Here is a 230,686-nt window from a genome sequence, read left to right as displayed (position 1 = left end):
GGATTCGTCGGGCAAGCCGCTCGCGGGCGTGCCGCACCTCGGCATGTCGGCGTTCAAGATCGGCAATCAGGTCGGCCAGGCGCTCGCCGACGAGATGAAGAAGCGCGGCTGGAAGCCCGAGGAAGTGGGCGCGCTGCGCATCACCGATTACGAGCTGCCCACCGCCAAGCTGCGCACCGACGGCGCCACGCAATCGCTGCTGGCCGGCGGCTTCAAGAAGGAAAACATCTTCGACGCGCCGCAAAAGACCACCGACGACGAAGGCGGCTTCAACGCCGCTTCGCCGGTGCTGGCCCAGCATCCGACGATCAAGAAGTGGGTGATCTTCGCGCTCAACGAGGAAAGCGTGCTGGGCGCGGTGCGCGCCACCGAGCAACTGCACCTGCCGTCGTCGGACGTGATCGGCGTGGGCATCAACGGCGCGGGCGAGGCGTTCGCGGAGTTCCAGAAGAAGCAGCCCACCGGCTTCTACGGCACGATCGCCGTCAGCTCGACCAATCACGGCAAGGACAGCGCGCAGAACCTGATCGACTGGATCCGCACCGGCAAGCAGCCGCCCGCCGACACGCAAACGACCGGCAAGCTGATGACGCGCGAGAACTGGCTGGCGGTGCGCGCCGAGCTGGGCATCTGAGCCGGCACGGCATGGCGGGAGACTCGATCCGATGAACGATCCGACCCACGAAATCACGGCGGTCGCGGCCGTTGCAGCGCCCGCGCCCGATGCCTATCTCGAACTGGCCGGCGTCAGCATGAGCTTTCCGGGCGTGCGCGCGCTCGACGGCGTGTCGCTCGCGGTGCGCGCGGGCGAGGTGCACGGGCTGATGGGCGAGAACGGCGCGGGCAAATCGACGCTGCTCAAGGTGCTGTCGGGCGTGAACCAGCCGCAGGAGGGCAGCCTGCGCCTCGGCGGCGTCGAGCAGCGCTTCGCGACCACCCGCGCGGCGATCGACGCGGGCGTCGCGATCATCTACCAGGAGCTGCATTTGGTGCCCGAGCTGACGGTGGCCGACAACCTGATGCTCGGCCAGTTGCCGAACCGGCTCGGCGTGCTGGACGAGCGCACGCTGGTGCGCCGCGCGATGGCCGAGTTGCAGCGGCTGGGCGAGCGGATTGACCCGCGCACGCCGGTCAAGGAACTGTCGATCGGCCAGCGCCAGATGATCGAGATCGGCAAGGCGCTGATGCGCGACGCGCGCGTGATCGCGTTCGACGAGCCCACCAGCTCGCTGTCGGCGCGCGAGACGGAGAACCTGTTCCGGATCATTCGCGCGCTGCGCGCCGAGGGCCGCGCGATCATCTACGTCACGCACCGGATGGACGAGGTGTATGCGCTGTGCGATCGCGTCACGGTGTTTCGCGACGGCCGGCGCATCGAGACGTTCGAGTCGGTGGCCGAGCTCGATCGCAACCGGCTGATTTCGGCGATGGTGGGGCGCTCGATCGCCGACGTGTACGGCTACCGGCCGCGCACGGCCGGCGAGGTGCTGATCGAGGCGAAGGGGCTGATGGGGCCGGGGCTGGCCGAGCCGGTGTCGTTCGCGGCGCGGCGTGGCGAGATCGTCGGCTTCTTCGGGCTGGTGGGCGCGGGCCGCTCCGAGCTGATGAAGCTGATCTACGGCGCGGTGCGCGCGAGCGCGGGCCACGTCGAACTGGCCGGCAAGCCGGTGCGCTTCGCCAGCCCGCGCGACGCGGTGCGCGCTGGCGTGGCGCTGTGCCCGGAGGATCGCAAGCAGGAGGGCATCGTCGCGATCGCGTCGGTGGCCGACAACCTCAACATCAGCGCGCGCCGCCATTTCAGCCCGGCGCGCTTTCTGCTCGACGAAAAGCGCGAGCGCGCGCTGGCGCACGACTACATCCAGAAGCTGGCGATCAAGACGCGCAACGGCGACACCCCGATCGGCACGCTGTCGGGCGGCAATCAGCAGAAGGTGATCCTGTCGCGCTGGCTGGCCGAGCAAATCGAGGTGTTCCTGATGGACGAGCCCACGCGCGGCATCGACGTGGGCGCGCGCGCCGAGATCTATCACCTGCTGTACGGGCTGGCCGAGGCGGGGCGCGCGGTGCTGATGGTGTCGAGCGATCTGGCCGAGGTGATCGGCGTGGCCGACCGCATCGTGGTGATGCGCGAGGGGCGCATCGCCGGGGTGGTGGCGAAGGCCGACGCTTCGCCCGACGAATTGATCAAGCTGGCGCTGCCGCGCTGAATTCCGGGCGCCGGCCCGCGCTTGCGCGCGCCGCGCCGCCCGGCCGAACCGATGGACGAGAGATGAACCGAGCCATGCAGAAAAGTACCCCCAGCCTCAACGACGCCGCCGCCCCCATCACGCCCTCGCGGGCGCGCGCCTGGGACATGATCAACAAGTCGGGCATCGTGGTGGTGTTCGTCGTGCTGTTTGCGGTGCTGTCCGCGACGGTGCCCGACTTCCTGACGGTCCGCAATATCCAGGGCCTGCTGTTGTCGGTCACGCTGATCGGCTCGATCGCCGTGACCATGATGTTCGTGCTGGCGCTCGGCGAGGTGGACCTGTCGGTCGCCTCGATCGTGGCGTTCTCGGGCGTGGTGGCCTCCACCGTGATCACCGCCACGCACAGCGTGGTGATCGGCGTGGCGGCCGGCATCCTGGCCGGCGGCGCGGTCGGCCTGGTGAACGGCGTGCTGATCGCGCGGTTCCGCATCAATTCGCTGATCGCCACGCTGGCGATGATGGAGGCGGTGCGCGGGCTGGCGTTCCTGACCTCGAACGGCGATGCCGTGATGATCTCCGAGGAGCGCTTCTTCGAGCTGGGCGGCGGCGCGTTCCTTGGCATTTCGTATCCGATCTGGAGCAATATCGTCGGCTTCGTGGTGTTCGGCTTCCTGCTCAAGAAGACGGTGTTCGGCAAGAACGTGCTGGCGGTGGGCGGCAACAGCGAGGCGGCGCTGCTCGCGGGCCTGCCGGTCACGCGTATCAAGATCGCGGTGTTCGTGCTGCAGGGCCTCGTGACCGGTTTCGCTGGCGTGATGCTGGCCTCGCGGATGAGCCTCGGCGACCCGAAAACCTCGGTCGGCCTCGAACTGGGCGTGATTTCGGCCTGCGTGCTCGGCGGGGTGTCGCTGACGGGCGGCGTGGCCACTATCGCCGGCGTGCTGGTGGGCGTGCTGATCATGGGCGCGGTGCAGGACGCGATGAGCCTGATGAACGTGCCGACCTTCTATCAGTACCTGATCCGCGGCGGCATCCTGCTGCTGGCGGTGCTGTTCGACCAGTTCCGGCGCAGCAAGCGGGCGGTGTGAGCAGCCGTGAGACGGGGGCAGGCCGGGCGCGGGCGACCTGCTAAACTTGGCCGCTCCCGTTTTCCCTCCCGCGCCCCGCCATGACCACGTCGCCGGCCGGCATCATCGCCGGCACCACGCTGCTGAACCCCCAATGGCTGCGCACCTTCGAGATGCTGGTCGAAACCGGCAACTTCACGCGCGCGGCCGAGCGGCTCGGCCTCACGCAGGCGGCCGTCAGCCAGCATCTGCGCCATCTCGAGGATCAGCTCGGCCTGCTGGTGATCCGCCGCTCGCGCGGCATCGACATCACGCCCACCGGCCGCATCGTGCTCGACTATTGCGCCGAACTCGGCCGCGCCGACCGCCGCCTGCGCGGCCGGCTGGCCGAAGCCGATGCCGATTGCGGCGAAATCAGCCTGATCACGCCCGGCAGCATCGGCCTCGCGATGGCGCCCTGGCTGCTCGACATGCAACTCCAGACGCCCGGCCTGGTGGTGCGGCACCGCTTCGCGCCCGATCGCGAGGTGCTCGACGCGGTGCTGTCGAATCTCTACGAAGTGGGCTTCGTCACGCTCAAGCCCGACGACGAGCGGCTCGCCGCGCGCCGTTTCGCCGAGGAGCCGCTGGAGCTGGTGGTGCCGGCGGGCGACTACGTGCATGGCTGGGCCGATCTCGAACGGCTCGGCTTCATCGATCACCCCGACGGGCTGGCGATGGCCAGCCGCCTGTTGAGCCGCCGCTTTCCCGACAACCCCGGCGTGCGCGGGCTGCCGCGCCGTGCGTTCACCAACCAGGTCGCGCTGATCCTCGAACCGGTGTCGCGCGGGCTCGGCTTCACGGTGATCCCGCGCTATGCGCGGCAGGCGTTCGCGCGCCAGGAATCGATCGCCGTGATCGAGTGCGGTGCGGCGGTGCTCGATACGCTGTGGCTGATCCATCGTTCCGAGTGGGGGCTGTCGAGCCGGATGCTGCGCGCGCTGGAGACGCTGCGCGAGCGGCTCGACGCGGCCGACCGCCAGGCGCGCGCCGCGCCGGCCGGGGCCTGACGAACCGTTTGCACGCGCGAGGCTAGAATGTCCGGTCCGCCCGCGAGCGCGGCGCGAACCGCGCCTCGGGCATCACCGGAACAGGAGAGTCCATGCAGGGATCCCCGCAGCACGCCAACGTCAAGCGCCACGCCGTCCGCGATTTCTTCCGCCGCCCGGAACGCACCGCCTTCCAGTTGTCGCCGGACGGCCGTCACCTGAGTTTCCTCGCGCGTCACCACGGCCGCCTGAACGTGTTCGTGCAGGCGATCGACGACAAGGGCCGCCCGCTCGGCGAGGCCCGCGCGCTGACCAGCGAATCGGCGCGCGATATCGGCGGCTACTTCTGGAAGGGCAACGACCGCGTGCTGTTCGTCAAGGATTTCGGCGGAGACGAGAATTACCACGTGCTGTCCGTGCCGATCGACGGCGGCGCGATCGTCGACCTGACGCCTTACGAAACCGTGCGCGCCGGCATCGTCGACAGCCTGATCGACGACGACCGTTTCGTGCTGATCTCGCACAACCGCCGCGACGCGACCGTGTTCGACGTGGTGCGCGTGGACGTGGCCAGCGGCGAGGAAACCGTGATCGCCGAGAACCCCGGCAACATCCTCGGCTGGATGACCGATCACGCGGGCCGCCTGCGGGTGGCGGTGGCGGGCGACGGCGTGAACCAGACCCTGCTGTACCGCGACGACGAGGCCGAGCCGTTCCGCCCGCTCGCCACCACGAGCTTTCGCGACATGCTGGCGCCGCTGCTGTTCACGTTCGACGACCGCAAGCTTTACGTGGCGTCGAATCGCGGCCGCGACCGCACGGCGATCTTCGAGTTCGATCCCGGCACGGCGCTGGAAGGCACGCTGCTGTTCGAGCACGACGAAGTGGACGTGACCGGCCTCGGCCATTCGCACACGCGGCGCGTGCTGACCACCATCTGGTACCAGGACGACAAGGTGCGCGCGCATCACCTCGACGCGCATATCGGCAACATCCATGCCGATCTCGACGCGCGCCTGCCCGGCGGCGAATCGAGCATCGCCAGCATCACGCGCGACGAATCGCGGATGATCGTGCGCAACGCGTGGGATCGTTCGCCCGGCGCGGTGTGGCTGTACGACGTGGCCACCCGCGAGCTGACCCAGCTTGAAGACCTGAAGCCCTGGCTCGATCCGGCCGACATGGCGCCGATGCAGCCGATCGAATACGCCTCGCGCGACGGCCTGCGCATTCACGGCTACCTGACGCTGCCGGCCGGCCATTCGCTCGACGGCGAGGGCGCGGCCAAGGCGGCGAACCTGCCGCTGATCGTCAACCCGCACGGCGGCCCGTGGGCGCGCGATCAATGGGGCTTCAATCCCGAGGTGCAGATGCTGGCCAATCACGGCTACGCGGTGCTGCAGATGAATTTCCGCGGCTCGGTGGGCTACGGGCGCGCGTTCTGGGCGGCGAGCTTCGGCCAGTGGGGCCGCGCCATGCAGAACGACATCGACGACGGCGTGGACTGGCTGATCGCGCAGGGCGTGGTCGATCCGAAGCGCGTCGCGATCTACGGCGCGAGCTACGGCGGCTACGCCACGCTGGCCGGCGTGACGTTTACGCCCGAGCGCTATGCGGCGGCGGTCGATTACGTGGGCGTGTCGAACCTGTTCACGCTGCTCGAATCGGTGCCGCCCTACTGGAAGCCGCTGCTCGACATGATGTACGAGCAGATTGGCAACCCCAACACCGAGGAAGGCAAGCGCGCGCTGCACGACGCGTCGCCGTTGTTCTTCGTCGATCGCATCGTCACGCCGCTGTTCGTCGCGCAGGGCGCGAACGATCCGCGCGTGAAGCAGGCCGAAAGCGACCAGATCGTCGAGGCGCTGCGCTCGCGCGGCGTGGACGTGCAGTACATGCTCAAGGAGAACGAAGGGCACGGCTTCGCCAACGAGGAGAACCAATATGAGTTCTACGAAGCGATGATCGCGTTCCTCGATACGCATCTGGCCGTGAAGCCGCGCGATTGAGGTGGTAATTTCAGCCTGGCCGGTGGCGGGTTGCTTATGGCGGCGGTGCGGCGAGGTTGCAGAACGCAGCCGCGCCGCCGTTTTCAAGATGCCCCGGTTTCAGTCTTTTCCTTCCGCCCCGGCAGCCGTGCGCTTCGCCGCGCCGGCTTTTGCCGCCTTGATCTGCCCCGCGTGGGCCGTCGTCAAGCATTCCTGAAACAGCGAGGCCGCCCGCGACGGTTGCGGCGAGCGCCGCAGCAGGCTCACGAACCGGCAACGATAGTGAAACCGGCGCGGCGCGACGGCCTGCATGCGCCCGGCGCGCTCGAAGCTTTCCGCGTAGTGATCGGGCAGGAAGCCGAGGAACTTGCCCGACAGGATCAGCGTGGCCACCGCTTCCTGATCCGACGCGGTGGCGCTGCGCGTGAGCTTGGCGCGGTGCGTGAGCTGCAGGTTCGGCGAGTGATAGCCGAGCCCGGCGAAGCCCTGCTCGCGAATCCGTTCCCAGCTCAGCTTGTCATGCGCCGCGCCGAACAGCGGATGGCCCGCGCCGCAGTAGAGCAGCATCCGTTCGTCGTACAGATCGGTGTAGACGAGGCTGCCCGAACTGCGGTGCTCGGGAATCACGCCGATCTGGTAGCTGCCGTCGATCACGCCGCGCTCGATCTCCTGGATCGAGCCGACGTGCAGGTTCAGCGTCACGTCCGGCGCGGCTTCGGCGAACTGGCGGATCGCCTCGGCGATGCGCGCAGCCGGGTTGGTGGCCGTCTTGTCGAACATCGCGATGTGCAGTTCGCCGCCCATCCGGTCGTGGATGCCGTCCACGCGGGCGCGGAACGCCTCCAGCGAAGCCAGCAGCCGCAGCGTTTCCTCGTAGACGGTCTGGCCCTCGGGCGTCAGCGTGAAGCCGGCCCGGCCGCGCCGGCACAGCACCAGGCCGAGCCGGGTTTCCAGATCCTTGACGTGACGGCTGATGGTGGAAATGCCGATATTCAGTTCGAGTTCGGCCGCGGCCATTCCGCCGCATTGCACCACCACCTTGAAGACGCGCAGCAGGCGCAGGTCCATGTCGCTCAACTGGCCGAGCAGGGCGCGCTGGCGGGGAGTTCTTACTTGCATGAATGTTCAAGTAAACATTGATATTGCGGTATTCACAAGACTATCTGGCGACCCAACAATGCGCAACACACGAACCGATGAGGAGCGCGCCGCGCCGACCGCCATGACCGAGATCACCGCCACCCAGCACACCCCTCAACAGGACGGCGTCCGCACCGACGCCGCCTGGCTCGACGCCCACTGGATGCCGTTTACGGCCAATCGCCAGTTCAAGCAGGACCCGCGCCTGATCGTCGAGGGCAAGGGCGCCTACTACACGAGCGCCGACGGCCGGCGGATCTTCGACGGCCTGTCGGGCCTCTGGTGCTGCGGCCTCGGCCATGGCCGCACCGAGATCGTCGAGGCGGTCAGCCGCCAGATCGCCAGGCTCGATTACGCGCCGGCGTTCCAGTTCGGCCATCCGCAATCGTTCGAGCTGGCCAACCGGATCAAGGATCTGACGCCGGCCGGCCTCGATTACGTGTTCTTCACGGGCTCGGGCTCGGAAGCCGCCGACACCTCGCTGAAGATGGCGCGCGCCTACTGGCGCGCCAAGGGCAAGGGCACCAAGACACGCCTGATCGGCCGCGAGAAGGGCTACCACGGCGTGAACTTCGGCGGCATTTCGGTGGGCGGGATTGCCGCGAACCGCAAGCTGTTCGGCCAGGGCATCGACGCCGATTTCCTGCCGCACACACAACTGGCGCAAAACAAGTTCTCGCACGGCTTGCCCGATCAGGGCGCCGAGCTGGCCGACCGCCTGCTCGAACTGATCACGCTGCACGACGCGTCGAACATCGCCGCCGTGATCGTCGAGCCGTTCTCCGGGTCGGCCGGCGTGGTGGTGCCGCCGAAGGGCTATCTGAAGCGTCTGCGCGACATCTGCACGGCGCACGACATCCTGCTGATTTTCGACGAGGTCATCACGGGCTTCGGCCGTGCCGGCGCGATGACGGGCGCCGATGCGTTCGGCGTGATGCCGGACCTCCTGAACTTCGCCAAGCAGGTCACGAACGGCACGCAGCCGCTCGGCGGCGTGGTGGCCACCAAGGAAATCTACGACACGTTCATGGCGGCCGGCGGCCCCGAGTACATGCTGGAATTCCCGCACGGCTACACGTATTCGGCGCATCCCGTGGCCTGCGCGGCCGGCAATGCCGCGCTCGATCTGCTGGTCAAGGAAGACGGTGTGGGCCGCGTGCGCGCGCTGGCGCCGCATTTCGAGAACGCCGTGCATGGCCTGAAAGGCGTACGCCATGTGGCGGACATCCGCAACTTCGGGCTGGCGGCCGGCATCACGATCGAGGCGCTGCCGGGCGAGCCGGCGCGCCGGCCTTACGAAGTGGCGATGCGCTGCTGGGAGAAGGGTTTTTACGTGCGTTATGGCGGCGACACGATCCAGCTCGCGCCGCCGTTCATCGCCGAGGCACGCGAAATCGACGACCTGGTCGGTGCGCTGGCCGATGCGTTGAACGCGACGGCCTGACGCAAGCGGGCGGCGGGTAGCGCCGCTTGAAGGGGTAGGTAGGAAGCGACGTCGGTCCCGAGGGGGCGGCGTCGCTTTTTTCGTTTCACGCTGACGCCAGCAGCGCATTTGGCTGAACCACGCCGCCACTCGATGCAGCAGGTTTATCAAGTAATCGGGTGGGTCCAACCGATGTCGGCGCCAAAGGCCACACGCACGCCGGATCCGCCAACCACGCGCTTCGTCGCACTGATCGGCAAGCTGTTCACGGCAGAGGCGCGCGGCGGGAAGCGGAAGCCATTACCAATCGAAGCCGATCGCAATTTTTCCGAAGTGGCCGCCTTGCGCCATCAGCTCGTAAGCCTTCGTCAAGCCGTCGAGGCCGAACGTGCGGTCGATGACCGGCTCGATGCGATGTGCAGCCATGGCCGCCACCGCTCCCGCCAAGTCCGCCACCGACCCGCCGTTGCTGCCTTGAATGCGCACTTCCCTGAAGATCACCGACAGCAAATCCAGTGGCGTAGTCCCACCGCCGAGGAACCCGATGGCGGCCACGGTGCCGCCGTGCCGTGCAGCGCTCACGGAGCGAGTGACGCCTTCCCCTCCAATCGGGTCGATGACCAGATCGGCACCGACGCCACCCGTACGTTCCAGAACGAACGCCTCCCAGGCGGCATCCTTTCGATAGTTGAAGACTTCATCGGCGCCCAAAGCGCTGGCGCGTGCCAGCTTCTCGTCGGACGAGGAGGTGATGATGACCCGCGCCCCGCGCGCCTTGGCCAGTTGCAACGCAAAGATCGACACCCCGCCCGTGCCCAGTAGCACGACCGTGGATGCCGGGCCGATCTGCGCCGACTCCAGCGCCCGCCATGCCGTCATCGCGGCGATCGGGAGCGTGCCCGCGGCTTCCCAGCTCAAATAGTCCGGCAGCTTGACGACGCTGGCCGCATCGAGTTCGGCGATTTCGACCAGCGAGCCGGGCAGCGTCGCACCACGCATCGGGTTGGCGAGTTCCGCGCCAGGCCGGCCAGCGATCCAGTGCGCCTTGACGTGGATGGCGACGCGATCGCCGACGGCAACTTGCCAGACATCTTCACCGACAGCGATGACCTCTCCCGCACCGTCGGACAGCGCAATGTTGGGATACAGGGCGCCGGGGTAATGGCCGGAAGCTACGGCGAGATCGGCGAAGTTGACGCTGCCGGCCTTCATGCGGACAAGGATGCGTCCCTTGCCGGGTTGAGCGGGTTCGGGCAGCGCGACCCGACGGAAGGCATCGAACGAAGGTGCCGTGATTTGAATGGATTGCATGTGGTTTTCTCCTGAAGGCAAGCCACTGTAAATCACGGAGTTTTTATATAGAATATGGAGAAAATACAGTTCATACCTGCGAAATATGCAGCAATCTCTATTCTCCGATTTGAACGAACTGGCGGCTTTCGTGGCACTGGCCGATACGGGATCGTTTGCCGCGGCCGGCCGGCAGCTCGGGCGCGATCCCACTGCCGTTTCTCGCCGCTTGAGTGCGATGGAGGCGCGCCTGGGCGTCAGGCTGGCCGAACGGAGCACGCGCAAGGTCGCGCTTACCGAGGCCGGTCGAACCTATCTCGAACGGATTCGGCCGCTGCTGCACGACCTGCAGGCGGCAGGACGCGAAGCGATTGCGTTCGCCGATGGCGAGGCGCGCGGCCATCTGCGCATCACCTTGCCGGGCAACTTCGGTCGCCTGTGGTTGACACCGCTGATCGTGGAGTTCCTGCGCATGCATCCGCGCGTCACCATCGAGGCGGACACCAGCAATCGCTTCGTCGACCTGATCGGCGAACGCTTCGATCTCGCCATTCGCTTGGGCGAGCTTCCCGATTCGCGTTTGGTCGCTCGCAAGGTCGCGGAGCGCCGCCGGTTGATCTGCGCGTCCCCGGATTTCATCGCCCGGCATCCGGCCATCCAGACGCCGCACGACCTGGCCGACTATCCGTGCCTCTGCTTCACCGGCCGACACGATCCCTATCGGTGGAACTTCATCAAGCCCGGAGGCGGAACGCTTGGCGTCACCGTGTCTGGGCCACTGGCGTCGGACGATGCGGAGCTATTGGTCGAAGCGGCTGTCGGTGGATTAGGCATCCTGTACACATCGGACTGGTATGCCGGCCGCGAGTTGGCATCGGGCCGGCTGGTCGAAATCCTTCCCGATTGGGCGCTGCTCGATCGCGGGGCGGTCTATGTGGTCACGCCGGCGGCGGCCGGCACGCCGTCCAAGACTCGCGCCTTTTCCAACTGGATCACCGAAAAGCTGGCGGCTCCCCCTTGGGTTGTGCCGCGAACAGCCACTTCCACTCGAACAGCGAAGCGGGCTGGTCGCTAAGGTGCAACTCCACGCTGACATACCCCAAAGCGGTCGCGCTGGTCGATCGGCTAGCTTGCTCGGATGGTTGCGCAAGCCCAATCTTTGGGGCGCCTTCTTCTTGATACTGATTCGTCTATAAACGAAGGTGATTGTCTAACAGATCAGGCTACTGGCTCGATTGGCAATGGAGGTTGGACGAATGAGAAGCAAATCCCATGACGAAGCGATGTCCGAGCTGTATCGGCGCGATCCTGCGCTGGCGCTCGACGTCATCAACGATATCCTCGGCGACGGCGATCAGCCCGAGTTGTTGAGCGTGCTGCGCCAGCTCGCGCAGGCTTTCGGCGGCATGCAAGCGGTAGCCGCGCATGCGGAACTCAACCCCACGCAGCTTTATCGCACGCTCTCGCCCGAAGGCAATCCGTCGCTGGCCAGCATGATGGCGATCCTCAAGGCGATGGGGCTGCGCCTGGCCGTTCAACCGCTCGATCCTTCCGCTGCGGCTCGCGAGACAGCAGCCACGGCGGCCGTTGCGCCATGCACTTGCCGAGCACAATCCGCCCGCGCCGATAAGCAAACCCCGCCGCATCGATAAGGTTTGCCGGAATCGATATTGGAAGCGTTCCAGCCGGTTCGATAGATTCATCGGATTGCCGTGCGCACGGCGCATCGTCCGACCGGAGCCATCGAATCATGAGCCAAGCCATCCGTTTCAACGCGTTCGAGATGAACTGCATCGGCCATCAGTCGCCGGGCCTGTGGGCGCATCCGCGCGACCGTTCGTGGCAGTACAAGGATCTCGACTACTGGACAGACCTCGCGAAGACGCTGGAGAAGGGCTTCTTCGACGGCATCTTCATCGCCGACGTGATCGGCTATTACGACGTCTATCAGGGCAGCAATCATCACGCGCTGCATCAGGGCGTGCAGATTCCCGTCAACGATCCGATCCAGCTCGCCGCGCCGATCGCGCTGGCCACCGAGCATCTCGGCATCGGCATCACGGCCTCGACCTCGTTCGAGCATCCCTACACGTTCGCGCGGCGGCTTTCCACGGCCGATCATCACACCAAGGGCCGGGTCGGCTGGAACATCGTCACGTCGTATCTGGAAAGCGGCGCGCGCAACGTCGGGCAGACGGGGCTGGAGGATCACTCGAACCGCTACGAGATCGCGGCCGAGTATCTGGAGGTGCTCTACAAGCTGTTCGAGGGCAGTTGGGAGGACGGCGCGGTGCGGCGCGACCGCGAGCGGCGGATCTTCGCCGATCCCTCGAAGATCCACGAAATCCGCCACAAGGGCCGGCATTTCGAGGTGCCGGGCTATCACCTGTGCGAGCCGTCGCCGCAGCGCACGCCGGTGCTGTATCAGGCCGGCGCGTCGGGCGCGGGCAAGGCGTTCGCGGCGCAGCACGCCGAATGCGTGTTCGTGGCCGCGCCCACGCGCGCGACGCTGCGCGACTATGTGGCCGATATCCGCCGCCGCGCCGCCGAGGCGGGGCGCGACCCGCGCAAGCTGCTGATCTATACGCTCGTGACGATCGTCGTCGACGAGACCGATGCGAAGGCGCAGGCCAAGTTCGAGGAATACCAGCGCTACGTGTCGTACGACGGTTCGCTGGTGCTGATGTCGGGCTGGACCGGCATCGATTTCGGCGAATACGCGCCCACCGATCTGGTGCGGCGCGTGGAAACCAATGCGATCGTCTCGGCGGTCGAGCATCTGGCCGGCGGCGACAATGCCTGGACGATCGACGAGCTGGCCCGCTTCGGCGGTATCGGCGGGCTGGGGCCGGTGTTTGTCGGTTCGCCATCGACGGTGGCCGACATCCTGCAGGAATGGGTCGAGCAAACCGGCGTGGACGGCTTCAACCTGGCCTACGCGCTCGCGCACGAAAGTTTCGAGGACGTGGTGGGCTATCTCGTGCCGGAGTTGCAGCGGCGCGGTGTGTATCCCACGTCCTACCGGCCCGGCACGTTGCGCGAGAAGCTGTTCGGCGAGGGGGCGCGGCTTGGAGAGGGGCATCCGGGCGCGGCGTATCGCGACCTGTCGCGGTTTGCGGAGAACTCGCAGGCCGAATCCGGGACCGAATCGCCTGCGGTGGGTCAGGCCGCCTGAGCGTTTGCGGCCTTGCCGGCTGCCCGGCAAGGCCGCCGTTCCGGGATTCGCCAATCTCGGTCTTTTGACGTCGCCGCACGCTCTACCCGCGCAACGGGCGCATGTCGGCCGCGTCCAATATCAATACATGACGCGTCACGACAACCGGCCCGGTATAACCGGGCCGTGTTCATTTGAGACGGGATCGAAGCAGCAGAACCATGCGGCAGCGGCGGAGCGCCGGTCAGGCGCGAGCCGGACTCAAACGAGATGGAAAAACGCGGAAATTCAGATGCGGCGGTCGCGGCGCGCCACGACGCGGGCCGGCACCGGGCCGCGCGCGTAGCTCATGGCGGCCTGCATTTGCAGCTGCGACTGAAGCTCGAACATCGCCCAGACGCTGCGCAGCGCTGCGCCGACTTGCGACAGGAACGAGGACTTGCGGGACGGGGTGCGGACTTGCTTGGCGCTCGACATGATCAATCCAAGAGAATTTGCGGGTTAACACCTAGGTGTAAACCCGAATTTATGCCTGAGGCCGGGCGTTGTCAACGATTTCGCTTCGACGGATTCTTCGGTTTGATGAAGCGTTGCGGAAAAGCCGCGAAAAAACGCGCCCGCCGCGGCGGAATCCACCGGGCGGGCGCGAGGGGCGGATACGGCTGGCGTCGGCCCGGAGCCACGGGCCGCGCGGCCGATCACAGGTAGCCGTAGCAGCTCTTCAGCTTGGCGTAATCGTAGAAATGGCTGGTCGGCGCGAGTTTGGCGCCGTCGCAGGCAGCCTGGAAATCGGTCTCGCGCTCGTTGTACAGCATCCGCACGGCCAGGCTCGCGCCGTTGCGGTACACGTCCCATTGCACGTTCGCAGCCATTGGCGACACCTGATCGCCGCGCCACGGGTTGTTGTCGTAGGTGTAGGTTTGCGCGGCCGGCACCGGCACGAACACGTTCTTCAGGTTCATGACCGAGGCGAACGGGATGATTTCCTCGGCGTGCGTGAAGCGCAGCTTGGCGGCGTTGGTCAGGTCGCCTTTGGCGATCGCGTCGGTTTGCGCGAAGAAATCGTCGCGCAGGATGGTCGCCATCTTGTACGTCACCGGGTTCGCTTCCTGCACACCCGGCCCCTTCTGGTAGAAGTCGGCCGCGTCCTGCAGATAGGCCAGATAACGGGCCTGCGGCGCCGCGATGTACTTCTCCATGGTCACGCCGCCCGTTTCGGCGGTCATTGCCGGGGCCACCTGCAGCAGGTTGTAGAGCACGTTGACGGCATCGACGGCCGTCTTGATGGTGGTCTTGCCGTCGCCCTTGAGCGTGTTGCTGAACAGCGCGTCCGACGAGGCGAACGTGTAGGTGCCGGTGTTCGCGAACGTATAGCCGGTGGTGCCGAGCTTGGCGAGGAAGGCCGGCGTGACGAGCTTCGAGAGCACGGCCTGCGCGGCGTCGCTGGCGGCGGACGACGCGTTGATGTCGGCCAGCTTGGCGGTGACGGTCGCGTCGCTCGAATAGGCCTGATAGGTGAGGCTGTCGCGATAGGTGGCGTAGTTCGCATCGGTCGTGGTGGTGACCAGGTCGGTGGCGGCCTTCAGCGCATGAAAGTAGAGCAGGAAGCGGTTGGTGCCGGCCGGCTGCGCGACCGGCGCGCCTTCCGGATAGGGCGCGGGCGCGGCCGGCAACGTGATGGCGGCACTCAGCACGGGCTTGTTCGTGACCAGCGCGCCCGAGAAGTAGGTCGAGCTGTCGACCGCGCGGTCCTGGCCCGAGTTGACCACCACCACCTTGCGCGAGCCGTCGAACAACGCGGGCATGCGTTGCAGCAGGCGCGCGGCGAGCTGTTGATGCTCGCGGATGCCGGCCAGCGTGAGGTTGCCGTAGCCCGGCGTCGAGATGCCCTTTACGCCGTAACCGAGCAGTGCGTTGGCCTTCATCATCGTGAACGTGTCGGCCTTGAGTTGCTTGCCGAGGTCGGTCAGTGCGCCGTCGGCGTCGGCCTTCAGCAGCATGGCGTAGATCGCGCCGTCGTACTTGAAGCTCGACAGCCCGCGCGAGCCGTGGCGCGCCACCAGTTCGGTGTAGACGGGCGCATAGCCGGACGGCGCGGCCTCGTAGGTGGCCGGATCTTGCTGCGGCTGGTACGGCGTCTTGGTCTGGTAATAGGTTGGCGCGGCGGCCGTGACGGGCGACGTGACCGGCTGGGTGGCCGGCGGCGTGGCGGCCGTTTGCGGGGTGTCGTCGGAGCCGCAGGCGGCGAGGAAGCAGGCAAGGGCGACGCAGGTCGCGCGGGTCGTCAGGGCAGTCATGTTCGCGGGCGGGAGGAAATTCGAGCCGCGAGTGTCGCAGACGACTTTGACAGCAAAAAGTCAGAATTCCGAAATATTTCAGGAAGGAATTCGTCGGACTTGAGATGCGTGCTGCCTGCTTTCTCGGTACTGCATCGTTACGATGCATCAAGCCGAATCAGCTGCCGAAATAGATGTTGCAGAAGCTGGCCGGGCCGACGCAATCGGCGGGCGTTTGCGCCGGTTGTTGCGGGGCGCGCTGCGTGCCGTGCGCTTGCTGCGGCGCCGGTTGCTCGTTGCCCGAGGCAGTTTGGGCGTGGGCGGCGCAGGCGGCGGAAAGGGCGAGGGCGGCGATTGCGAGTTGCATCGGCTTCATGTTTGTTCTCCTGAGGAAGTGCCGCGGTTGCGGCGTTGAGGTCACTATAGGAGCGCCCCGCCTCGGGATTAACCACCTGTCTTGGGCAGGATTCTTCCAGATTCAGGAGAGATCGACGTGTCGGCGCAGGCGGCGCGGCCGGCGCCGTGCGCGCACGAACGGCGCGTCGCGATCGAGCAGCGCGGCGCGGATGAAATGCAGCCCCACCAGCACGCGACGCATGCGCCGGCTGTCGGCCGACGAGGCCTCCCAGGCCGGGCGCGCGCGCAGGATCGCGCGAATCGCCAATGCCACCGATCGTTGCGCGCGCAACAGCTTGCGCGCGTCGGGTGCATCGAACAGGTCGGGCAGCATCGCCAGCATGTGCCGCACCGGCGCGAGCCAGCGCAGCGTGCCGGCCGCGCGCGCCGCGTCGAACGGCGTCAGCTCGCCGCGCAGGTCGATCACGGCGTGGCCGATCTCCAGCGTGACGAACAACCAGCGCAGGCTCGCGCGATGGCGCGCCGAGCGCTTCATCAGCAGTTGCCGCAGGTGCGAGGTCAGCTCGTGCGCGCCCGACTGGAAGCGTCCGTGCAGGCCGTCGAGCGGCGCCTCGCAGGCAAGCCGCACGCGCGCCCGCAGGTCGCGCTGGATGCGCTCGATCAGCCAGGGCATTTCGGTCGGGAAGATCACGGCGAACACCAGCGCGGCCGTCAGCATCGCGGCCACCACGGCCATGCCGTTGTTGAGCAGCAGGTCGGGCTGGTAGACGGTCACGTTGTCCGGCCCGGCCAGCAGGCAGAAGAACACGATATAGCCCACGCCGTAGCCCGACAGCGCGGGCCGGGTGGTCACGAACACGCCGGCCGCCAGCAGCGGCGCGAGCGTCGCGCACAGCAGCGGGAAGCCGTCGATGTTCGGGTAGAGGTAGCACACCACCAGGTAACCCGCGAGCGTCGCCACCGCCGCGCCGGCGGCCATCTGCGCGACGAAGCGCGGCGCGCGCGGCGAGGTGGAACTGAGCGCGCAGGCGATCGCGGCGGCGATGGTGGCGAGGCCGCCGCTCGGCCAGGCGGTCGCGAGCCAGAACGCGCCGACGATGCCGAGCACCACCACGCTGCGCACGAAGGTGAACGCGACGAACACGTTGTTGGTGCGCACCGTATAGCGCGGCGCGGTGTTTTCGAGCGCGTGCGAATCGGTGGCGAGCGAGGCGTGGGTTTGTGCGTAGCCGGCGAATTCGTCGACGAAGCGCGTCATCAGTTCGATCGCCGTGTCGAAATCGAGCAGGTCGTCGGCCGGGCCGGTGGCGATCGCGACGCGTGCGTCGCGAGCGAGTTGCGGCAGCGCCGTGAGCAACTCGCGCAACGCGCGCAGCGCTGCGCCGTGTTTGGCCGTGCCCGGCGCGGCGCCCGCCTGCAACGCCGCCAGCGCCGCCGCGAGCCGTTCCAGCGGCGGCGCGAGCGCGGCCAGCACCGTCGCGGCGCGGCGATGCACGAGCCGCCGGTGCAACTGCCGCAGCGCATGCAGGCGCGTGCAGGTGCTGACGAATTCGCCGTTGAGCCGCGCGAGGCGCCGGCTGCGCGCGCGGATGCGGGGGTCCTCGAACGAGGCATAGGCGCGGATCGCATCGAAGCCGACGATGTCGTCGACGAAATCGGCGAAGCGCCGCTCGAATTCGCCGCGCGCCAGCGTGCCGCCGAGCGCCGCCGCCGCGAACGTGACGAAGCGCGCGTGTCGCGCGTTCAGCGAGCGCATCAGCGCGCGGCTCGAACTGAGCGGCAGCACCAGCCCGCTGACGGCGGCCGAGCAGACGATGCCCACCGTCACCTCGGCCGCGCGCGTCAGCGCCGACAGGAACAGCGCGTCGGGCGTCATCACGGCCGGGATGCCGATCAGCGCGGCCGTGTAGCCGGCCAGCACATAGCCGTACCAGCGGAAATGGCGGTTGCGCACGGCCGCCGCGATGCAGGCGCCCACCCACAGCGTGATGCCGGCCATGTACAGCTCGGGCTGCTGCGCGAACAGGCCGCCCAGCGCCAGCGCGGCGGCCAGGCCCACGGCCGTGCCGATAGTCCGGTAGAACGCCTTGGCGAACACCATCCCGCTCATCGGCTGCATCAGCACGAACACGGTGGTCATGGCGATGCGCGGCTGCGAGAGTTCGAGGCGCATGGCGATGCCCATCGCCAGCAGCGCGGCGGCGACGGTCTTGGCCAGATGGAGCCAGATCAGGCCGTCGGAGAAGGCCCACTCGCGCAGGAGGTGAGCCATGGGCGCGAGCCGGGCCGACCAGCGCCGGGTTTCGGCGGCAACACGGACAGACGCGGACGGGAGTTTCATCACGACAATGCGGGGGCGAGACGGGCGCGCGGGGTTCGACGGAGGTGGGCCGGGGCAACGTCGCAGCCCGGCCCGCTGCGGCGCAGATTGTAGGAGGACGATATTCCGCCATTAATCGATCCTAGGGGAAACCAGAGTTGCAGGGCTGGCAACAATCGGGCAGGGCCGCGGGCGGACAATGGCGCCTTCCTTTGCCGTACTGAATAACAATGGACACGTTGCAAAACATGCGGGTGTTCGCCCGCGTGGTGGAGGCAGGCAGTTTCACGGCGGCCGCGATGTCGCTGAACTCGACCACCGGCGCGATGTCGCGCGCCGTTTCCGAACTCGAGGCGCGGCTGCGCACGCGCTTGATGAACCGCTCGACGCGCCGCCTGTCGCTGACGCCGGCCGGCGAGAACTATCTGCTGCGCTGCCGGCAGATCCTGGCCGACGTCGATACCGCCGAGGAAGAAGCCAGCGGCGCCTACGAGCGTCCGTCCGGCGTGCTGCGGCTGCACAGCTACGCGAGCATCGGCCAGCATTACGTGCTGCCCGCGCTGAACGCGTATCGCGAGCAGCATGCGGATGTCTCGGTCGAGCTGTCGCTGTCGCAGCGCATGCCCGACCTGTTCGACGGCAGCAACGACATGGCGGTGGTCACGGCCTCGTCGCTGCCCGATTCCGAACTCGTCTCGCATCAGCTCGGTGAAACCTTCAGCATCCTGTGCGCGTCGCCGTCCTATCTGCGCTCGCGCGGCGCGCCGGCCGATCCGGCGGCGCTTGCCGCCCACGATTGCCTGACCTTGCAGACGCCCGCGTTTCCCACCCACGACTGGCTGCTCGAAAGCCGCACCGGCCAGGTCGAGCAGATTCGCGTGAGCGGGCCGGTGCAGACCAACACGGCCGAATCGCTGGCGATCGCGATTCGCGCGGGCGTGGGCATCGGCATGCTGCCGCTGTACGCGGCGATCGGCCTGCTGCGCGACGGCTCGCTGATGCGTGTGCTGCCCGGCCACACGCTGCAGCGCATGAACATCTACGCGCTGTATCCGTCGCGCCGCTTCGTCGATGCGAAGGTGCGCACGTGGGTGGAATTCCTGCGCGCCGACATGCCCGATCGCCTTGCGCGCGACGAGGCGCTGCTGGCCGCGCTCGATGCGCGCATGCATGCGGCTGTGGCCTCGTCGCGTCGCGTCAAGGCTGGTGCGGCGGGCTGATCGGGTACCGCCGGCAACGAGGCGGTGCGGGGTATGGGCGCGAGCGTATCGAAGCATGGCGTCCGCTCCTGTCGATTCGGATTCCCAATGAAAACGGCGCGGGCTGTGGCCGCGCCGTTTGCTATTACTGCCTGCACTGCTGACCGGCAATGGCCTGAGCGCCTAGGCTCGGACGCGCCGACTGCCTTAGTCGGCCCGAGTCGCTTTGCCCGCTTCCGACACGGCCGCACCGTTCGGGCCATACGACTGCTTGGCGGCCTGGCTCGCGGCCAGACGCTTGGTGGCGAGGCGTTCCTGCGCGGCCTGCACGTCGGCCGGGTAGGCCGAATCGTTGCCGCTGGACGGCGAGTAGCCGACCGATTCCAGATCGACCAGTTCCTGGATCACCTGGGCGCGGGTCAGGCCGTGATGCGCGGTTTGCGCGAAGGCCAGGGCGGGCGATGCAATCAGCATGGCGACAGCGGTCGAGACGACGATCTTCTTCATGGTGTGACTCCTTGCGGGTGGGTGGCCGGCTTCGTTGTTGCAAGCGCCGAACCAATGACTGCAGTGTAGGGAGCGGCCACCCCCGGAAACACCGGGCGGCGCGGAGGGCAGCCTTCCGGATCGCGCAACAGTGGCGGCGTTTTTTTGGCGCGGAGTCGATTGATTAGAATGAACGCCACCCGCCCCACCACAGGAACCTCCATGAAGATCGTCAACGCGACGCTGCGCCGCCGCAGCGGCCTCCACACCCTCGAACTCGACGGCGCGACGATCGCGCGAATCGTGCCGCAGGACGGCTCGGCCACGGCATCGGGCGACGACATCGACGCGGGCGGCCGGCTCGCGATCGCGCCGTTCGTCGAGCCGCACATCCATCTCGACGCGGTGCTGACGGCGGGCGACCCCGAATGGAATCGCAGCGGCACGCTGTTCGAGGGCATCGAGCGCTGGAGCCAGCGCAAGGCCACCATCACCCACCAGGACACCAAGACGCGCGCCCACACGGCGATCGCGATGCTGCGCGATCACGGCATCCAGCACGTGCGCACCCACGTCGACGTGACCGATCCGACGCTGGCCGCGCTCGCGGCGATGCTCGAGGTGAAGGAGGAGGCGCGCGGGCTGATCGACTTGCAGATCGTCGCGTTTCCGCAGGAGGGGATCGAATCGTTCGACGACGGCCGCGCGCTGATGACGCGCGCGATCGAGATGGGCGCGGACGTGGTCGGCGGCATTCCGCACTTCGAGAACACGCGCGAGCAGGGCGTCAGTTCGATTCACTTCCTGATGGATCTGGCCGAGCGCAGCGGCTGCCTCGTCGACGTGCATTGCGACGAAACCGACGATCCGCATTCGCGCTTTCTCGAAGTGCTGGCCGAGGCGGCGCGCGTGCGCGGGATGGGCGCGCGCGTGACGGCCAGCCACACCACGGCGATGGGCTCGTACGACAACGCCTATTGCTCGAAGCTGTTCCGGCTGCTCAAGCGCTCGGGCATCCACTTCATTTCCTGTCCGACCGAGAGCATTCACCTGCAGGGGCGCTTCGACACGTTCCCGAAGCGGCGCGGCGTGACGCGCGTGGGCGAGCTCGATCGCGCCGGCATCAACGTGTGCTTCGGTCAGGATTCGATCCAGGACCCGTGGTACCCGCTCGGCAACGGCAACATCCTGCGGGTGCTCGATGCCGGCCTGCATATCTGCCACATGATGGGTTACGACGAACTGCAGCGCTGCCTCGATTTCGTCACCGATCACAGCGCGAAGGCGCTGTCGCTCGGCGAGCGCTACGGGCTGGAGGCCGGGCGGCCCGCGAACCTGCTGGTGCTCGATGCCGTGAGCGATTACGACGCGGTGCGCCGCCAGGTCAAGCCGCTCGTGTCGGTGCGCGCGGGGCGCGTGATCCTGCGCCGCGAGCCGGAGCGGATCACGTATCCGCAGGCGGGTTGATCGTTGGCTGCGCGGGCGGCCGAGGTTGAGCGCCGCGCCAGCGCTCGCCGCGAAGGACGCGTGAGCTTGCGCCGTGAGCCGGAATGGATCGCCTATGCGCAGGTGGGTTGATCGCTCTCCGTGCCGGCGGGCAGCGTCAGCGCCTGCCGCGCGGCGACGGCTGTCAGCGTGTTGGGGAACGTGCGCAGCCGAGTCGGCGGATTTTGCCACCTGAGCCAATACGCGTTCCAGACCGCATAAGCGCAACAAATCGCACATCGCGGTGGCTCGGAATCATTGCTGCCCGGGTTTCGACACGGCAAGATGCCGCCATCGCCGATATCGACGGATTAAAAACAGTCGTGAAGATCACGGACTCCCCCACGCAGTTGCAATTTCCGACCGGGCCGCACGAGGACGTGCTGACTTCGGCCATCAACGCCGATGCGCCGATCCGCTTTTCGTGCCGCGACGGTTTTTGCGGCCAGTGTCGCGGCGAGGTGCTGGCCGGTTGCTACGCGGCCGGCCGCGACGGCCCGCTGCGCGAGGTGGCGGCCGGCGGCGCGCCCGAGCCGGTGCTGATGTGCCAGACCTACCCGCGTTCCGATCTCGCGATTCGCATGCCGCAAGCAGGCGATGCGTCGAGCGTGGTGCGCACCGCGCGCATCGAGGCTGTCGAGCTGGTGGCCGCCGATATCGCGGTGGTGCGGCTCGAGCTTCTCGACGCCGCGCCGTTCATGTACGAGGCCGGGCAGTGCGTGGCGATTCGCTGGTCGGCGAACGGCTGCAAGCCGTTTTCGCTGGCGCGCGCGTGCGATGGCGGGCGCGCGCTCGAACTGCATGTGCGCAAGGTCGAGGGCGGCGATTTCACCGAATGGCTGTTCGCGGGCGGTGGCCAGCGCGCGGTGGGGGCGATCGTCGGCATCGAAGGGCCGCTCGGCGAATTCGGCTGGCGCTCGCCAGCCACGCGCCCGGTGGTGCTGATGGCCGGCGGCACCGGTTTCGCGCCGCTCGCAGCGATGATCGAGGCCGAGCGTTTGTGGGAGGGCGAGCGCCCTGTGTATCTCTACTGGGGCGGGCGCACGGCGGCTGACCTGTATGCCGACGCGCGCTGCCGCGCGTGGGCGGGCGGCAATCCGCACTTTCGCTACGTACCGGTGCTGTCGGTCGACGACGCTGCCGCCGACGGCGTTCGGCGCGGCTCGATGGTCGCCGCCGTGATGGACGATTTCGCGTCGCTCGCCGATGCCGACGTATACGCCTGCGGCGCACCCGCGATGGTCGAGGCCGCGAAGGCGGCCCTCGTCGGCGCGCGCGGCTTGCGAGCCGAGCGCTTCTTCGCCGACCCGTTCTCGCCGCCCGTCGCGCGGCATGCCGCGCGCGACGCACTGGTCCGTCTGAACCTGCATTGGCCCGATGGCGGCGGAGGCTACCTGATGGCCGCCGAGGGGCAGCGGCTGCTCGGCGCGCTGATGCGCGGCGGTATCGCGCTCCAGCACGTGTGCGGCGGCAACGCCGTGTGCGCGACGTGTGCCGTGACGGTGACCGCGCGCCAGGACGGCCGCGCAAGCGAGGGCATGCCTCCCGGCGAGGAAGAGGCCGATCTGCTCGACTTTCTCGACGCGGCCCCCGGCACGCGGCTGGCGTGTCAGCTCCGGCTCGACCGCGCGTTCGATCATGCCGACGTGGTGCTGCCCGGCGCGCCCCCGCAGGGCGATACAGCGTGTGCGCAACAGGAGGCGCGATGATGCAGCGCGAGGATTACGAGGACGTCGGCCCGAATTTCGACATCGCGGGCATGCTCGACGTGCGCCGCCGCAGCCGCGCGGCCGTGCATGCGATCGCGGCGCGCATCGCACCGGGCATGCGCGAGGAGGACGCCACGCGCGTCGCGCGCACGGTGCTGCGCGAGCACGGCCTGCTGCGCGGCTGGCACAAGATCATCGTGCGTTTCGGCGCGAACACCGTGCGCGAATACGGCAATCCGTCCGCGCCCGGCGTGGTGCTGGCGGCTGACGACATCTTCTTCATCGATATCGGCCCGGTGTGGGACCGCTGGGAGGGCGACGCGGGCGAAACCTTCGTGGTGGGCGCGGACCCCGAGATGCACCGGGCGCGCGCCGACGTGTTCCGGCTCTGGCAGACGGTGCACGACCTTTGGCGCGCCGAGCGCATCACGGGGCGCGCGCTGTACGAATTCGCCACGCGCGAGGCGCAAGCGATGGGCTGGGAGTTGAACCTGAAGCGGATGTCGGGGCACCGGATCGCCGATTTTCCGCACGAACCGAAGTTCGCCGGCACGTTGTCGACGGCCGACGTGGTGCCGAGCGCCCACGTCTGGATTCTGGAGATGCACATCCGTCACAAGGCGCGGGGCTTCGGGGCGTTCTACGAAGACCTGATGATGGAGCGGGAGATCGAGGGGCGTTGAGAGCCTGGGCCCGAGGACCGAGTTTCTAAGCGCGAAGCGCGATCCTACGAGCCCAAGCCCAAGCCGTACATCAGCCGCCAAGCACCCGCTCGATACCCGCCGCGATGCGCAGCACGCGCGCGTCGTCCAGCGCCAGGCCGGCCACGCTCAAGCCCACCGGCGCCGCGCCGGCCGGCGTACACGGCAGCGACACCGCGCAGCCATCGAGGAAGTTGATCACCGACGGGTTGCGCAGCGCCAGCGCATTCGCCGCCGCGAAGCGCGCGGCGTCCGATTCGAGCGGCGCGATTGGCGGCGGCACCACCGGCACGGTCGGCATCAGGAATGCGTCGAAGCCGTCGAGCGCCGCGCGCGCCTGCGCGATGGCATCGGCGCGCGCGGCCAGCAGGTCGAGGTAGTCGGCCGCGCCGGCCGGTTCGCCCACCCGCAGCCGCGCCAGCACACGCGGGTCGTAATCGCCCGCGCGCGTGGCCAGCGTCGTGCGATGCGTCGCATACGCCTCGATCGGCGAGAAGCCGAAGCGGTTGATCGACGGCAGCGCGTCGAGCACCGGCAGCCGCAGCGGCACGAGCTTCGCGCCGGCGCGCGACAGGCGGGCCAGCGCGTCGTCCCAGGCGCGCGCCACCGTGTCGTCCATCTGATCGGTCACGTAGTGGCTCAACACCGCGAGGCGCAGGCCGTCGAGCGGCGCGGCGTCGAGCGCGAAGCCGCCGGCCTGGATCGATTCGCCGGCCAGCAGCCGGTCCACCAGCGCGCAGCAGGCCACGCTCGGCGCGATCGCGCCGGCCGAATCGAGCGTGGTCGACAGCGGGAACATGCCGCGCGTCGTGATGCGCCGCGCGGTGGGCTTGAAGCCGGTCAGCCCGCAGAACGCGGCCGGAATCCGCAGGGAACCGCCGGTGTCGCTGCCGAGCCCGGCGGCCGCCATGCCCTGCGCGACCGAGGCCGCCGCGCCCGACGACGAGCCGCCCGCCACGCGCGGCTCGTCCGGCTGCCACGGCGAGCGCGGCGTGCCGTACCACGGGTTGACGCCGAGCCCCGAGAACGCGAATTCGCTCATGTTGGTGCGCCCGATCAGCACCGCGCCGGCGCGGCGCATCAGCGCGATGGTCGGCGCGTCCTGCGCGGCCGGCGGCGCGTCGTCCAGCACGCGCGAGCCGGCGCGCGTGCGCTGGCCGGCCACGTCGTACAAGTCCTTGACCGAGACGGGCAGCCCGGCCAGCGGCGACAGGCGAATCCCGGCGCGACGCAGCGCATCCTGCGCGTCGGCCTGGCGGCGGGCGTCGTCGGCATCGACATGGCAGAACGCGTGCGCGCCGTGGCCGCCGTCGGCGGCGATCCGGTCGAGCGCGATATCGACGAGGGCGCGGCTGGTGGTGGCGCCGGCATCGAGTCGGGCGGCCAGTTGCAGCAGCGGGGTGGCGGGAGCGAAGGTCATCGGGGCGTCTCCGGCAAATTTATCGTGTGCGAAATAGGGAAACGGGCGCGCGTCGGGCGCGCCCGGGGGCGGATGCCTCAGGCGACGATCGGCAGCGCTTCGACGCGATAGTGATGGTGCAGGCTGCGGCCCAGCACCGGATCGTGCAGTTCGAGTTCGAACGCGTCGCCGCTGATCATCGCGGCCATCTCGCCGCGCACCGCCAGCGTGCCGCTGTACATCGCGCAGCCGGCCGGCAGCGCCGCCGCATCGCGTTCGGCATAGCGTTGCCAGAGCTCGGCGGGCGGCAGCAGGCCGTCCACCGCGCCTTCCTGATACAGGCGCGTCGTGCCGTTGGCGGCCACGAAGCGCGAGCGCAGCACCAACTGATCCCAATGCGCGGCCACGTCGGCGTAGCGCCACGCTTCACGCGCCACCGGCTTCGCGCACACCTGCTTCGACACGGCGACGCTGTACGCCTCGGTCTTGCGGTCGGTGTGGTCGGAGCCGATCGTCACGAGCGTGCCGAGCGGGCTGTCGAACAGCACGCATTCGATCTCGCCGCTGGTGTCGCCGCCGAGCACCTCGATGTCGTGCGCCTGCGTCAACTGGTCGGCGGCGACGCGATAGAAGCACGGCGTGCTGGTAGGCGGCGCCACGCCGAGCGCGGCGAGTTCGTCGATGTGATGCTGGATCGCGGCGGCGTCGCGGCCGGCCCAGCCGGCGATCACGAGCGCGTCGAGCGCGACGTCGAGCGTGCGGGGCTCGCTGTCGAGCGAGGAAACGGTAAAGGAAAGCAGAGTCATGATCGGAATCGGGAAGTGCGGGAGCCGGCGCCGCCTCGCGCGGCCTTGCTGGAAGGCGCGCGCCGGGGCGCCGCCGGCGGGGAGTGCGGCACGCGGGCCGCGAAGGGCTTGAGGGTCAGTCCTCGAGCGGACGATGCGCGGTTTCGCGGGCGGCCAGCAGCGCGATCGACGTGATGACCAGCGCGCCCGTCACGTACAGCGATACGGCGGTTGTCGTATGCCACTGGCGGAACAGCGCGACGATGATCAGCGGTGCGAAGCCGCCGCCCAGAATGCCGGCCAGCGTATAGGCCAGCGACGAGCCGGCATAGCGCACGCGGGTCGGGAACTGCTCGGTGACGAACGCCGCCTGCGGGCCGTACATCGCCGCGTGAATCACCAGGCCGACCACCACCGCCAGCACGATCAGGCCCGGCTGCGAGGTGTTGACCAGCGAGAAGAACGCGAAGGCCCAGATGATCGCCGCCAGCACGCCGCCGAGATATACCGGCCGGCGGCCGAAGCGGTCCGACAGCGCGCCGAACAGCGGCACGGTCAGCGCGTTGCAGGCGGTGCCGCACAGCACGGCGGTCAGCGCCAGCGAGCGCGACAGGTTCAGCACCGTCGTGACGTAGGTCAGCGTGAACACCACGATCAGCGCGTAGAGCACGTCCGAGCCGATCCGCGAGCCGCCGGCCAGCAGCAGGCGGCGCCAGTGGAACGTGAACACCTCGGCCACCGGCACCTTGGCGGTGGCGTGCGATTCGCTGAGTTTCTCGAACGCGGGCGTCTCGCCGACGCTGCGGCGCACCCACATGCCGAAGATCACCAGCAGCATGCTGGCGAGGAACGGCACGCGCCAGCCCCAGTCGAGGAACGCATCGGACGACACGGCGGCCGTCAGCAACGCGATGCAGCCGGTGCCGAGCAGCGTGCCGAACGACGGCCCCACCTGCGCCCACGAGGCGTTCAGGCCGCGCTTCTTCTGATTGCCGTGCTCGACCGCCAGCAGCACCGCGCCGGCCCATTCGCCGCCGAGCGCGATGCCCTGCACGAAGCGCAGCGCGACCAGCAGGATCGGGCTCAGGATGCCGGCCGTGGCATAGGTGGGCAGCACGCCCATCAGCGCGGTGGTCAGACCCATCAGCACCAGCGTCAGCATCAGCACGGCGCGGCGGCCGAGCTTGTCGCCGAGGTTGCCGAAGATCAGGCCGCCGAGCGGGCGCGACACGTAGCCGACCGCGTAGGTCGAGAACGCCAGCAGCGTGCCGGCGAGCGGATCGACCGACGGGAAGAACAGGTGGTTGAAGACGAGCGCGGCGAGCGTGTTGTAGACGGTGAAGTCGTACCACTCGAGCGAGGTGCCGATCATGCTCGCGCTGGCGAGGCGGCCGCGTCCGGCTTTCGGCTGTCCGGCCATCGGGGACCGGCTGGCGAGGCTGTTCATGTTGTTCTCCATCAGGGTAGCGGCGGTGATGCGGCGGTGATGTGGTGTGGGGCGGGCGGCTCAGGCCGCGAGCCGCCAGAGCAGGTCGAAGCCGCGCACCTGCGACGGTTCGAGATCGGCGAGTGCGGCCAGATGCTGCGCGGCGTCGCGCGCGGCGCTGGCCGAGCTGGCCTCGACGAGGATCAGCGCATCGGCGAGCGCGGCGGTGGGCGCGCCTGCGCCGGTGGCGATCGGCGCGGACAGCGTGGCGTCGGTCGTGAACACGCGCACCGCATGCACGCCGGTGGTGGCCGCTGCGGCGGTGGCGGCGTCGCGCCAGGCCGGCGAGGCGATCGCGGCCGGCGTGGCCGTGAACAGCGCGAGGCGGCCGCCTTCGCCGTTGCCGGCGGCGAACGTCAGCGCACCGACGCGGCGCTGGTTGTCGCGCATCCGGGCGAAGCTGCGCAGCGACCATTCGGTCTGCCGCGTGAACGCCTGCTGATAGGCGGCGCTATGGAACACGTCGAGCGCCGTGGTTTCGTAGAGCGCCAGATAGCGGCGCGGCGCGCCGTCGTTGGCGAGGAAGCGCCGTGCATGCGTGAAGCCGGCGATGCCGACGCGTTCCTGCATGTGCTCGCGGTCGTACCAGGCGTTGAAGTCGTCTTCGGTGCTGGGGTCGGTGTCGGTCCAGATGCAAAGCTGGCCGGGCCGGGAAGTCGGCTGATCGCTCATCGAGGCGTTCCTGCGTAAGGTTTCGGACAGGCGCAGTGTGGCGAGGGCGGGCCGGGTCGGTCCAACAAGAAAAAAAATACGGTTTGAACAGGTTTTCTTATCGTTTCGGCGCGCGGCGCGAGGCGTCGTCGGGCTCGGGGCCGCGCGCGGCCATGAATGCGCGCGCCGTATCCGCCGCCAGCTCGGCGATGCGCGCCGACAGCGGATGCGGCAGGCGATGGCAGGCCACCAGCGGCATCGGCGTGAAGTTGCTGTCGGCGTCGAGCACCTCCAGCGAGCCGTCGCGCAGCTCGCGCTCGATGATGGCGGGCGGCAGCGCGGCCACGCCGAAGCCGTCGGCCACCAGCCGCACGATGGCGGCCACCGAGCTGATGCAGTTCACGCGCACCGGCCGCTCCACGGCACGCGAGAATTCGCGCTCGAGCGCCGTATGCGGCCCCGAATGCCGCGCAAAGCTGATGACCGGGTGTTCGGCCAGCTGTTCGAGCGTGATGCGTTCGCCGCCCAGGCCCAGCGTGGGGCTGGCGACCCAGCGCATCGGGAATTCGCACAGTGGTGCGTTGACGAATTCGCGGTCGGCCAGCGTATCGATCTGAAGCGTCAGGTCCACCGCATCGGTACGCAGCCACTGCACGAGATGGATCGTGGTGTCGCTCGTGACTTCCACTTCCAGCCTCGGAAAGCGCTCGCGAATCTGCGCCATCAGCGCCGGAAACCAGCTATGGACGATCGATTCGATCACGCCGATGCGGATCAGGCCGGCGTCGCCGTCGGTGTCCTCGACCTCGCGGCGCATCTCGTCGCCGAGCCGCACGATGCGCTCGGCATAACTGAGCATCTTGCGGCCGGCCGGCGTGAGCGTGGCCGAGCGCGAATTGCGGTCGAACAGCCGCACGTCGAAGCTTTCTTCAAGCGCGGCGATGCGGCTCGACACGGCCGCCTGCGTGGTGTGCAGCTTCTCGGCGGTCAGGCGGAAATTCTGCAGGCGGGCGAGCCAGATGAAGGTTTCGAGAAAACGGATATTCATGATGCGAGCGGAAAACGGGGCGGAAGCGGAGCCTGCGCGCGCGGCGCGGGCCGGGGCAAATCGGGGCAGATTGGGGCAGGTCGGGCGTGGCGAGAATGGCCCCGATGATAGCGCGGCCATTTTTCGAGAAGGCGCGAGGCATGGAGGGCGTTGCGTCGCGGCCCGTTCGATAGCAAAAACTTTTTGACGCGAATTTATTTTCTTGTTGGAGCGAAGCGAGCGGGCTGGGCAACACTTCGGCATCCGAACGCGGCATCGGCCCGCGCCTCACCACCGCCTGCGACGGCGTTCGCGCCGCGTGCCGGGAGAGTCGGAGTCCTGACTAATTTGACGATACGACACCACGAAACGGCCCGCCCGACGGACCAAGAGGAGCCCGCATGAACCCTTCGCGCCATTCACGCCACCCGCGTCATTCGCAGCCGCCGCGTCGCTCGCGCACCCGGCGCCTGTTCGCCGCGCATCTGGCGTCGAGCCTTGCCGCCGGCGCGGCGCTGGGCGCCGCCGCAAGCGCGCATGCGCAGTCGAGCGTCACGCTGTACGGCACGATCGACACGGCGATCGTTTATGCCAACAACGCGGGCGGCAAGCGCCAGTTCGAGATGAACAGCAGCAACGTGCTCGGCAACCGCTGGGGCCTGCGCGGCTCGGAGGATCTCGGCAACGGCCTGCGCGCGGTGTTCGACCTGGAGAACGGCTATTCGTCGACGACGGGCGGTTTCCAGCAGGGCGGCGACCTGTTCGGCCGGCAAGCCTGGATGGGGCTGGCGTCGCAGCGCGCCGGCACGCTGACGGTGGGGCGGCAGTACGACGCCTCGGTCGATTTCATCGGGCCGTTCATCGCCGGCACGCAATGGGCCACCTACCTGGGCGGCCACCCGGGCGACCTCGACAACACCAACAACGATTACCGCTCGAACAATTCGGTGAAGTACACCACGCCGACGGTGAACGGGTTTCGCGCGAGCGGGCTGTACAGCTTCGGCGGCACGCCGGGGCAGTTCGGGCGCAATTCGATCTGGTCGCTGGGGCTCGGCTACACGGGCGGCCCGTTCGTGCTCGGCGCGGCCTACGTGCATGTGAAGGATCCGAACTTCTCGTACTTCGGCAACAACAGCACGTCGAGCGCGACCGGCAGCAACATGGCGGCCAGCCGCGTGTATTCGGGTTATGCCTCGGCGGGCAACGAGCAGATCGTGGCGGTGGGCGGCACCTATACGGCCGGCCCGGCGATCATCGGCGCGGTGTACACCAACACGCGCTTCGGCGAGCTGGGCGCGCACGCGGCGCTCGATCCGCTCGGCTATCGCGGCGCGGCGGCGTTCCACAACGCCGAGCTGAACCTGCGCTACTACCTGACGCCGGCCTGGCTGCTCGGCGCGGCCTACGACTACACGCGCGGCTACGGCGCGAATCACGTGACCTATCAGCAGGGCGACATCGGCGCGACCTACATCCTGTCGAAGCGTACGCAGGTGTATCTGGTGGGCTTGTATCAGCACGCGTCGGGCACCGATTCGACGGGGCAGGCCGCGGTGGCGAACATCAACGGGCTGACGGCCTCGTCGACGCCGAATCAGGTGTCGGTGCTGGCGGGCATCACGCACCGCTTCTGATCGGGAAGCGGCGGTTGCGCCGAATGGAGATGGGCGGGCCTCGGCCCGCCCGTCGGCGTTACTCGTTGCCGTGCTTCAGGCGCAGCGCGACGACGGCCGCGATCGCCAGCGCCACGGCCAGCAGCGTCAGTCCGTTCTTGGCGTTGCCGGTGGCCTGTTCGATCGCGCCCACCACGGTGGGGCCGACGAAGCCGCCGAGCAGGCCGCAGGTGTTGACGAGCCCGAGGCCGCCGGCCAGCGCGCTGCCCGACAGCCGCGAGGCCGGGAATGTGAAGATGATCGCCTGCACCACGAAGAACATCGCGGCGGCCACGCACACGCACAGCAGGCCGAGCGCCGGCGTCGCATAAGCGGCGCACACCAGGCCCAGCGCCATCACCACCAGCCCGGTGCACAGCAGCGTGCGCGAGCGCTTCGAATCGCGGGCGAGACGCGGCAGCGTCGCGGCGCCAATCGCGGCGGCGACCCACGGCATCGCGCTGAGCAGGCCCACCGCGAACGGCGAGAACTTGCCCGAGGCCGAGATCATGCCGGGCAGGAAGAAGATCATCGTGTAGATCGTCAACTGGTGGCAGAAGTAGACGAAGATCGCCAGCCAGATCTGCGGATCGCGCACCGCCAGGCCGAACGAATGGCCGCCTTGCGCGGCGCTGCCGGTCTGCTGTTCGGCGAGCAGCGAGCGTTCGAGCGCGCGGCCCGTTTCGGGCGGCAGCCAGGTGGCGGTGCTCGGCCGGTCCGGCAGCTTGCGCCACACCACGAAGGCCATCAGGATCGCCGGAATGCCCTCGATGGCGAACAGCCATTGCCAGCCATGGAGGCCGAGCGCGCCGTCGAGTTCGATCAGCGCGCCGGCCAGCGGCCCGCCGACGATATTCGCCACGCACACGCCGAGCAGGAAATAACCGGTGGCGCGTGCGCGTTCCTCGCGGCCGAACCAGTAGGTCAGGTAGAGCATCACGCCGGGGAACAGGCCCGCTTCGGCCGCGCCGAGCAGCAGGCGCATCACGTAGAACGAGGTTTCGCCCTGCACGAACGCCATCGCGACCGACAGCAGGCCCCAGGTGATCATGATGCGGGTGATCCAGAAGCGCGCGCCCACGCGGTGCAGCACCAGGTTGCTGGGGATTTCGAGCGCGGCGTAGGTCAGGAAGAACAGGCCGGCGCCGAGGCCGTAGGCCGCCGACGAAATGCCGAGGTCGATGCCCATCGCATGCTTCGCGAAGGCGATATTGGTGCGGTCGAGGAAGCTGATGACGTAGGCGACGATCAGGATCGGCATCAGCTTGCGGAACAGCAGCCGGTTCAGCGACGCGCGGGCGTCGCCTTCGACGGCGGACAGGGAAGCGGTGTGCGTTGACATCGAAAGGTCTCCATCTGCAACGATCCGGCACACGGGGCCAGCCCGGCGTGCGGGTTCACGGTCAAGGGCCTGCGCGGGCGTGCCGGTCGCGCGTTTATCGGTGGGGTGCGCTCGGTGAGCGCGGGCTGGCGAACGGGGCGGCCGGGCGGCCAGCGCTTGGGCCCGGGCCGCCGCGCGTCAGAAGTTCACGGCGTCGCCGCCCTTCAGGCCGAGCATGGCGCGCGCCTCGGCCGGCGTTGCGATTTCCAGCGACAGCCCTTCCAGCACCTGGCGGATCTTCGTGACCTGCGCCGCGCTCGATTCGGCCAGCTTGCCGGGGCCGATCCAGAGCGAATCCTCCAGCCCCACGCGCACGTTTGCACCCTGCGCCGCGCCGATCGTCGCGAGCGGGATCTGGTTGCGGCCCGCGCCGAGGATCGACCATTCGTAATCCGAACCGAACAGGCGGTCTGCCGTGCGGCGCATGTGCATCAGGTCCTCGGGGTGCGCGCCGATCCCGCCGAGCAGGCCGAACACGCTCTGCACGAAGAACGGCGCCTTGGCGAGGCCGCGATCGACGAAGTGCGCGAGGTTGTACAGATGCGAGATGTCGTAGCACTCGAATTCGAAACGCGTGCCGTTCGCGCCGCAGCTCGTCAGGATGGTTTCGATGTCGGCGAAGGTGTTCTTGAACACCAGGTCGCGGCTGTTCGCGAGGTGCTCGTGCTCCCACGGGTGCTTGAGGTCGGGAAAGCGGTCGAGCATCGGATACAGGCCGAAATTCATCGAGCCCATGTTCAGCGAGGCCACTTCCGGCTGGAAGTGATGCGCGGGGCGCAGGCGCTCGGCGATCGTCATGTGCGGGCTGCCGCCCGAGGTCAGGTTGATGACGGCGTCGCAGCGCGCCTTGATGTTCGGCAGGAATTCGGCGAACACGGCCGGATCCTGGGTGGGCTTGCCGTCGGACGGGTTGCGCGCGTGCAGGTGCAGGATCGCGGCGCCGGCTTCGGCGGCGGCCACCGCGGCGTCCTCGATTTCGCGCGGCGTGACGGGCAGGTACGGCGACATTGACGGCGTATGGATCGCGCCGGTCGGGGCGCAGGTGATGATGACCTTGCGGGCTTTGGCCATGGCAGGAATTCTCGTGAGGTTCGTGGATCGGATCGTTGGGGCGCGCGCTTACAGCACTTCGACGTTGCCGCACACCGACAGCGCCTGCCCCGAAATGCCGTGGCCGCCGGGCGAGCAGAGGAACAGCGCGGTGGCGGCGATCTCGTCGGGGTCGGTCATGCGGCGCAGCGAGATCTTTTCGAGGTAGCGCGTTTCCATCTCGTCGTAGCCGAGCCCGAGCTGCTTGGCGCGCGCGTCGATCACGGCGGTCATGCGCGGGCCGCGCACGATGCCGGGTTGAATCGCGTTGACGCGGATGCCGACCGGCCCCAGTTCGATCGCGAGGCTCTTGACGAGGCCGACGATCGCCCACTTGGTGGCCGCGTAGGGCGTGCGGAACGCATAGCCGAGCCGGCCCGCCACCGACGACAGCGCGATGATCGAGCCGCCGTGCGTGGAATCGCGCAGCATCGGCACGGCCTGGCGCGCGAAGCGGTATTGCGCGTCGAGGTTGATCGACATGGTGCGTTCCCAGTCGCCCGGATCGATCTCGTCGATGCCGCCGGTGGGGCCGGCGATGCCGGCGTTGTTGACGAGCACGTCGAGGCCGCCGAGCGTGGCGCGCACGTCGGCGAACACGCGGTCGATGGCGGCCGGGTCGGCCACGTCGGCCAGCGTCACGCCGATCGCGGGCTTGCCGGGGCGGTCGTTGAGCGTCGCGATCGCGGCCTCGGAGGCGTCGCACACATGCACGCGCGCGCCGCATTCCGCGAACGCGTCGGCGATCGTGAGGCCGATGCCGGCGGCGCCGCCCGTGACGAGCACGCGCAGGCCGGAATAGGGTTTGAGCAGATCGAGAATGGCCATGCCGGTAGGTCTCCTGTTTCGTTCTACTGAGGGTTGTCGCGACCGCGGCGGCGGGTGCCGCCGATGCCGCGATGCCGGTGCGCCGTCAGGCGCGCACGGGCTTGAGTCGGGTGGCCTGCGCGGTGTTCAGCGTGGCGGTGAGGTCGTGTGCGGCGCCATCGATGTCGAGCGCGATGCCGGCACGCGCGCCGGCGCTGTCGCGGCGGGCCAGCGCGTCGACGATCGCGCGGTGCGCCACCATCGAGCGGCGCATGTGGGGGATATCGGGCGCCACCATGTTCAGGAACGGGCCGATCCGCATCCAGAGGTTCTCGACGATGGCCAGCGTGCTTTCGCTCGCGCCGTGCCGGTAGATCGCGCGGTGGAACGCGAAGTTGCCGCGCAGGTATTCGCGCGTGTCGCCGGCCTCGGCGTGCCCGTGCATGACCTCGCAAAGCGCGCGCACTTCCTCGATCTCGGCATCGCTCATGCGCGCGGTGGCGCGCGCCGCCACGCAGCCTTCAAGCGCAATCCGCACGTCGCGCAACTCTTCGAGCATCTCGACCGTCATCGGCGGCACCACCATCGCGCGGTTCGGGCCATCCACCAGCGCGCGCTCGGCGCGCAGGCGAGTGAGCGCCGCGCGCACCGGCATGGTGGACGAGCCCACCGCCTCGGCCACGCCGCGCAGGCTCAGGGCCTGGCCCGGCGCGAACCGGCCGCTCATCAGCGCTTCGCGCAGTTGCAGGTAGACCTGATCGGCCATCGTTTCCGATTCGACGGCTTGCAGGGCGGGCGGGGCGATACGAGGGGCCAAGGCGGGACTCTCCGGGTTTGATCTGTGATCACACTGTGATGATGCGCAGTGTTGTCGATTCGAGTGTTGGCGTCAAGATTGGCCTGCTCAGGGAAAACGCGGGGGCGGGCGTTCTGACGCAGGCGCTTTTCGAGATATGCACCGAACAAATGAATCGAGTAGAAAAATCCATTTGTTTCATGAAGCGACGATGTCTAGCATGTCGAACATTGCGGGCGCGTGCGTCCGCGCTCATGTTGCGGTTCAACCGCCGGCCTTCGCCCTTTCTTCGATCACCGAACCATGTCCTCGCCCGCTGCCCGTCCTGCTGCCTCGTCCCGTCCGTCCGCCGCCTCGGCGGTGCCCGTCGTCGAGGCGCCGCGCACCGCGAGCCGCCCGCTGGTGCGCCTCGCGCTGGTCACGGTGCTGACCGGCGTGGGCGCGGGCCTCGGCGGCATGCTGCTGGCGTTGCTGCTGCATGCGATCCAGCATCTGGCCTACGGCTACAGCGTCGCCCACGTGATCAGCAACGAGAGCTTCCTGCAGGGCGTGTCGCAGGCCTCGCCGCTGCGCCGCGTGCTGGTGCTGACCGGTTGCGGCCTGGTGGCCGGGCTCGGCTGGTGGGCGCTGTATCGCTGGGGCAAGCCGCTGGTCAGCATCAAGCGCGCCGTGAAGGCCGCCGACCCGCGCATGCCGATCGTCAGCACGACCGTGCATGCGCTGCTGCAGATCGTGACGGTGGCGCTCGGTTCGCCGCTCGGCCGCGAGGTGGCGCCGCGCGAGATCGGTTCGCTGTGGGCCGGCTGGATCGCGCATCGCGCCGGGCTGTCGGCCGGCGATCAGCGGTTGATGGTGGCCTGCGGCGCGGGCGCCGGGCTGGCCGCCGTCTACAACGTGCCGCTCGGCGGCGCCGTGTTCGTGATGGAAGTGCTGCTCGGCAGCTTCGGCTGGTCGGCCGCCGTGCCGGCGCTGGCCAGCTCGGCGATCGCCGCCGTGGTGGCCTGGATCGGCCTCGGGAACGAACATCAATACACGGTCGGGCCGCTCGCCATCGATGCCTCGCTGGTGGTGTGGTCCGCCGTGTGCGGGCCGGTGTTCGGCGTGGCCGCCTACGGCTTCACGCGCCTGACCACGGCCGCGCGTGCCGCCGCGCCGCGCGACTGGAGGCTACCGGTGCTGTCGGTCGTCAATTTCGCGATCATCGGCGGCCTGTCGATCGCCTTGCCGGCGCTGCTCGGCAACGGCAAGGGGCCGGCCGCGCTCGGCTTCGACAGCGCGCTGACGATCGGCACGGCCGCCACGCTGCTGGTGCTGAAGGTGGCGATCGAATGGGGCAGCCTGCGCGCCGGGGCGGAAGGCGGGCTGCTGACGCCGGGCCTCGCCAACGGCGCGTTGCTGGCGATCGTGCTGGGCGGCGTGTGGAGCCTGGTCTGGCCGGGCGCGGCCACCGGCGCGTTCGCGATCGTCGGCGCGGCCGCGTTCCTGGCCGCCTCGATGCAGATGCCGCTGACGGCCATCGTGCTGATGGTGGAATTCACGCGCGTCGGCCACGATTTCCTGATCCCCGTGCTGATCGCGGTGGGCGGCTCGATCGCCGCGTACCGGCTGGTGTCGTCGCGCGCCAAGGCGTGATGCGGCGGGCAGGGCGCGCGCCCTGCCGATTTTCCTTACAGGTACGAAGGCTGCCCGCCGCGCCATGACGGTGGCTCGCTCCTCCAAGCGCCTTTTACCTTTCCCGAGGATGGTTTATTGTTGAGGCCGCGCCGCCCGCTGCGAAGCGGGTGGCGCGTTTCAACGGCCCCGATTGTTTCGCGCTGCTTGATAACGGCCGATTCGATGCACGGGCAACCATCGCGGCGGGCATCCCGTGTCGAACGGGCGCTACCGCCGCCACGATCGCAGACAGCACGGCATGCAGCCTGCGCCCGCCCCGGGTGCCGGCGCAGGGAGAGGGCCGCATGGAGATCTTCGACGCATTGCATCTGGCGCGTCTGCAGTTCGCGTTCACGGTGTCGTTCCACATCGTGTTTCCGGCGATCAGCATCGGCATGGCCAGCTTTCTCGCGGTGCTCGAAGGCATGTGGCTGAAAACCGGCGATTCGTCCTACAAGGACATGTTCCTGTTCTGGTCGAAGATCTTCGCGGTGGGCTTCGGCATGGGCGTGATCTCGGGCGTGGTGATGGCCTACGAGATCGGCACCAACTGGGGCGGCTTCTCGCGCATCGCCGGCAACGTCACCGGCCCGCTGCTGACCTACGAAGTGCTGACGGCGTTCTTCCTGGAAGCCGGCTTCCTCGGCGTGATGCTGTTCGGCTGGCAGCGCGTGAGCCCGCGCGCGCATTATTTCGCCACCCTGATGGTCGCGCTCGGCACGCTGATCTCCACGTTCTGGATTCTCGCCTCGAACAGCTTCATGCAGACGCCGCAGGGCTTCGGCATCGAGAACGGCCGGCTGGTGCCGGTGGACTGGTGGAAGATCATCTTCAATCCTTCGTTTCCGTATCGATTGCTGCACATGACGGTGGCCGCGTTCATCGTGGCCGGCTTCCTGGTGGCGGCCTGCGGTGCGTGGCATCTGCTGAAGGGGCGGCGCGACGCGGCCGTCACGCGCAGCTTCTCGATGGCGCTGTGGCTGCTGCTGCCGCTCGTGCCGCTGCAGATCCTGATCGGCGACGCGCACGGCCTGAACACGCGCGAATACCAGCCGGCCAAGATCGCCGCGATCGAGGGCATCTGGGAAACCGAGCACGGCGGCACCGCGCTGAACCTGTTCGGGCTGCCCGACATGGACGCCGAGGTCACGCGCTACGCGATCCAGGTGCCGCATCTGGGCAGCCTGATCCTCACGCATAGCTGGGATGGCGAAATACGCGGCCTCAAGACCTTTCCGCGCGAGGATCGCCCGTATTCGCCGATCGTGTTCTGGACGTTCCGCGTGATGGCCGGGCTCGGCTTCCTGATGCTGTTCGCGGTGCTGCTCGGCTGCTGGCTGCGGCGCGGCGCGCGGCTCTACGAATCGCGGCTGTTCCAGCGCTTCATGGTGTGGATGGGGCCGTCGGGCATCGTCGCGCTGCTGGCCGGATGGATCACCACCGAGGTGGGCCGCCAGCCGTGGACCGTGTACGGCGTGCTGCGCACCGAGCATTCCGTGTCGCCGCTGACCGGCCAGCAGGTCGGCGTCACGCTGCTGCTGTTCGTGATCGTCTATTTCCTGGTGTTCGGCACCGGCGTGTATTACATGCTGAAGCTGATGCGCAAGGGGCCGTCGTCGGGCCACGGCCATGCGGACGACAGGCAGACGGCCCATCCGGGGCTGCACAATCGGGCGCTGTCGCGGCCCGGCGACGCGATCGACCAGGAGTGACGCGATGGTTCTCGATCTTCCCGTGCTGTGGGCCTTCATCGTCGGGCTCGGCGTGTTTCTCTACGTGATGCTCGACGGCTTCGACCTCGGCATCGGCCTGCTGTTTCCGTTCTTCGACGCCGAGCGCGAACGGCACGTCATGCTCAATACCGTCGCGCCGGTGTGGGACGGCAACGAAACCTTCCTGGTGCTCGGCGGCGCGGTGCTGTACGGCGCGTTCCCGGTGGCGTACGCCACGTTGCTGCCGGCCAATTACCTGCCGCTGATCCTGATGGTGATCGGGCTGATCTTCCGCGGCGCGGCGTTCGAGTTGCGCGCCAAGGCCACGCGCACGCAGAACCTCTGGGATCTCGCGTTCATCGGCGGCTCGATGCTCGCCACCTTCTGCCAGGGCGTGGTGCTCGGCTCGCTGCTGCAAGGCACGACGATCGTCGACGGCACCTTCGCCGGCGATCCGTTCGGCTGGCTGTCGCCGTTCAGCGTGTTCTGCGGCTTCTGCCTGCTGATCACCTATGCCACGCTCGGTTGCGGCTGGATCATCTGGAAGACCGAGGGCGCGCTGCAGGCGAAGGCCTATTTCCTGATGAAGCCGCTGTGCCTGCTGCTGCTCGGCGCGATCTTCCTGGTCAGCGCATGGACCGTGATCGGGCTGCCGGCCGTGTCCGAGCGCTGGTTCGGCGGCAGCCATCTGATCGTGTTCTCGCCGGTGCCGATCCTGGTGCTGGCCTGCGCCTTCGGCATCATCCGCGCGGTGAACCGGCGCCGCGACGTGCAGCCGTTCGTGCTGACGCTCGCCATTCTGTTTCTCGGCTACAGCGGGCTGGTGATCAGCATGTGGCCGAATCTCGTGCCGCCGTCGCTGTCGATCTGGGATGCCTCGTCGCCGCCCGAAAGCCAGTGGTTCATCCTGGTCGGCACGGTGATCGTGCTGCCGATCATCCTCGTCTACAACTTCATGCAGTACCGCGTTTTCCACGGCAAGGTGCGCGAGGGCGACGCCGGTTATCACTGAGCGGGAACGGGTTTTGCGGTGGGCCGAACGGTGCGAAGCCGAGGCAGGTTTCAACGCGGCAAGGTGCATACCTCCAGCCCCGCGAACGTGCAGATTGCGGGAAAACCCGTTATATTTGCGACCCTAAACGATATGAGCCGAATGTTTCAGAAGTCTTTCATGCGTTGACGGCTCGCGCTTCACGCGCGCGACGTCCCCGTATTCGATGTGTATGCCAGGCATTCACGTGACGGGAAGGACATGACAATCAGGCAAACCGGGTGGGCGTTTCTTCAGGTAGCCGGGCCTTGCGTCGCTTCGCGCACGCCAGGGGCGGGGCTGCCGCCGACATGATGCACGCGCCGTCGTCGCAGCGATTTTCTTCTCGCGCGGCCGGATGCGTCGCACGCTTCGTGGTGTGTTCCCAGATTCCGCCGTACCGCATGCGCGCAGCGCGTTTGCGGTAGGGCTTGCCGTTTCGCGTTGCCGTAGTCGCCATAACAAAAAACAACGATGGAGGATGACCTGCGTGCTCGCACGCGCAGATCTGTTGATAAACCGTCTCAAACAAAAGGTTGGGATCATGACAAAACAATCCTCGTCGCTCGGTGTCATCGGCGGCCTGACATGGCTGTTCGCCTTGCTGGCAGGGCTTTATCTGCTGGTCGGCGGCGCCTGGCTCGCTGCGATCGGCGGCTCCGCGTATTACATCGTCGCCGGCGTCGTGCTGCTGGTGTTCGCCTGGCTGATTCGCGGCCGCCGCGCCGTGGCGCTGACGCTGTATGCGCTGCTGCTGGTCGGCACCGCGATCTGGTCGGTCGGCGAATCCGGCTTCGATTTCTGGGCGCTCGCGCCGCGCTCCGGCGTGCTGGTGGTGTTCGGCGTCTGGCTGCTGGTGCTGGTCACGCGCAAGCTGAACGGCGCGCGCGCCGCGAACGGCTGGGCGCTGACGGTGTCGCTGCTGATCTGGGCCGGCGTGCTGGTCTATGCGAACTTCAACGATCCGCAGGAACTGAACGGCACGCTCGCGGCCGAGACGCCCGCGCAAACCTCGCCGATCCCCGGTATCGCCGACGCCGACTGGCCGGCCTATGGCCGCACCCAGGAAGGCACGCGCTATTCGCCGCTCAAGCAGATCACGCCCGAGAACGTGAAAAATCTGCAAGTGGCGTGGACGTTCCGCACCGGCGACAAGAAAGGCCCGAACGATCCGGGCGAGATTACCAACGAGGTCACGCCGCTCAAGATCGGCAACCTGCTGTACCTGTGCTCGCCGCACCAGATCCTGTTCGCGCTCGACGCGGCCACCGGCAAGCTGGCGTGGAAGTTCGATCCGCGCCTGAAGAACGATCCGTCGTTCCAGCACGTGACCTGCCGCGGCGTGTCGTATCACGACTTCTCGGCCGACGCGCAATCGCAGGCCGCGGCCAGCGTGACGCCTGATGCGTCCGCTGCCGCCGCTTCGGGCGCATCGGCTGCTTCGGTTGCCGACACCGCCGCCGCATCGGGCAGCGCCGCCAGCGCCACCGATGCCGCCGCGAGCACACCGGCCGCACCGTCGGCCCCGGCCACCGCCGCCGTCGACACCTCGCCGGGCGCCTGCACGCGCCGCATCTACCTGCCGGTCAACGACGGCCACCTGTATGCGCTCGACGCGCAGACGGGCCAGCGCTGCGCCGAGTTCGGCAGCAACGGCGATCTCGACCTGCAGCATCTGCAACCGGTCACCACGCCGGGCATGTACGAGCCGACCTCGCCGCCGATCGTCACCGACAAGGTGATCGTGGTGGCCGGTTCGGTCGAGGACAACTTCTCGACGCGCGAGCCGTCCGGCGTGATCCGCGGTTTCGACACGCGCACCGGCAAGCTGCTGTGGGCGTTCGATCCGGGCGCGAAGGACCCGAACCACATCCCCGGCCCGGGCGAGCACTACACCTGGAACTCTCCGAACTCGTGGGCGCCGGCCGCCTACGACGCCAAGCTCGACATCGTCTACCTGCCGATGGGCGTGACCACCCCGGACATCTGGGGCGGCCATCGCACGCCGGAGCAGGAACGTTACGCGAGCGGCCTGCTGGCGCTGCACGCCTCGACCGGCAAGCTGGCCTGGTTCTACCAGACCGCGCACCACGATCTGTGGGACATGGACCAGCCGGCCCAGCCGACGCTGGCCGACATCACCGACAAGAGCGGCAACAAGGTGCCGGTGGTGTACGCCCCGGCCAAGACCGGCAACATCTTCGTGCTCGACCGCCGTACCGGCGCGACCGTGGTGCCGGCGCCGGAGCTGCCGGTGCCGCAGGGCGCCGCGACCGGCGACCACGTATCGGCCACGCAGCCGTTCTCGGACCTGACGTTCCGTCCGAAGCAGAAGCTGACCGACGCCGACATGTGGGGCGCGACGATGTTCGACCAGCTCGTGTGCCGCGTGATGTTCCATCGCCTGCGCTACGAAGGCACGTTCACGCCGCCGTCGGAGCAGGGCACGCTGGTGTTCCCGGGCAACCTCGGGATGTTCGAGTGGGGCGGCATCGCCGTCGACACCGATCGCCAGATCGCCATCGCCAACCCGATCGCGCTGCCGTTCGTCTCGAAGCTGATCCCGCGCGGGCCGGGCAACCCGATGGAGCCCGAAGCCGGCGCCAAGGGCAGCGGCACCGAGTCGGGCATCCAGCCGCAATACGGCGTGCCGTTCGGCGTGACGCTGAACCCGTTCCTCTCGCCGCTCGGCCTGCCGTGCAAGCAGCCGGCCTGGGGTTACGTGTCGGCGATCGACCTGAAGACCAACCAGATCGTCTGGAAGCGCCGCATCGGCACCGTGCGCGACAGCTCGCCGGTTCCGCTGCCGTTCCGCATGGGCATGCCGATGCTCGGCGGCCCGGCCACCACGGCCGGCGGCGTGTTCTTCATCGGCGCCACCGCGGACAACTACATCCGCGGCTACGACACCAACAACGGCAAGCTGCTGTGGGAACAGCGCCTGCCGGCCGGTGGCCAGGCCACGCCGATGACCTACGAGGTCAACGGCAAGCAGTACGTCGTGATCGCGGCGGGCGGCCATGGCTCGTTCGGCACCAAGCTCGGCGATTACGTGATCGCCTACGCGCTGCCGGACAGCAAGTAACCCGGCATGCGGCGCACGCCATTCGGGTGCGCCGCGCTGGAATCGACGCCGGCGGGAGGCGGCCTTCGGGCCGGTTTCCCGCCGGCGGTTTCGCTTCCGGCACAGCGGTTTTCCATTCCATTTCATGTTCGACCTGGCCGCGTATCCACGGCCGATGACGGCTCGATGCCCGTGCGGGCGAGCCGCCGTCGATCGCGGATACGCGCTCCGGCGAAGCGACCGTTCCTCTCGTTCATGCGTCACGATTTCGTTGCGCGCGCAAGCATGCGCGCCACCCCGTCCGGCCGTTCGACTCGTCTCTGCGTGCGCGCGCTGGCGTTCGCGGCGCTGTGCGTGCCCGCCATGCATGCCTTCGCGCAAGGCTCGGTCACGCTCTACGGCGTGATCGACACCAGCATCGAAGTGACCAACCCCGGCTCGGGCTGGGTGCCGCGGCTCGATTCCGGCGCGTATCGCGGCTCGCGCATCGGCCTGCGCGGCGCGGAGCCGATCGGCGGCGGCGTGCGCATCCTGTTCGATATCGAGAGCGGTTTCGGCTCCAACGACGGCACGCTGTCCACCGCCGGCACGCTGTTCAACCGGCAGGCCTGGGTAGGTGTGGGCTCACGCTGGGGGGAGTTGCGCGTGGGGCGGCAGTATTCGCCGATCTACATTCCGTTCAAAGGGCAGATCGATGCGTTCGGCGCGGGCACCATCGCGTCGGGCCTCAACAACCTCTCGAAGATCACGCCGTACGAGAGCAATGCGATCACGTATCTATCGCCCGATTTTCACGGCTTCACTAGCACCGTGATGGTGTCGATGCGCGACCCGTCGGCCGGCGGTGCGAACGGGCTGGGCGGCACGATCGCGACGTTCGCGTACCGGCAGGGGCCGTTCCGGATCGCGTTCGCGCATCAGCAGACCAACGATTCGGGCGCGCTGCGCTCGAACATGGGCGGCGTGTCGTACACGGTCGGCAAGCTGACCGGCTTCGTCTCGATGTTCAACGGCGACGGCGGCACGCCGCGCTATCACGACGACGGTGCGGCCGTGTCGGTGCGCTATGCGGTGTCGTCGCGCTGGCGGGCGGCGCTCGGTTATGCGTACCTGCGCGACCGGTCGGGCCAGGGCAACGACGCCGACCAGTTCAGCGCGATGACGGAATACGATCTGTCGCCGCGCGTGCTGCTGTATGCCAGCGCGGGCTGGCTGCGCAATCGCGGCACGGGCACGTTCACGCTGCGCGGCGTGAACGTGACGGGGCTGACGCCCGCGTATCCGGGCGCGACGGTCAAGGGCGTGCAGGTGGGAATGATTCAGCGCTTCTGACGGGGCGGCCGGCCTGCCGGTTCAATCCGGCCGAAGAATGCGCATCAGCGTGTCGATGTTGAAATCGATACGCTCCTGAAGCGCGGCCGGCGAGGTGAATTCCACGCCGTAGATCACTTCGAGCGTGTAGCGATTGGTCAGGTAGTAGTAGCCCACCGAGGCGATCGTCAGGTAGAGCTGGCGCGCATCCACGCCGGCCCGGAACTCGCCGCTGGCGACGCCGCGATCGAGAATGCGCTGCACCATGTCGAGAAAGCCCACGTGCAGTTCCGCGAACAAGGCGGACTGCTTCACATGGCGCGCGCGATGCAGGTTCTCGCTGTTCACGAGCGACATGAATTCGGGGTGCTTCAGATAGTGCTCCCAGGTAAAGCGCATCAGCTTGCAGATCGCTTCGACCGGGGGAAGATCATCGAGGCCGAGGTTGCGCTCGGCGGTACGCACCTGCGTGTACGCCTCCTCGAGCACCACCTGGAACAACTTCTCCTTGCCCTCGAAATACTCGTAGATCATCCGCTTGTTGACCTCGGCCTTCTCCGCGATGGAATCGATGCGGGCGCCGCCGAGGCCGACCTTCGAGAACTCCTCCTTCGCGGCCGCGACGATGCGGGCCTGCGTCTGCGCGGGGTCGCGCGCGCGCTTGGCAGACGCTGACGGGGACGTCGAGTCTTTGGAAGTCGGCATGGTGGTGGGTGTCGGCAAAACCTCCATTATCGGGGCTGGAAGGCAAACCGTCATGGTTGGCCTGCCTGGCCTGCATTGCCCATCCGCTGCCGGTATGCCCGGCATTCCGCCTCGCTCATCGTAAACCCGCGTTCGCACGATTCGGCTTGAACCGTTTCGTTACGTATGCCAACATTTCTCTCAAGTAACGAACTGGTTCGGTACTGAGTCGAACCGGTCAATCGAATGGAGAGATAGGACGTGACGAAATGGACAGGCATAGAGGCGGCCGTCGCGCAGATTCATGACGGCGCGACGATCGCGATCACCGGGTCGGGCGGCGGCCTGCTCGAAGCGGACGCGTTGTTTTCGGCGATCCTGCGGCGGTTCCGTGAAACGGGCAGCCCGCGCGACCTGACGATCGTGCACGCGCTCGGCCTCGGCGACGGGCAGGGCAGCGGCCTGGGCCGGTTCGCGCACGAAGGGCTGGTGAAGCGCGTGATCGGCGGCCACTGGGTCTGGTCGAAGGACATGCAGCGGCTCGCCGAAGCCGGCCTGATCGAGGGCTACAGCTTTCCGGGCGGCGTGATCGCCACGCTGTTCCGCGAGATCGGGGCCGGCCGGCCGGGCGTCATCACGCGGGTGGGCTTGCGCACCTTCGTCGATCCGCGCATCGGCGGCGGCAAGATGAACGCGGCGACCACCGAGGATCTGGTCGAACTGATCGAGATCGACGGCGAGGAATACCTGCGCTTCCGTCCGTTCAAGATCGATTTCGCGCTGGTGATGGGCTCGTCGGCGGACGATCGCGGCAACCTGACGGTGCGCCACGAGCCCGCCGATCTCGACATCTTCGCGGTGGCCCTGGCGGCGCACAACTCGGGCGGCAAGGTCATCGCCCAGGTCAAGCGCCGCGACGTGGCGCCGGTGCCGGCGCGGCTGGTGCGGGTGCCCGGCGTGATGGTGGACATGACGGTGGAAGTGGCGGCGCAACGCCAATGCGCGATCGCCGACTACGACCCGTCGATCAGCGGCGAGGCGCGCACCGATGCCTTGCCCGCGCCCGAGATGCCCGACGGCCTGCGCCTGATGGTGGCCGAACGCGCGGCGCGAGAGCTGGGCCACGGCCAGTCGGTGAATTTCGGTTTCGGCATTCCGGGGGCGATTCCGGCGATCCTGGCCGCGCACGGGCGGGCCAACGACTACTGGGGCTCGGTCGAACAGGGCATCCACAACGGCACGATGCTCGACGGGGCGATGTTCGGCGCGGCCCGCAATGCCGATGCGATCGTGCCCATGGTCGATCAGTTCGACTTCTACAGCGGCGGCGGCATCGACGTGACGTTTCTCGGCATGGGCGAGATGGACGAGGATGGCAACGTCAACGTGTCGATGCTCGGCAGCACGGTGGTCGGCCCGGGCGGGTTCATGGACATCACGCAAGGCGCTCGCAAGATCGTGTTCTGCGGGGCGTTCGAGGCCAAGGGGCTCGACGTGCGGCGCGGTGCCGGCGGCGCGCTGGAGATCCTCGCGCCGGGCGCGGTGCCGAAGCTGGTCAGGGCGGTGCGCCACGTGACGTTCAGCGGCACGCAGGCGCGCCTGGACGGCAAGGAGGTGCTGTACGTGACCGAGCGCGCGGTGTTCCGGCTCGACCCGGACGGCGTGCGCCTGATCGAACTGGCCGACGGCGCGGACCTGGAGCGCGACGTGCTGGCGCGCATGGGTTTTCGTCCGCTGCTGAGCGAGGCGCTGGGCTCGGCCGAGGGCCGCGCGGGCGTGACGCGAGCCGCTCAACCTGCCTGATCCGGCGCTCGCCGAAGATTCGTTTTCATCCTATTAATCAGGATTGCTATGCAAGACGACGACATCCGATTCGCGATCGACGACGATCGGATCGCGACGATCACGCTCAACCGGGTGCACAAGCACAACGCGTTGACGCTCGGCATGCTCGATGCGATCGACCGCGCGCTCGCGACGCTCGAAACCGAGCCGGTGCGTGCGTTGCTGTTGCGCTCCGCGAGCGAGCGGTTCTTTTGCGCCGGCGCCGATATTCGCGAGTGGGGCGACATCGATCCCGCCGCGATGGGCACCCGCTTCATCCGCGCCGGCAACCGCGTGTTCCGGCGCATCGCGGAACTCGACGTGCCGAGCATCGCGGTGTTGAACGGCAGCGCGCTCGGCGGCGGGCTCGAATTGGCGCTCGCCTGCGACCTGCGTTACGCGGCGGCTTCGGCTCGCCTCGGCTTTCCCGAAGCGGCCGTGGGCGCGATCCCGGGCTGGCTCGGCGGCACTCGCCTGGCGGCCTTGGCGGGCGTGGGCAGGGCGCGCGAGATGGTGCTGCTCGGCGAGAGCATCGATGCCGCGCGGGCGGCGCAATGGGGCATCGTCAACGACACCGTGCCGGACGCCGAGCTCGACGCGCGCGTCGCGGCCGTGTGCGCCACGTTGCGCACGCGCTCGCCGGTCTCGCAATCGGTGGCGAAGCGGGTGTTGCGCGCGGGCGCGCAAGCGGACGGCGGCGCGGACGTGCTGCACGAACTCGCGGCATCGGCCTGCAAGGCCACTCCCGACGCCGTGGAAGGCGTGGTCGCGTTTCGCGAGAAGCGCGCGGCGCGGTTCGATTAAGCGGCACGCGCGACAGGAGCCAGACATGTCATTCGAATCATCGGGCGCGATCGACGGCGACACGCGCTGGGTCGCCATCGTCGCGGACCCGGTCTCACAGGTGCAGTCGCCGCAACTGTTCAACGCGCATTTCGCGCGGCACGGTATTCATGCCGTGCTGGTGCCGGCCCATGTCCATCCGGACGAACTCGGCGTGGCGCTCGACGGCCTGCGGGCGATCCGCAATCTGGCCGGCGTGGTGGTAACCGTGCCGCACAAGATCGAGGCCGCTCGCTGGGTCGCGCAATTGACGCCACGCGCCCGCGCCATCGGCTCGATCAATTGCCTCCGGCGGACCGGCGACGGCGGCTGGGAAGGCGACAACTTCGATGGAGAGGGCTTCGTCGCCGGGCTCGCCGCGCAGCGCCACGAGGTCGCCGGGACGCGCGCGCTGCTGGTTGGCGCGGCGGGCGGCACGGGCATCGCGCTGGCCGATGCGCTGGCGCAGCGCGGCGCGGCTGAGATCGATTTGTTCGATATCCGAAGCGATGCGGCGGATGCGCTGGCGCGCCGTCTGGCCGAGCGCTATCCGCAGGTTGCGTTCGCGGTGGGCGAGCCGGTGGCCGACGCGGCGCATCGGCTGGTGATCAACGCCTCGCCGGTCGGCATGCGCGCCGGGGATGGCGTGCCGATCGACCTGTCGGCCGCGGCGCCCGACACGCTCGTCGCGGATCTGATCATGAAACCGGCGCGCACGCCGTTGCTCGCCGCCGCCGAGGCGCGCGGCCTGCGCACGCATGCGGGGCGGCATTTGCTAGAACAGGCGGTGGCGCCGATGGCCGACTGGCTCGGCTTGATCGCGCGCGAGGCCGCCTGAGTTCACCCGAAGCCGGCGCGACCGGACACGTTTCACACCAGGACATATCAAGAGGACAAGAGGAGACATGCAATGAAGGAAGTCAGCTATCGATGGAAGATCTGCCTGCTGCTGTTCGCGGCGATGACGATCAATTATCTCGACCGGCAGGTGCTCGGGATTCTGAAGCCGGATCTGGCGCTGCGTTTCAACTGGAGCGAGACGCAATACAGCCACGTGGTGGTGGTGTTCGCGATGAGCTACGGCGTCGGCATGTTGCTGGTCGGCAAGCTGATCGACCGGATCGGCGTCAAGCGCGGTTATGGCTTGTCCGTGCTGGTGTGGAGCGTCGCGTCGTGCGCGCATGCGCTGGTCACCACCACCGTGGGCTTCGCCTGGGTGCGCGCGTTGCTCGGCCTGTCCGAATCGGGCAGCTTTCCGTCGGCGGTCAAGGCGGTGTCGGAGTGGTTCCCGCGCAGGGAGCAGGCGCTCGCGGTGGGCATCGTGACGGCCGGCACCAGCATCGGCGCGGTCGCGGCCCCGGCGCTGGTGCCGTGGCTCGCGGTGGCTTACGGGTGGCAGGCGGCGTTCGTGATCACCGGCCTGACCGGCTTCGTCTGGCTGGCGTTCTGGCAGTTTCGCTACGCGTCGCCCGGCACGCATCCGAAGGTCGGCGCGCGCGAGCTGGCGCTGATCGGCGCCGATCGTGCCGCCGCCGGCCAGCCGGCTCCGCAGGCGGGTTGGGGCGAACTGTTCCGGCTGCGCGAAACGTGGACGATCTTCATCGGCAAGGGGCTGACCGATCCGATCTGGTGGTTCCTGCTGTTCTGGCTGCCGTCGTATTTCAGCGAGCGCTTTCATCTCGACCTGCGCAATCTCGGCCTGCCGCTCGTGATCGTGTATGTCTCGACGTCGATCGGCAGCATTGCCGGCGGCTGGCTGTCGTCCATGCTGATCGCGCGCGGCTGGCCGATCGGCAAGGCGCGGCCGTTCACCATGCTGTGCCTGGCGTTGCTGGTGGTGCCGATGGTGTTCGCGCCGTGGATCGACAACATGTGGGTGATGGTCGGGCTGTTGAGCTTGTCGGTCGCGGCTCACCAGGGCTGGTCCGCCAACATGTTCACGCTGGCCTCCGACATGTTCCCGAAGGAGCAGGTCGCCTCCGTTACCGGCATCGGCGGCCTCGGCAGCGCGATCGGCGCATCGATCTTTCCGCTGTTCGTGGGCGCCTTGCTCGATCACTTCCGGCTGCTCGGCAATATCAACGGCGGTTACAACGTGCTGTTCACGATCTGCGGCCTGGCCTATGTCGTGACGTGGGTGCTGATGCGCTTTATCCGGCCGTCCCGCACGCGCGCCACGGCCGGCGAATCGCAGGCGGTCGGCGCATGAGCGCGCCGCACGACATGGGCGGTGCGGGCGCGCTCCCGGCTGCCACGACGCGCCGCCCGGTGGCGGTCGTGACGGGCGCGCGGCGCGGCATCGGCCGCAGCGTGGTGCTCGCGCTGGCCCGGGCGGGTTTCGATATCGCGGCGACCGATGCGGCGGCGTCCGACGAACTCGATGCGACCTGCGCGGCGGCCCGCGCCGCCGGTGCGCGATGCAAGCCATGGGTGTCCGATCTCGCGGCCATCGAGGCGCACGACGCGTTGCTCGCGGCCGTCGAGCAGCAGCTCGGCCCGATCGACTGCCTCGTCAACAACGCCGGCGTGTCGGTGCTGTCGCGCGGTGATCTGCTCGACGTGACGCCGGCCAGCTACGACCGTTGCGCCGGCATCAATACGCGCGGCACGTTCTTCCTGATGCAGGCGTTCGGCCGGCGTATTGCGGCGGCGGCAGCCGCGCAGGGCGGCGCGGCGAGCGCGCCCCCGAGCCGTTCGATCGTCACGATCACGTCGTCGAATGCCGTGGCGGCGTCGGTGGCGCGCGGCGAGTACTGCGTGTCGAAGGCGGGGCTGTCGATGGCGACCACGCTGTTCTCGCTGCGCCTGGCCGAGTACGGCGTGGCCGTGTACGAAATCCAGCCCGGCCTGATCGCCACGGAAATGACGGCACCGTCGAGCGCGCGCTACGACACGCTGCTCGACGGCGGCGGCACGGCGATCCGCCGCTGGGGCACGCCGGATGAAGTGGCGCGGGTGGTGGCCACCTGCGCCACCGGCGGCCTGCCCTATAGCGCCGGCCAGGCGATTCGCGTCGATGGCGGGCTTCTCGTTCAAAAATTCTGAATCCGATCATGCATATCAAGCTTCCCGGCCGCTCCGGCGGCATCGACACCTACACCGTGCGCGGCACGCCGCTGCCCGTCGTGGCGCCGTCCGCGCCGTTCAACCGGATCGCCTATTCGGCCGCCCACGTGGTGGCCGATCCGCTCGCGAGCGGCGAACTGAACGAGCCGGCCGCCATCGACTGGGCGCGCACGCTCGACTACCGGCGCTACCTGATCGGGCAGGGGCTAGGCATTGCCGAGGCGATGGACACCGCGCAGCGCGGCATGGGGCTGTCGTGGCCGCTGTCGCTCGAGTTGATCGCGCGTACGCTCGACGCCACGCGCGACCTGCCCGGCGCGCGTGTGGCGTCCGGCTGCGGCACCGACCATCTCGATCCGGGCGCGGCGCGCGACTGCGACGACGTGGTGCGCGCCTACGCCGAGCAGATCGAGGCCGTGCAGCGTGTGGGCGGCCGCATCATCCTGATGGCGAGCCGCGCGCTGGCCCGCGTCGCGACCTCGCCGGACGATTACGTGCGCGTCTACGCCAAGGTGCTGTCGATGTGCGACCAGCCGGTGATCCTGCATTGGCTCGGCGAGGCGTTCGATCCCGCGCTGGCCGGTTACTGGGGGCATGACGGTTTCGCCGAGGCGGCGGACGTGTGCGCGTCGATCATCGAGGCGCACGCCGGCCGGATCGACGGCATCAAGATCTCGTTGCTCGACGCCGGCAAGGAGATCGCATTCCGGCGTCGCTTGCCGGCCTCGGTGCGGATGTACACCGGTGACGATTTCCATTACCCGGAGCTGATTGCCGGCGACGAGGCGGGTTATTCGCATGCGCTGCTCGGCGTGTTCGATGCGATCGCGCCGGCCGCCTCGCAGGCGCTGGCGGCGCTTGCCGCCGGGCAGCTCGATCGCTATCACGCGTTGCTCGCGCCGACGGTGCCGCTGTCGCGGCACATCTTTCGCGCGCCCACCCAGTTCTATAAAACCGGCGTGGTGTTTCTCGCCTATCTGAACGGCTTCCAGCCTCATGCCTACATGCTCGGCGGCCATCACGGCATGCGTCCGCCGCGCTATCTGGCCGACGTGTTCCGGCTGGCCGATCAGGCGAACCTGCTGCGGGACCCCGAACTGGCCGTCGACCGCATGCGCGGCACGATGGCGACGTTCGGGATCGCATGACGATGCGCGCGGGCGGGGCGACCCTGCAGCCCTTGACGCTCGATCGTTGCTCGATCAATACGGCCACGCTGGGGCACCGCGAGCCGCTTGCCGTGACGATCGATCGGATCGCGCGCGCGGGCTTCGGCGGCATCGCGCCCTGGCGGCATGAGCTCGACGCCGCGCACGCCCCGGCCATCGCGGCCCAGATTCGTGCGCTGGGCCTGGTGGTGACCGGCTATTGCCGCTCGACGTACTTTCCCGCCGCCACCGAAGCCGAGCGGCGCGCGAACATCGAGGCGAACCGGCGCGCGCTGGATCAGGCCGCGTTGCTGGAGGCTCATTGCTTCGTGCTGGTGGTGGGCGGCCTGGGCGAGACGGGGCGGGACCTGGCCGGCGCACGATCGCAAGTGCGCGACGGCATCGCCAGCCTGCTCGATCACGCGCAACAGGCGGGCGTGCCGCTCGCGATCGAGCCGTTGCATCCGATGTATGCGGCCGACAGGTCGGTGGTCAACACGCTCGCGCAGGCGCTGTCGATCTGCCGGGAACTGGAGCCGGAAGGGGCGCGCTGGCTGGGCGTCGCGGCCGACATCTATCACTGCTGGTGGGACCCGATGCTGGAGGCCTCGATCGACGAAGCGGGGGCGGCGGGGCGCTTGCTGGCGTTCCACCTGAGCGATTGGCTGCGCGACACGCGCGACATGCTGCTGGACCGCGGCATGATGGGCGACGGCGTGGTCGATCTGGCAGGAATCCGGCGCCACGTCGAGGCGGCCGGTTATCGGGGGCTCGCCGAAGTGGAAATCTTCTCTCGCGACCGATGGTGGCGGCAGGCGCCCGACGACGTGCTGCGGCGATGTGCCGATGCGCTCGTCAGCGTGTGCTGACTGACTGGCACGATCGATTCGGCCCCGACCGGTGTGAGTCTGGCGACGTGGTTCGCCAGATCCGCTACGATGCACACGCTCCGCCGTCACGCATCGATCCATCGTCGCCGAATCCCATGTCCCTCGCATCCGTGGTGCTGCATCAGGTCCTTCCGGTCGCCGCCGTCGCGATGGTGGTGATCGGCTGCCTCTCGCTCCTGCTGTATCAGCTTCGGACCGGCGTCCCGCCGCTGTCGTCGAGCGCGCGGGCGGCCGAGGATGTGGTCGCGCTGCTCAGGCAAGCCGGTCTGGCCGACGGCGCCGTGGTGTACGAACTCGGTTCCGGATGGGGTTCCCTGGCGATCGCGCTGGCCAACGCATTTCCCCATGCCGAGATTCGCGGGATCGAGATTTCGCCGTTGCCGTATTGGGTGTCGCGGGTTCGTGCCCGGAACCTGACGAACCTGACGTTTCGGCGTGCCAACTTTCTCGAATGCGATCTGACCGAGGCGCACGCGGTGACGTGCTATCTGATGATCAAGCCGATGCGGGCGATCGCCGAGCTGCTCGATCGGAGCGTCAGGCCGGGCACGCCGGTGGTGTCGCTGTCGTTCTGGTTTCGTGACCGGCAGGTGGCGACATCGTTGCAGCGCGCCGGCCCGCTCAGTTCGTCGGCGCTGTATTACTGGCCCGCGCGACGCGAAGCCGCGGCGGGCGAGCCGGCCCAGAGGCTTTGATACAAAAGTTATTGGCGGCCCGTGATCGAGTCGTGCCGCGTGGCTCTCGAACCGCCGCACAGGCGCATGCGCAGCGTGCCGCAGCCCGATCGTCGATCATTTCAGGCCGCCCATCTTCGGGCGAATGCTTGCCCGGTGAGCACCGCAGTTCGAAATAAATTCCCGGCCTCGCGCCGTTCGCCGCGAACAAGCGGTGTATGATGGGTCACGTTTCCAGGCCACACCTTCCCTCCCGGCCGATTTGCCCCGACGTGCGTTACCTTCACTCGGGGCTCTTTCGTCGATTGTTCGACGTCCTATCTATCGAAAATTCCGAATCCGCTCCATTCGGAACATCCTTCTCACTTCACGGCATTGGTTACTGCTGTTCGCCAGGAGGCGATCATGAGCATGCATTGGTATCGCGGGTTTGAAATCTATCCGCTGGTTTACCCCCATACGGCGTCGTCGCCGGGTTCCGGGCGCAATTACGACGATGGCTTTTCCGCCGCCGTCAAAATCTGCCGGTACGGCCCCGTTGCGACCTACAGCGACACGTTCAAGCTGCACGAGACGCTGCCGTTCACGACCGCAGGCGAAGCGCGCCGCGCGTCGCTCAAGTTTGCGGAAGGTGTCATCGATAAAAATGGCGGTGAAAATTGGATGTTGGCATGAGTGTGGTTCGTTCCCTCCCGCGCGCTCGCGCTGCATCGCTGAAACGCAACGCTTCCATGCGGGGGCGCCATGACTAAAGTCGTGCTCAAGGTCGACGAACCGATCGAAGTGGCGCTGCGTCGGTTTCGAAGGGAAATCCAGAGAACGGGTTTGATTCAGGAGCTTCGGGATCGCTGCGCGTACGAGAAGCCGACCACGGAACGCAAGCGCAAATCCGCCAGCGCGGTGTCCCGGCAACGGGCTCGAATCAAGCGTGCCATGCCGCCTCGGAAGCTGTATTGAGGAGCGGAATATGGAAGTGACGCACCTTGCAGGCAGGACGTGTTTCGCAATGACAGGTTGCGAGGTGGACTTCAATCAGGACACCCACATGTTGACCCTGCTGCCGACCTACTATGCGTTCGGCTGCGAGTATTCCAACCGCGGATTCACGCTCGGTCGGGAGGATGCGTTCAAGCTGATTGCCGCGATCGAAAAGGCAATGAGCACCACGCCCGATCCGCAAAGCAAGCCGAGCCCGTCCGGCTGATTGGTGTCGCGAATCGTCTACCTTCCTGGAGGTGACCACCATGTCGCAGCGTCGAGGCGATCTGTTGGACGGACTACATGAGGCGCGTGCCCTGGCCGGGCACACCGAGCAATGCGTGAGACGGATTCTCGCGTGTGCTTCGCTGCATGACGAGCAGCGTCTGAAAATGGACGCCGTTCTCGATCAGACGATCGAGCAGCAATGGCTGCTGGGTCAGTGCGTCAGGCGGATCAACGACGTGGATGAGGCAGATTACGAGGCCGAGTCGGATACGTCGATCACGCCAGTGGGTGCCTGCGTGGCCGATCAAAAGGGTGCTACCGCCTTGCACAGTTTGCATTGCGCAATGCGTCGGGAAGTCGATATCTACGCCGGCTTGATCGAAACGGCCGAAGGCACCGGCTTGTTCGAAACCAAATGGGTGTGCGAGCGCATCTTGTTGAAAAAAACGACCGTGATTGAATGGCTGGCGGCAGCAGGTCGCCTTGAAACGCCTTCACGGTCACGATGAAGAAATCGATATGAACTATCGCCCTGCCGGAAAGCGTGCGTTCATGAGATATGTCGGCCTGTTGTACTTCCTCGTCATTGCTCAGTTGGCCGCGAAGCAAAAATTGAACATGTGGTTGTCCATTACCCAGCTCGTGGAATTGTTGCGGGAATGGATTGCCCATCAAGGCATGAAATGCGACTGGCGTGATCGAATCTGTTTGATCCACGCATCGTTCCATGTCGCGCATGCCATGCATGCCGCGTATGGTCCGACGTTTGTCGTGTCGTTCCTGTCGACGCGTACGGCGTTCGACGTGCTTCCTGCCGATGCTCGGGAGAACCAGATTCTCCTCAGAGAGGCATGCTCGCGATATCTGAAACACCACGTCCAGATCTAGACTCACTCACTGCACGATGTATTGCCCCCAGTGCGGATAGGCAAGGAAGAAGGCTTCTTCGAGCTGGGCGGTGTACAGAATGGGCAAGCTTGCATCGCTTGCTCCCGAGATCATGAACTCCGGCATGTCTCGTAGAAACATGCCTCGGGTGGCGATCCATTCGGACACGTCGTGATGCAGCGCCGTCAGTGCCGCGCGTGGAATGCTGAATCGGTGTTGAGCCATGGCGACCTCGCGATATTGTGGGTCGGCGTGGTGGCAGATGCGGCGATCCGGGGTGAACGTTCAACAGCAGAACTTTCAGCATACAGCAAAATACCGGCTTGATCGGAGCGGGGAAAGGCCCGTGCGTGTTGCGGCCGCAACGGGCTTCTCTGCGGTGAAACACATCGTTACGGCTGATACACGGCCCGCTCAATTGACGTCGATATCCACTTCGCGCTCGAAGCGTCCGGTTGCCGTCGCCACGACGTAACGCACGCGATCGCGGCCGTGGAAATTGGCATTGGCCTGGTAGTAGATCTGAGTGCCGTAGATTTTTCCGTCTGGGCAGGCGCGCGCGGCTTGCGGGTCCGGCCCGATGAACTGGCCGGCTCGCACGTCGACGCTGCCGTGCTGCGACGTCTCGATCACTTCCACGGCCGGTGTGCCGCCGCTCGTCTTGCACATGTCGTCGAGGTCGGCATGTGCTGCCACCAGGGTCGGGGCGTCGCCGGTAACGCCGCGTCGCACGGCCGGCAGGATCGCGGCATTGCGTGCGTAATCGAAGGGCTGCGCGGCACCGTCGTTGCGGCTGGTGATTGGGCCCGTGGCTGCGATATTGCGTGCGGAATCGACGAGCTGTGCCGTGCCATCGTTGCGGTCGGTGATTCGGCCGGTGACGCCGAGTTGCGTGGCCGGCGGGATCGCGGTATCGGGTGATGAATCGACGGGCTGCGCGGTGCCGTCGTTGCGATCGGTGATGGTGATGCTGCGGGGGTACTTGAAGCCGGCGCCCGTTCCCAGGTCGACAGCCAGCCCGATCAGGCCGCCGATTGCGATATTGCCGAATATCCAGCCGTCCAGGTGCGACTTGGTCGAGGCACTCGCGGCCGTCGCATCGGGTTTCGTGCACGACACCTGCAAACGGCTCATGGAGCGATGCACGACGACGGAACCCGGTGTCGTCGCATACCAGATGCCCTTTGCGTTTTCGAGCTTGCAGGTGGCGCCGGCAATGTCCTGGCCATCGCTCGAACGCATCGTCACGGACACCGGTTGATGGACGCCGTCTACCACGGCGGCGCATCCCGCCGTGAGCAGCGCCACGATCGACACGCCGCACCCCATCCCCAGTCTGGCCTGCTTATTCATTCTTGTCGGTTCTCTTTTCGGATATCGCGTCACATTATTCTGCATCGCGAAGTAAATAATCTTCGTGATTCACTTCGTGCATCTCGGACACGGTTGTTTTATCGACGTTTGCGGGATTATCTTGAGCGAATCGAGCGGCAATCGTTTTTGTTTTGATGGCCGTTATTTTCTTGAAAGAAAATAGGCCGTCGAATAATCGACGGCCTATTTTTTTAAAACGTTTGCGGTTGCGGTGTCGCGTTCAAAACCCCACTTCCCGCTGCAACACCGCCGCCACGAATCGCACGCCGCTGCCGAGATAGCTCTCCCGCCCGGCCCCCAACTGGGCCGTGCCCGGCACTTCGCGCCCGAGCCCCGGCTTGCCGTCGCAGCCGGCGAAGCGCACCTGCCAGGTGGCCTGCAACGGCACGATCTGATGCGTCTTCGGATCCTGCTCGGCCGGAATCGGCCCGCCGTAGGTGCTGGCCACGGTCGGCTCGTCGAGCGTGGCCACGTTGACCTTGTCGATCGCCTCGATCCGGCAGCGGCGCGCGGCCAGTTCGGGCAGGTTGGCGACGAACGTCGCCGTCTGCCCGGCTTGCAGCCGCGTCACGTCGTGCTCGTCGACGTACGCGTCGCCCTTCACGGCGCCAGGCGCCACGATGTCGTACAGCCGCTCGCCGCGCGGCAGCCAGGTGCCGGCCGCCTGTGCGTCGTCGTTGGCCTGCACGGTGCCGTCGAACGGCGCGCGAATCGTCAGTTGCGCGATCTCCGCGCGCAAGCCTTCCACCGTCTGCCGCGTCGAATCCCAGTGCTTCACGAGCGCGGTGCCTTGCTGCTGCAAACGGTCGTCGAACGATTGCTGGTCGACTTCCCAGTGCAACCGCGCTTCCTCGGCCGTCGCGGCGGCCAGTTTCGCTTCCAGATCGGGCGAGACGAGCACGGCCAGCGTCTCGCCGGCCTTCACGCGCTGCCCGTCGCGGGCGGGCGGGGGCGTCTCGGCCAGATAGCCGGGCTCGACGGTGTACAGCCCCTGCGCACGCTCGGGCGCCAGCACGGCGGGCGCGCTCACGCCGGCATGCCACGGCAGCACGAAGAACGCCACCAGCGCGACGCCGATCAAGGCGCTGCGCCGCGTTTCGCGGCACCAGCGCAGTTCGTCGCGGCGCTGCCAGCTGTGCTGCGCCTCGCGCCACACGGGCCGCGCGATGAACCAGCCGAACTCGATGCAGAACAGCAGCATGCCGAGCACCTTGAAGAACGCGTGGTAGATCACCAGCGCGATCGACATGAACACGACCAGCCGATACAGCCAGGTGGCGAACGAGAAGCCGATCAGGAAGCGCCGCCGCTGCGCGCTGCACGGCTCGGGCTGCGGATCGCCGAACCCGAACAGCCGTTCGCGCATCCACCAGCGGCCGATCGCGAACGCGCGGTCGTGCAGGTTCGGCATGTCGAGCCAGTCGGACAGCAGGAAATAGCCGTCGAAACGCATGAACGGGCTGGCGTTGATGCCGAGCGTGGCTACCCAGGTGGTGGTGGCGAGCAGGAACGCGCCGGCGCGCAGCGGCCCGTCGGGCAACAGGCTCCACGCGAGCGTCGCGAACGCGGCGAGCGCCAGTTCGCTGAGCATGCCGGCCGCGCCGATCCGCAGCCGTTCGCGGCGATCCTGCACCTTCCACGCCTCGGTGGTGTCGGTGTAGAGCACCGGCACCATCACCAGCAGCGCCACGCCCATGGTCGGCACGCGGCAGCCGTTGCGCTGCGCGGTGTAGGCGTGCCCGAACTCGTGCAGCACCTTGGCGAAGCCGAGCGCGATGCCCACCCCGACCAGCCCGCGCCAGTCGGCGTAACCGTGGAAGGTATGCAGGAATTCGTCCCAGCGCCGCGACACGAGAAACAGCCCGAGCAGCGCGACGGCGGCCACGCCGTACCAGAACGCGGGCTTGAACGCGAACGCCACGTAGCGCGCGGTGGCGCGCAGGAACGGCATCGGATGCCACAGCGGAATCCGGATCATCAGGTAATGCTTGAGCAGCCACATCGCGCGCGACACATGATGCGCGGCTTCGTGCTGTTCGAGGCGGGCGGTGTCGGCCGCGCTGGCGCTGACCAGCAGGTTCTGCTGGCGCAGCATGCGCAGCAGCGCTTCCAGATCGTCGAGCGAGACGGTCAGCGTGGTATCGCGGTTGACGGCTTCGACGATCGCGTGCGGATCGTCGAGCGGCCAGCGCGACAGCAGTTCGAACGCGGGCCAGCCGATCTGGAAGAAGCGGTTGGCGGCGGGGTCGTGCAGCATCCAGGTGGGCGAACCCTCGGGCGTGGCGGCGCCGGGCGAGAGCGTCAGTTCCTGGCGCAGCGGAGGAAGTCGGGACATGGTACGGATTCCCGACTTACCAGCCGAGCCACTGGCGAGCCAGCGTCAACGGACGGCGCAGCACGTAATAGATCGCCGGCACCCACGGCCCGCGGATCCGCGCGGTGCCCATCGCGCCGAGCGGCGCATGGGCGTCGCCGGCGTCGAGGGTGGCGCGCACGCGATAGGCGAGCACGCCGTCGGGCGTCGGCTCGGCGCGCCAGGCCACCGAGTCGATGCGCGCGTCGTAGCTCGACAGCGGCGAGCTCTTCGGATACAGCGTGAGCACGGTGCCCGGCTTGATGTCGATGTTGTCGGCCACCGGCAGCCACGCGGTCACTTCCACGTGGTCGGGGTCGGCCAGCACGAGGATCTTCTCGCCGACGGCGACGGCCTTGCCGGTCCATTCGTTCGGATCGCTGAAGATCGCCACGCCGGCGCGCTGCGCGCTGACGCTCACGCGCGCGAGCTGGCGCGCGGTGTAGTCGAGTTCGACGCGGCTCTGATCGAGCTTGCCCTGGCGCTCGGCCATGTCGAGGCGGGTCTTGTCGTCGGTCACGGCAAGCTGGGCGGTCTGGCGGAATTCTTCCTGCGCGGTATCGAAATCCTTGCGCGCCACGGCGTAGCGCGATTGCAGCGTGGTGGCGTCGAGGCCGAGCAGCGGCGTGCCTTTCTCTACCGGCTGGTTCGGCCGCACGTAGAGATGATCGATCACGCCGTCGAGCGGCGCGCGCACCACGAACGGATCTTTCGGCGTGACCTCGGCCGGCGCGAGCACCGTGAGCCGCACCGGGATCACGCACAGCACGGCCAGGCCGATCAGCACGCGGCGCTGCTGGCGGCCGGGCTTGAGCACGACGCGCGCGCGTTCGCGCCAGGTGGCGCGCGGGGCGAACGATTCGAAGGCATGCGCCCAGACCTGGCCGAGCTCGGTCAGCAGGGCGGTGTCGGTGGCGGTCCAGGCGTCGTCGCGTGCGAACACCACGCCGCCCACGGCGCGGCCGCCGCGGTCGGTCAGCGGCAGCCAGGCGCCATGCGCCGGCCACCACGCACTCCATTCGTCGGCCACGTGCTGCGCATCGGCCTGCAGATCGGCGGCAGTGAAGGTGCGCACGCGCGGGCGCGCGGGCAGCACGGGCGCGCCCGCGCCTTCCACGCGGGCGCCGGCGGCTTCGGGCGGCGCGCTCTGCAGGCCGCGCGCGAGCGCCTTGCACAACTGGCCGAGCCACTGCACGTAGGGCGCGTTCGGGTCGCTTTGCGGCAAGCCCGAGACGGCGGCGACATGACCGGGCGTGTCGCCGCGCCACCAGGCGGCCTGCCGATACGGCACCAGCGCCAGCGTCTCGTTGACGATCGTGAAGCCGAGCGTGGTCTCGGTCGCCGCGGCGCGCGTGCGCGCCGACAATTGCCAGAGCAGCGCGAGCTGCTGGCCGTCGATGCGAACCTGCGCCGCATCGTCCGCCATCCGTGTTGCCGTCATGCCGTCACCGCGCGAAAGTAGCCCAGCCGCTCATCCCGGGCAGCAGTTCCGGCGCGCCCGAATCGAGCGCGGCGGTCACGTCCACCGTCTGCGTGACGGGATCGACGCGTGCGCCGATCCGCGCCACCTTGGCAGGGTAGGTCTTGCCGACTTCGTCCACCTGCACGCTCAGTGCGTGGCCCGGCTTGAGCCAGGCCAGCCACTTCGACGGCACGATCATCTTCAGTTCGAGATGGCTGGTGTCGACGATCGTCAGCAGCGGCTTGCCCGGTTCGGCGAACTGCTGCGGCGAGGCGCTGCGCTTGGAGACGCGGCCGTCGAACGGCGCGGCGATCGCGCACTTGCGCACGGTGGCCGACATGTAGGCCACGTCGGCGGCGCTGGCCTTCTGCTTGGCCTGCGCCTGCTGCACTTCGAGCTGGCCGATCGAATGCAGCGCGAGCAGCTTGCGGTTGGTGTCGAGCAGGTCGCGCGCGCCGTCGGCATCGGCCTGGGCCTTGTGCAATTGCGCGTTGTACAGCGAGCAGTCGAGCGTGACGAGCGTCTGCCCGGCGCGGAACGCATCGCCGTCGCGGAACGGCAGCGAGGCGATCTTCGCGGAGATTTCGCTCGACACGTCCACCTGGTCGCGCGAGACGAGCTGGATGCGGATGCGCGAATCGGCGTTGCCGGCGGCGGGGGCCGCCGGCGCTGCGGGTGCGGAAACCGGCGCGGCAACCGGCGCGGGGGCCGGCTGCGCGGGCGGCGCCGCCAGGACGAACTGTGATGCCGCGAGCAGCGCGGCTGCGCCGGCTGCCCGGTAGTGCCGGAACTGCGTCATTTCTGTACGGCTCCTGCGTCGAGCGCGGCGGCTGCGGTGAGCGTCGGGCCCGGTTTGGCCGGCACGGCGGCGGCCAGGTCGCCGCCTTGCGCCATCACGTCCCAGCGTTGCTGGGCTTCGACGATCGATTTCTGGATCGAGGCGAGATCCTGGCCGTTCAGCTTGTCGCTGACCGGGTCGAGGCCGAGCGTCGCGAGCATCTGGCCGTAGGCGCTTTCGAGTTCGCCGTAGCTCTGATACAGGCGCAGCTCCGACATCATCGCCTGCGTGGCGATGCGGATTTCCTCGAGCTTGCCCTGCGCGTTGGCGACGGTGGCGTTGTGCGTGTGTTCGAGGATCTGGCCGTCGACATCGTTCATCTGCTTGAACAGATCGAACTGGCGCGTCTTGGCGGCCAGTTCGCTGCGCGCGACGTGCACCTGCGTGAGCACCGCCATGTTCAGCGCCATGCGCTGCATCTTGGCCACGTCGAGCTGGGCCTGGGCCGTGCCGCGGATGTTGCGCACGTTCAGCAGGTTCAGCAGGTTCCAGCTCACGCTGATGCCGGCCGCGCGCCATGCGTTGTAGACGAGGAAGCTGTTGCTGTCGTAGTGCGCGCCGAGGCTGAACTCGATCCCCGGCAGCAGCTTGGCCATCGCCTTGTGGGTTTCGTTGACGCTGATGCGCTCGTTGTAGCTGGCTTCGACCAGTTCCGGGCGGCGTTGCAGCGCCACGTCTTCCATCTTCGGCATGGCCATGTCGAAGGTCGGCACCTTGAAATCGTTGCCGGCGGCCAGCGTGAAGTCCTTGCCCGGCTCCAGGTTCATCAGCGAGGCCAGACGCGGCTTGGCTTCCTCCAACTGGTCGCGCACGGCTTCGAGCTGGCGCATCAGGTCGAGCAGCGCGTGCTGGTAGTTCAGCGTCTCGATCGGCGAGCGCAGGCCTTGCGCCTGCGTCTTGCGCGAATCGTCGAGCGCCGAGCCGGCCTGGTCGAGCAGCGGGCCGATGCGGTCATGCAGGCGCTGCGCGCCGGCCGCTTGCCAATAGGCCTCGCGCACCTGCTGCATCATCAGTTGCACGACCTTGCGGCGGCGCTGTTCGAGCACCAGCACGCGGTCGGCCTGTTCCTTGGCCTCGAAGTAGCTGACGCCGAAATCGAGGATGTTCCAGGACAGGTTCAGGTCGGCCGTGCGGCTGTTCTTGTCGGTCGAGTACGACGGAATCAACGACTGGTCGCGCGTGTACAGACCTTCGGACGACGAAGCGAGTTCGTGGTTGCGGTTCGTGTAGCCGGCCGCAGCGGTCAGCTTCGGCAGCAGGTCGAAGTTCGACAGGTCGAGCTGACGCTGGGCCAGCGCCTCTTCCATCATCTTCAGGCGATGGTCGAGGTTGTAGCGGATCGCACGGGCCATCGCCTCGTCGAGCGTGATCGGGCCGTTCACCGCCTGCTGGTTCGAGAACATCGCCACGCGGTCGGTGCGGGCCGTGTCGGCGCGCTCGGCATCGGTGAACGGGGCCGGCTTGATGGCACAGCCGGACAGCCAGACGACGGCGAGGGCGGCCGCGAGCAGGGCGGGACGCGGTGCGCGTCCCCGGAGCGTCTTGTTTTTCACGTCGGCGGGTCTCTTCGAAAAATGGGCGAGTGGATTGGCGAAAGCGGTTTTCATGAGCGGCGTTCCCCGTTGATGGCGGCGGCTTGACGGTCGGTCGACACGGTGTCCTGGTGCGTGACGTGCAGCGAAGCGAGTGCATTCGCGAACTGCGCGGCGAGCGATGCCTTGGCGGCCGGCAGCGCGGCATGCGGAGCGGCCGGAGGGTGGGCCGGCTGATGGGCCGGGCCATGCGCGGGGGCCTTGGCGGCCGCGCCGTGCGCGTCGAGACGCATCACGACTTCGCGGCGCACCAGGTTGCCGGCGGCGTCGTGCTGGATCAGCGTCACGCGCACTTCGTGCACGCCGGCCGGCGGCGTGCCGCTCAGCACGCCGGTGGCGGCGTCGTAGTGCAGCCAGGCCGGCAGCGGCGCGCCGTTGGCGAGCGTGACGGCGGTGTCGTCCGGGTTCGGCGCGGCGGCGGCGTTCGGCGCATGCAGCAGCGGCTTGACGTTGAGCGCGAAGCCCTGGCCTGACTGATGCAGCGGGTGGACATCCACGGCCGGCAGCAGGTGCGCGGCCGACGGCGTGGCGTCGAGGCTGGCCGGCACGAGCGAATCGAGCGGCTGGACGAAGGTGTCGCCGAGCGAGTTCGAGCGCGCGTCGTGGGTGGCGAACGTGAAGGTCTGGCGCGGCGTGATGGCGCCGACGTCGCGGCCGAGGCCGTTGGCGTCCGCGTTGAACGCGTCGAGCACGATCAACCCGTTCGACACGCCGTCGGAGCTGCCGAGCGTGTTGGCGGCGAGCAGCGGCGCGGCGCGCAGCAGGTCGGTGGTGACGGCCCTGCCACGCTCGAGCGTCTTCACGGCCGGCGTCAGCACCCACTGCGGCAGGATCGCCGTGCCGACCTGGGCCGGCACGCCGACGATCTGCAGCGTGCGCGTGAGCGGGGCGCTGCTCTTGGTGCCGTCGCTGATCGAGAACACGATGGTGCGCGTGCCGTCGGCGCGCTCGGCCTGCGTGTCGGTGTAGCCGACCGCGGTGAGCGCGGCCTGCCATTGCGCGACGGTGGCCGTGCCGCTGGCCGAGACCAGCGTGAGCGTGCCGGTGGCGGCGTTGAAGCTGGCCTGGATGTCGCCGGTGGCCGCGCTCGGCACGAAGCTCAGCACGTCGTGGCGAGCGTCGAAGCTGCCGCCGAACGACACCGTGGCGCTGGTCGGCGGGCTGCCGTTACGGTCCGTCAGCGTGATGCCGGTGCCGACCGCGACCGTCGAGGTGGTCTTGCCGTCGGCGGTGTAGCTCAGTTGCGTGTCGTCGGCGCCGAGCACCGGCGTCTGGTGCGTGGCCGTGACCGTCACCGTGCGCGTGATCGGCGCGCTGGTCTTGACGCCGTCGTTCACGGAGACGATCACCGTGCGCGCCGCCGTGTTCGGCGTGACGGCCGTATCGGTGTAGGTGACCGAACGCAGCGCGGCCTGCCATTGCGCGAGCGTGGCGGTCGAGCCGGCCGAACTCAGCGTGAGCGTGCCGGTGGTGGCGTCGTACGAAGCGGTGATGTTGCCCATCGTCGCGCCGTCGTTGGCGAACGCGAGCACATCCTCCGTGGCGCGGAAGCCCGCGCCGATCTGCACGGTGGCCGAGGCCAGCGTGGCGTTGTCGCGGTCCGTCAGCGTGATGCCGCTGGCGATCGCCACCGGCGTGGACACCACGTTGTCGCCGGACACGAAGGCCACCGAGCCGGTGCTGCCCGGCGTCGCGACCGGCGTCTGGTCCACGTCGGTCACGGTCACGGTGCGCGAGATCGCGGCGCTCGACTTCGCGCCGTCGTTCACGCTGAAGCTGATGCTGCGCGTGGCGGCGGCCGGCGTGACGGCGGTGTCGGTGTAGGTGACCGAACGCAGCGCGGCCTGCCATTGCGCCAGCGAGGCGAGCGAACCGGCCGAACTCAGCGTGAGCGTGCCGGTGGCGGCGTTGTACGAGGCGGTGATGTTGCCCATCGTGGCGCCGTCGTTGGTGAACGCCAGCACGTCCTCGCCGGCCGCGAAGCCCGCGCCGATCTGCACGGTGGCCGAGGCGAACGTGGAGTTGTCGCGGTCGGACAGCGTGATGCCGTTGTCGATCACCACCGGCGTGGAGGCGACGTTGTCGCCGGCCGTGAACGCGGCCGAACCGGTGCTGGTCGAGCCGATCAGCGGCGTCTGGTCCGTGTCGGCCACGGTCACCGTGCGCACGTACGGCGCGCTGGTCTTCACGCCGTCGTTGACCGAGAAGATCAGCGTGCGTGCGGCGGTGGCCGGCGTGACGGCGGTGTCGGTGTAGGTGACCGAACGCAGCGCGGCCTGCCATTGCGCGACCGATGCCAGCGAGCCGGCCGAGGTCAGCGTGAGCGTGCCGGTGGCGGCGTTGTACGAGGCGGTGATGTTGCCCATCGTGGCGCCGTCGTTGGTGAACGACAGCACGTCCTCGCCGGCATGGAAGCCGCTGCCGATCTGCACGGTGGCCGAGGCGAACGTGGAGTTGTCGCGGTCGGACAGCGTGATGCCGTTGTCGATCGTCACCGGCGTGGAGGTGGCGTTGTCGCCGGCCACGAACGTGGCCGAGCCGGTGCTGCCCGAGCCGATCAGCGGCGTCTGGTCGACATCCGCCACGGTCACGGTGCGCGTCAGGACGGCGCTCGACTTGGCGCCGTCGTTGACCGAGAAGCCGATGGTGCGGGTGGCGGTGTCGGGCGTGACGGCGGTATCGGTGTAGGTGACCGAACGCAGCGCGGCCTGGAATTGCGCCAGCGTGGCGGTGTTGCCGGCCGAACTCAGCGTGAGCGTGCCGGTGGCGGCGTCGTACGAGGCGGTGATGTTGCCCATCGTGGCGCCGTCGTTGGTGAACGCGAGCACGTCCTCGCCGGCATGGAAGCCCGCGCCGATCTGCACGGTGGCGGAGGCCAGCGTGGCGTTGTCGAGGTCGTTCAGCCCGATGCCGTTGTCGATCACCACCGGCGTGGAGGTGACGTTGTCGCCGGCCGTGAAGGCGGCCGAGCCGGTGCTCGACGAGCCGATCAGCGGCGTCTGGTCGGTGTCGGTGATGGACACGTCGCGCGAGTAGACGGCGCTGGCCTTGGTGCCGTCGCTGACCGTGAAGCCGATGGTGCGCGTGGCCGAGTCGGGCGTGACGGCGGTATCGGTGTAGGTCACCGAACGCAGTGCGGCCTGCCACTGCGCGAGCGTGGCGCTGCCGGTGGCCGAGCTCAACGTGAGCGTGCCGGTGGCGGCGTTGTACGAAGCCGTGATGTTGCCCATCGTGGCGCCGTCGTTGGTGAACGACAGCACGTCCTCGCCGGCATGGAAGCCGCTGCCGATCTGCACGGTGGCCGAGGCCAGCGTGGCGTTGTCGAGATCGGACAGCGTGATGCCCTTGTCGATCGCGATCGGCGTGGACGTGGCGTTGTCGGCGGACACGAACGAGGCCGAACCGGTGCTCGACGAGCCGACGATCGGCGTCTGGTCGGTATCGGCCACCGTGACGTTGCGCGACAGCGCGGTGCTCGTCTTGGTGCCGTCGTTGACCGTGAAGCTGATGGTGCGGGTGGCGGTGTCGGGCGTGACGGCGGTGTCGGTGTAGGTGACCGAGCGCAGCGCGGCCTGCCATTGCGCGAGCGTGGCGCTGGCACCCGCCGAGCTCAGCCTGAGCGTGCCGGTGGCGGCGTCGTAGCTGGCGCTGATGTTGCCCATCGTGCCGTTGTTGATGAAGCCGAGCACGTCCTCGCCGGCGTGGAAGCCCGCGCCGATCTGGAACGTCGCCGAGGCCAGCGTGCCGTTGTCGAGGTCGCTGACCACGATGCCGCCGTCGATCGCCACCGGCGTGGAGGCGACGTTGTCGCCGGCCACGAAGGCGGCCGAGCCGGTGCTGCCGGTCGAGAGGATCGGCGTCTGGTCGGTACCGGAGATGGAAACGTCGCGCGAGTAGGTGGCGCTGGTCTTGGTGCCGTCGCTGACCGTGAAGTCAATGGTGCGGGTGGCGGTGTTCGGCGTGACGGCGGTATCGGTGTAGGTGACCGATTGCAGCGCGGCCTGCCATTGCGCGATCGTGGCCGTCGCGCCGACCGAGGTCAGCGTCAGCGTGCCGGTGGCGGCGTTGTACGAGGCCGCGATGTTGCCCTTCGAGCCGTCGTTGATGAACGACAGCACGTCCTCGCCGGCATGGAAGCCGCTGCCGATCTGCACGGTGGCGGAGGCCAGCGTGGTGTTGTCGAGATCGGACAGCGCGATGCCGTTGTCGATCGCGACCGGTGTGGACGGCGCGTTGTCGGCGGACACGAAGGTGGCCGAGCCGATGCTGGACGAGCCGACGATCGGCGTCTGGTCGGTATCGGCCACCGTGACGTTGCGCGACAGCGCGGTGCTGGCCTTGACGCCGTCGTTGACCGTGAAGCTGATGGTGCGCGTCGTGGTATCCGGCGTGATGGCCGTATCGGTATAGGTGACCGAACGCAGCGCGGCCTGCCATTGCGCGAGCGTGGCGAACGCGCCGACCGAGGTCAGCGTGAGCGTGCCGGTGGCGGCGTTGTAAGAAGCCGTGATGTTGCCCATCGTCGCGCCGTCGTTGATGAAACCGAGCACGTCCTCGCCGGCGTGGAAGCCCGCGCCGATCTGGAACGTCGCCGAGGCCAGCGTGCCGTTGTCGAGGTCGCTCACCACGATGCCGTTGTCGATGACCACCGGCGTGGAGCCGACGTTGTCGCCGGCCACGAAGGCGACCGAGCCGGTGCTGCCGGTCGAGAGGATCGGCGTCTGGTCGGTGTCGGCCACCGTCACGTCGCGCGAATACGCGGTGCTGGTCTTGACGCCGTCGTTGACCGTGAAGCTGATGGTGCGCGTCGTGGTGTCGGGCGTGACCGCCGTGTCGGTGTAGGTGACGGCGTTCAGCGCGGCCTGCCATTGCGCGAGCGTGGCGGTGGCGCTGGCCGAGGTCAGCGTGAGCGTGCCGTGCGCCGCGTCGTACGAGGCCGTGATGTTGCCCATCGTGAGGCCGTCATTGGTGAAGCCGAGCACGTCCTCGCCGGCGCGGAAGCCCGTGCCGACCTGCACGGTGGCCGAGGCCAGCGTGGTGCTGTCCAGATCGGACAGCGAGATGCCGTTGTCGATCACGACCGGCGTGGAGGTCGCGTTGTCGGCGGCCACAAATGCGGCCGAGCCGACGCTGCCGGTGCTGATGATCGGCGTCTGGTCGGTATCGGCCACCGTGATGGTGCGCGTGAGCGTGTTGCTGGTCTGCGCGCCGGCGCTGAGCGTGATGTCGACGCTGCGGGTGGACGTGGTCGGCGTGATCGCCGTGTCGGTATAGGTCACCGCATGCAGCGCGGCCTGCCACTGCGCGAGGGTGGCCGTGCCGCTCGACGACGTCATCACCAGCACGCCGGTCAGCGCGTTGAAGGTGCCAGTGATGTCCCCCATCGTGATGCCGTCGTTGGTGAAGTTGAGCACATCCTCGCCGGAATGCAGGTTGCCCGTGATCGCGACGATCGCGGTGTCCACCACGTCGCCGAGCGGATCGGCCACCGTCAGGTTCGGATCGATCGCCACCGGCGTGGAGGCGCTGTTGTCGCCGGCCACGAAGCTGGCGCTGCCGGTGCTGGTGGTGGCCAGCGCCGGGGCGGAGCTGATCACGTCGATCGAATAGGTGGCGGGCGTGCTGGTCTTCACGCCGTCGCTGACCGTGATCGAGATCGCGCGCGCGCCCAGCGGCGCGTTGCTGCCGGTCTGGAACTGCAGGTTGTCGAGCACGCTCTGCCATTGCGCGAGCGTGCCGCCGGTGGAGGTGATCGTCAGCGTGCCGGTGGCCGGGTTGTAGCTCGGGCTGATGCCGTTGGTCGGCACCGAGCCCAGGCCGCTGAAGGCCAGGATGTCGCCGCTCTGGAAGCCCGAGGTGATCCGCACCGTGATCGTCAGCGAGACCAGCGCCGAGGGGCTGCCGACGTTGAGGTCGGTCAGCGAGATGCTGCTGTCGATGTTGCTGGCCGAGTTGCCCGGCAGATAGTTCTGGCTGGTGGTGGAACCCGAGGTCAGGACCGGCGTCTGGTGGGTGGCCACCACGGTGATCGACTTGGTCTCGTTCGCGCTGAGCTTGGTGCCGTCGCTGACCGCGAACGAAATCGTACGGGTGGCGCTGGTCGGCGTGACGGCCGTATCGGTATAGGTGACCGAGCGCAGCGCGGCGGTCCACTGCGCGGTGGTCGAGGCGCCGGCCGAAGTCAGCGTGAGCACGCCGGTGCCGGCGTTGAAGCTGGCGGTGATGTCGCCGAACGAACCGCTGCCGAGCGCGAGCACGTCCTCGCCCTGCTGGTAGTTGCCGGTGACGGCCACGGTGGCCGAGGCCATCGTGGCGCTGTCGCTGTCGCTCAGCGTGAGGCCGGTATCCACGGCCACCGGCGTCGAGGCGGTGTTGTCGCCCGAGGTGAAGGTGGTGTTGCCGCCGCTGGTGGCGAGCAGCGGGGTCTGGTCGGTCAGCGCCACGTCCACCGTGCGGGTCCAGGCGGTGCTGGTCTTGGTGCCGTCGCTGGTCACAAAGCTGATCACGCGCGGCGTGGTGCTCGGCACCGCCGAGAAGTTCTGGAACTGGATCGAACGCAGTGCCGCCTGCCATTGCGCGAGCGTGGCGTTGGCGCCCGCCGAGGTCAGCGTCAGTACGCCGTTCGAATAGGTGCCGCTGATGTTGCCCATCGTGGACGGATTGGCCACGAACTGCAGCACGTCGCCGGAGGCGCTGTCATAACTCCCGATCGAGACGGTGGCCGATGCCAGCGTGGTGTTGTCGCGGTCGGACACCACGATGCCGTTGTCCACCGTGACCGGCGTGGAATTGGTGTTGTCGCCCTGGGTCAGCGTGACGGTGCCGCTGGAGCCGGTGATCAGCGGCGTCTGGTCGGTGTCGGTCACGGTCACCGTGCTGGTCACCGCGGTGCTGGTCTTGGTGCCGTCGCTGACGGTGAACGAAACGGTGCGCGAGGCGTTCGACGGCGTGATTGCGCTCGACGTGAAGGCGATCGAGCGCATCGCGGCCTGCCATTGCGCGAGCGTGGCGGTGGACCCGGTCAGGGTCAGCGTGCCGTTCGAATACGCGCCGCTGATATCGCCGTAAAGCGTGGCGTTGGCGGTGAACTGCAGGGAATCGGTGGCCTGGTAGTTGCCGCTGATGGTGATGGTGCCCGTGCGAATCGGGCCGCCGTCCGCATCGGCCACGGTGATCGAGCTGTTGACCACCACCGGCGTGGAGGTGGTGTTGTCGGCGGCCGTGAAGCCGACCGTATTGCCGCCGCTGCCGAGGATCGGCGTCTGGTCGGTGTCGGTCACGGTCAGCGTGCGGGTGACCACCGGGCTGACGTCGGTGCCGTCGAAGATCTGGAAGGTCAGGGTGCGCGTGGCGTTCGACGGCACGACCAGGTCGCTGGTGAACGTGACGGAGCGCATCGCGGCCTGGAACTGCGCGAGCGTGGCCGTGCCGCTGGCCGAGGTCAGCGTCAGCAGGCCGGTGCTGGTGTCGTAGGTGGCGCTGATGTCGCCCATCGTCGCCGGATTGTTGCTGAAAAACAACTGATCGTGACCGACCTGGAAGTTGCCGGTGATGTGGATCGTGGCCTGGTCCAGCGTGCTGCTGGCGCCGTCGCTGATCACGATGCCGGGATCCACCGCCACCGGCGTCGAGGCCGTGTTGTCGCCGGTCACGAACGAGGCCGAGCCGCTGTCGGGGGTGACCGTCGGGCCGGCCGAGACATTGACCGTGTTATGCAGCGCGGTGCTGTCCTTGGTACCGTCGTTGATCGTGAACGAGACGTCGCGCTGGGCGGTGGAGCTGCTCGTGGTCGAAAACGTGATCGAATCGAGTGCGGTTTGCCATTGCGCGAGCGTGACGCCGGTGCCCGAGGTCAGGTGCAGCACGCCGCCGCTGTAGCTCGCGGAAATGCCGTTCTGTGCCTGGAAGTTGAGGATGTCGCCCGATGCGTAGCCGCTGTCGATCGTGATGGTGGCGCTGCGGAACGTGGTGTTGTCGGCATCGCTGACGCGAACGCTGGAACCGACCGCGGCGGCGCTCGAACCGACGAGGTAGCTGTAGCTGGCCGAGCCGCTGTTGGTGAGCACCGGCGACTGGTCGGTGGCCGTGACCGTCACGTTGCGGGTGGCGGTGTTGCTGGTGAAGGCGCCGTCGTTGAACGAGAACGACACCGTGCGCGTCGTGGTGTTGAGGTTCGGCGAGGTCAGCGAGCTGGAGTAGGTCACCGACTCGAGCGCGGCCTGCCATTGCGCGATGGTCGCGGTGCCGGCGCCGGTGGAGAGCGTGAGCGTGCCGGTGGTCGCGTTATAGGTGCCGGTGATACCGTTCTGCGCCGTGAAGCCGAGCACGTCACCGGTCTGGAAATTGGTGATCGAGATGGTGGCCGTCTTGGCCGTGGACGAACCGCCGTCGCTGAGCGTCAGGCCCGCGTCGACGGCCACCGGCGTGCCGCCCGTGCCGGCACCGTTGTCGGCCGAGCTCCAGGGCGTGCTGGTGGGCGAGGTGCTGGTGGTGACGGTCGGGCCGGTATCGGTATAGAACAGGTTGTTGAGTTGAACCTCGAAGCTGCCCGAATCGTTCTTGTCGATCAGCGAAAACGACACGATATTGTTGAACGCGCTGCCGAGCTGGGACTGCACCGCGCCGTCGAAGCCGCCCACGGCGGCCGTGGCGAGCTGGATCTGCGCGCTCGACGTGCCGTTGGCGTAGTGCGCCTGAATGAACAGGTCGCCGTTGAACGAACTCAGCTCGAATTGCTGAAGGTTGAACGTATGGCCGTTGCCGAGCGAGATGGTCACGTTGCTCATCGCCGACCCGCCATCGTCATTGATGCTGAGTACGCCGTCGTCCGGCCCGGTGCTCAGATCGCTGCCGCTGCTGCCGTTCGGGGCATTGGACGGGTTGTAGGCAAGCGTGTTGGCGGCCTGGTCGAGCGTGTAGACAATGCCGTCGAGCGTGAACTGCGACGAGTCGGTCGCCTTGAATTGGTCCTGGGCCGCCTGGTCGTAGTACTCGTGCCCCGGCGTGTTGGTGTCGAACAGCAGTTCGTTGAACTGCGCCTGCGCGCTCGCCGATTCGATCAGAGCCGAATGCACGTCGCCAACCTGGTATTCGAGCGTCCAGTTGCCGCCGAGTGCGGCGGCGCCCGTCGGGTCGGTCGAGGCCGCCACGTTCAGGTGGGTGATCGCGGCGATCTGCTGGATCAGCGCCTGACCGTCGGCCTGCTGGGCGACGTCGCAGCCGTAGATCAGGAAATCGCCGCCCGGGTTCATCGCCGCGCTGATCTGGGCCAGTTCCGCGCTGTAGGTCGCCAGGCTGGCATTGGTGATCTGGGTCGAGCCGACCTCGAACACGGCGTCGTTGCCGTGCGAGATCAGGGCGATCGAATCCACGCCCTTGTGCGTTTGCAGATATTGCGCGATCTGGGCGAGGCCGTCGGAATTGGCGTCGAGCACCACGTATTGCGTGCCCGCCGGCAGCCCGTCGATCAGCGTCTGGTAGTTGTCGACGTTCGAATTGATGAACACCACCTGGGTTTGCTGGGTCGACGGCATCTCGGTGCTGATGTCGTTCTTGACCGCACGCGTGTCCTGCGTGGGGGTGTCCGTGGTGCCGGCCGAGCCGGTGGTGCTGGAGGCCGGATCGCTGGTGGAGCGCGCCGCGCTGCGCACGGGCTTGTCCACCGGGGCGCTCGAGGCCGACGCGCTGTTTGCGCTGTTGGCCGCCGCGACCTCCGTATGGGTTTCGGTGCTGCGGTGCGTTTCCGCCTGCGCGTGTTCATGCGCGTGCGGCTGGGCGGCAATCGCCGCCACGGAGGCGTCGTACACGACGCGCGGTTCGAGCGCGAGCAACAGGGGAGAGGCCGCGACCCGCGGCGTGGGCCGGCCGGCGTCCTGATTCTGACGCGCCAGCCATTGCTTGATGATCTTCATGACGGTGACTCTCCTCTGTGCGGCGCCCGGCCCATGCCGCGCTTGCGCTCCCGGGCCGATACGCGAGCCCGGGCAATGTGTGATGCGAACGGCCTGCTTAGCCGCGCGTCGGGTAGACGCCCTGCAGCGCGATGATGAACGTCAGGCCGAGATACGGATTGCGGATCGAGAACGGCTGGCTGCCGCCGGCCGTCGAGTTGGTGATCGACGGGGGCGCCGTCGTCACGCTCGCGTTGAACGGCAGCAGGTTCGTGTTCGCTGCGGCGGTGCTGTACACGGTTGCCGTGTGGCCGCTCGATGCGCCCGGGCCGAGCACCATGTTGCTGCCCGGCACCGATTGCGGCGCCGTGGTGGCGGTGGTGGCCGGGATCGAGATCGACACCGTGCTGGTGCCGCCGCCGCCCGTTACGATCGCAGCGTGCGTGTGAATCGGCATCTGGGTGCTGTTCAGCGTGACCGATTCCGTGCCGGCGAATTCGCCGAGCACGATCGGTGCGAGGCCGGCGCCGGTGCCGGTGCCGACCGGGCTGCGGCCCATCAGGTTCGGCAGGCCGAAGGTCGAGACGCCGGTGCCGCCGAAATTGGTGCCGAGCAAGGCGAACAGCGCGTTGTTCTGGGAAATCGGCAGAAGCTGGCCCTGGCAGAGCGCCCAGCCGTAGGGCGCAAAGTCGAAAGCGACCATGCGGATTTCGCCAAGGTACTGATCGGACATGTTGACTCCTGAAGGGGGTCGGTGGGGAAAGTGGGGAGCGTTGTTATGAGGCTTGCGTGCCGGCCGGCGTGTCCGGCTCGACGCGGCTGTGAATCACGGCGCACAGCGTGCCGGCGCCGGTATCGAGCGGGCGCGTCGGGGTCACGAACAGCAGCCAGGCACGGCCGTCCGGCGCGCCGAACCGATAGGTGTCCTGCGGCAGCCGGACGTCGACCGGCAGTTCGAAATGAGCGAGATAGCAGGCATGGGCCGCATTCATCGCGACGCCGTCCGGCGCCTCGGTGAGACGCGTCTGCGTCAGCGGCACGGCGGCCTCGTCGGCCGTCGAGATGACGAGGACCTGGCCGATCAGGCCTTTCAACTCGTCGTGGGTAGGCAGTTCCGACACATCAATTCCCAGGCGTTGGTCCGTACGCCCGCCGGTCGTCCACACCCCCTGGCAGGCCGATCGGCGATCCTTGTGATCCATTTCGGGCTCGGCCTCGTGTATCCGGGCCGTAACTCCGCAACGGTTCTTTTTGCATTTTTTTCACGGGACCGCATTCCCGTGACGACTTTTTTTAAAACCTCGGAAATCAGGTTTCGATTATGACTTTGCCATCTGTCTGGATCGGTTAACGCCATCCATGACGCTTTCTTTAGGGTTACATGCGAATTTGCGAAACTGTCGCGATTTATTTTTCATCATGCCGGTGTGGTAACGCGGCGTAACGATGCCAGCGCCTCGGCCGGCCGATCGAACGGCGCCGCTTCACGCCGCATTAAGTCGTACACGCCGGTCGAACCGGTTTTCTGAAAACCCAGCCGCTGATACAGGGATTGCACCGGATTGTCCGGTTCCACGCTGAGGCTGACCGGCAGGCCCTGCGCGGCCGCCTCGGCCACCACCGCGTGCATGAGCCGTGTGCCGAGGCCGGCGCCACGCCGGGCGGGCAGCAGGGCGATGTCGATCACGCGCACCTCGTCGCCGAGCTGCGCGGGCCGCCAGGCGTGGTACAGGCGGCCCACGGGCTGGCCGTCGAGCGCCACCACGTCGAAGCAGCCATGCGGGTAGTGCTCGCGATAGTAGGTTTGCTGCAACCGCGACTGCTCGTGCAGGAACGCATCGATGCGTTCGGGCGGCCAGCCGGTGCGCTTGAATTCCTCGCGGCGCGTGCTGACGAAAACCTCGCTCAGAAACGCGTCGTCATCCGGCGTGGCCGCGTGCAATGTCAATTCGGATTGCGCGCAAATGTTTGCGGGTGCCGAATTCACTGCTGGGACAGATGCCGGGACGGATTTCATGACGCCTGAAAAAGTTAAATGCACGGCTGGAAAAATTTACTTTCGGGATGCTATCCAATTGTCTGATGAGCGGCAACTGGATTTTATTTAGCCGGATTCAGTGATTGCCCCAATGCCCGGCATTGGAAAAATTAAAACAAACGTTTTCGGGGCCTGATTCGAAACACTTTTTCAAAAATCGAAAAATTGCATAGGTAACTGGATTTGCGAGCGAAAAACGCCTCCAAGCGCGCAAAAAAAATCCCCCGCGAAGCGGGGGATTTTCATGCGGGCGACACGGCGCCGTGCCGCCCGTGGCGGCGCAGCGGAACGTGCGAGCGTCAGTGGGTCGTGACGGGCTCGTCGTTCAGCGTGTGCAGGAACGCGATGATGTCCTTGATGTCGGCCTGCGTCATGGCCGGCTGATCGCCGAACTTGCGGTCGAACGGGGCATCGGTCACGTCGACGTTGGCCTGGTACTTGGCCGGGATGTCGTCGTATTTCTGCACCTTGCCGTCGGCGCCGCGCGGGTAGAACTTGCCCGGGTTGGTGTTGCGCTCGTTGTAGAAATCCATCACGTGCTGCAGGTCGTGATAAATGCCGTTGTGGAAGAACACCTGGCGCGTGGCCGAGTTGCGCAGCGTCGGCGTCAGGAACATCGAACAATACTGCGACTGATCCTTCAGGTCGGTACGGAACGGGCCGCACACGCCGATATCGAAGAACGCCGGGTCCTTGTTCTGGTCCAGCGCGTGGTTGCGCGGCAGGCCGAGCGCCTCGTACTGGTAATCGGTGAACATCGGCGGCAGGCCGTCCGGGGTCGGCTGCGACAGGTGGCAGCCCGCGCAGTTGGCCTTGTCCGGGTCGTTGAACAGGCGCAGCCCGTTCAGTTCGGCGTGCGTCAGGCGCGCCTTGCCTTCGAGCCACTGGTCGTACTTGCTGTTGTACGGATGAAAGGATGGATCCTCGAACTGATAGCGCGCGATCGCGAACATCACTTCCGAGATCGCCAGTTGCGGGTTGCTGAACAGCGATTCGCCGAACAGTTGCTTGAGCGGCTTCGCGTACTGGCTGGCCTCGACGCGCTTGAGCACGCTGTCGGTGTCCGGGTTGGCCATTTCGACCGAATTCAGCAGCGGGCCGAACGCCTGCTGCTGGAGCGTGTCGGCGCGGCCGTCCCAGAACAGGCCGCCTTGCGGCACCATCTGCACCGAGGCCGCGCCGCCGGCCGTCTTCTGGTTCTTCACCACGCCCGCGTTCTGCGTGGCGAGCTGCTGGACGGTGGCCGCCGCGTCGTTCTCGCCGGCGTCCGGGCCGATGCTGAAGTTCGGCTGGCGCTCCAGGTATTTCAGCGACGGCGGCGGGCGGTAGCCCTGCAGCTTCATGTTCGCGCCGCCGAGCTGGGCGTCGAGCCCGTTCGGCGGGCCGTAGGCGTGCGCCGGGCTGTGGCACGAGGCGCACGAGAGCTTGCCCGATGCCGACAGCATCGGGTCGAAGAACAACTGCTTGCCGATCAGCGCCACCGCCGACAGCGGCTGCATGGGCGGGCGTTGCAGCGTCACCGGATGCGGATTCGCGCCCGTCAGGTTCTCGACGATCTCGCCCACGGCGTCGGGCACGTTGGCCGGGTAGGCAACGGCATAGCCGGCGTAGCCGACCGCGGCGAGCACGGCGGCGCCGAGGATCGTCAGCGCGGCGTTGCGCAGGGTGCGGCGGCGCGGTGCCGGGGAAGAGGGCGGAACGACGGGCGTGACGGTAGCGTTCATACGGGTAGTGTCGTATTCGGGGCGGCCTAGGCCGCACAGGCAAAAAGCCGGCGCTTGCGCGCCGGCCGGTTTTTCGGTCAATCAGACCGGGTCGATCAGTTCGCCGGAGCGGCGCTCAGTTGCGTGCCGACCGTCGGGTCGAGGTACAGCGGCGTGGTGTTGGCCGTGGCCGTTGCCGACGTGTTCAGCAGGTCGCTCATGTCGCCAGCCGTGGCGTCGAACGAACCGCCACCCAGACGTGCACCGCCGAGCCAGTTGTCTTCGATGAAGCGCGTGACCGAAGCTTGCGTGATCGGCTTGTGGCTGACGTAGTTCGTCTTGGCGTACGGCGAGATCACGACGAACGGGATACGCGTGCCCGGACCGCAGCGGCCGTTGACCGGCTTGCCTGCGACACCCAGCGGTTGCGTATTGGCGACGCCGCACAGGCCGTTGCCGTTGACTTGGTCGACTGCGTCGAACGAGCCCGAGGTCGGTGCCGTGTACAGGTGGTCGTACCAGCCGTCCGAATCGTCATACGTCACGACCACGGCGGTGTTCTTCCAGTCCGGCTGCTGCATCAGGAAGTTGACGACCTTCGTCACGAACGCCTGCTCGTCCAGCGGATCCGAGTAGCCGGCGTGCGCGTCTTGTGCGGCCGGTGCCTTCAGGAAGTTGACCGACGGGTAGTTGCCGGCCTTGACTGCCGCGAAGAAGTCGTCCGTGTCGTACTGGTGGTTTGCCGGTTCAGCCGTCTTGCCGTCGGCTTGCAGGCTCGAACCGATCGCTGCCGTCGAGCTCGGACGCGTGTGGTTCGGGTTCGACGTCGAAGCGAAGTACTGGAACCAGTTGTGGTGCGGGATGTAGTCGGCCGTTGCCGCGCCCACTGCCGTGGCGATGGTCGAGCGCTTGCATTGTGTCGTGCCGTTCGAGTTGACGGTGGACAGGTTGAAGCCGCCCATGAAGCCGCCCCACGTGATCTTTTGCGCGTTCAGCAGGTCGCCGACGTTCTTGCCCTGCATCATGGCCTGATCGGTCGTGCTCGAGCAGATGTCGTAGCCCGGATCCACGTCGTTGATCATCGTGTAGCCGCTTTGGCCATCGTTGATGTAATACGTGGAAGCGGCGACCGTCGACACAGCCTTCGACGTCTTCACGATCTGCATGCCGTTGGTGTTGCCCGACACCACTTCGAGTGCGCCCGGCGTCGACGGACCATACGTGTCCGTAAACGCGTTGTCGCTCATCGCGTAGTGCGAAGCGTAGTTCCACAGGGCCGTGACGGTGTTGCCGTCGTAGTAGCCCATGACCTGGCCCTTCGTACCGAAGGCGCCCGCGCCGCCGGCCGTTGCGCTACCCGTGTAGAGCGGGAACAGGTCGGCTGCGCCGTTGTCGTAGGCTTGCTGTTCGGCGGTGTAGGCGTGGTTCTGGTCGGCCGAAGCGGCTTGCGAACGGTCCAGACGGAACGGGTTCGCCGCGTTCGTCGTGTTCAGCGTGTTCGTGAAGTTGCCGTTGGCGGTGCGCAGCGTGCTGGTTGCGGCGCCGAGACCTTGAATGTCGGTCTGCGTGTTGGCGGCGGCCGTGAAGGCCGGTTCGCCTGCCGGGTTCGTCGCGTTCGGGTACGTACCGAAGTAGTGATCGAACGACACGTTTTCGCCGTAGATCACGACCAAGTGCTTGATCGGGGTCTTGGTCGTCAGGGCGTCTTGCGACGACACCGTGGCGGCCGGCGTGGTGCTCGCAGCGGGCGAGTTGTCATCATTGCCGCCACAGGCAGCCAGCGCGATCGCAGATGCGGCGCAGGCGGTGGCAATCAAGGTTCGACGAAGCAGCATTGTGTGAGACTCCAGTGGAAGACCGTCTTGTGTTTATTACGTAATTCCCCGTTCGAGACGGCGCGGACCATTGTTGGTAGCGGGCGGGGCCCTCGAAGCGGGAGACCCCCCCTGTCTTCGAAGTGCGTGCATTGGAACAGGCCGGTATGAAGCTGGCGGGAAGAGTTACTTTCGTAATCGTTACGTGTGCGTATCGCCTGTATTACGAAAACTTTGAATGGAAAGAAATGCGAAGGCGTGCGTGCGAGGGGGTTCGCTGCGCGCCTGGTGGGTCGGGCATGGCTATGCCTGAAACCGTGACGTGCCTTTGACGGCCAAATGAAAATCACGGGAAGAATCGGTTTCCAATTCATTTCTTGTTGCTATCCGATTGCTTTCAATTGGGGGTGCCGGGCTGTGTCGGATGGCGGCGATCCCGTCATGGCCAATCGCATGCGTTCGTGCAGGGCCAGATCCCGTAAGGCGCGGCGTCCGTCGGCGCCACGTCCGCATGGCGGGCGTGGCGTGCGCTTTCGGTCATGACGCCGGTTTCGGCGCGTTGCAGGGCGCGCCGAAATTCATCGGATGAAATTGGAAGTTTTTGCCAGGCTGATCGAAAGCTGATTCGAGGCGATCGGGGCCTCGGTCGGTGACACACTATTTGCATCGATTTCGGCGAGTTTTTCGCGGGTTTCCGCCGGTTTCGCTGGCCGCCGGCAGGTTGCGCCGGTGCAACCCGCTACAATTGCGGATTTTCGGCGCGCAGCCGGTGCCGTTCCGGGCAGATCGGGGCGGCTCGCGCGGCGCCTTGACGGGGGACAACAGGTGACGCCCGGGGCCGGGCGCACTGTATGGAGACACTATGGTCGACAACACACACAACGAGAACGGCGGACTGCAGCGAGGGCTCAAGAACCGCCACATCCAACTGATCGCCCTGGGCGGCGCGATCGGCACCGGGCTGTTCCTCGGCATCGCCGAAACGATCCAGGCGGCCGGGCCGTCGGTGCTGCTGGGCTACGCGATCGCCGGCATCGTCGCGTTCTTCATCATGCGGCAGCTCGGCGAGATGGTGGTGGACGAACCGGTGGCCGGCTCGTTCAGCTACTTCGCCGACAAATACTGCGGGCACTTCATCGGCTTCCTGTCGGGCTGGAACTATTGGGTGCTGTACATCCTCGTCAGCATGGCCGAATTGTCGGCGGTGGGCGTGTACGTGCATTACTGGTGGCCCGACATGCCGAACTGGGTGTCGGCGCTGGTGTTCTACGCGATCATCAATCTGCTGAACTTCGTCAGCGTGAAATCCTACGGCGAAACCGAATTCTGGTTCGCGATCGTCAAGGTCGCGGCGGTGGTCGGCATGATCGTGTTCGGCGGCTGGCTGCTGCTGTCGGGCGGCGCGGGGCCGGAGGCCGGCGTCGCGAACCTCTGGCGCAACGGCGGGTTCTTCCCGAACGGCGTGAGCGGGCTGGCGATGTCGATGGCGGTCATCATGTTCTCGTTCGGCGGGCTCGAACTGGTGGGCATCACCGCCGCCGAGGCCGACGACCCCTCGCGCAGCATCCCGCGCGCGACCAACCAGGTGCTGTACCGCATCCTGATCTTCTACATCGGCGCGCTCGGTGTGCTGTTGTCGTTGTTTCCGTGGCAGAAGGTGGCGAGCGGCGGCAGCCCGTTCGTGCTGATCTTCCACGCGCTCGGCAGCGACCTGGTGGCGAACGTGCTGAACGTAGTGGTGCTGACCGCCGCGCTGTCCGTCTACAACAGCGGCGTGTACTGCAACAGCCGGATGCTGTTCGGCCTGGCCAAGCAGGGCAACGCGCCGCGCGCGCTGCTGACCGTGAACCGCCGCGGCATTCCGGTGGTGGCGCTGGGCGTGTCGGCGGTGGCCACCGGGCTGTGCGTGGTGATCAACTACCTGATGCAGGGCAAGGCGTTCGGTTTCCTGATGGGGCTGGTGGTGTCGGCGCTGATCATCAACTGGGGGATGATCAGCTATATCCACCTGCGGTTCCGCCGCGCCAAGCGCGAAGCCGGCCAGCCGACGCAGTTCCGCAGCTTCGGTTACCCGCTCACCAATTACCTGAGCCTGGCGTTTCTCGCGGCGATTCTGGTCGTGATGTACCTGTCGCCGGGCTTGCGGCTGTCTGTCTATCTGATTCCGGTGTGGCTGATCGTGCTCGGAATCGGGTATCGTTGGCGCGGACGCCGCCCGAACGACACGGACGCGGCCCGCGGCGCATCGGCCTGAGCCGGTTGCCACGCATTTCATCGATCGACCAGGAACCACCATGTTCGAACACATCGACGCCTTTCCCGGCGACCCGATTCTCTCGCTCAACGAGAACTTCCAGAAAGATCCGCGCGAGCGGAAAGTCAATCTGAGCATCGGCATCTATTTCGACGAAGCCGGCCGCATTCCGGTGATGGGCCCCGTGCGCGAGGCCGAAAAGCAGTTGGCCGCCGCGATCGGCCCGAAGCCGTACCTGCCGATGGCCGGCATCGAGGCGTACCGCGACGCGGTGCAGACGCTCGTGTTCGGCAAGGATTGCGCGGTGCGCGACGCCGGCCGGATCGCCACGGTGCAGACCGTGGGCGGCTCGGGCGCGCTGAAGGTGGGTGCCGATTTCATCAAGCGCTACTTCCCCGGCACGCCGATCTGGGTCAGCGACCCGAGCTGGGAAAACCATCGCTTCGTGTTCGAGCGCTCGGGCCTGACGGTCAACACCTACCCGTACTACGACGATGCCACCGGCGGCCTCAAGTTCGACGCCATGCTGGCCGCGCTCGACGCGCTGCCGCCGCGCAGCGCCGTGCTGCTGCACGCCTGCTGCCACAACCCGACGGGCGTGGACCTCGACGACGCGCAATGGCTCAAGGTGATCGACGTGCTGCAGGCGCGCGAGCTGCTGCCGTTCGTCGACATGGCCTACCAGGGCTTCGGCGCGGGCCTCGACGCCGATGCGTTCGCGGTGCGTGAAATCGCCCGGCGCGGCATTCCGGCGCTGATCGCCACATCGTTCTCGAAGAATTTCTCGATCTACGGCGAGCGCTGCGGCAGCCTGTCGGCGATCTGCGAGGACGCCGCGACGGCCGGCCGCGTGCTCGGCCAACTGGCCAGCAACGTGCGCGCGATCTACAGCAACCCGCCGACGCAGGGCGCGAAGCTGGTCACGGCGGTGCTGAGTTCGCCCGAACTGCGCGCGCAGTGGGAAGAAGAGCTGGCCGCCATGTGCCGCCGTATCGCGCGCATGCGCACGGCGATCCACGAAGGCCTGAAAGCCCATATCCAGGGCGAGTCGCTGTCGCGCTACATCAAGCAACGCGGCATGTTCACGTACAGCGGGCTGACCGAAACGCAGGTCGACGTACTGCGCGAGCAGCACGGCGTCTACATCCTGCGTTCGGGCCGTATGTGCGTGGCCGGGCTCAACGAGTCGAACGTCGGCATCGTGGTCGATGCGATCGGCGAGGTGATCGCAAGCGGGGTCTGAGCGCGGCGCTTCGGCGCCGGGGTCGGCTGACCGCCTGGACGGGGCCGCCGCCTCGTGTCGCGAATGCGGCACGGGCGGCGGCCCCGTTTTTCATGGCGCGGCTCGCTGCGCGGCGCGCCCGGCTGCCGTGTCGTCCTGGCTGAGGAAACGATGAGCAAGGAGGGCGCAATGAGCATCCGCGTGGTGAGGCTCGGTTCGCCGCGCGAACCGGGCGAGGGCGTGCGAATCGGCACGGTGCGGCGGCCGCCGCGCGGCGTGCCGAAGGCGGAATTCGCCACCCGCGACTATTACGACGTCTGGCTGCCGGTGCTGGCGCCGAGCGAGGCGCTGGTCAAGGCCGCCCATGCGGCCGATACCGATGCCAAATGGCATGCGTTCTCGCGCAGCTTCCGCGCCGAGATGGCGAAGGGCGAGGCCGGCAAGGTGCTCGATCTGCTGGCGGCGCTGTCGCATGGCAGCGATTTCTCGATCGGCTGCTATTGCGAGGACGAGGCGCATTGCCATCGCGGCATCCTGCGCCGCTTGCTCGAATCGCGCGGCGCGGCCGTGCTGCCCTGAGCCCGGATGCGGTACGCGGCTTGCGACCCCGAATGCGCCGGTTGCCGCGCGGCCTCGGCCGATAACCTGCGACATGATGTAAGCAATGTAGCGAATTTGATCGCGCGTAAGCGATGACCCGTTGCGCCGACTATGCTGAATCGTCGGGTGCACTCGCGTTGCCCGTTTGCCTGTTGAGGAGGTCGTCATGCATATCTCGTTTCCGCAGGATCCCCCGTTGTTCACGCCGGCCGATCCGGCCATCGCCTTCCCGGTGCTCGTCGATACCGCACGCATGCGCTGCGAGATCAGCGCGGAGGCGCTGGCCGATTATTTCGGCGCGGCGTCGTCGGGCGAGGGCGATCTGCGTCACGCGTTCGCCGCGCATCGCGACGAAATCGAGGAAGCCGCGCGGCGGCTGATCGAAACGTCGGGCGGCGATCCCGTCAAGCTGCGCAGCGGGTTCTTCCGCTTCTGCGGCTGACACGGGTGCCGGCCGGTTGCGGCACGCGGCGGGGGTCAGTCGTCGGGGTCGTCGACCAGCCGGTGCCGCAGCGCGTAGCGCACCAGTGCCGCTTCGTGCGGCATCTGCATCTTTTCCAGAATCCGGGTTTTATAGGTGCTGACCGTCTTCGCGCTGACGCACAGCGCGTTGGCGATCTCGGTCAGCGTCTGGCCGGTGGCGATGCGCCGGAATACGTCGAATTCGCGGTCGGACAGCCGCTGATGCGGCAGCGTGTCGGCCGGCTCGTTGAGGCTTTGCGCGAACCGCTCGGCCATCGACAGGCTCACGTACACGCCGCCCGACGCCACCTTCGATACCGCGCCCACCAGCTCGGCGCTGGCGCTTTCCTTGGTCAGATAGCCCGACGCGCCGGCGCGGAACGCACGCAGCGCATATTGCTGCTCGGCGTGCATGGTCAGCACGAGAATCCGCAGCGCCGGTTTTTCATCCTTGATCTGCTTGATCAGTTCGACGCCATTGCGGCCCGGCATCGACAGATCGAGCACCAGCACCTGCGCGGGGGTCTGGCGGATCAGCGAGATGGTCGAGGCGCTGTCGTGCGCCTCGCCCGCCACATCGAAGCCGGTGGCTTCCTTCAGGATGTGGCGCAAGCCGTCGCGAACGAGGGCGTGATCGTCTGCAATCAGCACATGGATCATGGCAGGTTCGGGTCCTGTTGAATCGACGGTAGGGGAATGGTGATGGTCAGCGCGTAACCCTGGTCGCGCGCCGTTTCGATGCGTACCGCGCCGCCCAGCATGTGGGCGCGCTCGCGAATGCCGAGCAGGCCGAACGATTTGTCGTCGGGCGCGCGGCGCACGTCGGTGTGCGTCGCGCCCACGCCGTCGTCGGCGATGCGCAGCACGCACTGGTGCTCGTCCACCGTCAGCGCCAGCTCCACGCGCGTGGCGTCGGCATGGCGCGCCACGTTGGTCAGCGCTTCCTGCACGATGCGGAACAGCGCCGTCGCGCTCGCGTTCGAGAATTCCAGATCGCCCGGCTCGATGCGGCGTTCGACGTCGATGCCGTAGCGGTGCGTGAAATCGTTGACGAGCCATTCGATCGCCGGCACCAGGCCGAGATCGTCGAGCATCACGGGGCGCAGGTCGGCCGCGATGCGGCGTACCGAGGCCACCGTCGCGTCGATCAGGCGGCGCATCTCGCGCAGCGGCTCGTCCACGCTCTCGTGCGCCTCGGGCGAGCTGTTGCGCAGCAGCCGGTGCTCGACGGCCGACAGATCCATCTTCAGCGCGGTCAGTTGCTGGCCGAGGTCGTCGTGCAGTTCGCGGGCGATGCGGGTTTTTTCCTCCTCGCGCACGCGCTGCAGGTTGGCCGACAGCTCGCGCAACTCCTCGCGTGACGCCTTCAGCGCGTTTTCGGCCTGCAGGCGCTCGGTCACGTCGCGCATCATCACCGTGTAGAGCTTGCCGGCGCCGTCGTGGATCTGCGAGATCGAGGCCTCGATCGGGAATTCGTCGCCGTTCGCGCGCAGGCCGTAGAGCAGGCGCTGGCTGCCGAGATGGCGCTCGGATTGCCCGGTTACGCCGAAGCGCGCGATGTGCTGGCCGTGGGCGGGGCGGAACCGCGGCGGGATGAAGCGTGTGAGCGGGGCGCCGATCGCGTCCATGGCCGACACGCCGAACACTTTTTCCGCCATCGGATTGAAGATCACCACTTTCTGATCCTCGTCGACGGTGATGATCGCTTCCATCGAAGAACGGATGATGCCCATCATGCGCGCCTCGTTGAGACGGCTGCCGCTCGGCACGGCGCGTGCGGCGGCGCGTGCGCGCGACCAGCCGGCCATCGCGGCGGCCAGCGACAGCGACGCGATCAGGCCGGCCGCCAGCACCAGCGAGGCCAGCGTGCGGGCGCCGCCGGTGGTGTCGAACGCGGTGTAGGCGAGCGTCAGCGTGTCGCCGCCGAAATGGAGCGTGTCGGTGCGGCGGTAGCGTGAGTGGGCGATCGGCGCCTCGTCGGGCGGCATGTCGGTGGCGTAGAGCGGGGCGCCGGGCGGTGCGGCATAGGCTTGCAGGCCGAGGTTGCGGTCTTCCTCGGTAGCCAGCTCGAAGGCGCGTGCGGTGTCGAGCGGTGCGAACAGGAAGCCGGCCAGCGCGCCGCGGCGGGCGGCCGTGTTTGCCGGGGCCGGGTCGCGGTAGACGGGCAGGTAGAGCGTCAGCGCGGGCGCCGCGCCGCCGGCCGCGTCCGGGGCGGGATGGCTTGGATGGGCGGCGAAGGCGATCTGGCCGGTGTCGGCGGCGCGCTGCAGCGCCTCGGCGTCCTGCGCCGGCAATTCGGGCGCCGCGCCGTGGGCCACCGGCGCGAACAGCGCGATCGTCGCGGCGGAGGGCGATGCCGTGCTGCCCGCGCTCGCGTAACCGAGCGCTCGCAGCGGGGCACGGGCGTAGTCGAGATCGAGGCCCGAAACGTAAGCGCGCCAGGCATCGGGGCTCAAGCCGGGTGAGGCTTGCAGCAGGCCGCGCGCGCCGGTCAGCACTGCGGCGCCCGCCTGCAGTTCGCGTTGCAGATTGGCGCTGACGGTGCCCGTGCGCCGCGCGAAGCGTGCCGTGGTGGCGTCCTGCCACGATTGGCCGACGAACCACGCGAGCGCGGCGGACAGCACCGCGCCCACGACGAACGCGCCGAACCCCGCAGCAGCCGGGCGTGCCAGCGCCGCCGAGAACCGCGAGCGTGAACGCTCGCGCGGCGGCCCGGATGAGGGGCGTGAGGAACCGCTATCGGTCATGAGCTTTTGGGATGAGCCGCATCGCGAGCCGTATCCGCATGCAGTGCCTGCGTGCGTCCGTCGGCCGGCTCGTGGCGGTGAGCGTCGGTTCGTTCTTTTCGATGTGAAATTGTGCTTGGTTTATTTGTTTTTGGCTAATGGCAAGAGACAAACGCGCGCACTGAATCGATTCGACACGATGGATTGGATTGTTTTGATTTCGGGTTCGATGGCGCGTGAGGTTTGTGTGGTTCGTGAACCGGTCTTGCGGATAAAAATCGCGCTGCACCGGTTTGTGCAAGAATCCTTTGTCAACGTACGGTTACCGAAACCGTCTAAAATGCGCTGATCCCGGTCGTGCGGCCGGGTGCCGCACTCCGTGCCAATGTCGCACCGGGCGGTTCCGTCCCGCGCAGTCCGGTTCGATTCGATCCAGGAGCGGCGCCGTGTGGCACTTTCCCGTAGCAATTCCTTCGTCGCTCGGCCCTTGGGCCGTGTTCCTGAGCGTGCTCGTCACGCAGCTCGGGCTGCCGGTGCCGGCCGCGCCGATGCTGATCCTGGGCGGGACGATGGCGGCGATGGGGCAGGCGTCCTACGCCAGCATGTTCGCCGCGGCGATCGGCGCGACGCTGCTGGCCGATTCGTTGTGGTTCAGCGCCGGGCGCCTGCGCGGGCGCCGGCTGCTCAACGGGCTGGTGCGCTACTCGTTGTCGCTCGACACCACGCTGCGGATCGCCCGTAACGTATTCGAACGCCACGGTGCGCCGCTCCTGATCGTCGCCAAATTCCTGCCGGGCCTCGGCCTGATGTCGGCGCCGTTGCTCGGCACCACGGCCATCGCCGTGCCGGTGTTCCTGTTCTGGGATTTCGCGGGCGCGACGCTGTGGGCCTCGACCTGGCTGCTCGGCGGCGCGGCGCTCGATCATGAAATCGTGCGCATCGTGCTGTGGGTGCGCAGCAGCGGCGGCACCATCTTCGACGCGTTCGCCGCGATCTTCCTGACCTTCCTGTTGTATCGCTGGGTACGCCGCATGCAGTTCCGCCGCTGGCTCGGCAAGGTGCGCATCGAGCCATCGCAGCTCGACGAGATGATGAAGTCGCCGAATCCGCCGCTGATCTTCGATGCGCGCCCGCGCGCGATCCGCCAGAAGGACGCCTACCGGATCGCGGGCGCCTATCCGCTCGATCTCGATTCGTCCGACAAGCTCGATCCGGCCTTGTTGTCGCGGCCGTTGGTGGTGTATTGCGTGTGCCCGAACGAAGCCACGGCCAAGAAGATCATCCAGCAGTTGCAGCGCAAGAACGTGCACAACCTGAAGGCGCTGAAGGGCGGGCTCGACGCGTGGGAAAAGCACGGCTTCCCGGTGGAGCCGCTGCCGTTGGATTTCGAGGCGTCGCGGTATACGGTGCGGCCCGAGCGGGAAATGTCCGGCGAATACACGGTGCGGGCGCGGCTGTCGGATTCGTAAGCTTCACGGGGCGGCGCGGTCCGCCCCGGCCTAACTGCGCGGTTTGCCGCAAGCGGGCACAATCCTCCACTGATTCTGATTCGAATGCGCGGCCGTTGCGTGCTTGCGCACGGCCGCGCGCGAACCCTGTTTCCACTCGAGCGGAGGGCCTATGGCCAGCAAAACCATCGCGGACTATCTCGCCAGCACCTTGGCGCAAGCCGGGGTCGAACGTATCTGGGGCGTCACGGGCGACAGCCTGAACGGCCTCTCGGACAGCCTGCGGCGGCTTGGCACGATTGCGTGGTCGCACACGCGTCACGAGGAAACCGCCGCGTTCGCGGCCGGTGCGGAAGCCGCCATCACCGGCAAGCTGGCGGTGTGCGCCGGCAGTTGCGGCCCCGGCAACCTGCACCTGATCAACGGCCTGTTCGACTGCCAGCGCAGTCATGTGCCGGTGCTCGCGATCGCCGCGCATATCCCGTCGTCCGAAATCGGCCTCGACTATTTCCAGGAAACGCATCCGCAGGAGCTGTTCCGCGAATGCAGCCATTTCGTCGAACTGGTATCGAATCCGAAGCAATTTCCGCGCGTGCTCGACCGCGCGATCCGCACGGCGATCGAGGAGCGCGGCGTGGCCGTGATCGTGCTGCCCGGCGATATCGCGCTGGAGGCTGCACCCGACGCCACGCCGAGCCATGTCGGCTACGAGAGCAGCGCGCTGGTGCCGGCGGCGGCCCAGATCGACGAACTGGCCCGGCGGCTCGATGCGTCGAAGAAGGTCGCGCTGTTGTGCGGCAGTGGCTGCGCCGGTGCGCACGACGAGGTGGTGGCGCTGGCCGACACGCTCGGCGCGCCGATCGTCCATGCGCTGCGCGGCAAAGAACATGTCGAATGGGATAACCTGTTCGACGTCGGCATGACCGGGCTGATCGGCTTCAGCTCCGGCTATCACGCGCTGAAATCCTGCGACACGCTGCTGATGCTCGGTACCGATTTCCCCTACCGGAATTTCTATCCGAGCGACGCGCAGGTGATCCAGATCGACCGTCGCGGTTCAACGATCGGCAAGCGCGTGCCCGTCGATTTCGGCGTGGTGGGTGACGTCAAGGCGACGCTGGCGGCGCTGAACGGCCGGCTCGCGCGCAAGGCGGACCGCCACTTCCTCGACGCCGCGCGCAAGCATTACGCCGAGGCGCGCGAGGGGCTCGACAGCCTCGCGCGGCCGTCGCCCGGCGATGCGCCGATCCATCCGCAATACCTGACGCGGCTCGTCAGCGAACTGGCCGACGACGATGCGATCTTCACCGTCGATGTCGGCACGCCCACGCTGTGGGCCGCGCGCTATCTGAAGATGAACGGCAAGCGCCGCCTGCTCGGCTCGTTCAATCACGGCTCGATGGCCAATGCGTTGCCGCAGGCGCTCGGCGCGCAGGCCGCGCAGCCCGATCGTCAGGTGGTGGCGCTGTGTGGTGACGGCGGGCTGTCGATGCTGATGGGCGAGCTGCTCACGGCACGCCAGCAGAAGCTGCCGCTCGTGCTCGTCGTGTTCAACAACAGCTCGCTCGGCTTCGTTTCGATGGAGATGAAGGCAGGCGGTTATCTCGACGACGACACGCGGCTGGCCGATACCGATTACGCGGCCATCGCACGCGGCGCGGGCATCGAATCGATTCGCGTCGACCGGTCGGACGAACTGGAAGGGGCGTTGAAGCAGGCGTTCTCGCAGCGCCGGCCGGTGCTGGTCGACGTGCGTATCGCACGTCAGGAGATCGCGTTGCCGCCGAAGATCGAATGGGCGCAGGCCAAGGGCTTCAGCCTGTACATGCTGAAGGCGGTGCTGAACGCGAAGGGCAACGAGGTGGTGGAACTGGCGACGACGATGTTCCGTTAACCCGGCGCGCCAAACGACACGCGCCGACGGTGTGAGCCGTCGGCGCGTGGGATGAAGCCAGGGAGGAGCAAGGCACGATCCTGCGAGGTTCCGGGTTCGCTGCCTTACTTCGGTTCGGTTTCCTGATCGGCAGATGCGGCGTCGGGCCCCGCTTCGTTGGCGGCCGGCGCTTCCGGGGCGGCTGCCTGTGCGGCAACGTCGGTTTCGGCCGGCACGTCGGCCGCGTCGGCAGCTTGTGCCGCTTCGACCTGCGGTGGCGCCGCGGTGTCGGCGTTTGCTTCGCCTTCCACCTTGGCTGCCTCGTCGCGCTTGGCTTCGCCGGCCTTCGACTTGGCGGCGCGCGTACGGCGAGCCTGATCGAGGCGCACCGCGCCCGCGGCTTGCTGTTCGGTCACTTCACCCGCTTCGGCGCCGGTCAGGTCGACGCGCTTCGCGCCCGTGACGAGGCTGGCCCAGTAGCGGCTGCCGCGGCACCATTCCTTGATGGCATCGCGCAGTTGCGCTTCGTCGAGACTCAACTCGGCGGTGTGCGCAACGAGATCCTTGAAGATGCCGATCTTGAGCGGCACCTTGGGCGCGGGGTTCTTCGGGAAGGCGGCGGGGAAGCGGCGTTGCAGCTTGCCGATGGCGAGCACCGTGGGGTTGACCGGCTTGGCGTCGACGGCGGGCGCCGGACGGCGGCCCTGCTGCGGTTTGCCGGAGGGCTTGCCGCCCGCGTGGCCGGCAGGCTTGCCGGATGCGGGCTTCTGCCCCGGCTGGCCGTGCCGCTTCTCGGACGACGGCTTCGCCGACGATCTGGCTTGGGACTGGCCCTGGCTCGGGGACTTGCCTTGCGGCTTGGCGTCAGCTCGCTGTTGGGCGAGCTGCTTCTTCAATTCAGCGAGTTGTTCGAAACCCATTTCGCACGATCTTTCAGGTTGGACCGCGATTGTAGCAGTCCGACGCGGTATTTCACCCCGGAGCATCGAAAGTAATTCATGGCGGAGGTTGCCATGCGACAGTTTTCCGAATCGGTGTGCTGCATGCCGCCGCCTGATGGCGTCATATTCACGGCGAATGGCTGTGACCGGATTACCTCTCAATTGTCCGATGAATGCCGGCATTTCATTCGTATTGCTTCCAATTTGGAGGGGGTATGACTCGAAAATCGGCAGGCAACGCTCAAATTTCCGCCTCAACCCTCAAGTTTTATTCTCCCAATCCGTTTACCGATCCATTGATCAATGGGTCAAAAGCCCGTCAGGCATAGCTTTCACAATGCTTTCGTTCATTTGGGCCGCCCGCGCCACCCTGTATTTGACCATCGCGATATTCGCGGTATGCGCAATGTCGAGCGCATGCTGCCGCCGCGTTGTGAAGCGGTTGCGCGCGCAACCGATTGCGCGGGTTGAATGGTGGGCGCGAGGTGTGATCACAGGGTGGCTGTCACGACGGCTCGGCTCGGAGTGCGTCGCATGATGCGCGGCGGGACCGGCCCGATCGTGCGCACGCCGTTCGCGGCGCGTGCGCTGCGGTTCGCCGTGCTGAATGGCGTCGTGGCGCTGGTGCTGGCCGCGCTGGCAGGCGGCCTGGCCGCCAGCGTGCCGGCGGCGGCCGCCGCGATGTGCCCGTCGTGCTTCGGTTTTGTCGAAACGGCGCCCGCGTTGTATCTCGAACGGAGCGCCACGGCCGCGGATGCCACTCGGGCCCGCGCCGTGGTCGAGGCCGGGCGTCAGCGGGTGCGCGCGTTCTGGGGTGACACGACGGCCGCGCCGCGCGTGCTGGTGTGCGTGATGCCTGTTTTCAACGGATGGGCGGTGGGGCACACCGCGCGCTGTCGTTGTACGACCGCGTGGTGGTGCTGTCGCCGCGCGCGACCGATCCGCAGAGCGTCGCGCATCCGTTCGCGGCAGCCGAATTCGAACATCGGCTCGGCCCGTTCGCGCTGGCCGAGGGTCGTGCGCCAGCCTGGCTTGGCAACAGCCTCGCGAGCATCTCGGCCGGTAAGCCGGACGATGCGGCGCGCTGCGCGCGCGACACCGCGGCGGCGTTGCCGGGCGGCTTGCTCGAATGGGGCCGGCGCATGCTGACGGGGCGCGGCTTGCCGGCGACGCCGGCTTGCGGCACGCCGCCTGCGCGGCTCGACGCGAACCACATGAATTCCGGGCAGGCGGGGATGGCCTGGCTTGATGAAGCGGCAGGCAGCAGGACCCATGCGATGCCAGGGTGGGGCCTGCGTCGCCGCAATGGGTAATAGAGTTGAGTAGCGGGTTGAGTAACGGGTTCGGCGCGAGCCGGGCGACGCCGGGTGCCACGGTCGTCGTCTGCGAAAACGGGCTGCCGAGTCACGGGCAATACGCAGGTTCGACGTGCAACGCCGGAGGGGATGAAGCCGCTTCGTCCGGTGATGCGCGTACCGTTTTCGCACGGTGTCCGGTTGGGTTTCGAGAGCCAATACGATTGCGCGGCAATAGGCACGGCGGCGGGGCAACGCGCTGCACGCCGTGACGGGATGCGAGGCGCGCCAGCCGGCATGCCATGCAACCCGACGACAACATTCCGCCATGGCCAAAGGCGGCGTGTCGCGCAATCGTTCGCGCCCGATCGGGGGCCGTTTTCCCGCATCGACTCGGATGTCGGGGCAGGACGCATGAAAAAAAGCGAGCCACTATCTTGCGATAGTGGGTTGAGACCTGTTTGATCGTTATAAACCGTCGCAGCGTGCATCGATTCCTCACAGCCTCATGCCAAGACGCGCGAGAACGACGGTGTTCTACGAGGAAGCTGTCATGTCGAATTACCACGAGTTGCTCGAGAAACTGAACGAGCTGACCCGCCAGGCCGGAGAAGCCCGGGAAGCCGAGCTCAAGACCGTGATTCTGGATATCCGGCGCGCCATCGCCGAATACGGGTTGACCGAGCGCGATCTGTTTCCGCCGCGCCTGGGCCGCCCGCGCAAGGAGGATCAGAAGCCGAAGCCCCGTTATCGCGACCCGGAAACGGGCGCAACCTGGACCGGCCGCGGCCGCGTGCCGGGCTGGATCGCCGGACAGGATCGCGACCGCTTCCTGATCGCCTGATCGACGGGGCGGCAAGCGCCGCCCATGACGACGATCCCGGGCCGAAACGGCCAGTGCCAGCTGCCGACGGCCCCGGGGCGCGCAAGATACATGATCGATCGCATGGACGTCGGGAATTCGACGGCGCCCACGACGACGTCATCCGCGAATCGGCTCGATTGCAACGGTGCGGTAGCGTACCGATTTATTTTTTTCTGCAAAGCAAACGTTTGCTAGTTGAGATTTTGGGATTGTGGCCGCGTTTTTTGGGGGATTTCGAGGAAAGGTGCGGTTCGTGGCGGGCAACTGGCGAAGTGGCCGCGGCGGTATCGTGGCGGGTAGGTATCCGCGCCGCCTGACGGCGCTCGATGTGTAATCGATCAGATGGCATTGGGAAAGGAATTTGCATGAATCGCTTTCCACGGCCGAAATAAAAAGTAATGCAGGCGAGTACGCACGTCGATAACGCCAAGGCATACTGTCGCGCTTGAAATAAATTCCCCGATATCAAATCAAAAACAAGGTATTCATGCAGCCGATCAGATGTCTGATTTTCCTGCTGTGCGGCTTCGTCGCCACAGCCGCCATTGCTCAGGAAGCCGCGTCGCCGGTAGAGCAAATGCAAACGGCGCGGCAAGCGCTCGCCAACAATGCCCAAATCAATCTCCAGCAGTTCAGTCGCAATACGTTGTCCATCGCGACCGCCGCCAATGCACTCGATCGTTCGGGTGACGATCAGGCCGCGTTGGTGAAACTTCTGGAACTGGAGAAATACGCGCCGCTCGCGCAATATCCCGATTACGACACGCAGATCGTCTGCTTCAATATCTACCACAAGCTCGGCAGGATCATCGAAGCCACCGCATGCCGCCAGCGCGTGGATGCCCTCGCCGACATCCTGCTCAAGCGCTCCGGCAGTGGCGATACGCCCGACGATCCGGTGCGGGTGGTGCGGATCGGCGAGATGGGCGTCTGGGTGCGCCTGCATTCGGGCACGGTCAGCAACGTGAGCACGCTCGAATATCGGGGCGCGACGCTGCAGAAAGTGTCGTATGTCGCACAAGCCGGCGGCAGCCCGGCCATCGTTTATTTCACGACGAATCCGCGTGAAGCCCAGGAGATCAAGCAGGCGAATCCGGATATTTTCAAGCCGCTGCCGGTGACGGCCGATCAAGGCAAGTTTGCCGCCGCGTTGAAAGACGCGCATGAGCGGCGCATCACATTCCTGAACGATACGAGTTTCAATTATCTTGAATTGATTCGAGCCGTGCAGGACGACCAGAAGCAGGCGCTGCAATTGATACAGCAAGGCGACGCAACCGCCGCGCTCGCCAAACTTCGAGAGATCGAGAAAATCCGGCCGCTTCGCGATATTCCGATTTTCAGCCTGATGTCGGTCTACAGTTTTCTGCTCGGTAAATCCGGTGATATGCAGGCGCAAGACGAGATACGGCTGTATCTGTTCGGTATCGAGCAGGATATTGCGCATAGCGGCGACGGACTGACGCCGGATACGGCCGTGCATGTCGTGGCCATCAGCGAGGAAGTGAACTGGCTGCTCGCCAAGAAGCTGCGGGCAGGCCGCCAGTCGCTGGATACCGGGCCGGCCCGCAAGATCGATGCGATCGACACGGTGGATGCCGGCGGCCAGTCGCGTACCTATTACTTCGATGTGACTGAACTGTACAAGCGCTATCGGCCGGTCGCTGCGGCTCACTGACCGGATCGATTCCGGAATCGTTTGGCCCCGCTTCAGGCGGGGTTTTTTCATTGGCGCGGCACAATGATTTCCGATCGCACCGCGTGGAAACGCGCGCTTGCTTGCCATGCCCAGGAAAACCCGACGGCACACGCATTGCTCGCCGCCGAACGGCATCGTACCGAATCGGGTTTGCATGTCCGCCATGCCGTGACGCCTACGGCGACGCGGGCGAGCCGTTCACAGGCATCCGAATGACCGATTTCTCTGGCGATTCGGGCCATCGAGCGCGAATCGTTCGGAATCCGACGCGGTTTGGATACGACGCGACGTCTCCCGTGTTTTCCCTCCCTGCGCAAGCGGGCGCGAGCCGTTATAACGACCGAAGCGGCGTGCGACCGCCATAAAACGACCGGATGGAGGGGGAGATGCCGATGAAATGGCTGGCAGGGCTGCTGATCGTCTTGATCGGCACGGCGGTGGTGGCCGCGCGGAGTTCGGAATCCGATCCGGAGATAGTGCTCGCGGCGGGCTATGGCGCGACGATCGTGATCGGCCTGATCGTCGGCCGGTTGCTGTGGGCGCGTGCGGCGCGCAATCGCCGGTGAGGCCGCGCTGCGCGCCGGCTTCGGTGGGACTGCGGGCGGCGCTTACGGCCCGCTGCGTCCCGCCGCACCGGGCCGCGCCACGGCCCCGCGCACCTCGAACCCCACCTGATCGGCCGGCTTGCCGCTGGCATCGAGCAGTTCGAGCCGATGATGGCCCGGCCACGGCAGCCACGCGACGCGTTCGCCGCGCCCGATCGTGCGGCCGTCGAGCCGCCAGCTGCCGCGTCCGCTGTCGCCCGATACACGCTCGAACCAGACCCGCTGGTTGCGCGGCGGGATGTCGGGATCGAGCGCGAAGATCGTGCCGTCGGTCGGCGAGGCGATCGCCAGTGGCGCATGCGGGCCGGTGGCGCCCGCCGTGGCGGCCACGTTGCGAAGCGGGCCCGTACCGTCGCGGCGCGCGGCCGGTGCGGTCACCGAAGCCCGCGCCGGCGTCCCGCCCGCGCCGGCCGCCAGTTTGACCTCGGCCGTTTCGGTGCCGCGCAGGAACCACTCGTCGCGCGACGGCTCGATCGCGCGCTCGAACGCGACGCGCTCGCTTACCACGCCGGGCGGCGGCTTCGGCGCGACGCTGCCGCCGTCGCGATGCAGCCGCGCGACGATCGCCGCCCACACCGGCGCCGCGCCGGTCACGCCCGACACGTTCCACATCGGCGAGCCGTCGGCATTGCCGACCCACACGCCCACCGTGTAGCGCGACGTGTAGCCGACCGCCCAGTTGTCGCGCATGTCCTTGCTGGTGCCGGTCTTGACCGCCGAGAACACGTGCGTGGCGAGCGGGCTGTCGAAGCCGAACGTGCGGGTGCGCGCATTGTTGTCGGCCAGCATGTCGGTGACGATGAAGCTTGCGTCGGCGCTGAACACGCGCTTGGCCGGCGCCTGCGCGGCCACTTGCGCGGCGCTGCGCGGCAGATCGAACGCGGGCCGCGCCAGCCCGCCATTGGCGAGCGCACGGTAGGCATTGGCCAGCGTCAGCAGCGTGACGTCGGCGCTGCCGAGCGCGAGGCTGTAGCCGTAGTAGTCGCCCTGTTCCGTGAGCGGCAGGCCGAGCGCGGTCAGCGTGCGCGAGAAGCGGTGCGGCGTGACCAGCACCAGCGTGCGCACGGCCGGCACGTTCAGCGACGAGCCGAGCGCGCTGCGCACGCTGACCCAGCCCTTGAAATCGTGATCGTAGTTCTGCGGCACGTAGAGGCCGCCGCCGGCCGCCAAGTCGACGGGCGAATCGTCGAGCAGGGTGGCGCCCGTCAGGCGCCGCTCGTCGATGGCCTGCGCATAGAGGAACGGCTTCAGCGTCGAGCCGGCCTGGCGCAGCGCCAGCACCGAATCGACCTCCGGCGCGGCCGATAGCGCGCCCGACGAGCCGACCCAGGCCAGGATGTCGCCGCTGCGGTTGTCGATCACGATGGCTGCGCCATCCTGCACGTTGCGCGAGCGCGGCGCGGCGCTCAATTCGGTCAGCGCGTGCGTGAGTGCATCGCGGGCAAAGCGTTGCAGGCCGGCATCGAGCGTCGAGCGGATGCGCGCGCCGGGTTCCGGATGGGTTTCGGCCGCGATGCGGCGCGCGAAATGCGGCGCGAGCGCCTCGCCGCCGAGGAACGCCGAGGAGGGCGGCGCGGGGCGTGCGAACGCCAGTTGCACTAAGCCGTCGAGGCCCGTGCAGCCGGCCGCCGCCTGCATGTCATGGAGAATCCGGCAGGCACGCTCGGCGACCTTCGGATAGCTGGCGTTCGGCGCGCGGATCAGCGCAGCGGCCACGGCCGATTCGCGTTCGTCGAGGCCGGACGGCGCCTTGCCGAACAGCGTGACCGACAGCGCCGACAGCCCGACCGTCTCGCCGCGAAACGGCACCAGGTTCAGGTAGGCCTCCAGAATCTGATCCTTGCGCCAACTGCGTTCGAGCCACAGCGCATCGATCGCCTGGCCGGCCTTCTGCGGCAGCGAACGCTGGCCCGAGCGGCGCGAGCTGTCGCCGAGCAGCCCGGCCAGTTGCATGGTGACGGTGGAGGCGCCGCGCGTGCGCGAATTCCACAGATTGGCCCATGCGGCCCCGGCGATGCCGCGCCAGTCCACGCCGCTGTGGTCGTAGAAGCGTTTGTCTTCCGAGACGACGATCGCCGCGCGCAGCGCGGGCGACACGTCGGCCAGCGTGACCCAGTCGCCGCGCCGCTCGGCGCTGTCGATGCGGGTGCGCTGCAGCGGCGTGCCGTCGCGTGCGAGCAGCAGCCAGTCGGAGCTGCGGAAATCGCGGCGCACAGCGTCGTAGCCGGGCACGGCGTGGGCCGTGCCCGCGCCGCCGATCAGCGCGGCGGCAACGAGCACGTGCAGCACGCGCAGCCTGCGCCGCGCGCCGGGACGGCCCGCGCTCACGGCTGCTGCGCCGAGGCCGGCTTCACTACGATCGGCGCGTTCGGCGCCATGCCGTAGGCGGACGGCGCATACAACGCCTCGACGCGCGTCGGCGGCAAGCCGAAGCTGCCCACCGCGTTGAGCCGCATGGTGTATTCGATCGAGGTCTTGCCGGCCGGCAGGTAGCCGTAATAGGCGCGGTAGCCGTCCACGTCGCGCTCGACGAACGACGGCCATGCGCCATCGGACGACGCCTCGCCCTGTGTGGCGATCGCCGAATCGCGGCCCAGGCCCGAGCCCATGATGGTCGCGCCGGCGGGCACCGGATCGTTGACCACCACCCAGGTCATCGCGGCTTGCGCATCGACGTCGAGATGCACGCGCACCAGGTCGCCGCGCGTCAGCGCGCCCTTCACGGCCGGATCGACCGGCGTGACCGTCTTGGTGATCCGGTAGCCGGACACCACCGGCCGCTTGAGCGGCACGGCGGCGAGGCTCTGGATCGTCGCCCACGGTTTGCCGGTTCCGTCCTGCGTCAGCGACAGCGTGAGCGGCGCACGGCCGGCCGCTGCCGCCGGCCACGGCAGCAGCGCCGTGCGAGCCGGCGCGCTGCGCGTGGCGGCGGACGACTGCGTCACGTTCGACGGTGCCGTCAGTTTGGCCCCCGACGCCTGCACCGGCGCCGAGGCGGCCACGGCCGCTGCCGCGCCGCCCCAGCCGATTCGACGCTCCGCCTCGCCGAGCCGCAACTGCGTCTGGCCCGTCACCGGCGTGTTCTCGTAGGTCTTCGAGAAGCGTTCGACGGCCAGCTCGCCGAGCAGGTTCGAGGTGGTGGTCTGCCACGCGCCGTTGCGTTGCAGCGCGAGCAGGCCCGACACGATGCGCGGCATCTCGTCCTTCCATGCCGGATTGCCGTTGAAGGCCAGCGCGAGCCGCGCCGCGTTGCTGTCGTTGCCGGTCATCAGCCACCAGAGGTCGTCGTCGCGCGCGGTCGAGAACACCAGTTGCGTGCCTTGATACGACAGGCGCGCGCGCAACAGTTGCTCGACCTGGGCGCGCTTCTCGTCGCGCTGCGGAATGTCCGCCAGGCGCGACAGGATCGCGTAGTAGTCGAGCAGCGCGGAGGTCGGCCAGCGCTCGGGCGTGATGGCGATCGAGCCGAGCATGCGCGCCTGCGCGGCGTCGTGGCGCGACAGCGCCTCCAGCGCGGCGAGCTTGCGCAGGTCGCGATCCTCGCGCGGCGCCCAGGTGTCGCGCGTGATGCGGCCGTCCACGTAGCTGGCCAGCCCGGCTTCGAGCTGGGTGCGCAGCGCATCGGGCAGCGCGAAGCGCGGGTCGAGCTTGGCCGCCTCGTCGGTGGCGGACAGCAGGTAGGCCGTCAGCGTGGTGCTGCCGTTCTCGCCGCTGTCGGCCGACAGCGGGAAGTAGCCTGCCAGGCCGTCGCGGTCGAGATAGGCCGGCATCTGCGCGATCACGGCCTGCCACATCGCCGGATCATGCAGGCCGAGCGCGCGCGAGGTCTGCTGTTCGAGGCAGCGATACGGATACTGCTGGAACCAGCGCGTCACGCCGGGCAGGCCGTCGGCGAGCTTCGATTGCAGCGCGATCGAGATGCCGCCGCGTGGAATGCCGTTGCTGCCGGCGGCCGCATCGGCCGGGGCCGCAATCGGCAACGAGAAGCTGCCGTCGATCTGCGTCAGCGTGGCCTGCTGCACCGTGACCGGCACGGCGGGCACCACGCGCTGGGTGATCTTCAGCGCGTCGGCCGCGTGCGCGCCGCCTTGCTCGGCGGCGGCGATCGACCACGGCAGCGCACCGCCGGCATCGCCCGCGCCGTTCGGCACGGCCACCCGCCACGACACCTCGCGCGAGGCGCCGGCGGCCAGCTCCACGGTTTGCGCGGGCAGGTCGAGCCCCGGCGCGTTCGGCGTGACGACCACCTTCATCGCGCGCGAGGTGGTGTTGCGCAGCGTGAACGGCGCGACCAGTGCATCGCCTTCCCGCACCAGCGGCGGCAGGCCCGAGATCAATTGCAGATCCTGGGTGCTGCGCACGCTGGCGCGGCCGGTGCCGAAGCGGTCGGCGCCGACCGAGGCCACGGCGACGATCGTGAAGCGCGTCAGCGCATCGTTGAGCTTGACGTCGAGCTTGGCCTCGCCGTTCGCGTCGAGCGTCACGCGCGGGTTCCACAGCAGCAGCGTGTCGAACAGCTCGCGGGTGGGCGCGGTGCCGCCCCCGCCGCCGGCCGGCACGGCCTTGCGGCCGAAGTGGCGGCGCCCGACGATTTCCATCTGCGCGGTGGCGGTTTCCACGCCGTAGCCGCGCCGTTGCAGCATCGCGCCGAGCAGGTCCCAACTGGTGTTCGGCATCAGTTCGAGCAGCGCATCGTCCACCGCCGCCACGGCGATCTGCGTGCCGGCCGGCGCGGGCTTGCCGTCGGGCATGCGCACCGCCACCTTGACGTGCGCGGTGCCGCGCACCGGGTAGCTGGCCGCATCGGGCGTGACGGTCACGCCGAGCTGATGCGAGGCTGTGCCGACCTTGATCTCGGCCAGCCCGTAGCGGAACGCCGGCTTCGACAGATCGACGAGCGGGGTGGGCGGCACGTAATGGCGGCCCTCGTTCCAGAACGCATGCGCCCAGTCCACCGGCGTCTTCCAGCCCCACGTGAAGAACGAATACCAGGGCACCTCGCGCATCCGGCCGCGCAGCGCCAGCACCGACACGTAGACGTTCGGCCCCCAGGTCTTGTCCACCTTCAATTCGACGGTCGGATCGCGCCCGTTCAGTTGCACGACGTGCGTTTCCATCACGCCCGAGCGTTCGACAGCCACCAGCGCCGTGGCGAAGCGGAACGGCATGCGTACCTGGAAGCGCGCCGTTTCGCCCGGTTCGTACGACGGCTTTTCGGGGATCAGGTCGATCCGGTCGGTGTTGTTGCCGCCGAACCAGAGGTCGTCCTCGCGCACCACCCACACCGACGTGCTGCCGGTCGCGGCGCGGTCCGAGCCGTCCTTGACCACCGCCACCAGCGACACTTCGCCGGCATCCTTGAGCTTGGCGTCGCAGGCGAAGCGGCCCTTGTCGTCGGTCTTGCCGCTGCACAGCGCGCCGAGGTCGCGCGTTTCGCTGCGGTTGTCGTAGCTGTAGAAGCCGCCGACCATGCGCTTGCGCGACGAGGTCGTGATGCGCGCATAGCCGTGCACTTCCACCTGTGCGCCGGCATGCGGCTTGCCGTCCAGATCGACGGCCAGCGCGGTGACGGGCACCGAATCGCCTACCGCCACCCAGTGCCCGGCCTTGATGCCGGCCGCCAGCGCGGCGGGCCACAGCGTGGTGTCGTTGCGGATCGTCTGGATCTCGCCGTTCGGGTCGGCGAACGTCGCTTCGAGCGCCAGGCGCTTCGGCGCATCGACCTTCGGCAGCGATTTCAGCGTCAGTGAGCCCGCGCCGTTGCGGTCGAGCGTGACGGGCAGCTTGTCGGCCACCAGTTTCGGCGCATCGGGGTCGGGGCCGGAGCTGGCGGCGCTGCTGTCGTCGTTGTCGTCATCGTCGCTCGCGCCGGCGTCCGAGCCGGGCTGTTCTGGGCGATACGGGCTGAACGAGAAATCGGGGTAACGGTCGGCGAACGCCGGGGTGGCGGGGCGCACCAGCGCCGACACGCGCACCGGCAGGTTCGAGGCCGGGCCGCCCGACACGTAGTCGAGCTGCACCGTCACGGGGGCTTCGCTGGCGCCGACCAGCGGGCTGGTCTTGGCGTCGCGCACGGCCACCGTGCCCTTGAACACCGGCAGGCGGAACGCCTCGACGCGGAACGAGCCGGCGTCGTAGGCGATGTGCGAATAGTCCTGACCGTCACGGCCGGAAGCGGCCGGCTGGCCGCCCGCATCATCGGCGCCGCCGTAGTCGAGCGAGACGGTGTATTCGCCGAGCTTGGCGCCGGCCGGCAGCGTGATGCTCGAATCGGCCGTGTGATCGGCGGCCCACACGAGCGGCTGCTCGTAGGTGTCGCCGCTGCCTTCGTGGCGAATCGTCACGCGGTTCGGGTAGCGCTTCGGGAAGCCGAGCGTGTCGAGCATCTCGGTGCGCAGGTAGTGCTTCATCGACACCGTTTCGCCGGCCCGCACCAGCATCCGGTCGAACACGGTGTGCGCGACCACGTTCGGGCGCGCAGAGCGATCGGTCGGCACGTCGAAGCGCCACGATTCGATGCCGCGGTTCCAGTCGTCGGTGACGAACGCCATGTCCGGGCCGGTTGCGGGGTCGTTGACGCGCGCCGACACGAACGTGTTGCGGAAGCCGCTTTCGTAGTTGCACGAATGCAGTTCGGCGAGCGGGCCGTCGATCTTGAGCAGGCCTTGCGCGTCGGTGCGGCCCGAGGCGAGCGCTTCGCCGTTGCAATCCGACACGCGGATCTCCGCGTTAGGCACCGGCTTGCCCTTGTCGAGCGTGGTGACCCACACGAGGCTGTTGTCGCGGCCGCGCTTGAAATGCACGCCGAGGTTCGTGACCAGCACGGTGGTGCGCACGTACATCGCGCCGGGCTTGGCCATCAGCGAACGGCCGAGCGCCGGCGAGGCCAGTTCGAGCACGTAGAAGCCGGGCTTCGGGATCGGCACGCCGACCACCTCGAACGGGCGCAGCGTGGCCGGATCGGCCTTCGGCAGCGTCAGGCGCTGGAGCTGCGGCTCGCCGGCCAGCAGCGACAGCGAGCGCACGTCGACGATCCGCTGCTTGCCGACCGGCGGCTTCTCGCCTTCGGCCGGCGGCACGAACACCGGGTGTTTGGCGTGTTCGAACAGGCCGGGGCGCAGCTTGTCGAGGCTGCCGACCGACATGCCGATCGTGTCGAGCTGGTCGACCGTGCGCATCCAGTCGCGGATCGCGTTGTCGTCTTCCACGCGGATGTTGGCGAACTCGGCCTGGCCGGCGTTGAGGCCGGCGATCTTCAGGTCGGCTTCGACGTTGCGCAGCGTGACGGGCACCAGCGCCGGCGAATCGGGCTCGGCGTAGCGCTCGATGATGCCGAACGTCGACGACGAGAACTTCGCGAGCGGCGGCATGGCCGCGGTGCGTGTTTTCAGCGGGAACAGGTCGGCGTTGGCGAGACGGCGGCCGCTATCGTCGGTCAGGCCGTCGGGCAGCGTGACCGTGAGGTTGGCGTTGTCGGGCAGCGGCGCGGCGAATTCGACGGCGCGCGTGTCGCCGGCCTTGTCGTCGGGCTTGAAGGTCGGGGCGATCGCGTCATCCGGGCCTTGAAGGCGCAGCTTCTCGGCGTTGGCGCGCGTGATCGGCGCGTTGAATTCGATGCGAACCGGGCGCAGCGGCGTGCAGGCCGCCTTGGCGTTTTCGCGCTCGCAACTGAAGTTGGCCGCGAACGGCTCGCGCACGCGGAAATCGAAGCGCTTCTCGGTGCCGTTGGCCACGCCGTTCGGGCCTTTCACGCCGGCGCCGAACACCAGCTGCATCGGCTGGCCGGGCGGCAGGGTTTGCGCGCAACCGAGCGTCAGCACGCGGGCGGCATCCTTCTTCCAGTGGAAGTGGTCGAGCAGTTGCGCGCGCGTGTCGGCGTCGGCGAGCGTGACCGGGATGCGGTTGCCGATGCCGGTGGCTTCGCACCAGACGTTGTCGCGCACGGAGGCGTCGGTCGCCGCGCCGGTCAGCTTCAGCACGAACTGCTGGCCTTCCTCGATCTCGGTGCGGCCGGGGCGGATCTCGGACGGGTAGGGACCGCTGGTCTGGAACGTGAAGCGGCGCGGGCCGGTCACGTCGTGGCCGGCGCTCGAGCGGAGCTTGTCGTCCAGCGTCACGGTACAGCGCACCGATGCGGGCAGATCCTGCGCGAACTGCGCGAGCCAGGTGCGATCGTCGTTCCACACCGCGTCGTATTTCGAGTTGGCCGGATCGTCGCAAGTGACTTGCGCCGGGGCCGGCAGCGATGGCGAACCGAACGCCACCATCGGTTCATCGAACTTGATCACCACCTGACGGACATCGGGCGTCGAGCCTTGCGGCGATACGCTGACGATTTTCGCCGCGTCCGCCGGCCAGCCAAAACCGGCACCGAGCCCCGCTGCGAGCGCCAGGGCGGCACTCCAATACACGATTTTTTTAGATGTGTTCTGCTTCATCGCTGACCCGCCCTCGGAAGGCATGCTTTTCGGAATGCCTGCGATTCTAACCGACCCCTTTCAAGTGCCAGGTCATAATTTTTGTCGCATTAGCACGATTGCGTTGCACCGAAAAGCCCTGTGGCGCACGCCCGACAAACCGGCGATCGGTACGGTTTATCCAGTAGACCGTAACAATCCTTCGCCTATAAAGAGATTGTCCTGCCCGCCTCAAGCGCGTACATTTCCGGTCCGCGCGGCCCGGTGAGGCCGGAAAACCGGCTGCCCGGCGCGTGGATGTGAAACCGGCGGCCGTCGGTTCGCGAGTGGGCGACGCATCGCGGCAGTGCGCGGTGCAGGGATCGAACCGGTCGTCGACAACAAGAACACCGCACTTGCCCGCCCGAACGGCGGCCGCAGCGTGCGCCCGGAACACGTTCCGGCTGGCCGCGCGTGCCAGGCGCGACAAGCGCCGCACGGGCCGCCGGAAGTGCCAATCAATCTGAGAGACAAACAGGCTGGGGATATGACACTTCGAAAGACCTCCATCGCGGCGCTGATCGTCGCCATGCCGGCTGCCGCGTTCGCGCAGTCGAGCGTCACGCTCTACGGCCGGATCGACGGCGGCGTGGAGTACCTGAACCACATCGCGAACCCGTCGGGCACGGGCAGCAGCACGCGCTGGAGCGCCGAGGGCGGCGACTGGGGCACCAGCATGTTCGGCCTGAAGGGCACGGAAGATCTGGGCGGCGGCACCTCGACGATCTTCGATCTCGAAACCGCATTCCAGGTCATGAACGGCACCACCGGCGGCGGGCGGATGTTCTCGCGGCGCGCCTATGTGGGCTTGAAGAACAACGAATGGGGCACGCTGCAGGCCGGTCGCAACCTGTTCATCGACAGCGACGGTGTGTGGGAATTCGATCCGTTCGTGCAGCAGGCGTTTTCGTCGGCATCGCTGGTGCGCGGCCGCAACTGGCAGCAGACCAGCAACAACATCGAGTATCACAGCCCGGTGTGGAACGGCTTCGACGTGCAGGGGCAATACGCGTTCGGCAACCAGACCAGCTTCAACACCGGCCCGGCCAACGATTTCGGCCGCTCGGAAGGCATCATGCTGTCGTATCACTCGGCGCTGTTCGACGTGCGCGGCATCTATGACGAGCTGCGCAACAACAACGGCAAGATGGACAACATCTTCACGGCGTCGCGCGAGTATTTCGTCGGCACCAACGTCTACGTGCAGAAGTTCAAGATCCAGGCCGCCTACACGCATTACTCGGCGCCGGACACGCCGCAAGGCCTGGCCGACCGCGCCGATCACATCTGGCTCGGCGCGACCTACTCGGCCACGCCCGCCTGGGCCGTGACGGGCGGCGGCTATTACGTTCGGGTGGGCAGCGGCAACGGCGACGCCACGCACGATCCGTCGGGCCACGCGATCATGTACGTGCTCGGCACCACCTACAACCTGTCGAAGCGCACGTTCCTGTACGGAACGGTGGCCTACATGCGCAACGGCGGGAATTCGAACTTCGGCCTGATCGCCTCGACGCGCGATTCCACCTCGACCAACCCGTTGACGGGCGAATCGCAGACGGGCGCCTACGTCGGGATCATGCACAACTTCTGAGGCAAGGCCGGAAAAAGGAAGCGGCCGGTTCGCACCGGCCGTGAATTGAACTGCCTTGGCATTTCACTCGCATCGCCCGGCGCGGCTTCGGCCGCGGGCCGGGCGATGTGCCGTTCGGCACCCGGCGATCAGTCGCCGGCGGTCCATTCGACGTTGGCGCCGACCGAACGCAGGTTCTCGACGAAGCGCGGATGCGCGCGGCGGATCGGCTGCGCGTTGAGGATTTCGGAGCGGCCCTCGATGCTCGCGGCCACCATCAGCAGCGCGATCGCGACGCGGATGATGTACGGGCTTTCGACGCGTGCCGGTGTCAGCGGCAGGCCGCCGAACGTGATCAGGCGGTGCGGGTCCGACTGGAACACGTGCGCGCCGAACTTCGACAACTCGCCCGTCCAGCCCATCGCGCCGTCGTACACCTTGTTCCAGAACATCACGCTGCCTTCGGACTTCACGCCGAGCGCGATGAAGATCGGTAGCAGATCGACCGGCAGATACGGCCACGGTGCGGCCTCGATCTTGGTCAGGATGTTCTGCGTGAACGGCTTCTTGACGCGCATCACGCCGTCGCGCTGGGCGCGCGACCAGCCGTTTGCGTGCGTGACCTGCACGCCGAGCTTGGCGAACGTGCGGTCGATCAGCGGGAACATTTCGGGGCCGCTGTTGCGCACGGCGATGTCGCCGCCCGTGATTGCGCCGAGCGCGAGGAACGTGGCGATTTCGTGGAAATCCTCGGCGAAGCGGTGTTCGCCGCCGCCGAGCTTGCCGCCGCCCTGCACGCGCACGTGCGAGGTGCCGATGCCTTCGATCGGCACGCCGAGCAATTCGAGGAAGTGGCAGAACTCCTGCACATGCGGCTCGGACGCGGCATTGACCAGCGTCGAGACGCCGGCCGCGGCGGTGGCGCACAGCACGAAGTTTTCGGTGGTGGTGACCGACGCGTAATCGAGCCAGTGATCGTTGGCCGTCAGCGGGCCGGACGCGCGCACGATCAGCGAATCGGTGGTGCGCTCGATGGTGGCGCCGAAGCGCTCGAACACCTCGACGTGCGGATCGATCTCGCGCACGCCGAGCGTGCAGCCCTTCACGTCGCTCTCGAGCCGCGCCACGCCGAAGCGCGCGAGCAGCGGCGGCACCAGCATGATCGACGAACGCATTTCCTCGGGCAGGCGGTGCACGGCCGGATCGAATGTCGTGTCGCGGTGATGCAGGTCGAGCACGCCACTGGCGAAATCCATTGACACGTCGCTGCCGAGCGTGCGGAAGATGTCGAGGATCTTGCGCACGTCGGTGATGTCGGGAACGCCGACGAGCCGCAGCGGCTGATCGGTCAGCAGGGTCGAGCAGAGAATCGGGAGGACGGCGTTTTTATTGGCGGACGGCGTGATTTCCCCGCGTAGCGGAGTGCCGCCGTGAACGATCAGATTCGACATATTTCGGCGCGATTGGAATGAAAGATGGCGCAAGGCTCGTATCATGCCACCGTTTCGTCATGCGGCGCGAGCAACCGGCGGCGGCGGGAGGGAATGTGGGACGGAGCGGGGCCGATTCTGCGCGGTGACATCCAATTCGCACCCCAATAAAACAAAAACCTCGCCGAAGCGAGGTTGAAGCGAGGCCGGGCGCCGATCAGGCTTTGCGTGGATCTGTCGACGCGGCGCCCGGCCCGAACGCCGTGCCTGTTACAGGCAGGCGTTCAGGTCGGCAGCGGCCGGGCTGGCGGCATCGCCCACCGAGCGGAAGCCCACCCAGGTGGCCGAGCCGGCCGAGCGAGCCGGGCGCACCAGGGCGGCGGCGCCGTTGGGCGGCTGTTGGCCCGGGACGTAGACATCCATGGCCTGGCCGTTGGCGAGCACGTTCTGCGAGACCACCGTTTGTTGGGACTTGTCGGCCCAGGCCTTCGCGATGCAGGCGGAAACCTGCTGGGCGGGTTTCTGGCTTTGACCGACGTTCTGGATCGTCCACTGGGGTTGCTGTTGCGCGAAAGCGGAAGCGGCGACGGTCAGTGCGATAAGCGGCAGCAGTTTCTTCACGTTATCTCCTTGTTCGGTCGTTGGTACGAACCGCGCGCTTGTGTACAGCAGCGCGCCGGTAGTGACTACGAAAGTGTCAGATCACATGTTCGCCGATCCGTTCCGGGAAGTGCGCAACAGTTTGTTAAGTTGCATGCCGAAACGTGACGAGACGTATCCAGGTGTTTCCGAGATAGAGAGCCGTGATCGCAGATCTGGCGAGGCGGATGGGGAGGAGAGGCGGTCAACAGCAGGGTCAAGGCGAAATCCGCCGTCAGCCTACGCCCTGGCTCTTCGACCAATGACGTAGTGTGCTTGCTGAGCGGTGGCCCCGTCGCATTTGCATGCATGATCGCAAAAAATGCGGCACACGACTGTCAAGCACATATAAATACATCGCGACAATCGTGACATCTTCAAACGGGGCCGGGCACGCATTTGCGTGGCGTGTCCGGGTGCCGAAAACCTCTGTTCAGCGCGCGCGTGCCAGCCAACGCGCCGGGCGGGCCGGCCGCATGGCGTGAAAGCGTTCGCGCTTGTGTTCCTCGTCGAAATGGCGCAAGGCCGGCTTGACCAGGTCGCTGCGCGACACGATGCCGGCAAGCTGCCGCGTGTGCGGGTCCGTCAGCACCGGCAGCCGCTCCAGTTCGTGTACCGCCAACCGCGTGGCGACGAGCCGGCACGTTTCGTCGGCCAGCGCGTACGCGCCGCGCGAGGCACCGCGCAACGCGTCGCCGAGCGTCGCGTCGGGGCCGGCGGCGGTGTGGATTCGCTCCAGCGTCGCGCGGTCGAGCATCGTCACGAACGCGCCGTCGCGCAGCACCGGATAGGCGCGATGGCGCTGATCGGCGGCGAAGCCGGCCTGGCGCGCCGCGGCGATCGTCATGGCGGCGTCGAGCGTGATCGCCTCACGTGTCATGACGTCGGCGACGTGATGGCGTTCGAGCGGATCGACGCCGTATTCGCGATAGATGTGATAGCCGCGCCGCGCGATTTTCTCGGTCATGATCGAGCGCCGCATCACCACGGCCGAGAAGCCGTGCGCCACCAGCGTGGCGGCCAGCAGCGGCAGCAGCGCGTTGGCGTCGTGCGTGAGGCCGAACGCGAACACCACGGCCGTCAGCGGCGCACCGAGCGTGGCGCCGAGCGTGGCCGCCATGCACACCAGCGGCCACAGCGCCGGATCGTTGCCGGGCAGCACCGCGCCGATCACCGTGCCGAGCCCCGCGCCGAGCATCAGCAGCGGCGCGAGCACGCCGCCCGAGGTGCCGGAGCCGAGCGCGATGACCCAGATCAGCGCCTTCACGGCCAGGATCGCCAGCACCACCTGCAAGGCCAGATGGCCGTGCAGCAAGTCGCCGATCACGTCGTAACCCACGCCGAACGCGCGCGGTTCGAGCCAGCCGCCGATGCCCACCGCGACGCCGCCGAGCGCGGGCCACCACATCCAGTGCAGCGGCAGCTTGCCGAACGCATCCTCGGTGCGATAGAGCGCAGTCGACAGCCCGCTGGCCAACGCGCCCGACAGCAGCCCCGCGAGCAGGCAGATGCCGAGCGCCGAGGTGGAGGGGGCCGCGGTGGTCAGCGGGAACAAGGGCTCGGCGCCGAAGCACAGGGCACGCGCGAAGCCGGCCACCGCGCAGGCCAGCGCGACCGGCAGGAAACTGCGCGGCCGCCATTCGAACAGCAGCAATTCCACGGCGAGCAGCACGGCGGCCACCGGCGTGCCGAACACGGCCGTCATGCCGGCCGCGGCGCCGGCCACCAGCAGCGTCTTGCGCTCGGCCGCCGTCACCTTGAAGCATTGCGCGATCAGCGAACCGAGTGCGCCGCCCGTCATGATGATCGGCCCTTCCGCGCCGAACGGCCCGCCGCTGCCGATCACGATGCCCGACGAGAGCGGCTTGAGCACCGCCACCTTCGGCGACATCCGGCTCTTGCCGAACAGGATCGCTTCTATCGCCTCCGGAATGCCGTGACCGCGAATCTTCTCCGAGCCGTAGCGCGCGATCATGCCGACGATCAGCCCGCCGATCACCGGCACCCCGATCACCCACGCGCCGAGCGCATGGCCGGCAGGCGAGCGGTCGGCGAACGACCAGTGGCCGAAGAAGAACAGGTTCGTGAACAGGTGGATCAGGTTCAGCAGCACGACCGCGGCGAGCGTGCTGGTCACGCCGATCACGGCGGCGAGCATGGCGATGCGGGGCAGGCGGACATTGGGCGCGAAATCGCGCTGGTGCGGGGCGGCGTGCATGGCGGGCAACGGGACGATAAGGGAATCAGTAGTCGATTTGCGGTACCTGGAAGGCGCCGCGCAGGGATTTCAGTTCGGCGCGATGCAGCGCGGCGAGGCGTGTCAGCACGCTTTCGCCGGCTTCGAGCAGATGCACTTCCACCTGGCGCCGGTCGCTTGCGCTGGTGCGGCGCTGCACGAGGCCAAGCGCCTCGCAACGCGACACCAGCGCGACCACGCCGTGATGCTGGGCTTGCAGCCGTTCGGCCTGCTCGCCGATCGTGGCCCATTCGCGGGCCGGGAAGCCCTTGATATGCAACAACAACAGGTATTGGAGCGGCGTCACGCCTTCGCTCTGGGCGGCGCGCTCGGAGAAGCGTTCGAAGCGCCGCATGTGATAACGGAAGTCGGACAGTTGCTCGAAATCGCGCTTTTGCAGCAAGGGGTTCGTGTCGCTCATCGGGATTCCTGATGGCCCGTCTCGGGCGGAATCGCCGAATATATCATGACATGATATAAATGGGCGTATTTCGGCGTTCGGGGGCAGGGCAGGACACATCGGGTTCTCTCTGCGTTGTCGGTCAGGCGGCCTTCAGCACCTGCGTGCGCCGGTACAAACCGGCAATCAGATCGGCTTGCATGACCAGCCCGACCGGGCGCGCGGCGGCATCCACCACCACGATCACCGGCTCGCCGGCTTCGGCGAACAGCGGCACGAGATCGGTGATCGGTTCGGTCGACAGGATGGTGGGAGTGTCGGCGTTCAGCAGGCCGGCAATCGCCGGACCGCGTTTCGTGTCGATGGCGGCGGGATCGGCCGCGCCGCTGACGGTGAGCGCGTCGCGCGTGACGATGCCGAGCAGGCGTTGCGCGGCATCGACCACCGGCAGTGCATTGGCACCGAGCCGGTCCAGCGCGGCCAGTGCGTCGGTGGCGCGCGTGTCGGCGCTCAGGCGGGCTTCGGGGTGTGCGGCGATGTCCGCGCAGCAGAGCGCGCCGAAGGTGCGGGCGTAGGCGTGCAGCTCGGTTTCGCGCAGCAACGCGTCGAGATCGTCCGTCGACACGTCGAGCCATTCGGTTCGGCGCTTCAGCACCGCTTCGAGATCCTCGCGCGAGAAGCCGCGCGCCGGCGCCTGTTGAACCTCGCGTGGGGCGGCGGCGCGGTGCGGGTAGCGGTGGCCGGTCAGCGCGTGATAAACGATCGCGGCCAGCAGCAACGCGGCCGATTGCACGGCGATCGGCTCCAGCACGAAACCGAAACCGAGCGCATGCACGGCCGGCCCGCCGACCACGGCGGTCAGAGCCACCGCGCCCGACGGCGGATGCACGCAGCGCAACGCCAGCATCGCACCGACGGCCAGCGCGATCGCCAGTGCGGCGGCACCGATCGGGTCCGGAATCCAGCGCGCGCAGGCCACGCCGACGGTGGCCGCCACCAGGTTGCCGCCCAGCAGCGACCACGGCTGCGCGAGCGGGCTGGCCGGCACCGCGAACAGCAGCACCGCCGACGCGCCCATTGGCGCCACCAGCAACGGCATCGCCTCGGGGATGCCGGGCAGCATGCGCATCGTGAGTCCCACGCAGGCGATCCCGACCAGCGCGCCGACGCACGAACGCAGCCGCTCGCGCGCACTCAGCGCGACGGGCGCCGGCGCGAAACCGAGCAGCCAGGCGCGCAGGCGCGAAGCGGTCGACACGGGGGAGTGCGAGGTAGCGGATGACATGGCAAAACCGTTGGGCGGCAATCGGGTGAGCGCGAATTGTATCTCAATATGATATTTATCATGGTGCATCGGCGCTAAAGCGGTGCGTCTTTGCTCCGTTTTGATACGAAAACGTTCAGCTTCGGTGCGGTTGGCGCAAAGTCTCGAGACAGAAGGCGAGGCGCGCAGCTAGACGAGCTGCATGAAGTCGTGATGAATCCGGCACGCCATGTATTGCGAGCAGGCGTACAATTCGCGCCAATCTGGTTGCTTCACATTCAATTCCATAACATGCCGCTCGCGATACCGTCCTCCTGCCCGCTGCCAAGGCCGAGGTCGGGTTGTCTTCTCCGAGCGGGCCGCACGGCCTGCGCCGTCGCGATTTTGCGCCACCCACCGTCTCCCTGAATCCCCATGGACATGCTCGAAAACATGCGACTGTTCGTGCGCGTCGTCGAGGCCGGCAGCTTCACTGCCGTTGCCAAGGAAATCGCCGCCACCACAGCGCAGGTATCACGTGCCGTCTCGAATCTCGAGGCCCACGTTCAAACGCGCCTGCTGCACCGCACGACGCGCCATCTCGGCATGACCGAGAGCGGCCAGCGCTACTTCGAACGGGCGAAGTCGATCCTCGCCGAAATCGATCATGCGAACGCCGAGGCGCGCAACGCGCTGCTCAAACCGAGCGGCCGGATGCGGATTCATGCGATGACGGGGCTGGGGCAAAGCCATGTGGTACCCGCCGTGGTGCGTTACCAGGAAGACAACCCCGAGGTGTCGGTCGACCTGACGCTCGCGCAGCGCATGCCGAACCTGGTCGAAGAGGGCTATGACGTTTCGATCGTGACGGCGGCGCAGTTGCCCGATTCGGGTTACGTCGCGCAGACCTGCGGCGAGAGCTGCAGCGTGCTGGTTGCGTCGCGCGATTATCTGGCGAGCCACGGCACGCCGAAGACGCCCGACGACCTGCGCAAGCATGTCTGCCTGCGGCTCGACACGCCTTCGGCGCCGGGCGGCGAATGGCGCCTCGAAGGCTGCGACGGCGAGGAGTTGCGCTACGAATTGCCGGCGTCGCCGTTCCAGGTGAACGTGCCCGACGCGCTGGCCGTGGCGCTGCGCTCCGGGCGCGGCATCGGCTCGATCGCGCTCTATACGGCGATAGAAGACCTGCGCTCGGGGCGGCTGGTGCGTGTGCTGCCGAACTATCGGCTGCACACGATCCATGTGTTTGCCGTGTATGCGTCACGCCGCTATCTCGACGCGAAGACGCGCACCTTCCTCGATCACCTGCGCACGACGCTCACGCCGGCGCTGGCCAACGATCTCGTCGAACTCGAACGGCTTGCGAGCCCGGTGGCGGCAGGCGCGTGAACGTCCGAGCGTGGATTTCGCCGCGCGCGCGTTGCCCCGAGGCACCGCGCGTTCAGTGCGTGATCGACAGGAACAGGTAGGCCGCGAATATCGAAAGGTGCACCACGCCCTGCAGCACCGTGGTGCGCCCGGTGCTGAGCGTGAGCGTGCTGACCAGCAGCGTTAACGAAAGCAAGGCGGTTTCCATCGGGCCGACGCCGAGCGTGAGCGGCTGGCCGGTCCACACGAATACCGCGGCCACGGTCGGGATGGTCAGGCCGATGCTGGCCAGCGCGGAGCCGAGCGCGAGATTGAGGCTGGTCTGCAAGCGGTTGGCACGCGCCGCGCCCACCGCGGCCAGTCCTTCGGGCAGCAGCACCAGCGCCGCGATCACGATGCCCACCGCGGCCTCCGGCGCGCCCAACTGCGCCACGCCGCGCTCGACGGCCGGCGACAGCAGCTTCGCCAGCAGTACCACCGCCACCAGCGCGACGAACAGAAAGATCATGCTGATCAGCGCCACGTTACGGCTCGGCGGCACCGCGTGCACGGATTCGTCGGCGCTGTCGGCCACCAGGAAGTAATCGCGGTGGCGCACCGTCTGCACGAACACGAACACGCCGTACAGCACGAGCGACGACACGCCCGCGAACGCCAGTTGCGAGGTGGAGAATTGCGGGCCGGGCGCGGCGCTCAGATAATTCGGCATGACCAGCGACAGCACCGCCAGCGAGGCCAGCACGGCCAGCGCCTTGCTCGCGCCGCGCCCCTGGAAATCCTGTTCGCCGTGCTTCCAGCCGCCCACCAGCAGGCACAGCCCGACGATCCCGTTGCAGACGATCATCACCGCCGCGAACACCGTGTCGCGCGCGAGGCCGGCTTTCTCCGGGCCGGACGACAGCATCACCGAGACGATCAGCGCGACCTCGATGACCGTGACGGCGATGGCGAGCACCAGCGTGCCGAACGGCTCGCCGACGCGATGCGCGATGACCTCGGCATGATGGACCGCCGCGAACACGGCGCCGGCCAGCGCGGCCGCAACGAAGACGAGCGTGAATCCGCCGTCGACCGAGATCACGCGCGACAGCCCCAGCACGACCCAGGCGGCGAGCGGCGCCCAGAGGGTCCAGCGGGGCAAGGCGTTCGAGGAGTGCGGCATCGGGAATCCTGTGGTCAGGGTGAGGGCGAGGACGATTCTAGCAGGCGGGTCGCCGCGATCGGGCCCTGCGATCGGCATAGCCCGATCGGCTAGCTTGACGATGTCCGGGAGCGATGGCGGAATGTTTCGTTCAACGGGGCAATTCAGGCGCGAAGCGCTGCACTACAATGGCGCCGGCTCCGATTCCGAACCACGTTCACCCTTCTTCACGCGATGATCATCGACCGCCTGATTTCTGAAATCCTGTTCGGCTTCACCGGCCTGATGGGCATCATCAATCCCTTCGGCATCGCCTTCCTGTTCCTCGAACGCACCGATTCGCTCAACGAGCGGCAGCGCGCCGTGCTGGCGCGCAAGGTGGCCATCAACGCGTTCATCGTGCTGCTGGTGGCGTTCTTCCTCGGTACGCCGGTGCTGCATTTCTTCGGAATTTCGATGGAAGCGCTGCGGATCGGCGGCGGCTTCGCGGTGGCCGTGTCGGGCTGGCAGATGCTGAACGCGCCCGACGTGCCGAGCACCGACGCCATCAAGCCGATCGATCCGCGCAACGTGATGGCGCGCGCGTTCTTTCCGTTGACGATCCCGCTGACGGTCGGCCCCGGCTCGATCGCCACGGCCATTGCGCTGAACGCGAACCGCACCCACAAGCTGTCGGAATTCCTGCTGTCGAGCATCGTTTCGGTGGCCGTGTCGGCGCTGGTGGCGCTGGTGATCTGGCAGACCTACAGCCGTGCCGAAGTGCTGGCGCGTTACCTCGGCGTCGAGGGCACCAAGGTTGCGCAGCGCGTGTCGGCGTTTCTGTTGTTGTGCGTGGGCGTGCAGATCATGCTGACCGGCTTCTCGGCGTTCCTGCAACCGCTGGCCGATCAGATGAAATGAGTCAGCCGCCGTGCATCGCACGCAGCGGATAGGTGAACAGCGCGAAATGGATCACATCGAAGCTCGCGTGCGCGAGCCAGGCCGCGCGCAGGCCGCCGAACCGGTAGGCAAGGCCATAGCCGATGCCGGCCAGTGTCGCCAGGCCCGCCAGCACGATGCCGCCCGAGGCGTGAGCGGCACCGAATAACAGTGCCGCGATCGCCACCGCCATCCACTGGCCGCCACCCACCCGGGCGAGCCCGATTCCCAGCCCGCGCTGGATCCAGCCCCGGAACAACGCTTCCTCGGCTAGCGCGACGATCAGCAGATTGTTGAGCAGCCACAGCCAGCCGAAGGTGGGCCATTTTGGCGCGAAGCTTACCGCGCCGGCGGCGAAGGCGATCGGCAGGCTGATCAGCAGCACGCCTGCGGCGGCCGCTGCGCCGATCAGCGCGGCCTTGACCCAGCGCGCCGGCCGGACGGCCGAGGGCAGCACCCACAGCAGCCAGAGGCCGATCAGCGCCTTGTCTGCATTCAGATACATCGTGAACGGCACGGCGTCGGGCGTGATTGGTACGCCGTGCAGCACGCGCAGGTTATGAAAACCCGGCGCCAGATGCAGCAGCAACGCGCCCCCGAGCAGGGTGAACAGGATGCCGGCCGCGATCCGCAGCGGCCACGCACGGCCCGGCGCGATGGCGTAGGCGGCGATGCCGAGGCCGGCCAGCGACGCGAAGGCCGGCGGCGTAAGCAGACCGAGCACGAACGCCGAGCCATAACCGAGCAAACCGAGGATCAGGCTCGCGAACCTGAGCCGGGGGCACCACGCCAGCAGCGCGGCAGCGAAGATTGCCGCCCAGGGCAGCAGCATCGTCGTCGGGAAATCGGACATTTCTGAAAGGAGAAGTCGCGCGGGCTCACATCATAGTGCGTGAGCGGCGTTTTCTGCCGCGAACCGCGCAGGCCGGCGGCGGGTGCTTCGCGGTGTCGTCGCCGCGCGCAGCCTGACAGGCTGGGCGCGGCTGTCCCGACGGAAGGCCGGGACGCGGGGCGCTCAGGCGGTGGCCTGGGGTTTCGCGCCGATCGTGAATTCGAACGTGGCCACGCCATCCACGCCGCCCGACACGCGGTCGCCCGGCTGAAGCGCGCCCACGCCGGCCGGCGTGCCGGTGAAGATCAGGTCGCCGGGCTGCAGTTCGATCGCCTGCGATACATAGGCAATGATGTCGGCGATCGGCCAGATCAGGTCGGAAAGATCGCCTTGCTGGCGCGTTTCACCGTTCACCGCCAGCCAGATGCGGCCGGTTTGCGGGTGACCGATGTCGGCAGCGGCATGCAGCGGCGAGACCGGGCCGGACGCATCGAAACCCTTCGCCCAATCCCATGGCCGGCCGAGCTTCTTGGCTTCGGCCTGCAGGTCGCGGCGCGTCAGGTCGACGCCCACGCCGTAGCCCCAGATATGGCCGAGCGCCTCCGCCGCGGCGATATGGCTGCCGCCCTTGCCGACCGCGATCACCAGTTCGATTTCGTGATGCAGGTCCGAGGTCAGCGTCGGATAGGGCACCGTGCCTTCGGCCGGGATGACGGCGTCGGCGGGCTTGGCGAAGAAGAACGGCGGCTCGCGGGTCGGATCGGCCCCCATTTCGCGGGCGTGCTCGGCATAGTTGCGACCGACGCAAAACACGCGGCGCAGCGGGAAGCGGGCGGTGGAACCGGCGACGGCGACGCTGGCGGGCGTCGGGAGCGGGACGACGAAATCTGCGGAACGATCGGTCATGACGGAACTCGTTGGCTTGAAGGGTCGAGGGAAGCCGCGTGAATGCGGCATGGGGCAACGATAACAAGCCTGCCCGCACCGCGATGCGACGCAGTTGTCGACATTCTGGACAAAATTACGCTGCCCGGGCTTACGTTCGCCAATCGACCGTTCGGCCGATGCCGTTCAGTCCGGCTTCGGCGCGTCGACGGCTTCCGGCAAGGCAGTGGCGGCCTGCTGCGGTTTGCTCTCGCCGCCGTTGGCTTCCCGGTATTCCTTCGGCGACATGCCCACGCAGGCCCGGAATCGCCGCGAAAAGTAACCTTCGTCGCGGAATCCGACATCGTGAGCGATATCGGCGATGCGTCGCGTGGTGTGGGCGAGCAGCGATTGCGCGAGGGCGATCCGGCGTTCCGTCACGAGTTCGGTGAACGTGTTGCCGGTTTCCTTGCGCAGCAGGTGCGCGAGGTAGTTCGGCGACAGGAACGCGGCCTCGGCGGTGTTCGTCAGCGTCAGCTCGCCGCTCGTCAGGTTCGCCCGAATGTGGCGCATGACGCGCGCCAGCGCATCGCGGCGGCCGGCCTTTTGCGCGCCGTGGCTGTGCGCGAGCCGGTCGAGCGCGCCCGCATATTGCGTGCTGACCAGCCCGATCAACTGGAGCAGATGGCCGCGCAGCAGCGTGACCGAGCCGAACGTGCGTTCGCGGTTGGCGTCGAGCATGCGCTGGGCGATTCGGCGCGCATCGTCGAACGCATCGCCGGTCAGGATGTAGTCGAGCCGCTCCTGGAAGCGGAACGGCGCGAGCTCGGGCACGCGCTGTACCGGCACGTCGTCGAGATCGAGCGGATCGACGTCGAGATCGGTGCGCAGGAACGGCTGCGAGAAGTTGATGACGATGAAATGCGCGCCCGGCGGATGGGGAATCAGGTGTTCGCGAAACGGCAGGATGAACGCGAGCGCGCCGCGCGGAAATGGCCGCGTGACGCCGCCGATGCGCTGTTCGGTATCGCCGCCCAGGTTGAACTGGATCTGAAAGTACGCATGCCGGTGTGGCTCGGTGATCGCCTGTCGCGTGGTCTGGTCGCGGATATAGAAATCGAGGCGGTCGCTGCGCTCGGGCATGGCGTAGGTGCGCGGCTGCGGAGTGGCTGGCATGGCGGATGAAGCAGGGTCGTGCGGATCGAGCCAGGATGGTACAGCGGATGCGGTGTTCTGACCGAAATCATCGCGATTTTGTCGAAATAATGGCCGGAGGCGGTGGGGAGTCGGTTATATCGATGGTCTGGTTGGTAGTAGGCGGGGCCGACGTCGAGCCTGAACCGGTGAGCTCTCGGTTTGGGATCTTGCGTAACCGGCCCGATGGCTCATTGAGAGGTCGCGAAAGGTTGATTGGTAGCCGGCCTGGGTGTCATGGTTGCCAATCATTTTGCTTTCAATCAAGCCTGTCCCAATAAATTGGGAAGACTCTTATAGTCGCGATATTTGCTGATATCTATACTCTGGTTCCATATCCGAATGGATGTAGATGAATTTGTTATGTCTTATTGACTTGAGAATAATCTGATTTTAATTTTTCCTGAATCGATTGGTTTTCGGAGCGTACCGAACGGGTGCCGGTATATCGAAACTGATCTCCAGGGTTACGCGACTATTTTTTGTCACGTCGATTTTCCTACTGCATGCTTGTCGGGTGCCTTGTGCTCCTGTGTCATTCGTGACTCCGTATTAGCAGCCGATGCACAAAGCGCCATTCGTTATCATCGTTAATACGTTGTGTCGGTTTCGTTCCTCCCCCCTTGGTTGCGCATCTGATGCAGCGCTGCCGTTGTTTTTTTGGTTTGTTTGATGTGCCGCGGGTGTGTCGAATAAACGTGTTGTTTCGAGTGTCAAGTGTTTGACGATCGGGTCGCTCCATCCATATAGACGCATGCGATGCCATTTTTGGCATACGTTGTCGCGTCGACAAGACGGCACGACGCTGTCGAACGTGAATGCGGGTGTCGCCGATAAGGATGCGGTGAACGTGTCGCAGTTGAAGTCGTCGGGTTTGATCGGCGGCGACGGCAAGGCGCTTTCGGCGGTGACGTACGACGATGCGACGAAGGGCAAGGTGACGTTTGGCGGTGCAGCGGGTACGACGCTGTCGAACGTGAAGGCTGGTGCGTTGACGGAAAAGAGCACGGAAGCCGTAGTGGGCTCGCAGTTGTTCGCGACGAACAAGGATATCGGTGACCTGAAGGATTCGCTGAAGGACGGTGGCGTGATCGACCCGACAACGGGCAATTCGTTGGCTGTTGTCTACGACGACACGACGAAGGGCAAGGTGTCGCTGAAGGGCAGTGCGGGCACGACGTTGAAGAACGTGAACGCGGGTGTCGATGACAAGGATGCGGTGAACGTATCCCAGTTGAAGTCGTCGGGTTTGATCGGCGACGATGGCAAGGCGCTTTCGGTGGTGACGTACGACGACGCGACGAAGGGCAAGGTGTCGCTGAAGGGCAGTGCGGGCACGACGTTGACCAACGTCAAGGCAGGCGCGGTTTCGGTTTCGAGCACTGACGCAGTGAATGGCTCGCAACTGTCCGGGCTGGCGTCGAGTGTCGCGGATTCGCTTGGCGGTAGCGCCGGGGTCGGCGCGGATGGCAAGCTCACGGCGCCGATATACACAGTCGTTGGTAAAACGTACAACAACGTGGGCGATGCGATCGCAGCTGCCGCCGCTGCTGGAGAAAATGCGGTTCAGTACGACAACAAGAACAAGTCTGCCGTTACGCTGGGTGCCAAGCAAGCCACCAGCCCGGTTGCACTGAAGAATATTGCAGAGGGTGTTGCTGACACGGATGCCGTGAATGTCGGTCAGTTGAATGGCGTCAGGGACGAGATCAAGGATGGTCTCAAAGACGGTTCGCTGGACATGAAGTACATCAAGGTCAAGTCGGGAGGCAGTCAGGCCATAGCCTCGGGAGACGACTCAGTGGCAATCGGTAGTGGGGCCAACACACGTTCGGCCAATGCCGTTGCAATTGGCACGGGTTCACGCGCGAACGCCGAGAATTCGGTGGCGGTTGGATATGGCTCGGCGGCGTTGCAAGCCAATACGTTCGCGGTAGGCGCAGCCGGGAGAGAGCGCCGTATCGTCAATGTCGCAGATGGGACGGACGACACCGATGCCGTGAATGTGAGGCAACTTCATGACGCGATGAGTTCGGCCAGTCGGAAAATGCGAAGTCTTCCTCTGATGCTGCGCGCCTCGGCCACCAATCCGCTGGATGGCATCGTTGCCGTTGCTGGAGACAGTGCTTCCACGATGTCAAATGTTGCATTCGTCGCACCAGGTTCACCGGATGTTGCAGTGGCCATGGGGCTCGGTAGCACGAGCGATGGTAACAACACCATATCGGTGGGTATTGGTGCGGCTGCTTACGGCGACAACTCGGTTGCATTTGGTAATGGAGCGCAGACTCTGATCAAGAAGCATGATTCCATGGCCCTGGGCAACACCGTCGTGACCGGTGCCAACTATGCCGTGGCGATTGGTACGGACATCCACGCAGTGAATCTGCCTAATAAGCCGGGCGCAGCATTCCGTGTGACATGCGATGGTTTGTTGTCCAGTACCCGACAATGCGAATCGGCCGCACAGAAGTTTTGTGAAAATAAAGGCATCACGGTATTGCGGGCGATCGATGGCGTTGCGCACAACGAAGCAAAACTGGATCCTCGCGAACTGACCTTCACTTGCGGCGCACCAAAGCCGGCTCCGGTTGCTCGTCCGGCACCGCCCCCGCCGCCCCCGCCGCCGCCGCCCCCGCCGCCGGTTGTGAAGCGTGAGGTGTTGCTGCAGGGCGGTGCAAACTTCGCGCTCGACAGCGCCAAGCTGATGCCGAACGCGCGGGCACGCCTCAACAGTTTCGTCGTGGCCAACCGCAGGAACGCATTTAACCGCGTCACGGTGCTTGGTTATACCGATTCGACCGGCATGGCCGCCCACAATCTGAAATTGTCAGAGGCGCGCGCACAGGCTGTCGTGAGCTACTTGCGCACCGCCGGATTGAATGCGCAATTTTTCACTGCTCGAGGTCTTGGTGCCGCTGAACCGGTTGCATCGAACAATACGGCGGACGGGCGCGCGATGAATCGCCGCGTCGAAATTCAAATCGAACCAAAATAATAGGTCGAAGGCAGTTGTCTTCAAAGCTGGATATCGCGAGGCCGGTTGCCGGTCTCGCGATGTGCGCTGACTGCGCAAATGGGCGAAACGCCGTTCGTCCACATCAGAATCGAATGCGAACTGTGCAGAGCAGCGAGCTGCGTTTGAATCAAATCAGTTCACTGATCCATACGATCCGGATTTTTAGACCAGGTTGTCCAACAAGTATTGAATCATGCAGGCAGAAACGACCCCTGAGGCGGCCAAATCGGCGGCCGCCCAAGCCATCACGACACCGTTGACCGTCACGAGCGACAGCTTGCTCGACGCACTCGCGTGGATGTGTGCGCATCATCGAATTCCCCTTAGCCACGAAATGCTGACGCAAGGCCTTGCAATGCAGGAGCGGCTCCTGCCGTCGCTGGCGGTCGAATCGCTGACGAACGCCGGATTTGCCGCGCGCGTGATCATGCGACGTCTGTCGCAGTTGCCCGACGCGTTGTTGCCGGCGTTGTTGTTATTGCGCGATGGCCGAGCTGCCGTGCTGCTCGAACGGTTCGACAAGGAAGAAAGCGGGGAGAGTGGAGTGAGCGGGAAACGCGTGGTTCGGTACCGCGTCGTGATTCCCGAAATGGGCGCATCGCCGGTCGAATACGACGAGTCGGAAATCGCCGAAACCTATTCGGGCTACGCAATCCTGGCGAAACCGGCCGCGCGCGTCGACCATCGCGCTGGCCAGCAGGCGCCCGAGCCAGCCGGTCACTGGCTGCTGCGCACGCTGTGGTCGTACCGTCGCTATTACTCGAGCGCGGCGCTTGGCGCATTCCTGATCAACGTGCTCGGCCTGGCCAGCGTGTTTTTCACAATGAACGTTTATGACCGCGTTGTGCCGACGCAGGCCTATGTGACGTTGTGGTCGCTGGCGGTCGGCGTGACGATTGCGATGACGATGGAGGCGATCTCTCGTCACGTTCGTGCGCATGTGCTCGACACGGCCGGCAAGAAAGCCGATCTCGTTCTTGGCAGCCTGCTGTTCCGGCAGGCGATGTCGATTCAGATGGAGAATCGGCCTGCATCGTCCGGCTCGTTTGCCAACCGTCTGCGCGAATTCGAATCGGTGCGTGATTTTGCGACGTCGGCTACCTTGTCCGCGTTGTCGGATCTACCCTTCGTGCTGCTGTTCGTCGCGGTGATCTTCTCGGTCGGTGGCGCGCTTGGTTGGGTTCCGTTGATGATGATTCCGCTGATCGTCGGCGTCGGCGTGATCGTACAGTGGCCGCTCGCGCGGGCGATGCGCGAGAACCTGCGTGAAGCGTCGCTGAAGCAGGGCGTGCTGATCGAATCGATCGAGGGGCTGGAGACGCTGAAGGCCGTTGGCGGCGAAGGCGTGATGCGACATCGCTGGAACAACTGCAGCGCCAAGACGGCCGAATCGTCGATGAAGTCGCGTCATTTGTCGAGCCTGGCAACCTCCATCGTCGCATTTCTGCAGCAGATCCAGACCGTCGTGCTGATCGTCATCGGCGTCTACCTGATCGGTGAAGGCAAGCTGACACAGGGGGCGCTGATCGGCTCGGTGATGTTGGCCGGGCGTGTCACGGCGCCGTTGAGCCAGGTGATGGGATTGGCGCTGCGTTTTCAGCAGGCGCGGGCGGCGCTGCGTTCGCTGAACGAGCTGATGGCGATGCCGGTCGATCACGATGCGGCCACGGCTTATCTTGGCAACCCCACATTGAGCGGCCACGTGAAGCTCGACAAGGTGGAATTCGCGTATCCATCGAAGATCAAGCAGTCCAATCCGGCCGTGTTGCAGGACGTGTCGATCGAAATCAAGGCCGGAGAGCGCGTCGCGATACTCGGGCGGGTGGGCAGCGGCAAATCCACCTTGCTGCGGATGATCGCACGCCTGTATCGGCCGACCTCGGGCAAGCTGTTTGCCGACGGCCTCGATGCGGGCCAGATCTCGCCCGCCGACTGGCGTGCGGCGTTCGGCTATGTCGGGCAGGACAGCCGGCTTTTCTACGGCTCGCTGCGCGAGAACCTGATGATCGGCCGCCCCGACGCGACGCCGGAGGAGCTGCTGCACGTATTGCGCATGACGGGGCTGGATGCGCTGGTGGCCGCGCATCCGCTGGGCATCAATCTGCAGGTCGGCGAGCATGGCGGCGAGTTGTCGGGCGGCCAGCGGCAGCTCGTGGCGCTGGCGCGCAGCCTCATCAACCGCCCGCGAACGTTGCTGCTCGATGAGCCGACCAGTGCGATGGATTCCCAGACCGAGCACCAATTCATCGCGCACCTGCGAATGGCATCTGCCGGTCAGACGCTGGTCGTCGTGACGCATCGGATGTCGCTGTTGCCGCTGGTCGACCGTCTCGTGATCGTCGACCAGGGCCGGATCGTCGCGGACGGCCCCAAAGAAAACGTACTGGCCGTACTGTCGGGCCAGCCGGCTGCCAGGCAGACCAGTCAATACACGGCATCGGTACCGCCGGCACCCCCGCCACCGATGCGCGAGCGCGTGCCCGAAGCGGGTGCCGAAGCGGCTCCGGGCAAAGAGGCGTGACCATGCGAAATCCGCTATTGCGTTCGAGCCGAAGCAAAACCGCCCCGCGTCTGGTTGCGGCCGATGCGGTATTCATGAACGATCTGCGCGAGGCAATGCTGGTCCGCTCGTCGGCCGGCGCGCAGGCCGTGCTGTATCTGATTGCCGTGGTATTGGCGCTCGGCCTCGTCTGGGCGTATTTCGCGCGTGTCGAGGAGGTCACGCGTGGCGAAGGGACGATCGTGTCGCCGAGCCGGGAACAGGTCATTCAGGTGCTGGAGAGCGGCATTGTTCGCGACGTGCTGGTACACGAGGGGCAGGAGGTGGAAAAAGGGCAACTGCTTGCAAAGATCGATCCGACCTCGGCCGAATCGAACTACCGCGAACTGCGCGCCAAGGCGATCGACCTGAAGGCCGGCATTGCCCGGCTGAAGGCGGAAGTGTCCGGCCGGCCGCTGGTGTTTCCGGAAGAGGTCAGGCACGAGCCGGGCGTCGTTGCCCAGGAAACGGCCGCCTATCGCACACGGCGTCTGGCGGTCGATCAGCGCGTGGCCGCGCTGAAGAAGAGCCAGGCGCTGATGCGCCGCGAAATCGCGATGTCCGAGCCGCTGGCGGCCAAGGGGCTGATTTCCGAAGTCGAAATTCTGCGGATGCGGCGCCAGGAAACCGACATCGATTCGCAGATCGCCGATGTCGAGAATCGCTTCCGGTCCGATGCGAACGACGAACTGCTGCGACGCGAATCCGAACTGGCGCAGACCTCCGAGGCGCTGACCGGACGCGCAGGCGTGCTCGCGCGCACCGAAGTCGTGTCGCCGATGAACGGCATCGTGAAAAACATTCGCATGCATACGGCGGGCGGCGTCGTGCAGTCCGGTGAACACATCATGGAGATCGCGCCGCTCGACGGCCGGCTGTTGGTCGAGGTACGGATCAAGCCATCGGACGTGGCATTCCTGAGGGCCGGGTTGCCGGCCCTCGTGAAGCTGTCGGCGTACGACTTCGGCATCTATGGCGGCATCGACGGCAAGGTCGTCAGCATGGGCCCCGACACCCTGCGCGACGACCAGAAAGCCGCCGCCGGCCGACCCGATGCGCACTACTACAGGGCGATGATCGAGACGGACGCAACCACGCTGGACGCAGGCGGCAAGCATCTGCCGATTCTGCCCGGCATGCAGGCGACGGTCGATATCCGAACCGGCGAGAAATCCATTCTCGATTACCTGCTGAAACCCATTTTCAAGGCCCGCGAGGCTTTCCGGGAGCGTTGAGATGAACCTGTCCGACTATCGGCACATCGCCCGTCGACATGGCTTCGCGCTGGCCGCCGGCTTGTTGTTCGTACTGCCCATGCCACATGCCGTTGCCTCGATATGCAATGCGGCTGCGTCACCGGAGCACGGTGCGGCAAGCGATGCGACGCGGCGCTGCCCGCCGATGCCCGCGCTGCCTCGGGCTGCCGATGCCGCCGATGCAACGCAAGATATCGATGTCGATCCCGCAACCGAGGTTGATCTGCGTGGCGTCCTCTATGCAGCGACCGAAGCCGCCGTCGACGTGAACCCGTCGGTGCGGCAGATGTACGCCGAATATCAGGCATCGCAGTCCGATGTCGATCAGGCAAAGGGCGCGCGTTGGCCGCAATTGCAGTTGACCGGTCAGACGCGCGACGCGCAGTTCGGTTCGAATGCCGGCAGCGCGTACAACCCCGGCAATTCAGTCAGCGTGAATCTGCGCACCATGCTGTTCGACTGGGGGCGCACCAGCAAGACGATCGATAGCCGCCGCGAATCCGCGGTGGCGAACCAGGAGAGATATGTCGCACAAATCGAGAGTTCGGCTTATCAGGTGTCGAGTACGCTTGTCGAACTCGCCAAGCAGCGCAACGTCGCGGCGCTGAGCCAGCGGTTCGTCGATCGGATGACGCGCCTGGTCGCCATGCTCGAATCGATTGTCGCCGTGGATCGCGGGCGCGGCAGCGAACTGACGCAGGCAAGGGCGCGGCTGTTGCAGGCCATTGCGAGCCGCGATTCCGCGCTGTCCAAGTGCCGCGACGCCGAATTGAACCTGCGCAAACTGGTGGGTGCTAGGCCGGTGCCGGTTCCTGTTGCGTCCACCTGGCCGTTGAAGCCGCAGATGCTCGACGCGTTGCTGTCGTCGCTCGACGAGAATCCGCGCCTGCTTCAGGCGCGTGCCGAGGCGAACGCCGCCGATCTGAATCGCGACGCGGTGAAAGCCTCGGCGAAGCCGCAGCTCGATTGGGTGGTCAGTACCAATACCGGCCGCGATGTGCTGGGTCGGCGGCAGCCATGGCAGACGATGTTGACGCTTACCTGGAGCGCCTTCAACGGCGGTGCCTCCACGGCCGCGAGCGAGGCCGCGTCCTACCGTGCCATCGCGAGTCATCGGCAAGCTGACCAAACGCGTCTCGATCTCGAATATCAGTTGCGCACTGCCGATCACAATGCGCACACCTATGCCGATCAGGCGGAGCAATATCGCGCGCTGTCCGTGGAGTCGGACCGCGTGCGTCAGGCGTTCTACGATCAGTGGTATCACCTCGGCAAGCGTTCGCTGCTCGATGTGCTGATTGCGGAGAACGACTATTACAACAACCGCGTCAGTGAAATCTCATACCGATTCGAGGGTTACGCCGCAACGTTGCAGGGCTACGCATCGGCCGGCGTGCTGATGCGATGGTTGCGCGACGGCGTGGCTGCCTGACCAGGCTGACTGCCGTTTCACGATCGGCCCGGTGTTGGCGGTTCAAATTCAGGAGGAGAAAACCATGTCAAGGAGGAGCAAATCATGTCGCCTGCTGTCTTCGTGATTCCATCTCGAGTTGTCGTGTTCCCGTCTATTGCCGGCTACTTGCCGCCGCCGTACGGAACGCGTCGGGGTGCGCTGCTGAGCGATTTCTGGTGGAACGCAAGCCGGTCGCCCGGCTTGCCGAATGCGCACGTGCCGGGAACATGGCACGGGCGTGCCGGTGTCGGGTGGAGGCTCGCCGCATCGGCATTCGGCACCGACAACAATGCGTGGACGGATGTCAAGCCGCACCGGGGCCGCCCGGTATTTCGCGCCATTGCGTTGGCCTGTTGCCAGATGTTGATCGGCGTTTTAGCCACGGTGTCGATGTTGAGCGTCCTGCACTCGGATAGCGCGGCGTGGTATCCGATGGCTTGGTTCAATGTGCATAACAGCGCTCAACCGGTAAATCCGCCTTCGGTGGCCATACGTCGAGCGCTCATGCAGCCGGTGCCACAAACCATCGTCAATGTGCCCGCTCCGGTAGCGGCGCATTCCCAGTCAGCCGTTCACGCCACGCATCGTGCGTCGGCTGTGCCGAAGATGCCGGTCGCAAAGCCCGTGGCGCGGGGCACGAGCAAACCAACGTCGAAACCGATGACGCGAGGCGTCGTTCATCGTCCGCATCCGATGCGCACGCCTCCCGTGGCCGCCACGAACGACAAACCGGCGCCGATACACCCTGCCCATCAGCGCGGGGCGACGCCTGTCGCCAAGCATCGCCCGCAGTCTTCCATCGAGCGCGTGCTCGCGAACGACGATCGGGTGAGTGACGATGCCATTCGCGCGCTGCGCATCGAACAGGTGCGACAGGATGCAGCAGCTCGCAGGCACGCGGCCGTGGCGGCATACCTGCCCGCCGATGCCGTATTTCTGTTAAGCAATCAGGTTCGACTGACCGAGCATTGACGTCTTCGCTGACGGTCGGGCTATCTCTGGGCAGGGCTTCATCACGACGCCCGACCAAGATGTCCAAATTTGTATGGAGAATGTCTAGATGTGGGGGGCATGGTCGATATACTTTTGCCTTGCCCGATGCGAAGACAGTGGCGAGAAATCGTCGTCCGGCTGCCGTGCACATCAGTCTGTTGCGTGCATGGGGGCCGGAGGTCTCCATCGTTTCGATCTCCGCAGGTCTCTTCATTCCGGTGTGCTCGCGTGTTGCTTCATGCGTCGAGCGCCGTCGAATGCTGCGCGATATTCACGGTTTGATGTGCATGGGTGCCGTGCCGGCACCGCGAGCCGCACAAGGGCCGAAACGCTCACCCAGGACAACCCATGATCGACGACAGACAGGCCAACACCGATGCCGAGGGAGGCACTGCATCGATTCGCGTGATGGCTGCCGATGCGCATCCGATCGCGTTGATCGGCATCAAGTCGCTGCTCGACAAGGCGGCCGACATCGAGCTGATCTCACTGGTGAATTCGACCGAGCAGCTCGTCACGGCGCTCGACGAAATTGCATGCGACGTGCTGATCTTCGACTATCAACTGGGCAAAGAGGCCGGGATCGATGGTTTGTCCGTGATCGAACAACTTCGTGCCGCGCATCCGTGCCTCAAAATATTGGTCACGTCCGCGCGCGAGCATTACGAGATCACGGCACGGGCTGTCGAACGCGGTGGCGTGGAAGGTTTTCTGCACAAGGGTGACAACGCCTCCATTCGCTTGGCCGACATCGTTCGCAAGCTGGCGGGCGGCGGCATGCACTTCGACATCGTCATGCAGCGCTATTTGCAAGAGCGCTACAAATCGGTGTGCGACAACCGGGCGCGTACGCCGGTGCAAAGCCTCAGCACGCGTGAGTTGGAGGTGGTGCGCATGTGGTCCGAAGGCTTGACGATCAAGCAGATTTCGCACGCCACGCATCGCAGCCACAAAACTATCAGCGCGCAGAAGCGCAATGCGATGCGCAAGCTCGGCGTGAGCAATGAAATCGAATTGTCGCGGCGTATCGAAAAGCTGCTGTAACGCACTGCGCGTCCGTCTTGCCTCACTCCTTGGCCGATTCGGCCGCTGCCGCGGCATCGCTCGCCGGCGTGCCGGCTTGGCTCGCCGCGTCGCGTTCCCAACCGCCGCCGAGCGCCAGGAACAATCTCACCTGATCGGCCGCCACCACGCCTTCGGCGGCGGCGACCTGCGCGCGCACGCTGGTCAGCGTGCGGGTCGCGTCGAGGTCCGACAGAAATGACTCGCGCCCCACGGCATACAGCCGGTGCGTTTCGTCGGCCGAATCGCGTGCCGATTGATACGCGGTGCGCAGCGCATCGGCGCGCTGCGTGTCGGCGGCGTAGGTGGCGAGGCTCGATTGCGTCTCGCGCAGCGCGTTCAGCACGACGCCGTCGAATTGCGCGAGCGCGCCGCCGGTTGCCGCCTCGGCTTCCTGCACGCGCGCGCGCTGCCCGTTGGCCGGGAACGTCCAGTTGATCAACGGGCCGAGCGACCAGCGGTTGGTGGTCGGGCCGAGCAAGTCACCGAAAACCCCCGTCGTGCCGACCGAGGCGCCGAAGCTGACGGTCGGATACATCGCGCCTATCGCCACGCCGATCCGTGCCGTCGCGCCGGCCAGCTTGCGCTCGGCTTCGCGCACGTCGGGCCGACGGCGCAACAAGGCCGTACCGTTGCCGACCGGGATCGCCTGCTTCAGTTGCGGCAGCGTCCTGCAGGTCAATGCGGCGGTCGGCAGGCTGTCCGGCGAGCGCGCGAGCAGCGCGGCCAACTGATATTGCGCGACCTTGCGGCGGCCTTCGAAGCGCGGAATGTCGGCGGCCAGCGTGCGCACCTGCGTGGTGCCCTGCGTCACCGCCGTCTGGCTGCCGCGCCCGGCGTCGCGCAGCCGCCTCGACAGCGTCACGCGCTGCTGCTGCAGATCGAGCGAGTGCCTGGCGATGTCGAGTTCCTCGCCGGCCGAGCACGATTCGACATACGCGGCGACGACATCGGCCACCACGGTGATGCGGGCCAGATCGCCAGCGGCCTTGACGGCGTCCGTGTCGGCGCGCGCGGCCTCGACGCCGCGGCGAAGCTTGCCGAACAGATCGAATTCGTACGACACGTTGATGTTGAACGCGCCTTCGTTGACGACCGGCAGCTTCTCGGTCAGCAGGTATTGTTCGGCCGATTCCTGGGCGCGTTGGGCGCCGCCCGCGAAGCCGCCGGAAAAGCCGCCTTGCGCATTCGCCTCGGCCTGCGTGGCGCGCGCACGTGCGAGGTTCGCCGCTGCGACGCGCAGGTTCGTGTTCGATTGCAGAGCCTGCTCGACGAGGCTGTCCAGCACCGTGTCGTCGTAGAGCCGCCACCATTTCACCGGCACGTCGCCGTTCGACACGAGCGAGCTGCCGTCGCCCGCGCCATCGAGCGGGGCATCGGCCAGCGGCGCGTTGACGAGCGCCTGCTTGGGCACCTGATAGTTCGGGCCGACGGTCGTGCAGGCCGCCAGCGTCAGGGCGGCCACGGCGAGCGGCGTCAGCGCAACGGCACGATAGGCTCGTGGGCTCATCGCGAAGCTCCGTAGGCGGCGGATGCCGCGCCCGATGCCGGGACGATGCCTGCCGAAGCCCCCGAAGCCCCCGAAGCCCCCGAAGCCCCCGAAGCCCCCGAAGCCCCCGAAGCCCCCGAAGCCCCCGAAGCCCCCGAAGCCGCGCCCGCCGAAGCCGCATTTCGATCCCGCTTCACATCCGGCGACACCATCGCCACCGTCGCCGTGCGCCCCGCGATCATGCGGAAATCGTCCGGCACCTCGTCTAGCGAGACGCGCACCGGAATCCGCTGGGCCAGCCGCACCCAACTGAACGCTGGATTGACGTTGGGCAGCAGGTTCGTGCTCTGCGAGCGGTCGCGATCCTCGATCGCGGCGACGATGCTCTGCACATGTCCGCGCAGCGGCCGCGGCTCGCCCATCACGCGGATATCGACCGGCTGGCCGATATGAATGCCGCTCAGCTTGGTTTCCTCGAAGTAGCCATCCACCCGGAACGAATGTTGATCGACCACCGACAGCACGGCGCGGCCGGCCGGCACGTATTCGCCGACGCGCGGCGCGCGGTCGTTCAGGTAGCCGTCCACGGGGCTGACGATGGTGGTGCGATGCAGGTTCAGCCTCGCGGTATCGACGTTGACCTGCGCATCGGCCAGGGCGGCATCGCCCTGATCGACACGTGTGCGGCTCTCCTCGAGTTGCTCGCTCGCCACCAGGTTGCCGAGCTTCAGGTTGCGCGCGTATTCGCGCCGGGCCTGGGCCAGCGTGGCGCGCCGCTGTTCGAGCGTCGCCTCGGCGAGCCGCACCGCCAGGGTGTAGCGGGCCTGGTCGATCACGAACAGCACCTGGCCTTGCCTGACGGCCTGGTTGTCGACCACGCGCACGTCGGTGATCAGGCCGGACACGTCCGGCGCGACCTGGATCACGTCGGCGCGCACGTGCCCGTCTCGCGTCCACGGCGAAAACATGTAGTAGTCGACGATGCGCCAGAGCACGAGCACCGCAATCACGACGACGATCAGCGTCAGCAGGATCTGCCCCGCGGAAAACCAGGTTCTTTTCACGTTCACGTTAGGTAGCCACGAAATGGTGGGAGGCGATCACGACGCCGGCCAGGATGAAGACGTAGATGCCGAGATCGAAGATCGACCGGTGCCAGACGAAGCGGTAGATGCCGGTGCGCGTCAGCAGCGTGCGCACGACGATGTTGACGAGATAGGCGATCAGCATCAGCACCAGCGGTGCCGGAACGAACACGCCGAAGATGTCGATTTCGCCGATCATGATTGCGTTGTGGTGTTCTGCATGGTGTCGGTCAGGAGCGGGGCGGTGGCGGCAGCGGCTGCATCAACGCGGGGTTCAGCGACAGGCGGATGCCGACCAGCGCATGCAGCGCGTCGCGCAGGCCGCGTTGCAGCGCGGCGGCCGGGCGGTCCGCGCGCGGCACGGCGGCGGGCGCATCGGGCGCCACGGGGGGGCGGCGGTGGCGACACCGCTTTGCGCCGGGCCGCCGGCCGGCGCTTGCGTCGCGCCGATCAGATGGCGGATCGCCACGGCGTCGAGCGCATCGTCGATCGAGGCGAGCAGGCCCGGCGACGCCGGCTGCCGCGCGTTCGCCTCGACGCAGGCCGTGTAATGGGCGGTCACGCCGGCCAGCACGCGGTCGATCGCGGCCGGCACGTCGCCGTCGAGGCGGCGCAGCGAGCGGTGCAGATCGAGCGCGTTCAGGGCCACGCGCAGGTCGCGGAAGCTTTCGATCGACGGATGGCGATGATCGTCGGAAGCCTTCAGGCGCGGCAGCAATTGCGTGACGCGGTCGAGCATCCGCGCGGCGTGGTTGCGTTGATCGACGATCGGCTGCCGCGACGCCGATTTCGCGACGTCCTCCCAACTGGAGCGCAGCAGCCGGCGCGCGGCCAGCTCCGCGCCGAACGGGCGCGTCGCGCGGGTCCAGACGAATGCGTACAGCAGGCCGGCCACGCCGGCGATATTGGTGTTCAGGAATACGAGGAAGTCGGCCGAATAGGCATCCTGAATGCTGATGAAGGTGGCCGTGTTGACCGCCACCAGCATCGTCACGAGGTTGAACTGCGGGCGCGGGATCAGCGTGCCGACCAGGATGAACGGCGCGGCGAACATCACCACCAGCATCGGGAAATCGTGCACGTGCGGCAGCACCACGAACAGGTAGAGCCCGGCGAACACCACGCTCGCGCAGGTGGCCGCGAAGAACCGGAACACCATCGGCGCCGGCTCGTCGAGCGCGGCGAAGAAGCAGCAGGCCACGGCGGCCAGCGTCACGGCGCCCGCGCCGTCGTTCCAGCCCGACTGGATCCACAGCCAGCACGCCAGCACGATCGCGCCGCCCGCGCTCAGCGTGGAGAACAGCATCATGCCGCGGTCGAAGTAGCGATCGGTGCCGCCGAGCCGCCAATGCCGGTAGCGCGGCTGCCAGACGCCCGATTCGTTGGCGATCAGCGCGCGCAGCGAGCGGCAGTCCTGCCAGATGTCGATCATCTGCCGCAGCCGCCACAGCGCGTTCGACAGCAGCGCGCCGTCCCAACTGACCATCGCGTCGCCCGATGGCTGCAGCGCCACGATGCGGGCGCGCAGCCGGTCGGCCTGCGGGTCGCTGACCGAGCCGGTGGTGTCGTCCGGCGCGGGTAGCGGCGCGTCGAACCATTGCGCGGCCTCGGCCAGCAGCGCCTCCAGGTCGGCCGGCAGCTCCTTCAGCTCGCGCATCAGCGCGATCAGCGGATCGGCCAGCGCCGACATCATCGGCAGGAACAGTTGCATGCGGCCGTGCAGCGCCTGCGCGCGCGCCATCACGCGCGGATGGGCGTGGTCGTAGCCGAGCTGGCTCAACAGGAATTCGAGCGCCGCGAGCGTCATCGCGAGCCGCTGGCGGCAGCCCGACAGCGTCTTGCCGGCCAGATGGCCCGACAGCGTTTCGCGGCCGTAGAACGCGGCGTCGCGGAACCAGGCGTCGGCGCGCTCGATCAGCGTGGGCGCGAGCCGGTTCGGCAGCACGGCGCTGCCCACCACGCTCGCGCAGACGATGCCGAGCACGATTTCCTCGGTCCGCGTGATCGCGACGTCGAACACGGTGGTCGGGTCGGTCACGGTCGGCAGCGCGATCAGCGGCATCGTATAGCCGGCCAGCATGAACACGTAGCTGCGCGCGGTGCGATCCGACATCGCCAAATAAAGCAGCGTGCCCGTCCAGAGCGCGACGACCACGCTGAACAGGAACGGCGTCTCGACGAACGGCGGCACCAGCAGGATCGCGGCCGACGCGCCGAGCGCCGTGCCGAGCGCGCGATAGAGCGCCTTCGAGCGCGTCGCGCCGACGAACGGGTTCGAAACGATATAGACGGTGGCCATCGCCCAGTACGGGCGCGGCAACTGGAAGATCAAACCGAGGTAGAGCGCCAGCATCGACGCCGCGAAGGTCTTGACCGAGAACAGCCAGTCGCGAATCGACGGGTAGGTCATTACGCGGTCCGCTCGCCGGCCTCGCTGAACGCATTGAGCACGCGCAGGGTCGTTTCGAGGTCCTCGCGGCTGACCGATTTCAGCACGCGGGCCCGCAGCGCGCGCAGGTCGTCTTCCATCCGGGCCGTGACGGCGCGGCCTTCGTCGGTCAGCGTGACGGTTTTGGCGCGACGGTCGTCGGGGTCCTCGTCGCGGCGCGCGAGGCCTGCCGCGCAGAGCTGATCGAGCAGCCGGACCAGCGACGGCCCCTCGATGCCCACGTGCTCGGCGAGCGTCACCTGGCGGACCGCCTCGCCGAGCCGGCCGGCGATCAGCAGCGGCGTGGCGCAGGCTTCGGACACGTGATAGGCGGTCAGGACGGTGTCGCTGGTGCGCCGCCACTTGCGGGCGGCGGTGACGAGCGTGCTGCTGACGGCCATGCGGAGCGTATGGAGATTCGACATGCGCCGGATCATATCGGAATTCCATTCGATAGCAAACTATCGGTTTGAGTTAAACGCTTTACGAGTCGGGCGGGGCCATGGCTGCTGATCCGATTCGATTTAGCGAAGGAGTCGGGCACACGGTGTCACGTCGATGTCATGGCCGTGTCGTTCGGCGACGCGAGGATCGATCGACGAAGTGCGTGCGCGGAGCCGGTCGAGGCACGATTCGTGCTGCGGTGCATGATGGGCGGCGAGAATGTTGTGGCCCCCAGGTCTGAAATCGAGGTGCCGATTGGATGAATCGCCTCTGTTGCGCCGCATCCCGAGCGTTGCGTCCATTTCGAATCGGGTCGGATGTGCTTATATTTCGAGATTGCGCGGCGCGCCTTCGACATGGCCGCCGCGTCCGATCTCCCGATCCGTCCAAGGCAAGAACGTGAAAAGCGCACCCGAGGTCAATTACGTCCGCCCGCGCCAGCGCGCCGGCAAGCTGGTGGTCCGCCGCAACCGCAAGATGGCGCGCTCGGTGCACGCCTACGTGCGCGGCAATACCGCGCGTTATTACGAATGGCTGGCCAACGCCAAGGTCGGCACGCTGCCGGAAGGGCCGGCAATCTGGATTTGCGGCGATTGCCATACCGGCAACCTCGGCCCGGTCGCCAACGATGCCGGCGAGATCGAGATCCAGATCCGCGATCTCGATCAGACGGTGATCGGCAATCCCGTGCATGACCTGATTCGGCTCAGTTTGTCGCTGGCGACGTCGGCGCGCAGTTCCGACCTGCCCGGCATCGTCACGGCGCGGGTCATCGAGCAAGTGTACGAGGGCTATACGCATGCGTTGATGGGCGGCAAGCGCAAGCGTGCGGTGCCCAAGCCGGACGTGGTGCGCATCGTGATGCGCGACGCGCTGACGCGTACCTGGAAGCATCTGGCGCGCGAGCGGCTGATGGGCGTCAAGCCGGTGCTGCCGCTCGGCAAGCGGTTCTGGCCGCTGTCGAAAGCCGAATCGAACGGCATCGCCTCGCTGGTCGACACGCCGGCCATCTCCGAACTGGCGATAGGCCTGCGCGGCAACCGGCCGACCGAGCACGTCGAATTGCTCGACGCGGCCTATTGGGTCAAGGGCTGCAGCTCGCTCGGGCGGCTGCGTTACGCGGTGCTGCTCGACGTGGACGGCGCGGCTTCCGGCGGCGACGATTTGTGCCTGATCGACATCAAGGAAGGGACCAAGGCGCTGGCGCCGCGCTATCGCGACGCCGAAATGCCGCGCGACAACGGCAAGCGCGTGGTGGAGGGGGCACGGCACCTGTCGCCGTATCTCGGCAACCGGATGTGCGCGGCCACGCTGTCGGAGCGTTCGGTGATCGTTCGCGAACTGCTGCCGGCCGACCTGAAGCTCGAAATCGGCAACGTCGACGAGGCCGAGGCGCTGCGCATCGCGCGCTACCTGGCGCACGTGGTCGGCCTCGCCCATGCACGGCAGATGGATACGGACACGCGCAAGCGCTGGCTCGCGGAACTGAGCCGCGCGCGCTCGAAGACGATCGACGCGCCGTTCTGGCTGTGGCGCAGCGTGATCGAATTGATGGGCAACCATGAAGTCGGCTATCTCGAACATTGCCGGCGCGTCGCGGCGCAAGGTGCGGCGGCGCGCTGAACGGCGTCGGGCAAGCCGCGAACATCATCGACGGACAATCGGCAGGCGACACCCAGGCGAGGACGAATGAAAACGTTTCATTGCGACAACTGCGGTCAATTGGTGTTTTTCGAGAACGTGCGCTGCGAGCGTTGCGGCTCGCCGCTCGGCTATCTGCCCGAGATCGGCGAGGTGGGGGCGTTCGAGGTGGACGCCGCGTCGGGCAACTGGCGCAGCCTGCACCGCGACGCCAGGGACAAGCTGTACCGCCCGTGCCAGAACTATTCGGCCGAGGACGTGTGCAACTGGATGGTGCCGGCCGAATCCGACGCGGCGTTCTGCCCGTCGTGCGCGCTGACCGAAACCATCCCCGATCTGTCGAATCCGGCGAACCGGCCGCTCTGGTATCGCACCGAGGTCGCCAAGCGGCGCCTGATCTATACGTTGACGATGCTCGGGCTGCCGATCGAATCGCGGCAGTCGCGGCCGGGCGGCATGAGCTTCGCGTTCAAGGCGGCCACCGAGACCGAGCCGGTCATGACGGGGCACGCCAACGGCCTCGTCACGCTCAATCTGGCCGAGGCCGACGACGCCGAGCGCGAACGCGTGCGCGCCCAGATGCACGAGCCGTACCGCACGCTGGTGGGGCACTTCCGGCACGAGATCGGCCATTACTATTTCGACCGGCTGGTGGCGGGCAGGCACTGGATCGAGCCGTTCCGCGAGCGTTTCGGCGACGAGCGCGCCGATTACCAGGCCGCGCTCGACGCGCATTACCAGAACGGCGCGCCGCCGGGCTGGGAAGACAGCTACGTCAGCGAATACGCGACGATGCACCCGTGGGAAGACTGGGCCGAGACCTGGGCGCATTACCTGCATATCGTCGATACGCTCGATACGGCCAATGCCTGCGGGCTGGTGCTCGATCCCGACGACGAGAGCCTGCCGCGCCTCGACGACCAGACTTCCGTCGACGAAGCGTCGTTCGGCAACCTGATGCGGCGCTGGTTCCCGCTGACCTATGCGCTGAACAGCCTGAATCGCAGCATGGGCGTGCCCGACGCGTATCCGTTCGCGTTGTCGCCGGCGGTCGTTGCGAAGCTGCGCTTCGTTCATCACGTCATCGCGGCGGCGCGCGATGCCGCGCCGGACGATGGCGGCGGTGCGCGGGCGGCAGGCAGCGAGGAGGCGACGGACGAGAGGGCGGCCGCTCCCAGGGACGAGACGAAGCCGGGCGACGGGGCCGCCGCTTGAGTCGCGCTGGCGTCGCCGCTCAGGCGTCGGCGGCCGGCAGGGCGGCGTAGCGCTCGATCAATGCGTCCAGATTGGCGTGGGCGCGCGACGTCAGCGGCGCGAATTCGGTGGAGAGGAACAGCGGCGCTTGTGCCCGCAATTGTTCGAGCGCATGGCGGCGCCCGTTGCGGAATGCCGCCGATGGCGCATCGGGCGCCTGGCCCCATTCGCGCGCGATGTCACGGTCGTAGGTTTTGAGCCGCTCGGGCGGCGCGGCGAGGATCGCGAGGTCGGCGTCGAGGAACAGGGCCGCGGCGTGCCGGCGGTCCGGATCGGCTTGCCAGGCGTCCGGCAGCCGGTGCGCCTGGGTGGCGATCACCAGTTCGTGCGCGAAGCCGATGGCCGGTGCATGCTCGCGGAGCCAGACGGGCGCGCAGTGCGCCGCCGTGATCTCGTCGAGCCAGCGCGCGCTGCGTGGTTCGTTCTCGACATGGTCGGGCAGCGTGGTGGCGTAGACCACGTCGTGCGCCCACACCGCCAGCTCGATCGCCTTCCAGTGCGGTACGCCCCGATACGGGGCGAGATGCGCGAACAGCTCGGCCAGATGCGCGAGCGTGTGATAAAAGCGCTGCGGCTCCCGATAGGCCCGCTCGATGTGCGGCCAGACGGCCGGCGTGCCGAAACAGGCATCGCAGCCGTCGCGCAGCGCGTCGAGCGTGGCGGAATCGGGCGCACGCATCGCGGCCGGCGCGTCAGGACTCGTCGGCGGAACCGGCTGCGCCGCGTGGACGGCGCGCACGGGGGGCGCGAGCCCGCTTGGCGGCGGTTTTGCGGGCCGGGGCGGCCGCTTCGTCGCCGAGCAGATCGGCGGCCGGCGCGGCGGTGGCCGAAGCCGGTTCGGCCGCTTCAACGGCCGCTTCAGTTGCCGGCGCGGCGACGGTTTTCTTGGCCGCCGCCTTGCGGGTGCGGGCTGGCGTCTTTTTCGCCTTGCCGGTTGCTGTCTTGGCGGCCGGCGCGGCATCGGCCTCGGCTTCCGCCTCGGCCCGCTCGGCGGGCGCCGGAGCCATTGCTGCCTCGGTTTCGCCCGCGAAACGGCTCACCGGTTCATCGAACGCAGCGGGCGTGCTGTCCACCACGGCCGGCACCGGCGCCACGGCGGCGTGCTCTCCGCCATGGGCATCCTCGATCAGCGGCATCTGCTCGGGCTTGCGCGAACCGCGGCCCCGGCCTTGCCTGGCTTCGTCGCGCGGCTTGCCGTGGCGGCGTTCGCCGTCGTGCTGCTGGGCGTCGCGGCGGTTTTCGTGGCGCGGCTTCGGTTCGCCGTGACGGGTTTCCGCCGGCGCGGCGGCGGCCTGATTGGCTGGCACGGCCGGTTCCGCATCGCCGCGTCGCTCGTCGCGTTGCGCGGCGTGATCCTTCGCGTGCTTGTTGCCGCGCTGTTCCTTGCGGCGTCCCGCGCCATGCTTCGGCGCCTCGGCGGCGGGCGTGTCGGCCGTGATGGCCGTAGTGGCCTCCTCGCCGGCCTTCGACGTCTCGACGTCGAACACCGGATCGGCGGCGCCCGCCTGCGACGGACGCGACACATAGGTGCCCGACTTCTCGTCGCGGCCCACTTCGAGCAGCCCGTGTGCCTGTGCTTCCTCGAGCAGGTTGCCGAACGCGCGGAAGCCGTAGTACGTCTCGTTGAAGCCCGGCTTGCGGCGCTTGATCGCGCTTTTCAGCACCGACGCCCAGATCTTGCCGCTGTCGCTGCGCTCCGAGGCCAGCGCGTCGAAGGTCTCGACGGCGATCGTGATCGCTTCGAGCTTGCGCGCATCGGCATCCGGCTTGCGCTGCTTGTCGTCGGCCGCGCGCTTGCCGCTGTCGGCCGCGGCGCGCGAATCGAGCTTGGCCTGCGCGCGTTGCAGCTCGCGGGCGAGATCGTCGTAGAAGATGAATTCGTCGCAGTTCGCGACCAGCAGGTCCGAGGTCGAGTTCTTCACGCCCACGCCGATCACGCGCTTGGCGTTCTCGCGCAGCTTGGAGACGAGCGGCGAGAAATCGGAGTCGCCGCTGATGATCACGAACGTGTCGACGTGCGATTTCGTGTAGCAGAGGTCGAGCGCATCGACCACCAGCCGGATGTCGGCCGAGTTCTTGCCCGATTGCCGAACGTGCGGGATCTCGATCAATTCGAAGGAGGCTTCGTGCATTGCCCCTTTGAAGGTTTTGTAGCGATCCCAGTCGCAATAGGCCTTCTTGACGACGATGCTGCCCTTGAGCAGCAGCTTTTCGAGCACCGGCTTGATGTCGAATTTTTCGAACTTCGTATCGCGCACACCGAGCGCGATATTTTCGAAGTCGCAAAAGAGCGCCATGTTGACGCTGTCCTGAGGCAAGGCCATGTGTTCTCCAACCGAAGGCTCGCCATGGCGGCGAGCGCTGAAAGTGCGGACATGATAGCGGCTCTGCGTGACGCCGACGGAATTTGCCGAATGCGCGGCGCGGGGGGCGGCCCGCTCAGGCGCGCGGATCGCGCAGCCTGCGGATCGCCTGCCACGCGCAACCGGCCGAGGTCGCGGCCAGGCCGGCGAACGTCACCAGCACGCCGAGCGTGAAGCCGGAGGGCATCTCGCCGCTGTCGGGCGAATCGGGATGGGCGATGGCGAGCGCCACCGAGCCGGCGACGATCAGCGCGAGGCAGGCCACCCAATACAGCCGCCCGCGCTTGGCGTGCCAGGCCTGCCAGCCGGCCCAGATCAGACCGAACAACCAGAGCAGGGCGAGCACGCCGAGCGCCAGCAGATCGGTGAAGGACGAGACGGGAAAGGTGGCGGGCATGACGGTGAAACGCGGAAGCAAGGGCGGCGAAGCGCCGGAATCGTGACTCTATCGGGCGGGCGGGGGCCAACGCAAGCAAGGTGCGTTTCGGCTTGACGCGCCGCAGACGACGATAGACGGCTGCAAGCCGGCGCGCGCCTGTCTAGAATCGAGCTTTTCGCTGCCGGAACCCACCACACCATGACGATCACACCCGCCACGCCCGCCGCCCTCGACGCCGATGCGCTCGCCGGCCGGCTCGACGCCGTATTCGAGCGCGCGCTGCGCGAGCGCCGCGTGGTGGGCGCGGTGGCCGTCGTCGCGCAACACGGCGCGGTGCGGTACCGCCGCGCGCACGGCCTGGCCGATCGCGAGGCGCAGCGCCCGATGCGCGAGGACACGCTGTTCCGGCTCGCCTCGGTCAGCAAGCCGATCGTCGCGCTCGCGGTGCTGCGGCTCGTCGCGGGCGGCGAACTGGCGCTCAATGCGCCCGTCACGCGCTGGCTGCCCGAGTTCCGGCCGAAGCTGGCCGACGGCACCGAGCCGACCATCACGCTCCATCACCTGCTTACGCATACGTCCGGCCTCGGCTACTGGCTGCTCGAAGGCCCCGGCTCGGTGTACGACCGGCTCGGCATTTCCGACGGCATCGATCTGCGCGATTTCGATCTCGCCGAAAACCTGCGCCGGCTTGCGTTGGCGCCGCTCGCCTTTGCGCCCGGCAGCGCCTGGCAGTATTCGCTGGCGATCGACGTGCTCGGCGCGGTGGTCGAGCGCGCGACCGGGTTGCCTCTCGAACGGGCGGTCGCGGCCCTGGTCGGCGAGCCGCTTTGCCTGCGCGATTGCGGCTTCGTGTCGAACGCGCCGGAGCGTTTCGCGACGCCTTACCACGACGGCGCACCCGAGCCGGTGCGGATGACCGACAACCTCGACGTGCCGCTGCCCGAAGGCCACGGTGCGGTGGTGCGCTTCGCGCCGTCGCGGGTGTTCACGCCCGGCGCCTATCCCTCGGGCGGCGCTGGCATGTACGGTTCGGCCGACGACGTGCTGCGCGCGCTGGAGGCGATCCGCGCCGGCGACGGCTTCCTGCCCGACGCGCTGGCCGAGGCGGCGCGCACCGATCAGGCCGGCGAGGCGTCCGAATCGCGTGGGCCGGGCTGGGGCTTCGGCTACCTGAGCGCGGTGCTGCTCGATCCGGCGGCGGCCGGCTCGCCGCAGGGCGCGGGCACCTTGCAGTGGGGCGGCGTGTACGGCCATTCGTGGTTCGTCGACCGTGCCGCCGGACTGACGGTGCTGCTGCTGACCAATACGGCGTACGAAGGGATGTCGGGGCCGTTGACGATCGAATTGCGCGATGCCGTCTACGCGGGCTGAGCGGCAATCGGCGCGGCAATAAAAAAGCCGGGAGACGCGCTCGTCTCCCGGCTTTTCTTGATCCGATCCGAACTTACAGATCGAAAAACACCGTTTCCTGCTCGCCCTGCATGCGGATGTCGAAGCGATAGACCACCACGCCGTTCGCCTGCACCTCGCGGCGCGCCAGCAGCGTGTCGCGGCGCGCGGCCGACACGCTGCCGAGCACCGGGTCGGCCGCGTTGGCCGCCGTCTCGTCGTCGAAATAGATTCGCGTGAACGCATGCGTGAGCACGCCGCGCATCAACACCGCCACGTCGATGTGCGGCGCACCGGCATCGGTCGCGCCCGGCTTGACGGTGCGCACCACGAAGCGGTGCTGGGCGTCGGTGCCCGTGCCGATCCGCGAAAAGCCCGTGAAGCCGCTGGCCGCGATCTCGGCGCGCGACGCCGGATACTTGCCGGCCGCATCGACCTGCGTGAATTCGAGCATGGCGTCGAGGATCGTCTTGCCGTCGCCGTCGAACACCTGGCCGATCAGCACGATCTGCTCGCCGGCCGCGTGCGGTTCGGCGATATCGGTCGGGAACAGGCTCTTCATGTCGAAGTCGTACTGCTGCGGGCACAGGCCGTAGGCGAAGTACGGGCCGACCGTCTGCGAAGGGGATTGCTTCAGCGTCGTCATGATCAGCGCTCCATCGGGGTGGCGTCGCGGCCGCGCAGCACGATGTCGAACTCGTAGCCGAGCGCATAGCCTTCCTGGGTGACGTCGAGCGAGAAGCTCGAGACCAGACGCTCGCGCGCGTCTTCCGGCGTGCCTTGATAGATCGGGTCGTATTGCAGCAGCGGATCGCCGGGGAAGTACATCTGCGTGACGAGGCGCGAGCCGAAATAATCGCCGAACAGCGAGAAATGGATGTGGTTCGGGCGCCAGGCGTTCGGATGGTTGCCCCACGGATACGCGCCGGGCTTGATCGTCAGGAAGCGGTAGCGGCCCTGGTCGTCGGTCAGGCAGCGGCCCGCGCCGAGGAAGTTCGGGTCGAGCGGCGCGTCGTGCTGGTCGGCCTTGTGCACATAGCGGCCGGCGGCGTTCGCCTGCCATACCTCGACCAGCGTGTTGCGCACCGGCTTGCCGCCTTCGTCGAGCACGCGGCCCGTCACGACGATGCGCTCGCCGAGCGGCTCGCCGTTCTTCACGGCGTTGCGCGTCAGGTCGTGGTCGAGCGCGCCGAGGTCTTCCGCGCCATACACCGGCACGTACTGGTTGCGCAGCTTTTCCTTCAGCGGAATCAGCGGCCGCGTCGGGCCGCGCTTGACGGACGAACGGTACTCGGGGTGAACGTAGGCGGGATGCGACGGCCAGTCGCGCGGGCTGAGGATGGAGTCGTCCATCGCGGTGTCTCCTGTCTGTATTGATGAGGGCATGACGTCGAACTTTAACCAATCCGGAAAGTTATGCAAAATGACGTTTTTTCCCATCTCGTATAACCAACCGTTATGGTCAATCGTATCGCCGACGGCCGGGTCAAGTTCCGGCATCTGCAGTGCTTCCTGGCGGTCGCGCAGCTTGGCGGCGTGCAGAAGGCCGCCGAAAGCCTGTCGATCACACAGCCGGCGGTGTCCAAGACGATCGCCGAGCTGGAATCGATCCTTGGCGTGAAGCTGTTCGAGCGCGGCCGGCAGGGCGCGCAGCCCACCCGCGAGGGGCAGTTGTTCCTGCCCCATGCGAGCGCCAGCGTGATGGCGCTGCGCCAGGGCGTGGGCCTGCTGGCCGGGGAGAGCGGCGGCGTGGCGGCCACGCTGGAGATCGGCATGCTGCCGACCGTGGCGGCCTCGCTCGCGCCGGCCGTCATGAAGGCGCTGACGGCACGCATGCCGCGCATGATCGTGCGGATCGCCACCGACGCCAATGCGCGGCTGCTCGAACGCCTGAAATCGGGCGAGATCGAGTGCGCGGTCGGGCGGCTGTCGGAGCCGGAGCGGATGGTCGGCCTGTCGTTCGAGCAGTTGTACAACGAGCCGCTGGTGGCGCTGGTGCGCGCCGGCCATCCGCTCGCGAGCCACCCGGCGCCGGCCGGCGAGCTGGGCCGCTTCCCGGTGGTGGTGCCGCCGTACGGCACGCTGATCCGGCAGTCGGCCGAGCAGATGCTGGCGGCCTGCAACGCGCCGGCGCTCGATACGTTCGTGGAGGTGCTGTCGGTGTCGGTGGGCCGCGCGCTCGCGCTTGAAAACGATGCAGTGTGGTTCGTGCCGCGCTACGCGGCCGAATACGATCTGGCCGGCGGGACGCTGGTGCGGCTGCCGCTGCCGGCCGACGGCGCGGACGAGCTGGTCGGCCTGATCCTGCGCACCGACGCCCGGCCGTCGCCGGCCGCGCAGGCCCTGATCGACGCGGTGCGCAACGTGGCGCGCGACCGGTTCGCCGGTGCGGATGCCCGGCGCACGCCGGCACGGCGCCGGCGTGGTTCGGCGCCGCCTCGGGGGTAATGGCACCCCGGCCGGCTTCGCGGATGCGGCGCGATCTGCTCGCCAGCCTCGCTGCCGCGTGCCGGTTTCCTCAGTTTTCCAGCGCCGCGCCGGATGCCAGATCGATCCGATGCCGATTCAACAAGGCCATCAGCTCGGCCGGTGCGACATCGAGCGCGGCGGCGGCTGCCGCCACGTCGTCGCCGTGCCGCCGCAGCGCGGCGTCGAGCGCCTGGTGCTCGGCGGCTTCCAGCGTGCCGGCGAGCGTGGGCAACGGGTGTGACGCGTCGTCCCCGAGATCGAGATCGTCGGCCGACAGCACCGGATGCTCGGCCATCACCATCGCGCGGCGAATCCGGTTGATCAGCTCGCGCACGTTGCCGGGCCACGCGTAGCGGTACATTGCCTCGATCGCGCACGGCGAGAAGCCGCGGATTCGGCCGCCGCCGTCGGCGCTGAAGCGTTGCAGGATATGGCGCGCCAGCACCTCGATGTCGCTGCCGCGTGCGCGCAGCGGCGGTTCGTCGATGCGCAGCACGCACAGCCGATGAAACAGGTCCGCCCGGAAGCGCCCCTCGCGCATCGCCGCTTCCAGATCGACATGGGTGGCCGACAGCACGCGCACATCCACCGGCACCGATTCGCGGCCGCCGAGCCGCTCGATGCGGCCTTCCTGCAGGAAGCGCAGCAGGCTGGCCTGGCTTTCGTGCGGCATGTCGCCGATCTCGTCGAGGAACAAGGTGCCGCCCTGCGCGGCCTCGATCCGGCCGATCTTGCGCTGGGTCGCGCCGGTGAACGCGCCGCGCTCGTAGCCGAACAGCTCCGATTGCAGCAGCGCGGGCGGAATCGCGCCGCAGTTGATCGGCACGAACGGCGCGTTGCGGCGCGTCGAGCGTTCGTGGATCGCCAACGCGGTCAGCTCCTTGCCGGTGCCCGATTCGCCGGAGATGAACACCGTGGCATCGGTGTTGGCGACCTTGCGGATGGTGCGGAACAACTGCTGCATCGCCTCGCAGGTGCCGACCATCTCGTCGTCGCCGGCGTCCCGGGCTCGCGCGTCGGCGCCGGGCTCGCGCTCGGCGAGGCCGGCCATCGCGCAGGCCTGGCGCGCGAGCAGGTCGAGCGTGGCGGGCGGCGCGTCGTCGGCAACGAAGCTGCTGCAATACTGACGCACCAGCCGGCGCACCTCGGGCTCGTCGAAGCGCGCGGCATCGGCCAGCGCGACCCAGCCGGTGGCGGGGCGGCGCAGCGCGGCATCGAACGCGGCGAGCTCGGCCGTCGAGAAGCCGCGCAGGTCGAGCAGGCCGGCTTGCGGTTCGACCGCGGCCGGCTTGCGCGCGAATTCGAGCGGCGAGGCGAAGCGCGCGACGCGCCAGCCGTGCTGCGACAGGAACGCGGCCAGCACCGCGTCGGGCTGGCGGGCGAGATAGACGAGCGTGCGCGGGGCGGCCGGCGCGGCAGCGTCGGACAGGGTGTCGGCGGCACGGCGGCGACGCGAGAAATCGGCGGCGATGACGGCGGGCGGGACGCGGGATTCTTGCACGATGGGCTCCGTCGCGGCGATCAGAACGTGTACGGGAAACGCACGCCGACCACGAAGTTCGGCGCGTCCGGCGTCAGGCCGACGGCGACCGACGCATTCATCGTCAGGTGCTTGTTGAAGACGTGATTGAGGCCGAAGCTCAGGGTCGACGCGGTGGTCTGGCTGCCCGGCACCTTCTGCCAGACGTCGCCGGGGGCCTTGGTCTTGGTCTCCGGCTCGAACGCCAGCGTGTAGGCGATGCTGGCCGAATCGCGTTCCGAGAAGGCCAGCGCCACGCCGCCGCCGATCTGCACGATGTCGCCGAGCTTGACCTTGGCCGGCTGCGTCTGGCCGACCACCGACGAGATGTCGCCGAACGAGCGCGCCACGTTGTAGGTGTACGACAGGCTGCCGAACAGCACGATCGGGTCGTAGGTCTTCAGCACCGACATGCCGGCCGTGATGCTCCAGAAGCCGGTGCCGGTGGGCAGCGTGTCGGGCGCGACGAGGTTGGTGTTGTTCGGATCGATCTGGCGCAGCTTGATGCCGAACGGCGAGGCGCCGGACGGCGTTTTCACGCGCAGGCTGCCGACCACGTCGGGCAGGTTCTGGGTTTCCTTCAGGAACTGGTAGTAGATCCCGAAGTTGACGTCGCCGAGCGCGTGCGAGGTGCCGCTCGCATCCGACAGCGAGCTGGACGCGCCGCCCGCGCCGCCGACGATGAAGTTGCTGGTGCGGTACACATACGGCACGTCCACATCCACGTTGATGCGGCTGGTCAGGCCGTAGCGGATGTCGACGTCGCTCGTCAACTGGTGCGATTTGGTCTGGCCGAGGTTCAGGTTGCCGAGGAAGATCGCGTCGAGCGCGAGGAACCCGGAGAGCTGCAACTGGCGGCGATCGTAGTAGGTGTCGCTGATGCCCCAGTCGATCGTCAGCTTGTGATCGAACAGCGGGGCGTGCTCGCGTTGCACCACGGCGTTTTCGGCTTCGGTGCGGGTGGGTTCGGCCGCGCGGTTCTCGGTGCCGATCGTGCCGGTGGTGGCCGCAGCGTTCGCGCCGCTGCGGGTGCCGGTGCCCGCCGAGCCCGACACGGGCGGCGAGACCGGCACGCCGGTGGCCGTGCCGGTGCCGTCGCCGGGCGCGGGCGAGAGCGGGGTGTATTGCGCGAGCACGGTGGCGCCGCCGTTGCCCCCATTCGCGGCTTCGGCCGGCGGGTCGGACAGCCCGCGCCCGCGTTGCTGCATCTCCAGGTCGACCACATGGCGTTCGAGCGACTGGATCTTGCGTTGCTGCGCATCGACGAGCTGCATGAGCGCGTTGAGCCGGTCCTCGACCGACTGGTTGGCGAGCGCCTGGGCCTGGGCGCTGCTGGCGATCGCCAGCAGCAGCACGGCAGCGGGAATGGCCGCGAGCGGATGGCGCGGTGAGAAATCGATCTGCATGGTCTAACCCCCGGTGTTATTCGAAACGTGACATTCGGTTTCGCGCCGCTCGCCGGGCAACCCGCCCGGCGGCAAAGGAACGGCGCGTTCTGCTGCCGTATCGGCGTCCCGTCGCGTGCAAGGCGCGGGCGCCGTGGTTATGGGGCTGCGGTGTGCGGACCGCGCGTCATCTCCTTGCGGCGAAGCCGGCTTGCAGCGCCTGCAGGATGCCGGCCTGGCGCAACGCGCCGCCCGACATCTGTTGCGTGCGCAACTGAAGCTGGAGCTGGTTGGAGACGAGCTGCTGGTTGCCGGCCACCTGCAGCAACTGGGCGACGGCGCCGGCCCGCGCGGCGGCGGGCGCGATGATCTGGCTCGCGACGCCGGCCGGCGTGTTCAGCGCGAGCATCACGCCGTTCGCGCCGAACCCGATGCTGGCGCGGATCGTGCCGTCGGCGCTGGCCGCCGAGGCGCTCGGCGAGCCGCTCGCGCCCGGCAGCATGGTGGACGCCGTGCCGAGATTCGGGCCGAAGTCGATCGTCATCGCGTTGCTGCCGGTGTTGCCGTTGCCGGCCACTTGCGTGACCTGCGACACGCCGTTGACGCGAATCGTCTGGCCGCCCGACGCGACGGCATTCGGATCGGTGCCGTTGGCGCGCGACGGGTCGCCCGCCACCACGGCGGCGGCCGTCTGCACCTGGGCCGACAACTGGTTGGCGCCGTTGGCGACGACGTTCAGCGATCCCTGAGCGATCGCGAGCGCGCCATTCGGCAATTGCCATTGCGAGAGCAGGTTGACGACGAAGCCGGACACCATCGTCGCATCGGCGAACTTGCCGGTTTGACGGGCCAGCACGTCGTCGTCCACTGCAACGATCGGCAGCGCGGCCGGGGCCAGCGCGTCGCCCGCGAACGGCATCTGCATGCCGGCGGGCGAGGCGGCCGAGGCGGCGCTGCCGGTGAGCGCGCAGGCGGCCGCACAAGCCGCGCCGCGCAGGAATGAGAGTGAGCGATTCATGATGGGTCAGAACAGGTCTGCCTTGATCAAGCCGTACTCGACGAACGGGATCGCGGCGGAGCCGGTGGTGAGCGCCTGTTCGCGCAACCGGAGCGCCAGCGAGTCGTTGTGCTGCAGCAGCGGGGAATCCTCCATGAACGGTTTGCCCACAACCGCGAACACCAGGCCGTTCCAGGTCTTGGCGAAATCCTGTTCGAGCAGGATGCGGTTGCCGAGCGCGGGATCGGCGATGAAGACCCGGCCGTCGGCGGCGCGCTTGACGATCACGAAGTGCTCGTAGCCTTCGATGTTCATCAGCACGATGACGGGGATCTGCAGGGTGTAGAGCGCATCGAGGCCGACCCGGAAGCCGCGCCCGCGCAGCCCGAGCGTTTCGACGAACTTCTTCATGTCGAGCATCGAGAAGCCGTGACGCACGACCACTTCGGGCGTGGAGAAGGCCATCATCCGCTGGATCATGTCGGCTTCGGGGATGTCGATGCCGTAGCCGTACTTGAGCAGCGTGGCGAGGGCGGCCGAGCCGCAACTGAAGTCGAACTGCTGGCCGACGATGTCGCGATGGCGCAGGTCGTACATCGATTTCAATGTCTTGTGCACGGGCACGCCGGCGAACGGCAGGGCATCGATGCCCGAGGCCTGAGCGTTCGTGAACGGGCCGAAAGCCCAGCATGCGCAGAGGGCTGCGAGCCGGGCCGGCCAGTGAAGGCGTGTCGATGTCATGGGTGTCTCCCCCGGTACTGCCTTGTTGCCTTGTGTCTTGCTGTTGCGTCCCGCCATGCGTGTTCTCGGGCCTCGCGCGCCGCTGGTCCTGCGGTGCGCGAGGTCGCCGAAGCGGTCAATGGCCGCTGTTGAGCGCCGCGATCGCGAGGCCGTTGTGCTGCAGGTTGCCCGCGCCGCCGGCGATGTTCACGCCGATGTTGCCGGTTGCACCCGTGAGGGTGTTCGCGCCGAGCATCGCGGTGCCGACGAAGCGGCCGTTGATCTGCGCGCTGGCCACTTGCGTGTTGTCGTCCGTGGCGATCATCGCAACCGTGCGTGCGCGGCCGGCATCGACCGTTGTCGTCGAACCTGCCAGGCTGTTGTTCTGCACGTTGCCGATGCCCGAGGCGACGTTGACGCCGACGTTGCCCGACACGCCTGCCAGCGAACCGTCGCCGATCGACGCGTTCAGCACGAAGTTGTCGATGCGGGCGCGGCCCGACGACCCTTGGTTGCTGAAGATCTGCGCGTTGCCGAACACGTTGCCGACATCGACCGAGGCCAGCGACACGTCGTTGCTTTGCGCGTTGTCGATGCCCATCGCGATGTTGAGGCCGAGGTTGCCCTTGACGCCGGTGGCGGCATTGGTGCCGGTGGTGGCGGTGAGCGTGCCGGCGGTGCGGGTGTCGGTGACGGCGGTGACGCTGCCGGAGGTTTCGGTGCGCTGTGAGCTATAGGTGTTGTTGAAGCCCCAGATGTCCGAGCGGCCTGTCAGCGAATCCTGTTGCGTGGAAATCGAACCGCTTGCAGCCGATTGCGATTCGCTTTGCATGGAGGACGCGCCCCACGCGTTGCCGTATGACGAGCTTGTCCGCGAGGCGCTTGCATCAGCATGTTGATGCGAGGCGCTGGAAGCGTTGGCCGATGACGACGCGCCCCAGGCGGCGCCGGCGCCACCGACGATATAGCCGCTCTGGCTTTGCGAAGCGCTGCCGCCTGCCGTGAAGCTGAACAGGCCGGGCAGGAAGTAGCCGCCGATTTGAGCGCTCTGGCTGCTGCCCGAGGCGCCGGCTGCGCCGCCGACGATGAAGGCCGAGCCACCCGAGTTGCCCGATTGGTGCAGGCTGGACGACTGATTCGCGGTGGCGCTTTGTTGCAAGGATGCCGTGCTGTACGACCCGCCAGCCACCCAACCACTGCTGTCGCGAGACATCGATCGGGACGATTGCGCCGTGTACGACGCGTCGTGCGACGACGACTGGAATTGACCGTGATACGAAGAGCCCACGTTGCTTCTCGTGGCCGACACATTATCCACCGACGTCGTCACCGAGCCCGTCGTATAGCTCTGATACAGCGGCTCCAGCGACACGTGATTCAACGACACCGTCTGGTTGTTGTTGATCACCGCGCCGGCGCTGCTCGACACGCCGACGGCGCCGTACAGTCCGACAAAACCGAAGATGCCGACAGCCTCGGTGACCCCGGTAACGTTGTAGAGGAATGCGTCGGCCGCTTGGGCCGATCCGGCAACCGAGACGAGAACCGCGGCTGCAATGACAGTGCGTTTCATGATGCGCTCCGATACGGAAGTGGCTAGTTGATAAAAAGCGTGCCCGCCGGGGGACGGAGCACAAAACTGTTTGCCGTGGTGTTACCGGCGCCGGCTGTCTGGTTGACTTGCACGATTCCGCTGATATGCTTGAAAGCGTCGCCGCTAATCGACACCTCTCGCATTCCCCGGCCCCCCGCCGGTATTCCCAGGCCTCCGGCCTTCGAAGCCGTTTCGGACAGTTCGGTATCCGAAACGGCTTCGATCCCTGCGCCCAGCGTGCCGATGGCCATGCTGTTGCGCTGTAGATTCGCGCTGCCCGCGCTTTGATTCACCATCACCGCACCCGACAGATTCGACAACGCGCCGCCCTCGATGCGGGCCGCCGTGTCGCCGGTGCGCGCCACGCTGGTGGCCGCCTGCAGCGACGAAAGATTCGCGCCCGCCGCGGTGCCGATGCCGATCGCCAACTGGTTCGCTTGCGCATTGCCGGCACCCACCGTCTCGTTGATCTTGAGCACGCCGCTGATGTCGCGCGCCGCGTTGGCGCCGATCGTCGCGACGCCGGCCACCTGCGCCGTCGATTGCGCCTGAACGGAGGCCGCGGCAAGCAACGCGAGCGCCGGCAGCCAGCACGTCCGATGCGCAAATATCATTCGCATGACGAAACAATATTTCGATGCCGGTGCGTGACGGGGGCGGCGGCTCATTTGATGGCTCCCAGCGCCGTCACGAGCGGCGAGATCGCCCCGGTGATGGTGGTCGAGATCGTGCCGCCGATGGTCGCGATGCCCGAGGTCGGGATGCTCACGCCGCCTGCGCCGCGCCCGAGCGGGCCGGCTAAGTCGGCCGTCAGCACCTGGGTGACGGCCGCTACCGTCGCGCTGGTGTTGGCCACGTTGCCGCTGGCGATGCCGAGCGAGCCGCGCGCATTGGTCAGATCGAGGTCGGACGCCAGCGTGCCCATCATCGGATTGAACGTGTTGGCCGGGAACGTGGTGGCGCGCACGCGCACCGGGTCCTGGTCGACCGGCACCGGGCGATACGCGATGCGTGGCGTCACGTCGCGCAGCACGATCAGGTCGCCGGGGTTCTGCGGCGCCTGTTGCGCGTGGGCCGTGCTCGCGGCGCCGACGATCGCGCCGGCGGCGCCAAGCGCGGCGAGCGGAGCGACGAACGGAAAACAGAGCGGATTCATGTCGGCATCCTTGGCGTATCGGATTTCAACTGCGGGGTTTCAACTGCGGAGTTTCAACGGCGCGTCAGGCTGAGGCTGTTGCCCTGCATCGGGCGCGGCGCATCGGCCGGGACCGGCAGTGGCGACGGCAGGGCCGGCGGCGCGAGCTCGTCCCACAGGGTGACGCCGTTGCGCGCGGCAGCCAGTTGCATCGGCGAGGCCGACACCATCATCGTCATGCCGGCGGCACGACCGCGCTGGGCGGCCAGCGTCGTTTCGTCGAGCGACACGTCGCGCGGGCCGGCCAGCGGCAGCTCCGTCGCGGCGAACTCGATCGCCGCCACCGCCGGCAGCACCTGGGCGTGCACGGCGGGCAGGCTCGCCGCGGCGATCAACGCGGCGGCAACATTCAGGCAGAGGTGGCGGGGCAGGTTCGACATCGCAGGTCTCCGGTGTGCAAGACATACAGCGAGGAGCGTGCCAACGTCGCAAAAGGCACGCCCCTGCTCGATTGTCTTGCGCGCACCAGGCCCCGCAGGCTGTAAGGAGAACGAAAACGTATCAGCCTTGAAACACGGCCTCGTTCACGGCCGACAAGCTTCGCGTGAACGACGTGGAATCGCGGTTCGCATGGCCCGGGAAATACCCTGAGCGATGCCGCATGCCGAGCGTGGCGAACCGCACGGAACGCAAGCGCTGGCGGGCCGGACGCGGATCGGCCGTGAGGCGGCCATCGAGCGGCACCGGTCCGGGCCGGTGTCGCGCGAACGTATCAGGCCGGAACCACTGTTAAGAAACGATGCGCAGGAGCTGGCCTGGGCGCGCGAATCGACGTATCGGGCGCGTGCCGTGTAGCGAACGCGAGACGACACGGCGCGGCGGCGCGCACGGCGAAAGCAAGAAACGGGAGAACGGTGAAGGACCGTGAACGGCGGCCGGCTCGTGATCGAACGAGCCGGCCGCGTCAACCGGCGATCAGGAAGGGCGCAGTGTCGCCTTGTGCGGCATGGTCTTGATGACGGCCCGTTGCTCGGGCGGCATCGCCGGCGGCTTGGCGGGCACCGAGAAGCCGAACGTGTTCCAGCCGTCGTCGCAGTTCACGAACACCGCGCCGCCGTGCATGTCGGCGACGGCCTTGACGATCGACAACCCCAGCCCGTGATTCTCGTTGCTGTTGGTGCGGGCTTCCTCGAGCCGGTAGAAGCGCTCGAACATATGCGCGCGCTTGGTCGGATCGAGCGAAGCGCCGGGGTTGGCGACGGCGATCTCGACCTGCTCGCCGGTCGCGCGGATCGTCACGCGGATCGCATCGCCGGGCCGCGAGTGCTGGATCGCATTGATCAGCAGATTGGTCATGGCGCGGCCGAACAGCGAGGTGTCGACGCTCGCGCGCGCATCGCCCGACAGCTCGGCGCGCAGTTGCGCGTCTTCCAGCGAGAACTCGAGGAAGTCGAGCATGCGCGCCACCTCGTTCGCCAGCGACACGTCGCTGAGGTTGGTCGCGCGCTCGCCGCGATCGCTGCGCGACAGGAACAGCATGTCGTTGACGATCACGCGCAGCCGCTCGAATTCCTCGAGGTTCGATTGCAGCGTCTGCTGCATGCGCTCGACCGTGCGCTCGCGCGAGGTCAGCGCCACCTGGGTCTGGCCGATCAGGATGCTGACCGGCGTGCGCAGCTCGTGCGCGACGTCGGCGTTGAACGATTCGAGCCGGTCGTAGGCCAGCTCGATCCGCTCCAGCGCGCCGTTGAACGAACTGGCCAGCTCGTGCAGCTCGCTCGGCAGCGCGTCGGTCTGCAGCCGTTGCTTGCGGTTCGCAGGGCTCAACGCCGCCGCTTCCTTCGACAGTTGCGCGAGCGGCTCCAGCCCGAAGCGGGTGACGGCGCGGCTCAACAGCAGCGACACCACGGTGGCCGCGCCGATCAGCGCCGCCAGCGTCAGCGCGATGAAGCGCAGCATCTTCTGGGTGCGGTCGCAGGCGGTGGCCACGATCAGCGTCAGTTCGGGGTGCGTGCCGTTCGCCGCGATCGTGGTGGTGCGCGTCATCACGTTGTAGCTGCTGCCCTCCACATGCTTCAGGTCGAACTGGCCCACCGGCACGTCCACCGGCGTGCCTTCCACCGGCTTGCCGAGCGTGTAGGCGGGATCGGGGCTGGTGACGATATAGCGCGTCGAGCCGTCGAGCGGCTGCAGGTCGGTCAGTTTTTCCTGGGTGATGTGCCAGCGCGCCGGGGTGCTCGCGTGCGAGAGGATCATCTCGGCCACCTTGGCGCGGGTTTCCAGCGTCGCGCGCAGTTCGGCGAACAGTTGCCGTTCCATCATCGCGAACAGGCCGATGCCCACTAGCGAGAACACCAGCAACGAGGTGATGGCGAACATCACCGACAGACGCATCGAGATCGAGCGTTTCATGGCGGCCCTCAGCGACGCAGGTCGGCTTCCGGCTCGTCGCGCACTTCGAGCACGTAGCCCATCCCGCGGATGGTATGCAGCAGCTTGTCGGAATACGGGCCGTCCAGCTTGGCGCGCAGGCGCTTGATGGCGGTTTCCACCACGTTCGCGTTGCTGTCGAAATTGACGTCCCACACGAGTTCCGTGATGGTCGTCTTCGATAGCACCTCGCCGCGCCGGCGCGCCAGCACGCCGAGCAACTGGAATTCCTGCGCGGTCAGGTCGAGGCGGATGCCGTTGCGCGAGGCGCGGCGGCTGATCAGGTCCACCCGCAGGTCGCCGATCGAGATCAGCGTCGATTCCTGCACGCGCGCGCGGCGCGTCAGCGCGCGCAGGCGTTCGATCAGTTCGAGGAACGAGAACGGCTTGGTCAGGTAGTCGTCGGCACCGCCGCGCAGGCCGCGCACGCGGTCGTCCACGCGGTCGCGCGCGGTCAGCATGATGACCGGCGTGTCCTTCTGCGCACGCAGCGCGCGCAGCACGCCGAAGCCGTCGATCTTCGGCAGCATGACATCGAGCACCACCACGTCGTAGTCGTATTCGACCGCTTTCCAGGCGCCGTCCTCGCCGTCGATGGCGATATCCACCACCCAGCCTTCTTCCGACAGCCCGCTTTTCAGGTAATCGACGACCTTCGGTTCGTCTTCGACGATCAATACTTTCATTCGGATTTCCCGTTGGCTGGCTCGGAGGCGGACCAGCCGCCGCCGAGCGCTTTTGCGAGATATACCACCAGCGCGGCCCGTTGACCACGAATCTGCACCTCCTGGCGCTCGCTGGTGAGCAACTGCTGTTGCGCGCTGATCACGTCGATGTAGGCGGTCAGGCCGCCGGCATAGCGGTCGCGCGCGAGCGAGACGAGCTGGCGCGAATCGTCCACGCCGGCGCGCGCGCGGCGGCTGGCCTCGTCGAGCGTCGACAGGCCGGTCACGGCGTTCTGCACTTCCTGGAACGCGGTCAGCACGGTTTGCCGGTAATTGGCCTGCGCGGCCGCGTAGCCGGCCTGCGCGTAATCCACGCCGGCCTTGAGCCGGCCGCCCGAGAAGATCGGCTGCGACACCGACGCCCCCACCGACCAGACCAGCGACGGCACCGAGAACAGGCTGGCGAAGCGGGTGGCTTCCCAGCCGATGTCGGGCGACAGCGTCAGGCGCGGAAAGTACGCGGCGCGCGCCACGCCGATCTGCGCGTTGGCGGCGGCCATCGCACGCTCGGCCGACGCCACGTCGGGCCGGCGCTGCAACACCTCGCTCGGCAGGCCGGGCGGCAGCGCGGGCGCGTTCAGCGGCTGCACGCGCGGCGCGATCGAGAACGACGGTGCGGGCGTGCCGGTCAGCGTGGCGATCGCGTGCTCGTATTGTTGCCGCGTGTTGCGCAGCAGTTGCGCCTGGGTTTTCGTCGCGTCGAGCTGGGCGCGCTGCTGGAGCAGATCGAGCCCCGATACCGCGCCCAGTTCGTGCTGCGCGCTGACGAAATCGAGCGCCTTCTGCTGCAGCGCCACCGAGCGGCTCAGGACGTCGATCTCGGCATCGGTTTCGCGCAGCGACAGGTAGGCGGTCGCGAGATCGGCCGTCAGCACGAGGCGGGCATTGGCGAGATCGTCGGCGGATTGCTCGGCGCCGGCCTGCGCGGCCTCCACGGTGCGGCGGATGCGGCCGAACAGGTCGAGTTCGTAGCTGGCCGCGGCGCCGAACTGCGTGTCGTTCTGGACCGTCGAGTGGTTGGTCTGCGCGTAGTTGGTCAGGGGGCGGTCGGCCGAGATCCGCGAACGGCTCGCACCGGTGTTCAGGCCGATCGCCGGCAGTTGCGCGGCCGAGGTCGAGGCCAGCGTGGCGCGGGCCTGCGCGTAGTGCGCGGCGGCGGCGGCCAGCGTCTGGTTGGCGGCCAGCGCCTGCGTTTCGAGCTGGTTCAGCAGCGAATCGTCGAACACGGTCCACCAGTCGGGCGTGAGCGCCGCGTGGGACGGGCGGGCGCGTTGCCAGTAGGTGTCGTCGGCCGGCGTTTGCCAGGTGTCGGGCGTGTCGACGGCCGGGCGATGGTAATCGGGGCCGACCGTGCAGGCGGCCAGCCACAGGGGGGACGTGGCGGCGAGGGTGGTCAGGGCGGCGCGGCGGGCGAGGGGGGCTGAAAACCGTTGGCGCTTGTGCGGCGACGGCGGCGGCGAATCGCCATCCAGCGCGCGCGCCGATGCGACGCGCGCGAGCCGGGCCGAAGTGCGAAGCACGGCGTTCACGCTCCGGCCCCTGAAGCAGTCGCAGCATTCGAAGCGCCCGAAACGTTCGAAGCACCGGAAGCACCCGCCGTCTTGCCGCTCGCGGCCACCGTCCCCTTCACCACCACCAAGTCGCCGTTCGCCAGCGAATCGCTCGGATTCAGCACGATCCGATCGCCCGCCTCGATGCCTTCGTCGAGTTCGAGCGACTTGCCGAGCGTGCGGGCGATCCGCACCGGCCGCAGCGTGACCCGGCCGTTGGCGTCCACCACCGCCAGCGTCGGCCCTTCGGCGCGGAACAGCAGCGTGTTGGCGGGCACCGTCAGCGTGCCGACCGCCGCCATCGGCAGCGTCGCCTTCACGTAGGCGCCCGGCAGCAGGCGGCCGTCCTGGTTCGGCAGCGTGATCTCGATCTGCAGCGTGCGGGTGGCCACGTCGATGGCGCGCGCGGTGTGCGTGACGGTGCCGTCGAAGGTCTGGCCCGGCAGCTCCGTTTGCGTGACGGCCACGTGCTGGCCGATCCTGATCTGCTGCGCGTAGGTTTGCGGCACGCGCACGTAGAGCCGCAGCCGGTCCGCCTGCGTGACCATGAACAGCGCGCGCCCGGTGCCGCCGTTGCCCGCGTTGATCAGGTCGCCCACGTCGATGTTGCGCTGCGTGACCACTCCGTCCACCGGCGCGACGATCTTCTGGAAGCCCTTCAGCTCGGTCAGGCGGCGCACGTTCGCCTCGGCCGCGGCCAGGTTCGCGACGGCCTGGTTGAACGCGCCCTGGCGGTCGTCGAGTTCCTGCTGCGAGACGGCGTCGCGCTGGCGCAGTTGCTGCGCGCGATCGAACGAGGTGCGGGCCAGCGCCTGCGACGATTGCACCTGCTGGCGCTGCGCCACCGCCTGCGCGAATTCCTGGTCGACTTCGGGCGTGTCGAGTTCGGCCAGCACCTGACCGGCCTTCACGTGCGTGCCGATATCCACGTCCCAGCGCGCCACGTAGCCGCTCGCGCGTGCGTAGATCGGCGCTTCCACATAGCCGCGCAGCGAGCCCGGCAGCGCCAGTCGCGTGTCGCCGGTCGCCGGGCTCGGCGTGACCACCATGACGTACTGGCGCGCGTTCTGTTCGGCCAGCTTGTCGAGCTTGCCGTGATTGAAGTAATCGGCCACCAGCGTGCGCGCCGCCAGCACGGCCAGCACCACGCCGGTCACGATCAGCGCGACCTTCGTGCGCCGGCGCACGGCGGTGCGGGCGGGCAGGTCCAGCCCCGATTCCTCGACGTGCAGCCCGACGGCGCTATGACGTTTCTCTTCCATGAGTTCAACCGGTCTAAAACGAATCCAGGGGTCAGGACGCTTCGGCGCGATGCGCGCGCCGTTTCGCCAGGCGATGATGCACGCCCGCGAACACCAGCGGGACGAAAAACAGCGTCGAAACGGTGGCGAACAGCAGCCCGCCGATCACGGCGCGGCCGAGCGGGGCGTTCTGCTCCGCGCCTTCGCCCAGCCCGAGCGCCATCGGGATCATGCCGATGATCATCGCCAGCGCGGTCATCATGACCGGGCGGATCCGCGTCGCGCCCGCCTCGAGCGCGGCCGACAGCGCCGGCACGCCGGCATCGAGCCGCTGCCGTGCGAACGACACCACCAGGATCGAGTTCGCGGTGGCCACGCCCACCGTCATGATCGCGCCGGTCAGCGCCGGCACGCTCAGGTGGGTGCCCGTCACGAACAGCATCCAGGCGATGCCCGCCAGCGCCGCCGGCATCGCGCTGATGATGATCAGCGGGTCGATCCACGACTGGAAGTTCACGACGATCAGCAGATACACCAGCACGATCGCCATCGCCACGCCCGCGCCGAGCCCGAAATACGAGCTGCGCATGGTGTCCACCTGGCCGCGCAGCGTGATGGTGGTGCCGCGCGGCAGCGTCTTGCGGGCCTCGCTGACGATCCCGTCGATGTCGGACGCCACCCCGCCGAGGTCGCGCCCGTCCACGCTGACGTACAGGTCCGTCACCGGCCGGATGTTGTAGTGCGTGACCACCGCCGGATCGACGCCGCGCTTCAACTCGGCCAGGTTGGCCAGCAACTGGTACGGCGTGCCGGGCGCACCCGAGGCCGCGATCGGCGTACTGAGCAGGTCGCCGACCGAGTGGATCTGGTATTGCGGCGTCTGGATCGTCAGCGGGTATTGCACGCCGGTTTGCGGATTGACCCAGAACGTCGGCGTGGTCTGCGAGGTGCCGGCCAGCGAGATCAGCATGTTCTGCGCGACGTTCTGCGCCGACAGGTTCAACTCCTGCATCCGCGTGCGATCCATGTAGGCCGTCAGCGTCGGCTCGTCGATGCGCTGCAGGATGTGCGCGTCCACCGCGCCCGGCACGGTGCGCACGCGCTTGAGCAGGCGGCTCGCGATCGCCATGTTCGAGCTGGCGTCGTTGCCCTGCAATTGCACGTCGATCGCGGCCGGCTGGCCGAAGTTGAGGATCTGCGTGACGATGTCCGACGGCTGGAAGAAGAACTCCACGCCCGGGAAGCGCTCGGGCAGCACGCGGCGCAGCGTCTCGACATAGCCGTTCGCCGGCGGGTGGCCTTCCTTCAGGGCGATCATGATCTCGCCGTCGAGCGTGCCGATCGTGCCGGCGTTGCTGTACGACAGGTTGATGCCGCTCGACGGCAGGCCGAGGTTGTCGACGATGGTTTCGAGCTGGTCGGCCGGCACCACCTCGCGCACCACCTTCTCGACCTGATCGGCCAGCCGCGCGGTTTCCTCGATGCGGATGCCCGTTTGCGCGCGCATGTGCAGGCGGATGTTGCCGGCGTCCACGCTCGGGAAGAAATCGCGGCCCAGCACGAAGATCAGTCCCGTGGACAGCACGCAGAAGCCGAGGAACGCGATGGCGGCCGCGCGGCGGCGCACGATCAGCATGCCGAGCAGCACGATATAGCCGGCGCGCAGGCGCTCGAACGCGCGGTCGAAGCCGTGATGGATGCGCGCGAAACGCGACGGGCGGCGGCCCGGCGCATGCGTCGCGTCGGCGGCCGTGGCGTTGGCTCCGTTGGCGCCATCGGCGCCGTGCGCGGCCGGCGCATGGGCCGCGTCGCGCCGGAACAGCAGCATCGCCATGGTCGGCACCAGCGTGCGCGACAGCACGTAGGAGGCCAGCATCGCGAACACCACCGCCTCGGCCAGCGGCACGAACAGGTAGCGCGCCACGCCGGTCAGGAAGAACATCGGCACGAACACGATGCAGATGCACAGCGTGGAGACCAGCGCCGGCACCGCGATCTCGCCCGCGCCGTCGAGGATTGCCTGGCGCAGCCCGGTGCCGAGGTGCAGGTGGCGCTCGATGTTCTCGATCGTCACGGTCGCGTCGTCCACCAGAATCCCGACCGCGAGCGCCAGCCCGCCGAGCGTCATGATGTTGATGGTCTGGCCCAGCGCGGCCAGCGCCAGGATCGACGTGAAGATCGACAGCGGGATCGAGATCGCGATGATCAGCGTGCTGCGCCAGTTGCCGAGGAACAGCAGGATCATCATCGCCGTCAGCAGCGCCGCGATCAGCGCCTCGTGGATCACCCCCTGCACCGCCGCCTTCACGAACACCGACTGATCGAACAGCGAACTGATCTTCAGGTCGGCCGGCAGCGTGGCCTCGACGCTCGGCAGCAGCGTCTTCAGCGCGTTCACCACCTGCAGCGTGGACGCATCGCCCGTCTTCATGATCGACACCAGCACGCCGCGCTGGCCGTCCTTGCGCACGATGTTGGTTTGCGGCGAGAAGCCGTCGCGCACGTGCGCCACGTCCGCCAGGTAGATGGTCGCGCCGTTCTGGGTGCGCACCGGCAGGCGGTTCAGCTCGGCCACCGAGTCGGGCGAGGCGTTGGTGCCGACGCGATATTCGGTCGGCCCGATCTTGGCCGTGCCGGTGGGCAGGATCAGGTTCTGCACTCCCACCGCATTGACGATGTCGGACGGCGTCAGGCCCTTGGCCATCAGCGCCTGCATGTCGAGGTCGACCGAGATCACGCGGGTGCGCCCGCCGTACGGATAGGGGATCTGCACGCCGCGCACCGTGATCAGTTGCGGGCGCAGGAAGTTCAGCGCGATGTCGGCCAGCGATTCCTCGCTCAGCGACGAGCTCGACAGCCCCAGTTGCAGCACCGGAATGCTCGACGCCGAATAGCTGATCACGAGCGGCGGCGTGGCGCCGGGCGGCATCTGCCGCACGATCGACTGAGCCGACGAGACCGTCTGTGCGATCGCAGTCTGGGTATTCGCACCCGGTTGCAGGAACACCTTGACGATGGCGATGCCGGGCAGCGTCTGCGATTCGATGTGCTCGATATTGCTGACGGTGGTGGTCAGCGTGCGCTCATGGACCGAGGTGATGCGCTCGGCCATGTCGCGCGCCGAGAAGCCGCTGTAATTCCAGATCACGCTGATGACCGGGATATCGATCGAGGGCAGCACGTCGGTGGGCGTCCTGACCAGCGCCAGCGGCGTCGCGAGCAGGATCATGATGGCCATCACGATGAACGTGTACGGGCGGCGCAGCGCGAGATTGACGATCCACATGGAGGCAGGCGGGGGGCGGCTCGGAGGGTGGGGTGTAAGGTCGGGACTGGATGATAGTCAGGTGGCCGGGGCGCTTTCCTGACGCCAGGATGGCTGAATTGTCAGGAAGCGGCGGGCGCGATCGGCGGGCGGCCAGGCCGCGCGGGGCCGTGGGGCAGGCGGGTGGCGGCTGGGCGGGTGGTGGCGGTCATGGGGTCAGGGTTAGCGATCTCAGGGATAACGTGGGTTGGTCTGGCGCGAGCCTGTCGTTTCCATGACGGACGCCCCACAATGCGCCGAGTAGCCTGACACATTTCGAAACCGGCCGATATCGCCGATAACGAGCGGGCCGAGCCCGCGGGAGACGCAGTCATGACGCAGTTGTTCGAGGATGGGCTGGGCCGGCGCGACGCGAACTATGTGCCGCTGACGCCGACCGATTTCATCGCGCGCGCGGCCGAGGTGTACGGCGACCGGCTCGCCGTGGTGCACGGCGCGCAGCGCTATACCTGGGCCGAAGCCTATGCGCGCGCCCGCCGCCTGGCCGGCGCGCTGGCGCAGGCCGGCATCCGGCGCGGCGACACGGTGGCCGCGCTGCTGCCGAACATCCCGCCGATGCTCGACGCGCATTTCGGCGTGCCGATGACCGGCGCGGTGCTCAACGCGATCAACACGCGGCTCGACGCGGCGTCGGTGCTGTTCGTGCTGCGTCATGGCGAGGCCAAGCTGCTGATCGTCGATACCGAATACGCCGAGGTGGCGCGGCGCGCGGCCGAGGAGCTGCCGGGGCTGCGGATCGTCAGCGTGGCCGACGCGATGCCGGCCGACCCCGCCAGCTTCGCCGGCGCGACCGACTACGAGGCGTTCATCGCGGCCGGCGACCCGGACACGCCGTGGTCACCGCCCGCCGACGAATGGGACGCCATCGCGCTGAACTACACGTCGGGCACCACCGGCGACCCGAAGGGCGTGGTGTATCACCATCGCGGCGCCTATCTGGCCGCGCTGTCCAATCTGTTGGAATGGGACATGCCCAAGCACGCGATCTACCTGTGGACGCTGCCGATGTTCCATTGCAACGGCTGGTGCTTCCCGTGGGCCGTGGCGGCGCGCGCGGGCGTCAACGTCTGCCTGCGCAAGTTCGACGCGCGCACCGTGTTCGACCTGATCCGCCGCGAGGGCGTCACCCACTACAGCGGCGCGCCGATCGTGCACAGCACGCTGGCCAATGCGCCGGCCGAATGGCGCGCGGGCATCGATCACGTGGTGCAGGCGCAGGTGGCGGGCGCGGCACCCGCGCCGGCCGTGATCGCGCGGATGAAATCGATCGGCTTCGCGCTGACTCATGTATACGGGCTGACCGAGGTGTACGGGCCGGCCACCGTGTGCGCCGTGCAGGAGGGCTGGGCCGCGTTGCCCGACGAGGAGGTGGCGCGCCTGACGGCCCGCCAGGGCGTGCGCTACCACCTGCAGGCCGGCGCGACCGTGCTCGATCCGGACACCATGACGCCGGTGCCGGCCGACGGCGAGACGCTCGGCGAGATCATGTTTCGCGGCAACATCTGCATGAAGGGCTATCTGAAGAACCCGCGCGCCACCGACGAAGCGTTCGCCGGCGGCTGGTTCCATACCGGCGATCTCGGCGTGCTGATGCCGGACGGCTATATCCGCATCAAGGATCGCCGCAAGGACATCATCATTTCCGGCGGCGAGAACATTTCGAGCATCGAGCTGGAGGACGTGCTGTATCGGCATCCGGCCGTGGCGGTGGCGGCCGTGGTGGCGCTGCCCGATCCGAAATGGGGCGAGGTGCCGTGCGCGTTCGTCGAGTTGCGCGAGGGCATGACGGCCACCGAGGAGGAGATCCTCGCGCATTGCCGCGCGCTGCTGGCCGGCTACAAGATGCCGAAGGCGGTGCGTTTCGGCGAGCTGCCGAAAACCTCGACCGGCAAGATCCAGAAATTCCAGTTGCGCACGCAGGTGCGTTCGGATGCGGCGATCGACGTCGCGGGGGATTGAACGCGGGGCGGCGTGCCCGGCTGTCGCGACGCGCCGTGCCGGATCAGCGCGTGACGAACGGCGCCGCCGCTTCGGGCGCGGTACGTGCATGGCGGCGCTGGCGCAGCAGCGCGACGCGGCAATTCTCGCGAGCCACGTCGCGGCCCGCATCGTCGAGCAGCACCAGATCGCCGCGCATCACGTTGAACGTGACCACGTTGCCGGTCGGCGAGGCCACCGTTTCGGGCGTGTGCACCGAGCCGGCCGGCTCCAGCACCGTGCTGCCGGCGCGCGCGACCCAATCGTATTCGCGGTAGCGCCATTCGCCTTCCAGCGTATAGACGAACACCGTGCCCTCGTGGCGATGGCGCGGCAGCCTTGTGCCGACCGGCATGCGCAGCAGCACCGTCAGTTCGTCGCGGGCCGCATCGATATGGAGGTACTTGATCGCCAGGCCCGGCAGCGCGTCGGCCATCGGCAGCCACGGCAGGTCGTCGTGTTGCAGGCAGTGGATCGGCGGCAAGGCGGCGACGGCTTCGGTCATGGCGGTATCGACGGGGAGGAAGAGCGGGAGCCGCGATTATCGCAGAGCGGCCGCGCTGCGCTTCCTGTTGCCGCCGCCGCTTCGTGTTGCGCGCTGCCGGTTCGGATCGGCCGGCGCCTCGCGGCGCGTTCGGCGTTATACAGGGGCACGCGGCAATGCCGCCCGCCGGTGGTCGGCGCGGCCGGTTGTTGCCGTGCCAGCCCGACCGATGACCCGAATCCCGTCCCTTCGCCTGCCTGCCGCCGATGCGCCGTCCTTGCCGGACGGTGCGTCGCCGAGCGTGCCGCAAGCGCGCGGCGCCGACGCTGCGGGCGCGCCGGGCGGCCGGATCGCCGCGCTGAAAACCTTGGCCGCCGACGCCAATCGCTCACGCGGCGCGGTGACGGCGCGTCGTGGCGAAACGGTCGAACGCCTCGGGCGGCTGCGCGCCGAGTTGTCGCGCATCGCGCCGTTGCCCGATTCGGCCGACGCGGCGCGCGACGCGATCCTCGCCGCGATGGCGCGCGCCGGCCTGGCCGGCTGGACCGTGCCCGAGCTGCACGACGCCGCCACGCTGTGCTATCGCGACGGCTCGAAGCGGATCGACCTGATCTCGCACGGCGTGGTCTTCAACCCGTGGGGTGCGTTCCGCATCGTCGACCTGCGCGCCGGCGCGGCCGTCTATTTCGAGCTGGCCGGGGCCGGCCCGCGCGAGTTCGTTGCGCCGCGCGAGCGCCGCTCGCCGGTGTTGCTGCCGTCGGCCGGCAAACCGGCGCCCCGGACCGTTTAGACTGCGCGTTTCCGCCTCGGCCACTTCGGAGCCGCCCATGAAACGCATTCTCGTCATCGGTATCGGCAGCGGCGATCCCGATCATCTGACCTTGCAGGCCGTCGACGCGATGCGCCGCGCCGACGTGTTCTTCGTCATGGACAAAGGTCCGGCCAAGGCGACGCTGGTTGCGCTGCGCCACGCGATGCTGGCGCGCCATCGGCCCGACGGCGGTTATCGCGTGGTGGAGGCCGCCAGCCCCGAGCGCGGCCCGGACGGCGACAGCTACGCCGACGCGGTCGCGGCGCTGAACCGCGACAAGCAGCAACTGTTCGAGCGGCTGATCGGCGACGAATTGCGCGACGGCCAATGCGGCGCGTTCCTCGTGTGGGGCGACCCGGCGCTCTACGACAGCACGATGCGGATCGTCGGCGCGATCGCGGCGGGCGGCCGGCACGAAATCGATTACGAGGTGATCCCCGGCATCAGCAGCGTGCAGGCGCTGGCCGCGCGGCATCGCGTGCCGCTCAACGAGATCGGTCGCGGCGTGGCGATCGTCAATGGACGCACGCTGCCGGCGCGTTTGCCCGAGCAGGCGGACAGCGTGGTGGTGATGCTCGATGCCCGCAATGCGTTCGAGCGGGTCGAGGATGAGGTGGATATTTATTGGGGCGCTTATGTGGGCACGCCGGATGAAATTCTGCTGGCGGGGCCGCTGGCCGATACGAAGGACGAGATCGTGCGGGTGCGGGCCGAGGCAAGGGCGCGGCATGGGTGGATCATGGATACGTATTTGTTGAAGCGGCGGAGGGGTGGGGAGGGTTGAGGGCGGTGGGTTATCGGCACGAGAAATAATATAAAAGGGCGCTGGCTTATTGGATTCATTCAATTTGCTTTCAGATTTTGTGAAATTTCGTCGAATTGAATGTCGCGATAGAATCCGGACGCGAGTGGAAGCGCACATGCCGTTTCCAGAGAGAGCTCGCGCCGTTCTCGACTATTCAAAAAAGAGTAACGAATGAATTTGACCGATTTGAATCAGGCCATCCAGGGAGGCCTGATTCAGCAAGACCGGCTCATCAAGACGGACATTCCGTGTTTGCCGGACCACACGATGGTGCCGTGCAGGGTGGTGACCGAATCCGTGCTGGGGCGGGATTTCAGCATCACGCTCGACATGATCTCGAGGGCCGGCGATGTCGAGCTCAAGTCGCTGATCGCGCAGCCCATGACGCTCTGGATACAGCAGGCGAGCATGTCCTATCTGCCCATGAACGGCTACATCCATACCGCGCGCCGGCTCGGTTCGGACGGCAGCTTGACGGCCTACCAATTGACCTTTGCACCGTGGATGCACTTTCTGCGCTTCCGAAGCGATATGCGGTATTGGCAGGATCAATCCGCCGATTCGATCATTACCGACGTATTCAATCAGCATCCGCAATCACAGGGTGGCTTTCAATTCGCTTTGTCGACGGCATTGCCGGCGCGCTCGTATTGCCGGCAGAGCGAATCCGACTGGAATTTCGTCCATCGACTGATGGAGGAAGAAGGGCTGTTCGGATTCTGGCGGCAGGGAACGGACGGCAAGTCGCACATGCTTGTCGTGACCGACGACATCCATTCGCTCGACGAAGCCGTGCCCGATACGATTCTGTTCTACCGGTCCGGCACGGGCAGCGAGGCCGACGCGTTCACTCAATGGGCCGGATCGCGGACGCTGCAAAGTTCGGCGCATACAACGAGAACGTTCGATTACAAGGCGCCGGCACCGGCCGCAAATCCCAAGGGCACAACCCTTCCGACGATGGGAAACCAGGGGGATTTGCCGCAGCAAACGGAAGTTTACGAATACACGGGCGCCTACACCTATCCGAAGCAGGATCGTGGCGAGCATCTGTCGAAGATGCATCTGGAAGCGTGGGAGTCGCAAGCGAAACGGTTCCTCGCAACCGGGGGCGCACGATCGATCGATGCGGGTCAACGCTTCCTGCTGACGGGGCATCCGGAGCATGACCGCGATCCGGCCAGTCGACGTGAATTCGCTGCAATTGCCGTTCGGCGCTACATCGAAAACAATCTCCCGGCCTCGGATCATGAAACGAATTTCCCGCATAGCCTGCAAAAGCGACTGGCTGCGGCGAAGGCGACCTATCAGGGGATGGCTGTTACCCACGACGACGGTGCAACGGGCTTTTATCTGGCCGAAATCGAGACCCAGCGCGTGGCCGTTCCTTACCGAAGTCCGTTCGAGCATGGGAAGCCGAAGGTGCATCTGGAGACCGCGATCGTGGTCGGCCCGGACGGCGAGGAGGTGTACACGGATGAACTGAACCGCGTGAAGGTACGCTTCGTGTGGGATCGCCTCAATGACGGTGACGAGCGTGCCTCATGCTGGGTGCGCGTTGCGCAGTCGGATACGGGCGGTGGCTATGGCGGAGTGCACATGCCGCGCGTGGGCGAGGAAGTCATCATCGGCTACGTGGGCGGCGATTGCGACCGGCCGATCGTGCTGCACCGTGTCTACAACGGTTCGGTGAAGCCGCAGTGGCACAGCAACGGCATTCTGTCCGGCCAGCGCTCGAAGGAATATGCCGGCAGTGGCTACAACCAGGTGGTGATGGACGACGCGACTGGCCAGAATCGCTTGCAACTGATGAGCAGTAGCGCGAACAGCATGCTGCATCTCGGGTATCTGATCGATCAAAACGGAAATGCTCGCGGCGGCTATCTCGGTAGCGGTTTCGATCTTCGTACCGATGATTATGGGGCGGTGCGGGCCGGCCGGGGCCTCTATGTCACGACGTATCCGAAAGCCGTCAACAGTCAGCCGCTCGATGTGAAGGAGGCGCAGCAGCAACTCGTCAACACCGAGAGCGTGGTGGAATCGCTATCGGCCGTCAGCGTGCAGCACCAGGCGGAAAGCCTACAGGATGCACACGATGCGATGCGTGCGTTGACCGATGCAACGCTGAATAGCGCCAGCGGTGCCGCATCGGGTGGCAATACGGCAGGCGGGGGCACCGGCAGTGCGAACGCGTTTCAGCAACCGGTGATGGTGTTCGGCAGCCCGGCCGCGATCGGGTTGTCGTCGCAGCAGTCGTTGCACGTGTCGGCGTCACAGCAGATCAATCTGGTCAGTGGGCAGAGCACGTATATCGCGGTGGGTAAGTCGGTGGTGGCAAGTATCGCGGAAAAAATTAGCCTGTTCGTGCAGAGCGCGGGAATGAAATTGTTCGCGGGCAAGGGGAAGGTGGAGATCCAGGCACAGTCTGACAACATTGAACTGACTGCGCAGAAGGCACTCAAGGTCATTTCGGCAACGGATCTAGTTGAGCTTATTGCCCAGAAAGAAGTATTGCTGACTTCGGGCGGTGCATATATTCGAATTTCAGACGGCAACATCGAAGTGCATGCGCCAGGGAAAATCGATGTCAAAGGGGCGCAGCATAATTTTAGCGGTCCCACTTCCCAGTCTTGGCCGATGCCGCAACTCCCGACAGGGGACTTGAAGTTGCCGGGTAAGTTCGTTTTTTCACAATAATGCTATGTCAGATAGATCGATGAACGTGTCAAGATAAATTATGATTATCAGTTATCCAATTCAATCGATGGACGCTGATGTTGGTGATGCTGCGCGTGATGTCAAATATGCCGATACATGGTTTCCTGATCCCGCGTTCGGCTCAGGCGCCTATCCGCTCAGTGCCAACATGCGTTGGCATGGAGGCGTGCATCTTCGTTACGGAGCAGAGCCAATTCGTGCAGTCGCTGACGGAAAAGTCGTGTTTGTTCGTGCGCCGGCCACGAAAAACTCCAACCCCAATGATCCGCTTAACTACGGCGGAGAATATGACTGGACCGACAACGGTTGCGTTGTCATAGAACATACTGCGGAAACTGGCAAAAATACTCATCTCGTGTTCTGGTCTGTCACGATGCATTTGAAAACGGTTGCCGTGAAAAAGGGAGAGGACATCGAGCGGAAAAAGATTGTTGGGCAAGGAGGGGCGATTTCGGGTTTGCCCGCAGTCCATTTTGAAATTTTCACTAATCAAAATGGCGTAGACGCACTCATCAAACGTGCTGGTGAACCTTATAAGATTTTTTCTGCCAAAGACAATTCTGGGGATTCGGACTTATGGGGAGATATGCACTTCATCGTTCCGGTTGGTGCATCAATCTATGATGAGTCGCCAGAAAAATCTCTGATCGAGCGTGACGAATGGAAGGGGCGAAAGTCCGCGCACGATAAAGCCGAGCACAAGCGAATCCAAGCCGTGCTCGCCGCGGCGCACCGAAATCATATACAGCCCGATCCTGCCGCAATCCATGTTCAGCCATTTGGTGAGCCGGAGCCGATCAAGATGACGCCGAAACAGGTTGGCGTAACGGACAAGATTCTCTATGTCAGTATTGCATTCAAGAATGGGACGTATTCATCGAGCAGCTTTTCTGAAAGTGGCGATCTGATCGGAGAGGTACTTGCACCTATGGCACGGTATGAGTATGAAATGCATGCGATTAGTAAAATAATTGCACCTGAGTCGGAGAGTGCGGCCTACGAATTATTAAGATATGGGCGAGTCGTAGGTGAGGATGCGCTGCATGAGGCCAATGTGGCCAACTGGAAGTATCTTGTTTGGGGAGTGGACAAGGTCGGGGCCGTTAATCTGAATGCCGCGAATGTAATCAAACTCTCCGATGCCGATTTTCCAAAATTTCTCGGGTGGATTCGCGTTCCTAACGGTGGAAAGGGAACAGGGTCGACGCCAGACGGGCGCTGTGACGTCAAGGCCGTGCTCGAACTGATCGGCACATCGAACGTAGGAGATGTCACGGATGACGTTGCTCGCTCGAAACTCAACGATGCTGGTGTGCGTAAAAAATTGCGCCGCCTGGTGTGTGAATTTCACACTGAGTGGGATCCGTCTTCGTTCGATCAGGTTTATGAATTCTTACTCACGGATGGTACTTGGGGGGACAATTCGGTTCGGTCGGCCCTGACGCGGGAACAGTACGATCAATTCAAGCAACATGCGCTTGCGCAACAGTGGTGGAGCGATGCAGCACTTGGTCTGAGTCCAACTTTGTGGCATTTTCATCCTATCGAGTTTATTACCTGGATGCGGAAGTGCGGTTGGATTGATAAGTCCACGCTGGCTCAAATTTACTCTAAAACACCGGAGTCGATTAGAGAGCGCTATCGTATAGCGTTGAATCAAGTAATGCAGAAGTATGTTTTCACGACTCCTTTGCGACAATCGCATTTTTTGGGGCAGGGAGCGGTTGAGTCGGGCAGCCTCACAACCATGCAAGAAGCCAGTATGCTCAATGGGAAACTCAACCCGAAGTCGCTGGTATCCGAGGCGGATCTTGGGCACTGGTATGGAAGGGAGGCTGGGGAGCTCGATAGTTATTTTAGTAGCGATAAAATAAATAGCAAAGGGGGCTTGATTGCGCATTCCTATAGCTGGTTGCTTGGAAATGTCGGCGATGTTGATGCGCAGAAATTTCGTGGTCGAGGCTTCAAGCAACTCACGGGGAGATCCAATTACTCAGATTATTGGACATATCGAGGTTGGTTGAAAAAGGCTGATTTTGATGCCAGTTGGTGGTCGGATCGCGCATACAAGAATCATGATCCAGGGCGTATGTCATTGCGGCCCGCACCAATTGATGATCCCGACCGAGTTATTGTCAATCCATTTAATTGCATTGATAGTGGGGGATTTTATGTAACGTATATTCGGCCTGATATAAAGGCTGAGATAGATAAGGGAGGTGCTAAAATTCCAGCTACTGATGGGGAGATTGGTGCGCTAAAAGAGAGATCGTTGATTGTTAGTAAAGCAATCAACGGACAAGGTGTTCAGGCCGAGGATCGCTACAAAGACACGCTTGCAGCTTTAAAGGTGTTAAATTGAAGATATCTAAATTTTTTGCTGTTTTGATTGTATTTTTTTCTTCTGGTGTTTGCGCTGATGGTTTTGAGTCGGTGAGCTATGTCACGTCAACAGGGTCAATTGTCGTTCGTGATAGTCATGGCGCAGAAAAGCAGTGTGAAATAGATCAAAGACTAAAAGATGTCACGCCGCAGTTCAATTGGAATAAGACGATTGTTATTCTAGGTGATATCGAATATGTGACGGTGGATTCGCTTATTGCATGCCAGGGAGGGAAGGTTCAGGTTGAGCGAATTCCCAAGAAGGTGGGTGCTGTGGCTGATGTTAATGTCACAAAAAAACTGTATCTTGCCTTAGATGTCGTCGCAGTCAGACCATTTAGTTTCATTGCCACGGTCGGGAGGTTGGGGTCCGATCGGGCGGTGGCGAATTTCCCAGGTATGTATAGTCACTCAAAAAGTCAGCAGAAAATTGCAGAGGAATCATTTGGCTATAACGAATTGTTATCTCTCGCAAGGATTTCCGCTGACGGTCGATATGTTAGTGCGGATGGCAGTATGTCGTGTGGGCCCGACTCTTATCCTGGTGTTTGGGATCTGGAAAGCAAGAAGAATGTCGTTCGAGATGGAGGGTGTGAATCACTATTCGGCGGCCCTTGATCGGGAGGTGAACGTTTGTTTTGTCGAATTACAAGATCCTCCTGGAAAATGCATTCGAGGTCTTGCGGTAAAAGCATCATTCAGGCGCCGATGTTGGCGCTCGATACTAGTGAATGCCTTAATCGGACGGCCGCAGCGCGGGGGGCTGACATCGTGAATTCCAATCCATGTCAGAAGCCCGCCCGCGCGCTATCCTACGCACCTTGACCCAATCGACTTTCATAGATCCGACTCCTTTCAGTCCAACCTCGCCGTTTTCGTCGCCAAGCAGCCCCACCCGAACCCCGTGCCCCCCGCCGTCCCCACCCCGTACGCCTTCTACTACCTCGACAATTTCGAGCGCGCCCTGGCCTGGCTTGCCGCCCGCTACGACGACCTGTTCGACGCCGCCGAACTCGGCTTCCTGCAAGCGTTCGCGGCCTTGCCGCAACCATCGCGCGCGTTACTCGTGCGCATGCTGATGCGCAGCGGCCCGTATTTCCGCGAAAGCAAGCTGGCCTACGACGAGATCGGCGCGACGCCGGCCGCCGCCGCGCCGCTGGTGGCGCTCGGCTGGGTCGACGCAGCGCCCGCGTTGACGCTCGACGGCGTGTTCGCGCTTGCCACGCGCCCGGAACTGAGCCAGCGATTCGCCGCGCCAAAGGGCGCGCGCAAGGCCGAATGGCTCGACGCGCTGCGCGCCGAACACAGCACCGAACAGGCCTTCGAGGCCTGGCTGCCGGCCACCGGCGATCGTGTGCTGGAAGTGCGCGTCGGCGCGCTGTGCGACCGGCTGCGGCTGATGTTCTTCGGCAATCTCCATCAGGACTGGTCGGAATTCGTGCTGGCCGATCTCGGCGTGTTCCAGTACGAGCGCGTCGAATTGGCGCCGTCTTCGCGTGCGTTCCAGCGACGCGCCGACGTCGATGCGTATCTCGCGCTGTTCGTCTTGCGCGACGCGCTCGATGTGTGGCCCGAAGCCATGCCGCTCGACACGCTGACAAGCCACGTCAACGCGATCGATTGCCCGCAGCCCTGGCTCGGCACGCGCCGCGCCAAGCTGCTGCACCAGATCGGCAATGCCTGCGAGCGTCGCGAGGATTGGGCCGGCGCGCTGGCGGCCTACGGCGCGAGCGCCTGGCCCGGCAGCCGCCACCGCCAGGTGCGCGTGCTGGAGCGCTGCGGCCGCGACGCCGACGCGCTGGCGCTGGCCGAAACGGCCGCCGCGCAACCGGAAAACGAGGAGGAGCGGCAGCGCATCGCGCGGATGATGCCGCGCCTGCTGCGGCGTGCCGGCCGGCCCGGCGCGCGGGCAATGGCCGCCGCGCCGGCCGCACGCGAGACGCTGGTGCTGGCGGTGCCGGACCGATCGCATTCGGTCGAAACGGCGGTGGGCGCGCACTTGAGCGGCGACGGTGCGATCGTTTATTACGTCGAGAACACGCTGATCAATTCGCTGTTCGGGCTGCTATGCTGGGATGCGGTGTTCGCGGCCGTGCCCGGCGCATTCTTTCACCCGTTCCAGCGCGGCCCGGCCGATCTGCACGCGCCCGATTTCCGGCTGCGGCGCGCCGCGCAACTCGACGCGAGCCTGGCCGAACTCGATACCGGCGCGTATCGCGACACCATCGTGCGCCGCTATCGCGAGAAGGCCGGGCTGCAATCGCCGTTCGTGTTCTGGGGCGCGCTCGACGACGCGCTGCTGGCGCTCGCGCTCGACTGCATCGATCCGCGCCATCTGCGCCGCTGTTTCGAGCGCCTGCTCGACGACCTGCGCATCAACCGCTCCGGGCTGCCCGACCTGATCCGCTTCTGGCCGGCCGAGCGCCGCTACGAACTGATCGAGGTGAAAGGGCCGGGCGACCGGCTCCAGGACAACCAGATCCGCTGGCTCGACTACTGCGTCGCGCACGGCGTGCCGGTGCGCGTGATCGACGTCGAATGGGCCGAACCCGAGGCGCAGGAGCGCTGCGCATGAACTACACCGTCGCCGTGCGCGCGATGTGCGAGTTCACCGCGAAAGCCGGCGATCTCGACCTGCGTTTCACGCCTGCGCCGTCGTCGCAGGAAGGCATCGTCGGGCACGGCATCGTCACGTCGCGCCGCGACGACGGTTACGAACGCGAGATCGCACTGACCGGCGAGCACGGCGGCGTCAGCGTGCGCGGGCGCGCCGACGGCTACGATCCGGCGCTGAACCGCCTGGAGGAAATCAAGACCTATCGCGGCGACCTGAATCGCATGCCGGCCAACCACCGCGCGCTGCATTGGGCGCAGGCGCGCGTCTACGGGCATCTGCTCTGCAAGATGCGCGACCTGGCGAACCTGACGGTGGCGATCGTCTATTACGACGTCGATTCGCAGCGCGAATCGGTGCTGACCGAGACGCACAGCGCGGATTCGCTGCGCGATTGGTTCGAATCGCAATGCGAGCGCTTCGCCGTGTTCGCCGCCAGCGAGGCCGCGCATCGCGAGGCGCGCGACGCGGCGCTGCGTGTGCTGCCGTTTCCGCACGGCGCGTTTCGCAGCGGCCAGCGCGCGCTGGCGGCCGACGTCTATCGCGCGGCGCGCGACGGCCGCGCGCTGCTCGCGCAGGCGCCCACCGGCATCGGCAAGACCGTCGGCACGCTGTTCCCGATGCTGCGCGCTTGCGGCGACGGCTATCTCGACCGCGTGCTGTTCCTGACCGCCAAGACGCCGGGCCGTGCGCTCGCGCTCGACGCGCTGGAACTGCTGCGCGGCGCGCACCGGGCGGCGGCAATGCAGGCGGGGCCGGTCGCTGAAGCGGCCGAAGCTGTTGAAGCTGTTGATTCCACGGATTCCACGGATTCCACCGAAGCAGCCGAAGCAGCCGAAGCAGCCGAAACCGCCGAAACCGCCGAAACCGCCGAAACCGCCGAAACCGCCGAAGCTTCCGAATTCGCCAAAGCAGCCAACGCCACCGTAACCGTCGAACAAGCCGAAGCGCATGCCCCGGCCGCGACCGAAGCCGCATCCCGGCCGGACGCCGCAGCCGCAGCCGCAGCCACCGCAGCCACCGCAGCCACCGTCACCGAAACCCCCATCCTCCCGCTCCGCACACTCGAACTGGTCGCCCGCGACAAGGCCTGCGAACACCCCGACCGCGCCTGCCACGGCGAATCGTGCCCGCTCGCGCGCGGCTTCTTCGACCGCCTCGACGGCGCGCGCACCGACGCGCTGGTCCGCTACCGGCTCGACCGAGCGACGGTGCGCGAGGTCGCGCTCGCCCACGACATCTGCCCGTACTACCTCGCACAAGAGTTGGCGCGCTGGAGCGACGTGATCGTCGGCGACTACAACTACTATTACGACGGCAGCGCGCTGCTGCACTCGCTGGCGGTGCAGAACCAGTGGCGGATCGGCGTGCTGGTCGACGAGGCCCACAATCTGCTCGACCGCGCGCGCGGCATGTACAGCGCGACGCTCGACCAGTTCGTCATGGCCGACGCCAAGCGCCGCGCCACGCCCGCGCTGGCCGCGCCGCTCGAACGGCTGAACCGCGAGTGGAACGCGCTGAACCGCGAGCAGACCGAAAGCTATCTCGTGCACGACAAGGTGCCGCAGGCGCTGCTGCTGGCCGCGCAACGCTTTATCGGCCGCGTCAGCGAGCTGATGGCCGACGTGCCGCTGTCGATCGAGCCGCAGGTGCTGCAGTTCGCGTTCGACGCGATGCACTTCGTCAATCTGGCCGAACAGTTCGACACCCATTCGATCTTCGATTCCACGCTGGTGGAGGGCGAGGCGGCGCGCGTGCGCGGCTCGCGTGGCGGCAAGGCCAAATCGGTGCTGTGCGTGCGCAACGTGATTCCCGCCGATTTCCTCGCGCCGCGCCATGCGCTCGCGCGCGCCACGGTGCTGTTCTCGGGCACGCTGACGCCGTTCCATTTCTATCTCGACACGCTCGGGCTGCCGGACGCCACGCCGTCGCTCGACGTCGACGGGCCGTTCCGCGCCGAGCAACTGGCCGTGCGCGTGGCCGGGCACGTGTCGACGCGCTGGCGCGACCGCGACAGCTCGCTGGCGCCGATCGTCGAGCTGATCGCGCGGCAATACGCCGAGCGGCCCGGCAACTATCTGGGCTTTCTGAGCAGCTTCGATTACCTGCGGCGCGTCGTCGAACTGATGCGCGAGCGTCATCCCGACGTGCCCGTGTGGATGCAGGAGCGCGGCATGGACGAGGCCGCGCGCGACGCATTCCTCGCGAGGTTCCACGACGGCGGGCAGGGGGTGGGCTTCGCCGTGCTGGGCGGCGCGTTCGCGGAAGGCATCGATCTGGTGGGCGACAAGCTGATCGGCGCGTTCATCGCCACGCTCGGGCTGCCGCAGGTCAACCCGGTCAACGAGCAGATGCGGCGCGCGCTCGATGCGCGCTTCGGCAGCGGCTACGACTACATGTACCTGTTTCCGGGCGTGCAGAAAGTGGTGCAGGCGGCCGGCCGCGTGATCCGCACCGAGCGCGACGAGGGCGTCGTGCACCTGATCGATGACCGTTATCGGCGGCGCGAGGTGCAGCGGCTGCTGCCGAAATGGTGGCGGATCGATTGAACAGGGCCGGGAAGGCGGCCCCAGGTTCAGGCCGCTTTCTTCAGGCTGCGCGGCGGTCGGCCGTTTCCGTGGGCGGCGAGGCGTCGCCGTTTGCCTTTGTTGCCGCCGCTTCCGGCGGAATCCCGATCTTCCACACGAAAACCGGCTCCGTGCCGTTGACCGACCGATCCCCGACGATCCGCGCCTTGTAGATCACCGGGTTGTGCGACGACACCGTGCGCGCGTTGCGCCAGTGCCGATCGAGCGCGGCCGCCTCGCGCGTGGCCGACGCCCCGAGCGCGTTGAACAGATGCGAGCCGGCCCGCTGCGCCAGTTCGCTGATTACCACCTGGCCTTGTGCCGACTCCAGTTCCGCGTCGACGTTGGCCGCGTGCTCGGCCGGCGTATCCGTGCCGTCGTGCAACTCGTAGGCGCGCTGGGCCGGTTCGGCCGCGCGCACCGCGATCGCCTCGGCCGCGTAGGCCCACGACGCCACTTCGCCCACTACCTGAAGGATCTGCGGATCGTCGGCGGCGCGCGCGGCCGCGCCGTGGCTGTAGACGCGGCGGCGCTCGCGCACCAGCCGCGCCGTGTCGCGTTCGGCGGCGCGCGCGATGCCGGCCAGCGTCGCCAGATGGAACAACTGGTAGAACGCGGTTTGATAGCGGAAACGCTGCGAGAACGGGATCAAGCCGTGCGGATCGACACGCGCGCCCTTGAAGCGCGCCGTGCCGCTGGCGGTGGTGCGCTGGCCGAAGCCGTCCCAGTCGTCGGCGATCTCCACGCCGGGCTGTTTCGCGGCCACGGCCGCGATCACCGGCAGGCCGTCCTCGGCGCGCTGCGCGTAGACGTCGATCCAGTCCGCATACAGGCTGCCTGTGGTGTAGAACTTTTCGCCGTCCACCACCCATTCGCCGTCGCGCCGGTGCACCTTGGTGCCGGCCTCGCCGATCACGGCCTCGCCGATCTCGCTCCAGGCGTTGCCGGCCAGCTCGCCGGCGACGAAACGCGCCAGCCAGACGTCGCGCGCCTCGCCGGGCGCGGCGTTGAGCCAATCCTCGACGAACGCGAAATGGCCGCGCAGCGCCTGCGGCAGGTTCGAATCGGCGGCGGCCAGCTCGGTCAGCAGCCGGAACAGTTGCGGCAGCGACGCACCCGAACCGCCTGAGTCAGTGGGCACGCGCACCGAGCCGAAGCCGGCCTCGCGCAGCCAGCGGATCGGCTCTACCGGCAGCGTGCGGGTTCGGTCGCGCTCGGCGGCGCCTTCGGCGATGCGCGCGAACACGGGGCGAAAGCGCGCCGCGAGCGCGTCGTAATCGGTGCCGGTGGAGAGGGTCGGGCGGTCGGCGGTGTGCGGCATGGCGGGTACTCCTCGCTGGTGGATCGAAATCGAGTTATACGAAGCCGTGCCTACCACTGGCAACGAACGAGTTTGCGAATCGATATTCCGTGAAGAAGGATAGCTAAGAGGCAATAAACATAATATGCGGTAGGTTGGTTTTCATTTTAATTAATCTTAGGTGCCTTATCTGGCGCTGATTCGATATAAAAATAAACATTGTAAGTTTGTGATTGACGCTCCGAAAAACCGCATGTTAATTTTGCGCCGTCTTCGAATGCATTCGAAGATGCGGAAACATAACGAGAACTGTATTTTCAATCACGTATGGGGAACGACATGGCAGAAATCTATCCGTTCAATCACACCGGCAATTTCACGATCGGCAAGCTGGGCCTTCCGGGCGGCCTGCTGCTGAAGGCGATTCTCACGGTGCCGCAAGCCAGCAACAAGGTGACGGGCCACGGGGTGCTGACCCAGGCTACCAACCCGCCGCTGCATAACGAAACGGCGTTCAACGGCTCGGTGCACGCGCTCGGCCTGGGCGAAGCCAAGCAGGTGTACGCGCTGCAAGGCTCGGCGATTCCGCCGCTGCTGGGCGCGCCGCATGTCACGGAACTGGTGATCCAGCTCGACGGCATCTGGGGCAAGACCGGCAAGGCGTCCTACACGTACGTGCTCGGCGATACCGTGCATCGCATCGAAGATCAGGATGTCGCCGTGCAATGGCTGCTGCAAAACAGCGAACGCGCCGCCTGAGCATGTATTAGTTTTGTAATAAACCCGCCCGACATGATCGGGCGGGTTTTATTTATTCAAGTGTTTAAGGCGTGGCGATTAATCGCGCGAATTGGTTTCGCCTCGCCGCACGGCCGGATCATTCAGCAATTCCCCCAGCGTGCGAATCGCGCGTTCGATTTCATCGCTCCACGGATGGCCGAAATTCACGCGAATGCAATTCGCGAACGCATGCGAGGCTGAAAAGATCGGCCCCGGCGCAAGACCCACGCCGAGTGCCAGCGCACGCGCATGCAGCGCCATCGCATCGATCTCGTCGGGCAATTCGATCCATACGAAATAACCGCCTTGCGGGCGGGCCCAGCGCACCTCGCGCGGCAGCCAACGTGCGATCGCGCGGGCCATCGCGTCGAGCTGGGTTTCGAGCGCGCCGCGCAGCTTGCGCAGATGGCGGTCGTAGCCGCCGTGTTCGAGGTAATCGGCCAGGCCGGCCTGCACAGGGATGCTGGCCGAGAGGGTGGTCATCAGCTTCAGGCGCTGCACGCGCGCCGCGAAGCGCCCGGCCGAGGCCCAGCCGATGCGGTAGCCGGGCGCGAGCGTTTTCGAGAACGAACTGCAATGCATGACGAGGCCGTGCCGGTCGAACGCGCGCGCGGGCAGCGGCGCGCGTGGGCCGAAATACAACTCGCCGTACACGTCGTCCTCGATCAGCGGCACCTGATGGCGCGCCAGCAATTCCACCAGCGCGCGCTTGCGCGCCTCGGCCAGCAGCGCCCCGGTGGGGTTCTGGAAGCTCGTCATGAACCAGCAGGCGCGGATCGGATGGCGCGCCAGCGCATCGGTCAACGCATCGAGATCGAGGCCCGTGACCGGATCGACGGGAATCTCCACGGCGCGCAGGTCGAGCCGCTCGATCGCCTGCAACGCGGCGTAGAAGCCAGGCGCTTCCACGGCCACCACGTCGCCGGGGCGCGTGACGGCCATCAGGCACAGATTCAGCGCTTCGAGCGCACCGTTGGTCACGACGATCTCGTCGAGCGGCTGCGCGATGCCGAGCCCGAGATAGCGCAGCGCGATCTGGCGGCGCAAGGCCTCGTTGCCGGGCGGCAGATCGACCACGGTGCTCCACGGATCGAGCTCGCGCGCGGCGCTGGCCAGCGATTTGGCGAGGCGCGGCAGCGGGAACAGCGCCGGGGACGGGAACGCCGAGCCGAGCGGCGCGATGTCGGGGCGCTTGACGGCGTCGAGTACGGAGAACACCAGCTCGCTGATGTCCACCCGCGTGGACGGCGGATGCGCGGCATCGGCTGCCGCCTGGGCTGCCTGGGCCGGGATGGCGGCCAGCCGCGCGCCCGGCGCGACGAAATAGCCCGAGCGCTCGCGGGCGCGGATCAAGCCCCATTCTTCCAGCAGGTAGTAGGCGCGGAACACGGTCGACTGGCTGACGCCGTGCTGCGCGATGATCTGGCGCAGCGACGGCAGCCGTGCGCCCACGGCCACGTTGCCCGAGCGGATCTCGTCGGCCAGCGCGTGCGCGAGCGCTTCGTAGCGCGTGCCGGGGGCGGCCGGGCCGGTGCGGCGCGTCATCGTGCGCGCCTCGCGCCGCCTGCACGGCCCACGGCGCGCGCGCGAAGCGGGCGGCAGGCGAGGGAGGCGGGAAGTCGGAACATGGCGGGGCGCTCGATGCAAGGGAGGCAGGACGGCGATTGTAGGGGATCGATCGATGGCCGAACAGCCGGCCGAACGGCCAGGGCGATGGTCCGACCGGCGCAGCGCGCCCGGGCAAACATGCCGCCCAAGCCGAAACACATCGTCCCGCACGAGCCACACCCCGGCGAACGCCACCAGGTGCCACCCTTCCCAGCGCAAGCCCTTTCCTTTTCAGGTTTAATCGGTTGGTCGCGTCGATCCGTCGCACTAGCATGACGCGCATCGACATCCCTCGCGCCGCTTCACTCCCATCACGCGGCGCGTCCCACATCCCCCCGGAGGAAACCCGCTATGGCAACCCGCTCGCTCGGCAGTTCGGATATCCAGGTGTCGCCGCTGATGTTCGGCGGCAACGTGTTCGGCTGGACCGCCGACGAAGCCACGTCGTTTTCGCTGCTCGACGCGCTCGAAGACACGGGCATCAACTTCATCGATACCGCCGACGTCTATTCGGCCTGGGTGCCGGGCAACCAGGGCGGCGAATCGGAAACGATCCTCGGCAAGTGGTTCAAGCGTTCGGGCAAGCGCGAACGCTTCGTGCTGGCCACCAAGGTAGGCATGCTCGAAGCGCGCGCCGGGCTGTCGCGCGAGAACATCCTGAAGGCCGTCGACGATTCGCTGCGCCGCCTGCAGACCGATTACATCGACCTGTATTTCTCGCACCGCGATTTCGCCGATTCGGCCTCGCTGGAAGAAACGCTGGGCGCGTACCGCACGCTGGTCGATGCGGGCAAGGTGCGGATCATCGGCGCGTCGAACTACAGCGGCGCGCGGCTGCGCGAGGCGGCCGAGATCAGCCGTCGCGACGGCCTGCCGGCCTATCAGGTGATTCAGCCCGAGTACAACCTGTACGACCGCGCCGATTACGAACGCGATCTCGAACCGGTCGTCGAGGACCTGAAGCTCGGCGTGGTCAACTATTACGCGCTGGCCAGCGGCTTCCTGAGCGGCAAGTACCGCAGCCAGGCCGATTTCGGCAAGAGCAAGCGCGGCGCGCGCATCGATAAATACCTGAACCCGCGCGGCCTGCGGATTCTCGATGCGCTCGACGCCCTGGCCGAGCGGCACGGCGCGACACCCGCCTCGGTGGCGCTGGCCTGGCAGATCGCCCGGCCCAGCATCACCGCGCCGATCGCCAGCGCCACCTCGCTCGATCAATTGAAGGCGCTCGGCGAGGCGATCCGCCTGAACCTGAGCGCCGACGATGTACGCCAACTCGACGAGGCCAGCGCCGCCTGAGCGCTCACGCCCGATGCGCGCCGGCATTGCCGCCGGCGCAACACCAAGCGGCCCGGTGCACGATGTGCCCGGGCCGTTGCTTTTCTCGCCTGTTTACATAGGCGTGTCGCCGCTCAGGCCGGCAGCTTGCGGAACGCCACCGCGAAACGGTTCCACGCATTGATCGCGCCGACCAGCAGCGTCAGGTCGACCAGTTCGGCGTCGCTGAAATGCGGGCGCACGGCCTGCCAGACAGCGTCGGGCACATGCTCGTGCGACACCAGCGTCAGCGCCTCGGTCCATTCGAGCGCGGCGCGCTCGCGTTCGGTGAAGAACGGCGATTCGCGCCAGACCACCACGGTGGCGAGCCGGCGATCGGTTTCGCCGTTCTTGCGCGCATCGGCGGTGTGCATGTCCACGCAATAGGCGCAGCCGTTGATCTGCGAGGCCCGCAGGCGCACCAGTTCGAGCAGCGCGTGGTCGAGCGCGCAACGTTCGATATGCGCTTCGAGCGCGAGCATGGCCTTGATGGCGGGCGGGTTGGCTTGGTAGAAATCGAGGCGGGACGACATGGTGAACTCCGTGTTGGGTGAGGGCGCGTGGTGACGCGGTGAACACAGAGTAGAGGTGTCGGTGGCTATGAAAAATGTCCAATTTCTGGAATTTTCAGGTAGCCACTAAAACGGGCCGGCCGGACGCCATGCCGTCTGCCCGATCGGCTGGATCGTGTCATCCGCAGGTACGAAAACTGCGAAACCGGCGCGGCACGTTCATCGAAATGATTCATCCCGAATAGTGGATTTCGCGAAACGTTGTTGCAGAACGGTCGTGCGAAATCTGATTGCGGAGATTGCATCCATTTTCGTGAATTGATCGCTGTAAAACGCCCGGCTGACACAGGTTTTGCATCAATAGCGAAAGCGCATCGAACATTGTGTCGCGACTGTAACGTTTGCAAGACTAAGGATTTGCGTTAACACATTCTTTGGCTAGAATCGCCCTATCTAAAAAAGGGGGCGGTCCGGTCGTGGCGTGTCATGATCCATCGCCCGCCATTCGACGCACAGAAATCGATGACGAACCGCCGACGCCCTTTCGATATCCGCGTATCGACCCACCGCGCCGCTTTTGGCCTGCTGGCACGCGAGGCTGTTCAGGCCTGTCGCCGCTGGCTCGGCGCGGTTGCGCTGTTGGCCTCGGCGGCGGCCGTTGCGCCGGTCGCGCTGGCCGACGACGCGAGTCAGGCGCCGCAAGCGTCTCAAGCCGCCGAGCAGCAGGGGGCGTCGGCCGGCATGAGTGGCACGAACGGCGCGCAGCCGTCGTTCGCGCTGTTCTACGGCAAGCGTCCGCCCGTCGAATTGCTGTCCGCGTACGACGCGGCCGTGGTCGAGCCCGACAGCGGCTTCGATCCGCTCATGCACCCGCTTCCGCACACGACATGGTTCGCCTACGCGAGCGTGGGCGAAGTGCTGCCGTCGCGCGATTACTACAAGGACATCCCGAAGAGCTGGTTCGCCGGCAGCAACGCCACCTGGGCTTCGCGCGTGATCGACCAGAGCCAGCCCGAATGGCCGGCGTTCTTCGTCGATCGGGTGATTCGTCCGCTGTGGGAGAAGGGCTACCGCGGCTTCTTCCTCGACACGCTCGATTCCTATCAACTCGCCGCCACCACGCCCGAGGCGCGTGCGCGCCAGGAAGCCGGCATGGTGGCCGTGATCCGCGCGATCCGCGCGAAATACCCCACGGTCAAGCTGATCCTGAACCGCGGCTTCGAAATCCTGCCGCAAGTGCACGACCAGGTGTACGCGGTGGCGTTCGAATCGCTGTATCACGGCTGGAATCAGGCGCAGCAGCGCTATCAGCCGGTGCCGCAGGCCGATCGCGACTGGCTGCTCGGCCAGGCTCGCACGATCCGCTCGCAATACAAGCTGCCGGTGATCTCGATCGACTACTGCGCACCGGGCGACCAAAACTGCGCGCGCGACTCGATCGAGCGCATCCGCGCCGACGGCCTGGTGCCGTACGTGACCGACGGCGCACTCGTGACGATGGGGGTAGGCGCGGTCCAGCCGATGCGCCGCCGCATTCTGGTGTTGCAAGACCCGCCGCCGCGCACCGACCTCAACGTGTCGCCGGGCGTCCGTTATCTGGCGATGCCGCTCAACTATCTCGGTTATCAGGTCGACTACGTCGATGCACGCGGCGACCTGCCGGCCGGCCCGCTGTCGGACCGCTACGCGGGCATCGTGCTGTGGCTCAACAACGACGTGCCGCGCGGCGCGGCCTATCGCGCCTGGCTCGAATCGCAGGTGGACGCGCACATGCCGATCGCCGTGTTCACGTCGTTCGGCACGCAAATGGACGGGAAGCTCGCCGCCAAGCTCGACCTGACGATGGTGGACGGTGCGCCCGACAAGGGCCGCCTCGACGTGGAATCGTTCGATCCGAAGCTGATGGGCTTCGAGATGAAGCCGACGCCCGATCCGCGCGACTACACGGCGGTGCGCGCCGGCCCGCACAGCCGCTCGCTGCTGCGCCTGCGTTCGGGCCGTTTCGAGATCGACGGCGCGGCGATCACGCCGTGGGGCGGCTACGTGATGCGGCCGTTCGGCGTGTATTCGCTGGCGGCCGTCAATCAGGCGCGCTGGGTCGCCCAGCCGCTCGAATTCCTGCGTACCGCGCTGCGCCTGCCGAGCGACATGCCGGTGCCCGACACCACCACCGAAAACGGCCGCCGCCTGCTGATGTCGCATATCGACGGCGACGGCTTCGCCTCGCGCGCCGAGTATTCGACGCCCGACATGCCGAACACGCAAGCCTTGCCGGCCTATTCGGGCGACACGCTGTATCGCCTGCTGCGCGATTCCGGCATGCCGACCACCGTCTCGCTGATCGAAGGCGAGGTGACCGACGCCGGCCCGTTCCGCGGGTTCGCGGCGCACCTGCGCGAGCTGGGCCGGAAGATTTTCGAGCTGCCGAACGTCGAGGTGGCCACCCACACCTATACGCACCCGCTGCAATGGATGCGAGTTACCGGGTTGGGTGTATCGGACGACGACGCGCCGGCCGAAGGCGCGGGCGACCAGGACAACACGAGCGGGCTGTCGATCAACATTCCCGGCTACAAGTTCAGCATCGATCGCGAAATCGGCGGCTCGATCTCCTACATCGACAGCAAGATCGCGCCGGCCAACAAGCCGGTGAAGATGGTGTTGTGGAGCGGCGATTGCCAGGTGCCCGCGCCGGTGCTGAAGGCTGCCTATCGGGCCGGCGTGCTGAACCTGAACGGTGGCGACACCGTGATCACCAAGACCTATCCGAGCTGGACCGGCATCGCGCCGCTGGGCGTGAACAAGGACGACTACTTCCAGGTGTTCGCGCCGAACCAGAACGAGGAGCTGTACACCGACCTCTGGCACGGCCCGTATTACGGCTTCAACCGCGTGCTCGAAACCTTCGCGCTGACCGACGCGCCGATCCGCTTCAAGCCGATGGACATCTACTACCACATGTTCTCGGGCACCAAGCTCGCGGGCGTGAAGGCGCTGCAGGAGATCTTCAAGACCGTGCTGGCGCAGCCCGTCACGCCGGTGTTTTCGAGCGATTACGCGCGCAAGGTGCTCGATTGGCTCGACGTGAGCGTGGCGCGCGACGGCGACGCCTGGGTGGTGCGCGACGCGGGCCGCCTGCGCACCGTGCGGCTACCGGTCGGCAAGGCGCCCGACCTGCGTACCGCCACCGGCGTGGCCGGTTACACGCCCGGCCCCGGCGGCACCTATGTGCACCTGACGGGCAGCGAGGCGCGCTTCAGCGTGATCGATGCCGCGCGTGCGCCGCGCGTGCCGTACCTGGCCGACGCCAACGGCGTGCTGAACCACTTCGAGCGCACGCCGCGCGGCTTCTCGTTCGACCTGCATTCGCTGATCGCGCCGCAGTTCCGGCTCGCCAATGCGGGCGCCTGCCGCGTGACCCGTCAACCCGTTTCCTCCGATCCTTCGAGCCTGCATGTTGACGTCGCCTGCGACCTCTGACCGCCAGCGGTTTTTCCCGCTGCCTGCCGTTATCGCCGTCGGTGCGCTGGTGGGCGCGATGCTGCTGCTCGCCTATCCGCGCGGCAAGCTCGACGCGCCGGCGCTGGCCGGCACGGACAGCCTGTCGATCGCGTACCTGGAAGCCTGGCTGCGTATCGAACCGAACAACGCCGACGTGCAGACGGCGCTCACGCGCGCGTACCTGCGCGGCGGCCGCAGCACCGACGTGATGCGCATGATCGACCGGCTCGACGCCTCGCACGACGCAGCGGCGCGCCTGAACGCCCTGGCGATCCGCATTTCGATCGCGCAGCGCAATCTCTATTCGCTGAAGCCGAACGATCCGGCCCGGCCGGCGCGGATTCGCGAACTCGACGCGCTGCTTGCGCAGGCGGTGGACCACCCTTGGGACCTCGAAGCCCTGACGGCGCTCGCGCGTCAGGCGCGCGGCCTCGGGGACAACGCGCTGGCCGGCCGCTATTACGCGCAACTGGCGCAACGCGACACGGCGCATGCCGACGCGTGGCTCGCGGAACTGGCGGCCACCCGGCTGGGCGGACAGAACTACCGCGAGGCGGCCGACGCCTGGTTCACGGTCCAGGCGCGCGCCGCCACGCGTGCCGCGCGCCGCAGCGCCTTCATCTCCGGCGTCAAGGCGCTGCAGGCGGGCAACGACATGCAGGGCGCGATGAGCGCGGCCCAGGCGCATGTCGGCGATCTCGCCAGCGATCCCGATACGCTGCGTTTCCTGTCGAACGTGGCGCTGGCCGCGGGCCGGCCGGATCTCGCCGCGCAATACGTGACGCGCCTGCTGCAGGTGCTCGGCGACGCCGGGCGCCCGGAGGCGCCGGGCTTGCGCGATGCGGCGCCCGACGTGCGGCCCGCGAGCCTGCATGCCGCCCCGGCCGAACGCCGCGGCGCGCGCGCGAAAGCCGACGCACGGGCGCTGGCCGCGGCGGGCACGCTGGTCGAACAACACAACGCGCAGGGCACCTGGTTGCGCGCCGCGTGGCTGCAACCGGCCGCGCCGCGCGCCCGGCCGAGCCTGCGCGACGCGGCGCTGCGTGCCGGCGACACCGTCCATCTGGTGCGGATCGCCGCGCCGTCGAACGGCCGTGTCGCCTCGGGCACGATCGCGCCGGATTCGGCCCCTGCCTCGCAGGCCGCAGCCCCGACACAGGCGAGCCAGGCTCGAGCCGCCGAGCCGGAGGTCCAGCAAAAGGCCGGCCAATCGGATTTCGATCTGGCTTACCGCGTGTTCCTCGCCGCCGGCGACGTGGCCGGCGCCGAGCGCGTGGCGCGTCAGGCGCTGGCCCGCGACCCGGGTTCGGCGAGCTGGCACGAGCGGCTCGCACAGGTCGCGGAATGGAATCACCACCCTGACGTGGCGTTGGCCAACTACCTTGCGCTCGCGCAGACGCGCGGCGACGCGCGTGCCTGGCAGCAGGTGGCGCGCCTCGCGCCGGGCGTCAACGACCAGCGCGCGATGCTGGCGCTGACGCTGTATCAGGCCGATGTCGCACCGGGCGACATCAAGCGCATCGACGCCGCGGTGACCGCCTACGAATTGAACGCCGACCCGGACGGCGCGCTGCGCTTCCTGCAGGCGCGCTTCAAGGGGCCGATCGGCCAGTTGGTGCGCGAACGCTACGCCCGGGTGGCCGAGCGCAAGGGCGACGACGACCTGGCACTGCGCACCTGGCAGGATCTCGAACGCGACGACGGCCCGAACCCGGCCTACGCGCTGAAGATTGCCACCATGCTCTACACCCGCACGCGTTTCGACGCGGCGCTTGCCGCGATGAATGCGGCCAAGTCCAGCGCGAAGCCGGCCGACCAGGATTTCTGGCGCTTCTACGCGATGCTCGGCACCACCACCCAGCAGCAACGGGATACCGGCGCGGGCTATCGCGCGCTGCTGGCGGGCGGCCAGGCCAACCGCGACGATCTCGAATCGATGATCGGCTTCTACGACGATTCGCCGATCGACGCCGCCCGGCTGGCCGAATTCGGCTATCGCCAGACCGGCAACGTGCGGATGCTGACGCAGGCGCTGTATTACTACGAACGCGCGCATGCGCGCGGCCGGATCGGCCCTTTGCTGGCCTCGTTGAGCCCGGAGCAACTGGCGGCGGCCGAGCAATCGGCGCCGTTCCTGCTGGCGCGCGCGCAGTACGAGCGCGATGCCGGCCGCCAGGACGACGTGGCGCGCGACGTGCAGCGCGCCCTGGCGCTCGCGCCGGACAGCACCGAAGCGCAGGTCACCTGGCTCTGGTATCTGAACGACCGCGGCACCGAGGCGCAATTGCGCGACACGATGCGCCGCTACTCGACCCGCGCCGAGACGGACGCACCGCTCTGGCCGCCGATGATCGCCTCGGCGCTGCGGCTCGGCGATGGCCGCCAGGCGCTGCATTACCTGCGCAAGCAGGCCGACGCGAACCGTCAGGACCCGCTCTGGCGCCTGACGTTCGCCGATGCGCTCGAACTGGAAGGCCGCGCCGACGAGGCGTGGCAACTGCGCAAGTCGACCTGGATCGAACTGGCGCGCCGCCGCCGCGATCCGAAGGCCGCGCCGCTGCCGGACGCCGAGCGCGAGGATCTGGCGGGCCGCTTCGTCTCGCTCACCACCCAGTTCGGCACCGGCGACGCGTCGCGCGCCGTGCTGATCCAGATGCTGCGCGCCGACGCGGCCGGCGACGAGGCCGAACAGGGCACGCCGTATCAATCGCAACTCGGCGATTTCGCGATGCTGCCGCCGGTCAAGCAGCAGGCGATCCGCCGCGAGCAGCGCGTGGTGTCGGCCATCGCGCGCGAGGCCGCCGTGTCGTGGGCGCAGGCGCAGCAGGAGCCCGATCTCGAACACGCCTGGCTGACCATGCTGTTCATCGACCGCAACAGCCGCCCGGTGTACGCCGAGGCGCAACTGGCGATCGACGACGGCGACGTCAACACGCTGAACCGCCTGCTCGACACCTTGCCCGACCTGATCCCGCGCCAGAACCGGGTGGACGCGCAGGTGCTGACGGGCCGCCTGACCGACGCCCAATCGAGCGCGTATCAATCGCTGATCAACACGCCGAACGACGACGTGATGCAGCAGCAGTTGCGCGAGACGGCCATGAAGAGCGCGCAATCGGTGGAAGTTGCCACGCGCTACAGCAATCAGGGCGCGCTGCACTTCAACGAGCAACGCGCCTCGATCGGCGCGCGGCTGACCGACACGCAAAGCGTGCGGCTCGGCTATCGCCAGCGCGAGCAGTCGTCCGATGCGTCGACGCTGCCGAACATCCCGAGCCAGGACCGCGTGCTGGAGGCGATGTACAAGCACACCGGCCAGTACGACGACGAAACCGTCACGGTCGGCCGCCGCGAGGCGCTGCGCAACATCACGACCGCTCGCGTCGAGGGCCGCACGCGCCTGAACTCGAAGCTCACGCTGAGCTACGCGGTCGGCTACAACCAGGACGCGACCGAAAGCACGCAACTGACGGTGGGCGGCGTCAAGGATCTGGCGTCGGTCGGCCTCAGCTACCAGCTCGATCCGCACTGGTTCGGCAGCGGCCGCTACGAATACTCGCGCTTTCACGGCCAGGACCGCACCTTCCTGGGCAACGGCCATCTGGTCGAGTTGACGGCCGGCTACAAGATCAAGGCCGACTACCCCGATTACACGATCCGCGCGGTGTTCACGCATGGCCAGTACAGTACCGCCAATGCGGCGGTCAGCGGCCGGCTCGCACAGATCCTGCCGGACGGTTCGCCCGCCACCGCCGCGTCGTTCATGCCGCAAACCTTTACGCAGGGCGCGCTGCTGTTCTCGTTCGGCGACGATCCGAACGAGAACTACGCGAAGGGCTGGCGGCCGATGTTCTCGGCCGGGCCGGTGCGCGATTCGCGCGCGGGCTGGACGGGGCAGGTCCAGGTCGGCCTGGCCGGCAGCGTGTTCGGCGGGGATCAGGCTTTGCTGTATGGGCTGTATCAAGGGGCGTCGTCGAACAGTTCGACGTCCGTCAAGGAAATCGGCGCGCGATATCGCTGGCTGTATTGAACGCAATTCTCAGGAGAAACGCATGAACACGAACCACGCATCGCGGCGCTTCCGGGCGGCCGCGCTGGTCTGCGCCGCCACGCTCGCCGTCGCCGCGCTTGGCGGTTGCGCGGTGGTCGACCGCAGCGCGGCAGTGCCCGCGTCCAAGGGCGACGCCTGGACCGTCCTGCCGATCGCCAACCACACGGAAACGCCGCAGGCCGGCCAACGTGCGGGCTCGATCGCGCAAAGCCTGCTGCGCACCTACGGCTACCAGAACGTGGTGCCGTATCCGGGTGGCGGCGACGACGAAACGCTGTTCGATCCGGCCAAGCCGGACGCGCAGCAGAACGCGCTGAACTGGGCGCGCCAGCAGAACATCCGCTTCGCGCTGACCGGCTCGGTCAACGAATGGCGCTACAAGGTGGGCGTGGACGGCGAACCGGCCGTCGGCCTGAGCTTCGACGTGATCGACGTGCAGACCGGCAAGATCGTCTGGACCGGCACCGGAAGCCGCACCGGCTGGAGCCGCGACGCCGTGTCGGGCGTGGCGCAGAAGCTCGAGCGCGATCTGCTGTCGCCGCTCGCCCGTTGAATCCGGGGTAGCACGGACGTGACGAATCAGAAGGCAGGCGCGATGAATCCGACATCGACATCGATCAGGCGGTGGGCATGAATACGCAGGCAAGGGGACCGGACCCGGGCGGTTCGCGGCAGTCGCGCACCGTTCGTTCGACCGGCGTGGCCGCATGGTGGAACACGCTGATCGCGCCGCCGGACGGCAGCACGCGCCGGCGCGTGGTCGCGCTGATCGAGACGCTGGTGGTCACGCTGGTTGCGGTGGGCCTGTGCCGTGCATTCATGGCCGAGGACCCGCTGTTGATCCACTCCGGCTTCGGCTGGATCTGGCTGGTGCCGGTGATCATCTCGCTGCGCTACGGCTCGGTATTCGGGCTGGTGTCGGGCTTCGTGGTGCTGGCGGCCTGGTACGTGCTGTATCCGTCGGTGCCGGTGGCGCCGAGCCTGCCCTTGACTGGCGCGTCGGGCATGTTCGCGGGCGACGTCGCGCATGTGAAGCCGTTCCCGATCGGCTTCTTCTTCGGCGGCTTCTTCCTGACGCTGCTGACCGGCCAGTTCGGCGATATCTGGATGTCGCGGCTGCGGCAGAACCGGATCGCGCACGATTACCTGTCGGAACGCCTGTCGATCCTGACGCGCAACCAGTTCATGCTGCGGCTCTCGCACGAGCGCCTGGAGCAGGATCTGCTGAGTCGTCCGGCCACGCTGCGCGATTCGCTGGCGCGGCTGCGCACGGTGGTGTTCGACCAGTTGCCGACGCCGCCGGAGCAGGGCGACGTGGCGCTGCGCGGCGCGCAGGCCTTCCTCGATTCGGCCGCGCAGGCGGTGCAGCTCGAAGTGGCCAGCGTGCACGCCTGGCGTCATGGTGGCCCGGCCGCCGAAGTGGCGGCCTCGGTGGGCGGCGCGCAACCGCTCGACGTGCACGACCCGCTGGTGCGCGAGGCGATCGACACGCGCCATCTGGTGCACGTCGACGCGCAGGCGCACGCCACGCCGGCCTCGATCGGCAGCCGCTATCTGGCCTGCGTGCCGCTGCTCGACGTCAAGGGCGAGCCGGTCGGGCTGGTGGCGATCGAACGCATGCCGTTCCTGGCGCTGACGCGCGACAACCTGCAGTTCCTGCTGGTGCTGTGCAACTTCTACGCGGACGGCGTGCGCCATGCCGAAGTTACGCGCGAGATGCTGGCGGCGTTCCCCGACTGTCCGCACCGTTTCGCGCTCGACTATGCGCGGCTGGTGCATCTGCGCCGCGATTCGCGCGTGCTGTCGTCGGTGGTCACGCTGGTGTTCGAGAACGACGAACGCAGCGCCGCGCTGTGCGAGCACGTGGTGCGCACGCGCCGTGCGCTCGACTCGCAATGGGAAATCGTCACGCCGAGCCATCGCGCCGTGCTGACGCTGATGCCGCTGTCGGGCAACAGCGGCGCGGACGGCTATCTGCTGCGCATCGAGGACAACCTGCGCGCGCAGTTCGGCGTGGATTTCGAGAGCGCGCACGTGGCGGTGTATTCGATGAACGTGCCGGCCCAGGACCCGATGCGTCCGCTGGTCAAGCTGATGGAGCATTGCGGTGTCGCCGGCTGACCCGCGCCTCCCGGCCGGCGAGGCCGGGCCGGCCCCGGCGCGACGCGATGGCGGTGCGCTCGGCGCGCTGCTGGCCGTCATCGCGCTGCTGATCGCGCTCGCGCTGCAGGCCTATGCGTGCCTGACCAGCCTGCGCAGCGCGCCCGACCTGTCGGCGCTGTGGCTCGGCGGTCTGCCGGCCGACGCTGCCGCCGTGGCCGCGTCCTCGCGCGTCAACACGCCGCTGTTCGTCACCTGCCTGCTGATCCTGCTGGTGGCGGCCGTGTTCGCGACCGCCGGCTCGGTGCGCCTGCTGCCGCGCCGGCTGCGTCCGGCGCGCTGGCCGGGCGTGGTGCTGCTCGGCTTCTTCAATTTCGCGGTGCCGTTCGGCGGGATTGTCTGTGCGCTCGGCGCGTTCGCGCTGGCGCGCGTGCTGCCGGCCAATCGCACCAACCTGCCGGTCACCTCGGTGGAGGAGCCGGAATTCGCCGAATACCTGATCGGTTCGGTGTCCTACGGACGCGGCGCGCGCCTGAAGGCCGAACTGCGCAACGCGGATGCCAGCGTGGATTTCCGCATGACCGCGCTGCTGGCGATGCAATCGCTGCCGGTGCGCACGATCTCGCCGATCCTGCAGGAAATGCTCGCCGATCCGCTCGACGACATTCGCCTGCTGGCCTATGGCAGCCTCGAAAGCAAGGAAAAGGCGCTGACCCAGCGCATCACGGCCGAGCGCAGCGCGCTCGAAGGCACGGGCGCGGCCTCGCCCGACTCGACCGAACGCGCCCGCATCCTCAAGACGCTGGCCGAACTGTACGGCGAGCTGATCTATCAACAACTGGTGACGGGCGACGTGTACGACAACGCGATCGCGCAAGCCGACCGCTTCGCCGAAGCCGCGCTGGCGCTCGCGCCGGGCGACGCCGCATTGTGGCGCCTGCGCGGCCGTCTCGCGCTGCTGCGGCGCGACCTCGACGCGGCCGACGCGATGCTCGAACGCGCCATCGACAGCGGCTTCCCGCGCGACCGGATGCTGCCTTACCTGGCCGAAGCGGCCTACCTGCGCCGCGATTTCGTGCGCGTGCACGGCCTGCTCGGCGCGATGGACCGTCACGCCGTCACGCCGACGCTGCAGGCCGCCCTCGATTTCTGGCAGCCGCAGCCCGATGCGGCTGTGGCCAGCGCCTCCCGCGAATGAGTTCAGCCATGACGACACCGCCCCCGACCGCGCTGCCGCGCGCCGCCTCCGCCGACGTGCTGCTGCTGCTCGAAGGCACGTTTCCGTATGTGAGCGGCGGCGTGTCGAGCTGGGTCAACCAGATGATCCGGGCGTTCCCGGAGCACAGCTTCGCGTTGTGCTTCCTCGGCAGCCGCCCGCAGGACTACACCAAGCAGCACTACGCGCTGCCCGACAACGTGGTGCATCTGGAGAATCATTACCTCTACGATTTCGCGCCGCCGCCGCTGGTCAAGAAGATGAGCGGCGACCCCGAAGCGTTCGCCCGCTCGGCCGCGCTGCACGAAAGCATGCGCAACCCGGCGATGCGCACGATGGGCGCGCAACTTCTCAAGGACATGCTGGCCGACCTGAAGCCGGGCGGCGCACTGAGCGAGGACGCGTTCCTGTATTCGAAGGAAGCCTGGGAATACCTGACCGACCAGTACCGCAAGCACTGCACCGATCCGTCGTTCGTCGATTACTTCTGGACCGTGCGGATCATGCACAAGCCGCTCTGGCAACTGGCGCGGATCGCCGAAGCGCTGCCTGCCGGCAAGGTGCTGCATACGGTGTCCACCGGCTATGCCGGCTTTCTCGGCGCGCTCGCGCATTACCGCACGGGCCGCCCGCTGCTGGTGTCCGAGCACGGCATCTACACCAAGGAACGCAAGATCGACCTGTTCCAGAGCGAGTGGATCCGCGACAACCGCAGCATCTTCGAGCGCGACGTGTCGCAGGTCGGCTATTTCCGCGATCTGTGGGTGCGCTTCTTCCAGGCGCTGGGCCGCGCCTGCTATGACGCGTCGAGCGACATCATCGCGCTGTACGAAGGCAACCGGCAGCGCCAGATCATCGACGGCGCGCCGGCCGAACGCACCGGCACGATCCCGAACGGCGTGAACCTCGCGCGCCTCGCGCCGCTGCGCGAGAAGCGCGCGGCCGCGGTGCCGAAAACGCTGTGCCTGATCGGCCGCGTGGTGCCGATCAAGGACATCAAGACCTTCATTCGCGCGATGCTGACCGTGCTGCGCCGCATGCCCGACGCCGAGGCGTGGATCGCCGGCCCGGAAGACGAGGATCTGGCCTACGCGCAGGAATGCCGCGCGCTGGTGGACAGCCTGGGCCTGAAGGACAAGGTCAAGTTCCTCGGCTTCCAGAAGATCGACGAACTGCTGCCGAAGTGCGGGATGCTGGTGCTCAGTTCGATCTCCGAAGCATTGCCGCTGGTGGTGCTCGAAGGCTTCGCGGCGGGTGTGCCGTCGGTGACCACCGATGTCGGCTCGTGCCGCCAGTTGATCGAGGGCCTGCCCGGCGAGGATGCCGCGCTGGGCACGGCGGGCCGCGTAGTGCAGATCGCCGACCCGCGCGCGCTGGCCGAGGCCGCGCTCGACCTGTTCGAGGACGACAACTGGCACGCCGCGCAGCGCGCCGGGATGGCGCGCGTCGAGCGCTATTACACGCAGGACCAGATGATCGGTTCGTACCGCACGCTGTACCAGCGCCTGATCGCGGCGCCGGCGCAGCCGGCCGCGGGCGGGCCGCTGGCCTGCCCGATGCACTGAAGGAGGCCGCGAACCATGGCCGGAATCGGATTCGAACTGCGCAAGATGCTCCGTCGCAACACGCTGACGGGGATGATGCAGGCCTATACCTATGCGGGGTTGATCGGCGCGGGGCCGTGGGTGCTGTCGATCGTCGGGATTTTGCTGATCGGCGTGCTCAGCGTGCCGTTCGTCACGCCGACGGGGGCCGTCACGCAGTTCCAGGTGTCGGTGACCTATCTCATCGCGGTGTCGCTGGTGCTGACCGGGCCGTTGCAGCTCTGGTACACGCGCTTCACGTCGGACCGCCTGTTCGAGAAGCGCCGCGACCTGGTGCTGCCGAACTTCCACGCCGTGATGCTGGTGGTGACGGCCGCCTCGGCCGTGATCGGCGCGCTGGTCACGCTGTTCGCGTTCGGCGGCCAGACGGCCGGCTACCGCATGCTGATGCTGGCCGGCTTCGTGGTGATGAGCAACATCTGGATCGCCACCATTTTCCTGTCGGGAATGAAGCGCTACGTGGCGATCATCGTGGTGTTCGCGGTGGGCTATGCGGTCACCACGCTGGCCGCGCTGGGGCTGGAGCGCTTCGGCCTGAGTGGCCTGCTGGCGGGCTTCGTGATCGGCCAGACGCTGCTGCTGTGCGGCCTGCTCGGGCTGATCTACCGCGATTTCGACAGCGACCGCTTCATCTCGTTCGAGATCTTCGAGAAGCGCTACCGTTACCCGTCGCTGATGCTGATCGGGTTCCTGTACAACCTCGGCATCTGGATCGACAAGTTCATGTTCTGGTACTCGGCGGGCACCGGCCAGCCGGTGATCGGGCCGTTGCGCGCGTCGATCATCTACGACATTCCGGTGTTCCTCGCGTACCTGGCGATCATCCCGGGCATGGCGGTGTTCCTGCTGCGCATCGAGACCGATTTCGTCGAGTACTACGACGCGTTCTACGAGGCCGTGCGCGAGGGCGCCTCGCTCCAGCATATCGAGCGGATGCAGCGCGCGATGGTGGAAGCGCTGCGCGAGGGCGTGTGGGAAATCCTGAAGATCCAGGGCATGGCCGCGCTGATCCTGTTCGCCGCCGCGCCTACGTTGCTGCAGTGGCTGCACATCCCGTCGCTGTACCTGCCGCTGCTCTATATCGACGTGATCGCCGCCAGCATGCAGGTGGTGTTCATGGGCATCCTCAACGTGTTCTTCTACCTCGACAAGCGGCGCATCGTGATGTGGCTGGTGGGCGGCTTCGTGGCGCTCAACGTGCTGCTGACGGCGTTCACGCTGAACGCGAACCCGGCCACCTACGGCTACGGTTTCGCGGGCGCGCTGTTCGTGGTGATGCTGGCGAGCCTCTACTGGCTCGACCGCAAGCTCGAAACGCTCGAGTACGAAACGTTCATGCTGCAATGAGCATGGCGCGGCGGCGCGGCTGACGCCCGGCCGCCGCACACCGCCTGCCGTTCAGACGCCGGCCGCCTGGTAGGTGGCCAGCGAGATCAGGCCGCCGTGGCTCAGTTGCACCACGGCATGGCGGCCGTCGCGCCCGATCGGGTACGAGCAGGTGCCGCCGTCCTGGCCCAGCACGCCGCTGGACACTTCCGATTCCATCAGAAACGCCGTCGCGTCCGCCAGATAGCGCGCGACGAGCTGTTGCGCCTGCTCGCCCTGTTCGCCGCGATAGCCGCCGTGACGCGCCACCTGCAAAGCGCCGCGCGAGAGCCGCACGAAGCCGAGCGCGCGGCCCGACGCCACCCAATTGCGCACCACCTGGGCCACCTCGAACGGTGCGGGCAGGCCGGTCACCTGCGGGCAGTCGAGCGCGCCGAACAGCGCCGGGTAGAGGTGGTCGAGCGCCGCTTGAGCCGCGTCGCGGCGCTGCGCGGCATGGGCCGCCGGGTTGCCGAGGCGCTCGGTGCTGTCCAGGTAGAAGCGGAACAGGTCGGCGAATTCGAGCGCCGTGCGCGCGTTGGCCACGGCGAACGCGGCGGCCTCGTGCTGCACGAATTCGGGGTGACGGGCGACTTCGTCCATGCCGGCCAGCACGGCCAGCGCGAGGCGGCCGTCGAGATCGACCGCCTGGAACAGCGGCGCGCCATCCACGCCCAGTTGCGCGAGGAAATCCGTGCCGGCGGCCAGCGCGTCTTGCGTGAGCAACTGGTGGGCGTCGAGCAGCGCACGGGCGCGTTCGAGTGCCTCGGACGCCGCGCCCGACGCTTCGCCGGCGGCCAGCACACGCAGGTCGTGGGCGCCCAGCGACAGCAGCTTGATCGGATTCACCAGCAGGCGCAGCGCGGGCAGCAGCGCCAGCGGCGCGGCATGCAGGCCTTGCTGCACGGCGGCCACGAGCTGGGTTTCGTCGGCGAAGTCGTAGCGCGCGTTCGGTGCGGCCACGGCCCAGGCGAACCAGGCGGCGCCGCCTTCGATCAGATCGAGCGTGAGCCGGGCGGCCTCGGACAGGTTCGATGCATTGCGGATCACTTGGCCGGCGAGGGTCAGGGGCATGGCGGGTTTCCTGCGATGAGGTGAAGGGCGCTCAGATGCCGTGCGTCGGATGCACGACGAGCAGGTGGGCGGTGGTGTCTCCGGTGCTGGCCGTATCGACCGTGTAAAGCGTGGCGACGCCTTGCACGTTGGCGGCCTGGGACGAGGAGACGGTTTGGTTTTGCAGCGAGGTGGCGTTGTGCACGGCATTCGACAGCGCCTGCGCCTGGCCCGGCGACAGATCGTCCAGGCTCACGCCGTGCAGGTCGCGGACCACCTTGACGTCGACATGCGGCGCGCTGGTGGCGTTGTGCAGGGCGTTGGAGATCGCCTGGCTCGGCAGATCGCCGACCGACGAGGCTGGCGCGTCGCCGAGCACCTTGACGTTGGCCTGCGTGACGGCGTCGGTGATCTGATTGTTGACGGCGGTGGGGAAAGCCATGCTCGCTCCTTCGGCGCGGGGCCGGACGGTGGATCGGCGTTGTCGTGCGATCGCGCGGCCGCGCAATCGTGCGGCGATGGTGACATGGCCGCCGCCGGCGCGCCAGCGCATTCGTATGACAACGCGCCATGCCCCTCCGGCGTTCAGCGCTCGCCCTGGCCGCCGCCCGATTTGCGCTGCCGCTTGGTGGCATACATCGCCTGATCGGCGCGGTCGATCAGGCCGGTCATTTCCACGCCGTCCTCGGGCAGGATCGCGATGCCGACGCTCACGCCGAGATCGAGCTGCTGCCCCTCGAACTCGAACGGCTCGGCCACCATTTCGGTCATCCGCTCGCTCTGGCTTTGCGCATCGGAGCGGCCGGCGATGCCGGGCAGGATCACGCCGAACTCGTCGCCGCCCACGCGCGCGACCGTATCCGAGCGCCGCACCGAACGCGCGATGCGCGCGGCCGCCTCGCGGATCGCCGCGTCGCCGGCGCGATGGCCGTAGTGGTCGTTGATCGGCTTCAGGCCGTCGAGGTCGAGGTTCAGGATGCCGAGCGCGCCTTCCGAATGCTGGGCCAGTTGCACGGCCTGATGCAGACGGTCGTAGAACAGCGCGCGGTTCGGCAGCCCGGTCAGCGCGTCGTGGGTGGCGCGCACGTACAGCTCGTTGGTTTCGCTGCGCGCCGCGTGGAACATCGCGGCCGCGATCAACTCCGACATCAGTTGCAGCACCTGGATGTCGGCCTCGCCGAACTTGCCGATTTCCGGCGACATCACCTTGAGCACGCCCACCGTCGTGTCGAGGTGGCGCAGCGGCGTGACCAGCATCGAGCGCAGGCCGACGCGGCGGCAGGCTTCGCGGTCCACGCGCTCGTCGAGTTCGGAATCGTCGCAGCGCAGGATCTCGCCCGTCTGCACGCACAGGCCCGACAGGCTGCCGGCGCGCTTCAGGCGCATCCCGAGCAGGTCGGTCGCAAGGCCGGCGGTGGCGCGATAGACCATGTCGTCCTGTTCGGCCAGTTCGACCACGGCGCTTTGCGCGTGCGTCAGGTGCCGGCCGCGTTCGGCGACATAGGCCATCACGCCGCCGAGGTCGAGGCCGAGCTTGGCGATCTCGGTTTGCGAGCGAACGATCTCGAGCAGGGTTTCGGCGGAAGGAGCGAAAGACGGGGGCTGGAGCGACACGGGGATGTCCTGCACGGAAGACGCATGCGCGGCGGCTCGGGCTCGGGACGCGCGGGCATCGGATTGAACCGGTTCGATCGCGCGTGCCGGGTCCGGCCTGCCCGCGCTTGCGCGCAAGCATAAAGCAAATTCCGGTGGCCGGGAGAGGGCCTGCGCGTGAATTTGTGTGACGGGCTTACGCCTGCCTTGCGCGCCGCGCGAGGGCTGTAAGCTGCGCGGTTTCGGCGCGCTCGGCGCGCGGATTCGTCAGGGCACGACGCGGCGTCGGGGTGCTGTTTTCAGCGTCGGCTTCAGCGCTCCACCAGCCGCGCGAGTGTCGCCATCGCGGTATCGATATGCGGCGCATCGATGCCGCCATAGCCGAACAGCACGCCTGGCACGGCCGGGGTGTGCGCATGGAACGCGGATAGCCCGATCAGCGCGATCGACGCCTCGCGCGCGGCGGCCAGCAATTGGGCCTCGTCGAGCGCGGCGCGGAACGGCGCGGCCACGTGGATGCCGGCCGACGCCGCCACCGGGGCGAACCACGGCGCGAGTTCGCCGTCGAGCCAGGCCGCGATGCGCGCGCGCCGCAGCGCGTATTCGCGCGCCATGCGCCGCAGGTGCCGGCCGAACGCGCCGTCGAGCATGAAGTGCGCGAGCGCGGCCTGCATCAGCGTGCCCGAATGCCAGTCGGCGATCTGCTTGACCTTCAGCAGCGGCGCGATCAGCGGGCGCGGCGCGATCGCATAGCCGATCCGCAACTCGGGAAACAAGGTCTTCGAGAACGTGCCGACATAGGCCACGCGGCCGTCGCGGTCGAGGCTCTTGAGCGGTTCGAGCGGGCGGCCGTCGAAGCGGAATTCGCAGTCGTAGTCGTCCTCCAGCACCACCGCGTCGCGGCGGCGTGCCCAGTCGAGCAGCGCGACGCGGCGCGCCAGGCTCATCGGCATGCCGAGCGGGAACTGATGCGACGGCGTGGCGTAGACGAAGCGCGCCGCGTCGGGCAGTTGCTCGACGATCAGCCCGTGCGCGTCCACCGGCACGCCGATCACCGTGGCGCCGAGCGCCTCGAACGCGGCGCGCGCGGGCGGATAGCCGGGCTCCTCGACGGCCACCACGTCGCCGGGGCCGACCAGCGTGCGCGCGAGCAGGTCGAGCGCCTGTTGCGCGCCGTTGGTCACCACCACGTCCTGCCAACTGCACGCGATCGCACGGCTGAAGCCCACGTAGCGCGCGATCGCCACGCGCAGGTTCGGGTCGCCGGCCGCGTCGCGATATTCGCCGCTGCCACGCGATTGTGCGCGGATCGCGTGGTTCAGCGAGCGCCGCCAGTCGCCCCACGGAAAGCGCGTCTTGTCGGTGATGCCGCCACGGAAATCGAACGCGAGCGGCGGCGTGGAGATCGGCATCGCCAGATCGACGGGCACGCGCGACCACACTTCATGGGCGCGGGCGGGAAGCTGGGGGAGATCGGCGGGGTCGGGAAGCGGATCGCGGGCGGCGCGCCTGGCGTCGGGCGCATCGAGTGCGTCGAGCGCGTCGTCCGGCGGCGCGAAACCCGACGCGACGAACGTGCCGTGCCCGGCGCGCGTCTCCAGATAGCCTTCGCTGGAGAGCCGTTCGTAGACGTCGAGCGTGGTTTTCCGCGACACGCCCAGTTGCTGCGCCAGATCGCGCGTGGACGGCAGCCGCGTGCCGGCCGCGAGCCGCCCGCCGACGATCGCCGCGTGCAGTTGACGGTAGAGCTGGCCGGCGAGATCGCGACGGCCGTGGAGACTGAGCTGGAGATCCAAGCGCGGCGGTCCTGCGGGGTGGGAGACGGCACATTCTGGCACGCCTGCCGCCGGCGACGGCGCGCTCAGAGCACGTTCAACATCGCCAGCGCGGTTTCCTGCAACGGCGGCAAGGCGCGCGCGAGCGCCGCCTCGGGCGTTTCGTTGCCGATCGGCATGTTGGTGCTCAAGGCCGCCACGACTTCGCCCTGGCGGTTCTTCAGCGGCACCGCGATGCCGCGCACGCCCACCTGCAACTGCTGCTCGATCAGCGCGTAGCCGTCGTCGCGCGCCTGCGCGATCAGTTGCTGGAGGCGGCTTTTATTGGTCAGCGTGTGCGGCGTGTAGGGCGGCAACTCGGTGGCGTCGAGCCACGCGGCTACATCCTCGGGCGTGTGCCGGTGGCCGAGCAGCACCACGCCGGCCGAGGCCAGCGGCGCCGGCACGCGCGCGCCGAGCACGAAGCCGGTGGTCATCACGCGCGACACGCCGTTGCGCGCGATCACCACCAGTTCCCAATCGTCGAGCACGCTGACATAGGCCGATTCGTTGAGCGTCGCGCTCAGTTGCTGCAAATAGGGCTGGACGGTGCGCGGCAGCCGCGCCGAATCGAAGTACGACCAGCCCACCCGCAGCACGCGCGGCGTGAGGCCGTAGAGCCGGCCGTCGGTGTACACGTAGCCGAGCGATTCGAGCGTGAGCAGATAGCGGCGCGCGGCGGTGCGCGTGAGGCCGGTGCGCGCGGCCGCCTGGGTGGGCGTCATGCGCGCATGTTCGCTGTCGAACGCTTCGAGGATCATCAGGCCTTTTTCGAGGCCGGCGATCCAGTCGCGCTTGTCGAGTGGGGTTTTCTTCATCTCAGGTCGAGCAGGCCGGGCAGCGCGTGCGCCGCCCGGCCGATGAACGCATCAGGACGCCGCCGGTGCAATCCGCATCCGGGCCGCGACGATCACCGAGATCAGGCAGCCGAGCGCCAGATAGCCGGCCACCAGATGCCACGAGCCGCTCGCGAGGCTGACCAGGCCCACCGCGATGAACGGCGTGAACCCGCCGCCCACCACGCTGGCGAACTGGTAGCCGACGCCCGCGCCGCTGTAGCGGTACTCGGCGCCGAACAGCTCGGTGAACAGCGGCTGCTGCACGCTGACCACCATGTCGTGCGCGATGTTCGCCAGCATTACCGCGAAGATCACGATCCACACCGTCGAGCGCGCTTCCAGCGCCACGAAGAACGGCACGGCGGCGGCCAGGCCGATCAGCGCGCCGATGATGTAGATGCGGCGCAGGCCGAAGCGGTCGGCGAGCCAGGCGAAGCAGGGGATCGTCACGCAACTGATCGCGCCGACCAGCAGGCCGATGTTCAGGAACAGCTCGCGCGACATGTGCAGGTTGGTGGTGGAGTAGCTCAACGCGAACGCGGTCACGATGTACATCGTGAACAGCTCGGCCAGACGCAGCGCGATGATGAACAGGAACGCCTTCGGGTGACGCGTCAGCGCCTCGAGCACCGGCATCTTGAGCTTGTGGCCGGTCTTCTCGACCTTCTGCACGAACTCCTGCGATTCGTCCATGCTGGCGCGCACCCACAGGCCGATCAGCACCAGCACCACGCTGGCCAGGAACGGAATGCGCCAGCCCCAGGCGCGGAACGCGTCGTCGCCGAGCGTGTGGCTCAGGATCGACACGATGCCGGTGGCCAGCACCAGCCCCACGCCGTAGCCGACCTGCACGCCGCTGCTGTAGAACGCCTTCTTCTTCTGCGGCGCGCTTTCCACCGCCATCAGCGCCGCGCCGCCCCATTCGCCGCCCACCGCGAAGCCTTGCAGCGCGCGCATCGCGACCAGCAGCACCGGCGCCCACCAGCCGATCGAGGCGAACGTCGGCAGCAGGCCGATCGCCACCGTCGACAGGCCCATCATCATCACCGTGATGACCAGCATCTTCTTGCGTCCGAGCCGGTCGCCGTAGTGGCCGAACACCACGCCGCCGAGCGGGCGGAACAGGAAGCCCACGCCGAACGTGGCGAACGCGGCGAGCGTGCCCATCGTCGGGCTGACCTTCGGGAAGAACTCGGCGTTGAACACCAGCGCCGCGACGATGCCGTAGAGCAGGAAGTCGTACCAGTCGACGACCGCGCCGACGAAACTGCCGATCGCGGCCTTGCGGGCCTGGGCGCGGGCGCGCTGGGCGCTCGCCTGGTCGAGTGAATCGAATGCGGGGGTCATGTGGCGTCTCCTGTCGTGCGGGTCCCGGTTCCGGCCGCGTGGCGGCCCGGAGTTCACATCGCGCCTGGCTGTCGTCGCGATGAAATTGCTCGCAGCATAGGGGCGCGGCGGCGGCTCGACAATGCTTGGCGAACGCGGGAGCGCGATTATCGTTCAATTGCGTGCGATCATCGAACGTTTTTCGGGTTAGCACTAGGGCGAAAATTCGCCGGAGCCCGAGCGACGCTGCTGGAAGCGCCCGATTGCCGAGCGGGTTCGATTCGCTTCAGACTGTCGCGAAACGCTGGCCGAAAACGCCGGCCGACGCATCGCCCGCGTGCCGCGCCGCAATCGGCACTTTGGCTGTAATGAACGATACGGTTAAAATTGCGGCGATGGCGCAGCCGGCCCCGGGCCGCCGCCGAGCCTTGCCACGCCACCCCCGCTTCTGGAGACCACGGATGTCCAGCCACTTTCCCAAGTCGTCCGCGACGCCCCCCGTTACCGCGGACGACAACCCGCTCGGCATGGCCGGCCTCGAATTCGTCGAGTTCGCCGCGCCGGCGCCCGACGATCTCGCGCGCCGCTTCGAGCAACTGGGATTCAAGGCGATCGCCCGGCACGTCAGCAAGGCGGTGACGCTGTACCGGCAGGGCCAGATGCATTTCCTGCTGAACGCCGAACCCGATTCGTTCGCCTCGCGCTACGCCGAGGAATACGGCATGGGCGTGTGCGCGATCGGCATCCGCGTGGACAGCGCGCAGCGCGCGTTCGACCGCGCGCTCGAACTCGGCGCGTGGGCGTTCGAGGGCGAGCGGATCGGCAAGGGCGAACTGGCGATCCCGGCCATTCAGGGCATCGGCGATTCGCACATCTATTTCGTGGATCGCTGGCGCGGGCGCGGCGGGTTGACGGGCGGGGTGGGTGACATCTCGATCTTCGACATCGATTTCCGCCCGATCGACCCGGCCACCGCGCAGGCGGACCTGCATCACGCGGGCAGCGGGCAGCTCGTGCAGGTCGATCACCTGACGCAAACAGTGGGCGCGGGGCGCATGCGGGAATGGCTCGATTTCTATCGCGATCTGCTGCATTTCCGCGAAATTCACGAGATCAACGCGAACTGGCACGTGTCGGCGGAATCGCGCGTGATGGTGTCGCCCGACGGCGAGGTGCGGATTCCGCTCTACGAGGAAGGCACGGCGCGCACGCAACTGATGCACGACTACCTGCCCGATCATCCGGGCGAGGGCGTGCAGCATATCGCGCTGGCGACCGACGACATCGTCGCGTCGGTGGATGCGCTGGCCGCCAACGGCGTGACGTTCGTCGAGCCGCCGGCCGCCTATTACGATTCGATCGATGCGCGCCTGCCGGGCCACGGGCTCGACGTGGCGGCGCTGCGCCGGCGCGGCATTCTGGTGGATGGCGAGATCGTGAACGGCGTGCCGAAGCTGTTTTTCCAGACTTTCGTCAAGCGCCGCCCGGGCGAGATTTTCTTCGAGATCGTTCAGCGCAGCGGCCATCAGGGCTTCGGCGAGGGCAATCTCGATCTGCTGGCGAACGCGCGGCAGCACGGCTGACGCGCGCGTTTCGATCCGGTCGGGCCGCGCGCGGCGGCCCGGCGGGTCCGATCGGCCCTTTGGCGGTTCGAGCGCCGCCGAAAGGGCCGTTGCCGCTCAGGCAGGCTGCTTGTAGCGCGGCGCGGCGTGCACTTGCAGGATGTTCGGCAGCATCGCCTGGCGCGCGCCTTCGTATTGCGTCCATTGACCGGCGTCGTGCAGCGTCGGGATCGTCACCGTCTCGCGCTGGTCGTAGCCGGCCAGCGCCGCGTCCACCAGTTCATCCACCTCCATCACTGCGCCGAGCGAATTCACGTCGGTTTGGGCGTGATCCCAGATTTCCGTGCGCGTCGCGGACGGCAGGACCGCCTGCACGTATACGCCCTTCGGCCCCAGTTCAAGCTGCAGGCCGTGCGACAGGAAGCTCAGGAACGCCTTGGTCGCGCCGTAGACCGACAGACCGAGTTCCGGCGCGAACCCCACCACCGAACTGATATTGACGATCGCGCCCTGGCCCTCGCGCGCGAAACGCGGCGCGACGGCGGCCGCCAGGCGGGCTGGCGCGGTGGTGTTCAGCGTGATCAGCTTTTCGATGGCGTCGGGCGTCTGATCGACGAAGCCGCCGGGAATCGTGGTGCCGGCATTGTTGACGAGCACGCCGATCGACGCATCGTCGCGCAGGCGCGTTTCCACACGGGCCAGATCGGCGGATTGCGTGAGGTCGGCGTTGAGCGTTTCGACGTTCACGCCATGCGCGGCGCGCACGCGGGCGGCCACATCGTTCAGGCGCGACTGGTTGCGGGCGACCAGCACCAGATCGTGGCCGCGTTTCGCGAAACGGTCGGCATAGACGGCGCCGATGCCGGTGGATGCGCCGGTGACGAGGACGACGGGAAGCTTCGACATGCTGATTCTCCAGAGAGGAACGTAGGGTAAAAACGGTCATCCGATTTATTCATGATGACCGTCATGTATTTAATCATGATGTCTGTCATGTATCATGTCAAGCATTGAATGGGAGAGCGACATGAGAGTCAGTCGGGAGCAGGTGGCCGAGAACCGGCGAAAGATCCTGGAGGTGGCGAGCGAGCTGTTCCGCGAACGCGGCTTCGACGCGGTGACGGTGGCCGACGTAATGAGCGCGGCCGGCCTGACGCACGGCGGCTTCTACGGCTATTTCAAATCGAAGGAAGACCTGATCGCGCAGACGCTGGCCGAACTGGTGAAGGGCGAGGACCGGACCGAACTCGACATGCTCGGCTATGCGGCGGGTTACCTGAGCACGCAGCACCGGGACCAGTGCGCCACCGGTTGCCCGGTGGCCGCGCTCGGCGCGGAAGCGGCGCGGCAGGCGCCCGAGGTGCGCGCCGCGCTGGGCGGCAGCGTGGGGCGGCAGGTGGCGCGTTTCGCGGCCGGCATGAAGGGCGTGGCGCCCGGGGAAGCCCGGCGCGCGGCGATCGGCGGGTGGTCGGCGATGGTCGGCGCGGTGATCCTGTCGCGCCTCAGCGACGATCCGGCGCTGTCGGAGGAAGTGCTGCGCGAAACGCTGGCCTGGATCGACGAGCACGCGCCGCACGGCGATTCGGCTGCCGCTTGACGCGCTTTTTTATATCCGGGTAAATGTTGGGTCGTTCGCCTTCGGCCCGGCTCATGTTTTCCGATCGATCGTTATCGCACATCACCTCATGGCAGATCCCGTTTTGCTTCCCCGCTATACCGGTTTCGACGGCGTGCGGCATCTCGCGTCGGGCGATCTCGCGACGGTCGCGTTGGCCATGCGCCGCGCCGCGCAGGCCGAATCGACCGGACCGGTGCTGCTGTTCGACAACGCCACGGGGCGCTCGATCGACGTCGACCTGCGTGGCAGCGAGGACGAAATTCGAGCGCGGTTCGCGGCTGAAGCTGAATCTGCGTCTACGTCTATGTCCGGCGACGAACCGCGGGACGCGCCCGAAACCGCTGCGCCGCGTGGCCGCGGACGGCCCAGGCTCGGCGTGGTCGCGCGCGAAATCACGCTGCTGCCGCGTCATTGGGCGTGGCTCGCGGAGCAGCCGGGCGGGGCATCGGTGGCGCTGCGCAAGCTCGTCGACGACGCACGCCGCGAACACGGCGGCCGTGACCGCCTGCGTGCCGCGAACGAGCGCGCCTATCACTTCATGTCGGCGCTGGCCGGCGATCTGCCCGGCTTCGAGGAGGCCTCGCGCGCCTTGTTCGCGGGCGAGGCGGATGGTTTTCGCGAGCGGATCGACGGCTGGCCGGCCGATATTCGCGAGCATGTGCTGCGGCTTGCCGAGCCGGAAGCGGAGCCGCGCCGAGTTGAACCGGGCGATCGATGACGGCGCGCATGACGCGTCATCGTTCCGTCATTTTCGTCGTGCGTTCGTCGATCTGCTTCGATCCTCGCGACAACGCTTCGCATTCGGCCCTCGGCGCGGCCTCGCCGGGGCGGTAGCCTGTGATCCCGCTTTTCTCCGAGCCTTCGCGGCGTGCGGCTTCGTCCGCCCGGCGCGGATCACACCCGCCTGCCCATGCGCACCCGTTACGACTCGAACGCCTCCCCACTGAACATCAACGACGCCGAATCGCGGCAAGACGATCCGCATCATGCGTCCACAGCATCGTCCGCCAGCCCGAGCGGTGGGGGGCACATCTGCCCTTGCAGTCATACCAGCAAGCGCGCCGTGACGGCGTGGCGCCCGCGTCGCTGCACGATGCGGTGGCGAATCAGGATATTTCCGGCGTACGCACGCTGATCGCGTCCGGCGCGAAGCTCAACAAGCTCGACGGCCAGCGCCGCACGCCGCTCGACGTGCTCGATTCGCTGGGCGCGTCGCGCCCGGTCGGCTCGGCCTTGCGTCGAGAACTGCTGCGCCCGCGCAATCCGGCCGCACCCGACGGGCACGGCAAGCCCGAGGCGCTGCACGGCAGCCCGTGGGGCTTCGAGATCCTCGAATCGAAGGCGCTCGCGGGTGGCCGGCACGCGCCGAAGGGCGGCCACAGCTCGCTCGAAGGCATGGTGTTCTTCTCGACGCGCACGCCGGAAAGCCCCGCGAGCCAGACCGTGCGCGCCGACTGGCGCTCGGGGCCGCGTCGCTACGCGAAGGGCAGCGCATCGAGCAGCAACTCGCCCGCGCAGGCCGGCATCCGCTACCAATTGGCCAGCACGGTGCTCGAGCGAGCAGGTAGCGCCGCGTCTTGGAAGCCCACCGCCGACGCGCAGCGCTACGACGCCGACACGCCGGCGGAGCTGACCGAGCGCCTGTCCCACGAGTTGAGCGCCGCCATGTTCCTGATGGCTCAACGTACGCCGGCGAACCACGCCGAGGCGCTGACGCGGTCGGTCGAGCAACTGCCGCTGCGCGGGTCGGTACTGATGTGCAAGCGCAACGGCGAGCGCGTGCGGATCGAGGGCGATGCGCTGCGCACGCTGTATCGCGATGCGGCGGCCGGCATCAAGGATCAGCAGGAGCGTTCGGACACCATGCCGTACCTGTGCCTGATGAATCGCGGCCAGATCGTGCCGGTGGTGTTCGGCTTCGAGAAGGTGGAGGGCTTGCGCACGCACACGCTGGCCAGCGGCAAGCAACACGCCTATCAGGAGGCCGTGCACCCGCTGGACGGGTCGGAGCAGGGCGGGCGACTGACCGAAATCGAGGTCGGCAGCCGCGAGGATCTGGCGACCTTGAGCCTCGCGTGCCTGGCGCGCGGCGTCGAGATTCCGCCGGGCGCGGTGGTGCGGATCAACCCGCCGCCGGGCGAGAAGCGCGCTACCGGTGTGCGTGCCGATTACCTGAACGCGCAGCAGTTGCAGGATTTCCACGCGACGCTGGCGCAGCAGGTGTCGGCGCTTGCGGGCATCGCGCCGGGTGAGGCCGGGCAGGCGTTGAGCGCGATGCCGGTCGCCGCGCTGCAGGACGTCAACGATCAGGCGCGAGCCTGGGCGGCCCGCGCCTGAGCCATCGCCTGTGTTGCCGGCGCGACGCATCGGGAAAAGTCCCGATGCCGCCGTCGGATTCGCCATCGCCGTAGCCGATCGCCTCGATCGTTTCGGATCTCGACCTGTTCACTCGACCCCGTACGGATCGCGCGCCGAAGAGGCGCGTGGCCGGCGTGGTCCGTCCCCATGCGGTTGCCGGCCTTCGATGCGTTTTGCGATCTGCAAGTTTTGGTCTGAAATCGACTCGTTAAGATAAGAAAACTTATCTGAGCGATCACGCTTCGATGCAAATTTTCGATCGCGAGCGACCCTCGAGATTGACAAGCGCCCGTTGACGGTCATCTCGAAATTCAATAAAACGGAGCGATAAACACACCGATCTCTCATTCCGTTCCGGGCCACCATGACTTCGATTCCTGGCATCTTCGTCGCCACGCCCGCCTATGGATCGAGCTGCTACATGCCGTATGTCAGCGGGCTGCTGTCGTTGCAGCGCGCGTGCATGGAGGCAGGCCTCGGGTTCGAATTCTTCTATGTCAGCGGCACGGCGCTGCTGCACGAGCAGCGCAATGTGCTGATCCAGCGCTTTCTCGCCGAATCGAACCTGTCGCACCTGATGTTCATCGACGCCGACATCGGCTTCGAGGGCCGCGACGTGCTGCGCATGTACGAGGTGCAGGCCGAGATCGCGTTGGGGCCGTATCCGGCGAAGCAGATGAACTGGGATGCGATCGTGGAGATGGCGCGGCGCAATCCCGAACTGTCGGCCCGGCAGGTGGCGATGGCCGCGGCCGATTACCGGCAAACGTTGTATGCGATCGGCGAGGGCGCCCTGAACCAGACCGAACGGCCCGTGGAAGTGGCGGCCGGCGGCGCGGGCCTGATGCTGCTGGAGCGTGCCGTGTTCGAGAAGCTGGCGAGGGCCTATCCGGATACGCGCGTCGAGGTGCCTGCCGTCTACCGGCATCTGGTGCCGCATGCGACGCACATGTACGAGCACTTCGAATTTCTGCGCACGCCCGAGGGGCGGTCGCTGTCGGAGGACATGTCGTTCTGCCGGAAGTGGCGCGACCTGGGTGGCGGCCTTTATGCGTGCCCGTGGTTCAAGACCACGCATACCGGGCCGCATGCGTTCGATGGTGATCTGCCGGCTTTATTGCGGCGCGGGTGAATCGTGCGTGCCGTTGTCCGCGCCGATCGCCGACCGCGATGAAGCGGGTGCGGCTAACCACGCAGCACCCGCTTAATGCATCAATCAAGCAAACCCGCCATTCACGCGCAGCACCTGCGCATTCACCCACGCCCCATCCGGGCCGGCCAGGAACGACACCGCCGAAGCAATATCCTCCGGCTCGCCCAGGCGCTCCAACGGCGCGAGCTTGGTGATCTGCGCGACCTGTTCCTCGCTCTTGCCGTTGAAGAACAATTCGGTGGCCACCGGCCCCGGCGCGACGATATTCGCGGTGATGCCGCGCCCGCGCAGTTCGTTGCCGAGCACGCGCACCAGGCCTTCCACGCCGGCCTTGCTGGCGATGTAGGGCCCGTAGCCGGGGAACGAGCGCGCGATCACGCTGGTCGACAGCGCGATGATCCGGCCGCCGCGTTGCAGGCGCTTGGCCGCCTCGCCGAGCACCAGGAACGCGCCGCGCAGGTTGATGGCGATGGTGCGGTCGAACGCGTCGATGTTCTTGGCGTCGATCTGGGCCATCGTCATCACGCCGGCGCTGTTGACCACGGCATCCACGCGGCCGTAGGCCTCGAACGCAGCGTCGAACAGGCGCGTAACGTCGGCTTCGACGGACACATCGCCCTGCACGGCGATCGCGCGGCCGCCAGCCTCGACGATCGCATCGACGGTTTCCTGGGCGGTGTCGGCATTGCCGGCGTAGTTGACGACCACGGCGAAGCCGTCGGTGGCGAGGCGCATCGAAATGGCGCGGCCGATGCCTCGCGAGCCGCCGGTCACGATCGCGGCGCGGGAAGAGGTTTGGGTCATGTCTGGCTCCTGATGTGAGTGGGCGTCGTTGCCCGTCAGGAATGCATTCTTCGCGCTTTGGTCGCATCGATAAACCCGCCCGGTTTGCTAATACAATTCAACCGGCATCAATAATGTGAGCGAGAAATCGGCGTTTCAGCCACATTCATGGGCCTTTCAGGCTGGTAAAGTAGCGCGCATATTCAACGAACATCAACAATCCCGCTCCGCCATGGATCGCCTCGATACCCTCCAGCTGTTCACCCGGATCGTCGAAACCGGCAGCTTCAGCCGCTCGGCGGACATGCTCGGCATCCCGCGTGCGAGTGCGACGCACGCCATCAAGCAACTGGAAGCGCGGCTCGGCACGCGGCTGCTGGAGCGCACCACGCGCCAGGTCAAGCCGACGGCGGACGGCAGCGCGTTCTACGAGCGCTGCGTGCTGGTGCTGTCCGAACTCGACGACGCCGAAGCCTCGCTGCGCCAGGACGCCTCGAACCCGCGCGGCCTGCTGCGCGTGGACATGAGCGGCACGCACGCGACGCAGGTGGTGCTGCCGCGCATCGCCGATTTCCATCGTCGTTACCCGGAGATCGAGCTGGTGGTCAGCAGCGGCGACCGGCTCGTCGATCTGGTGCGCGAGGGCGTGGATTGCGTGATCCGGGGCGGGCGGCCGCACGATTCGTCGCTGGTGGCGCGGCGGCTGGCGATGATGCCGCAGGTGATCTGCGCGAGCCCGGCCTATCTGGCCGAATTCGGCACGCCGCGGCATCCCGACGAGCTGCCGTCGCACCGCGCCGTGCGTTTCTTCGCGAGCAGCGGCGGCATCGATTACCCGTTTTCGGTGGTGGTGGACGGCGAAGTGCGCGATTACGACGTCGGCGGCTGGATCTCGGTCAACGACGCGGAAAACTACGCGGTGGCCTGCGAAAGCGGCGCGGGGCTGATCCAGGCGCCGCGCTACCACCTGGAGCCGGCGTTGCGCGACGGCCGCCTCGTGGAGGTGCTGGCCGACTGGCACAGCCCGGCCATGCCGTTGACGGCACTGTATCCGTATCGGCGGCAGTTGTCGCCGCGCGTGCGCGTGTTCGTCGACTGGCTGCGGGATATTTATGGGGAATTGTTCGGACCGGCCTGAACGGGCCTGGAGCGTGGAGCGCGGCGCGGCCCGACGCGATCGGCCCTGGGCGTGACCGGTGCAATCGGCCCTGGGCGTGACCGGCGCGATCAGGCCGGCGCGTGACCGGCGCCGCCGTCCGTCGGCATCGCCTGCTCGAAACTGCGCGCCAGCGAGCCGAGCGTAACCTCGCCGAACTTCGCCAGCAGCGCGTCCTCGGCCTCGGCCAGCGCGGCCGACAGATGCGCGTTGACGGCGCGCTCGACGAGGCAATGCGGGTGATCGTCCGACACCAGTTCCGAAAACAGCGGCGGTTCGCCCACCGCGCGATACACGTCGAGCAGCGTGATCGCATCGAGCGGCGCGGCCAGCGTCCAGCCGCCGCCGTGCCCCTTTTCCGATTGCACATAGCCGGCGTCGCGCAGCCCGCCGAGCAGCCGACGCACCACCACGGCGTTGGTGCCGAGCATCGCGGCCATCATCTCGGACGTCATCGGCCCGTCGGCGCGGTGCATGTGGATCAGCGCGTGCAGCATCCGTGACAGGCGGCTATCCGTTCTCATAATTCTCCAGGGATCGGGGCAGGACATTCACTCACGCAACAAATGAAGTTGCGAGACGGATGGTACACGCCTATCATGCAACTCCTGATGTTTCGTGAAATCGATGTCATGTGCCGGCCCGTGCATTCATGGCCGGCCTCAACGGGAGCTTGGGATGCAGTCACATCATGAAGTGATCGTGGTCGGCGGCAGTTTCGCGGGCCTGTCGGCGGCGATGCAACTGGCGCGGGCACGGCGGCGCGTGCTCGTGATCGACGGCCGTCAGCCGCGCAACCGCTTCGCCGCGCATTCGCACGGCTTTTTCGGGCAGGACGGGCGCACGCCCGAGGAGATCGTCGGCGACGCCACGGCGCAACTGGCGGCCTATCCGAGCGTGCAGTTCCGGATCGGCCAGGCCACGCAAGCCGAGCGCACGGCGCAGGGTTTCGCCGTGACGCTGGCCGATGGCAGCACGGCCACCGCCGATCGGCTGATTCTCGCCACCGGCGTGCGCGACGTGCTGCCGCCGCTGGCCGGCCTGACCGAGCGCTGGGGCGTCAGCGTGCTGCATTGCCCGTACTGCCACGGCTACGAAATCGGCCGCGACGGGCGGCTCGGCGTGCTGGCCACGCACCCGATGTCGTTCCATCAGGCGATGCTCGTCTCCGATTGGGGGCCGACCACCTGGTTCACGCACGGCGCGATCGAACCGAGCGCGGACGAACTGGCGCAGGTCGCGGCGCGCGGCGTGCGTGTCGAGACCTCGCCGGTGGTGGAGGTGCTCGGCGACGCGCCCGAGCTGTCGGGCCTGAGGCTGGCCGACGGGCAGGTCGTGCCGGTCGATGCGCTGTTCGTCGGCACGCAATTGCAGATGGCCAGCAATCTCGCGAGCCAGTTGGGCTGCGAATTCGAGGAAGGGCCGGCGGGCCAGATGGTGCGCGTCGATGCATGGAAGCAGACCAAGGTGCCGGGCCTGTTCGTGGCCGGCGACGCGTCGAACCCGATGACCAACGCCACGTTCGCGTCGTCATCGGGCGTGATGGCGGGCGTGGCCGCGCATCGGTCGCTGATTTTCCCGGCCGGGCATTGAGCGCGCCGGGCGCGGCTTGACGCGCCGGACGGCCGCCGTCGCGATCGCGTCGATTCCGTCGCGGTATCGCGCGGCGACGGCGGCTTCCGCACGCAACCGGCCGTTATGACATCGGGTGATATTCGTATCCGATTTGCTTCGTTGTCTTGCCGGCGGCGCGGGCATAAATTCGGGTTTTTGCTTCGCAGGAATCGTCGAACGTGTCCGTCTCCGCCGCTGTTGCCACGCCCGCATCGCCGTCGCCGTCGTTCCGGCAGTCATTCGATATCGTGCCGTTCGACGCGCCGCTCGGCGCGGAAGTGGTCGGCCTCGACCTGTCGCAGCCGATCGGCGACGACGATTTCTCGCGCATTCATCGCGCGCACCTCGATCATCACGTGCTGGTGTTCCGCGACCAGCGCATCACGCCCGCCGAGCAGGTGGCGTTCAGCCGCCGCTTCGGCCCGCTCCAGCAGCACGTGCTGTATCAGTTCGCGCTGGCGGGGCATCCCGAGGTGCTGATCGTCTCGAACATCGTCGAGAACGGCAAGCCGATCGGCCTGGGCGACGCCGGCCATTTCTGGCATTCGGATCTGTCGTACAAGGAACAGCCGAGCCTCGGCTCGCTGCTGCACGCGCAGGAACTGCCGGCCGAGGGTGGCGACACGCTGTTCGCCAACATGCACCTGGCCTGGGACACGCTGCCCGAGGCGCTCAAGCAGGCCGTCGAGGGCCGTCGCGCCGAGCACACGTATCTGGCGCGCTACGCCGAGCTGCAGGCGCGCAGCCCGTGGCGGCCGAACCTGTCGCCCGAGCAGATCGCGCAGGTCAAGGCGGTCGAGCAGCCGATCGTGCGCACGCACCCGGAAACGGGCCGCCGCGCGCTGTTCGTCAGCGAGCATTTCACGACGCGCATCGTCGGCCTGCCGGAAGACGAAAGCCGCGCGCTGCTCGACGAGATCTTCGCGCACAGCGTGCGTGACGAATTCGTCTACCGCCATCAATGGCGCGAACACGATCTGGTGTTCTGGGACAACCGCTCGCTCATGCATCTCGCGGCCGGCACGCCCGATCATCTGCGCCGCAAGCTCTACCGCACCACGATCGAAGGCGACCTGCCGGTCTGACGATTCCGGCCCGAAGCCGGACGCCGCCTTCAGCCCGAGCCTGACCGCCTCCCGGCGCCTGCGCCCTCGACGATCGTCGGGGCCGCGCCGCGGCGGCGCTCGTTCGCCGATTCCATTTGTTTCGCATCCCTTAGCTCCCTTAGCACGAGGTTTCCGATGTCGTTTCCGTTCAGCGCGACGCTCGCGCGCACCCGTTGGTTCGCCCGCCGTTCGGCCGTGTCCGCGATCGCCGTGGCGCTCGCCGCCACCGGCTTCGCCGCCGCCGCGCCGGCCCATGCCGAAGGCAAGATCCGCATTGCCGAGCAGTTCGGCATCGTCTACCTGATGCTGAACGTCGTGCGCGACCAGCACCTGATCGAGCAGGAAGGCAAGAAGGAAGGCATCGATATTCAGGTGGATTGGGCCAAGCTGTCGGGCGGCGCGGCCGTCAACGACGCGCTGCTGTCGGGCGCGGTGGATATCGCCGGCGCGGGCGTCGGGCCGCTGCTGACCGTGTGGGACCGCACTCACGGCCATCAGAACGTGAAGGGCGTGGCCTCGCTCGGCAACCTGCCGTATTACCTCGTCAGCACCAATCCGGCCGTCAAGACGATCGCCGATTTCACCGCGAAGGATCACATCGCGGTGCCGGCCGTGGGCGTGTCGGTGCAGTCGCGCGTGCTGCAATACGCGGCCGCCAAGCAATGGGGCGACAAGTCGTTCGACAAGCTCGACGGCTACACGCAGGCGATTCCGCATCCAGACGCCGCCGCCGCGATCCTCGCCAACAGCAACGTTGTGAGCGCGCATTTCAGCACGCCGCCGTTCCAGCAGCAGGAGCTGGCCGGCAACCCGAAGGCGCACGTGGTGCTCGATTCCTACGTCGTGCTCGGCGGCCCCAGCTCGGCCACCGTGCTCTACGCCACCGAGAAATTCCGCGACGCGAACCCGAAGACGTATCGCGCGTTCGTGGCCGCGCTGGCCGATGCGGCCAAGCTGATCTCGACCGATCCGGAGCGCGCGGCGGATATCTATATCCGCGTCAACCAGTCGAAGATCGATCGTGCGCTGCTGCTGAAGATCCTGCGCGACCCGCAGGTGCAGTTCAAGACGGCGCCGCAGAACACGCTCGGCCTCGCGCAGTTCATGCACCGCGTGGGCGCGATCCGCAACGCGCCGAATTCGGTGCACGACTATTTCTTCGACGATCCGGCCATCCAGGGCGGCAGTTGAGCGCGTGCCCGGCGCGAAAGCCTGACGCGCGCCTGACTCGACGCCGCGCGCGCCTTATCCGCGCGCGGCATTTGCAAAGCCGCAATGATTGGTTGGGATCGCAAAACGCTGCCGGTATCTTGATGTTTTGTCTGTCGCATTGTCGAGGTCGAGCATGAATCTGTCGAACGCATGGCCTGCGCCGCATGTCGCGCGCAGCGGAACCGGCGTCGAATCCGCGCCCCGCGCCGGCACGCGCGGCGAACGCGGTGCGGAGCAGGCCGGCCACGCCGCGCCGCTGTTGTCGGTCGATCGCGTCACGCTCGAATACCGCACCGGCGAGCGCATCGTGCGCGCCACCCAGCGCGTGAGCTTCAAGGTCGACCACGGCGACCGCTTCGTGCTGCTCGGGCCGTCCGGCTGCGGGAAATCGACGCTGCTGAAGGCGGTAGCCGGTTTTGTCGAACCGGCGGCGGGCAGCATCGCGCTCGACGGCCGCGCCATCGCGGGGCCGGGCGCCGACCGCGTGGCGGTGTTCCAGGAATTCGATCAACTGCCGCCGTGGAAGACGGTGCTCGAGAACGTGGCGTTCCCGCTGCGCGTCGCGCGCCGGCTGTCGCGCAATGAGGCCAACGAGCGCGCGCTTCATTATCTCGACAAGGTGGGCTTGTCGGCGTTCGCGAAAGCCTATCCGCATACGCTGTCGGGCGGCATGAAGCAGCGCGTGGCGATCGCTCGCGCGCTGGCCATGCAGCCGCGCGTGCTGCTGATGGACGAGCCGTTCGCCGCGCTCGACGCGCTCACGCGCCGCAAGATGCAAGAGGAACTGCTGCGCCTGTGGGACGACGCGCGCTTCACGCTGCTGTTCGTCACGCATTCGATCGAGGAAGCGCTGGTGGTCGGCAATCGCATCCTGCTGCTGTCGCCGCATCCGGGCCGCGTGCGCGCCGAAATGAACAGCGAGCGATTCGCGCTCGACAGCATCGGCAGCGACGATTTCCAGCAAAGCGTGGCGCGCATTCACCGGCTGCTGTTCGAGACGCCCGACGTGCCCGGCAACCCGCACGCCGCCCGCACCGAGGAGGCTCAAGCATGAGCACGCCGCTTCCGTCCCGCCCCGAATACGAACTGACGCTGGAAGCGCCCGACCAGGGCGTGCTGGCCGCACGGGCGCCGCTCGTGGCGCGCCTGCTCGATTCGAGCGGCCTGCGCCGCGTGCTGATCGCGCTGGTGCTGATCGCCGCCTGGGAGATCGTGGCGCGGGTGGTCGACAACGACCTGCTGGTGCCGACCTTCGTGGCCACGGCGCGCGCCTTCGTGGAGGGCATCGCGTCGGGCGAACTGCTGGTGAAGACCGGCATCTCGCTGTCGGTGCTGCTGCGCGGTTATGCGATCGGTGCCGTGCTGGCGTTCGCGCTGACCTCGGTGGCGGTTTCCACACGGTTCGGTCGCGATTTGCTGTCGATGCTCACCGCCATGTTCAACCCGCTGCCGTCGATCGCCTTGCTGCCGATCGCGCTGCTGTGGTTCGGCCTGGGCACCGGCAGCCTGCTGTTCGTGCTGATCCATTCGGTGCTCTGGCCGCTCGCGCTGAACATGTACACGGGTTTTCTCGGCGTGCCCGACACGCTGCGCATGGCGGGCCGCAACTACGGCCTGCGCGGGCTGCGCTTCGTCTGGCTGATCCTGGTGCCGGCGGCGCTGCCGTCGATCCTGTCGGGGCTGCGGGTGGGCTGGGCGTTTGCCTGGCGCACGCTGATCGCGGCCGAACTGGTGTTCGGCGCGAGCGCGGGGCAGGGCGGGCTGGGCTGGTACATCTTCCAGAACCGCAACGAGCTGTATACGGATCGCGTGTTCGCCGGGCTGGCGGCCGTGATCGTGATCGGCCTGCTGGTCGAGCACCTGGTGTTCGATACGCTCGAACGTTTGACGGTGCGCCGCTGGCGCGCCTGAGGGGCCCGACGCCGGCCTGAATGTCGGCGCGCGATGACACTGCGGGCGGTACGGTTTTTCGGCCGCTCGACAGCGACGCCGCGTCACTTATGGTAGATTTTCGCCGCGGCGCGTCAAACGCGTCGCAACGTTCTCAGGGCGGGGCGAAATTCCCCACCGGCGGTAATCGCGCTTCGGCGCGTAGCCCGCGAACAGCTCACGCAGGCCTGCCTGCGCGATGCCTGCCGACCCGGTGTGATTCCGGGGCCGACGGTCATAGTCCGGATGAGAGAGAGCGGGGTTTTTGCCGCGCGCGCAATGCGTGCGGTGTGGCCCTGTGCGCCCCATTCAACGCAAACACAGGACCTGTCGATGACTCAGCTTCACTCCACTTCCCCATCCCCCCGTCGGATCGCCTTCGTCCAGTCGTGCTGGCACAAGGACATCGTCGACCAGTGCAAGACCTCGTTCGTCGCCTCGCTCGCGAACGCCGGCATTGCCGAGTCGGATATCGATTTCTTCGAAGTGGCGGGCGCGTTCGAAATTCCGCTGCACGCCAAGCTGCTCGCGAAGACGGGCAAGTACGCGGCCATCGCCTGCGCCGGCCTGGTGGTCGACGGCGGCATCTATCGCCACGAATTCGTCGCGCAATCGGTGATCTCGGGCCTGATGCAGGTGCAGCTCGAAACCGAAACGGTGGTGCTGACCGCCGTGCTGACGCCGCATCACTTCCATCACGGCTCGCACGAGCACACCTCGTTCTTCCACGAGCACTTCGTCGTGAAGGGCAAGGAACTGGCCCACGCCTGCGCCGATACCATCGCGAAGGTTGCCGCGCTGCGCGGTGAAACGGCCAGCGCGCCGATCAAGCAGGCCGCCTGAAGCGGGCGCGGCCGCGCGCCGCGCATCGCTCGCCGCCTGACGGAACGCAAAACGGGGAAGCTTCGGCTTCCCCGTTCGTTTTGGCGCCGGCGCTCATGCTTGCGCCGGTGCTTCAGCCTTCGCTGCGCCGCCAGAGCGCGCCGCCCCAGCGGTGGCGCTGCCGGTAGATCACGGCCAGCCACACGAGCCACCCGATTCCGGCATAGAGCGCCACGCGCGTGTCCTCGAACCAGCCGAGCATCGCCACCACGAACACCATGAACGCGATCGCCAGCGCGGGGCCGACTGGCCACAGCGGCACGCGAAACGCCAGCGCGTCGATCTCGGCGCGCGGCAGGCGGCGGCGCATCGCGACCTGCGACGCGAGGATCATCAGCCAGACCCACACGGTCGCGAACGTCGCGATTGCCGCCACCGTTTGGAACACCTGCTTCGGCGCCAGGTAGTTCAGCACCACGCCGACCAGCAGCGCGGCGGCCATCACCAGCACCGTGACCCAGGGCACGCCCTGGCGCGAGGTGGCGCCCAGCACGCGCGGCGCGTGGCCTTGCTGCGCCATGCCGTACATCATGCGGCCCGCGCCGAAGATGTCGCTGTTGATTGCCGAGATGGCCGCCGTGATCACCACCACGTTCAGGATGCCGGCCGCCGATTTCACGCCGAGCGCGCTGAAGATCTCGACGAACGGGCTGCCCTGGGTGCCGATCTGCGTCCACGGGAAGATCGACATCAGCACCACCATCGTCAGCACGTAGAACAGCAGGATGCGCGCCGGCACGGCGTTGATCGCGCGCGGGATCACCTGCTCGGGATTCCTGGCCTCGCCGGCGCTCATGCCGATCACCTCGATGCCGCCGTAGGCGAAGATCACCACCGACAGCGACGCCACCAGCCCGCCCCAGCCGTTCGGCAGGAAGCCGCCGTGCGACCACAGGTTGGAGAGCGACGGCGCGGCTTCGTTCGCGCTGCCCAGATGCATGCCGATCGCGATGATCGCCACGCCGCCGACGATCATCGCGCCGATCGCGGCCACCTTGACGATCGACAGCCAGAACTCCAGCTCGCCGAACACCTTGACCTGGCAGAGGTTCAGCCCGCAGATGATCGCGACGATCGCCAGCACCCAGAGCCATTGCGGCACGTCCGGAAACCAGAAGCCCATGTAGATGCCGAACGCGGTCACGTCGGCGATCGCCACGATCACCATTTCGAGCGTATACGTCCAGCCCGTGACGAAGCCCGCGAACGGGCCGAGGTTTTCGCTCGCGTAATAGCCGAACGAGCCCGCCACCGGTTCGCGCACGGCCATTTCGCCGAGCGCGCGCATGACCATGTACACGGCCGCGCCGCCGATCAGGTAAGCGAGGATCACGGCCGGGCCGGCCAGCTTGATGGCCGAGGCGGAACCGTAGAACAGGCCGGTGCCGATGGCCGAACCGAGGGCGAGAAAGCGGATGTGGCGCGCGCCGAGATGGCGTTGCAGTGGCTTCATCGTGTCTCCGAGATGAGTATGGCGGCCCGGCATCGAGGCCGGGCTACTGCGCCCGAGTTGTCTAGTCAGGTTGGGGCGCGAAACATCATACCAATACGGTCGGGAGGGATAAAGAGGGCCACGCAAAACGCCGCGCCTGTCGGACTGGCTGGCGGGCGTCGGCGCAATCGGCATTTCCCGATTTTCGTGGAGGCTGTGGCGAGTTAGCGTCATGCGACCCCAATGGCGGGCGTTTGATGGTAATTTTCACGCCGAGAGAAAATCGTAAAAAAGACAACGATGAAAGACCAGATTCGCCATCGGACCGGGGCCGCGTTCCCGATGGCACCTCCCCGCGAGATCCCGCCGGGATCGCACCGCATTGGCGCCCGGCGCCACGCCGCCGGCGCACCGCCGCCGCGGTTTCACGCCGCGCGTCGTCTGCCTTTACACGGTACGCCAGGCCACCCCGATCGCTTGCGCAGCGCGAACGCCCTGCAACGACATTCGCTCGCCTGGCGCCACCGTTGACCCGATTGCCGTGAGCCACGGCTGTCGCCGCTGCCGGCTTGCCCGGTCGCGGCGCGGGTGATGGCCGTCACGGCGATGGGCGGCATGACGTCTTGCGTCATGCCCGCCGTTGCTTCATCACTTTTTTTGACCTGAAGAGGATTTCTCGATGAACTCACACGTTCGTTCCACCGGACGCACCGCGTTCGTGGCCGCCGCGCTGGCGCTCGGCCTGGCGGCTTGCGCCACCGAATCGTCGCGCACGTTGACCGTCGCGCCGACGCCCAGCGCGCAGGTGCCGTTCGCCGGCAAGCCGGTCGCCATTTCGGTCGGCAAGTTCGACAACCGCTCCAGCTACCTGCGCGGCATTTTCTCGGACGGCGTCGACCGGCTCGGAGGCCAGGCCAAGACGATCCTGATCACGCACCTCCAGCAAAGCCGCCGCTTCAGCGTGCTCGACCGCGACAACCTCGACGAGATCCGCCAGGAAGCGGCGTTCCTCAAGCAGAAGCAGGCCGTGAAGGGCGCGCACTACGTGGTGACCGGCGACGTGACCGAGTTCGGCCGCAAGGAAGTGGGCGACCACGAGCTGTTCGGCATTCTCGGCAGCGGCCGGCAACAGGTGGCCTACGCCAAGGTCAGCCTGAACATCGTGGACACCAGCACGTCCGAAGTCGTGCTGTCGAGCCAGGGCGCCGGCGAATTCAGCCTGTCGAGCCGCGAGGTGATCGGCTTCGGCGGCACCGCGAGCTACGACTCGACGCTCAACGGCAAGGTGCTCGACCTGGCGATTCAGGAAGCGGTCGAACACCTGGTTTCCCAGGTGGACGCCGGTGCGCTGAACGCCAACAACAAGTAAGCCGGACGAACCGGCCATCCCGCGTTTTACCCAAAAACCACACACGACGATGAAGACCATCCTCCTGACCCGCCGCGCCGGCCTCTCGCTGGCCGCGACCTGCGTCTTGCTGGCCGGCTGCGCCGCGCCGAAAACTCCGCCGCTTTACCAGTGGACCGGATACCAGCGCGGCGTCTACGACTACTTCAAGGCCGAAAAATCCCCGCAGCAGCAACTCGACGCGCTCGAAAAGGCGCTGCAGGACATCCGCGCCCACGGCCATCGGCCGCCGCCGGGCTTCGAGGCGCAACTCGGCGTGCTGTACGCCGAACTCGGCAACGGCGAACAGGCGATGCAGGCGTTCCAGGCCGAGAAGGACAGCTTTCCCGAAGCGGCGCCGTACATGGATTTCCTGATGAAGAAATCCGCCGGCAAGGCGCCGGCCAGCGACACGACGGCCGCGGCCAGCGTCGCCCCCGAACCGGCCGGCCTGGCCGCGCCCACCGCCCCGACCGCCACCCACTGACGCGAGAGACCCATGTTCCAACGCATTTCGTTCAAGTTGCTCGCCGTCGCGTTGCTGGCGACGCTCGGCGCCTGCGCGGCGCCCGTCAAACAGCTCGACTACACGGCGTTCAAACGCAGCCAGCCGCGCTCGATCCTGGTGCTGCCGCCCGTCAACAACACGAATGACGTGAAGGCCAGCATCGGCGTGCTGTCCGGCGTGACGTTGCCGCTCGCGGAGTCGGGCTACTACGTGGTGCCGGTCGGCGCGATGGAGGAAACCTTCAAGTACAACGGCCTGACCACGCCCAACGACATCGCCGAGGTGGCGCCGGCCAAGCTGCGCGAGATCTTCGGCGCAGACGCGGCGCTGTACATGAAGGTCACGCGCTACGGCACGGTTTATCAAGTGATCGACAGCAGCACGATCGTGTCGGTCGATGCCAAGCTCGTCGACCTGCGTACCGGCGACGTGTTGTGGACCGGTTCGAAGAGCGCGACCGACAAGGAGCTGGGTGGCATCAACGGCGGCGTTCAAGGCGGGGGAATGGTCGGCTTGTTCGTGAGCCTCGCCGCGACGGCCGTCAAGCACGTGGCCAAGACGGTGAGCGACGAGAGCATCGATGTGGCCAGGCTGACCAACGACAAGCTGCTGTCGGCGGGCACGCCCAACGGGCTGTTGTATGGCCCGCATTCGCCGAAATTCGGGACCGACTGAAGCCGGCGTATCCGCGACGAGGCCAGGGGCCCGCGCCCGGCCGCGTCCGCCGGCCCCGGTGGGCGCGGCTTTTCGAAGGTCGCGCTCGCCGTTACACATTTCTTCTCCCCCCGCTGTCCCGTTTCCCCGCCTCGCGTGTCACCCCATCGAGAACCGCCCCCGCAGGGCGGTATGATCGCGACTTCGTTCGCCGCGCCCAACCCGGCCCCGACTCATTTGCCGGCCGCGCCGCGAACCCGCCTAACCGCGCAACGCCGAGCCGTCGCGCAAGCAGTTCAGGCGAGCTGCCGCCCCAAGCCGCTGCCCGCCTGCGGGATGTTGATGGAGAACCTGTTGAAGAATCGTCCGACCCTGACCGCCGCGAGCGCGGCGCCGGCCGCATGAGCGCCGTATTCGACCGCTGCCGGCGGGTCGGGCCGCTGATCTCGCGCATCGTGTGCGCGATCGGCGGCGGCTACGCGCTCGGCGCGCTGGCCAGCGTGGCCGCGCTGGCGCTGCCGATGGCGCGCCCGCAAGCCGTCATGACCGGCATGCTGGCCAGCTTCGTGTTCTATACCGGCGCCGTGATCTGGGTGTTCCTGGCCCGCAGCGCGACGCGCGCCTGGGCCGGGCTGCTGGCCGCCGCCGCGCCGCTGGCGCTGGCTGCCGTGCTGGTGTCTACCGGAGCGATCGCCCCATGAGCGCCACGCCCGTTCAAGCGCCGAAGCCGCGCGGCGTGCGCCAGAGCATGTCGGATCTGCACACCTGGGCCGGCCTGTTGTGCGGCTGGATCCTCTACGCGATGTTCCTGACCGGCACCGTCAGCTACTTCAAGGACGAAATCTCGCAGTGGATGCGCCCCGAGTTGACGCACCAGCAGCGCACGCCCGACCCGGCCGAGGTGGCGGCGCGCGTGGTGGCGCAACTCGGCACGCTGGCGCCGCAAAGCACGCAGTGGGGCATCACGCTGCCGACCGACCGCAGCAACGTGGCCGGCACGTTCTGGCGCCTGACGCCGGCCGAGATGGGCAAGGGCCGCTTCTTCGGCGAGGCCGCGTTCGATCCCGTCACCGGCCGGGTCACCCAGGCCCGCGACACGCTCGGCGGCGAATTCTTCTATCGGTTTCATTTCCAGTTCTTCTACATGTCCCCGGTCTGGGGCCGCTGGATCGCGGGCGTGTGTGCGATGTTCATGCTGGTGGCGATCGTCAGCGGCGTGATCACGCACAAGAAGATCTTCGTGGACTTTTTCACGTTCCGCTGGGGCAAGGGGCAACGCTCATGGCTCGATGCGCATAACGCGCTGTCGGTGTTCGGGCTGCCGTTCCATCTGATGATCACCTACACGGGGCTGGTCACGCTGATGACGATGTACATGCCCTGGGGCAACCAGATGGCGCTGAAAACGCCCGAGCTGCAAGCCGCGTTCAATTCGCAGATCAGCGCATTCATCCAGCCCGGCACGCCGAGCGGCACGCCGGCCAGGCTCGCGCCGGTCGAGCCGATGGTCCGCGTGGCGCAGGCGCGCTGGGGCGAGCAAGGCGTGGGCATCGTCACGGTGGTGAATCCCGGCGACGCGGTCGCGCGCGTCGCGGTGGCGCGCGCCGAGGGCGGGCGCGTGTCGTCGAGCCCGCAATACCTGTTGTTCAGCGGCACCACCGGCAAGCTGCTGGAAGTGCACGACCGGGTGGGCGGCGCAGCCGAAACGCGCGGCGTGCTGTACGCGCTGCATCTGGGCCGCTTCAGCGATCTTCAACTGCGCTGGCTGTATTTCCTCGTCAGCCTGGCCGGCACGGCGATGGTCGGCACCGGCCTCGTGATGTGGACGGTCAAGCGCCGCCAGCAATTGCGCGATCCGCTGCGTCCGCATCTCGGCTTCCGGATCGTCGAGCGGCTCAATATCGCGAGCATCGCGGGGCTGTCGGTGGCGATGACGTCCTATCTGTGGGGCAACCGCCTGCTGTCGCTCGGCATCGCGCATCGCGCCGACGCCGAAATCAACCTGTTCTTCGGCGTGTGGGCCGCGACCTTCCTGTATGGGCTGGTGCGCCCGGCGCGGCGCGCCTGGATCGAGCTGCTGTGGCTCGCGGCCGCGCTGCTGGCGCTGTTGCCGGTGCTCAACGCGCTGACCACCGATCGCCCGATCTGGCGCAGCGTGGCCGATGGCGACTGGGTGTTCACGGGCTTCCAGTTGATGATGTGGGCGTTCGCGGCGCTGCATGCGCTGCTGGCGATCCGCGCGAGCCGTCATCGCGCGCGCCCGCGTCCGGTGGGCCGGGCCGGCAAGGCCGCCGCGCCGCGTGCGTCGGTGGCGATGCGCAAGGAGGACACGCCGTGAGCATGCTGCTGATGATTCTGGTGTGTCTGGCCGCATTCGCCTGCCTTGCGCTGGCGATGGAGCGCCATCAAGACACGGTGTTCGGCCGCCCGCTGGCCGCCACGGCCACGCGCGCGCTGCGCTGGGCCGGCTGGGCCGGTTTGCTGCTCGGCTTGTGGCTGACGGTCGCGGTGCGCGGTTGGGCGATCGGGCTGGCGACCTACAGCGGCGTGACGAGCCTCGCGGCCGGCATCGTGATCGGCGTGCTGATTGCCGTCGAAAGAAGGTCGGCCGCGCGCTGAGCGGCCGAGGCGGGGCGCCCGGTCCCGCGTGTCACCGAGCCCGCGCCACGGCGCGCGGGCCATTCCCGCTCATGACTTGAACGCGTCGCGCTCGCCGAATTGCAGCGCGGCGAGCTGCGCATAGAGCGGCGACGTCTGCAGCAACTCCGCGTGACGCCCCTGCGCGACGATCGCACCCTGTTCGAGCACGACGATCCGGTCCGCCTGCTGCACGGTGGCGAGCCGGTGCGCGATGACCAGCGTGGTGCGGTTCTGCGCGGCGTTGTCGAGCGCGGTCTGCACCAACCGCTCGCTGGCCGCGTCGAGCGCGCTGGTGGCTTCGTCGAGCAGCAGGATCGGCGGATCCTTGAGGATCGCGCGCGCGATCGCGATGCGCTGGCGCTGGCCGCCCGACAGCCGTACGCCGCGCTCGCCGAGGAACGTGTCATAGCCTTCCGGCAATTGCTCGATGAAACCTGCGGCCGCGGCCATCTCGGCGGCGCGCTTCACCTGGGCCAGCGTGGCGTCGGGCATCCCGTAGCGGATGTTGTCGAGCACGCTGCCCGAGAAGATCACCGATTCCTGCAACACGATGCCGATCGCCTGGCGCAGGTCGGCCAGCGCGATGTCGCCGGTCGGCACGCCGTTGATCAGGATGCGGCCCGATTGCGGATCGTAGAAGCGCAGCAGCAACTGGAACAGGGTGGTCTTGCCCGCGCCCGACGGCCCGACCAGCGCGACGTGTTCGCCGGGCCGCACCTCGAGCGAGAAGCCCGCGAGCGCCGGAGTGCCTGGCCGCGACGGATAGGCGAAGCCGACGTTCTCGAAGCGGATGCCGTCGCCCTCGGCGGGCAGCGCCACGGTGGCGGGCGCTTCTTCCACCGGCGAGCGCGCGGCCAGCAGTTGCAGCAGCCGTTCGGCCGCACCCGCCGCGCGTTGCAGGTCGCCCCACACCTCGGCCACCGCGCCCACCGCGCCGGCCGTAAACACCGCGTAGAGGATGAACTGCGAGAGCTGGCCCGCGGTCATCTGCCCGGCCAGCACGGCCTGCGCGCCGAGCCACAGCACGAACACGATCGCCGAGAACACGAACACGATCACCACTGCCGTCAGCGACGCGCGGGCGCGGATGCGCGTGAGCGCCGTGTCGAACGCGGTTTCGACGGCGGTGCCGAAGCGTTGCGCCTCGTGCCGCTCCTGCGTGTACGACTGCACGGTCGGCATCGCGTTGAGCACCTCGCCGGCCAGCGCGCTGGCGTTCGCCACCTTGTCCTGGCTGGCCCGCGACAGCTTGCGCACGCGCCGCCCGAACATCACGATCGGCGCGACCACCACCACCAGCGTCGCGATGATGTAGGCCGACAGCACCGGGCTGGTCGTCACCAGCATCGCCACGCCGCCCACCGCCAGCAGGAAGTTGCGGAAGCCGAGCGACAGGCTGGTGCCGACCACCGTCTGGATCAGCGTGGTGTCGGTGGTCAGGCGCGACAGCACTTCGCCGGTCTGGGTCGTTTCGAAGAACTGCGGGCTCATGCGCGTGACGTGGTCGTACACGGCGCGCCGCAGGTCGGCCGTCACACGTTCGCCGAGCCACGACACCCAGTAGAAGCGCAGCGCCGTGGCCGCCGCGAGGATCAGCGAGACCACGAACAGCGCGATGAAATAGCGATCGATATGGGTGCGCTCGCCGCTGGCGAAGCCGCGGTCGATCAGGAAGCGGAACGCCACCGGCAGCACCAGCGTCGCGCCGGCCGAGACGACCAGCGCCAGGAAGGCGAGCGCCCAGCGGCCCGTGTAGCGGCGCAGAAACGGCAAAAGATCGAGCAGCGGGGCCACGCGAGGCGCGCGGCGGTTGGCTTCCGGCATGAGAATCCTGGGTGAAAACAGCGAGGGCGTGGTGGGGGGGCGCCGCCGCTTCAGCGCGCGGCGTCGTTCCCGGGCAGGGCGTCAGCGTAGCGGTTTCCGCGCGGGCGCGCGACCGCTTCCAGCAGGCGCCGGCCGGTGGCGGTCAGCGCGGGCAGGTTCAGGCCCCCGCCGCCGGGCTTCAGCGCGACCAACTGGTGCGCGAGCAGGGTGCTCAGTTCGGTGCGTGTCATGTCGATCTGCTCGGGGGTGCTGTGGATCAGCAGCAGCGTCGACAACTCATGAAGGCTCAACATGGTCGGTTCTCGGCAGGAGGGCGGGTGTCATGCCGGGATGACGTTCGGGCGCGGCGAATATTGTGGCGGCGATCGAATATCGTGACGCGATGGCCGAAGGGTAATCGGCTCGCGCTGAAAGTTTGTTAATCGAGCCGATATTCCGTTAATCGCGATGCTGCATGGCAGCTTGTCATCAAACGGCAATTCACGACTGTATCGGTAGTAATCCTATTGATTGCACGGCGATTTTCCGATTTTTTGAAGCGGAAAATTATTCCTGGCTAAGTTCATGATTATTAATATGAAGTCAAAATTTCCGAATCGATTGAAACGCCAATTCAAGGTTTACCGTTTCTTTCATTTTTCCCCTAAAGTTGCGATGCCATGGACGTAGGCGTCCTACGGGGCAGAACCTGAGAAGAAGGAAAGACATGAGCACGGCGCCGTTCGGCGGCGTCCTGTCCAGCTTTGCGAGTCCGCAGGGAGCACCGGCGGGACTCGGCGGGCTGGCGGGTTCGCTTGCCACCAATATCGCGAGTCAAGTCGGCCCGGTGGCCGCGCTGGCCGGCCACGTCGATACCGTGCAACGCGCGGTGCAACTGGCGCAAACCGGTTTCTCGCTGCTGCAGCGGCCGCCGGCCGCGATCGCCGATTCGATCAATCAGGCGGTGGGCAGCACGGCGAAGCTCACCCAGATGAACCGCTACGTCACGCTCGACACGCCGCTCGGCGAGGACGTGCTGCTGGTCAGCGTGGCGGTGGTGGACGAGCACGTGAACCGCCTGCCCGAGATGCATCTCGACCTGCTCTCGCACCGCAACGACCTCAAGCCGGCCGACCTGATCGGCCAGCAGGTCCGGCTCAAGTTCGACCCGCAATCGAAACAGGCGCTGCTGGCCGCCGCCACCGCCGTGAGCGGCGACGAGACGCGCTATTTCGACGGCTTCGTGTCGTCGTTCGACCGCGTCGGCAACCCGGGCAGCGTGACCCAGTACCACATGTCGGTGGTGCCGTGGTTCTGGTTCCTGACGCGCTCGACCGATTGCCGCATCTTCCAGGAGCAGACCGCCCAGGACATCCTGTCGACCGTGTTCACCGATCACGGCTTCAGCGATTTCGCGTTCGACATCCGCTCGGCGCAGAAGCCGCTCGAGTACGTGGTGATGTATCAGGAGTCCTACTACAACTTCTGCGCACGCCTGATGGAGCAGGAGGGGCTGATCTGGACGCACCGCTACGAGAAGGACAAGCACATCCTGGCGATCGGCGACGGCAACGCCCTGTTCCGCCCGATCGAGGGGCTGGCCAGCGTGCCGTACGCCGACAGCGCGTCGAGCGAATACAACGGCATCGATCAGCTCAACCAGGGCGGCCATTTCGGCGTCGGCAAGATCACCTATCGCGATTTCAACCACCAGACGCCGTCGTCACCGCTGATGATGGTCGAGGTCGAATCGACGCTCAAATACGCCCGGCTCGCCACCACCGAGCGTTTCGAACATCAATCGCTCTACGATCACGCCGCGGACGGCGACCGTTACGCGCTCCAGGCCATCGAGGCCGAGGAAGCGGAGGGGCAGCGCTACACGGGGCAGGGTTACGCGTGGCGCATGACCACGGCCGGCAGCGTCAGCGTGACGGGCCACCCGGTGGCCGCCGACAACCAGGCCTACGTGATCCTGCAGGTGCGCCACGAGGCGGTCAACGATTACGCCCAGCACGCGGCCAGGCTGCCGTACCGCAACAGCTTCGTGCTGCTGCCGCAGAAGGTGGCGTATCGCGCGCGGCGCGTCACCGCCAAGCCGCTGATCCAGGGCACCCAATCGGCCATCGTGGTCGGCCCGGACGGCGAGCAGATCCACACCAACGGCAGTTGCGTGAAGCTGCATTTCCTGTGGGACCGGCGCGGCAAGCTCGACGGCTCCGATTCGATGTGGATTCGCGTGTCGCAGCCGTGGGCCGGCGCCGGCTGGGGCGCGGCGGCGATCCCGCGAATCGGCCAGGAAGTGCTGGTGGCGTTCAACCAGGGCGACCCGGACAACCCGGTGATCGTCGGGCGCGTGTTCAACGGCGACCAGGGCAACCCGTACCACGGCGCGGCCGGCCAGACCATGGGCATCAAGAGCCAGACCCACAAGGGCGAAGGCTCGAACGAACTGCGCTTCTCCGACGTGAACGGCAGCCAGGAAGTGTTCCTGCATGCGCAGAAGGACATGAACACGGTCATCAAGGATGCCGAAACGCACACCGTGGAGGCCGGCCCGCGCACCGTCTCGCTGCTCAAGGGCAGCGAAACCAAGCAGATCGCCGAAGGCGGCATGACCGAGACGATCGCGCTGACCCGCGACACCACGGCGAACGTCATCAACACCAAGGCGATCGCCAGCAAGGCCGGCCCCGGCATGCAGAGCCACCAGGCCAGCGACGGCATCGAGCACCGGGTGGGCGACAGCGTGCTGACCATGACGCCCGACGGCATCAAGCTGAGTCACGGCCCGTCGACCATCCTGATCAACGCGAACGGCATCTATCTCGACGGCCCCGTCATCCACCTGAACCAGGGCAGCGTGCAGACGCCCGAGCAGGCGCTGGCGCTGCAATGGGCGGCGGCGCAGGCCATGATCGCGCAGGGCCTGGCCAGCAGTGACCCGGCCACGCGCGCGGCGGCCGGCAAGCTGGCCGAATCGCTCAAGGCGCAGCAGCTCGCCAAGCTGGCCGATCACGTGTATCACCCGAACGATCCGCCGCCCACCGGCTGGAAGGCGATCGGCAACGATCCCGAGGCGCTGAAGGCCTACGGCCTCAAGCCGAGCGACCTGCAAAAGCCCGGCAGCAACTTCGGCGCGCAGATGTACGCGCCCGACCCGAACGTGTTCGGCAACAGCCTGAAGCCGACCATCGCGTTCAAGGGCACCCAGCAACTGTTCGGCGAGGACATGAGCAACAATCTCGCGCAGGGCCTGGGCTCCGATTCGCCGTACTACCGCAACGCGGTCACGATCGGCAAGGACATCCAGACCACCGGCGCCGCGTCGGCCGTCGACTTCACCGGGCACTCGCTCGGCGGCGGGCTGGCCTCGGCCGCCTCGGAAGCCAGCGGCTCGTCGGCCGTCACGTTCAACGCGGCGGGCCTCGATCCGGGCACGGTCGCGCAATACGGCGGCACCGCGCAGGCCAGCAACATCACCGCCTATCGCGTGGACGGCGATATCCTGACGGGCATCCAGGAAGGCCGGCTCGGCCCGATCAGCGACGGCACCGCCGCGCTGATGCCGAAGGCGGTCGGCACGCCGGTGACGCTCGACGGCACCAGCGTGACCACCGTCGGCCGCCATCTGATGGGCGAGGTGTCGAACGGCCTCGGCCAGCAGGTTTCGAAGGACGAATTGAATCTCGCCTCCCATCTGAATACGTCGAATTGAATTGATGCGATACAAGAACGCGATTGCCGCCGGCACCGTCGCTGCGCTGATCGGCGCGGCGCTGCCGCTCGGCTGGCCCACTCAAGCCCAAGGGATCACCATGACCGGCTTTCAACGCTATGCACCGGAAACCTTCTTTTCGGGGCAGCAGCTCACGCTGGCCCAGGCCATTCACGACGGCAACCTCGGCAGCGTGCAGCAGCTCGCGCCGAAGACGGACCTCAACGCGCCCGGCGCGAAGCACGTGACGCTGCTGTCGTACGCGGTGCAGGAGATCGTGCCGGTCAAGAACGACGCGGCCAGCCCGCGCTACCAGATCATTTCGGTGCTGCTGAAGCACGGCGCCGACCCGAAGGCGAGCCTCGGCCCCGACGGCGGCTCGGTCGCCGAAATCGCGCTGCGCGCCGACACGCCGAACCTGCTGCGCGTGCTGCTGAACGGCGGGCTGGACCCGAACTGGCTCTACAACGGCGACACGCCGATGCTGTTCGAGGTGGCCGAGAACAAGCTGCTGCCGCAACTGACGCTGCTGATCGAGCACAAGGCAAACGTCAACGCACGCGATTCGCTCGGCAAGACGGCGCTGTTCCAGGCGACCATGATCCAGCAGTGGGACACCGTCGATTACCTGCTCGCGCACGGCGCCGACCCGAAGCTCGCCAGCGAATTGGGCGTGTCCTATGGCTGGGTGCTGCAGAACGAACTGAAGAATCACGCCGCGCCCGATTCGCCGGCCGCCGCGCGTATCGAACAGATCCGCCGCAAGATCGTCGCGGCTGGCGCGCCGTGGCCGCCGCTCGATCCGAAGGCGCAGCGCGCGGCCATGCGCGCGCGCGGCGAGAAGGTCGTGACGCCGGCCGGCCAGGCGGATTGATGGCGGACCTGATCGAAGCGTTGCCGAGCGTCGGCCGGCGCGCGGTGCTGGGCGCGTCCACGGCGGCCTACGTGCTGTCGCTGCTGCTGCCTGCCATGTACTTCGAGAAGGAACCCTCGCTGAGCGGTCTGGCGTTGCTCGGGCAGGGCTGGTTGGGGTTGCTGACGCTGAACCCCGCGTGGCTGGCCAATCCGCTCTGCGTGTGGGCGGCCGTGCAGCTTGCGCGGCGGTGCTACGGCCGGGCGGCGGGTTTCGGCGCCGCCGCGCTGGCGTGCGCGCTGTGCTCGCTGTTCACGAAGAACTGGTATTTCAACGAGGCCGCCGCGACCCCGATCGCCGGCCTCGGGATCGGCTTTTATGTGTGGCTGCTGGCGCTGGCGGCGTTGCTGCTGGGCAGCCTGCGCCTGCGCCGGAGCGCCGCCGCGCACTGACCGGCGCGTGCGCTCGATTCGATTTCCCTCTCATACGGGCAGCTTGCATGACGGATTCCGACAACCGCATCCGCATCCACGAAGGCAGCATCGCGTTGCCGGCCGGCTTCGAGGATCGGACCACCAACCTGTTCGTGCCGGCCGACACGGCCGCGCAGCCGAACCTCAGCGTGGCGCGCGACTGGCTCGACGACGGCGAGGCGCTCGGCCCTTACGTCGATCGCCAGAGCGCCTTGCTCAAGTCGAGGCTGCAAGGCTATCGCCTGATCGCGCGTGTGGCGGAGCGGCTCGGCACGGAGGAGGTCGGTATCGCAGGCGAGCGAATCGACACGGCCTACCGCAACGGCGCGAAAACCGTATTCCAGCGGCAGGCGGCGTTCATCGTCGCGCCGGGGCGCGTGCTGATCTTCACGGCGTCGAGCGCGAAGAGCTTCGGCGACACCTACAACGCACTCTGGCGCGACTGGCTCGACGGCTATCGGCCGGATGCACCGGCGCCGGCCCAGGCCTGACCCGCGAAGGAGACGTATCGTGTACGAAGCGGCCCGCGTCACCGATCCGATCGAACATACCAGCGCGCTCACCGGGTTTTTGGTGGGCGCCGTGCTCGGCATTGCCCTGATCGCCGCCGTGGCGTTCGCCACGTTCACCTGCGGCTTCGGTGTGGCGCTGCTGGCCGGCATGGCCGCCGGCATCGGCGCGCAGGTGCTGTTGTCGCTAGGGGAATCGATCGGGAAGATGTTCAGTTCGCAGTCGGGCGCGATCACGCTCGGCTCGCCGAACGTCTACGTGAACGGCAAGCAGGCCGCTTATGCCACGCTCAGCAGCGTGTCGTGCAGCAAGCACAACCCGGTGCCGCTCGTCGCGCAGGGCTCCACCAACATCTTCATCAACGGCAAGCCGGCCGCGCGCAAGGACGACAAGATCACCTGCGGCGCGACCATCTCCGACGGCTCGCACGACACGTATTTCCACGGCGGCACCCAGACCTGCCTGCCGATCGACGACGAGGTGCCGCCGTGGCTGCGCACCGCCACCGACTGGGCGTTCGCGCTGGCCGGGCTGGTGGGCGGGCTCGGCGGCTTGCTGATGGAGGCGGGCGGACTGTCGAGCGCCGTGCTGCCGTGCGCGGCGAAGTTCATCGGCGGCTATGTGCTCGGCGAGGCGGCAAGCCGCTACGTGATCGGCCCGGCCATCAACAGCGCGATCGGCGGGATGTTCGGCAACCCGGTGGACGTCACCACCGGGCGCAAGATCCTGCCGGCCGAATCCGAAACCGATTACGTGATTCCGAGCCCGATGCCGGTGGCGATCCGGCGCTTCTATTCGAGCGACCTCGATTACGCCGGCACGCTCGGGCGCGGCTGGGTGCTGCCGTGGGAACTGCGGCTGCATGCGCGTGACGGGCGGCTCTGGTACACCGACGCGCAGGGGCGCGAGAGCGGCTTCCCGCTCCTGAAACCCGGCCAGGCCGCGTTCAGCGAGGCCGACCAGCGCTACCTGACCTGCACGCCGGACGGCCGCTACATCCTGCACGACGTGGGCGAAACCTATTACGACTTCGGCCGCTACGAGCCCGGCTCGGGCCGCATCGGCTGGGTGCGCCGCATCGAGGATCAGGCCGGCCAGTGGTGCCAGTTCGAGCGCGACAGCCGGGGCCGCGTGCGCGAGATACTGACCTGCGGCGGCTTGACGGCCGTGCTCGATTACGAGCCGGAGCACGAGCGGCTCGCCGGCGTGTCGCTCGTCAGCGGCGACCAGCGCCGCCTCGTCGTCGCGTACGGTTACGACGAGCACGGGCAGATGGCCGCCGTGACCGATGCGAACGGCGCGGTGGTGCGCCGCTTCACCTATGCCGACGGGCGCATGACGAGCCATTCGAATGCGCTCGGCTTCACGTCGGGCTATACGTGGAAGGCCGTGGACGGCGCGCAGCGGGTGGTTGCGACACATACCAGCGAAGGCGAGGCCTGGGCGGTCGAGTACGACATCGAAGGCCGCCGCACGCACGTGCGGCACGCCGACGGCCGCCACGCGCAGTGGCGCTACGACGCCCGATTCCGGATCGTCGAATACGTCGATTTCGACGGCCGCTGCTACGGGCTCAAGTACAACGACGCCGGCATGCCCGTGATGCTGACGCTGCCCGGCGAGCGGACCGTGGCGTTCGAGTACGACGAGGCCGGCCGCATCGTCGCCGAAACCGATCCGCTCGGCCGCACCACGCGCACGCGATATGACGGCAACAGCATGCGGCCCGTCGAGATCGTCGCGCCCGATGGCGGCGCCTGGCATGCCGAATACGACCGCCAGGGCCGCTTGCTGCGCACCCGCGATCCGCTCGATCGGGAAAACCGCTACGAATATCCGAAGGCATTGAGCGCGCTGCCGAGCGCGCACCTCGACGCGCTTGGCGGGCGCAAGACATTCGAATGGAACCGGCTAGGCGAACTGGTGGCCTACACCGATTGCTCGGGCAAGACCACGCGCAGCTTCTTCGACGCGTTCGGCCTGCCGCTCGCGCGCGAGAACGCGCTCGGGCATCGCGTGACGTTCGACGTGCGTCCGACCGGCGAGGCGCGACGCGTCACCTATCCCGACGGCAGCACCGAAAGCTACGAATACGATGCCGCCGGGCTGATGATCCGGCATATCGGCCTGGGCGGGCGCATCCAGGAATCGCTGCGTAACGCGCGCGGGCAACTGGTGGAATCGATCGATCCGGCCGGCCGGCGAACCCGCTATCACTACGACGCCGAGGGGCGGTTGCGCGAATTGCAACAGGCGCACGCGCGCTATGCGTTTACGTACAGTGCGGGCGGGCGGCTCATCAGCGAAACGCGGCCCGACGGCGTGCTGCGCCGCTTCGAATACGGCGAGGCCGGCGATCTGGCGGCGCTCGACGTCGTCGGCATGCCGGACGATCGCGCATCGGCCGATCGCCCGGTCCGCACGATCCGCTTCGAGCGCGACCGGATGGGCAACCTGTGCGTGCAGCACACGCCCACCGACGTGACTCGCTACACGCGCGATGCGGGCGGCCGTTTGCTCGAAGTCGCGCGGGCGCCGACCGCTGCCGGGCTCGCGCTCGGCATCGCGCCCGACACGCTGACGTTCGACTACGACAAGGCCGGGCGGCTGACGGCCGAACACGGCGCGAACGGCAGCGTGCAGTACACGCTCGACGCGCTCGGCAACGTGACGACGCTCGCGTTGCCGCACGAGCAGACCTTGCAGATGCTGCGCTACGGCTCGGGCCACGTGCACCAGATCCGTTGCGGCGATCGGGTGATCAGCGATTTCGAGCGCGACGACCTGCATCGCGAACTGACGCGCACGCAGGGCCGGCTGACCGAGCGCACCGCCTACGACCTGCTGGGCCGGAAAATCTGGCAATCGGCCGGGTTCCAGCCCGACGCGCTCGCGCGCGGGCA

175 protein-coding genes, 3 pseudogenes and 1 riboswitch (2 of these 179 cut by a window edge) are annotated in these 230,686 nt (G+C 67.3%); of the genes and pseudogenes, 96 read left to right on the top strand and 82 right to left on the bottom strand.

The window, feature by feature from the left end; all coding sequences use genetic code 11:
- The 5 genes from AB4850_RS08515 to AB4850_RS08495 all read left to right on the top strand — a co-directional run.
- Positions 1 to 634, top strand: the 3' portion of a protein-coding gene (locus tag AB4850_RS08515; RefSeq protein ID WP_414439384.1) for an arabinose ABC transporter substrate-binding protein. Its footprint begins 377 nt before the window's first position; 634 of the gene's 1,011 nt are visible here — the last part of the coding sequence; its start codon lies off the left edge, out of view; the stop codon is at positions 632 to 634.
- A gap of 31 nt (positions 635 to 665) precedes the next feature.
- Complete coding sequence (araG, locus tag AB4850_RS08510) at positions 666 to 2,207, top strand: L-arabinose ABC transporter ATP-binding protein AraG (RefSeq protein ID WP_414439383.1); 1,542 nt, start codon at positions 666 to 668, stop codon at positions 2,205 to 2,207.
- A gap of 62 nt (positions 2,208 to 2,269) precedes the next feature.
- Positions 2,270 to 3,277, top strand: a complete 1,008-nt coding sequence (gene araH, locus AB4850_RS08505; RefSeq protein ID WP_414439382.1) for an L-arabinose ABC transporter permease AraH — start codon at positions 2,270 to 2,272, stop codon at positions 3,275 to 3,277.
- An 80-nt stretch (positions 3,278 to 3,357) separates the two neighbouring features.
- Complete coding sequence (locus AB4850_RS08500) at positions 3,358 to 4,305, top strand: LysR family transcriptional regulator (protein ID WP_414439381.1); 948 nt, start codon at positions 3,358 to 3,360, stop codon at positions 4,303 to 4,305.
- A gap of 92 nt (positions 4,306 to 4,397) precedes the next feature.
- Positions 4,398 to 6,293 carry a S9 family peptidase gene (locus AB4850_RS08495; RefSeq protein WP_414439380.1) on the top strand — a complete coding sequence of 632 codons (1,896 nt, stop codon included), beginning with the start codon at positions 4,398 to 4,400 and terminating at the stop codon, positions 6,291 to 6,293.
- A 99-nt stretch (positions 6,294 to 6,392) separates the two neighbouring features.
- Here the strand turns inward: AB4850_RS08495 and AB4850_RS08490 are convergent, their stop codons facing one another.
- On the bottom strand, positions 6,393 to 7,391 hold the full coding sequence (locus AB4850_RS08490; RefSeq protein ID WP_414439379.1) for a LysR family transcriptional regulator: 999 nt from the start codon (positions 7,389 to 7,391) through the stop codon (positions 6,393 to 6,395).
- A gap of 103 nt (positions 7,392 to 7,494) precedes the next feature.
- Here AB4850_RS08490 and AB4850_RS08485 point away from each other — a divergent pair, with 103 nt between their 5' ends.
- Positions 7,495 to 8,856: an aspartate aminotransferase family protein gene (locus AB4850_RS08485; protein WP_414441987.1), complete on the top strand. Its 1,362-nt coding sequence runs from the start codon at positions 7,495 to 7,497 to the stop codon at positions 8,854 to 8,856.
- A gap of 279 nt (positions 8,857 to 9,135) precedes the next feature.
- On the opposite strand, the gene AB4850_RS08480 is transcribed toward AB4850_RS08485, so the two are convergent.
- The gene (locus tag AB4850_RS08480; protein ID WP_414439378.1) at positions 9,136 to 10,146 is read right to left on the bottom strand and encodes a zinc-dependent alcohol dehydrogenase family protein; all 1,011 of its coding nucleotides are present in this window, start codon (positions 10,144 to 10,146) and stop codon (positions 9,136 to 9,138) included.
- 85 nt (positions 10,147 to 10,231) lie between these two features.
- On the opposite strand from AB4850_RS08480, the gene AB4850_RS08475 reads away from it, so the two are divergent.
- The 3 genes and pseudogenes from AB4850_RS08475 (at position 10,232) to AB4850_RS08465 (ending at position 13,300) form a co-directional block, all read left to right on the top strand.
- Positions 10,232 to 11,200: a LysR family transcriptional regulator gene (locus AB4850_RS08475; protein WP_414439377.1), complete on the top strand. Its 969-nt coding sequence runs from the start codon at positions 10,232 to 10,234 to the stop codon at positions 11,198 to 11,200.
- 181 nt (positions 11,201 to 11,381) lie between these two features.
- Positions 11,382 to 11,687, top strand: a pseudogene (locus AB4850_RS08470) (DNA-binding protein); the annotation flags it as partial.
- Positions 11,688 to 11,875: 188 nt separating this feature from the next.
- On the top strand, positions 11,876 to 13,300 hold the full coding sequence (locus tag AB4850_RS08465) for an LLM class flavin-dependent oxidoreductase (protein WP_414439376.1): 1,425 nt from the start codon (positions 11,876 to 11,878) through the stop codon (positions 13,298 to 13,300).
- A 267-nt stretch (positions 13,301 to 13,567) separates the two neighbouring features.
- Here the strand turns inward: AB4850_RS08465 and AB4850_RS08460 are convergent, their stop codons facing one another.
- The 4 genes from AB4850_RS08460 to AB4850_RS08445 form a co-directional block, all read right to left on the bottom strand.
- Complete coding sequence (locus AB4850_RS08460; protein WP_414439375.1) at positions 13,568 to 13,756, bottom strand: hypothetical protein; 189 nt, start codon at positions 13,754 to 13,756, stop codon at positions 13,568 to 13,570.
- A gap of 221 nt (positions 13,757 to 13,977) precedes the next feature.
- Positions 13,978 to 15,576: a histidine-type phosphatase gene (locus AB4850_RS08455; RefSeq protein ID WP_414439374.1), complete on the bottom strand. Its 1,599-nt coding sequence runs from the start codon at positions 15,574 to 15,576 to the stop codon at positions 13,978 to 13,980.
- 157 nt (positions 15,577 to 15,733) lie between these two features.
- Positions 15,734 to 15,931, bottom strand: a complete 198-nt coding sequence (locus AB4850_RS08450) for a hypothetical protein (RefSeq protein ID WP_414439373.1) — start codon at positions 15,929 to 15,931, stop codon at positions 15,734 to 15,736.
- Positions 15,932 to 16,033: 102 nt separating this feature from the next.
- Complete coding sequence (locus tag AB4850_RS08445; RefSeq protein ID WP_414439372.1) at positions 16,034 to 18,253, bottom strand: FUSC family protein; 2,220 nt, start codon at positions 18,251 to 18,253, stop codon at positions 16,034 to 16,036.
- Between the two features lie 209 nt (positions 18,254 to 18,462).
- Here AB4850_RS08445 and AB4850_RS08440 point away from each other — a divergent pair, with 209 nt between their 5' ends.
- A complete protein-coding gene (locus tag AB4850_RS08440) occupies positions 18,463 to 19,452 on the top strand; it encodes a LysR family transcriptional regulator (protein ID WP_414439371.1) in 990 nt (329 codons plus the stop codon).
- Positions 19,453 to 19,638: 186 nt separating this feature from the next.
- Here AB4850_RS08440 and AB4850_RS08435 read toward each other — a convergent pair whose 3' ends face one another.
- Entirely contained in the window at positions 19,639 to 19,938 is a 300-nt protein-coding gene (locus tag AB4850_RS08435) for a DUF4148 domain-containing protein (protein WP_414439370.1), read from the bottom strand.
- A gap of 201 nt (positions 19,939 to 20,139) precedes the next feature.
- On the opposite strand from AB4850_RS08435, the gene codA reads away from it, so the two are divergent.
- The 3 genes from codA to AB4850_RS08420 all read left to right on the top strand — a co-directional run bounded on the left by codA (position 20,140) and on the right by AB4850_RS08420 (position 23,794).
- A complete protein-coding gene (gene codA / locus AB4850_RS08430) occupies positions 20,140 to 21,384 on the top strand; it encodes a cytosine deaminase (RefSeq protein ID WP_414439369.1) in 1,245 nt (414 codons plus the stop codon).
- Between the two features lie 341 nt (positions 21,385 to 21,725).
- Positions 21,726 to 23,111 (top strand): 2Fe-2S iron-sulfur cluster-binding protein, encoded by a 1,386-nt coding sequence (locus tag AB4850_RS08425; RefSeq protein ID WP_414439368.1) that lies wholly within the window; start codon positions 21,726 to 21,728, stop codon positions 23,109 to 23,111.
- Positions 23,108 to 23,794 carry a M24 family metallopeptidase gene (locus AB4850_RS08420; protein ID WP_414439367.1) on the top strand — a complete coding sequence of 229 codons (687 nt, stop codon included), beginning with the start codon at positions 23,108 to 23,110 and terminating at the stop codon, positions 23,792 to 23,794. The genes AB4850_RS08425 and AB4850_RS08420 overlap by 4 nt, the downstream gene beginning before the upstream one ends.
- A 70-nt stretch (positions 23,795 to 23,864) precedes the next feature.
- On the opposite strand, the gene AB4850_RS08415 is transcribed toward AB4850_RS08420, so the two are convergent.
- The 5 genes from AB4850_RS08415 to AB4850_RS08395 all read right to left on the bottom strand — a co-directional run bounded on the left by AB4850_RS08415 (position 23,865) and on the right by AB4850_RS08395 (position 29,181).
- Entirely contained in the window at positions 23,865 to 25,232 is a 1,368-nt protein-coding gene (locus AB4850_RS08415; RefSeq protein WP_414439366.1) for an amidase, read from the bottom strand.
- A gap of 77 nt (positions 25,233 to 25,309) precedes the next feature.
- Positions 25,310 to 26,017 (bottom strand): DUF2848 domain-containing protein, encoded by a 708-nt coding sequence (locus AB4850_RS08410; protein ID WP_414439365.1) that lies wholly within the window; start codon positions 26,015 to 26,017, stop codon positions 25,310 to 25,312.
- 115 nt (positions 26,018 to 26,132) lie between these two features.
- Positions 26,133 to 27,455: an MFS transporter gene (locus AB4850_RS08405; RefSeq protein WP_414439364.1), complete on the bottom strand. Its 1,323-nt coding sequence runs from the start codon at positions 27,453 to 27,455 to the stop codon at positions 26,133 to 26,135.
- A 48-nt stretch (positions 27,456 to 27,503) separates the two neighbouring features.
- Positions 27,504 to 28,154, bottom strand: coding sequence for a hypothetical protein (locus AB4850_RS08400; RefSeq protein ID WP_414439363.1), 651 nt, complete (start codon positions 28,152 to 28,154; stop codon positions 27,504 to 27,506).
- A gap of 97 nt (positions 28,155 to 28,251) precedes the next feature.
- Positions 28,252 to 29,181, bottom strand: coding sequence for a LysR family transcriptional regulator (locus AB4850_RS08395; RefSeq protein WP_414439362.1), 930 nt, complete (start codon positions 29,179 to 29,181; stop codon positions 28,252 to 28,254).
- A 380-nt stretch (positions 29,182 to 29,561) separates the two neighbouring features.
- On the opposite strand from AB4850_RS08395, the gene AB4850_RS08390 reads away from it, so the two are divergent.
- Positions 29,562 to 30,797 carry a porin gene (locus AB4850_RS08390; protein WP_414439361.1) on the top strand — a complete coding sequence of 412 codons (1,236 nt, stop codon included), beginning with the start codon at positions 29,562 to 29,564 and terminating at the stop codon, positions 30,795 to 30,797.
- Positions 30,798 to 30,855: 58 nt separating this feature from the next.
- Here AB4850_RS08390 and AB4850_RS08385 read toward each other — a convergent pair whose 3' ends face one another.
- The 4 genes from AB4850_RS08385 to AB4850_RS08370 all read right to left on the bottom strand — a co-directional run bounded on the left by AB4850_RS08385 (position 30,856) and on the right by AB4850_RS08370 (position 34,909).
- The gene (locus AB4850_RS08385) at positions 30,856 to 32,157 is read right to left on the bottom strand and encodes an MFS transporter (protein ID WP_414439360.1); all 1,302 of its coding nucleotides are present in this window, start codon (positions 32,155 to 32,157) and stop codon (positions 30,856 to 30,858) included.
- A gap of 177 nt (positions 32,158 to 32,334) precedes the next feature.
- Positions 32,335 to 33,267, bottom strand: a complete 933-nt coding sequence (locus AB4850_RS08380; RefSeq protein ID WP_414439359.1) for a 3-keto-5-aminohexanoate cleavage protein — start codon at positions 33,265 to 33,267, stop codon at positions 32,335 to 32,337.
- A 48-nt stretch (positions 33,268 to 33,315) separates the two neighbouring features.
- A complete protein-coding gene (locus tag AB4850_RS08375) occupies positions 33,316 to 34,113 on the bottom strand; it encodes an SDR family oxidoreductase (protein WP_414439358.1) in 798 nt (265 codons plus the stop codon).
- An 85-nt stretch (positions 34,114 to 34,198) separates the two neighbouring features.
- On the bottom strand, positions 34,199 to 34,909 hold the full coding sequence (locus AB4850_RS08370) for a GntR family transcriptional regulator (protein WP_414439357.1): 711 nt from the start codon (positions 34,907 to 34,909) through the stop codon (positions 34,199 to 34,201).
- A 282-nt stretch (positions 34,910 to 35,191) separates the two neighbouring features.
- Between AB4850_RS08370 and AB4850_RS08365 the strand changes: the two genes are divergently transcribed.
- The 5 genes from AB4850_RS08365 to AB4850_RS08345 all read left to right on the top strand — a co-directional run bounded on the left by AB4850_RS08365 (position 35,192) and on the right by AB4850_RS08345 (position 43,679).
- Positions 35,192 to 36,520 carry a chloride channel protein gene (locus AB4850_RS08365; RefSeq protein WP_414439356.1) on the top strand — a complete coding sequence of 443 codons (1,329 nt, stop codon included), beginning with the start codon at positions 35,192 to 35,194 and terminating at the stop codon, positions 36,518 to 36,520.
- A 326-nt stretch (positions 36,521 to 36,846) separates the two neighbouring features.
- The gene (locus AB4850_RS08360; protein WP_414439355.1) at positions 36,847 to 38,253 is read left to right on the top strand and encodes a cytochrome ubiquinol oxidase subunit I; all 1,407 of its coding nucleotides are present in this window, start codon (positions 36,847 to 36,849) and stop codon (positions 38,251 to 38,253) included.
- 4 nt (positions 38,254 to 38,257) lie between these two features.
- Positions 38,258 to 39,265, top strand: coding sequence for a cytochrome d ubiquinol oxidase subunit II (gene cydB, locus AB4850_RS08355; protein WP_414439354.1), 1,008 nt, complete (start codon positions 38,258 to 38,260; stop codon positions 39,263 to 39,265).
- A 562-nt stretch (positions 39,266 to 39,827) separates the two neighbouring features.
- The gene (locus AB4850_RS08350) at positions 39,828 to 42,368 is read left to right on the top strand and encodes a glucose/quinate/shikimate family membrane-bound PQQ-dependent dehydrogenase (RefSeq protein ID WP_414439353.1); all 2,541 of its coding nucleotides are present in this window, start codon (positions 39,828 to 39,830) and stop codon (positions 42,366 to 42,368) included.
- A gap of 264 nt (positions 42,369 to 42,632) precedes the next feature.
- Positions 42,633 to 43,679: a porin gene (locus tag AB4850_RS08345; protein WP_414439352.1), complete on the top strand. Its 1,047-nt coding sequence runs from the start codon at positions 42,633 to 42,635 to the stop codon at positions 43,677 to 43,679.
- Between the two features lie 21 nt (positions 43,680 to 43,700).
- On the opposite strand, the gene AB4850_RS08340 is transcribed toward AB4850_RS08345, so the two are convergent.
- Entirely contained in the window at positions 43,701 to 44,363 is a 663-nt protein-coding gene (locus AB4850_RS08340) for a TetR/AcrR family transcriptional regulator (protein ID WP_414439351.1), read from the bottom strand.
- Positions 44,364 to 44,603: 240 nt separating this feature from the next.
- On the opposite strand from AB4850_RS08340, the gene AB4850_RS08335 reads away from it, so the two are divergent.
- From AB4850_RS08335 to AB4850_RS08275, 13 genes are all read left to right on the top strand, one after another.
- The gene (locus AB4850_RS08335) at positions 44,604 to 46,145 is read left to right on the top strand and encodes an acyl CoA:acetate/3-ketoacid CoA transferase (protein WP_414439350.1); all 1,542 of its coding nucleotides are present in this window, start codon (positions 44,604 to 44,606) and stop codon (positions 46,143 to 46,145) included.
- A gap of 48 nt (positions 46,146 to 46,193) precedes the next feature.
- Positions 46,194 to 46,970 (top strand): enoyl-CoA hydratase/isomerase family protein, encoded by a 777-nt coding sequence (locus tag AB4850_RS08330; RefSeq protein ID WP_414439349.1) that lies wholly within the window; start codon positions 46,194 to 46,196, stop codon positions 46,968 to 46,970.
- A 25-nt stretch (positions 46,971 to 46,995) separates the two neighbouring features.
- Complete coding sequence (locus AB4850_RS08325; RefSeq protein ID WP_414439348.1) at positions 46,996 to 47,826, top strand: shikimate dehydrogenase family protein; 831 nt, start codon at positions 46,996 to 46,998, stop codon at positions 47,824 to 47,826.
- A gap of 72 nt (positions 47,827 to 47,898) precedes the next feature.
- Entirely contained in the window at positions 47,899 to 49,197 is a 1,299-nt protein-coding gene (locus AB4850_RS08320) for an MFS transporter (RefSeq protein ID WP_414439347.1), read from the top strand.
- Entirely contained in the window at positions 49,194 to 50,033 is an 840-nt protein-coding gene (locus AB4850_RS08315; protein ID WP_414439346.1) for a 3-ketoacyl-ACP reductase, read from the top strand. The genes AB4850_RS08320 and AB4850_RS08315 overlap by 4 nt, the downstream gene beginning before the upstream one ends.
- A gap of 8 nt (positions 50,034 to 50,041) precedes the next feature.
- Positions 50,042 to 51,202, top strand: a complete 1,161-nt coding sequence (locus AB4850_RS08310) for a dihydrodipicolinate synthase family protein (RefSeq protein ID WP_414439345.1) — start codon at positions 50,042 to 50,044, stop codon at positions 51,200 to 51,202.
- Positions 51,199 to 52,071, top strand: a complete 873-nt coding sequence (locus AB4850_RS08305) for a sugar phosphate isomerase/epimerase family protein (protein WP_414439344.1) — start codon at positions 51,199 to 51,201, stop codon at positions 52,069 to 52,071. The genes AB4850_RS08310 and AB4850_RS08305 overlap by 4 nt, the downstream gene beginning before the upstream one ends.
- Before the next feature lie 116 nt (positions 52,072 to 52,187).
- Entirely contained in the window at positions 52,188 to 52,787 is a 600-nt protein-coding gene (locus AB4850_RS08300) for an SAM-dependent methyltransferase (RefSeq protein WP_414439343.1), read from the top strand.
- Positions 52,788 to 53,171: 384 nt separating this feature from the next.
- The gene (locus AB4850_RS08295) at positions 53,172 to 53,441 is read left to right on the top strand and encodes a hypothetical protein (protein WP_414439342.1); all 270 of its coding nucleotides are present in this window, start codon (positions 53,172 to 53,174) and stop codon (positions 53,439 to 53,441) included.
- A gap of 69 nt (positions 53,442 to 53,510) precedes the next feature.
- Positions 53,511 to 53,723 carry a 30S ribosomal protein S21 gene (gene rpsU / locus AB4850_RS08290; protein ID WP_414439341.1) on the top strand — a complete coding sequence of 71 codons (213 nt, stop codon included), beginning with the start codon at positions 53,511 to 53,513 and terminating at the stop codon, positions 53,721 to 53,723.
- Between the two features lie 10 nt (positions 53,724 to 53,733).
- Positions 53,734 to 53,970 (top strand): hypothetical protein, encoded by a 237-nt coding sequence (locus tag AB4850_RS08285; RefSeq protein WP_414439340.1) that lies wholly within the window; start codon positions 53,734 to 53,736, stop codon positions 53,968 to 53,970.
- A gap of 40 nt (positions 53,971 to 54,010) precedes the next feature.
- Positions 54,011 to 54,481, top strand: coding sequence for a hypothetical protein (locus AB4850_RS08280; protein ID WP_414439339.1), 471 nt, complete (start codon positions 54,011 to 54,013; stop codon positions 54,479 to 54,481).
- A complete protein-coding gene (locus AB4850_RS08275) occupies positions 54,456 to 54,860 on the top strand; it encodes a hypothetical protein (protein WP_414439338.1) in 405 nt (134 codons plus the stop codon). Before AB4850_RS08280 ends, AB4850_RS08275 begins: the two co-directional genes overlap by 26 nt.
- A 6-nt stretch (positions 54,861 to 54,866) precedes the next feature.
- Here the strand turns inward: AB4850_RS08275 and AB4850_RS08270 are convergent, their stop codons facing one another.
- From AB4850_RS08270 to AB4850_RS08215, 12 genes are all read right to left on the bottom strand, one after another.
- Positions 54,867 to 55,085, bottom strand: coding sequence for a hypothetical protein (locus AB4850_RS08270; RefSeq protein ID WP_414439337.1), 219 nt, complete (start codon positions 55,083 to 55,085; stop codon positions 54,867 to 54,869).
- A 189-nt stretch (positions 55,086 to 55,274) separates the two neighbouring features.
- The gene (locus AB4850_RS08265; RefSeq protein ID WP_414439336.1) at positions 55,275 to 56,213 is read right to left on the bottom strand and encodes a hypothetical protein; all 939 of its coding nucleotides are present in this window, start codon (positions 56,211 to 56,213) and stop codon (positions 55,275 to 55,277) included.
- Between the two features lie 241 nt (positions 56,214 to 56,454).
- Positions 56,455 to 58,569: an HlyD family efflux transporter periplasmic adaptor subunit gene (locus tag AB4850_RS08260; protein ID WP_414439335.1), complete on the bottom strand. Its 2,115-nt coding sequence runs from the start codon at positions 58,567 to 58,569 to the stop codon at positions 56,455 to 56,457.
- 16 nt (positions 58,570 to 58,585) lie between these two features.
- Entirely contained in the window at positions 58,586 to 60,028 is a 1,443-nt protein-coding gene (locus AB4850_RS08255) for an efflux RND transporter periplasmic adaptor subunit (protein ID WP_414439334.1), read from the bottom strand.
- A gap of 4 nt (positions 60,029 to 60,032) precedes the next feature.
- A complete protein-coding gene (locus AB4850_RS08250; protein ID WP_414439333.1) occupies positions 60,033 to 60,848 on the bottom strand; it encodes an efflux RND transporter periplasmic adaptor subunit in 816 nt (271 codons plus the stop codon).
- Entirely contained in the window at positions 60,845 to 62,494 is a 1,650-nt protein-coding gene (locus tag AB4850_RS08245; RefSeq protein WP_414439332.1) for a TolC family protein, read from the bottom strand. Before AB4850_RS08245 ends, AB4850_RS08250 begins: the two co-directional genes overlap by 4 nt.
- Positions 62,491 to 72,390, bottom strand: a complete 9,900-nt coding sequence (locus tag AB4850_RS08240) for a DUF4347 domain-containing protein (RefSeq protein ID WP_414439331.1) — start codon at positions 72,388 to 72,390, stop codon at positions 62,491 to 62,493. The genes AB4850_RS08245 and AB4850_RS08240 overlap by 4 nt, the downstream gene beginning before the upstream one ends.
- A 97-nt stretch (positions 72,391 to 72,487) precedes the next feature.
- Positions 72,488 to 73,102, bottom strand: coding sequence for a phage tail protein (locus AB4850_RS08235; protein WP_414439330.1), 615 nt, complete (start codon positions 73,100 to 73,102; stop codon positions 72,488 to 72,490).
- Positions 73,103 to 73,145: 43 nt separating this feature from the next.
- The gene (locus tag AB4850_RS08230) at positions 73,146 to 73,571 is read right to left on the bottom strand and encodes a DUF6916 family protein (RefSeq protein ID WP_414439329.1); all 426 of its coding nucleotides are present in this window, start codon (positions 73,569 to 73,571) and stop codon (positions 73,146 to 73,148) included.
- A gap of 215 nt (positions 73,572 to 73,786) precedes the next feature.
- Complete coding sequence (locus AB4850_RS08225) at positions 73,787 to 74,317, bottom strand: N-acetyltransferase family protein (protein ID WP_414439328.1); 531 nt, start codon at positions 74,315 to 74,317, stop codon at positions 73,787 to 73,789.
- Between the two features lie 389 nt (positions 74,318 to 74,706).
- Complete coding sequence (locus AB4850_RS08220) at positions 74,707 to 76,131, bottom strand: cytochrome-c peroxidase (RefSeq protein WP_414439327.1); 1,425 nt, start codon at positions 76,129 to 76,131, stop codon at positions 74,707 to 74,709.
- 95 nt (positions 76,132 to 76,226) lie between these two features.
- Positions 76,227 to 77,945, bottom strand: coding sequence for a phospholipase C (locus AB4850_RS08215; RefSeq protein ID WP_414439326.1), 1,719 nt, complete (start codon positions 77,943 to 77,945; stop codon positions 76,227 to 76,229).
- 841 nt (positions 77,946 to 78,786) lie between these two features.
- Between AB4850_RS08215 and AB4850_RS08210 the strand changes: the two genes are divergently transcribed.
- The 4 genes from AB4850_RS08210 to AB4850_RS08195 all read left to right on the top strand — a co-directional run bounded on the left by AB4850_RS08210 (position 78,787) and on the right by AB4850_RS08195 (position 82,442).
- On the top strand, positions 78,787 to 80,178 hold the full coding sequence (locus AB4850_RS08210; RefSeq protein WP_414439325.1) for an amino acid permease: 1,392 nt from the start codon (positions 78,787 to 78,789) through the stop codon (positions 80,176 to 80,178).
- 40 nt (positions 80,179 to 80,218) lie between these two features.
- Complete coding sequence (locus AB4850_RS08205) at positions 80,219 to 81,421, top strand: amino acid aminotransferase (RefSeq protein WP_414439324.1); 1,203 nt, start codon at positions 80,219 to 80,221, stop codon at positions 81,419 to 81,421.
- Positions 81,422 to 81,589: 168 nt separating this feature from the next.
- Positions 81,590 to 81,979 (top strand): DUF488 domain-containing protein, encoded by a 390-nt coding sequence (locus AB4850_RS08200; protein WP_414439323.1) that lies wholly within the window; start codon positions 81,590 to 81,592, stop codon positions 81,977 to 81,979.
- Positions 81,980 to 82,166: 187 nt separating this feature from the next.
- The gene (locus AB4850_RS08195) at positions 82,167 to 82,442 is read left to right on the top strand and encodes a DUF1488 domain-containing protein (RefSeq protein WP_414439322.1); all 276 of its coding nucleotides are present in this window, start codon (positions 82,167 to 82,169) and stop codon (positions 82,440 to 82,442) included.
- A gap of 35 nt (positions 82,443 to 82,477) precedes the next feature.
- On the opposite strand, the gene AB4850_RS08190 is transcribed toward AB4850_RS08195, so the two are convergent.
- Entirely contained in the window at positions 82,478 to 83,122 is a 645-nt protein-coding gene (locus AB4850_RS08190; RefSeq protein WP_206128262.1) for a response regulator transcription factor, read from the bottom strand.
- Positions 83,119 to 85,209, bottom strand: coding sequence for a PAS domain S-box protein (locus tag AB4850_RS08185; protein ID WP_414439321.1), 2,091 nt, complete (start codon positions 85,207 to 85,209; stop codon positions 83,119 to 83,121). The genes AB4850_RS08190 and AB4850_RS08185 overlap by 4 nt, the downstream gene beginning before the upstream one ends.
- Here AB4850_RS08185 and AB4850_RS08180 point away from each other — a divergent pair.
- The 3 genes from AB4850_RS08180 to poxB all read left to right on the top strand — a co-directional run bounded on the left by AB4850_RS08180 (position 85,208) and on the right by poxB (position 88,530).
- Positions 85,208 to 85,537, top strand: a complete 330-nt coding sequence (locus tag AB4850_RS08180; RefSeq protein WP_414439320.1) for a hypothetical protein — start codon at positions 85,208 to 85,210, stop codon at positions 85,535 to 85,537. The genes AB4850_RS08185 and AB4850_RS08180 overlap by 2 nt on opposite strands.
- A gap of 97 nt (positions 85,538 to 85,634) precedes the next feature.
- Entirely contained in the window at positions 85,635 to 86,657 is a 1,023-nt protein-coding gene (locus AB4850_RS08175) for a VTT domain-containing protein (protein WP_414439319.1), read from the top strand.
- Positions 86,658 to 86,808: 151 nt separating this feature from the next.
- Complete coding sequence (gene poxB / locus AB4850_RS08170) at positions 86,809 to 88,530, top strand: ubiquinone-dependent pyruvate dehydrogenase (protein WP_414439318.1); 1,722 nt, start codon at positions 86,809 to 86,811, stop codon at positions 88,528 to 88,530.
- 104 nt (positions 88,531 to 88,634) lie between these two features.
- Here poxB and AB4850_RS08165 read toward each other — a convergent pair whose 3' ends face one another.
- Positions 88,635 to 89,633, bottom strand: coding sequence for a ProQ/FINO family protein (locus AB4850_RS08165; RefSeq protein WP_414439317.1), 999 nt, complete (start codon positions 89,631 to 89,633; stop codon positions 88,635 to 88,637).
- 662 nt (positions 89,634 to 90,295) lie between these two features.
- Between AB4850_RS08165 and AB4850_RS08160 the strand changes: the two genes are divergently transcribed.
- From AB4850_RS08160 to AB4850_RS08145, 4 genes are all read left to right on the top strand, one after another.
- Entirely contained in the window at positions 90,296 to 90,763 is a 468-nt protein-coding gene (locus AB4850_RS08160) for a hypothetical protein (RefSeq protein WP_414439316.1), read from the top strand.
- A gap of 535 nt (positions 90,764 to 91,298) precedes the next feature.
- Positions 91,299 to 91,589 carry an H-NS histone family protein gene (locus tag AB4850_RS08155; RefSeq protein WP_414439315.1) on the top strand — a complete coding sequence of 97 codons (291 nt, stop codon included), beginning with the start codon at positions 91,299 to 91,301 and terminating at the stop codon, positions 91,587 to 91,589.
- A 508-nt stretch (positions 91,590 to 92,097) separates the two neighbouring features.
- Positions 92,098 to 93,288, top strand: a complete 1,191-nt coding sequence (locus AB4850_RS08150) for a hypothetical protein (RefSeq protein ID WP_414439314.1) — start codon at positions 92,098 to 92,100, stop codon at positions 93,286 to 93,288.
- 413 nt (positions 93,289 to 93,701) lie between these two features.
- On the top strand, positions 93,702 to 93,875 hold the full coding sequence (locus tag AB4850_RS08145; RefSeq protein ID WP_414439313.1) for a hypothetical protein: 174 nt from the start codon (positions 93,702 to 93,704) through the stop codon (positions 93,873 to 93,875).
- Positions 93,876 to 93,917: 42 nt separating this feature from the next.
- On the opposite strand, the gene pbpC is transcribed toward AB4850_RS08145, so the two are convergent.
- Together pbpC and AB4850_RS08135 are read right to left on the bottom strand one after the other, a co-directional pair.
- Positions 93,918 to 96,242, bottom strand: coding sequence for a penicillin-binding protein 1C (gene pbpC / locus AB4850_RS08140; RefSeq protein WP_414439312.1), 2,325 nt, complete (start codon positions 96,240 to 96,242; stop codon positions 93,918 to 93,920).
- A complete protein-coding gene (locus AB4850_RS08135) occupies positions 96,239 to 102,352 on the bottom strand; it encodes an MG2 domain-containing protein (RefSeq protein WP_414439311.1) in 6,114 nt (2,037 codons plus the stop codon). Before AB4850_RS08135 ends, pbpC begins: the two co-directional genes overlap by 4 nt.
- Positions 102,353 to 102,857: 505 nt before the next feature.
- Here AB4850_RS08135 and AB4850_RS08130 point away from each other — a divergent pair.
- Entirely contained in the window at positions 102,858 to 103,964 is a 1,107-nt protein-coding gene (locus AB4850_RS08130; protein ID WP_414439310.1) for a porin, read from the top strand.
- A 128-nt stretch (positions 103,965 to 104,092) separates the two neighbouring features.
- Here the strand turns inward: AB4850_RS08130 and AB4850_RS08125 are convergent, their stop codons facing one another.
- From AB4850_RS08125 to AB4850_RS08105, 5 genes are all read right to left on the bottom strand, one after another.
- Positions 104,093 to 105,394, bottom strand: coding sequence for a UDP-N-acetylglucosamine 1-carboxyvinyltransferase (locus AB4850_RS08125; RefSeq protein ID WP_414439309.1), 1,302 nt, complete (start codon positions 105,392 to 105,394; stop codon positions 104,093 to 104,095).
- Between the two features lie 249 nt (positions 105,395 to 105,643).
- A complete protein-coding gene (locus tag AB4850_RS08120; RefSeq protein WP_414439308.1) occupies positions 105,644 to 105,994 on the bottom strand; it encodes a hypothetical protein in 351 nt (116 codons plus the stop codon).
- Between the two features lie 451 nt (positions 105,995 to 106,445).
- Entirely contained in the window at positions 106,446 to 108,230 is a 1,785-nt protein-coding gene (locus AB4850_RS08115) for a chloride channel protein (RefSeq protein ID WP_414439307.1), read from the bottom strand.
- Between the two features lie 25 nt (positions 108,231 to 108,255).
- A complete protein-coding gene (locus tag AB4850_RS08110) occupies positions 108,256 to 108,669 on the bottom strand; it encodes a MarR family winged helix-turn-helix transcriptional regulator (protein WP_414439306.1) in 414 nt (137 codons plus the stop codon).
- A gap of 121 nt (positions 108,670 to 108,790) precedes the next feature.
- Positions 108,791 to 109,933 carry an HPP family protein gene (locus AB4850_RS08105; RefSeq protein ID WP_414439305.1) on the bottom strand — a complete coding sequence of 381 codons (1,143 nt, stop codon included), beginning with the start codon at positions 109,931 to 109,933 and terminating at the stop codon, positions 108,791 to 108,793.
- 393 nt (positions 109,934 to 110,326) lie between these two features.
- Here AB4850_RS08105 and AB4850_RS08100 point away from each other — a divergent pair, with 393 nt between their 5' ends.
- Positions 110,327 to 111,283, top strand: coding sequence for a LysR family transcriptional regulator (locus tag AB4850_RS08100; RefSeq protein WP_414439304.1), 957 nt, complete (start codon positions 110,327 to 110,329; stop codon positions 111,281 to 111,283).
- Between the two features lie 52 nt (positions 111,284 to 111,335).
- On the opposite strand, the gene AB4850_RS08095 is transcribed toward AB4850_RS08100, so the two are convergent.
- The gene (locus AB4850_RS08095) at positions 111,336 to 112,424 is read right to left on the bottom strand and encodes a calcium:proton antiporter (RefSeq protein WP_414439303.1); all 1,089 of its coding nucleotides are present in this window, start codon (positions 112,422 to 112,424) and stop codon (positions 111,336 to 111,338) included.
- Between the two features lie 213 nt (positions 112,425 to 112,637).
- Between AB4850_RS08095 and AB4850_RS08090 the strand changes: the two genes are divergently transcribed.
- The gene (locus tag AB4850_RS08090; RefSeq protein WP_414439302.1) at positions 112,638 to 113,303 is read left to right on the top strand and encodes a MarC family protein; all 666 of its coding nucleotides are present in this window, start codon (positions 112,638 to 112,640) and stop codon (positions 113,301 to 113,303) included.
- Position 113,304: 1 nt separating this feature from the next.
- On the opposite strand, the gene AB4850_RS08085 is transcribed toward AB4850_RS08090, so the two are convergent.
- The 3 genes from AB4850_RS08085 to AB4850_RS08075 form a co-directional block, all read right to left on the bottom strand.
- A complete protein-coding gene (locus AB4850_RS08085; RefSeq protein ID WP_414439301.1) occupies positions 113,305 to 114,174 on the bottom strand; it encodes a lysostaphin resistance A-like protein in 870 nt (289 codons plus the stop codon).
- A gap of 162 nt (positions 114,175 to 114,336) precedes the next feature.
- Positions 114,337 to 115,059, bottom strand: a complete 723-nt coding sequence (locus tag AB4850_RS08080) for a fumarylacetoacetate hydrolase family protein (protein WP_414439300.1) — start codon at positions 115,057 to 115,059, stop codon at positions 114,337 to 114,339.
- Between the two features lie 165 nt (positions 115,060 to 115,224).
- The gene (locus tag AB4850_RS08075; protein ID WP_414439299.1) at positions 115,225 to 116,193 is read right to left on the bottom strand and encodes a helix-turn-helix transcriptional regulator; all 969 of its coding nucleotides are present in this window, start codon (positions 116,191 to 116,193) and stop codon (positions 115,225 to 115,227) included.
- Between the two features lie 796 nt (positions 116,194 to 116,989).
- Here AB4850_RS08075 and AB4850_RS08070 point away from each other — a divergent pair.
- From AB4850_RS08070 to AB4850_RS08045, 6 genes are all read left to right on the top strand, one after another.
- Positions 116,990 to 119,209 carry an OmpA family protein gene (locus tag AB4850_RS08070; protein WP_414439298.1) on the top strand — a complete coding sequence of 740 codons (2,220 nt, stop codon included), beginning with the start codon at positions 116,990 to 116,992 and terminating at the stop codon, positions 119,207 to 119,209.
- 214 nt (positions 119,210 to 119,423) lie between these two features.
- Positions 119,424 to 121,751 (top strand): type I secretion system permease/ATPase, encoded by a 2,328-nt coding sequence (locus AB4850_RS08065; RefSeq protein WP_414439297.1) that lies wholly within the window; start codon positions 119,424 to 119,426, stop codon positions 121,749 to 121,751.
- Positions 121,752 to 121,825: 74 nt separating this feature from the next.
- The gene (locus AB4850_RS08060; RefSeq protein WP_414439296.1) at positions 121,826 to 123,004 is read left to right on the top strand and encodes an HlyD family type I secretion periplasmic adaptor subunit; all 1,179 of its coding nucleotides are present in this window, start codon (positions 121,826 to 121,828) and stop codon (positions 123,002 to 123,004) included.
- A gap of 1 nt (position 123,005) precedes the next feature.
- Positions 123,006 to 124,457: a TolC family protein gene (locus AB4850_RS08055; protein WP_414439295.1), complete on the top strand. Its 1,452-nt coding sequence runs from the start codon at positions 123,006 to 123,008 to the stop codon at positions 124,455 to 124,457.
- 84 nt (positions 124,458 to 124,541) lie between these two features.
- Positions 124,542 to 125,450, top strand: coding sequence for a hypothetical protein (locus AB4850_RS08050; RefSeq protein WP_414439294.1), 909 nt, complete (start codon positions 124,542 to 124,544; stop codon positions 125,448 to 125,450).
- A gap of 312 nt (positions 125,451 to 125,762) precedes the next feature.
- Positions 125,763 to 126,515, top strand: a complete 753-nt coding sequence (locus tag AB4850_RS08045) for a LuxR C-terminal-related transcriptional regulator (RefSeq protein ID WP_414439293.1) — start codon at positions 125,763 to 125,765, stop codon at positions 126,513 to 126,515.
- A gap of 22 nt (positions 126,516 to 126,537) precedes the next feature.
- Here AB4850_RS08045 and AB4850_RS08040 read toward each other — a convergent pair whose 3' ends face one another.
- From AB4850_RS08040 to AB4850_RS08020, 5 genes and pseudogenes are all read right to left on the bottom strand, one after another.
- Positions 126,538 to 128,043: an efflux transporter outer membrane subunit gene (locus AB4850_RS08040; protein WP_414439292.1), complete on the bottom strand. Its 1,506-nt coding sequence runs from the start codon at positions 128,041 to 128,043 to the stop codon at positions 126,538 to 126,540.
- Positions 128,040 to 129,086, bottom strand: coding sequence for an efflux RND transporter periplasmic adaptor subunit (locus tag AB4850_RS08035; RefSeq protein WP_414441986.1), 1,047 nt, complete (start codon positions 129,084 to 129,086; stop codon positions 128,040 to 128,042). Before AB4850_RS08035 ends, AB4850_RS08040 begins: the two co-directional genes overlap by 4 nt.
- A gap of 7 nt (positions 129,087 to 129,093) precedes the next feature.
- Entirely contained in the window at positions 129,094 to 129,306 is a 213-nt protein-coding gene (locus tag AB4850_RS08030; RefSeq protein ID WP_414439291.1) for a DUF1656 domain-containing protein, read from the bottom strand.
- Between the two features lie 31 nt (positions 129,307 to 129,337).
- A pseudogene (locus AB4850_RS08025) lies at positions 129,338 to 131,517 on the bottom strand (FUSC family protein).
- Positions 131,517 to 131,960, bottom strand: coding sequence for a MarR family winged helix-turn-helix transcriptional regulator (locus tag AB4850_RS08020; RefSeq protein ID WP_414439290.1), 444 nt, complete (start codon positions 131,958 to 131,960; stop codon positions 131,517 to 131,519). Before AB4850_RS08020 ends, AB4850_RS08025 begins: the two are co-directional and overlap by 1 nt.
- Before the next feature lie 418 nt (positions 131,961 to 132,378).
- Between AB4850_RS08020 and AB4850_RS08015 the strand changes: the two genes are divergently transcribed.
- Positions 132,379 to 133,602, top strand: a complete 1,224-nt coding sequence (locus tag AB4850_RS08015) for a DUF2252 family protein (RefSeq protein WP_414439289.1) — start codon at positions 132,379 to 132,381, stop codon at positions 133,600 to 133,602.
- A gap of 66 nt (positions 133,603 to 133,668) precedes the next feature.
- Positions 133,669 to 134,835, top strand: a complete 1,167-nt coding sequence (locus AB4850_RS08010) for a putative zinc-binding metallopeptidase (RefSeq protein WP_414439288.1) — start codon at positions 133,669 to 133,671, stop codon at positions 134,833 to 134,835.
- 19 nt (positions 134,836 to 134,854) lie between these two features.
- On the opposite strand, the gene AB4850_RS08005 is transcribed toward AB4850_RS08010, so the two are convergent.
- The 3 genes from AB4850_RS08005 to AB4850_RS07995 form a co-directional block, all read right to left on the bottom strand.
- Positions 134,855 to 135,553 carry a hypothetical protein gene (locus AB4850_RS08005; protein WP_414439287.1) on the bottom strand — a complete coding sequence of 233 codons (699 nt, stop codon included), beginning with the start codon at positions 135,551 to 135,553 and terminating at the stop codon, positions 134,855 to 134,857.
- Between the two features lie 13 nt (positions 135,554 to 135,566).
- The gene (locus AB4850_RS08000; protein ID WP_414439286.1) at positions 135,567 to 137,198 is read right to left on the bottom strand and encodes an NYN domain-containing protein; all 1,632 of its coding nucleotides are present in this window, start codon (positions 137,196 to 137,198) and stop codon (positions 135,567 to 135,569) included.
- Positions 137,199 to 137,313: 115 nt separating this feature from the next.
- Positions 137,314 to 137,634 carry a hypothetical protein gene (locus AB4850_RS07995; protein WP_414439285.1) on the bottom strand — a complete coding sequence of 107 codons (321 nt, stop codon included), beginning with the start codon at positions 137,632 to 137,634 and terminating at the stop codon, positions 137,314 to 137,316.
- 180 nt (positions 137,635 to 137,814) lie between these two features.
- Here AB4850_RS07995 and AB4850_RS07990 point away from each other — a divergent pair, with 180 nt between their 5' ends.
- The gene (locus AB4850_RS07990; RefSeq protein ID WP_414439284.1) at positions 137,815 to 138,987 is read left to right on the top strand and encodes a serine hydrolase domain-containing protein; all 1,173 of its coding nucleotides are present in this window, start codon (positions 137,815 to 137,817) and stop codon (positions 138,985 to 138,987) included.
- A 73-nt stretch (positions 138,988 to 139,060) separates the two neighbouring features.
- Here AB4850_RS07990 and pcaG read toward each other — a convergent pair whose 3' ends face one another.
- The gene (pcaG, locus tag AB4850_RS07985) at positions 139,061 to 139,651 is read right to left on the bottom strand and encodes a protocatechuate 3,4-dioxygenase subunit alpha (protein WP_414439283.1); all 591 of its coding nucleotides are present in this window, start codon (positions 139,649 to 139,651) and stop codon (positions 139,061 to 139,063) included.
- 2 nt (positions 139,652 to 139,653) lie between these two features.
- The gene (pcaH, locus tag AB4850_RS07980) at positions 139,654 to 140,358 is read right to left on the bottom strand and encodes a protocatechuate 3,4-dioxygenase subunit beta (protein ID WP_414439282.1); all 705 of its coding nucleotides are present in this window, start codon (positions 140,356 to 140,358) and stop codon (positions 139,654 to 139,656) included.
- Between the two features lie 105 nt (positions 140,359 to 140,463).
- Here pcaH and pcaQ point away from each other — a divergent pair, with 105 nt between their 5' ends.
- On the top strand, positions 140,464 to 141,453 hold the full coding sequence (pcaQ, locus tag AB4850_RS07975) for a pca operon transcription factor PcaQ (protein WP_414439281.1): 990 nt from the start codon (positions 140,464 to 140,466) through the stop codon (positions 141,451 to 141,453).
- Positions 141,454 to 141,523: 70 nt separating this feature from the next.
- Here the strand turns inward: pcaQ and AB4850_RS07970 are convergent, their stop codons facing one another.
- The 13 genes from AB4850_RS07970 to AB4850_RS07910 form a co-directional block, all read right to left on the bottom strand.
- Complete coding sequence (locus tag AB4850_RS07970) at positions 141,524 to 142,903, bottom strand: sigma 54-interacting transcriptional regulator (protein ID WP_414441985.1); 1,380 nt, start codon at positions 142,901 to 142,903, stop codon at positions 141,524 to 141,526.
- 92 nt (positions 142,904 to 142,995) lie between these two features.
- Positions 142,996 to 144,399 (bottom strand): hypothetical protein, encoded by a 1,404-nt coding sequence (locus AB4850_RS07965; protein ID WP_414439280.1) that lies wholly within the window; start codon positions 144,397 to 144,399, stop codon positions 142,996 to 142,998.
- A gap of 166 nt (positions 144,400 to 144,565) precedes the next feature.
- Positions 144,566 to 145,396, bottom strand: a complete 831-nt coding sequence (locus AB4850_RS07960; RefSeq protein ID WP_414439279.1) for a peptidase C39 — start codon at positions 145,394 to 145,396, stop codon at positions 144,566 to 144,568.
- 6 nt (positions 145,397 to 145,402) lie between these two features.
- On the bottom strand, positions 145,403 to 146,116 hold the full coding sequence (locus AB4850_RS07955) for a C39 family peptidase (protein ID WP_414439278.1): 714 nt from the start codon (positions 146,114 to 146,116) through the stop codon (positions 145,403 to 145,405).
- Positions 146,117 to 146,231: 115 nt separating this feature from the next.
- Positions 146,232 to 147,668 carry a cell wall anchor protein gene (locus tag AB4850_RS07950; protein WP_414439277.1) on the bottom strand — a complete coding sequence of 479 codons (1,437 nt, stop codon included), beginning with the start codon at positions 147,666 to 147,668 and terminating at the stop codon, positions 146,232 to 146,234.
- Between the two features lie 23 nt (positions 147,669 to 147,691).
- The gene (locus AB4850_RS07945) at positions 147,692 to 148,357 is read right to left on the bottom strand and encodes a hypothetical protein (protein WP_414439276.1); all 666 of its coding nucleotides are present in this window, start codon (positions 148,355 to 148,357) and stop codon (positions 147,692 to 147,694) included.
- Positions 148,354 to 148,845, bottom strand: coding sequence for a hypothetical protein (locus tag AB4850_RS07940; RefSeq protein WP_414439275.1), 492 nt, complete (start codon positions 148,843 to 148,845; stop codon positions 148,354 to 148,356). Before AB4850_RS07940 ends, AB4850_RS07945 begins: the two co-directional genes overlap by 4 nt.
- Before the next feature lie 53 nt (positions 148,846 to 148,898).
- Positions 148,899 to 149,264, bottom strand: coding sequence for a hypothetical protein (locus tag AB4850_RS07935; protein WP_414439274.1), 366 nt, complete (start codon positions 149,262 to 149,264; stop codon positions 148,899 to 148,901).
- Between the two features lie 535 nt (positions 149,265 to 149,799).
- A complete protein-coding gene (locus tag AB4850_RS07930) occupies positions 149,800 to 151,236 on the bottom strand; it encodes a heavy metal sensor histidine kinase (RefSeq protein ID WP_414439273.1) in 1,437 nt (478 codons plus the stop codon).
- A gap of 8 nt (positions 151,237 to 151,244) precedes the next feature.
- A complete protein-coding gene (locus AB4850_RS07925) occupies positions 151,245 to 151,940 on the bottom strand; it encodes a heavy metal response regulator transcription factor (RefSeq protein WP_414439272.1) in 696 nt (231 codons plus the stop codon).
- Positions 151,937 to 153,376 (bottom strand): efflux transporter outer membrane subunit, encoded by a 1,440-nt coding sequence (locus AB4850_RS07920; protein ID WP_414441984.1) that lies wholly within the window; start codon positions 153,374 to 153,376, stop codon positions 151,937 to 151,939. The genes AB4850_RS07925 and AB4850_RS07920 overlap by 4 nt, the downstream gene beginning before the upstream one ends.
- Before the next feature lie 128 nt (positions 153,377 to 153,504).
- Positions 153,505 to 154,791 carry an efflux RND transporter periplasmic adaptor subunit gene (locus tag AB4850_RS07915; RefSeq protein ID WP_414439271.1) on the bottom strand — a complete coding sequence of 429 codons (1,287 nt, stop codon included), beginning with the start codon at positions 154,789 to 154,791 and terminating at the stop codon, positions 153,505 to 153,507.
- Positions 154,792 to 154,822: 31 nt separating this feature from the next.
- A complete protein-coding gene (locus AB4850_RS07910) occupies positions 154,823 to 158,056 on the bottom strand; it encodes an efflux RND transporter permease subunit (protein ID WP_414439270.1) in 3,234 nt (1,077 codons plus the stop codon).
- Positions 158,057 to 158,407: 351 nt separating this feature from the next.
- Between AB4850_RS07910 and AB4850_RS07905 the strand changes: the two genes are divergently transcribed.
- Complete coding sequence (locus AB4850_RS07905) at positions 158,408 to 160,054, top strand: acyl-CoA synthetase (RefSeq protein WP_414439269.1); 1,647 nt, start codon at positions 158,408 to 158,410, stop codon at positions 160,052 to 160,054.
- A gap of 43 nt (positions 160,055 to 160,097) precedes the next feature.
- Here the strand turns inward: AB4850_RS07905 and AB4850_RS07900 are convergent, their stop codons facing one another.
- On the bottom strand, positions 160,098 to 160,577 hold the full coding sequence (locus tag AB4850_RS07900) for a 2,4'-dihydroxyacetophenone dioxygenase family protein (RefSeq protein WP_414439268.1): 480 nt from the start codon (positions 160,575 to 160,577) through the stop codon (positions 160,098 to 160,100).
- A 208-nt stretch (positions 160,578 to 160,785) separates the two neighbouring features.
- Here AB4850_RS07900 and AB4850_RS07895 point away from each other — a divergent pair, with 208 nt between their 5' ends.
- From AB4850_RS07895 to AB4850_RS07865, 7 genes are all read left to right on the top strand, one after another.
- Complete coding sequence (locus AB4850_RS07895; RefSeq protein ID WP_414439267.1) at positions 160,786 to 161,346, top strand: hypothetical protein; 561 nt, start codon at positions 160,786 to 160,788, stop codon at positions 161,344 to 161,346.
- Positions 161,347 to 161,383: 37 nt separating this feature from the next.
- Positions 161,384 to 162,151 carry a precorrin-6A synthase (deacetylating) gene (cobF, locus tag AB4850_RS07890; RefSeq protein ID WP_414439266.1) on the top strand — a complete coding sequence of 256 codons (768 nt, stop codon included), beginning with the start codon at positions 161,384 to 161,386 and terminating at the stop codon, positions 162,149 to 162,151.
- A 192-nt stretch (positions 162,152 to 162,343) separates the two neighbouring features.
- Positions 162,344 to 164,869, top strand: coding sequence for a type VI secretion system Vgr family protein (locus tag AB4850_RS07885; protein WP_414439265.1), 2,526 nt, complete (start codon positions 162,344 to 162,346; stop codon positions 164,867 to 164,869).
- Positions 164,870 to 164,909: 40 nt separating this feature from the next.
- Positions 164,910 to 167,252 (top strand): hypothetical protein, encoded by a 2,343-nt coding sequence (locus AB4850_RS07880; RefSeq protein ID WP_414439264.1) that lies wholly within the window; start codon positions 164,910 to 164,912, stop codon positions 167,250 to 167,252.
- Complete coding sequence (locus AB4850_RS07875; RefSeq protein ID WP_414439263.1) at positions 167,249 to 167,890, top strand: hypothetical protein; 642 nt, start codon at positions 167,249 to 167,251, stop codon at positions 167,888 to 167,890. Before AB4850_RS07880 ends, AB4850_RS07875 begins: the two co-directional genes overlap by 4 nt.
- Before the next feature lie 286 nt (positions 167,891 to 168,176).
- Positions 168,177 to 169,847: a VRR-NUC domain-containing protein gene (locus tag AB4850_RS07870; protein ID WP_414439262.1), complete on the top strand. Its 1,671-nt coding sequence runs from the start codon at positions 168,177 to 168,179 to the stop codon at positions 169,845 to 169,847.
- Complete coding sequence (locus tag AB4850_RS07865) at positions 169,844 to 172,435, top strand: ATP-dependent DNA helicase (protein WP_414439261.1); 2,592 nt, start codon at positions 169,844 to 169,846, stop codon at positions 172,433 to 172,435. Before AB4850_RS07870 ends, AB4850_RS07865 begins: the two co-directional genes overlap by 4 nt.
- Positions 172,436 to 172,475: 40 nt before the next feature.
- Here AB4850_RS07865 and AB4850_RS07860 read toward each other — a convergent pair whose 3' ends face one another.
- Positions 172,476 to 173,774 (bottom strand): acyl-CoA dehydrogenase family protein, encoded by a 1,299-nt coding sequence (locus AB4850_RS07860; protein WP_414439260.1) that lies wholly within the window; start codon positions 173,772 to 173,774, stop codon positions 172,476 to 172,478.
- A 318-nt stretch (positions 173,775 to 174,092) separates the two neighbouring features.
- Between AB4850_RS07860 and AB4850_RS07855 the strand changes: the two genes are divergently transcribed.
- Positions 174,093 to 174,512, top strand: a complete 420-nt coding sequence (locus AB4850_RS07855; protein WP_414439259.1) for a DUF1842 domain-containing protein — start codon at positions 174,093 to 174,095, stop codon at positions 174,510 to 174,512.
- Positions 174,513 to 174,590: 78 nt separating this feature from the next.
- Here the strand turns inward: AB4850_RS07855 and AB4850_RS07850 are convergent, their stop codons facing one another.
- Positions 174,591 to 176,078, bottom strand: a complete 1,488-nt coding sequence (locus AB4850_RS07850) for a PLP-dependent aminotransferase family protein (protein ID WP_414439258.1) — start codon at positions 176,076 to 176,078, stop codon at positions 174,591 to 174,593.
- A 414-nt stretch (positions 176,079 to 176,492) separates the two neighbouring features.
- On the opposite strand from AB4850_RS07850, the gene AB4850_RS07845 reads away from it, so the two are divergent.
- Entirely contained in the window at positions 176,493 to 177,440 is a 948-nt protein-coding gene (locus tag AB4850_RS07845; protein ID WP_414439257.1) for an aldo/keto reductase, read from the top strand.
- A 113-nt stretch (positions 177,441 to 177,553) separates the two neighbouring features.
- On the opposite strand, the gene AB4850_RS07840 is transcribed toward AB4850_RS07845, so the two are convergent.
- Positions 177,554 to 177,991, bottom strand: coding sequence for a carboxymuconolactone decarboxylase family protein (locus AB4850_RS07840; protein WP_414439256.1), 438 nt, complete (start codon positions 177,989 to 177,991; stop codon positions 177,554 to 177,556).
- 501 nt (positions 177,992 to 178,492) lie between these two features.
- On the opposite strand from AB4850_RS07840, the gene AB4850_RS07835 reads away from it, so the two are divergent.
- The 7 genes from AB4850_RS07835 to pelG all read left to right on the top strand — a co-directional run bounded on the left by AB4850_RS07835 (position 178,493) and on the right by pelG (position 191,789).
- Positions 178,493 to 181,450 carry a bifunctional glycoside hydrolase 114/ polysaccharide deacetylase family protein gene (locus AB4850_RS07835; RefSeq protein WP_414439255.1) on the top strand — a complete coding sequence of 986 codons (2,958 nt, stop codon included), beginning with the start codon at positions 178,493 to 178,495 and terminating at the stop codon, positions 181,448 to 181,450.
- The gene (locus AB4850_RS07830) at positions 181,425 to 185,501 is read left to right on the top strand and encodes a tetratricopeptide repeat protein (RefSeq protein WP_414439254.1); all 4,077 of its coding nucleotides are present in this window, start codon (positions 181,425 to 181,427) and stop codon (positions 185,499 to 185,501) included. The genes AB4850_RS07835 and AB4850_RS07830 overlap by 26 nt, the downstream gene beginning before the upstream one ends.
- A 22-nt stretch (positions 185,502 to 185,523) precedes the next feature.
- Complete coding sequence (locus AB4850_RS07825; protein WP_414439253.1) at positions 185,524 to 186,075, top strand: penicillin-binding protein activator LpoB; 552 nt, start codon at positions 185,524 to 185,526, stop codon at positions 186,073 to 186,075.
- 77 nt (positions 186,076 to 186,152) lie between these two features.
- On the top strand, positions 186,153 to 187,643 hold the full coding sequence (locus tag AB4850_RS07820) for a PelD GGDEF domain-containing protein (RefSeq protein WP_414439252.1): 1,491 nt from the start codon (positions 186,153 to 186,155) through the stop codon (positions 187,641 to 187,643).
- Positions 187,630 to 188,820, top strand: coding sequence for a sugar ABC transporter permease (locus AB4850_RS07815; RefSeq protein ID WP_414439251.1), 1,191 nt, complete (start codon positions 187,630 to 187,632; stop codon positions 188,818 to 188,820). The genes AB4850_RS07820 and AB4850_RS07815 overlap by 14 nt, the downstream gene beginning before the upstream one ends.
- An 8-nt stretch (positions 188,821 to 188,828) precedes the next feature.
- Positions 188,829 to 190,403, top strand: a complete 1,575-nt coding sequence (pelF, locus tag AB4850_RS07810; RefSeq protein ID WP_414439250.1) for a GT4 family glycosyltransferase PelF — start codon at positions 188,829 to 188,831, stop codon at positions 190,401 to 190,403.
- Between the two features lie 15 nt (positions 190,404 to 190,418).
- A complete protein-coding gene (gene pelG, locus AB4850_RS07805) occupies positions 190,419 to 191,789 on the top strand; it encodes an exopolysaccharide Pel transporter PelG (RefSeq protein WP_414439249.1) in 1,371 nt (456 codons plus the stop codon).
- 51 nt (positions 191,790 to 191,840) lie between these two features.
- Here the strand turns inward: pelG and AB4850_RS07800 are convergent, their stop codons facing one another.
- The 6 genes from AB4850_RS07800 to shiA form a co-directional block, all read right to left on the bottom strand.
- Positions 191,841 to 192,881 carry a hypothetical protein gene (locus AB4850_RS07800; protein WP_414439248.1) on the bottom strand — a complete coding sequence of 347 codons (1,041 nt, stop codon included), beginning with the start codon at positions 192,879 to 192,881 and terminating at the stop codon, positions 191,841 to 191,843.
- Between the two features lie 31 nt (positions 192,882 to 192,912).
- Entirely contained in the window at positions 192,913 to 193,302 is a 390-nt protein-coding gene (locus AB4850_RS07795) for a RebB family R body protein (protein ID WP_414439247.1), read from the bottom strand.
- A gap of 143 nt (positions 193,303 to 193,445) precedes the next feature.
- A complete protein-coding gene (locus AB4850_RS07790) occupies positions 193,446 to 194,474 on the bottom strand; it encodes a diguanylate cyclase domain-containing protein (RefSeq protein WP_414439246.1) in 1,029 nt (342 codons plus the stop codon).
- A gap of 290 nt (positions 194,475 to 194,764) precedes the next feature.
- Positions 194,765 to 196,249 carry a PLP-dependent aminotransferase family protein gene (locus AB4850_RS07785; protein WP_414439245.1) on the bottom strand — a complete coding sequence of 495 codons (1,485 nt, stop codon included), beginning with the start codon at positions 196,247 to 196,249 and terminating at the stop codon, positions 194,765 to 194,767.
- 65 nt (positions 196,250 to 196,314) lie between these two features.
- Positions 196,315 to 197,085, bottom strand: a complete 771-nt coding sequence (locus tag AB4850_RS07780; protein WP_414439244.1) for an IclR family transcriptional regulator C-terminal domain-containing protein — start codon at positions 197,083 to 197,085, stop codon at positions 196,315 to 196,317.
- Positions 197,086 to 197,136: 51 nt separating this feature from the next.
- Positions 197,137 to 198,453 carry a shikimate transporter gene (gene shiA, locus AB4850_RS07775; protein ID WP_414439243.1) on the bottom strand — a complete coding sequence of 439 codons (1,317 nt, stop codon included), beginning with the start codon at positions 198,451 to 198,453 and terminating at the stop codon, positions 197,137 to 197,139.
- Between the two features lie 440 nt (positions 198,454 to 198,893).
- On the opposite strand from shiA, the gene AB4850_RS07770 reads away from it, so the two are divergent.
- On the top strand, positions 198,894 to 200,015 hold the full coding sequence (locus AB4850_RS07770) for a 4-hydroxyphenylpyruvate dioxygenase family protein (protein ID WP_414439242.1): 1,122 nt from the start codon (positions 198,894 to 198,896) through the stop codon (positions 200,013 to 200,015).
- 96 nt (positions 200,016 to 200,111) lie between these two features.
- Here the strand turns inward: AB4850_RS07770 and AB4850_RS07765 are convergent, their stop codons facing one another.
- Complete coding sequence (locus tag AB4850_RS07765; protein ID WP_414439241.1) at positions 200,112 to 200,900, bottom strand: SDR family NAD(P)-dependent oxidoreductase; 789 nt, start codon at positions 200,898 to 200,900, stop codon at positions 200,112 to 200,114.
- A gap of 121 nt (positions 200,901 to 201,021) precedes the next feature.
- On the opposite strand from AB4850_RS07765, the gene AB4850_RS07760 reads away from it, so the two are divergent.
- The 4 genes from AB4850_RS07760 (at position 201,022) to AB4850_RS07745 (ending at position 205,102) form a co-directional block, all read left to right on the top strand.
- Positions 201,022 to 201,591: a TetR/AcrR family transcriptional regulator gene (locus AB4850_RS07760; protein ID WP_414439240.1), complete on the top strand. Its 570-nt coding sequence runs from the start codon at positions 201,022 to 201,024 to the stop codon at positions 201,589 to 201,591.
- Positions 201,592 to 201,679: 88 nt separating this feature from the next.
- Positions 201,680 to 202,330 carry a DUF2239 family protein gene (locus tag AB4850_RS07755; RefSeq protein WP_414439239.1) on the top strand — a complete coding sequence of 217 codons (651 nt, stop codon included), beginning with the start codon at positions 201,680 to 201,682 and terminating at the stop codon, positions 202,328 to 202,330.
- A 320-nt stretch (positions 202,331 to 202,650) separates the two neighbouring features.
- Positions 202,651 to 203,949, top strand: a complete 1,299-nt coding sequence (locus AB4850_RS07750) for a hypothetical protein (protein WP_414439238.1) — start codon at positions 202,651 to 202,653, stop codon at positions 203,947 to 203,949.
- 385 nt (positions 203,950 to 204,334) lie between these two features.
- Positions 204,335 to 205,102, top strand: coding sequence for a hypothetical protein (locus tag AB4850_RS07745; protein WP_414439237.1), 768 nt, complete (start codon positions 204,335 to 204,337; stop codon positions 205,100 to 205,102).
- 84 nt (positions 205,103 to 205,186) lie between these two features.
- Here the strand turns inward: AB4850_RS07745 and AB4850_RS07740 are convergent, their stop codons facing one another.
- Positions 205,187 to 205,927, bottom strand: coding sequence for an SDR family oxidoreductase (locus AB4850_RS07740; protein WP_414439236.1), 741 nt, complete (start codon positions 205,925 to 205,927; stop codon positions 205,187 to 205,189).
- A 211-nt stretch (positions 205,928 to 206,138) separates the two neighbouring features.
- Between AB4850_RS07740 and AB4850_RS07735 the strand changes: the two genes are divergently transcribed.
- The gene (locus AB4850_RS07735; RefSeq protein WP_414439235.1) at positions 206,139 to 207,044 is read left to right on the top strand and encodes a LysR family transcriptional regulator; all 906 of its coding nucleotides are present in this window, start codon (positions 206,139 to 206,141) and stop codon (positions 207,042 to 207,044) included.
- An 89-nt stretch (positions 207,045 to 207,133) separates the two neighbouring features.
- Here AB4850_RS07735 and AB4850_RS07730 read toward each other — a convergent pair whose 3' ends face one another.
- The gene (locus AB4850_RS07730) at positions 207,134 to 207,586 is read right to left on the bottom strand and encodes an Rrf2 family transcriptional regulator (RefSeq protein ID WP_414439234.1); all 453 of its coding nucleotides are present in this window, start codon (positions 207,584 to 207,586) and stop codon (positions 207,134 to 207,136) included.
- Between the two features lie 154 nt (positions 207,587 to 207,740).
- Here AB4850_RS07730 and AB4850_RS07725 point away from each other — a divergent pair, with 154 nt between their 5' ends.
- The 6 genes from AB4850_RS07725 (at position 207,741) to AB4850_RS07700 (ending at position 213,766) form a co-directional block, all read left to right on the top strand.
- Positions 207,741 to 208,655, top strand: coding sequence for an NAD(P)/FAD-dependent oxidoreductase (locus AB4850_RS07725; protein WP_414439233.1), 915 nt, complete (start codon positions 207,741 to 207,743; stop codon positions 208,653 to 208,655).
- A 200-nt stretch (positions 208,656 to 208,855) separates the two neighbouring features.
- A complete protein-coding gene (locus AB4850_RS07720; protein ID WP_414439232.1) occupies positions 208,856 to 209,761 on the top strand; it encodes a TauD/TfdA dioxygenase family protein in 906 nt (301 codons plus the stop codon).
- 156 nt (positions 209,762 to 209,917) lie between these two features.
- Positions 209,918 to 210,973, top strand: a complete 1,056-nt coding sequence (locus AB4850_RS07715) for an ABC transporter substrate-binding protein (RefSeq protein ID WP_414439231.1) — start codon at positions 209,918 to 209,920, stop codon at positions 210,971 to 210,973.
- A gap of 154 nt (positions 210,974 to 211,127) precedes the next feature.
- On the top strand, positions 211,128 to 212,048 hold the full coding sequence (locus AB4850_RS07710) for an ABC transporter ATP-binding protein (RefSeq protein ID WP_414439230.1): 921 nt from the start codon (positions 211,128 to 211,130) through the stop codon (positions 212,046 to 212,048).
- Positions 212,045 to 212,905, top strand: a complete 861-nt coding sequence (locus tag AB4850_RS07705; RefSeq protein WP_414439229.1) for an ABC transporter permease — start codon at positions 212,045 to 212,047, stop codon at positions 212,903 to 212,905. Before AB4850_RS07710 ends, AB4850_RS07705 begins: the two co-directional genes overlap by 4 nt.
- A 125-nt stretch (positions 212,906 to 213,030) precedes the next feature.
- Positions 213,031 to 213,185, top strand: a riboswitch (FMN riboswitch).
- Positions 213,186 to 213,256: 71 nt separating this feature from the next.
- Positions 213,257 to 213,766, top strand: a complete 510-nt coding sequence (locus AB4850_RS07700) for a 6,7-dimethyl-8-ribityllumazine synthase (RefSeq protein ID WP_414439228.1) — start codon at positions 213,257 to 213,259, stop codon at positions 213,764 to 213,766.
- A gap of 112 nt (positions 213,767 to 213,878) precedes the next feature.
- Here the strand turns inward: AB4850_RS07700 and AB4850_RS07695 are convergent, their stop codons facing one another.
- Positions 213,879 to 215,258 (bottom strand): amino acid permease, encoded by a 1,380-nt coding sequence (locus AB4850_RS07695; RefSeq protein ID WP_414439227.1) that lies wholly within the window; start codon positions 215,256 to 215,258, stop codon positions 213,879 to 213,881.
- Positions 215,259 to 215,916: 658 nt separating this feature from the next.
- On the opposite strand from AB4850_RS07695, the gene AB4850_RS07690 reads away from it, so the two are divergent.
- The 6 genes from AB4850_RS07690 to AB4850_RS07665 all read left to right on the top strand — a co-directional run bounded on the left by AB4850_RS07690 (position 215,917) and on the right by AB4850_RS07665 (position 220,405).
- Positions 215,917 to 216,606: a CsgG/HfaB family protein gene (locus AB4850_RS07690; protein WP_414439226.1), complete on the top strand. Its 690-nt coding sequence runs from the start codon at positions 215,917 to 215,919 to the stop codon at positions 216,604 to 216,606.
- 49 nt (positions 216,607 to 216,655) lie between these two features.
- Positions 216,656 to 217,111 (top strand): DUF4810 domain-containing protein, encoded by a 456-nt coding sequence (locus AB4850_RS07685; protein WP_414439225.1) that lies wholly within the window; start codon positions 216,656 to 216,658, stop codon positions 217,109 to 217,111.
- Positions 217,112 to 217,123: 12 nt separating this feature from the next.
- Positions 217,124 to 217,807, top strand: a complete 684-nt coding sequence (locus AB4850_RS07680; protein ID WP_414439224.1) for a DUF799 domain-containing protein — start codon at positions 217,124 to 217,126, stop codon at positions 217,805 to 217,807.
- Between the two features lie 380 nt (positions 217,808 to 218,187).
- Complete coding sequence (locus AB4850_RS07675; protein ID WP_414439223.1) at positions 218,188 to 218,487, top strand: DUF3649 domain-containing protein; 300 nt, start codon at positions 218,188 to 218,190, stop codon at positions 218,485 to 218,487.
- A complete protein-coding gene (locus AB4850_RS07670) occupies positions 218,484 to 220,124 on the top strand; it encodes a PepSY-associated TM helix domain-containing protein (protein ID WP_414439222.1) in 1,641 nt (546 codons plus the stop codon). Before AB4850_RS07675 ends, AB4850_RS07670 begins: the two co-directional genes overlap by 4 nt.
- A gap of 2 nt (positions 220,125 to 220,126) precedes the next feature.
- Positions 220,127 to 220,405: a DUF3325 family protein gene (locus AB4850_RS07665; protein WP_414439221.1), complete on the top strand. Its 279-nt coding sequence runs from the start codon at positions 220,127 to 220,129 to the stop codon at positions 220,403 to 220,405.
- Positions 220,406 to 220,474: 69 nt separating this feature from the next.
- Here AB4850_RS07665 and AB4850_RS07660 read toward each other — a convergent pair whose 3' ends face one another.
- A complete protein-coding gene (locus AB4850_RS07660) occupies positions 220,475 to 222,250 on the bottom strand; it encodes an ABC transporter transmembrane domain-containing protein (protein WP_414439220.1) in 1,776 nt (591 codons plus the stop codon).
- 50 nt (positions 222,251 to 222,300) lie between these two features.
- Positions 222,301 to 222,543 carry a hypothetical protein gene (locus tag AB4850_RS07655; RefSeq protein ID WP_414439219.1) on the bottom strand — a complete coding sequence of 81 codons (243 nt, stop codon included), beginning with the start codon at positions 222,541 to 222,543 and terminating at the stop codon, positions 222,301 to 222,303.
- A gap of 413 nt (positions 222,544 to 222,956) precedes the next feature.
- Between AB4850_RS07655 and tssI the strand changes: the two genes are divergently transcribed.
- From tssI to AB4850_RS07630, 5 genes and pseudogenes are all read left to right on the top strand, one after another.
- Positions 222,957 to 225,947 (top strand): type VI secretion system tip protein TssI/VgrG, encoded by a 2,991-nt coding sequence (tssI, locus tag AB4850_RS07650; RefSeq protein ID WP_414439218.1) that lies wholly within the window; start codon positions 222,957 to 222,959, stop codon positions 225,945 to 225,947.
- A 4-nt stretch (positions 225,948 to 225,951) separates the two neighbouring features.
- Positions 225,952 to 226,821, top strand: a complete 870-nt coding sequence (locus AB4850_RS07645) for an ankyrin repeat domain-containing protein (protein WP_414439217.1) — start codon at positions 225,952 to 225,954, stop codon at positions 226,819 to 226,821.
- Positions 226,821 to 227,252, top strand: a complete 432-nt coding sequence (locus AB4850_RS07640) for a hypothetical protein (protein ID WP_414439216.1) — start codon at positions 226,821 to 226,823, stop codon at positions 227,250 to 227,252. Before AB4850_RS07645 ends, AB4850_RS07640 begins: the two co-directional genes overlap by 1 nt.
- Positions 227,253 to 227,299: 47 nt before the next feature.
- The gene (locus AB4850_RS07635) at positions 227,300 to 227,764 is read left to right on the top strand and encodes a DUF1795 domain-containing protein (RefSeq protein WP_414439215.1); all 465 of its coding nucleotides are present in this window, start codon (positions 227,300 to 227,302) and stop codon (positions 227,762 to 227,764) included.
- A 19-nt stretch (positions 227,765 to 227,783) separates the two neighbouring features.
- Positions 227,784 to 230,686 (top strand): annotated as a pseudogene (locus AB4850_RS07630) (DddA-like double-stranded DNA deaminase toxin); it runs 1,380 nt beyond the window's last position.

Origin of the sequence: Burkholderia sp. 22PA0106, assembly GCF_047497155.1 — a bacterium.
Lineage (GTDB): Bacteria > Pseudomonadota > Gammaproteobacteria > Burkholderiales > Burkholderiaceae > Burkholderia.
The sequence above is the reverse complement of the archived record's forward strand: the minus strand, read 5'-3'. Positions and strand labels throughout refer to the sequence as shown.

Coding starts and splice junctions, on each gene's coding strand:
- araG (WP_414439383.1), top strand. CDS start 666: ATGAACGATCCGACCCACGAAATCACGGCGGTCGCGGCCGTTGCAGCG.
- araH (WP_414439382.1), top strand. CDS start 2,270: ATGAACCGAGCCATGCAGAAAAGTACCCCCAGCCTCAACGACGCCGCC.
- AB4850_RS08500 (WP_414439381.1), top strand. CDS start 3,358: ATGACCACGTCGCCGGCCGGCATCATCGCCGGCACCACGCTGCTGAAC.
- AB4850_RS08495 (WP_414439380.1), top strand. CDS start 4,398: ATGCAGGGATCCCCGCAGCACGCCAACGTCAAGCGCCACGCCGTCCGC.
- AB4850_RS08490 (WP_414439379.1), bottom strand. CDS start 7,391: ATGCAAGTAAGAACTCCCCGCCAGCGCGCCCTGCTCGGCCAGTTGAGC.
- AB4850_RS08485 (WP_414441987.1), top strand. CDS start 7,495: ATGACCGAGATCACCGCCACCCAGCACACCCCTCAACAGGACGGCGTC.
- AB4850_RS08480 (WP_414439378.1), bottom strand. CDS start 10,146: ATGCAATCCATTCAAATCACGGCACCTTCGTTCGATGCCTTCCGTCGG.
- AB4850_RS08475 (WP_414439377.1), top strand. CDS start 10,232: ATGCAGCAATCTCTATTCTCCGATTTGAACGAACTGGCGGCTTTCGTG.
- AB4850_RS08465 (WP_414439376.1), top strand. CDS start 11,876: ATGAGCCAAGCCATCCGTTTCAACGCGTTCGAGATGAACTGCATCGGC.
- AB4850_RS08460 (WP_414439375.1), bottom strand. CDS start 13,756: ATGTCGAGCGCCAAGCAAGTCCGCACCCCGTCCCGCAAGTCCTCGTTC.
- AB4850_RS08455 (WP_414439374.1), bottom strand. CDS start 15,576: ATGACTGCCCTGACGACCCGCGCGACCTGCGTCGCCCTTGCCTGCTTC.
- AB4850_RS08450 (WP_414439373.1), bottom strand. CDS start 15,931: ATGAAGCCGATGCAACTCGCAATCGCCGCCCTCGCCCTTTCCGCCGCC.
- AB4850_RS08445 (WP_414439372.1), bottom strand. CDS start 18,253: ATGAAACTCCCGTCCGCGTCTGTCCGTGTTGCCGCCGAAACCCGGCGC.
- AB4850_RS08440 (WP_414439371.1), top strand. CDS start 18,463: ATGGACACGTTGCAAAACATGCGGGTGTTCGCCCGCGTGGTGGAGGCA.
- AB4850_RS08435 (WP_414439370.1), bottom strand. CDS start 19,938: ATGAAGAAGATCGTCGTCTCGACCGCTGTCGCCATGCTGATTGCATCG.
- codA (WP_414439369.1), top strand. CDS start 20,140: ATGAAGATCGTCAACGCGACGCTGCGCCGCCGCAGCGGCCTCCACACC.
- AB4850_RS08420 (WP_414439367.1), top strand. CDS start 23,108: ATGATGCAGCGCGAGGATTACGAGGACGTCGGCCCGAATTTCGACATC.
- AB4850_RS08415 (WP_414439366.1), bottom strand. CDS start 25,232: ATGACCTTCGCTCCCGCCACCCCGCTGCTGCAACTGGCCGCCCGACTC.
- AB4850_RS08410 (WP_414439365.1), bottom strand. CDS start 26,017: ATGACTCTGCTTTCCTTTACCGTTTCCTCGCTCGACAGCGAGCCCCGC.
- AB4850_RS08405 (WP_414439364.1), bottom strand. CDS start 27,455: ATGGAGAACAACATGAACAGCCTCGCCAGCCGGTCCCCGATGGCCGGA.
- AB4850_RS08400 (WP_414439363.1), bottom strand. CDS start 28,154: ATGAGCGATCAGCCGACTTCCCGGCCCGGCCAGCTTTGCATCTGGACC.
- AB4850_RS08395 (WP_414439362.1), bottom strand. CDS start 29,181: ATGAATATCCGTTTTCTCGAAACCTTCATCTGGCTCGCCCGCCTGCAG.
- AB4850_RS08390 (WP_414439361.1), top strand. CDS start 29,562: ATGAACCCTTCGCGCCATTCACGCCACCCGCGTCATTCGCAGCCGCCG.
- AB4850_RS08385 (WP_414439360.1), bottom strand. CDS start 32,157: ATGTCAACGCACACCGCTTCCCTGTCCGCCGTCGAAGGCGACGCCCGC.
- AB4850_RS08380 (WP_414439359.1), bottom strand. CDS start 33,267: ATGGCCAAAGCCCGCAAGGTCATCATCACCTGCGCCCCGACCGGCGCG.
- AB4850_RS08375 (WP_414439358.1), bottom strand. CDS start 34,113: ATGGCCATTCTCGATCTGCTCAAACCCTATTCCGGCCTGCGCGTGCTC.
- AB4850_RS08365 (WP_414439356.1), top strand. CDS start 35,192: ATGTCCTCGCCCGCTGCCCGTCCTGCTGCCTCGTCCCGTCCGTCCGCC.
- AB4850_RS08360 (WP_414439355.1), top strand. CDS start 36,847: ATGGAGATCTTCGACGCATTGCATCTGGCGCGTCTGCAGTTCGCGTTC.
- cydB (WP_414439354.1), top strand. CDS start 38,258: ATGGTTCTCGATCTTCCCGTGCTGTGGGCCTTCATCGTCGGGCTCGGC.
- AB4850_RS08350 (WP_414439353.1), top strand. CDS start 39,828: ATGACAAAACAATCCTCGTCGCTCGGTGTCATCGGCGGCCTGACATGG.
- AB4850_RS08345 (WP_414439352.1), top strand. CDS start 42,633: ATGCGCGCCACCCCGTCCGGCCGTTCGACTCGTCTCTGCGTGCGCGCG.
- AB4850_RS08340 (WP_414439351.1), bottom strand. CDS start 44,363: ATGCCGACTTCCAAAGACTCGACGTCCCCGTCAGCGTCTGCCAAGCGC.
- AB4850_RS08330 (WP_414439349.1), top strand. CDS start 46,194: ATGCAAGACGACGACATCCGATTCGCGATCGACGACGATCGGATCGCG.
- AB4850_RS08325 (WP_414439348.1), top strand. CDS start 46,996: ATGTCATTCGAATCATCGGGCGCGATCGACGGCGACACGCGCTGGGTC.
- AB4850_RS08320 (WP_414439347.1), top strand. CDS start 47,899: ATGAAGGAAGTCAGCTATCGATGGAAGATCTGCCTGCTGCTGTTCGCG.
- AB4850_RS08315 (WP_414439346.1), top strand. CDS start 49,194: ATGAGCGCGCCGCACGACATGGGCGGTGCGGGCGCGCTCCCGGCTGCC.
- AB4850_RS08310 (WP_414439345.1), top strand. CDS start 50,042: ATGCATATCAAGCTTCCCGGCCGCTCCGGCGGCATCGACACCTACACC.
- AB4850_RS08305 (WP_414439344.1), top strand. CDS start 51,199: ATGACGATGCGCGCGGGCGGGGCGACCCTGCAGCCCTTGACGCTCGAT.
- AB4850_RS08300 (WP_414439343.1), top strand. CDS start 52,188: ATGTCCCTCGCATCCGTGGTGCTGCATCAGGTCCTTCCGGTCGCCGCC.
- AB4850_RS08295 (WP_414439342.1), top strand. CDS start 53,172: ATGAGCATGCATTGGTATCGCGGGTTTGAAATCTATCCGCTGGTTTAC.
- rpsU (WP_414439341.1), top strand. CDS start 53,511: ATGACTAAAGTCGTGCTCAAGGTCGACGAACCGATCGAAGTGGCGCTG.
- AB4850_RS08285 (WP_414439340.1), top strand. CDS start 53,734: ATGGAAGTGACGCACCTTGCAGGCAGGACGTGTTTCGCAATGACAGGT.
- AB4850_RS08280 (WP_414439339.1), top strand. CDS start 54,011: ATGTCGCAGCGTCGAGGCGATCTGTTGGACGGACTACATGAGGCGCGT.
- AB4850_RS08270 (WP_414439337.1), bottom strand. CDS start 55,085: ATGGCTCAACACCGATTCAGCATTCCACGCGCGGCACTGACGGCGCTG.
- AB4850_RS08265 (WP_414439336.1), bottom strand. CDS start 56,213: ATGAATAAGCAGGCCAGACTGGGGATGGGGTGCGGCGTGTCGATCGTG.
- AB4850_RS08260 (WP_414439335.1), bottom strand. CDS start 58,569: ATGTCCCGACTTCCTCCGCTGCGCCAGGAACTGACGCTCTCGCCCGGC.
- AB4850_RS08255 (WP_414439334.1), bottom strand. CDS start 60,028: ATGACGGCAACACGGATGGCGGACGATGCGGCGCAGGTTCGCATCGAC.
- AB4850_RS08250 (WP_414439333.1), bottom strand. CDS start 60,848: ATGACGCAGTTCCGGCACTACCGGGCAGCCGGCGCAGCCGCGCTGCTC.
- AB4850_RS08245 (WP_414439332.1), bottom strand. CDS start 62,494: ATGAAAACCGCTTTCGCCAATCCACTCGCCCATTTTTCGAAGAGACCC.
- AB4850_RS08240 (WP_414439331.1), bottom strand. CDS start 72,390: ATGAAGATCATCAAGCAATGGCTGGCGCGTCAGAATCAGGACGCCGGC.
- AB4850_RS08235 (WP_414439330.1), bottom strand. CDS start 73,102: ATGTCCGATCAGTACCTTGGCGAAATCCGCATGGTCGCTTTCGACTTT.
- AB4850_RS08230 (WP_414439329.1), bottom strand. CDS start 73,571: ATGGATCACAAGGATCGCCGATCGGCCTGCCAGGGGGTGTGGACGACC.
- AB4850_RS08220 (WP_414439327.1), bottom strand. CDS start 76,131: ATGAACGCTACCGTCACGCCCGTCGTTCCGCCCTCTTCCCCGGCACCG.
- AB4850_RS08215 (WP_414439326.1), bottom strand. CDS start 77,945: ATGCTGCTTCGTCGAACCTTGATTGCCACCGCCTGCGCCGCATCTGCG.
- AB4850_RS08210 (WP_414439325.1), top strand. CDS start 78,787: ATGGTCGACAACACACACAACGAGAACGGCGGACTGCAGCGAGGGCTC.
- AB4850_RS08205 (WP_414439324.1), top strand. CDS start 80,219: ATGTTCGAACACATCGACGCCTTTCCCGGCGACCCGATTCTCTCGCTC.
- AB4850_RS08200 (WP_414439323.1), top strand. CDS start 81,590: ATGAGCATCCGCGTGGTGAGGCTCGGTTCGCCGCGCGAACCGGGCGAG.
- AB4850_RS08195 (WP_414439322.1), top strand. CDS start 82,167: ATGCATATCTCGTTTCCGCAGGATCCCCCGTTGTTCACGCCGGCCGAT.
- AB4850_RS08190 (WP_206128262.1), bottom strand. CDS start 83,122: ATGATCCATGTGCTGATTGCAGACGATCACGCCCTCGTTCGCGACGGC.
- AB4850_RS08180 (WP_414439320.1), top strand. CDS start 85,208: ATGAGCTTTTGGGATGAGCCGCATCGCGAGCCGTATCCGCATGCAGTG.
- AB4850_RS08185 (WP_414439321.1), bottom strand. CDS start 85,209: ATGACCGATAGCGGTTCCTCACGCCCCTCATCCGGGCCGCCGCGCGAG.
- poxB (WP_414439318.1), top strand. CDS start 86,809: ATGGCCAGCAAAACCATCGCGGACTATCTCGCCAGCACCTTGGCGCAA.
- AB4850_RS08165 (WP_414439317.1), bottom strand. CDS start 89,633: ATGCCGGCATTCATCGGACAATTGAGAGGTAATCCGGTCACAGCCATT.
- AB4850_RS08155 (WP_414439315.1), top strand. CDS start 91,299: ATGTCGAATTACCACGAGTTGCTCGAGAAACTGAACGAGCTGACCCGC.
- AB4850_RS08150 (WP_414439314.1), top strand. CDS start 92,098: ATGCAGCCGATCAGATGTCTGATTTTCCTGCTGTGCGGCTTCGTCGCC.
- AB4850_RS08145 (WP_414439313.1), top strand. CDS start 93,702: ATGAAATGGCTGGCAGGGCTGCTGATCGTCTTGATCGGCACGGCGGTG.
- AB4850_RS08135 (WP_414439311.1), bottom strand. CDS start 102,352: ATGAAGCAGAACACATCTAAAAAAATCGTGTATTGGAGTGCCGCCCTG.
- AB4850_RS08130 (WP_414439310.1), top strand. CDS start 102,858: ATGACACTTCGAAAGACCTCCATCGCGGCGCTGATCGTCGCCATGCCG.
- AB4850_RS08125 (WP_414439309.1), bottom strand. CDS start 105,394: ATGTCGAATCTGATCGTTCACGGCGGCACTCCGCTACGCGGGGAAATC.
- AB4850_RS08115 (WP_414439307.1), bottom strand. CDS start 108,230: ATGCACGCCGCCCCGCACCAGCGCGATTTCGCGCCCAATGTCCGCCTG.
- AB4850_RS08110 (WP_414439306.1), bottom strand. CDS start 108,669: ATGAGCGACACGAACCCCTTGCTGCAAAAGCGCGATTTCGAGCAACTG.
- AB4850_RS08105 (WP_414439305.1), bottom strand. CDS start 109,933: ATGTCATCCGCTACCTCGCACTCCCCCGTGTCGACCGCTTCGCGCCTG.
- AB4850_RS08100 (WP_414439304.1), top strand. CDS start 110,327: ATGGACATGCTCGAAAACATGCGACTGTTCGTGCGCGTCGTCGAGGCC.
- AB4850_RS08095 (WP_414439303.1), bottom strand. CDS start 112,424: ATGCCGCACTCCTCGAACGCCTTGCCCCGCTGGACCCTCTGGGCGCCG.
- AB4850_RS08090 (WP_414439302.1), top strand. CDS start 112,638: ATGATCATCGACCGCCTGATTTCTGAAATCCTGTTCGGCTTCACCGGC.
- AB4850_RS08085 (WP_414439301.1), bottom strand. CDS start 114,174: ATGTCCGATTTCCCGACGACGATGCTGCTGCCCTGGGCGGCAATCTTC.
- AB4850_RS08080 (WP_414439300.1), bottom strand. CDS start 115,059: ATGACCGATCGTTCCGCAGATTTCGTCGTCCCGCTCCCGACGCCCGCC.
- AB4850_RS08075 (WP_414439299.1), bottom strand. CDS start 116,193: ATGCCAGCCACTCCGCAGCCGCGCACCTACGCCATGCCCGAGCGCAGC.
- AB4850_RS08065 (WP_414439297.1), top strand. CDS start 119,424: ATGCAGGCAGAAACGACCCCTGAGGCGGCCAAATCGGCGGCCGCCCAA.
- AB4850_RS08060 (WP_414439296.1), top strand. CDS start 121,826: ATGAACGATCTGCGCGAGGCAATGCTGGTCCGCTCGTCGGCCGGCGCG.
- AB4850_RS08055 (WP_414439295.1), top strand. CDS start 123,006: ATGAACCTGTCCGACTATCGGCACATCGCCCGTCGACATGGCTTCGCG.
- AB4850_RS08050 (WP_414439294.1), top strand. CDS start 124,542: ATGTCGCCTGCTGTCTTCGTGATTCCATCTCGAGTTGTCGTGTTCCCG.
- AB4850_RS08040 (WP_414439292.1), bottom strand. CDS start 128,043: ATGAGCCCACGAGCCTATCGTGCCGTTGCGCTGACGCCGCTCGCCGTG.
- AB4850_RS08030 (WP_414439291.1), bottom strand. CDS start 129,306: ATGATCGGCGAAATCGACATCTTCGGCGTGTTCGTTCCGGCACCGCTG.
- AB4850_RS08020 (WP_414439290.1), bottom strand. CDS start 131,960: ATGTCGAATCTCCATACGCTCCGCATGGCCGTCAGCAGCACGCTCGTC.
- AB4850_RS08010 (WP_414439288.1), top strand. CDS start 133,669: ATGAAAACGTTTCATTGCGACAACTGCGGTCAATTGGTGTTTTTCGAG.
- AB4850_RS08005 (WP_414439287.1), bottom strand. CDS start 135,553: ATGCGTGCGCCCGATTCCGCCACGCTCGACGCGCTGCGCGACGGCTGC.
- AB4850_RS08000 (WP_414439286.1), bottom strand. CDS start 137,198: ATGGCCTTGCCTCAGGACAGCGTCAACATGGCGCTCTTTTGCGACTTC.
- AB4850_RS07995 (WP_414439285.1), bottom strand. CDS start 137,634: ATGCCCGCCACCTTTCCCGTCTCGTCCTTCACCGATCTGCTGGCGCTC.
- AB4850_RS07990 (WP_414439284.1), top strand. CDS start 137,815: ATGACGATCACACCCGCCACGCCCGCCGCCCTCGACGCCGATGCGCTC.
- pcaG (WP_414439283.1), bottom strand. CDS start 139,651: ATGACGACGCTGAAGCAATCCCCTTCGCAGACGGTCGGCCCGTACTTC.
- pcaH (WP_414439282.1), bottom strand. CDS start 140,358: ATGGACGACTCCATCCTCAGCCCGCGCGACTGGCCGTCGCATCCCGCC.
- pcaQ (WP_414439281.1), top strand. CDS start 140,464: ATGGTCAATCGTATCGCCGACGGCCGGGTCAAGTTCCGGCATCTGCAG.
- AB4850_RS07965 (WP_414439280.1), bottom strand. CDS start 144,399: ATGCAGATCGATTTCTCACCGCGCCATCCGCTCGCGGCCATTCCCGCT.
- AB4850_RS07960 (WP_414439279.1), bottom strand. CDS start 145,396: ATGAATCGCTCACTCTCATTCCTGCGCGGCGCGGCTTGTGCGGCCGCC.
- AB4850_RS07955 (WP_414439278.1), bottom strand. CDS start 146,116: ATGACATCGACACGCCTTCACTGGCCGGCCCGGCTCGCAGCCCTCTGC.
- AB4850_RS07950 (WP_414439277.1), bottom strand. CDS start 147,668: ATGAAACGCACTGTCATTGCAGCCGCGGTTCTCGTCTCGGTTGCCGGA.
- AB4850_RS07945 (WP_414439276.1), bottom strand. CDS start 148,357: ATGAGCCGCCGCCCCCGTCACGCACCGGCATCGAAATATTGTTTCGTC.
- AB4850_RS07940 (WP_414439275.1), bottom strand. CDS start 148,845: ATGAATCCGCTCTGTTTTCCGTTCGTCGCTCCGCTCGCCGCGCTTGGC.
- AB4850_RS07935 (WP_414439274.1), bottom strand. CDS start 149,264: ATGTCGAACCTGCCCCGCCACCTCTGCCTGAATGTTGCCGCCGCGTTG.
- AB4850_RS07930 (WP_414439273.1), bottom strand. CDS start 151,236: ATGAAACGCTCGATCTCGATGCGTCTGTCGGTGATGTTCGCCATCACC.
- AB4850_RS07925 (WP_414439272.1), bottom strand. CDS start 151,940: ATGAAAGTATTGATCGTCGAAGACGAACCGAAGGTCGTCGATTACCTG.
- AB4850_RS07915 (WP_414439271.1), bottom strand. CDS start 154,791: ATGGAAGAGAAACGTCATAGCGCCGTCGGGCTGCACGTCGAGGAATCG.
- AB4850_RS07910 (WP_414439270.1), bottom strand. CDS start 158,056: ATGTGGATCGTCAATCTCGCGCTGCGCCGCCCGTACACGTTCATCGTG.
- AB4850_RS07905 (WP_414439269.1), top strand. CDS start 158,408: ATGACGCAGTTGTTCGAGGATGGGCTGGGCCGGCGCGACGCGAACTAT.
- AB4850_RS07900 (WP_414439268.1), bottom strand. CDS start 160,577: ATGACCGAAGCCGTCGCCGCCTTGCCGCCGATCCACTGCCTGCAACAC.
- AB4850_RS07895 (WP_414439267.1), top strand. CDS start 160,786: ATGACCCGAATCCCGTCCCTTCGCCTGCCTGCCGCCGATGCGCCGTCC.
- cobF (WP_414439266.1), top strand. CDS start 161,384: ATGAAACGCATTCTCGTCATCGGTATCGGCAGCGGCGATCCCGATCAT.
- AB4850_RS07885 (WP_414439265.1), top strand. CDS start 162,344: ATGAATTTGACCGATTTGAATCAGGCCATCCAGGGAGGCCTGATTCAG.
- AB4850_RS07880 (WP_414439264.1), top strand. CDS start 164,910: ATGATTATCAGTTATCCAATTCAATCGATGGACGCTGATGTTGGTGAT.
- AB4850_RS07865 (WP_414439261.1), top strand. CDS start 169,844: ATGAACTACACCGTCGCCGTGCGCGCGATGTGCGAGTTCACCGCGAAA.
- AB4850_RS07860 (WP_414439260.1), bottom strand. CDS start 173,774: ATGCCGCACACCGCCGACCGCCCGACCCTCTCCACCGGCACCGATTAC.
- AB4850_RS07855 (WP_414439259.1), top strand. CDS start 174,093: ATGGCAGAAATCTATCCGTTCAATCACACCGGCAATTTCACGATCGGC.
- AB4850_RS07850 (WP_414439258.1), bottom strand. CDS start 176,078: ATGACGCGCCGCACCGGCCCGGCCGCCCCCGGCACGCGCTACGAAGCG.
- AB4850_RS07845 (WP_414439257.1), top strand. CDS start 176,493: ATGGCAACCCGCTCGCTCGGCAGTTCGGATATCCAGGTGTCGCCGCTG.
- AB4850_RS07840 (WP_414439256.1), bottom strand. CDS start 177,991: ATGTCGTCCCGCCTCGATTTCTACCAAGCCAACCCGCCCGCCATCAAG.
- AB4850_RS07835 (WP_414439255.1), top strand. CDS start 178,493: ATGACGAACCGCCGACGCCCTTTCGATATCCGCGTATCGACCCACCGC.
- AB4850_RS07830 (WP_414439254.1), top strand. CDS start 181,425: ATGTTGACGTCGCCTGCGACCTCTGACCGCCAGCGGTTTTTCCCGCTG.
- AB4850_RS07825 (WP_414439253.1), top strand. CDS start 185,524: ATGAACACGAACCACGCATCGCGGCGCTTCCGGGCGGCCGCGCTGGTC.
- AB4850_RS07820 (WP_414439252.1), top strand. CDS start 186,153: ATGAATACGCAGGCAAGGGGACCGGACCCGGGCGGTTCGCGGCAGTCG.
- pelF (WP_414439250.1), top strand. CDS start 188,829: ATGACGACACCGCCCCCGACCGCGCTGCCGCGCGCCGCCTCCGCCGAC.
- pelG (WP_414439249.1), top strand. CDS start 190,419: ATGGCCGGAATCGGATTCGAACTGCGCAAGATGCTCCGTCGCAACACG.
- AB4850_RS07800 (WP_414439248.1), bottom strand. CDS start 192,881: ATGCCCCTGACCCTCGCCGGCCAAGTGATCCGCAATGCATCGAACCTG.
- AB4850_RS07795 (WP_414439247.1), bottom strand. CDS start 193,302: ATGGCTTTCCCCACCGCCGTCAACAATCAGATCACCGACGCCGTCACG.
- AB4850_RS07780 (WP_414439244.1), bottom strand. CDS start 197,085: ATGAAGAAAACCCCACTCGACAAGCGCGACTGGATCGCCGGCCTCGAA.
- shiA (WP_414439243.1), bottom strand. CDS start 198,453: ATGACCCCCGCATTCGATTCACTCGACCAGGCGAGCGCCCAGCGCGCC.
- AB4850_RS07770 (WP_414439242.1), top strand. CDS start 198,894: ATGTCCAGCCACTTTCCCAAGTCGTCCGCGACGCCCCCCGTTACCGCG.
- AB4850_RS07765 (WP_414439241.1), bottom strand. CDS start 200,900: ATGTCGAAGCTTCCCGTCGTCCTCGTCACCGGCGCATCCACCGGCATC.
- AB4850_RS07760 (WP_414439240.1), top strand. CDS start 201,022: ATGAGAGTCAGTCGGGAGCAGGTGGCCGAGAACCGGCGAAAGATCCTG.
- AB4850_RS07755 (WP_414439239.1), top strand. CDS start 201,680: ATGGCAGATCCCGTTTTGCTTCCCCGCTATACCGGTTTCGACGGCGTG.
- AB4850_RS07745 (WP_414439237.1), top strand. CDS start 204,335: ATGACTTCGATTCCTGGCATCTTCGTCGCCACGCCCGCCTATGGATCG.
- AB4850_RS07740 (WP_414439236.1), bottom strand. CDS start 205,927: ATGACCCAAACCTCTTCCCGCGCCGCGATCGTGACCGGCGGCTCGCGA.
- AB4850_RS07735 (WP_414439235.1), top strand. CDS start 206,139: ATGGATCGCCTCGATACCCTCCAGCTGTTCACCCGGATCGTCGAAACC.
- AB4850_RS07730 (WP_414439234.1), bottom strand. CDS start 207,586: ATGAGAACGGATAGCCGCCTGTCACGGATGCTGCACGCGCTGATCCAC.
- AB4850_RS07725 (WP_414439233.1), top strand. CDS start 207,741: ATGCAGTCACATCATGAAGTGATCGTGGTCGGCGGCAGTTTCGCGGGC.
- AB4850_RS07715 (WP_414439231.1), top strand. CDS start 209,918: ATGTCGTTTCCGTTCAGCGCGACGCTCGCGCGCACCCGTTGGTTCGCC.
- AB4850_RS07710 (WP_414439230.1), top strand. CDS start 211,128: ATGAATCTGTCGAACGCATGGCCTGCGCCGCATGTCGCGCGCAGCGGA.
- AB4850_RS07705 (WP_414439229.1), top strand. CDS start 212,045: ATGAGCACGCCGCTTCCGTCCCGCCCCGAATACGAACTGACGCTGGAA.
- AB4850_RS07700 (WP_414439228.1), top strand. CDS start 213,257: ATGACTCAGCTTCACTCCACTTCCCCATCCCCCCGTCGGATCGCCTTC.
- AB4850_RS07695 (WP_414439227.1), bottom strand. CDS start 215,258: ATGAAGCCACTGCAACGCCATCTCGGCGCGCGCCACATCCGCTTTCTC.
- AB4850_RS07690 (WP_414439226.1), top strand. CDS start 215,917: ATGAACTCACACGTTCGTTCCACCGGACGCACCGCGTTCGTGGCCGCC.
- AB4850_RS07685 (WP_414439225.1), top strand. CDS start 216,656: ATGAAGACCATCCTCCTGACCCGCCGCGCCGGCCTCTCGCTGGCCGCG.
- AB4850_RS07680 (WP_414439224.1), top strand. CDS start 217,124: ATGTTCCAACGCATTTCGTTCAAGTTGCTCGCCGTCGCGTTGCTGGCG.
- AB4850_RS07675 (WP_414439223.1), top strand. CDS start 218,188: ATGAGCGCCGTATTCGACCGCTGCCGGCGGGTCGGGCCGCTGATCTCG.
- AB4850_RS07670 (WP_414439222.1), top strand. CDS start 218,484: ATGAGCGCCACGCCCGTTCAAGCGCCGAAGCCGCGCGGCGTGCGCCAG.
- AB4850_RS07665 (WP_414439221.1), top strand. CDS start 220,127: ATGCTGCTGATGATTCTGGTGTGTCTGGCCGCATTCGCCTGCCTTGCG.
- AB4850_RS07660 (WP_414439220.1), bottom strand. CDS start 222,250: ATGCCGGAAGCCAACCGCCGCGCGCCTCGCGTGGCCCCGCTGCTCGAT.
- AB4850_RS07655 (WP_414439219.1), bottom strand. CDS start 222,543: ATGTTGAGCCTTCATGAGTTGTCGACGCTGCTGCTGATCCACAGCACC.
- tssI (WP_414439218.1), top strand. CDS start 222,957: ATGAGCACGGCGCCGTTCGGCGGCGTCCTGTCCAGCTTTGCGAGTCCG.
- AB4850_RS07645 (WP_414439217.1), top strand. CDS start 225,952: ATGCGATACAAGAACGCGATTGCCGCCGGCACCGTCGCTGCGCTGATC.
- AB4850_RS07640 (WP_414439216.1), top strand. CDS start 226,821: ATGGCGGACCTGATCGAAGCGTTGCCGAGCGTCGGCCGGCGCGCGGTG.
- AB4850_RS07635 (WP_414439215.1), top strand. CDS start 227,300: ATGACGGATTCCGACAACCGCATCCGCATCCACGAAGGCAGCATCGCG.